We start from the raw sequence: 230,686 nt of genomic DNA on the forward strand, positions 1-230,686 counted from the left end.
CGGAGAAGAACTTCCGTTTGAGTAAGAAAAACTCGGATGCTGAAAGCAGAAGAGCGCACTTATATACCTTACAAGGTATGTGCGTCCTACGGAAGTAGCATCTTTCTGAAGGGGAATTCCGAAAGTGTTTGCGGATGATCCATCCGAAGAAGGGTTCCCCTTCCGGCAGAAATGCCTATCCCGTAACAGAGAAAAAGGAAGAATTGAAAAAGGAGGAAAAGAACGATATGGCGAAGAAGAAAACATTTCAGGAATATACGCAGGAAGCACTTTATGAGATTGAAAAAACAGAAGCTGCATTGAAACAGGCAAAGCTTGAGAAGGAACAGGCAGAGCACAGGATCCAGAGATCCTTGAACTATCTAGATACACAGAAAAAGAAAAAGCGAAAGGCACGAACCCATCTGTTGATACAGAAAGGAGCAGTTATAGAAGCAATCTGTAAAGATACCAAATATCTGACAGAGGCGGAATTTTATCAGCTGATGGATGAACTTCTTCATGATCCTGCTTGTAAGTTTTGTGATGTCGTTCATGAAATGGTTCGTGGACGGGCGGAAACGGCAGAAGCGAAGGAACGAGAATTAGCAGAAGAGGAAGCGCTTTTAAAGGCGATGCAGCGAGGCGAACTGCCACAGGGAGATGAGTAAGATGGGATGTTATCACTTTCATCTGAATCAATTATCCAGAGGAAAAGGACAGTCTGCCATTGCCAGTGCTGCCTATCGGGCTGGTACAAAATTGGAATGTACGTATTATGGAGAAGTAAGTGATTATACGAGAAAAGGCGGTGTGGTATTAGCGGAGATCCATCTTCCCACACAGGCTCCAGAGAGATTCAAAGACAGGGAGACCCTTTGGAATGAGGTGGAATGGATCGAAGGGAATAAGAAAGCACAGTTGGCACACAGCTTTGACATTGCCTTGATGAATGAGTTTTCTATGGAAGAAAATATTGAGCTTGCAAGAAGATTTGTAGAAGAACAGTTAGTCGCAAGAGGGATGATCGCAGATCTGGCAATCCATGATCCGAAGAAGGCAAAGGATAAAATTCCCAATCCCCATATGCACATCATGGTTCCTATACGCCCTTTACAGGAAGATGGTACCTGGGGACAAAAACAAAAAAAGGTTCCAGTACTGACACCGGATGGACAGCCGGTTTTGAATCAGAAAGGACAACCGGTATTTCGGGCGGTACATACAACGGATTGGAGCAGGAAAGAAACCTTGGAAGAATTGAGAAGTGCCTGGGCGAAGATGTGTAACGAACTGTATGAAGAAAAAGGACTTACAGAAAGAGTTGATGCCAGATCTTATGAGGAACGAGGGATTGATAAGATCCCGATGGTGCATGAAGGACCGAACGTACAGGCAATGGAAGCAAGAGGAATTTCAACTGCACTGGGAAGTTTAAACCGACTTATCCGAGCCTTAAATGATATGAAAGAACGGGCAAAGAATCTTCTTCAATGGTCGTTGCTTCGACAAAGCCAGTTGATGGAACGGATGCTGTTCTTCCATCAGCCAACTTTAGCGGATTATCTAAGAAACTATTATGACAAGAGAAATGCAGTCGCAGAATCCTACGCTTATGGAACACAAAAGGCGAAGAATACAAATCTGAAACAATTTGCAGAGACGATCCGCTTTCTGGAAGAGCAGGATGTGAGAACCCCAGAACAGCTGACAGAGAAAATCCAGGAATTAGATACTCAGCTAAAAGAGGTAAGTCAGCGGTTGAATCAACAACTGTCTGCTTTGCGAAGTGTCAACAGCAATCTTTATGCAATGAAAGAGTATTTTGAAACAAGACCTGTTTATCTGGAATTAAAGAACAAATATTTTGGCAGGGAAAAATTCAAAGAGGAACATAAGAAGGAACTTAGCGGATATTATCGTTCGGAAAGAATCTTAAAAGAAAATCTAGACCCAAGTGGGAAGATTCCGGAAGGACAATGGAAACGAGAAGCCGCTCGTTTATCAGAAGAGATAGCTGCTTTACGAAAAGAAGATAAACGGATCCATGCGATGCTACGAAAGTATGAGGGGATCAAAAATCATGTGGAAGTTTTGATGGCAGAGGAAGGAGAAGGTGTCTCTCTTCCGGAAACAAACAAGCGGGAGCAATCCACAGAAACAAAAGAAGCAGTGAGAACCATGAAACGAAAGAAGAAACATCATGGAATGGAGTTATAGGAGGAATTTTAGAAGATGGAAGAATATACAAGAGAACAGATTCAAAGAGCAGATGATACCGATTTATATGTTTTTCTTTCTGGGAGAGGAGAACAGTTCAAACGATGTGGAAAGGAATACCGATGGTTACGACATGATAGTGTGATGATCAACAAGAATGAATGGTATCGTTTTAGTCAGAATAAAGGTGGTCATGCCATCGATTTTATGAAAGAATTCTACGGTCTTTCTTTTGCAGAGGCAGTCAAAGAATTATTAGGAGAAGAGGGAGCTGGAGAAACCAACAGAAGAACGGCGAAGGAAGATGCAGGCAGACAGAAGGTCTGCCCCATCTCCTTGCCTGGATTGGAACTGCCAGAAAGAAATGAAAGCTGTGAGATTGCAAGGAAGTATCTGATTGAGCAGAGGAAACTATCGGAACAACTGGTAGATCAAATGATTGAAAAGGGGAATATTTATGAAAGTAAAAACTATCACAATGTGGTGTTCGTTGGAAGAGATAAAGAACAGAATCCCAGATATGCAGCTATGCGGGGAACCGATGAGAACCGATATCGTGGGGAGGCAAGAGGTTCGGAAAAAGCCTATGGATTTGGCCATATAGGAACGGATGAAAAACTATTTGTGTTTGAATCTCCCATTGATCTTTTGTCTTATATCACTGCAGTTCCGGAAGACTGGGAAAAGCATAGTTATATTTCCCTGGGAGGATTGAGTGAAAAAGCAATGAAACGGATGTATACAGAATATCCTCATATCCATTCCATCTACTTGTGTCTGGATAATGATGAGCCTGGAAATGGGAGATGCAGGCAGTTTGTTTCTCTTATTCCGGAGGAACTGAGTGTGTACCGATTAGAACCGGTGAAGAAAGACTGGAATGAATGTCTGGCAGCAGAAGTTCCGGTAGAAAATATGGCAAAGCAGATGTGTTGGAGAGATGCCAGGGAAAAACCAGTTCCGGTCATGAAGATGTCAGAGGTTGAGAAAACGGTGGTCCAGTGGCTATGGTATCCATTCATTCCCTTTGGAAAGGTTACTTTGATCCAAGGGAATCCGGGAAAAGGAAAAACATGGCTTGCAATGGCAATCGCCGCATACTGTACCAACGGAAAGGAACTTCCCAATGCACTTCTCATAGAGCCCTTTAATGTGTTGTATCAAACAGCAGAGGATGGAATAGCAGATACCATTAAGCCTAGATTAGCAAAATGTGGTGCAGATATGACAAGGGTGCGATTCATCAATGAAGAAGAAAAACAGCTTTCTATGACGGATGATCGGATTGAAAAAGCTATCCGCCAGAACAATGTACGCCTCATGATCATGGATCCCATACAGGCTTATCTGGGAGCCAATGTTGATATGAACCGGGCAAATGAGATCCGTCCCTTATTTCGACATCTCAGTACGATTGCAGAGAGAACTGGATGTGCCATTGTTCTCATTGGACATTTGAATAAGTCATCGGGAAGTCAGAGCGATTACCGTTCCCTGGGATCCATTGATATCGCAGCGGCAGTACGAAGCATCTTATTTGTAGAAAAGGTGGAAAAAGAGAAGGAACAGGATATCCGAGTGGTATATCAGCAAAAGGATTCTCTTGCTAAGAAGGAAAATCCGGTAGCGTTTTCTTTAGGAGAAGAAGGCTTAAAATGGTTAGGAGAATACGATATATCCATTGAAGATCTGCTGATGGGGAAAGCAGGAACGAAAAAGGAAACGAAACTGGAAAAGGCACAGAAGTTGATCCTAGAATTATTGAGCAAACGGAAAATGATGTGTTTAGAAGAATTAGAGGCAGAACTGCTAGCCTATGGGATTTCTTCCAGAACAGGAAGAGATGCAAGAAAGCAATTGGAAAGTAGATTAAGCTACGACTGGTGTCAGGGAAGAAAAACAGTTGCGTTAATCACAGAATAAAGGATGACATTGGCAAAAAATTACTTTGGCATTGGCAGTCTTTATAGATACCTTTGCCAGCCGCCAATGTCAGAGTAGTTACGAATAAATGATAGTTAAGGTCTATTTTAATAGGTGTTTTCATAGTAATGGACAAAGAGAAAAGGGAGGTGGGAACGCCGCTATGAAGAAACAAAAACTGAATTATCGTTTTCATAATCCGAATACTGCGGAAGTGACCGCCGATTACATATTAAAAGTATTTATTGAGGTGAATGCGAAGAAAGTTGAACGAGTTATGCAGGAAGTGGTAGGAAGAAGTTTAAAAGAGGACAAGCAGGAGGAAAAATAAGTTATTCAAGAATATTCAAGGTTTATTCGAGAGGGAAATCAAGAATTGGCTCAGATGTTGCGAAATGTATGCCATCAATAGTTTGTTTTTAACTGTAAAAAATAAAAAAATGAAATTATAAAACAATATATGAGAGAAAATCTCATATATTGTTTACAAAAATGAAAAATGGAGTATAATAAAGAGTAAAGAAGATAAAATCTGAAATGGAGGTAACGGTATGTTATGTCAATTTACAGTTAAGAATTATAAGAGCATACGAGATGAGATGACGTTTGATATGCAGGCGGCGGCTATTTCGGAGCATGAAGATAAAGTGATACGGGATAAAAATGGGGAACAGTTTTTACCGGTTTCTGCAATATATGGTCCAAATGGTGGTGGAAAATCAAATGTCTTGGAAGCATTGCATACTGTGGCAGCAAAAGTGTTACGCCCGTTGTATGCAACAGGAGATAATGAGGAACGTGTTTTTCTTCAGAAAAAATTACTGATTGAGCCATTTGCATTTTCAGAAGAAATGAAAAGTGAACCGACAGAATTTGAAGTTTTCTTCCGAACAGAACTGGCAGAGTATAGATATATACTTCATGTGAAAAGAGAGATTGTTGTATATGAATGCCTAGATCGTGTGAAATTGGAGACGGGAAGACGTTCAGCTCTTTTTGAGCGAAATGCAGAGGAAACAATATTAAAGGGTGTGTTTGCAAAATTAAAGATTAGTGACGAACTTTCTGAAACATTACCATTATTATCTTATTTAGGAATTACCTATAAGAAAAATGAGGTGGTAAAAGACGTTTTAGAATGGTTTGAATACGGCATTGATTTTTTAAACTATGGGAATCCAATTGAAGAACTTCGTATGGCAGTATCAAATTCAGAGGATGTAAAGCAGTTAATGTTGGATATGATTCAGGAAATGGATTTGGATATTGTGGATTTCCGAGTTGTGAAAGATGAAAACGATCGAATTGATGTGTATACAAAACATATGGTAGAGGGATATGAAGCAGAACTAAATTTGTTTGATGAATCCAGCGGTACGAAGAAATTGTTTGGGTTAATGCCATTTATTGCTGACAGCTTATTATCCGGAGCAACACTGGTAATTGATGAACTAGATGCAAAAATCCATCCGGTGTTATTACGTCATATAATTATGATGTTCAATGACATGAGTATCAATAAGAAAAAGGCACAGCTGATTTTTACATCTCATGATTTATCTACAATGAATAGTGAGGTATTTCGCAGGGATGAAATCTGGTTTGTGGCGAAAGGAAATGCACAGAATTCTCAATTATATTCTCTTGTAGAATTTAAAAATGAGAAAGGCGAGTCTGTTCGTAAAGATGCCAAATTTGATAAACAGTATCTTGAAGGTAAGTATGGTGCAGATCCATACCTCAGAAGAATTATAGATTGGGGGAAGGTTAATGCCTAAGAAAGCCAGAACAGAAGCGTGGAGAAAGAAGCGCCGCCAAGAGCATTTGGAAATGAAAAAATACAGATATTACATTTTCTGTGAAGGTCAAGAAACGGAACCGAATTATTTCCAAGGGTTCAAAAAATGGATTGAAGAAAATCCGATTTACAAAGACATGGTTTTGATTGAAATAGAGCCTTGTCAGGCGGAGACCATGCGTGTAATCGGAATGGCAGAAGAATATGTGAAAAAGAACCGACTTCAAAAAGGGCAGATATGGTGCGTGTATGATAAAGATAGTTTTCCGGCGCAGCATTTTAATGGTGTGGTTGAACGTGCTGAGAAATTGAATAAACAGAATCCAGAGTTACAATATCATGCGGCATGGAGTAATGAGTGCATAGAGTTTTGGTTTCTTCTGCATTTTGCATATTATACTTCAAACAATCACAGATCTGAGTATAAGAAGTTCCTTAATGAGAAATTTCAAGAACTTGGGATTGGTAAGTATGAGAAAAATATGGCTAACATTTTTGAACTGTTGATGGAATATGGAAGTCCGAAATTGGCAATACGATATGCGAAGCGAATTATAAAAGAGGGACAGGGGAAAACACCAACAGAGATAGCACCGGGAACGAAAGTATATGAGTTAGTGGAGGAATTGGCAAAGTATTTGCCGGAAGAAGAACAAAGAAGATTTTTAGCTTTGTTGTAAAAAAATGTGAAGAGGAAGACATTAAGAAATGAATGATATATATACAACAGAACTTTTGGGGCTGGGTTCTACACTAACAGAATTGGCTGTTAAAGGAACTGCGACTGCGGTATCAAGTAAATTAAAAGCAATTAAAGAGGAAAAAAATGTAGAAAGAATAAGAAGTACATATGATGAAATTATTAACGAACTTCTTAATGAACGAGAAGAAGCAGTTCGCATTGCGCAGGCATATAAATCTGAATTAGAGAAAGTGGTTATTAGTGATGAAGATATTCAACATCTACATAATACGGTTTCGAGAATTTTAGAAATTATAAAAGAATCTCAAGTAGCAAGTGCAACACTACTGGGAGAGGAAGCTGTAGAAGCTGTAAAGAAACAGGTTGAGTCGTATGAGCAAATCAAAGCGTTGATTAGTGTGGACACATTAAAGACGATGCAATTATTGGGATTCAATTATAAAGTTGCAATTGGAGAACCGCTAACACTTATGCTTAAGAATTTTATATTATCCAAAGTTGCGGAACCGGATTCCTTTATTGCATTTCAGAAAATAGTGACCCCAGAAATGGTTGAAATTTTAAAAGATGAAACGGCATATGAGAACTTTAAACAAATAATGGGGATGGCCTAAGATAAGCTGAAAATGATAATTATGAAGTCTTGATTTAATATAATGAAGTAAATACGAATTGCAATTATTTTTTGTTTGCGCTATGATAGGATGATAATGCACTGACAAAACTAATTGTAATAATGTAGGTCAGTGTGTAAAATAGTAAAAGTGAATATTATCAATTTAATATACATGAATTGAGATTTAGAATGAATTAACGAAGGTGAAAATGTGCTTATTAAGAAAAATACTTTAGCAGAGAAGTTTGTTATTGAATTGGCAGCAATTTTTAATGATCAAAATTGGGAGATTGAGGAAAGTACAAATGATGAATATTCGATATTTGATATATTTTGTAAAAGATTAGAAGACTTAGAAACGGATGCAGACAGGGAATTGATGATTGAATTGACTCGTAAATATTTAGTTGTTGGAGCGGGAGAATATTATAAATATATGTTTGATGTATTCAAAAAATTTATCAATTGTAATCGAGATGTTATGATGGATATAGATACGATACATATTTTCCCTGTACAAGACAAAGATTATCCAGAAAAAACAAAGAGCGGAAATATGATGTGTTATTTGTTTCAAGGACTTCTTATGCGAAGATTCGATGTGTTTCGAAATAAGAGAGTCAGAATAATAGAGACTTTTGACGGATTGGTAAAGCATAAAGATGACATTAAGTGCCTGCTAGTTGTTGATGATTTTGTTGGTTCTGGAGATACATTATTAGGATGTGTAAATTCGATAGAAGAAAAAGGAATCGAAAAAGAAAAAATCAAAGTATTAACATTAGTATTGCAAGAATGTGGTAAAAAAGTGGCAGATGAATATGGTGTAGAGATATACACTTCTGTTTTAAGAAATAAAGGAATTACAGATAACTATAGTGAACAAGAGGCTCAGGAAAAAAAAGAACAAATGAAGAGGATTAGTAAAAGATTTAAAGTAAAAGATAAGAATTTATATTTGGGGTATAAAGAATCTGAAGGGTTGGTATCAATGATAAAAACCCCAAATAATACTTTTCCTTTTTATTGGTATGAAGGGAAAAGAGAGGGGAAATTAAGTTTAGCACCGTTTCCTAGACGAAATAATGTAGGAGTAGATGTGTAGATATGGATGAATTTGTGATGTATAAGTTATTAGATTCAATTTATAAAAAAGAAACGATAAGTGTTATGTTTAAATTAGGATATTCTTATTCTAGCGTGATAAAATGGTTTTCCGATTTAGAGAATTTAGGTTATATTTTTATAGAGGATGATGTTAGTAAATTTATTACACAAAAAGGAGAAAATAAGCTTATTCAATTGGAAAAAAAATATAAGAATTGTACTATTGGAAAATTGGAACAATATAAAACTAAGAAAATGTCACTTGAAGAAGTATATCTACCTTGATATAATATAAATATCTTGGAACTGCTAGACTTATGCACTTTGTGCGAGGTTGGCGAGTCTGCCAACTTAAGAAGAACTTATTAACAAGCCTGTGTAAGAACAAGTTCGATTTTGCGGGAGCAAAATCTATCTTGTTCTTACAAACTCGAGAATTCATAGAATTCTCTCATCATATAACTGTGACAAATGAGGCGTCTCATTTGTCGCAGTTATATGACAGATACAATTTTGTAGTAGTTCCAAGATATTTAATGGAGGGTATTGTGAATTGGGATAAATATTGTAATGAATTTTGTAAGGAAGCAGAACATAACGGTAAAAACGCTACATATTGCAATACGTGGTTGCAATATGCAAAGTCATTATATGAAAAAAAATTACCTATAATTTATAATCAAAAACATTTGTGTTTGTTGCTTGGGTATAAAGAAGAATATATTTATGCTGCAAGTAATTCGGCAATTAATTTTTATAGGACTTATAAAATTCCAAAAAAGAATGGTGGAACGAGAGAAATATCTGAACCATTACCGAGTTTAAAAGAAATCCAAAGGTGGATATTAGATAATGTTTTAGCACCAGTAAATATAAGTGTTTATGCCAAAGCTTATGTTAAAAAGAAATCAATTAAGGAGAATGCAAGGTTTCATAAGCGGCAACCAATAGTATTGTCACTAGATGTAGAAAGATTTTTCGATAGTATTACATCAGATAAAATATATAGTTTGTTTTTGAAATTGGGTTATAAAGAAGATGTATCAGTGTTACTTACCAATTTATGTTGTTTAAATGGATGTTTGCCACAAGGAGCACCTACAAGTCCAATGCTTTCTAATATAGTGTTAACTGAGTTCGATAATATAATTGGGAAATATACAAATGAAAAAAAAATTAGGTATACTAGATATGCTGATGATATGACTTTTTCTGGAGATTTTAAACCGGGACAAATAATATCTTTTGTAAAATATAATTTAAGTAACTTGGGATTAAAATTGAATGAAAGAAAAATAAGAACAAGAAAAAAATGTCAACGTCAAGAGGTAACGGGAATCGTTGTTAATGAAAAAATGCAATTACCTAAGCCTGTAAGAAAGCAAATTCGTCAGGAAATGTATTATGTAAGAAAGTATGGTCTAGAATCGCATATGCAGTATTGTGATATATCTAAGGAAAATTATTTACAACATTTAAAGGGAAGAATACAATATGGATTATTTATAAATCCCTACGATTATGAATTACAAGACTATTTGGGTTATTTAGATAAAGTATATGGAAAATATTAAAACTAATATCTCTTTCTAGTATTCTAGTAATATTCAATTATGTGGCAACAAATTGTTTCATATAAATAGTATGGATAAGTATAAGACAAGGTATTATTGATTTTATCAGTAATATCGTAAGCGCAAAATATTGCTACGCTGCCCATGAATCACGCTTGCACCAAAATGATAGATGCAAGCGTTTTACTCTATGTTTAGTTTTGACAGTTCGCTTTCGCAGTCTCGCTCCATGGGGCAAGCTGTTCCAGCTGTTCATCTGACATTTTAGCGTCTGGCCGCTGTGATAAGAGGTATGTCAGATATTTGTAGGTATTCAGGTCATTCGCTTTTGCCATCTCAACCATTGTATACACAATAGCGCTAGAGGCAGCTCCCTTCGGACTGGCACTGAACAGCCAGTTTTTCCGGCCAACAGTGAATGGTCTGATTGCATTCTCGCTAAGATTATTGGATAAACTGCAATGACCGTCTTCCAGATAGGTCATCAGGGTGTCTTTCCGATTTTGGGCATAGTTCACCGCTTTCGCCAAACGGGTTCCCTTATTTGGACGCTGTTGATCCAGCCAATTCCAGAATGCCTCCAGTATCGGCTTCTCCTTTTCAAGACGGAACTGTTTTCTCTGCTCCGCAGTATGATTTTTTGCTTTTGAGTACCGCTCACAATCAAACAGCTTGGAGCAGAATTGTACTCCCTGCACTGCCGGAAGGCTGTAATCATACTCTTTCCCTTTCGGTATGGCATCTGTGAAATAACGTCTCACATGTGCCCAGCAAGAGCAGCGTTTGATATCCGGCAGATCGTTATAACCCTGGTATCCATCGGTCTCCAGATATCCACGGAACCCCTGCAGGAAAGATGCCGCATGGAACTTTGCCCTTGTCTCTGTGTAATGATAGAGCAGGATCGGCGGAAGTCCATCTTCTCCACTGCGGAAGAGCCACATCCAGGAATCTGTTTCAGGATTGCGCTCCGGCTCATTCAGTACCTGAACCCGGGTTTCATCTGCCATCAGATATTTACGCATCCGTAACTGACGGTGAAAATAATCATAAACATGACAGAGGTAATTCTCGGCACAGTAAATGATCCAGTTAGCAAGCGTAGCCCGGCTTAATGGGACACCCAGCTGCTTCCATTCCGATTCCTGCCGGTTTAATGGCAGACCATTCTGGTACTTCTGGTGCATTGCCCATCCTACAACGGATTCCGATGCATAACTTTCTGGGATCAATGGTTCCTGGACAGGCGCTTTGACAAATGTCTGATCATCCGGGTGTTCCTCTGATATGGCACACTCCGGGCATTTATAGGTTTCACGATAGATATTTACTACTTTCCCTTTGGCAGGGGTAAACCGGAATTCATGGCGGACGAATTCTTTCCCAATACATTCCATCTGTGTTCCGCAGGTTGGACAGTTTCGCTCCTCCTCCGGAAGAGAAATGATCTCGTCGCAGGAAGGGACATTTTTAAAGAGATCTGCATGTGTCCGTCGTGCTTTTCGCTTATGTTCCGGAACAGTGATGTCATCAGGAAGTTCCTGTTTCCATGTCGGATCTGCCTCCTGCTCGGCTTCATCAAAAAGATTCAGCTGACCATCGATATCTTTCCGTTTTTCACTGGAAGTACCAAAGAGTTTCTTCGTGAGATATTCAATCTGCTGACGAAGGTTTTCTTTTTCCAGACGGTCTGCTTCCAATGTTTTTTGTAAAGACTGGATCAGTTCTGTCTGTGCGGAAATCGTCTTATTCAGTTGGTTGATCATGTCCTTGTACGCAAGGATTTTTGAATCTTTTGAATTATCGGCCATATGTCTTCTGCTCCTTTTTCATTGCTCTTATTATACCATAAAAAGCAATGAAAAAGAAGCAGAAAATCCAGTATTTACAAGGGATTGCAGACATGATACAGGGTGTAGAAAGCTCTCCATTTTTGTTGGTTGGCATAGAGTTTTTACACGATCATTGCGTAGGTTTGAATGCCTTTGGCTGTTCGATTTCAAGACCGGACATGAGCCAGTCGAATTGCTGCCAGGTCAGTTGCTTTACTTCCAGCTGATTTCTGGGCCAGCGGAACCTGCCCTGGACTTCCATGCGTTTATACAGCAGCACAAATCCGTCAGACTCCCAGAGCAAAGCTTTGATCCTGTCACAACGTTTTCCACAGAAAAGATACAGGGCGCTTCGCCTTGGATCCATATGGAGTTGTTCTTCTACAATAGCACACAGCCCGTCAATGGATTTCCGCATATCCGTTCTGCCTGTTACGATATAGATTTCATCGGCGGCTGTGATATCCCCTAACATTCCAACTCCTTCACAATGCGGAGCGTTTGAGCCAGAAGCTGAGGATCTGTTCCATTTGGTATTGTTAGATGGAAGCTTCCTACAGACAGCTTCATTGGCTCTGCTACGGAAAGGTTATTTCTTTCCGTAGCTACCGGAATCACATTGAATGGCTGTTCATATGGGAGCGGGTCAGTATCATGAAAATCCACTCTGACAACTTCCTGGCTTTCCGGTGCACGATAGCTGCGTCCGGTTGACGCTGGCAAATCCACACAACCTTTCTGACGCAGCCTTTTTACCCAGTTGTAAAAAGTCCCCGGTTTGATGTCGTGTTCCACACACCATTGATGATCTGTCAATCCACTTTGACGGCATTCCATGATGAGACGGTATTGTTCTTTGGCAGGTATTCTTTTGCTTCTCATGAGCACACCTCCATAAATCGGATAGAGTAAAATGCTCGCATCTATCATTTCTGGCAAGAGAAGATAAAGTGAAATGCTTGCATTTTCTAATGATTATTATGGATTCATTTTTAGGGCAACACAATCCGTCGAATTATTTTGCGCTTACGTAATATCTTGTTTTTCTGTTTACATCCCCTATTTTTACGATATAATAAAAAGTAGTAACAGAATGATATCTACCTAACAGAAAGGATAATCCTATGAAGATTGCAGCCTATTGCCGTGTTTCCACAGATAAAGCCGACCAGCTCAACAGTTTAGAAGCTCAAAAGGAATTTTTCTCCGAATACACCCAGCGTACCGGAGATGTTTTAGTAAAATTATATGCAGATGAAGGTATTTCCGGAACGAAAATCAAAAATCGCAAGGAATTTCTTCGCATGATGTCGGATGCAGAAAAGGGAATGTTTGATATGGTCGTTGTAAAGGACATTTCTCGTTTTGCCAGAAATACCGTAGATCTTTTACAGAATGTTCGCAAGTTGAAAGCGTTAGGTATTGAAACACAGTTCCTGACAGCAAATATGACAAGTATGGGAAATAGTGAGTTTGTTCTCACCATCTTTGGAGCATTGGCTCAGGAAGAAAGTGCGAATACGTCTAAGCGAGTGAAATTTGGAAAGAAACTAAACGCAGAAAAAGGACGAGTTCCTAACATTGTGTACGGGTACGATAAAACAATCGGAGATTATTTCAACCTTGAGATCAACAAAGAAGAATCGAAGGTTGTAAAGCAAATTTATAAGTGGTACACAGAGGAGGGTTACGGTGCTGCCAAGATTTCCAATATGCTGAATGAAAAGGGGTATCGGACAAAGAGAAATTGCAAATGGAGCCAGAATGCCATCTGCCGGATTTTGACCAATGAGATTTATACGGGAAAGATTATCAATGGAAAGCAGGAAATTAGTGATTTTCTGACTGGTCAGAGAAGAGAGAAGGATGAAACGGAATGGCTTGTTGTGGAACGTCCGGAACTTCGTATTATAGAAGATGAAGTGTTTGAAAAAGCACAGGAAATTCTTCGCGGAAGAAACGATGCATTCAATTTGAATCATGAGCGACAAAGCAACAAATATTTGTTTTCTACATTGATTAAATGTAAAGAATGTGGCTGGTCATTCCGACGAACAGTTCGTACTTACAAAAATACGTATGTGCGTTGGGTTTGTTCCGGAAGAAATGGAAAAGGAGCAGATAGTTGTCCAAATAAAACAGCTGTAGATGAAGAAGAATTAATTCAGGTTTTACAGGAATATTTTAATCGGGTTCTTCAGCAAAAAAATAAAGTGATTGACTATGTTGTGAAAGAATTCCAGAGAGTGTACAAAGCAAAAGATGAAAATGCAGAGTACGAGAAGGAATTGAATTTGCAGATTGCCAGATTACAGAGACTGCGACAGAAATATATGGATATGTATACCGATGATTTGATCTCCCGAGAAGAATTGAATGATAAGTTGGGTGGTACTCGTCAAGAACTGGATCGTCTGGAAAATGAATTGAAAATGGTATCCAGCAATTTGACAAAAGGAGATCAGATGGAAAAAATCTTAAATGATACCTTTAAGCAGATTGAGGATATTACAGATGTTCATGAGATGACCAACGTACAATTAAAGAAACTGATTAAGAAAATAGAAGTAGACAAAGATGGAAATGTGGATATTTACCTTCGTTTACTAGGCGATTTGGGATTAAATGAAAGCATTTTAGTGGAAGACGAATGTGAAAATAAAACAGCTCTAAATAGTAACGACCAAACATAAAGATGTAACAGAGCGATTACAGCAACTTAATCCTACTCTGGCGCATAGTGCCAGAAAAGTGCTTGATGTAAATAAATCAGAGCGCCATATTCGCGGAGGACTTGCTACCAGAGAAAAATATTTACATCACAGGAGCATAGGGAAAAATAGAAAGAAAGGATGTCCAATTACATTAGGGCAAGAAAAGTAATGAGCAAAAGAGAACTAAAACCACCGGTAATACCGAAAGAATTAGTGCTTGTAGGAGATGCGAGAAGCATCTTGGAAGAAAGTGCCGAACAAGAGTATGAAATAGTAAATCGATTATTTGAAAATATATTTTTGACGAAAATTCATGCGGTACATTTGGAGTTTAAACAGACTGTTTTTAAAGGATGTAGATTTATAGGCTGTGATTTTTCCGAAACATCTTTTGTAAATGTTCAGTTTGTGGATTGTGATTTCTCAAATTCCAATTTGAGCGATACTTATTTTAAGTGCTGCTCTTTTCATAAATGCAAAGCAGTAGGTGCAGATTTTTATGGGAGCAGGATAAATCACGTTACATTTTTTGAATGTAATTTCTGCGAAACAGGTTTTGATGCAACGCATATTAGTTTTGTGAAAATGGAAAATGCAGATTTTACGGACGCAGGATTTAGTAAAAGCAGATTTGCGAATTTGGAGATTAACCAAGTATGCTTTCGTAAGGCCAGTTTTTTCAAAACATCATTGAAGAATGTTGACTTTTCCACATGTAATATAGAAGAGATTACGATCTCAGATACAATGGAAGAACTAAGGGGAATAAAAGTTAATATGATTCAGGCAGTAGATTTGGTAAAACGATTGGGAATTGTGGTTAAAGAAACGGAAAATCTTTCCTAGAATTTGTTAGAGATGAACTTGATAAAATAAGATGGATTTGCTAAACTAAAAGAGTATAAATGCAAATAAAAGTCAAAGGAGAAAATAAAAATGGAAAATAAAATTACATTTGACTATTCAAAAGCAGTAAACGTTGTTCGTGAAGAAGAAGTAGCGGCAATGGAAAAAATGGTAGAGGCAGCAAAAGAAGTTCTTGTATCCAGAACAGGTCTGGGAAATGATTTCCTTGGCTGGATTGATCTTCCTGTTAATTATGATAAAGAAGAATTTGACAGAATTAAAAAAGCAGCAGATAAGATTAAAAATGACTCTGATGTACTTCTTGTAATTGGAATTGGTGGTTCTTATTTAGGTGCCAGAGCTGCAATTGACTTTTTGGGACACCCGTTTTATAACAATCTGAGAAAAGAAGATAGAAAGACACCTGAAATTTATTATGTGGGAAACAATATCAGTGGTGCTTATGTAAAAGGATTAGCAGAAGTGATCGGTGACAGAGACTTTTCCATTAACGTTATTTCAAAATCAGGAACAACTACAGAGCCGGCGATTGCTTTCCGTATCTTCAAAGAAATGATTGAAGAAAAATATGGAAAGGAAGAAGCAGCAAAGAGAATTTATGCGACTACAGATAAAGAAAGAGGCGCACTGAAAACTCTGGCAACAGAAGAAGGATATGAAACATTCGTAGTTCCGGATGATGTAGGAGGACGTTTCTCTGTACTTACAGCAGTAGGTCTTTTGCCAATTGCAGTAAGCGGTGTTTCTATTGATGCACTTATGGAAGGTGCAGCATCAGGAAGAGAATTAGCATTAAATACACCTTATACAGAGAATGATGCATTAAAATATGCGGCAGTTCGTAATATTCTTCATAAAAAAGGCAAAGCAGTAGAAATTCTTGCAAACTATGAACCAACTTTACATTATGTTGCAGAATGGTGGAAACAGCTGTATGGAGAAAGTGAAGGAAAAGATCAGAAAGGTATTTACCCGGCATCTGTAGATTTTACAACAGATTTACATTCTCTTGGACAGTTTATTCAGGATGGATCCAGAATTATGTTTGAAACAGTTCTTGAAATTGAAGAACCAAAAGCAGATGTGATTATTAAAGAAGCAGAATGCGACTTAGACGGATTAAATTATCTGGCAGGAAAAGGCATGGATTTTGTAAATAAGAGTGCTATGAATGGAACTATTCTTGCACATACAGATGGAAATACACCAAACCTTATGGTGAAAATTCCGCAGCAGAATGAATTTTATTTAGGACAGTTATTCTATTTCTTTGAATTTGCCTGTGGAATTAGCGGATATCTTACAGGAGTTAATCCATTTGATCAACCGGGTGTAGAAAGCTATAAAAAGAATATGTTTGCACTCTTGGGAAAACCGGGATTTGAAGAAAGAAGAAAAGAATTATTAGAAAGATTATAATTTAGAAACGAAAAACAGGATTACCGCATTGGTAAACGCAAAATAGCGAGTACCTTGACATTTTTAGGCGGCTGCTTTGCAGCCACCAATATTTAAGCTTTGCGGATTTCTGCCGGAAGTTTTTCTGACCATGGCAAAAGATTTTCCAAAAAGGAACAATCCCTGTCATCCATGTGTTTCGGCATCTCTTCCAAGAGATGCTGCACATAATCAAAAGGTTTCAGATTATTGGCTTTTGCAGTTTCTACAATACTGTAAATGATTGCGGAAGATTTGGCTCCATGGATCGTATCGATCATCTGCCAGTTCTTCTTTCCGATACAGAAACCACGGATTGCCCTTTCGGATGCATTATTATCGATCGGAACATCTCCATCTGTAAGAAATACCCGGAGATATTTTTCCTGATTCAGTGCATAGCCAACAGCATCACCAAATTTATCCTTCTTGGACACATTTATAGTTTTTAGGTACGCAAAAAACGCATCCACAAGTGGTTTGATAACCGCCTGCCGTTGCTTAAGCCGTTCATCAGAAGAAAGGTCCTTCAGCTTCCCTTCTTCCCGATAGATTGCCTGAATCTGTTTCATCAAAAGAAATGCATTGGATTCCTTTTGATAGGATTTCGAAATCAGCTTTAAGGCTTCATCAAATCTGCGGCGACAGTGCACCCAGCATCCGGCAATGGTCAGTTCTTCCAACTCTTTTTCTAAAGTATGGTAGACCTGGTAACCGTCTGTTACACAGATGCCGTCGTACCCTTTTAGGAATTCCCGTGGATGGGATGCATTTCTCGTCTGCTGGTATTCATACAGGACAATCTGCCGTTTTTGATACAAATGTCCGGAACGGTATACCCACATCCAGCTTTTGCTTCCGGCTTTGCGCCCGTCATGGTTTACAAGCACCGGCGTTTCATCTGCCTGGATGACGTGGTAGAAATACAATTCTTTATGAAGATAATCATAAAGGATTGATAGATATTCCTCTGCCAAACGTATGCACCAGTTTGCCATGTTCTGCCTTGTGATCTGCAGGCCATAACGCTGGAATTCCTGCTCCAATCGATAGAGAGGAACTGCGTTCACATATTTTCCATTGATGATCGCAGCACCCAGAGATGGTGATACCAGACTCCCATGCAGTAACGTCTTTGGATGGTCTGCTTTCACCATGTGTTCATCTGTTTTGCTGGCATACACACCGATGTGATGTTCTTCTACTTCTACCTTCGCAGGTACGAAATGATATTTTCTGGAAATGGCATCCGGTAACTGTTTCCAACCCCTGACACCGAATTCCGCTTCCAATTCCTCCGCGGACAGATAATGGTCGATCCGTCTGACCGGAAGCCCGGAAAGATCTGCTTCTTTCTTTCCCTTACGCTTCGGCTGCTTTGGAGACTTCAGTTCCAGATCCTCAGGCTCTGCCGCATTAAGATCACAGACTGCTTCTGCTTCATTGAAAAAGACAATCGTTCCGTTTACTTCTCGAAAACAGATCTGACTGGTATCTTCCATTTTTTCAGAAGACCTGCCAAAACGGTTCTGCTTACCAAGGATCACCTGTTCCATCAGAAGCTGCATTTTTTCATTCGATGCGTGAAGCTCCTTTGTTAAAGCATTCAACTGTTCCTGCTGTTGTAAAAGAAGCTGGATAAGAAACGACTTATCAACGTTATTTAATTGTTCCTCCGTATAATTGACTGCCATAACCAAACCTCACTTTCCTAAGTGGTATTATAGCAGAATCAACAGTTTTTGGCTATTTTTGCATTCTGTTACCTTCGTTACTTTGACGGTGGATAACAGTCATGAATACCTGAAGATAAAAGCCAGAATTTCAGATATTTATGACTGTTATCCACAATCTGAAAAGTTTTGGAATCCAGAGTATCATAGAAACTCACAGAAAACTTTCAGGATGTGAATAACTTTCAATTTTATATTGCACTGGGTAACCCGGTGTGGATGAAAGTGATTTTATTTTCTATGTTTTGCACAAATCATAAGGAGAATCCAGGATCAGGAACTTCTTCTATGGGATGTCTGGCAACGATTTCCAGACCCTGCATCAACATTCGATACTGGTCTGTGCTGATCTCCAGCGCTTCCTCCTGTGTACGAGGCCATCGGAAGTTCCCATTTTCAATCCGCTTATACAGAAGGAGAAATCCATCACCTTCCCAGATGAGTCCTTTTATCCGGTCCGTACGCTTACCGCAAAATAAGAATAATGTATTCTTATCATAAGGATCGAGCTGGAACTGAAAACGTATGATTCTTGCCAAGCCGTCAATTCCTCTGCGCAGATCCGTAAATCCAGTTGCCAGATACACTTTTTTGAATCCGGTACCATCATTGAGCATTTCTGATCACTCCCAAAAGTGTACTTAGAAAGGAGGCAGAAGCCTGGTCGGTGATTTCCAACGTGAGGTTGCTTCCACTTCTGATTATGGCAGCGATTTTATGCTCTGAGGTCGTATTTACCGGATGGAGTGCAGAGGAAGGAACTTCTACAAAGGCTTGTGTATGCTCCGCAGTTTCTAAGTAAGCCTCACGGACTTTCCGGAGTCTCCAGTAGTAACTCGCTTTTGTAATGTCGTGCAGCTGACACCATTCATCGATTTTCATTCCCTGTGGACGGTTTTGACAGTCTCGGATCAAATCAGCCCATTCATTCAGGCGGGTTTGCTGTGCAACTAAACTTGTGTGAGATTTCATGACTCACCTCCTGTGATAAAGTCTAAAAAGTTGAGTACTAAACTATTTAGACTTTGTAGTGATGAGTCTATTATCTCACATCGGATGATTTTGAACAGGTACTCGCTATTTTGCGTTTACCCGCATTGAGCGGCAATCCTGTTTTTTAATCTTCTTCGATAATCTGTATTTCAAAATAATCAAAATCAAGAATTTCAATGAAATTATCCTGAGAAAAACGAACTTTTGAAAATTTTTGAAAATCCTTGATATTAGCATCTAACCATATTGGTGAAGGCAGATCGAATTTATGACAAATACAATCGAGAGAATGAAATACCTTTTTTGTACGGGTGTCTGTAGTATCATCACAGACTACAGTGCTTTTTAGTATGTGTGTATCTTTATAAATGCTTCCCATTAATCGAAACATATTGTTATCCTTTCTTATGCTCATTTTATACAGCACTATTATATGTAAGGGTTAAAGATGTGTAAAGAGGGTTTCTGATGAAATTGTGCATATTGCTTATGTAATTTATAAAAATATGGCAAAATGCCAGATGCCCTTTTTGGATTGTCTAGGCTTACAAAGAGTTGGAAAAATATTTGGGCATTTGAACTATGGAAAAAAAATGAAGATAGCAGTATACTAAACACAGTTCAAAAAGCAAAAAAAACGGATATTTATATATCATTTAGGAGGAAAATGAGAAATGGCAAGTTTATCATTACAGCATATTAACAAAACTTATCCAAACGGATTTGAAGCAGTAAAGGATTTTAACCTTGAAATCGCAGATAAAGAATTTATCATCTTTGTAGGTCCTTCAGGTTGTGGTAAATCTACAACACTTCGTATGATTGCAGGTCTGGAAGAAATTACAGGTGGTACATTAAAAATTGGTGATAAAGTTGTAAACGATGTGGAACCAAAAGACAGAGATATCGCAATGGTATTCCAGAACTACGCTCTGTATCCACACATGACAGTTTATGATAACATGGCTTTTGGTCTTAAATTAAGAAAAGTTCCAAAAGATCAGATTGATAAAATGGTTAAAGAAGCAGCTAAAATTCTTGACCTTGAAAAATTATTAGACCGTAAACCGAAAGCTCTTTCCGGTGGTCAGAGACAGCGTGTTGCTATGGGACGTGCTATCGTGCGTGAACCTAAAGTATTCTTAATGGACGAACCTCTGTCAAACTTGGATGCAAAACTTCGTGTTCAGATGCGTACTGAAATTTCTAAATTACATGAAAGATTAGGTGCTACAATTATTTATGTAACACATGACCAGACAGAAGCTATGACATTAGGTACAAGAATTGTTGTTATGAAAGATGGTGTTGTACAGCAGGTAGATACACCTCAGACATTATACAATGCACCATGCAACTTATTCGTTGCTGGATTTATCGGTTCTCCTCAGATGAACTTCTTAGATGCAACTGTAAAAGTAAAAGGTGATGAAGTATACTTACAGATTGGAAATACAGTACTTCAGGTACCAGCTTCTAAGAAAAAAGCTCTTATTGATGGTGGATACGATGGAAAAACAGTTGTTATGGGTATTCGTCCAGAACACGTATACGATGATGAAGCTCGTATTCAGGCATTCCCAAATAGCATCGTAGAAGGTAAAATTACTGTATACGAATTATTAGGTGCTGAAGTATATCTGTACTTTGATACAGAAGGCTTCCCAATGACAGCAAGAGTTAACCCACGTACAACAGCAAGAACAGGTGATACTGTTAAATTTGCTCTTGATATGGAAAAGGTTCATGTATTCGATAAAGAAACAGAACAGGTTATCACAAACTAAGATTGAAGATTATATTTCCCGTCTGGTATACCAGACGGGAATTCTGCTTTATAGAATTCTTTTTACATCAGGTTGATAATTTGAAAAAAATACGTTATTATTATTTTAGAAAATTTCGGGTAAATATCAAAAAGGAGAATGATTATGATATCAAGTCAGATAATACAAAAAACATTAGACGAACTTAGAGCAATTACCAGAATTGATTTATGTGTTATGGACATAGATGGTAAAGTAAATTCTACTACATTTCCTATAGAGAATGAGGATTTCGGAGATGTAAGAAGTTTTGCAGAATCTATGGCTGACAGTCAGGTAATGAAAGGTTATCATTTCTTCAAAATTTATGATAACCAGACCGTAGAATATGTATTAGTTGCAAAAGGCGGAAACGAAGATGCTTATATGATTGGACGTGTTGCGGTAGTACAAATTCAGAATTTAATTGTAGCCTATAAAGAACGCTTTGATAAATCTAATTTTATTCAGAACCTAATCTTAGATAATCTGCTGCTGGTTGATGTGTACAATAGAGCGAAAAAACTTCATATTGCTGTAGAAGCAAAAAGAGTCGTGCTTTTAGTTGAAACAAAGCATGAGAAAGATCAGGACTCTATGGAAATTTTGAAAAATTTATTTATTTCCAGAAATAATGATTTTATTACAGCTATTGATGAAAAAAATATTATTATTGTTCGTAGTTTGGAAGAGAATGATGGATATCCGGAAATTGAAGGAATTGCAAAGATGATTGTAGACATGCTTAATGCAGAAGCTATGTCACAGGTACGTGTATCTTATGGAAATATTATTCACGAGATAAAGGATGTATCCCGTTCTTACAAAGAGGCTAAGATGGCTCTTGATGTAGGAAAAATTTTCTATGTAGAGAAAAATATTGTGGGATATAATAACTTAGGAATTGGACGTTTGATTTATCAGCTCCCTATGCCTCTTTGTGAAATGTTTATGAAAGAAGTATTTGGCGGAAAACTTCCGGAGTCTTTGGATGACGAAACGTTGAATACAATTAATAAATTCTTTGATAATAACTTAAATATTTCAGAAACGTCAAGGCAGCTTTTCCTGCATAGAAATACCTTGGTTTATAGATTAGAAAAAATTCAGAAAAGTACAGGACTTGATATCCGTGTATTTGACGATGCTTTAACTTTTAAAATTGCATTAATGGTTTCCAGTTATATGGAATTTATGAAAAAACAAGATTAGTTTCGCATTGAGAAAGGAATGCTCTGATCATGAGATTACAGTAATTTGTGTCACATGGTCAGAGCGTTTTTGTTTTATAAGTATTTACAACACATTGTTAAATTAGCACAATAAAGTGCTTGCAATTTACCACGATAAAATTTATAATGGAAGGAAATTTACGAAATACAGAATGGAGGAGCTGCTATGATTAAACTATATAAAGGCGGTGCATGGCTGACAAAAGGACAAGAACCTGTGAGTGATGAGCCGGGACTGGAGCAAAAATATCATTTAGGCAAATATGAAGCGAGGAGAAATACAATTGCTTATTCCATTTTAAAGAAACATAATACATCTGAAAATATGGATTTCCTAAAGTTGAAATTTGATAAATTAACATCACATGATATTACTTTTGTGGGAATTATACAGACAGCAAGAGCATCAGGATTAGAGAGATTTCCTGTTCCTTATATACTTACTAACTGCCATAATTCTTTGTGTGCAGTTGGGGGGACAATCAATGAGGATGATCATGTATTTGGTTTAAGCTGTGCAAAAAAATATGGGGGAGTATATGTGCCTCCCCATCAGGCAGTTATCCATCAATATGCCAGAGAAATGCTGGCAGAAGGTGGAAAAATGATCTTAGGTTCTGACAGTCATACGAGATATGGCGCATTGGGAACTATGGCAATGGGAGAAGGCGGACCGGAATTGGTTAAACAGCTTTTGGGGAAGACCTATGACATTCCTTATCCTGAGATAGTAGGTGTTTATCTTACAGGTGAACCTGCTTTTGGTGTTGGACCGCAGGATATTGCATTGGCAATTATAGGGGCTGTATTTTCTTCCGGATATGTAAAGAATAAAGTAATGGAATTTGTAGGACCGGGAGTGGAAAGGTTAAGCGTAGACTATCGAATTGGTATCGATGTAATGACCACAGAAACTACATGTTTATCTTCTATTTGGCAAACAGATGACAGAGTAAAAGAATTTTATGAAATACACGGAAGAGGACAGGAGTATAAAGAACTACAGCCAGAGGGAACAGCTTATTATGATGGAATGGTTTATGTGGATTTATCTACAATTCGTCCTATGATTGCAATGCCTTTTCATCCTGCAAATACATATACCATTGAGGAATTAAATCAAAACTTGATGGATATTTTGGATGAAGTGGAGAAAAAGGCAAAGATTAGCCTTGGTGAAAATGTCCCTTATACATTGAAAGATAAAGTAAGAAATGGAAAATTGTATGTGGAGCAGGGAATTATTGCAGGGTGTGCCGGCGGAGGTTTTGAAAATATTTGTGATGCAGCGGATATTTTGAGGGGGAAAAGTATCGGTTCGAATGAATTTTCTCTTAGTATTTATCCGGCAAGTACGCCGATTTATGTGGAATTGGTGAAAAATGGGGTACTGGCAGATTTGATGCAGACAGGAGCAATCGTAAAAACAGCATTTTGTGGACCTTGTTTTGGTGCAGGAGATACGCCGGCAAATAATGCTTTAAGTATCCGGCATTCTACCAGAAATTTTCCAAACAGAGAAGGTTCAAAGGTTCAGGAAGGGCAGATTTCTTCAGTTGCACTGATGGATGCCCGCTCTATTGCCGCTACAGCAGCAAACAAGGGATGTTTGACAGCCGCAACAGAATACGAAGGTATATACAGAAAACCGGCATATTTCTTTGATGGTTCTATTTATAAAAACAGGGTATTTGACAGTAAAGGAGTGGCAGACCCGGATGTGGAAATCCAATTAGGTCCTAACATTAAAGACTGGCCTAAAATGCCGAAATTGCCTGAAAATTTATTGCTTCAGGTAACGGCGGAAATCCATGATCCTGTAACCACTACGGATGAATTAATCCCTTCCGGTGAAACTTCTTCTTATCGTTCTAATCCTATAAGATTAGCAGAATTTGCACTATCCAGAAAAGCACCGGACTATGTTGAACTGGCAAAAAAAATTCAGAAAGGAGAAATAGCCAGAGAGCAAAATAAAATCCCGGAGATGCAGGTGCCGGAACTGGAAAAGGTACGAGAACAGATACAAGCGGTTTATGAAAACATGAGTTGGGAAAATACAGGTATAGGAAGTACAATTTTTGCAGAAAAACCAGGGGATGGTTCTGCCAGAGAACAGGCGGCATCCTGCCAAAAAGTTTTGGGAGGATGGGCTAATATTGCCAGAGAATATGCTACAAAACGATATCGTTCTAATTTGATAAACTGGGGGATGCTTCCGTTTTTGTTCACAGATAAAGAGATGGTATTTGCAAAGGGAGATTATATTTATATCCCTGACATACAAGAGGCTGTTAAAAAGGGAAAAGCAGAGATAAAAGCTTTTGTGATAAAGGATAAACTCTATCCGTTTATTTTGAAGCTGGGTGAGATGACACAGGATGAAAGAGATATTCTTTTAGAAGGCTGTTTGATTAACTATTATAAATTGTATATATAATTGCGAAATAAATATACAATTTACAGTTTTAAAAGAATGAAAAATAATATTATAAAAAAAGATAAAAAATATTAAAAAAGATATTGACAAATTGCTGAGGAAGTAGTATTATAAAATCAACAAAAAACAAAACACCTTTTACAAAACATTATTTCATATCCATTTCAAAATTAGAGACGAGAAATCAATTTTGAAGTTGGCTACAAGGTACAAAAGATAAATCATTATTAAAGTTTTAAGTGTACGGAGAATACAAGATAAACAGAAGGTAATGATAAAGTACCAAGGAAAAGATAATGAAGAAAAAGGATGTAGAGTTTAATAAAGATAAGGAGGTTTAGTCCAATGGAAACTACTAAATCAAATTATCAATATGAGAGTGGTAAGGCATAAATCCCTATGAAAGACCTGGAATGAAAAAATAAAAAACTTCCTCAGCAATATAAATATATGATAGTAGGAAAAAGAATTTCAGGTAAATATCAAAAATGTCCTCATATTGAATATTTACCACAAAAGTAATAAAAAGGTTTTAGATTATATGTAAAGAAATATAATTTAAAAGAATAAAGTATCTATATATCATTTTAAAGTATAACAAAAAGAAATAATATGATGAGTTCTATTCGTTGAAATAAGCCTGTTGTATTTGAAAAACAAAAACAGTTGTTATATCAGAAAGAAATGTATAGAGAAATATTTTGAAGGCAAATAGCCCGAACTACTTGTTAGAAGCTTTTTATTATCATATATAGATTGATATTAAACTTTCAATAAATCTAAAAAGGATTTATAAAATAGGGAAAGAAAATGATAGCTGAAATGAGAAAGGAATAAAAAAATTGAATAACGAAGAAAATTAGAACAACCGTTATATCCAAGTATAAGATATAGCGGTTGTTCAGTTTTTATGTTATAATTGGAAAAATTAAAAAGACAGGAATATATGAGGTTGCTATGAATACTATAAATATAGAAGATACTATTTTATATGAAGATAAATATATTTTGGTTTGTCGAAAACCGGCAGGATTTCCAGTCCAGAGTAAGAGATTGGGGACTTTAGATATGGAGTGTGCATTGAGAAATTATCTGGCAAAAAAAGGACAAGAACCTTATGTGGCGGTTATTCATAGGTTAGATCAGCCGGTACAGGGAATTCTTGTATTTGCCAAGGATAAAAAAAGTGCATCTAATCTCAGCAAACAAATGCAGCAGGGGGGATTTGGAAAAATTTATCTTGCTTATGTACAGGGGCATACGAGCAATGGACAGGCGATTTTAGTGGATGAATTAGAAAAAGATGGAAAAACTAACACTTCAAAGGTAGTATCGAAGAAGACACAAAACAGTAAACAGGCAAAGCTTTCTTATAAAGTTTTGAAGGAAACAGAAGCTGGAAGCCTTTTAGAGGTTTCTTTGGAAACAGGGCGTCACCATCAAATCAGAGTGCAATTAGCACATGCAGGATTGCCGATTTTTGGTGATGCAAAATATAATTTAAAATGCACAAAGGAAGATGCGGAACAAGGGATTTCTCTTTGTGCCTATAAATTGTCTTTTTTACATCCGGTAAAAAAGAATAAAATGGAATTTGAGGTAATGCCGGTTGGAAATTTTCCAATAGTATAGGAAGGAATTGTTTCACCATACTAAGAGTAAAGGATAAAAGTATGGGGGAATAAACCATGAATTGGAAAAAGGCAGGGATTATAGCGGGGGTGACCACAGGAGTATTTTTGGGAATGAAATACGTGCTTCCTGTAATACTTCCGTTTTTTTTAGGCTGGATTTTGGCTGAGACAGTACACGGGCCGGCGAAGAAAATATGCAGGACTTGGATTGGTGAAAAAATGCATTTCTCAGAGAAAATTGTGGGGATGATTTTTATTGTTCTGGGAATGCTTTTGGCAGCGGTGGGAATGTTTTTTGCATTGCAGTATCTTACAGGAAAATTGGGAGAATGTGTTCAATATTATCCGGAGTTTAAGGAAGAGGTTCAAGATATTCTCTGGAAATTTTGTACAGGTATGGAGCAGATTGTCGGAATACCTTCTGATAAAAGCTTTTTTTATATATGTGAACAGGCAGAACATTTTTTGAGGTGTATTTTTTCAGGGAAAAGCAGCATGAACACGGCAATGGTCTCTGTGAGAAGCTGTGCCTGTTTCATAGGCATATTTGCAATATGTGTTGTATTTGCTGTTTTATTTCTACAGGAAAGAGAACAAGTGTACAATGTCATGGGGAAATGGAAGATATTTGGGAATATCATTCATATATTTAAGGAAATGACAGTAGGAATAAAAGAGTATTTAAAGGCTCAATTTAAAATTATTGTGGTAGTTTGTGCATTGTGTGTTTGTGGACTTGGAGTGCTTAGAGTGAAGTATTATGTGGAATTTGGCATAGCTATTGGGATTTTAGATGCCTTTCCTGTTTTAGGTACGGGAACTTTTCTTATTCCGGCAGGGATTATTCTGTTTATTCAGGGAAATGGAAAAATGGGTGTTGGTTTGCTTGTTTTGTATCTGCTGACTGCAGCCATACGACAATTTTTGGAACCTAGACTTATTGGAAATCACATAGGCGTTTCTCCTCTTTTAGTACTTGTATCTGTTTATCTGGGCATTGTTTTGTATGGAGGGTTTGGATTTATTCTGGGGCCGGTATCTGCTTTTCTTATCTATGTAATCTTAAAGGAATGTAATGTCTTTGGAGAAAATTAAAGGATTATAGCATTTCGAAAAATTTTATAAACAAAGATAGAAGGTATGGACTATTAAAAACTTTCGTGTATAATGGGAAAGTAGTGAAACTTTTAGATAAAATGAGTAAAAGGCAGGTAAGATTATGAAGAAAGTGCTGGTGGGTTTGCTGTGTTGTATGCTGGCAGCAGGAGTTATCAGTGGCTGTGGCGCAAAGGAAAAGCCAAAATCTGATAAAAGCCAAAATCATACAGAAAAACCGGAAGAAGAGTCTGATAATACCGATACAGAAAAGCCGGAAGAAGAGAAAGAGCCTTCTGAGAAGCCGGAAGAAGAGAAGAACATGGCAGATGATCTGACAATGCAGGTTTTAAAGGATCAGGCAGGAACAAGAGATTACACTTCTCTGGAAGAATTAAATCCAGAACCAGGCAGTCATATTGCAGTGGTAGTCAAGAACACGAAGTCAAGCTTCTGGAACAGTGTGAAAATAGGAATGGATCAGGCTATAAAAGATTTGAACCAGAAAATGGGCTACAAAGGCGAAGATAAAATTAAGATTTCTTTTGAGGGGCCTTCAGAGGAAACAGATGTAGAAAGTCAGATTAATATTATTGATGCAGTGCTTTCTGAAAATCCTTCGGTACTTTGTCTGGCAGCAATAGATATGGAGTCCTGTGAAGCGCAGTTGGAAGCGGCAGCAGAAAATGATATTCCTGTTGTAGTTTTGGACTCAGGTGTGCAGAGCGATTTGGTAAATACTGTGTGTGCGACAGATAATTATACGCTGGGTGTGGAGGCTGCAAAAAAATTGGCGGAGGCTATTGGTGGTCAGGGCCAGATTGCAATTATGACACATGTAGCGGCATCACAGACAAGCAGAGATAGAGAGGCTGGTTTTACAGAGGAAATTACTAATAATTATCCTGAGATTGAGATTATAAATATTTCTCATGAAAATCAGGAAACAAGCATGACAGAAATGGCGGAAGCTGTATTGAAGTTATATCCTGACGTGAAAGGCTATTTTGGGACAAATGAACATGCAGTCAATGCAGTTTTAGATGCCGTGAGTGTATCAGATAGAGAAATTTTTGTATTAGGCGTTGATGCTGGAAAAAAACAGATTGATGCAGTGAAAAAGGGAACAGAAATAGGAACTTTCGTGCAAAATTCCTATGGTATGGGATATGCTACTATTGTAGCTGCAATGCGCGCAGACCTTGATTTAGAAAATGATACATTTATTAACTGTGGATATCAGTGGATTGATGGGAGCAATATCGAATTACCAGATTATGCTAACTATTTATACGAGTAAAGTGTTAATGTGAAAACAAATGAAAAAAACATCTTAATACAGTGATAATTGGATAAAATATACAAGAGATAAAAAGGGAAAATGCTCATAATTGTGCAATTTCCCTTTTGTTATAGAGAAAAAATAGAAAATATGTAATTGTTTAGTGGAAAAAGTAAGAATGATACGTTAATAAATTGACAAAATGCATAATTCATAGTAATATCAAGATATGCGAAGGTGGTGATACTGTGGTAGAAAAGACAATCAAAGAAATCCGGGAAACAGAGCAGGAAGCCGAGAAAATTGTGATTCGTGCCAAAAATCAAGGGGCACAACTTCTTGAGCAGACGAAGCAGGAAACAGAGGATGCGAAAGCCGCTATGATTGCGAGAGCGCAGGAGGAGGCAAAAGATGCCAGAGAAGCTGCGCAGGCTGTCAGTGAGAAAAAGCTGGAGGAAGCTTTGAAAACAGCAGCACAAGAAATTGCAGAAATTCGAAATACTGCAAAACAAAGGGAAGAAGAGGCAGTAAATGCAATTATATCAGGTTTGGTATAAAGATGCTGTCAGAAGAAAACAGAAAATAAAGGAGTGATGTAAGTATGGCAGTATTGCAGATGCAAAAAGTCAGTATCTGCGCGCTGAAAAAGGACAGAAAAGCCATTTTGGAAAAAATTCAGTCTTTGGGTATTATGGAAATTTCCAAATTCGAGACTGAAGAGGAGGGCCTTCAAACAGTAAATACTCAGGAAGAGAGAAATTCATTTGAGAGAAATGCAGCTTTGGCCGAGACAGCACTGAATATTCTTCAGGAATATGTGCCGGAGAAAGTATCTATGTTTGCGAGTCTGGAAGGTAAGAACCTGATAGAAAAGAGCCAATATATAGAAACGACGAAACAAGAGAAAGAAATCTTGAATACGGCAGCAAATCTTGTGAAATTGAACAAACAGATTTCAGAGTGCAGAGCCAATGTCCAGAAGATGGAAAATCAGATAGAGTCATTGCTTCCATGGATTAATTTGGATATTCCGGTGAATTTTCAGGGGACAAAAAGTACGACAGTATTAATTGGTTCTATTTCCGGAATTATGACATTGGAAGAAATTTATGGTCTGATTTTGGAGCAGGCGCCGGAAGTATCAGGAGTAGATATTTTTGTTTTGTCTTCTGAAAGAGATGCAATGTATCTTGCGGTGTTATGTCTGAAAAAAGATGCAGCACATGTGGAAGAGGTTCTTCGCCAGAATGGTTTTGCAAAACCAGCTCAGAGTATGAGCAAAATTCCGGCTCAGGAAAAAGAAGAACTGCAACAGAAAATTGTAGCTTTACAGCAAGAGGCAGAGGAGTGTCAAAAGGAAATTTGTTCGTATGCTTCTGATAGAGAGAAGCTGAAATTAATTTCAGATTATTTTAGAGCAAGAGCTGAAAAATATGATGTTTTAGGACAAATTCCACAGTCGAAACAGACATTCTTTTTGAATGGATATGTGCCGGCGAAATCTTTAAATGTTCTTGAAAAGGCTTTGAATGAAAATTTTGTTCTGAGTCTGGAGAGCGCAGATGTTCCTGAAGATGAAGAAATGCCAGTGCTTTTGAGCAACAATGGATTTTCTGAGTCAGTGGAGGGCGTTTTGGAATCCTATGGCCTTCCGAAAAGAGGAGAAGTAGACCCCACAACTGTGATGTCTTTCTTCTATGTTTTTTTATTCGGATTGATGCTGTCAGACGCAGCGTATGGTTTGATTATGTTCCTGGGATGCTTCTTTATATTGAAAAAATTCCCGCGTATGGAACAGTCAATGAAAAAAGCGATTAAAATGTTTATGTATTGTGGTATTTCCACATTAATCTGGGGTATTCTTTTTGGCGGTTATTTTGGAGATGCCATTGATGTAGTGGCCAGAACATTCTTCCATGTAGAGGTACCGGAAGGCGGACTGGTGAAAGCACTCTGGTTTGTTCCGCTAAATGATCCTATGCGAATGTTGATGTATTCTATGGCGTTTGGAGTCATTCATCTGTTTACAGGTTTGGGAATGAAGGGTTATATGCTGCTGAAAGAGAAAAAAATTATGGACTTTTTCTGTGATGTAGTGCTGTGGTATGTGTTCCTTATCGGATTAATTCTCATGCTGCTGCCAAGTCCGATTTTTGCATCTATTTCCCAGATCCCACCGGAAACATTCCCTGCTTTTGTAGGCGGGGCAGGAAAGGTTCTGACAATTGTCGGAGCGCTGGGATTGTTATTTATGTCAGGCCGTGCAAATAAGAATTTTGGATTGCGTCTGGCTCTTGGTGCTTATGACCTTTACAATGTAACCGGATGGCTCAGTGATGTACTTTCCTATTCTCGTCTATTGGCCCTTGGCCTTGCTACAGGTGTTATTGCATCTGTTATTAATCAGATGGGAAGTATGGTAGGAGATGGCATTTTTGGCGCGATAGTCTTTATTTTAGTCTTTATTATAGGGCATGCCATGAATATGGCAATTAATATTTTAGGTGCGTATGTTCATACAAACCGTCTTCAGTTTGTTGAATTTTTCGGCAAATTTTATGAGGGTGGAGGAAAACCTTTCAACCCATTTAAATTAAATATGAAGTATGTAGATATCAAGGAGGAATAAAATTTATGAGTGGAGTTGTTTATGCATTATTAGGAGCTGCATTAGCAGTTATTTTAGCAGGTATCGGTTCAGCGATTGGCGTTGGTATTGCAGGTCAGGCTGCAGCAGGAGTTGTTACAGAAGATCCAAGTAAATTTGCGAAAGTTTTGATCATGCAGCTGCTTCCTGGTACACAGGGTATTTATGGTTTGTTAGTTGGATTTATTACTCTTTCCAAAATCGGTCTTTTAGGCGGCGGTTTATTGGAACTGACAAAAGGTGAAGGACTTCTGGTACTGTGTGCATGTCTTCCAATTGGTCTTGTAGGACTTATCTCTGCTTATTATCAGGGAAAAACTTCTGCAGCAGCAATTGGTATTGTTGCAAAGAAACCGGAACAGTTTGGTAAAGCTATGCTTTTCCCTGCAATGGTTGAGACATACGCAATTCTTGCTCTGCTGGTTTCCATTCTGGCTGTTACAAACCTTCCATTCTAATTATCTGACAGAATTAAGAGGTAGACAGAGGAAATATAGTAAAGGAGAGCAGAAGAATGACTGGATTAGAAAAGATGAAAAGCCAGATTCTTGAAGAGGCTGAAGCTTCTGCTAAGGAAATTCTTGCAGATGCCGAAAAACAGGCGGATGCAATGAAAGAAAAAGGAAAAGAAGAAGCAGAAGCTGTGTGCAGAGAAATTTCCCAAAAGTCTCAAGAAGAGGTGAAAGCCATCGAGGAACGTGCTGTTTCTTCCTGTGATTTACAGAGAAGAAAAGCCCTTCTCACAGCAAAACAGGAAATCATTGCGGAAGTGCTGGCACATGCTTACCAGACTTTAATTAATGCAGATGATGAAACCTATTTTGCAATGCTTCGAAAAATGCTGCATAGATTTGTGCTGTCACAGAACGGAGAAATCTGTTTTTCTGATGAAGACTTAAAAAGATTGCCACAGGGCTTTGAAGAAGAAATTCAGGCAATTGCAAAGGAAAAGGGCGGTGCGCTGGCAATTTCTAAGGAAAGTAGAAAAGTGCATGGCGGATTTGTTCTTATTTATGGTGGAATTGAAGAAAATTGTACTTTTGAAGCAATTTTCAGTTCAAAAAGAGATGAGCTTTCAGATAAAGTTCATTCATTATTATTTTCATAGCATAACCGCAAGAAGGAGGAATTGATTTGTTTGATACAAAATATACCTATGCGGTTGCGCGAATACGTGCGTTGGAAACATCATTATTTACTTCTCAGATTATTGAGCAGTTGATTGCCTGTGACACAGAGGAACAATGTATTCAGGTGTTGCAGGAAAAGGGCTGGGGAGATAATGATACAGCAGCGAATGCAGATGCAATTTTAGGGCGGGAAACAGAAAAGATTTGGGAAACTATGAAAGACTTGGGCGTTGATATGTCTGTCTTTGATGTGCTTTCTTATCCTAATCTGTTTCATAACCTGAAAGCGGCTATTAAAGATGTTTGTTCCGGAAATGAAAATAGAAATCTGAATATTTATTATGAAGATACACAGATTTCTCCGGAAGAAATGCTGGATATTATAAAAAGCAAAGATTTTTCCAGATTTCCGGAAAATATGGCTAATGCAGCAAAAGAAGCTTATGAAACATTGCTGCATACAGGTGACGGGCAGCTTTGTGATGTGATTGTTGACAGGGCGGCATTAGATGCAATCTATGCAGCCGGAAAGGCGGCAAAAGACAGCATTATTAAGGAATATGCTGAATCCATTGTTGCAATCGCAGATATTAAAATTGCAGTGCGTTCACAGAAGACCGCGAAAACGATGGATTTTATGAAACGTGCAATGGCTCCATGTGACTCCATAGATGTAGACCAGCTGTCAAGAGCAGCAGTGGGAGGTATGGAAGCGGTTGTGGAATATTTATCAGGTACTGCTTATGCAGAAGGTGGCCAGGCGATTGCAGAGTCTTCTTCCGCATTTGAGAGATGGTGTGACAACCGACTGATACAGGCAATGAAGCCGCAGAAGTATGAGTCATTTTCAGTAGGACCTTTGGTAGCTTACGTGCTGGCAAGGGAAAATGAAATAAAAACGGTGCGAATTATTTTATCAGGGAAACAGAATGGATTTTCTGAGAATTCAATCCGAGAAAGGGTAAGGGATATGTATGTATAAGATTGCAGTTGTAGGCGATTATGACAGTATCTACGGATTTGCTGCGCTGGGTCTTGATACATTCCCGGTAGCCAATCGTAAAGAAGCAGAAGAAAAAATAGAAACACTTGCCAGTCATGAATATGGAATTATTTATATTACCGAAGCATTGGCAGCAGAGTGTAAAAGTGTAATAGAGAAATATCAGGAGAGAATTTTGCCGGCGATTATCCAAATTCCGGGAGTATCAGGAAATACCGGAGATGGTGTACAGGGCGTTAAGAATTCTGTAGAGCAGGCAGTAGGTTCTGATATTCTATTCAGTAATAATTAGAAAGCAGGTGATGCGTGGCCATGAGCAAAGGTATAATTAAAAAAGTAGCAGGTCCGCTGGTTATTGCAGAGGGCATGCGTGATGCAAATATGTTTGACGTTGTTCGTGTTAGTAATCAGCGTTTGATCGGTGAAATCATTGAAATGCATGGAGATGAAGCATCTATTCAGGTATATGAAGAAACTTCAGGACTTGGACCGGGAGAACCGGTAGAATCTACAGACGCTCCATTGTCCGTTGAATTGGGACCAGGTCTTATTACCAGTATTTATGATGGTATTCAGCGTCCATTAGATGATATTATGAAGGTTTCAGGAACAAATTTAAAAAGAGGCGTAGAAGTACCTTCTTTAAAGAGAAACCTGAAATGGAATTTTGTTCCTACTGTGAAGGTGGGGGACAGTGTTGAAAATGGTGATATTATCGGTACTGTTCAGGAAACTATTGTAGTAAACCATAAGATTATGGTTCCTTATGGAATGAGCGGTACAATTAAAGAGATTAAAGCAGGAGAATTTACTGTTGAAGAGGTAGTTGCAGTCATTACAACTGAAAATGGTGATGAAGAAATTACAATGATGCAGAAATGGCCGGTTCGTAAAGGTCGTCCATATCTGAAAAAACTTCCACCGGAAATGCCTCTTGTAACAGGACAGCGTGTAGTTGATACTTTCTTCCCAATTGCTAAGGGTGGTGTTGCTGCTGTTCCGGGACCTTTCGGAAGTGGAAAAACAGTTATTCAGCATCAGCTGGCAAAATGGGCTGAGGCTGATATTGTAGTTTACATCGGCTGCGGTGAACGTGGAAATGAAATGACAGACGTATTAAATGAGTTCCCTGAATTAAAGGATCCTAAGACAGGCCAGTCTCTGATGGAGAGAACCGTGCTTATTGCAAATACTTCCGATATGCCGGTTGCTGCTCGTGAAGCATCTATTTATACGGGTATTACAATTGCAGAGTACTTTAGAGATATGGGCTATTCCGTTGCATTGATGGCAGACTCTACATCACGCTGGGCAGAGGCGCTCCGTGAAATGTCAGGTCGTCTGGAAGAAATGCCTGGTGAGGAAGGATATCCTGCATACCTTGGTTCTCGTCTGGCACAGTTCTATGAAAGAGCCGGACATGTAATTTCTCTTGGTCAGGACAAGAGAGAAGGTGCTCTGTCTGTAATCGGAGCAGTATCTCCTCCGGGCGGTGATATTTCAGAACCTGTATCTCAGGCTACTCTTCGTATTGTTAAAGTATTCTGGGGATTGGACTCCTCTCTTGCATATAAGAGACATTTCCCGGCAATCAACTGGCTGACAAGTTATTCTCTGTATCTTGATAATATGGAGAAATGGTTTAATGAACAGGTGGCTCCGGACTGGATGGCAGGACGTCAGAAGATGATGAGTCTTTTGCAGGATGAGGCAGAGCTGGAAGAAATCGTTAAGATGGTTGGTATGGATGCATTATCTGCAGGAGACCGTCTGAAAATGGAAGCAGCTCGTTCTATTCGTGAAGACTTTCTTCATCAGAACTCTTTCCATGAAGTAGATACTTACAGCTCCTTAAAGAAACAGTATCTTTTAATGAAGCTGGTAGTTGCGTATTATGAGCAGGGCGCAGAAGCTCTGGCAAATGGAGCTAATATTCAAGATTTAGTAAAACTTGAAGTTCGTGAAAAAATCGGACGTTTCAAATATGTATTAGAAGAAAATTTGGAAGAAGAATATAAAGCTATATTAGAACAGCTTGCAAAAGAAATTTCCAATGTATTAGGGAAGGAGGACTTCTAATGCCGAAAGAGTATAGAACAATACAGGAAGTTGCCGGACCTCTTATGTTGGTTCGTGGCGTTGAAAATGTTCACTTTGATGAGTTAGGTGAAATTGAACTGGCAAATGGCGAAACACGCCGCTGCCGTGTTCTTGAAATTGATGGAAGTAATGCTTTAGTACAGCTTTTTGAAAGCTCTACAGGTATTAACCTTTCTAACAGTAAAGTACGTTTCCTTGGAAGAAGTATGGAACTTGGCGTATCTGAGGATATGCTGGGTCGTGTTTTTGATGGTCTGGGTCGTCCGATTGATGATGGTCCGGAAATTTTGCCGGATGCCAGAATGGATATCAATGGTCTTCCAATGAATCCAGCTGCAAGAAGCTATCCGGAAGAGTTCATTCAGACAGGAGTTTCTGCTATTGATGGTCTGAATACATTGGTTCGTGGACAGAAATTACCTATTTTCTCAGCATCAGGTCTGCCTCATGCACAGCTTGCGGCGCAGATTGCAAGACAGGCAAAAGTACGCGGTTCAGGAGAGAACTTTGCCGTTGTATTTGCCGCTATGGGTATTACATTCGAGGAAGCGAACTTCTTTACAGAGAGTTTTAAAGAAACAGGTGCTATTGACAGAACAGTGTTATTTATCAATCTGGCAAATGACCCTGCTGTTGAGCGTATTGCAACACCGAAGATGGCTCTTACTGCAGCTGAATATCTTGCATTTGAAAAAGACATGCATGTATTGGTTATTCTGACGGATATTACTAACTATGCAGATGCTCTTCGTGAGGTATCAGCAGCTCGTAAAGAGGTTCCGGGACGTAGAGGATATCCTGGTTATATGTATACAGACCTTGCTACTATGTATGAAAGAGCCGGACGTCAGAAAGGTAAAAAGGGAAGTATTACTATGATACCAATTCTGACAATGCCTGAAGATGATAAGACACATCCAATCCCTGACTTAACGGGATATATTACAGAGGGACAGATTATTCTGAGCCGTGAATTGTATCGTAAAGGTGTTACACCTCCGATTGATGTATTGCCGTCTCTTTCCCGTCTGAAAGATAAAGGTATTGGTGAAGGAAAGACAAGAGCAGACCATTCTAACACGATGAACCAGCTTTTTGCAGCTTATGCGCGAGGCAAAGAGGCAAAAGAATTAATGGTTATCTTAGGAGAGGCAGCTCTTTCAGATATTGATATTATTTATGCGAAATTTGCAGATGCATTTGAGCAGGAATACGTTTCTCAGGGTTATATGACAAATCGTGATATTGAAGAAACTTTAAGAATTGGCTGGAAATTGCTTTCTATCCTTCCAAGAAGTGAGCTGAAACGTATTGATGATAAGTTCTTAGATGAGTATTACGGAAAATTCTAAAGGAAGAGTCTGTGATAAAAAGAAAGAGGTGATATTTTGGCATCTACGCAGGTAACACCTACCAGAATGGAGCTTACCCGTTTAAAGAAGAAGTTGGTTACAGCTGTAAAAGGGCATAAGCTTTTAAAGGACAAACGTGATGAGCTTATGCGTCAGTTTCTTGATCTGGTAAGGGAAAACATGGCATTGCGCCAGAAAGTAGAGGCAGGGATTTTATCAGCGAACAAGAACTTCGTCATCGCAAAAGCAGGTATGTCTGAGCAGATATTAAATACAGCTTTAATGTCTCCGAAGCAGGAGGTCTATCTGGAAGCAGGGAAGAAGAATGTTATGAGTGTTGATATTCCGGTTTTTGAAACAAAAACCAGAACAGCTGATGCAAATGATATTTATTCTTATGGCTTTGCTTTTACTTCCGGAGATTTGGATGGAGCAGTAAAATCTCTTGCAGATATTCTGCCGGATATGCTTAGGCTTGCAGAGGTTGAAAAATCCTGTCAGTTAATGGCTTCTGAAATTGAGAAAACACGACGCAGAGTAAACGCTCTGGAGCATGTTATTATTCCGGAAACTCAGAAAAATATTAAATATATTACTATGAAATTGGATGAAAATGAAAGAAGTACACAAATTCGTTTGATGAAGGTAAAAGATATGATGTTGGAAGAAGCACATCATTACAAAGAAAGAGAAGCTATGGTGGAATAGAATAATGAAAAAGAGGGACTGTCAGGAAATGGATAGTTCTAAAAAGGGACAGTTGTGACTTGTATGGATCACAACTGTCCCTTTTTTATCAATTATTTTAATTATCTAACGTTAGAAGCGATGGTTCTGTCATTTTAATATGATTTTCTAAGGAAGTTCTGTCAATCAAAGCTGGTACTACACCGGTTCTGGAAATACAAAATCCCGCTGCATGTGTTGCAATCTTTACTGCATTTAAAAGTGAATATCCTTCGGTTAAATAGGAGGCTAAGGCTGCGATAAAAGCGTCCGCTCCTCCTGTAGAGTCGATAGAAGGGAAATCAGCAGCAGGGAAATAACCGGAAAAATCTGTTGTTTTTACATAAGAACCCTGATGCCCTAAAGTGATGATAATAACCGGACATCCCTGCTGATAAAAGTAATCTGCCTGTTGCTCTACAGTGCTTTCAGAAGGACATAAAAGTGCAGCTTCGCGTTTATTGGGAACAAATATATCTGCGTTTTTTAAAAGTTGAGCAGGCAGCACCTTTAATGTGGCGGGTTTTATAATGTTTTTTGCATGGTGTGAATGGGCTGTTTTAGCGGCTTGAATGCAAGTATCCATAGGAATTTCTGTGGAAATTAGGCAATAACCGCAGCCATCAAATAAATGTTCTCTTGCTAGAATATCCTTGGGAGATAAAGTTTTGTTGGCACCGGGGAGAACTGTGATGCAGCTTTCAGCATCTTTTTGTACGTGAATATATGCTTTTCCAGTGCTGGTGTTTGAGTTTCTGCGTATTCCATGGGTCAGAATATGCTCCTTTTTTAAAGTATCATAGATAATTGTTGAGTCATAATCATTTCCGATTTTTCCGATTAAAATTACTTCTCGTCCAAGACGCGCAGCACCAATTGCCTGATTTGCTCCTTTTCCACCAAGAGAAATGCAGGAAGCAGTAGTGATAGTAGTGCTTCCTGAGCTTGGAAGCTCATCCACTGTCAGAGTAATATCTGTATTAATACTTCCTACAGAAATAATTTTTTTATAGCGGCAGGAAGGAGGGGCATTTAAACTTTCTTCATGGTCTAAAGTGAGATTTTCTGAGGTAAAAAGTGTAAATTCAGGTTCATTTAAATTTTCACAGGCTGCAATTAAATGGTAGCAGACTTTTTCTCCGAAAGCCTCATAGGGAATTTGCAGAGAAGAAATTCTAGGGAAACAGATGTCATCTCCGGCATCTTCTCGAAGACTTATAAGAGATAAATCTGAAGGAATATGGTAATGAAAGTTTTTTACTTTTTCATAGAGAGAAAGAGCAGCCTCAAAGTGGGTGCTGACAATTCCTGTAAAGCCTTGCAGGGAAATCTGAGTATAAAAATCAGGATCTGTAACAAGAAGCTTCATATCCTCAGAATAGGGAATTTCATTGTCAAAAAGACATTTTTTAAATCCTTCAAATACCATTTTTGAGCGAAAACTTCCGGGTTTTGTCAGGCAGGCAATGTGTGTGTGGCGGTAATCCAAAAGTTTTTGAGCAGCAAGATATCCCATCTGCATGAAATCCAGACAGTGAGAGGTATCAGGAAGGGAGGAGTTGATGTAAGAAACAGCAATATTCTGTTCCTGAAAGTAATGTTCATATTGAATACTGTTTTCATTTATTGGTTCCCAGATGACACCATCCACATGATGTTTGCACAGTGCAGTAATATGCTTCAATTCCTTTTCTTCAGAGTCCATACTGTCGCAAAGAAGAATATTGTAGCCGTGCTTTTGCGCCATATCCATAATGCCTTTTAACATTAAGTTTAGTAAAGTGGTATGTCTTAAAAGAACACCAATGATAAAAGTTTTTGCATTGGAAATGTTTTTGGCTGCTCCATAGGGAGTATAGTTATATTCTTTTACAATTTTCAAGACACGATTACGGGTTTCGATATTTATGTTATCTGCTTTGTTGTTTACAATTTTGGAAACGGTTGAAATGGAAACACCTGCCAGATTGGCAATTTCTTTGATAGTCATAAGAAGACGTCACCTCACTTGTGTTTAATCTTATAGAGTATTATTCACTATCTGCAATTATTTGTCAATAAAGGTTCTTCTCCTTTTTTTCTAATGGAAAAGGTCTTCTGGAGAAGTTGGCAATACAAAAATAGAGGACGCATGGAACTATTTATTTATCGTCAGTCCCTAGGTGTGAGAGTGTTAAAAAATACTCTTTTATATTTTTGATGTAATTATGTATATTATGCGCAAAAATACACATATAAAAATATGAAAAAGTACAAAATATACAATTATACTTGACGGAAAAAGAAAATAGTGATATATTTCTGATAAAGAAAATAGTTTAGGAAAATATTTTCCCAATATAAAAGGAGAGAAAATAGTGAGTAATATATTAGTAGTTGGAAGCCTGAATATGGATTTTGTAATTAACGTAAAGAAAATGCCACTTTCAGGTGAAACAATTTTGGGAGAAGATGTAAATCTTGTTCCGGGAGGAAAAGGTGCAAATCAGGCATATGCTGTAGGAAAGCTGGGTGGCAAGGTTGAGATGCTAGGTGCAGTAGGAAATGATTTGTATGGAAAGATGCTGATAGAAAATCTTCAAGATGTAGGTGTGGGAACATCCGGTATAGAAGTTATTCCGGGAACACCTACAGGAAACGCTTTTATCAGTGTTGATGAAGAAGGGGAAAATAGTATTATTGTTGTTCAGGGAGCAAACAATAAGCTGACAACACAAATGATTGACAGGCATTTAAAGCTTATTGAAGAAGCCGATATTATTATTATGCAGCTGGAAATTCCCCTTGAAGTTGTGGAATATGTAAAAGTTTTGGCAAAGGAGAAGGGAAAGAAAGTTATTTTAGATCCAGCTCCTGCGCAAAAAGATTTGTCAGAACAGTTTTTAAAAGGTTTCAATATTGTGAAACCTAATGAAACAGAGCTTCAGACTTTAACAGGAAAGAAACTTGAAACAAAAGAGGAATTGATTTTAGGGGCTAAGGAATTATTAGAAAAAGGAATTCAAACAGTCATTGTTACTTTGGGCGGAGACGGGGCTTTGCTTGTCACAAAAGACAGAGAAGAGTATTTCAAAGCTCAAAAAGTAACAGCAATTGATACAACTGCCGCGGGAGATTGCTTTACTGCCGCATTGGCATTGGCATTAAGTGAAGGAAAGGATTATGCTGAGGCAATTGGATTTGGGAACAGTGTGTCGGGAATTGTGGTGACACGAAAAGGAGCACAGACTTCCATACCTACAATGGAAGAAGTGATAGAAAAAATGAAGAAGGAGGAGAAAGAGTGAAGAGACCAATAATTATTGATTGTGACCCGGGTGTGGATGATGCCTTAGCAATTATTTTAGCACTGAAACATTCTGAGTTAGAGTTAAAAGCTGTATGTACAGTATCAGGAAATGGAGATATTGATAATACTACACAAAATGGATTAAAGGTGCTGTCTTTATGCGAGAGAGAAGATATTCCCTTGTACAGAGGCTCGGCAAGAGCACTAAATGACAAACAGCCAGATACAGTGCCTGCATTTGGCAATGATGGATTGGGGGGATATGCGTATACAATCGAAACCGAAAAACAGGAAGAAGCAAAAAATACGGTTGATTTTTTGATAGAAACTGCAACAGAACATCCAGGAGAAATTACATTGTTTGCTATAGGACCTTGTACAAATATTGCAAAGGCAATTCGAAAGGATCCAGAATTTCCTAAAAAAATCAAACAGATTATTATTATGGGAGGGGCAAAATATACAGGAAATATGAGTCCGGTAGCGGAATATAATTTTTGGGCAGATCCATTAGCAGCAAAAGAAGTACTAAATGCAGGATTTCAGGATGCTGTTATGATAGGACTTGATGTCACAAATAAAATTGCTTTAGGTGCAGATATTCGAGAAATATTGAGAATTTTCAATACGAAATTATCTAATTTCCTTTACAATGTTACTCGAGTGGGAGTAGAAGACAACTGGGAGACAAGAAAAAAACCAGTAGCACCAATGCATGATGTTTTGACTGTAGCATATTTTATTGATCCGTCTATTTTAACTTTAAAAAAGGCCAATATCGATGTTATTACAGATGGGATTGGAAGAGGTCAATCCATTGTAGATATCAACGGACACTGGAATGACGGAAAGTGTAATGCATGGTATGCAGCAGAAGTTGATGTGAATAAGTTTTACAGATTATTATTAACAACTATATTTGAAGATAAAAAAGAAGAGATATTAGAATATTTAGGCTGATAGCTTTGAAGGGAGAGGTTACTGTGAAAGAAAGTAGAGGACAGCCAACAAATGGCGTACTTTAATAAGCTGTCTTATGGCAGCCTTTGAAAAATTATTATTTTGAAAAGCTAGGAAGCTAATTGTGATTCGGAAAGAATTCCTTCTCTGATGAGCAGTTTCTTAGCCTGTTTGATAGCCTTTTCCTTTTGCTTTTCTTTCAAAGGTTCAGGTATATCAATCTTGTATAAATCGGTCGGATTCCACGGCTGCATGAGCGACTTGCACCAATGCAGGTTTGAGGTAGACACCGGCACGTGTTATCCTGACAGATTTCTTCTTACCAGCAGATTCATTGTTGCCGGGAGTCAGTCCTGCCCAACAACAGAGGCGTTTGGAATTAGAAAACGGAGTCATATCGGTACCAATCTCGGAGATAACAGTAATTGCACTGTTACGGTCAACACCCGGAATGGTACACAGTAACTGGACAGCATTTTCATAAGGGGCAATCAAAGAATCAAGCATAGTGTCTATATCATTGATTGTAGATGTGATATAATCCAGATGTGCGCGGACGAGGCGCATACGGTATTTTTGGGAATCGGTCATCTGATACCCTTCGATGGATTCAATGACACTGTCAGACTTTTTCTTTAGGGAACGGAGAAGTCTGGAAGCTATTTCTTCGTGGTTGATGGAATTGTCGGATCGTTCAATCAGGTAGTCAATAACAGATGTAGCTGATTTCCCAAAGATATCGGAAACAACCGAATCTAATGCGACATTACAGACAGTAAGCGCATTCTGATATCTGTTCTTTTCGCTGGTACGGCAGGAAGTCAACTTGTAATGATATCTTGTGAATTCACGCAAGATACGGATTGGTTTACAAGGGAGATAGCTCCCAGGAACCAGACCTAATCGAAACAAATCCCCAATCCATTTGGAATCTTTTGTATCATCCTTGTTACCTTTGACTGCTTTTACCCATTTGGGGTTGGCAATAGTGACGTTGATATCGTCTTCCAAGAGATTGAATACAGGAACCCAGTATTTACCGGTAGATTCCATACAGACATCCCGACATTGGTTTTCAATCAGCCAATTTTTGAATTGCAGGATCGAATTGTTGAAGGTGGAGAAACGTTTCTTTTGGTAAGAAGGTTCTACTCCGGAAATGGTTTTAATGATTGTGGCAACGAGAAAAGATTTGTGAACATCGACGCCACAGCAGGTTTGATAAACAACTTTCATGGTCAAAACTCCTTTCAAAGTGAGATAAAGAAGCCATTGACTGCTCCACCACACATTTAACAGAGAAGTTAAAACAATTCTTACTGTACGGTCTAAAAGAGCCACTTATTTGTGCTTGAAAGATGGAACTCACACTGATTATTATGCTGTCTAAAACCGAAGAAAGTCTTTACGACTCACCTCCCCGTGCTTTGTAGTATAACTTCTTTAACAATTATTTTATCAGTAACGTGGGGGATTAAAAGACTTTCATTACTATTTGTGCCGCCGACTTGGCGGCGGAATGGAGATTATTATGGGTTATATAGAACTTAAAAATGTTACATATACATATCCCCTCGCTAAAGAACCAAGCATTAAAAATATTACTATTTCTCTGGAAAAAGGAAAATTTTATGCAATTGTAGGAGCGAATGGAAGTGGAAAAACTACTCTGTGTAATATTATTCGTGGGTTTATTCCAGGATTTTTTCAAGGTGAGATGGAAGGCGAGGTAATTTTAGAAGGAAAATCTTTACAACAGTATACAATGGGAGAATTGGCACCAAAGATTGGCTATGTTTTTCAAAATCCTTTTAACCAGATTACAGGAGCCAGAGATAATGTATATGAAGAAATTGCCTATGGCTTAGAAATTTAGGTGTGGAAATCGAAAAAATAAAAGATACAGTATCAAAGGTTATGGAATTAACGAATACTGCATATTTAGCAGAAAAAAATCCCTTTGAGCTGTCAGGTGGGCAGCAGCAAAGAGTAGCGCTGGCATCTGTTCTTGCTTTAGAACCAGATATTTTTGTAATTGATGAGCCTACATCGCAGCTTGATCCAAAAGAAACGGAAAGAGTTTTTGACATTATTGATAAGATGAAAAAAATGGGAAAAACGATTATTCTGGTGGAGCATAAAATTGAGTTAATTGCAGAATATGCAGATGAGGTTCTGGCATTGGAGGAGGGAAAACTTATTCGACATGGAGAAAAACATGAGGTTTTGTCAGATTTGTCTTTATTAGAACGAGATATTGAACTTCCTCAGTCAGTAATTTTAGCAGATGAACTGCGGAAACAGGGTATTTCTATTGCTGAAAAGGTTATTACAAAAGCAGAAATGGTGCATCAGCTGAAGAAAACTATAAACAGATAGTAAGGAGGATAAAAGATGTCATTTATTAAATTTGAAAATGTAAAATTTGTTTATCCGAATGGGTATTCAGCTGTTGAGAATATTAGTTTTGAAATCGAGCAGGGTGAAAATATTGCGATTGTAGGGCAAAATGGAGCAGGAAAGACCACTACAGTGAAAATGATTAACGGATTGTTAAAACCTACAGAGGGAAAAGTTATAGTTGCTGGCATGGATACAAAGGATTTTACTACAGCTGCTTTGTCAAGAAAAGCAGGTTACGTTTTTCAAAATCCGGATGATCAAATATTTCATAATACTGTAGAAAAAGAGATACAATTTGGACCAGAAGTTTTAAAAATGAGTGAAAGTAAAATTAAAGAAATGGTAGAATATTCTGCAAGACTGACAGGGCTTACGGAAGTTTTAGATGAAAATCCGTATAATCTGCCTCTCTCCGTAAGGAAATTTGTCACCATTGCATCGATTATAGCGATGGATACAGATATTGTAATTTTAGATGAACCTACAGCAGGACAGGACATCAGGGGAATACGTCTTTTGGAAAATATCTTAAAGGAACTTACTGCAAAAGGAAAAACAATCGTTACGATTGCACATGATATGGAGTTTGTAGTTAATAATTTTGATAAGGTATTTGTAATGGCACATAAAAATCTTTTGAAGATTACAAATCCTAAAGAGGTGTTCAGTGATGATAAACTTCTGGAAGAAAGTATGTTGATGAAACCATATATCAGTGAGATTGTATCTGAGCTTGGGTTACCAGGGAAGATTACATCCAGAAGTGAGCTAGTGGAGTATGTAAAAAGGGCAAAAATGGGATAATGATTTTAGGACAGAATGGGAAGCAGTTCTGTCCTTTTATTTTGGAAAAGAAAGTTTTTCAATCTCAGTTCCTGTAAATTCAATATCCGGCAATAATTCAAAGTAAAAATCGGAATATTTTTCCGCAAGAGCCTGAATGCATCTGGCTTGGATGATTTTGAACTTTGAAAGGGAAACTGTGTCTTTATCAAAGGTAATGTAGACACTGATCCAAAGTTTTCGTCCGGTTCGAACGATATCATAATAAAGCTGTGTATGTCCATAAATACCAATAATCGGTTCAACGATATTTTTAATATCATCAATGGTTTCCTGTTCCGGTGGTATCAAGATTAGATCTCGAATGCCTGTAATTACTGTTTTAATTGGCATTGGGAGCATAAATATAGACAAGAATATGGTGATAATCTGGTCTATATAGGGGATGATAGGAGACAGTTGCGTATTGGCGAAGAATTTAGGGAGTAGAAACGCAGCTGTCATTCCCAAAGATACAATACTGTCTATTTCCCAGCCTTTTCTTTCTGTTTCTAATAAAGGAGAATTCATTGCCTTGTTCTTTTTTCTTAAATATAGAGATACAGCGATACCTAAAATGCAGGCGAAAAGTTCAAAATAAGCAACGGATTGAAAAGCAATCAGATGTCCGCCGTGAAGCATAAGGTTTAAGTTGTTTGCGATTAATCCGATGGTAACAGCGGTCATCATAATTCCTTTTACTACAACAAAGAGAGTCTCTATCTGCATATAACCGAAGGGATGTTTTTCGCTGGAGGGCTTGTAGAGTAACGGAATTAAAAAAATGGAGGGCAGGAGCATGAAGAATTCTACACCATCATAAACAGCATCAAGTAAAACTGCCTGAGAACTGGTGATAATGGCTGTGATTAATTCCACAATGACGAAGAATAAGTTTCCGTATAAGGAAACGGTCATGGCTTTCTTTTCTTTTTTCTGCGCTTTTCTTGACCTGTGCATGATTACATCTCCTAACTTGCTTTCTAAAATTATTATAGCAGAAGAAAAGAAAAATTCCATATAAATCATATTGAATTGTTTTGTTGTTTTTCGTATAATCCTTTTACAGTCAGAGATCAGAAACATAGAGGATAAAAGGATAAAACATGGTAGAAAAACAATTAGAAAATTTTGATTTAGAACAAATCTGCAATTCCGGTCAGTGTTTTCGTATGGAGAAAATGGAAGAAAACAGGTATCGGGTAATTGCAGGGGAAAGAAGCTTAGATATACACCAAAAGGGAAAGGCGTGTCTCTTTTTTTGCTCAGCAGAGGAATTTACAGAGGTATGGGAAACCTATTTTGATTTAAATAGGGATTATCAGGTTTACATAGATCAAATCAACCCTAAGGACACGTATTTGTTACAGGCATCTAAGCTTGGAAAAGGAATTCGTATTTTAAAGCAGGATTTATGGGAAATGATAGTTTCTTTTCTGATTTCTCAGCAAAATAATATTGTAAGAATTAGAAGATGTATTGAGAATATTTGCAGAGAATATGGAGAAGAGAGGAAAATAGCTTCAGGGGAGAGCTATTATGCTTTCCCAAAACCGGATGCATTAGCTTGTCTGGGAGAGGATGATTTAAAGGCATGCAATTTGGGCTATCGCAGTAAATATGTGGTACGTGCAGCAAAAGGAGTAGTTTCCGGTGAAATAGACTTGCGGCTTATTGAAAAAATGAAGTATGAAGAGGCAAAAGAAGAACTGCTTAAAATATTTGGAGTAGGGGTAAAGGTTGCAGATTGCATTTGCTTATTTGGACTTCATCATTTAGAGGCATTTCCTGTGGATACCCATATTAACCAAGCATTGGAAAAGCACTATAAAAGAGGATTTCCAAAGCGCAGATACAAGGGATTTGAAGGCGTTTTGCAGCAATATATTTTTTATTATGAGCTTTTTGGAGAAAAAATAGAATAGAAATAACCGGAGAGAGTTGTTGTTGATGCAGCAGCTCTTTTTTGTATAGGAAAGTACGTCCTATACAATAAAAATGCTCCGCAAAGAAGCGCAGCTCGCGGGAATGAAATTATCACTTTGTGAACCGCTCGCGCGCGGAGATTGTGCAGTTGCACAATCTTTTTTTGTATAATAGGAAATTCCGACTTTTGTTGGAACAATGAATGAAAATAGCCCACACAAAGGTGGCATAGGAACAAGATGACGCTCGTTAGAAGATATAAAAACCTTCTACACCAGCCTCATCGGCAAATAAATCATCTTCGTTTAAAAAGTAATCCATATCCAGAAGCTCCTCCTCGCTCATATTGCGAATGTCCTTAGGAGTCATTCCTTCTGGTGGATTGTCAATGTATTTTTTGCGTAATTCCTCGATACCTGTTTTCATGGCAACCATCCTCCTTTTAGAGGATTATAGCATAGAATGTAAAAAAAGAAATCATGCAGAAGAACGCTTTCCGAGAAATTTGGACATTGCTTTCTCATAAAGTTCTTCGAGGGATACGCGTTGGTGATTATAATAAAGTTCCAGGAACTCCATTTTGTGCCTGCAGCCGGGACATTCCAAAGGATCATAGCCGAAGGAAAAAAGAATGGCATTGCGCCACAGGTTGAAGCTTCGGTAAATGCGGTGCCTGCTTTTGGGGATAGCCCGGTAGAGTTTTGCATCTGTTTTTCTGTGTCTGGCATATAAGCCGCCATAACGGATCATTTTAAAGTGCTTTTCGGGGATATGGCGGATCAGCCTTTTTATGAAATCCATGGCAGGAATAGTTTCCTGTATATATTGATCATCCTCATGGCGGTTATAATGAAAAGTCACCATTTCGCCATCATAGGAGTCAATTCTGGAGACGGCGATGACAGGTCGGCCAAGATACCGGCCAATATAGCGGATGACTGCTTTAGGGTCACAGAGGTTTGGTCTGGCATAAACATAGAAGCCCTGCTTGTGTTCATCATAACATTTGGCTTTTACTTTTTTGAAAGAAGAACCGAGGAGAGTTTCCATCTCATTGAGGAGAGCGGTGCGGAAAGCATTCCGAAGAAAGGTGTAGTTAAAATGCTTTACGGGTTTCCAGAGTCCATCATCACTAAGACCGCCTTCGGAAATAAGGCAGTGAATGTGAGGGTTCCATTTGAGATCCCTGCCAAAGGTATGCAAAACCATGAGAAAGCCGGGGGTAAAATTTTTGGATTGATTGATTTTGAAAAACATACGGGAGACGACACTGTTGACGGAATGAAAAAGGCAGTCAAGGAGTGTGCGGTCTTTGAGAAAGAAATCCCGAAGGTTTTTGTCAATGGTAAAAACACAGTGGCGATGGCTGGACTGTATGAGTTTGAAAGCCATGCTGGTAGAGCGCTCCATGGAATATTTGATGCCGCAGGTAGGGCAAAAGCGGCTGTGACAGCGGAAAGGAACGAATTTTAGGTTACCGCAGTGGGTGCAGGCATACATGGCACCGCCGAAGGAAGGATCACCGCAGTGGATCATTTTATCAATGTTTTCCATTTCCGTTTTTTTGGGATGGAGGGTATATTTAAATTCTTCATAATAGTCGGTAAAAATTTTTTGAAGTATATTCATGAGAGTATTATGACAGATAGGGAAGGAAAAAGAAAGCCCTAACCCCTCAAAGATTGAGGGGCAGGGGAGTTGAAGTGTCGAAGACACTTTTTTATTTCATAGGAAATTGCGTCCTATGAAATCAAAAATGCTCCGCAAGGAAGCGCAGCTCGCGGAAATGAAATTATCACTTTGTGAACCGCTCGCGCGCGGAGATTGTGCAGTTGCACAATCTTTTCCAAATTATGTAGAAGATTGACAAATGTGCAGTTGCACAGTAAAATTTAAGTGAGGAAATGTGCAGATGCATAGGAGAAAATTATGGAAAAAGATAGAAATAAGAAGATTGAAAAGACAAAGGCCAATATATTAGAAGCATTGCTTCTGTTGCTGCGGCATAAGGAAATTAATGAAATTTCTATTCGGGAGCTTACAGAGGCGGCCCATATACATAGAAACACTTTCTACATACATTATACAGATATCTATGATATTCTGGCAGAAGTAGAGGAGAATATGTGTAGAAAGGTAAAGGAAATGACAGACGAAATGGAGCCGGCTCAATTAAAGGAAAATCTGGAAGCAGTTTTAAAGAAGGTATTTGAGTATCTTTATCAGGAGAGGGAAAAGTGTGGACTGATTATGAGATACAGGGGAAGTGTTTCAAGCGGAAAAGGGCTTGTAGAGTCTATTTTTGTAAAGTATTTGAATGCTTTTCCAAATACTTTTGATGAAGCATCTGTGGAATTTCAAGTACAGTTTTATTATTGTACTACAGGTGCTATGGGAATTGTGCGTTACTGGATGGAACATGATTTTAAGGAAAGTCCCAAAAAGATGGCAACGCTTACGGCCAGGCTTTTAACAAAAGGAATACAGGGAGCATTAGAGGAAACTGGGAGAGGATAATTTATGGAAGATTATGTAAGATTGGAAAACGTAACAAAGATATACAAGATGGGAGAAGTGGAAATTCATGCGGCAGATGGGATTGATTTTTCTATATCAAAGGGTGAATTTGTGGTAATTGTAGGCCCAAGTGGAGCCGGTAAAACAACAGTTTTAAATATTTTAGGGGGAATGGATACTGCTACAGCGGGAAAAGTTCTGGTAGACGGAAAAGACGTGGCGAAATATACACCGAAAATGCTTACAGGATATCGCAGGGATGATATTGGATTTGTTTTTCAGTTTTATAATTTAGTGCCTAATTTGACTGCACTGGAAAATGTGGAGTTAGCACTTCAAATTTGTAAAGAACCATTAGATGCAAAGAGTGTTTTGGAAGATGTGGGTCTGGGAGATCGTCTGGATAACTTTCCGGCACAGCTTTCCGGAGGGGAACAGCAGAGAGTTTCTATAGCCAGAGCACTGGCAAAAAACCCTAAGCTTTTGTTGTGCGATGAGCCTACAGGAGCGTTGGATTATAATACGGGAAAGGCGATTTTAAAACTTTTGCAGGATACCTGCCGTCAGAAGGGGATGACCGTTATTGTGATTACTCATAACTCGGCTATTGCACCTATGGCGGACAGAATTATACATATCAAGAATGGAAAGGTGTCCGGTATGGAATTAAATCCAAATCCTGTTCCGGTAGAAACCATTGAATGGTAGGTGACTGGTATGAAAAAGAGAGCAATAAGAAAGGATTTTTATGTAGAAATACGCAAAAGTCTGGGAAGATTTTTATCTATTTTCTTTATCGTAGCAATGGGAGTTGCATTTTTTTCCGGCATTCGAGCAGGTGAACCGGATATGCGATATTCGGGAGATGCCTACTTTGACAGAAATAATGTTATGGATCTTCGCGTTATAGGCAGTCTGGGGCTGACAGAAAAAGATATAGAAGCATTAGAAAAGACAGAGGGAGTAGAAAGGGCAGAACCGGGCTATTCTGCTGATATGCTGTTGAATGTGGAGGGAAACCATAAAGTTCTCCATGTAGCTTCTATCTTAGAAGATATGAACAAGTATACAGTAGAAGAGGGAAGAATGCCTGAGAAATCAGGAGAATGTCTTATGGATGGGGATTTTTTAAAGGCTCATGGATTTAAAATTGGTGATAAAATTACCCTTTCCAGTGGTACGAAGGATGCGGTTACTGAAACTTTAAAGACAGATACTTTTGAAATCGTAGGAAGTGGCAGCAGTTCCATGTACTTTACTTATGCCAGAGGAAGTAGTACTGTGGGGAATGGTGAAGTCAGCGGATTTATCGGTGTTCTTCCGGAGGATTTTGGATTGGAAGCGTATACAGAATGCTATGTATCTGTGAAAGATGCAAAGGCGCTGACAGCTTTTACCTCCCGGTATAATGCCAAAGTAGAAAAGGTACAGGAAAATATTGAAGCAATTGCTGACGAACAGGGAAAACGAAGAGCGGATGAAATCCGTGATGAAGCAAAGGCAGAGCTTGCAGATGCCAGGGAAGAATTAGAGAATGGTAAGAAGGAAGCAGAAGAAAAGCTTACGGATGCCAAAAAGCAGATTGATGATGGAGAAAAGCAGCTTCAGGAAGGAAAAAATCAGCTTGAAAAAGCAAATCAGGAACTGCAAAACGGAAAAAATAAGTTATATGCCAGTCAGAAAGAGATAGATGCAGCAAAGAAAGAAATATCCAATGGCTGGAGTCAGTATAATGCAGCAAAAAAAGAATTTGATGCACAAGAAGCAGCTTTTAAAGAACAGTATGACGCAGGAATGGCAGAAATTGCCAAAGGAGAAGAAGAACTTACAAAAGCATGGGATGCTTTTTACAGTCAGAAATCAGAATATGACAAAGGTGTTGCTGCACTTGAACAGGCAAAGGAGCTGCTTGCGAAGCTTTTAGCAAGTTTGGAAAGCGGAGCTTTGCCACCGGAACAAGTGCCTGAGATACAGGCGAAGGCAGATGCACTGAAAACAGAGATTGCAGAAAAAGAGCCTGTTTTGCAGGCGGCGGGACAACAGATTGAAGCGGCAAAAGCAGCATTGGAACAGAAACAGCAGGAAGCAGATATTCAATTTGCAGAGGCAAAAAAACAGTTAGAACAGGGGCAGGCTGCTATTGAAACAGGCAGACAGCAGTTAGAAGCAAGCAGACAGAAGTTGGTTTCCGGCGAAGAACAGGCGAAAAAGGGACAACAGCAGATTGATGCAGGATGGAGTAAAATTCGCGAGGGAGAAAAACAAAAGACAGAAAGTGAAGCTTTAATTGCGGAAAATGAAGAAAAGCTTGCCCAGGCAAAGGAGGAATACGAACAGGGGAAAGCAGAGGCAGATCAGGAAATTCATGACGGAGAGGAAAAAATAAAAGATGCTCAGTTAGAAATCAATAAGATTGAAAATGCTCAGTGGTATGTGCAGGATAGAAGTGCATTACCGGAATATACGGGATTTGGAGATAATGCGGATCGTATTCGGGCGATTGCGAAGGTGTTCCCTATTTTGTTTTTTATTGTAGCAGCATTAATCAGTTTGACAACTATGACACGTATGGTAGAAGAGCAGAGAACGCAGATTGGAACTTTAAAAGCTTTGGGATATGGAAAGCTGAGTATTGCCGGGAAATACTTAAACTATGCACTCTTGGCAACAGTAGGAGGAAGCGTTTTTGGCGTACTTTTTGGAGAAAAGATTTTTCCTTATATTATTGTAAATGCCTATAAGATCATGTATACCCATGTTCCGGATATAGTAATTCCTTATAACTGGGAATATGGAATAATGGCAGCGGGAGCGGCAATTTTATGTACAGGTCTGGCAACCTTTTTGGCTTGTTATAAAGAGCTGGCTTCTCAACCGGCTGTGCTTATGAGACCACCGGCGCCGAAACAGGGGAAAAGAGTCTTTTTAGAGAGAATTCCATTTATCTGGAAACATTTAAGCTTTATTTGGAAATCTACTATTCGTAATCTTATCCGTTATAAAAAGAGATTTTTCATGACAGTTTTCGGAATTGGCGGCTGTATGGCATTGATGATTGTAGGATTTGGCCTTCGTGACTCTATTTTTGCCATTGGTAAGTTACAGTATGGTGAACTGCAATTATATGATGGAATGGTTATTCTGGATACAGATGCGGAGGAAGAAGACAGACAGGAACCTATAGAATACCTCTCTTCAGAAAAGGCTGTTTCTACTGTGATGGAAGGATATTTAAAGAAAGTTGAAATTTCTAAAGGAGATGAGCAAAGGGAAGTTTATTTATCTGTTCCTGCAAATCTTGAGGATAATAAAAAATTCCAGGTTTACAGAAATCGTATTACAAAGAAGGAGTTTAACCTGGAAGAAAATTCTGTAATTATAACAGAGAAGGCAGCAAAGCTTTTAGATTTGAAAAAAGGCGATAAAATTACACTTGATGGACAGGATGGAAATAAGACAGAGCTTCAGGTGACAGATATATGTGAAAATTATATGGAACATTATCTGTATATTTCTCCGGAAACGTATAAGAAAATTTATGGAGAGGATATGGAGCCGAATACTGTTTACTTTAAAATGAAAGAGTTTAATAAACAGGAGCTTAAGAAAATCGGTGAGAATATCTTAAATAAAAGAGGAGCATTGAATGTAACTTATACTTATAATATACAAAGCCAGTTGGATGATATGCTGGAGAGTCTTGATATTGTTATTGTAGTGTTAATTATTTCTGCAGGACTTCTTGCCTTTGTAGTTTTATATAATTTGAATAATATCAATATTACGGAACGAAAACGCGAACTTGCAACGATTAAGGTTTTGGGATTTTATGATAAAGAGGTTTCGGCTTATGTGCTCCGAGAAAATATTTTGCTTACCATAATCGGTGTAGTAGTGGGAATTGCACTGGGAAGTATTCTACATCGTTTTGTGATTGTGACAGTGGAAATTGACAGTGTGATGTTCACCAGAATTATTGAAAATATCAGCTTTGTGTTGAGTGCAGCGCTGACTTGTATGTTTTCCTTTCTTGTAAATGCAGTGATGTACTTTAAATTAAAGAAAATAGATATGGTAGAGTCTTTAAAGAGCGTGGAGTAAGAATTCTTACAAAAGATGTAAGTGTTTTTTCCGGCTGTCATCTTTTATAATAAAGGTATCTTAAATAAGGAGATGAGGAGTATATGGGAAAAACATTATTAGAAATACAAGGGTTAAAGAAAAGCTATGGAAGAAAAGAGGGGGAGACAAAAGCTTTAAACGGCGTTTCCTTTCAGGTTTTGGAAGGGGAATTTCTGGGAATTATGGGGAGCAGCGGTTCTGGAAAGACTACACTTTTAAACTGTATTGCAACCATGATAAAACCGACAGAAGGGAAAATTTTACTGTCGGGAGAAGATATTGGTAGATTTAAAGGAAAAAAGTTGGCACAGTTTCGAGGCAAAGAAATCGGATATCTGTTTCAGGATTTTGAGCTTTTAGATAACCTTACAGTAGAAGAAAATATTCTCCTGCCTTCTGCCATCCATGGCGACAGCCGGAAACAGGCAGAAAACAAATGTATGGAATTGGCACACTATCTGGAGATGCAGGATGTGTTAGATAAGTTTCCTTCTCAGATTTCAGGTGGTCAAAAGCAAAGGGCAGCAGCGGCAAGAGCTCTGATATCTCAGCCGAAAATTCTGCTGGCAGATGAGCCCACAGGAGCTTTGGACAGCCACAGCGCCAAAAAGCTTTTAGAAAAAATAAATGGTGTGTGTAAAGATTTTAAAACAACGGTGATGATGGTAACGCACGATGCCAATGCGGCAAGCTATTGCAGTAGAATTTTATTTATTCAGGACGGAGTTATTTTTCATGAGCTTCGGCGTCAACTTCCGGAGGAAAGCCAGTCTGATTTCTATCGGAGAATACTGGAAGTGACGGCTGCACTGGGAGGAGGAAGCGCCAATGTTTTATAATCTGATTAAGAGAAACAGCAAATCCGACAGGAAGGAAAACAGTCTTTATTTTGCTTCTCTGATTATTTCCGTGGTGGCATTTTACGTGATTTTATCCATAGAAAATCAGGATGTGATGAAATTTATAAAGAGTATGGAAAGTGATGCCGTTCAGAAGCTTTTAATTCTTATTCCTATCTTTTATGTATTTTCTCTTTTTGTTCTGTCCTTTTTGGTGTTTTTTACAACACGGTACCAGATGGAGCGCAGAAGCCATGAGTTTGGACTTTATCTGATGATGGGAATGAAGAGAAGCCGTTTGTTTTTTATGCTCATTGCAGAAGATATGGTAAATACGGCGGTGGCCTTTCTGGCAGGATTTCCTATTGCCATTTTGCTGACAGAGATTATCAGTCTTACTGTATCAAGACTGATTGGATTGGGAATTCTGGAACACCACTTTACCATTACATGGACGGCTGTTTTATGGACTATAGTAGGGATTGTTCTGATTAAAATCGTAATTCTAAGTGTTTTAAGTGGAATAACGGTAAATAAAGAGCCGTATGTATTGATTAAAAATTCAGATGAAAGTGAGAAAAAGAGGACAAAAGGGCAAGGCTCACCGGTTTTTCTTCTTGGCGGTTTTCTTCTTCTGGGAATTGCATATTTTCTGGGTGTGAGAAAAGGGTTATGGGAGCAGATGCGTTCCCTTTTATGGATTTTGCTTTTTGGAATAACAGGAACATATCTTTTGTTTAAAGGTTTTTATTTCTTGTTTCAAAAAGCTCTGAAAAAGAAAAGAAAAGGGCTTAGAACTTTTACGCTCAGACAGTTACAGGAAAGTGTTTTTCTGAAAAGCGGATTTTTAGCGTCCTGTTCTCTTTTACTTTTGATTGCATTTTGCTGCCTGTCCTTTGGAATTTCTGCTACATTTTCGCAAAAACCGGAACGTTTTACGGATTTTACTTTTGTAGGTGAAGAACAAGAAGTAAAAGAAAAGCTAGAGCAGGCAGGCATTATGGAGCAGTTTCAGAATTTTTACCAAATGGAGCTTTCCTTTTTGTCTACATTTGAAGGAGAGCATACTTTTTCCTGTGAAGAACTGCTGAAAGCAATCAAGGAGCTTCCTCCTTCAGAGAACCGGGATATTTTAATTAACAATTTGGGATATTTAGATGCTCCATATATAATAAAACTATCCAGTTATAACCAACTTTTAAAATCAGCAGGGAAAGAGCCTCTGGTTCTGAAAGAAGATGAAGTATTTCTCTATGAAGATCCCAGAATGAGTGAAGAATATGTAGAAACTTTGCAGGAAGCATTGAAAACAGGAGTGCATCTGCAAATTGACGGGCAGGATTATCTGATGAAAGAAAAGGTTATGTCCTATGATGTGGTGACAGATGATAAAATTACGCTTATGGATGCCTTAATTGTAGAAGACAGCGTTTTTGAAATTTTATGTGAAAAGGATAGTACACAATCCTATTGGAATGCCATATTGAACGATAAGATAATTGAAAATGAAGGATTGATTAAAGGGTTTACAGATATCAATAAAGAACTGGCAAAAACAGGGTTAGAATATGAAAGCTATATGGAAAATATGGGAAGACACTTGTTTTATATAGTGTCAGAGAGTTATCTGTCTATTTATCTGGGGGTTGTATTTTTGATTATAGCCAATACGGCAATCGGAACACAGTTCCTTATGTATCAAGGGAAAACAGGAAAACGTTATCAGGCCTTATTTGCCCTCGGGGCAGATTTTTCAAAAGCTTCAAAATCAGGGAGAACACAGGTGTGCTGGTACTTTTTCCTTCCCGCAGGAGTAGCTGCCGTCAGTTCTGTTTTCGGAATTCAGTCAATGACAAACGGACTTTTGTCTTCTTATTTTGAAGAGCAGCAGAGTAATATAATAGTAATAGCACTTCTTGTAGTCTGCCTCATCGCTGTGGTAGAATGGGTATATATCAGAACAGTGATGAAAAACAGTGACAGAAATATTCATGCTTTGCTAGAAAGAAAAAGAGATGAATAGGAAAAGTGAGTGGGTTTATGAGCAAAATTACTATAGTGGAAGATGATATTTTTATGCGTGAGGAGTTGGCAGATATTTTGGAAAAGGAAGGATATGAGGTAGTACAAATCAGTAATTTTCAGAATGTCTATGAAGAGATTAAGAAAAGCAAACCGGCCCTTGTGCTTTTAGATATCAATTTGCCCAGAAAATCAGGATTTGAGATCTGCAAACAATTAAAGGAGAAAAATTTGTGTCCGGTAATTATTCTGACTTCACGGACACAGATTGGAGATGAAATTCATGGGCTGAAGCTGGGCGCTGATGATTTCTTGACAAAGCCGTACCATAAGGGACGGCTTTTGGCACGTATCGAGAATACGTTACAGCGTTTTTCCAGTTTTGAAGGCATTCTAAAGGGCAACGGGTTTTATTTAGACAAGCATACTTATACGCTTTATACAGAAAACTATTCAAAGGTATTGCCGGAGAAAGAAGGAAAAATTCTGGAGGTGCTTTTAGAGCATCGGGGAGAAATTGTTTCAAAAGAAGATTTATTTTTGAAAGTGTGGGGAACACAAGTCTATGTAGATGAAAATATTCTTCAGGTGAATATGACACGGTTACGTAAAACATTGAATACATTGGGATTAGAAAACATGGTACAGACTGTTCGGGGAAGGGGGTATCTCTGGAATGGAGAATGATAGAAAAAGAAAATGGCAGACAGCAGGAGAAGTATGCAAGGAAAACACATGGTTCTTTGTTGCTCTGCTGTTTTTCGATTGTTTTTGCTTTTTTTGCCTGTGGCTGCTTGATAATCGAAAAAGTGTAAAACTGGCAGTTGCCTTTGTGCTTTTTACAGGTGTAATTTTTGTATTTCTTTTTATAGATAAGATGAAAAAGAAGAATAAAAAACTTCTTTACTTTCAAGAGCTTTTAAGTGATAGAAATAATCTGGGTAAAGAATTGAATACAGATGTATTATCTTTTGAAGAAAAGTGGATAATAGAAAAGTTAAGAGAAAAAATAGAAGATATTGAAATTGAAAAGAGAGATGTGATGCTGGCGCTTCGACAGCAGCAGGAATATGTGGAAACGTGGGTACATGAAATAAAAACGCCTATATCATGGCTTACTTTGCTGTTGGAAAATCGTGAAGATGAAATGAGTCCTAAAGTTTATCAGAAGTTTCAGTATATGAATGTACAGTTACAGGAATATGTATCGCAAATCCTTTATTTTTCACGTTTATCGTATGAGCACAAAAGAGAAATTATGGAGTGGGTGAATCTGCAGGATTGTATAGATTACGTGTTGGAGGCGTATGAATATTTATTGACAGAGAGTAAAATTTCTATAGTGGAAAACTTAGAAGTGAAAGAAATTTTTACAGACAGGAAAAATTTGGAGTTTATAGTATCTCAGGTTGTGAGCAATAGTATTCAGTATAGAAAAGAAAAAAACGGGCAGATTATTTTTTCAGCTTATGAGAAGGATGAAAAGATTTATATTAGTATAGAAGATAATGGAAAAGGGGTTTCAGAGGTGGATTTACCTTTTGTTTTTGAAAAGGGATTTACAGGCAGCAATGGACAGGAAAACAAGAAGTCTACGGGAATAGGACTGTATCTTGTGAAAAAAATGGCAGAAAATATGAAGCTTGTATGCAGCGCAAAGAACAGAGAAGCAGGTGGATTTCGGCTGATAATCGAATTCCCCAAGGTGGAAAAGGAGGAGATTGTATGAAGATAAGATTTATGACGAAAGAAGAGTTTCTCACTTCTTTGTCAGAATATCCGTATAAAAAGCTTTTTGTTAAGAGCTTGGAGGAAGCGGCATATTGCAAAACAGAATTTTTCTCAGAGGGTATGTTTGGAATTTTGAAAATACCGGATAAAAGAAATCTTCAGGGGAAGTTTTTGATTGCAGCATATTATGTGAAAAAGGGAGCGATTATCTTTTTAGATGAAGATAAGGTTATTCATCCTGTGCTGGAAAAGCGAAAGGAACTGGAAGATATAGAGGAAGGTCAGGAGCTGGGAATACTTCTTACGGTTTTAAACGGACTTATTGAGGACGAAGTACCTTATCTGCAAAAGATAGAGGAGAAAATTACAGAACTGGAAGATATTTTAATTGTTCAGCCGCCCAGAGATTTTCCCGAGGTTTTAATGAGGTTTCGCAGAGCCATGACACGTCTTCACGGGTTTTATGTGCAGCTTTTGGATGTGATAGAAGAAATACAGGGGAATTTAGGTGAGCGCTTGTCAGAGGAAGATGAAACAGGATGGAAAATGCTGGCGAGCCGTGTATCTCGCTTGCATGGATATACAGAGAATATTCGGGAAAATCTTTTGCAGCTGCATGAACTATATCAGGCGCAGATTGATATTTCTCAAAATGAGATTATGACTATTTTAACCATTGTAACTACGGTATTTCTGCCATTGTCCCTGCTGGCAGGCTGGTATGGCATGAACTTTCCCAATATGCCTCTTTTAAATTGGAAATACGGATATCTTACAGTGATTTTCATTACCTTTATAATTATTGCAGTGGAGGTGCGTTACTTCAGAAAGAAAGGATATTTGAAAAAGCGCAGAAAAATGTAAAAGCCCCTTCTTTTTTAAAAAATTCAGCGTAAATATAGAACAAAAGGCATCAGGAGCAGATATGAAGTTTTTGATTTTTCTCTCAGAGATTAGCATACCGTTAATTTTGTTTTATATTGTGGGATTTGGTATTCTTATGAAATGCCGTGTATACGAGGAATTTGTGAAAGGAGCGAAGGATGGTCTTTTGACTGTTGTTAAAATTTTGCCTACTTTAATCGGGCTAATGGTGGCAGTGGGTGTGCTTCGGGCATCGGGATTTTTGGATATGCTGGGGCAGGTGTTGGGAAATTTTACCGCACAAATCGGTTTTCCTTCGGAGCTGGTACCTCTTGCCATTATCCGAATGTTTTCCTCAAGCGCTGCGACAGGACTGGTGCTTGATATTTTTAAAGAATTTGGCACGGACTCCTACATCGGATTGATTGCATCCATTATGATGTCCTGCACAGAAACGATTTTCTATACGATTTCTGTTTATTTTATAGCGGCAAAAGTAAACAAAACAAGATATACCGTTGCAGGAGCTATGCTGGCAACGGCTGCGGGGATTGCCGTCAGTATATTTTTAGCAGGTAGTATGTAAAAAAAAATTCTGTAAAATTTCTATCAAATATGTTAAACTAATACAGTGAAAAAACAGTAGATGAAATGTAGGTAAGAATATGCAGGAAAAAGATAAGAAAAAGCTGGGGAAGGTATTGCTTATTATTTTAAAAACCATATTGGCGATACCATTGATTATAATATTTGCTGTAATAAGGGGAATTCAATTTTTCTTAAAAATGTGTGGGGCAGTGGTTTCTTTTGTGTGTATCGTGTCTGCTGTAATGCTGTCCATTGGAGTTCTGGTAGAAATTGTATTGCAGGTAAAGGGAAATGGTCCGGGAATTCCGGCGATTATCCTGACAATGGCGGTAGCAGGAGGACTGGCATATATTCCGGCCACAGGTGTTGCAATGGTAATGGTCGTACTTGAAGCAGCCTGCAGTTGGATTTGGAAATGGTATATGGGAAATTCAGATAACTGGAAAGTTTTCTATAAAAGACCGGATTATCAATGGTCTGCCTTTGAGGGAGGATATAAAGGAAAGGACACAGATGATGCAGAGTTTCACATTCATTACTTTAAAGGAATTAAAAATCAGGAAGAGTTGAAAAAGCGCTATTATGCCCTTCTTCGGATTTATCATCCGGATAATAGTTTTGGTGAGGATGAAATTACCAGAAGTATTATGGAGGAGTATGATTATTTAAAAAATAAGTTTCCGAAGGAGGAAAGTGTTTAAATATCAGTTGACAAGTACAGGGAAAAAGTTATAATTGAAGGTAATGAATATTTCAAAAGTGGAGGATTTCAAAATGAAAGTATTAGTAGAAACATCTGCAAGACATGTACATTTATCTCAGGAGCATTTAGAAGTTCTGTTCGGTAAAGGACATGAATTAACAGTAAAAAAAATGTTAAGCCAGCCGGGACAGTTCGCATGTGAAGAAAAAGTTGAAGTAATCGGAACAAAAGGCAGCCTGAAAATGTCTGTTTTAGGACCTGTAAGAAAAGATACACAGGTAGAGGTTTCTTTAACAGATGCAAGAAGCATCGGTGTTGTTGCTCCAATTCGTGAATCCGGAGATATTAAAGACTCAGGAGCATGTAAGATTGTTGGACCAGCAGGTGAAGTTGAATTAACAGAAGGCGTAATCGCTGCAAAACGTCACGTACATATGACACCGGAAGATGCTGAAAAAGCAGGTGTAGCTGACAAACAGATCGTTGATTTAGCTATCGAATCTCCAAACGGAAGAAGTTTAACATTTGGTGATGTAGTTGTTCGTGTAAGTGCATCTTATGCAACAGCAGCTCATATTGATACAGATGAAGCAAACGCTTTAGCACCAGGTAAAGAATGCTTCGGAGAAATGATTATTAAATAATTGAATTTTTCAATAGGGCATCGGCAGAAACTGTCGGTGCTCTTTTGCATCATAGAACATAAAAACTCATTGTTTTTATGTTCTAAATCGGATATAATAAAAGCAGAAGAATGTCGAAGGAGTGATAAAGTGGATCATTATGAGGTATTCCATGATATTCTGGTAAATTTATTTCAGGAAATTATGGATATAGAGGGAAAGGCACTGATTACTTCTGAATTTAAAGATATTTCTGTCAATGATATGCATATTATGGAGGCTATTGGAGAAGAAGACGCCAAAAACATGTCTTCTGTTGCTAAGATATTATCAGTTACTGTGGGAACTTTAACTATTGCTATCAATGGTCTTGTGAAGAAAGGGTATGTGACCAGAGAAAGAAGTGAGGAAGACCGAAGGGTTGTTCTTATTTCACTTACGGAGAAAGGCCGTAAGGCAAACCAACACCATAAAAGCTTTCATGACGGAATGATACAGGCTCTTTTAAAGGATTTAGACGATGAACAGCAGGAAATTTTAGTGAAATCCTTATTAAATTTAAGAGAATTCTTTGATTCGTATGAAAATCAGAAATAAGGGGTTGTTGCAGGTATGTTAATATACCAATGCACAACCCCTTTCCTGTTATTGGTCAATATTCCATAAGCAGATATTTTTTTACTACAGGAAAAGGTGCAGGACCTATTTCTAAAATATTTTTGTGAAATTTTTTTAGGTCGAAGGCATCTCCCTCCAGTTCACGAACAGTATTTTCTAAAGAAGAAAAGTTTAAAAAGCCCAGATAATATTTTAAATAGTTTGCAGGGTTTTCCACAATATATTGGAAGATTTCACGGCAGGTTTCTGATGTTGTCACACCGAAAGAAGATAAAATTTCTGTGACAGCGGAAAAATCCCACCCTTTATCATGAATACCAATATCAAGGATAGAATACAAGCAAAGGCTGATACAGCGGTTCAGGCGAAGAAATTCCATGTAGGCGGGAGCGATATTTAAAAATTCTGCTCCATAGCCATAGGCGCGATTTTCCACAAAAGTTGCCCAGCCTTCTATATAACCGCTGCAGCTAAGGCAGCTCCGAATGGGGGAAGTGTTTTGGCTTCCAAAATAGAGTGTCTGATACATGTGACCGGGAAAGCCTTCATGTGCCAAGGTGGTAAAAAGTTCAGGACAGGAAACAGAAGAACCTTTATTAATATAAATAGTGTTAGGGGTAAGTGTATCTATAGGCGGTATGAGATAGAAAGCAGGACTTGAAAATTCTTCCATTGCTTCTGGAACGTATTTTACTTCATAATCAGACATAGTGAGAGATGGGAAGTCTTTTGCTGTATTTTTGTGCAGATAAGAGAGGATTTTTTTTGGAGAAACCATTTCTACTGTAGTTTCTGATTTTAAGTTTTTTAGTAAGTCAGGATTTTCCTGCGATAATTTTTGAATATCATCATAGTATTGTAAAAGCTGTTGATATAATTCTCTTTCGATTTTATCTATGCTTCGATAGTCGCCCACATCATTTTTTATCAGATAGGCATAATACGCTTTGCCTTTCGGAAAGTGAGAAAGACCATTTTCATTTTTGCCGGTACCTTTTAAGTTTGTGAGTTCTTGGGCTAAAAGTTTGTAAGAAGGAAAAACGGACTCTTTTAAAAGCTTTTGATGTATGTTTATGTAAGAGGAAACCTGTTTTTTATTGATTTGTTTTTCTTGCTGAAGCTTTTTTACACGTTCCTGAAACATAGTGTGCAAGTAGTTTTCTTTTTGCGTGTCTACAAAGGTATTACATTGTTGTATAATTCGATCTGCTGTTGTATCGCTCATAAAAAGGCCTTTTTCGGACTTTTCTTTTTCAAATTCAGCAATACTTTTAAAATATTCGGGCAGAGAAGAGAGTAAAGAAAAATAGTCTTTTACATCGTCAGGAGAACGAAAGGTGTATTCTGCCAGAAGTACAGGAAGCTGGGCCTGAATTCCCAGATTTGGTCCAAGGGGTTCTTCAAGTAAAAAGTCATCTGCAACGGAAAGCTGTGTGGCAACAGAAAGTTTTAAAATATCGTAGATAATCTGATGTTCTCTGGAAAGTTTTTTTGATGAAAAAGAAGAAAGCTTTTTTTGTAATTCCTGAAGAGACTCTTTTCTTTCTATAAAGCTTTCCGGTGACATATTTCCCAGACTGATGGTATTTTCTTTTATACCATATTTTTCAGGTTCTGCCAGAGTATAATGTAGATTTAAAGTATTAGAGGATAGTTCCTCTTCAAAAAGTTTATCTGTAAAGCGTTCAAAACGTACATCAGGGGAAAAAACATGAGTTTTTAAGCAGAAAAAACAGAGGCCGGAAAGAAAGAAAAGTATAGCACTCCAAAGGAAGATGCGGCATTTCTTTGAAAAGAATTTTTTCAATATAAGCTCCTTGTTAGGATATTCATTATAGTTTATGAAAAAAACTAATATGTATGTGTATTTTACATGGAAAAGAGAAAAGCCTTGTGTTAAGATGCTGTATAGCAGGTAATAATGAGAATAGAAAAAAAGAGAGGAGAGGGCGGTTTGATAAGAAGAGGGATAGTGCTATGTCTGATGCTTTTGGTGGTTTTAAGCGGATGCCAAAAAGACGATAATACTCCAAACAGAAAACCGGAGGTTTCTCTGTCTGAAAATCTCTGGGATTTTGAATTTTCTATGGGAGAAGATGTGTGGAAGCTGCCACTGGAGCTTTCCAAGTGGGAAGAAAAAGGCTGGAGCTTTGAGGAAAAGCAGGAAGATACTATGCTGGAGGCGGAAACGTATATAGAGGGAGAAATTTTAAAAAATAAAGGACAGGAAATACAGGTGGATTTTGTAAATCCGGAGGGAGAGAAAAAACCACTAAAGGAATGTTATGTAGGCGGGATTTTTTTAAATTACAAATCAGAGGGTCCATGTTATCAGCTCCCGGCAGGGATTATACTGGGGGAAAGCACTATTGTGGAAGCGACGGATAAATTTGGAACACCTACAGACGAATATGAAGAAAAAGAAGATATTTATATCACATATGAATATGGAAAATATAAAGAAGCAGAGCTGGTATTTCATGCAGAAGATGAAGTATTATATCAGGTGCGGCTGAAGAATTACAGGGAACCGGAAACTGAGGAGGAGATTTCTGATGAGATACCTCAGGCAGTAAAAGAGTATAGGACACCAGAGGAGTATCATGGAGATTTTATGGAATATGTGGTACAGTATGACAATTGCTTTTATCAAATTCCGGCACCGGTTTCCGCATTTGTGGAGAATGGCTGGAAAATTTCTGAAGAAGGTTCAGATAAGTATGTAAAAGCCGGCAGACATGGGTATGTAACACTGGAAAAGAACGGACAGTCTTTGTATGCGGTGGTAAAAAATTATGATGAAGAAACTACAGATATTCAAAACACATTTGTAACTAATCTATCGGGAGACTTTGATGTGACGAAGGTTTCTATTGGTGTAGGTGAAGAAATTGTGTTGGGAATATCAGCAGAGGAGATGAAGGCGCGGCTGGGTGAAACTTCTTATGAGGCGAAGGAAGAAGAAAAGGGGACAGATTATTTTTTGTATTCTGATGAGAGTAAAAAGAATTTTACTCGTATATTTGTAGATAAAGAGCTGCAGCTGGTAAGGGAAATCGAAGTTTCCAACAGTCCTGAGGAACTGTATGGTGCAGAGGAAAATGAAGATGAGAAAACAAATTCCTCTGATGCCCTCTTAAATGAAGAAAAGATTACAGAAGAATAGTAAAGTTCGTTAAATATAGTAGCAAAAATCCTACGGTTGTGATATGCTTTTTATTGCATAGGAAATTGCGTCCTATACAATAAAAATGAGATTTGTTTAAACTATTAGTACCAAGGAGGATAAACGAGAGATGAAAAACTCCGGAATTTTAAAAGAAGAATTATTACAGGGAAAACACAGCCAGTTATTCAAAGAGATTTATTTGGATGAAAGCATGCTGGAATATCAGAATAAAAGATATGCAGATGCAATTACAGAATTTGAAAAACTTTATGGAGAAAAAGAAGTAGAAATTTATAGTGCACCGGGACGTAGCGAAGTGTGCGGAAACCATACAGATCACCAGCTGGGAATGGTTCTTGCCACATCTATCAATCTGGATGCCATTGCAGTAGTAAGTAAAACAGAAGGCGATATTATCCGTATTGTGTCAGAGGGATACGATATGGTAGAAGTGGACGTAAATGATTTAGAAGAAAAATATGAGGAAGAAGGAACAACAGCTGCTTTAATCCGCGGTGTTGCTGCCAGAGTAAAAGAAGAAGGATATAAAATCGGTGGTTTTGAAGCGTATGTTACCAGTGATGTGCTTATTGGGGCAGGACTTTCCTCTTCCGCTGCATTTGAGATTATTGTAGGAACTATTTTGTCAGGTTTATTTAACGAGATGAGTATCAGCCCTGTATTCCTTGCACAGGCAGGTCAGTTTGCAGAGAATGTGTACTTTGGAAAGCCATGCGGACTGATGGATCAGATGGCATGTTCTGTAGGTGGATTAATCCATATTGATTTCAAAAATCCGGAAGAACCTGTGGTTGAGAAAGTACCGGCAGATTTTGAAGCTTATAAATACAGTCTTTGTATCGTAGATACAAAAGCTTCTCACGCAGATCTTACAGAAGATTATGCACAGATACCGGCAGAAATGAAAAAAGTAGCTGCTTTCTTTAAAAAAGATGTGTTAAGAGAAGTGGATGAGGCTGAGTTCTTTAGTCAGATATCAGGACTGAGAAGTATTTTAGGCGATAGACCAGTGCTGCGTGCTCTTCATTTCTTTGAAGAAGAAAAACGTGTACAGGCGCAGGTAGAAGCTCTGAAACAGGGAGATTTCAAAGAATTTCTTTCTCTTGTAGAAAAATCAGGAAGTTCTTCCTTTAAATATCTCCAGAATATCTATACAAACAGAGATGTACAGAGTCAGGCAATGTCTATTGCTCTTGGTGTCAGTGAGAGTATTTTAGGAAATCACGGAGTATGTCGTGTACATGGAGGTGGTTTCGCAGGAACAATTCAGATTTTTGTTGAAAACAGCTTTGTGGAAGAGTATAGAAAGTCTATGGATAAAGTATTTGGCAGTGGTTCTTGTCATGTATTAAAAGTACGTCAGCATGGTGGTATGCAGGTATTATAACAAAAGATAAGAAGAGATTAGGGAAGTCCGGAAACGGGCTTCCTTTTTTATAGTTTACATAATGAATTTTACAAAAAAGGGACTTTATACAATGTAAAATATATATGAAATAGTCCATGTTATAATTGAAATAGTCAGAATATTCTTAAATGTAAAAATGTACAAAAAATGTCGAAAGGTTAGAAGTTGCCCACATTTTATCCTCAAAGTTATACACATTAAAAAATCCAATAAATATGGGAAAAGTAGAGTTATACACTAAGTTATCCACATTGTCCACAAAAAAATGTGTGGAAGAATATGATTTACATAATGAAATAAAGAACAAAGGTTTTGTGTACTTCTGATAAAAAGAGGGTTTTTGTAGAAAAATGTAGAAAAGATATTGACTTTTATGAAGTCAAATTTTTAACGAACTGGGCAAGAATTAACCGAAATAACATGAAAATAAAATATATTGTCTGAAAAATAGGGTTTACAATAATTTTACATATATTTAACCATTTTACGATTGGTGATTTAACAAAACTCCTTTATAGTAAATGCTGTCGACGAGGAAAATGATTTGAAATTTACGATAAAAGGAGATTATTTAATTATGAAGAAAAAAATATTAGCAGCAATTTTAATGGGAACAATGGTATTTAGTTTAACAGCATGTGGAAATGAAAGTACAGAGGACACACAGGGTACAGATAAAGAAGCTTCATCAGGGACAGAAGAAAAAACAGCAGAAGCACCAAAGGGAGAAATTTCTGTAATCTCCAGAGAAGAAGGGTCAGGAACAAGAGGCGCATTCATCGAGTTATTCGGAATTGAAGAAAAGGATGACTCAGGAGAAAAAATTGATAATACAACAGAAGACGCACAGGTGACAAATAATACATCTGTTATGATGACAAGTGTAGCAGGTAATCCACAGGCAATCGGATATATTTCTTTAGGTTCTCTGGATGACTCTGTAAAAGCATTAAAGGTAGACGGAGCAGAAGCAACAGCAGAAAATGTAAAGAATGATACTTATAAAATCGCACGTCCTTTTAATATTGCTACCACAGAAGAGGTAAGTGAGGCAGCACAGGACTTTATTTCTTACATTTTAAGTCAGGAAGGACAGAAAATTGTAGAAGACAATGGTTATATTTCCGTTGCAGCTGATGCTGCGGCTTATGCAGGAACAAAGCCATCCGGAAAAATTGTAGTTGCAGGTTCTTCCTCTATTACACCGGTAATGGAAAAATTAAAAGAAGGCTATGAGGCTGTAAATCCAAATGCAGAAATCGAAATTCAGCAGAGTGACTCTACAACAGGTATGGAGTCTACGATAAATGGCATCTGTGATATCGGAATGGCTTCCAGAGAATTAAAGGACTCTGAAACTGAAGCAGGATTAAAGGGACAGGAAATTGCTTTAGACGGTATTGCGGTTATTGTAAATAATGAAAACTCTATGTCAGATATTACAACAGACCAGGTAAAAGATATTTACACAGGTGAAATCACAGAATGGAGCGACCTTCAGTAAAGCGGAAAGGGATTAAGGGAATGAAAAATATAAAAGAAACCGTTATGAAATATGTGTTTCTTGTGTGTGCCTGTACCTCTATTCTGGCAGTAGCATTAATCTGTATCTTCTTATTTGCCAATGGTATTCCTGCCATTGGCAAAATAGGAGTTTTTGACTTTTTGCTGGGAGAAAGATGGAAGCCGGGAAACAATATTTACGGTATTTTACCATTTATTTTAGGCAGTATTTATGTAACTGCAGGGGCAGTTTTAATTGGTGTGCCCATTGGTATTTGTACAGCTGTTTTCATGGCGAAATTCTGTCCGCCGAAATTATATAAATTTATGAAGCCTGCTGTTGAACTGCTGGCGGGAATTCCTTCTGTTGTATATGGTTTCTTCGGTATGGTAGTGGCTGTTCCTTTTGTACGTGACTTTTTCGGTATTCAACTGGGATTTGGAGGAGACGGCTCCAGTATGTTTACAGCTTCTGTAATGCTTGGGATTATGATTTTACCTACAATTATCAGCGTAGGAGAGTCTGCAATTCGTGCAGTTCCGGACAGTTATTATGAGGGGGCTTTGGCACTGGGGGCAACCCATGAAAGAAGTGTATTTCGCACAGTTCTGCCGGCAGCAAAATCCGGTGTGACGGCAGGTGTAATTTTAGGTATCGGAAGAGCAATCGGTGAAACTATGGCAGTGATTATGATTGCAGGAAATCAGCCGCGTATGCCAAAAGGTTTGTTTAAAGGGGTTCGTACTTTAACATCCAACATTGTTATGGAAATGGGATATGCTGCAGACCTTCATAAAGAAGCGCTGATTGCAACAGCAGTTGTACTTTTTGTCTTTATTTTGCTGATAAATTTATTATTTTCGTTGGTGAAAAGGAGGGGCATAAATGGATAAAATACGTCAGAAATTAAAAATGTATTCCCATCACCCCGCATCTTTTTTTCTGGCTTTATTGGTGTGGATCAGTGCAATCTTTACAGCGGTAACGCTGATTTTTATTGTAGGATATATTTTGATAAAGGGTGTGCCACATTTGACACCGCAGTTGTTTCAGCTGGAATATAACTCAGAAAATGTTTCTATGTTTCCGGCAATTATTAATACAATTTTCATGATTATATTATCTCTTTTAATTGCAGGTCCTTTAGGGATTTTTGCAGCAGTATATTTGGTAGAGTATGCGAAAAAGGGAAATAAACTGGTGTCTGTTGTGAGAGTGACGGCAGAAACACTTACCGGTATCCCTTCTATTGTATATGGTTTGTTTGGAATGTTATTCTTTGTAACGACTTTGCGTTGGGGGTATTCGATGCTTGCAGGAGCGTTTACGCTGGCAATCATGGTACTTCCCGTAATTATGAGAACCACGGAAGAGGCACTTTTAGCAGTGCCTGATACTTACCGCGAGGCAAGTTTTGGCTTGGGTGCAGGGAAACTTAGAACCATATTTGTGGTTATTCTGCCTTCAGCAGTACCGGGTATTTTTTCTGGTGTGATTTTATCTATTGGACGTATTGTTGGTGAAACAGCTGCTTTGATGTATACAGCAGGAACAGTAGCAGAATTGCCGGATAGTGTAATGTCTTCTACCAGGACTTTGTCTGTACACATGTATTCTCTTGCAAGTGAAGGTCTGTATATAAATCAGGCTTATGCAACAGCAGTTGTACTGCTTGTAATTGTATTGGTAATTAACTGGCTGTCAGGAAGAATTGCCCGCAGGATTAAGAAGGGATAAAAAGAAAGAATATAAGTACATGATATACGGAATATGGAAGAGTTTGGATATCACGTTATAAGATAGAATAGACAAAAGGAGTCAGAAATGAACGCAATTATAGAAACCAAAGATTTAAAATTATGGTATGGAGACCATCAGGTTTTAAAAGGAGTTTCCATGGATATTCCAGAACATAAAATTACTGCATTGATCGGACCAAGTGGTTGTGGAAAGTCTACATTTTTGAAAACATTAAACCGGATGAATGACCTTGTGGATAATGTGCGTATTACCGGAGAAGTAAAATATGATGGGAGAAATATATTTTCTTCTGATATCAATGTAAATGAACTGAGGAAAGAAGTAGGGATGGTATTTCAGAAACCCAATCCATTTCCAATGAGTATCTATGACAATGTAGCTTATGGCCCAAGAACACACGGTATCTGTTCGAAAGTGAAGCTGGATGAAATTGTGGAACGCTCTTTAAGGGATGCGGCTCTCTGGGATGAAGTGAAAGATCGATTAAAAGCATCTGCTTTGGGAATGTCGGGAGGACAACAACAGAGACTTTGTATTGCGAGAGCATTGGCAGTACAGCCCAAAGTAATTCTTTGTGATGAAAGTACAGCATCACTTGATCCGATTAGTACAGGGAAAATAGAAGATTTGCTTATAGAACTGAAATCAAAATATACGGTGATTATGGTTACACATAATATGCAGCAGGCAGTGCGTATTTCAGATTACTGTGCATTTTTCCTTTTGGGAGATCTGATTGAATTCAACCGGACAGATACATTGTTTTCTACACCACAAAATAAGAAGACAGAGGATTATATTACAGGAAGATTTGGTTAATTAAATATGCCGTGAAAGAATGCAAACATAATTGGATGAGAAAATGCGCGAAACTATCAGGTGTAAGTTTTAATTATTTCTTCGGCAATGAATCGTTTGGCAATACAGCGATCCATTGCCTGTTTTTCGATGTAATGATGAGCTTCAGGCTCACTCATGGAGAGCTCGCTGATTAAAATCCACTTTGCTTTATTGACCAGGCGGATTTCAGCCATTTTGTCTTCAATAGATAAAGACTTCTTCTCAAATTGTCTTAAACGTTCACGGGCACTTTCCATCCAGTTAAGGGAATGGAGGATAATTGGTTTTGAAATTGGTTTTGGCAGTGTGAATACACCATATTCAGCCACTTTGTCATGGATAGCAGAATGAATATCACTTTTAACGAGAAGAAGTACAACAGATTGCTTGGAAGTAGATACGTCAATTGCAAAACGGGTACCGATATCATCAGGAAGAGGAGCATTGATGATAACGAAGTCAAAAGTTTTTTCCGTTAATATACGTCTGGCAGCACTGACACTTGAGGCTGTCTGGACAGGATAATAGCGTATTTCAGGCAACAGACCGGTGAAGGCAGAGGTGAAGCTATCTGTTGCGGATACGATGAGTATACTGTAAACACGTTCTCTTAAACTCATTTTGTCCCCTCCTCTTTTGTTGATTTAACTTACTGATTACAATATAGGTTTAAGATAGCATCCGGTATATATTTTCTGATGAACTCACTGTTTGTAGCAGTGATGCAGGCAGACTTGAAATTTTCCGGAAGTTGTTTAAAGTTTGCAAGGATATCTTTATCTGCCTTATACAGATTAATATCGGCAGGTGCAGGAAGTTCTGTTTTATTTTGAATTCCATCCAGAATAGCATAAATAATCAGGGCAAATGCCAGATAGGTATTTGCAGACGGATCCGGAGAGCGGAGTTCCACACGTCGATACTTTCCAACTGCTGAAGGAACTCTGACAAGCTGTGAACGATTTTCACTGGACCATGAAATGTATCGAGGAGCCTTGTTTTTTCCAAAACGTTTATAAGAATTTTCAGTTGGATTTAAAAATATTGTCATATCCGAAATTTTATCCAAAATACCCGCTATCAGATAGTTCATATTATCTGTGTTGTCAGAAGATTTGACAGATATATTAATATGAAATCCATTTCCTGGCTTATTTTCTAATGGTTTTGGGCTAAAATCAGCAAAAATTCCATTTTGTCGTGCGATTGTTTTAACAACTGTCTGAAAAGTCATTGCATTGTCAGCAGCAGTTAAAGGATCGGAGTAGAGAAAGTCAATTTCATTTTGTCCCGGTCCTTCTTCATGATGGGAACTTTCCGGCTGAATTCCCATTTGCTCCAGTGTCAGACATATTTCACGACGTATATTTTCCCCTCTGTCTTCTGGGGCGATGTCCATATAAGCGGCATTATCGTAAGGGAGTTTTGTGGGGTTGCCATTGTCATCTAACTGGAATAGATAAAATTCCTGTTCAGCACCAAAGAAAAATTGGTATCCGGCATATTCTGCAGCCTGAATTGCCTTTTTTAAAATAGAGCGTGTGTCACATTCAAATATTCGTCCGTCCGGATAAGTAATGCTACAGAACATTCTTACTACACATCCATGTTCCGGTCGCCAGGGTAAGGGCATCAGAGTGTCTGGTTCCGGATGAAGGAATAGGTCGGAATGCGTTTCATCCCCAAAACCTGCGATTGCAGATGCATCAATGGCAATACCATATTCAAAAGCCCGCGGAAGTTCCTGCGGCATAATGGATATATTTTTCTGTTTGCCAAATACATCACAAAAGGCGAGACGGATGAATTTAACATCTTCTTCCTGCACATATTGAATGATTTCATCTTTTGAATACTTCATGATCCTACCTGCTTTCTTTAATTTGCCACATACATTTGCTTGTATGGATTTTTACTGTCTGGTGTAATGACTGTAAAAGGAACAGATAAAAGTTTATCCACAGAATATTTGAAGTCTCTACAGTACTCAGACAGATATTCCATAATTTCATCCAAATCCTTTGAAGTTGCATATCTTGCAGTTACTTGTTCTGGAAAGCGGATATCTTTACAATCTCCACGCAGAAACATTTTGCCGCCGTGCATTCCGGTACATGGGAAATTTCCTACAATACGTTTTCCGGCAGTGTGTATTCCGAGGACAATAATGATGCCACCGGCCTGATATTCACCCAGAAAGCTTCCGGCATATCCACCAATAATCATAACAGGAACTTTTTCTTTATAAGCTTTCATATGGATTCCCGCGCGATATCCTGCGTTGCCTTTTACATAGATTTTGCCGCCTCGCATAGCATAACCGGCAGCATCTCCAATATTACCGTGTATAAGGATTTTTCCTTCATTCATAGTATCGCCCACAGCATCTTGAGCATTGGCGTTTACGATAATATTGGCGTTGTTTAAATAGGAACCCAATGCATTTCCGGGAATACCATTGATTGTAAGATTTTTGTCAGACATACCTGCAGCGATAAATCTCTGACCACAGCAACCTTCAATTATACAGTCTTTGTCTGCGTCGCACAGTGCTTCATTCACAGCTCTGTAATCTAAATTTGCAGCATTAATGATTTTCATATTATACCATACCTCCAAAAAAAAGTTTACTTTTTTTGCTGCTATTCTCCGGCATGAAAAATACCGAGTATTTCAAGTTCTTTTTCTGTCAATCCGATGCCACGCAGCATGAGGCGATTTCCTCGTAAAGCTTCAATGGAATTGATACCCATGCCACCCATCAATTCTTTGATTTCATGTTTCCATGCAGTCATCAGATTAACCAAGCGCTGGTTTCCGATTTCAGGATCAAGTCTCTTCACAAGTTCTGGTCTTTGGGTTGCAATTCCCCAGTTGCATTTGCCACTCTGACAGGTACGGCAGAGGTGACAGCCGAGAGCCAGCAGAGCAGCAGTAGCTACGTAACAGGCATCGGCACCGAGTGCAATGGCTTTTACCACATCGGCGGCGCTGCGAATACTTCCACCTACTATCAGTGATACGTTGTTGCGAATACCTTCATCACGAAGCCTCTGGTCAACAGAAGCGAGTGCAAGTTCAATGGGAATACCAACATTATCTCTGATTCGGGTAGGAGCGGCTCCTGTACCGCCACGGAAGCCATCAATGGCAATAATATCAGCGCCACTGCGGGCAATACCACTTGCGATAGCTGCAATATTATGGACAGCCGCAACTTTGACAATGACAGGTTTTTTGTATTTAGTAGCTTCTTTCAGTGAGAAAACAAGCTGACGTAAATCTTCAATGGAATAAATATCATGATGCGGAGCAGGAGAAATAGCGTCAGAACCTTCAGGAATCATACGGGTACGTGATACATCACCGATAATTTTTGTGCCGGGAAGATGTCCCCCAATGCCTGGTTTTGCACCTTGTCCCATTTTTATTTCTATTGCAGCACCTGCTTTTAAATAATCTTCGTAAACGCCGAAACGTCCGGAAGCTACCTGCACAATAGTATTTTTTCCATAGCAGTAAAAGTCTTCATGCAATCCTCCCTCACCGGTATTATATAATATTCCGAGCTCTGTTGCTGCCAGAGCAAGAGATTTATGAGCGTTATAGCTGATAGATCCGTAGCTCATAGCAGAAAACATAACAGGCATGGAGAGTTCCAGCTGGGGAGGCAGTTTGCAGTCTAATTTTCCATCTGCTGTACGATTTACTTTGGAAGGCTTCTTTCCAAGATAAACACGGGTTTCCATGGGTTCGCGCAAAGGATCAATGGAAGGGTTTGTTACCTGTGAAGCGTTAATAAGGATTTTGTCCCAGTATACAGGTAGTGATTTAGGGTTTCCCATGGAAGATAAAAGGACACCGCCGCTGTTTGCCTGTTTATAAATCTCATTTATTGTGTCTCCGAACCAGTTGGAATTTTCCCGCAGGTTACAGTCACTTTTTATGATTTTTAATGCTCTGGCAGGGCAGAAGGAAACACATCTCTGACAGTTGACGCATTTTGACTCATCATGCTTCATAACCTTATGTTCTTTGTCGTAGCTGTGAACTCCATTGGCACATTGGCGTTCGCATATCCGACAGGCAATACATCTGTTTTCATTTCTGACTACTTCAAATTCCGGATAGATAAATTCTATACTCATTAAAATGCACCTTCCTTTACTTTTATAATGACCGGCTCACCACCTGCAGGAGACCATATTTTTTCAGCGCTTGGTTCCATGGTTCGGATAGCAGATTCTTCGCTGGCAATGAATACTTTGTCATTTTTTTCACCGACAACCATAGAACGCAGTTTGAGGCGGTCGTTTAGTGCCATCAGCCCCCCGTTAAATCCTAAAACAATCGAAAAAGGACCGGTTACCAGCAGACTTGGGAACATAGTTCTGAGATAAGTGTGTTTTTGCTGATCTTCCAAATCTGTTTTTGTTGCAATGGTGCTCCAGAAGGGCGCAGCAATGACGCTTGCGGCTTCACCGAGGGTGAGACCCTGTATACGGAGCAGATAATCCATGATGTAGGTAATGACTTCCGTATCGGTTTGGAGTGTGCATTTGTAGCCGAACATTTCCATAAAACGGCGATTTGCATCATAAGATGAAATTTCACCATTATGCACAATAGAATAATCAAGCAGTGTAAAGGGGTGTGCCCCGCCCCACCAACCGGGAGTATTTGTTGGATAACGTCCGTGAGCGGTCCAGGAATACCCCTCATATTCCTCCAGTTTATAAAACATTCCTACATCTTCAGGAAATCCCACTGCTTTAAAAGTTCCCATGTTTTTTCCACTGGAGAAAACATAGGCGCCGGATATTTCCGCATTTATTTTCATGACCGTTCGGGCAACAAATTCCTTTTCGTCCAATTGCAGAGAAGTTAAAACAGATTGCAGAGGAGCAACAAAATACCGCCATATAATAGGCTCATCTGTAATCGCTGGTATCTTGCGGGTTGGAATGATTTCGGACTGGACAATTTCAAATTGCTCCTTTAAGAAAGCTTCGCATTTCTTTCTTGTATCTCGGGTATCAAAAAATATATGTAATGCATAAAAATCTTTATAATCGGGGTAAATGCCATAACCGGCAAAACCTCCGCCTAATCCATTAGAGCGGTCGTGCATGGGTTTCATGGAATTTGTAATCATTTCACCGGACATTTTCTTTCCGTCTTTGGAAATTACTGCTGAGATTGCACATCCGGAAGGAATTCTCACCTGACCTTCAATTTTCATATTATCTGCACCTTCCTTTCAGTATAAATGAAAAACAAAGGCATCCATTTTAAGGGCAGAAAAATTCTACACAAAAAATGAACGCCTTTGCTCATATTCCATATATACAGCCTATGATAAGTTTTGTCAAGAGAGATCTTTCATGAAATGAGAAAAATGAAAAAGATTGTGCAACAGAAAAAAGGGGTTGACAAATAATTTTATCGGGTGTATTATCCAACACGTAAAGGCAAGGGCGTCTTTGAGATATAGTTCTCAGAGGCGTTTTTTTATTTCATAGGAAATTGCATCCTATGAAACAAAAATGCTCCGCAAGGATGCGCAGCTCGCGGAAATGAAATCATCACTTTGTGAACCGCTCGCGCGCGGAGATTACGCAACAGCGCAATCTTTCTTGTTTTTATAAGATAATTAATATGATTTAATCCAAAAGGCAAGGGCGTCTTTCAGATACAGAGAAAAGTATTATGAGAGATATCCTTGCTTTTTCAAATTGGAAGGAGTGATAGTATGAAAAATGTTTCAGAATTTTTTGGGTGTAAAGTTTTTGATGACAGAGTGATGAAAGCAAATTTATCAGCAAAAGTTTATAACTCTTTGAGAAAAACTATTGATAAAGGAGCAAAGCTTGATATTAGTGTGGCAAATGCAGTTGCAGCAGCTATGAAAGATTGGGCAGTTGCAAATGGTGCTACTCATTATACACATTGGTTTCAGCCGCTTACCGGTGTAACGGCAGAAAAACATGATAGCTTTATTTCTCCATCTCCGGATGGAGGCGTGATTATGGAATTTTCCGGAAAAGAACTGATTAAAGGTGAACCGGATGCATCTTCTTTTCCATCAGGTGGATTGCGTGCAACCTTTGAGGCAAGAGGGTACACAGCATGGGATCCTACCTCTTACGCATTTATCAAAGGAAAAACATTATGTATCCCCACAGCGTTCTGTTCTTATGGCGGAGAGGCATTGGATAAGAAAACACCATTACTTCGCTCTATGGAGGCATTGAACAGGCAGGCACTTCGTATTCTCCATCTGTTTGGAAACGATGATGTGAAATGTGTACGTACTTCTGTAGGACCGGAGCAGGAGTATTTCCTCATTACAAAGGAAATGTATGAACAGAGAAAAGACCTTCGATTTACAGGACGAACTCTTTTTGGAGCAAAACCACCGAAGGGACAGGAGATGGATGATCATTACTTTGGTGTGATTAAGCCTAGGGTTGCTGCATATATGGAAGAATTAAATGAAGAACTATGGAAATTGGGTATTCTGGCTAAAACAGAACATAATGAAGTGGCTCCGGCACAGCATGAATTAGCTCCTATTTATACCACAACTAATATTGCAACAGACCATAATCAGCTGACAATGGAAGTTATGCAGAAGGTCGCAGAAAAAAATGGACTTGTATGTTTACTTCATGAGAAACCATTCGCAGGTGTAAACGGTAGTGGAAAACATAATAACTGGTCGATTGCGACAGACAAAGGTGTAAATTTATTGTCACCAGGAGAGACTCCTTATGAAAATGCACAGTTTTTATTGTTCTTATGTGCAGTTATTAAAGCAGTGGATGATTATCAGGATTTGCTGCGGCTTTCAGTTGCAACTGCAGGAAATGATCACAGATTGGGGGCGAATGAGGCACCTCCGGCAGTTGTTTCTGTTTTTCTTGGAGATGAATTGAATGCAGTACTGGAAGCTATTGAGACAGGTGTCACGTATGAAGGAACGAAGAAGACTCAGATGAAGTTGGGAGTAGATGTGCTTCCAAAATTTAATCGAGACACTACAGACCGCAATCGTACTTCTCCATTTGCATTTACCGGAAATAAATTTGAGTTTCGCATGTTGGGATCATCTAACAGTATCGCATGTGCAAATATTATGCTCAATAGTGCAGTGGCAGAAAGCTTGAAAATTTATGCGGACAGGCTGGAAAAAGCAGAGAATTTTGAGGATACACTACATGAAATGATCAGAAAAACGATTAAAGATCATAAACATATTATTTTCAACGGCAATGGCTATGATGATACATGGATTAAAGAAGCAACAGAAAAACGAGGATTGCTTAATTATCGTACAACACCAGACTGTATGCCTCATCTTTTAGATGAAAAAAATGTACGGATGTTGACATCTCATAAAATATTTTCAGAGGCAGAATTAAAGTCCAGATGTGAAATTATGCTGGACAACTATTGCAAAACGGTATTAATTGAAGCAAATACTATGATTGACATGGCAAAAACAGAAATTGCTCCGGCAGTAAGTTCCTATGTCCTTGAACTGGCGAATACAGCAGTGGCAAAGCAAACAGTAGATGCATTGATTTCCTGCAGATATGAAAATGATTTATTAAAGAAGCTATCCAGACTGGAAGAGCAGATTGCAGTCAGAGCAGAAGAGCTGGAAGATGCTGTATTGAAATTACAGAGCGCCGGAGATATTGAAGAAGAAGCTTATATGATAAGAGATATAATTTTAAGTAAAATGTGTGAACTTAGAGTTGCCTGTGACGAGGCGGAAACAATGACAGCAAAGAAATACTGGCCGTTTCCAACTTACAGTGATTTGTTGTTTGGCGTAAAATAAATCAGTATTTAGTAAAGTAAATTACGGAGGTATATTCATATGTGTTCTATTATGGGTTATTGCAGCCGCAGCATTTCTTTTTATGATTTTATGAAAGGGTTTGAAAAGACAAAATCAAGAGGTCCGGATGACAGCCGTGTAGTGAAGACAGAAAAAGGTATTCTCGGATTTCACAGACTTTCAATCATGGGGCTGACCCCGTCTGGTATGCAGCCGTTTCAGTATGGAAAAAATTATGTAGTCTGTAATGGAGAGATTTATGGATTTGAGAAATTAAAGAAAGAACTGTCAGATAAATATACATTTGAAAGTGACTCAGATTGTGAAATACTTTTACCGCTGTATCAGGAATATGGTACAGATATGTTTTCTATGCTGGATGCAGAGTTTGCCTGTATCATTTATGATGGTAAAACAGAAAAATTCATTGCTGCAAGAGATCCTATTGGAATTAGACCATTATATTATGGTTATGACAAAGAAGGAGCTGTTGTTTTTGCCAGTGAATCCAAAAATCTGATAGGAATTGCAAAGAAGATTATGCCTTTTCCACCAGGACACTATTATAAAGATGGCCAATTCATCTGTTATCATGATATTACAAAGGTAGACGAAGTCTGCAACGACAGTATGGAAAAAATTTGTGGAAAAATTCACGATAAGCTTATAACTGCTGTGGAAAAACGTCTTGTATCAGACGCTAAAGTAGGATTTCTGCTTTCGGGTGGACTGGACTCTTCTCTAGTATGTGCAATTGCGGCGAAAAAAACCAAAGAACCAATTAAAACTTTTGCCATTGGTATGAGTGAGGATGCCATTGATTTAAAGTATGCAAAACAAGTGTCAGATTATATTGGCAGTGATCATACAGAAGTATATATGACACCACAGGAAGTGCTTTCTTCACTGGAAACAGTTATTCATCTGTTGGGAACTTATGACATTACAACAATCCGGGCTTCTATAGGAATGTATCTGGTGTGTAAAGCAATTCATGAACAGACGGATATCCGAGTCCTTTTAACAGGGGAGATTTCTGATGAATTATTTGGATATAAGTACACAGATTTTGCACCAAATGCAGAAGCTTTTCAACGAGAATCTCAGAAACGAATACGTGAAATTCATATGTATGATGTTCTTCGTGCGGACCGCTGTATATCTGTAAATTCACTGGAAGCAAGAGTTCCTTTTGGAGATCTCGATTTTGTAAAATATGTAATGGCAATAAATCCAGAGATGAAGATTAACATCTATGGAAAAGGAAAATATCTGTTGCGTCATGCATTTGAAAAAGATAATTATTTGCCGGAGGAAATTCTTTGGAGAGAAAAAGCTGCATTTTCAGATGCAGTAGGACATTCTTTGGCTGATTATCTGAAGCAATATGCCGAAGATAAGTATACAGATGAAGAGTTTAAAAGCCGATGTAAAAATTATATACATGCCAGACCATTCACCAAAGAGTCTTTGTTGTACAGAGAAATTTTTGAGAAATATTATCCAGGTCAGTCTGAGATGATTGCAGACTTCTGGATGCCGAATACAGAATGGGAAGGATGTAATGTAAAGGATCCATCAGCAAGAGTTCTTTCCAATTATGGTGACAGTGGAAAATAAAAGGAGGGCGCTATGTCAAAATATAGATTTGAAACACTTCAGCTTCATGTGGGACAGGAATATCCTGATCCCGTTACCGATGCACGTGCAGTACCTATTTATGCAACTACTTCTTATGTTTTTCATGATTGTTCTCATGCAGCAGCTCGCTTTGGACTTGAAGATGCCGGAAATATTTATGGCCGTTTAACGAATTCTACACAGGATGTGTTGGAAAAGCGTGTTGCTGCTTTGGAAGGAGGTATTGCTGCTTTGGCACTTTCATCGGGAGCAGCGGCAATTGCTTATACCTTACAGGCTCTGGGACAAAACGGAGGACACATTGTTGCACAGAAAACAATTTACGGAGGCAGTTATAATCTGATGGCACATACACTTCCGGGATTTGGAATTACGGCTTCTTTTGTCAATATACATGATCTTGATGAAGTAGAAGCAGCTATTAAAGGAAATACAAGAGCAATTTACATAGAAACTCTAGGCAATCCCAACAGTGATATTCCGGATATTGATTCATTGGCTGCACTTGCCCATAGACACGGATTACCCCTTGTGGTAGATAATACTTTTGGCACTCCATATTTTATTCGACCGATTGAACATGGGGCAGACATTGTGGTACATTCTGCTACAAAATTTCTTGGAGGTCATGGTACTACCCTTGGAGGAATTATTGTAGATGCTGGGAAATTTGACTGGACCGTTTCAGGAAAGTATCCGGCTATTGCTGCACCAAATCCAAGTTATCATGGTGTTTCTTTTGTAAATGCTGCGGGACCTGCTGCATTCGTTACATATATCAGGGCAATTCTTCTTCGCGATACGGGAGCAAGTATTTCTCCCTTTGCAGCGTTTTTATTACTGCAGGGAATTGAAACATTGTCACTGCGTCTGGAGCGTCATGCAGAAAATACAAAGAAAGTGGTAGAATTTTTAAAAAATCATCCACAAGTTGAAAGAGTAAATCATCCATCCCTTCTTTCACATCCGGATCATTCTCTTTATCAAAAATATTTTCCGAATGGCGGTGCATCTATTTTTACATTCGATATCAAAGGAGGAAAGGAAGAAGCATACAAGTTTATTGATCACCTGCAGATATTTTCATTGCTTGCCAATGTAGCAGATGTGAAAAGTCTTGTAATTCATCCGGCAACTACTACGCATAGCCAGCTTTCACCGGAAGAACTGTCAGAGCAGGAAATTAAACCTAATACAATTCGACTTTCTATTGGAACAGAAAATATAGAAGATATAATTGATGATTTACAGCATGGGTTTCATGCAGTAGAATAAAGTTGCAGAACGACAGGAATTATCCTTAAAGTATATTGAAAGGATTATCGGATTGGAGATATTTTAAGACTGACCGAAGGACAACTGGTTCCTGTGGCGTGCTTGGAATGTAATGCAAAAACCTGTAAGCGTGCAAATATATGCAAAACATTGCCGATGTGGAAAGATTTTCAATAAAATAGATTGACAAAAGAAATTATAAGAGGTAGAATAGCGTGCGTAAAGGCAAGGGCGTCTTTAAGTTAAAAGAAACTTAAAGGCGCTTTTGCCCTTTTTTGGTTCATGGAAAGGAAGTGAAAGGCAGTGACGAAATATATTTTTGTAACAGGAGGGGTAGTATCCGGTCTGGGAAAAGGGATTACAGCAGCTTCACTTGGAAGACTTTTAAAAGCGAGAGGTCTGAAAGTGGCTGCGCAGAAACTGGATCCTTATATTAATGTAGATCCGGGAACTATGAGTCCGTATCAACATGGTGAAGTATATGTGACCGAAGATGGAGCAGAAACAGATCTGGATTTGGGACATTATGAGAGGTTTATTGACGAAAATCTAAATCAATATTCTAACCTCACAACAGGAAAAGTTTACTGGAATGTATTAAATAAGGAACGGAGAGGGGAATACCTTGGTTCTACAGTTCAGGTTATTCCTCATATCACAAATGAAATTAAGGAATTTGTGTATCGTGTAGGGCAAAAGACAGATGCCGATGTAGTGATTACGGAGATTGGCGGAACAATTGGAGATATTGAATCTCAACCGTTTCTGGAAGCAGTGAGGCAGGTCTCCCTGGAAATAGGCAGGGCAAACAGTCTTTTTATTCATGTGACATTGGTTCCCTATTTGAGCGGTTCTGAAGAACACAAGTCCAAACCAACACAACATTCAGTCAAGGAATTAAGAGGTATGGGCATCAATCCGGATATCATTGTTTTACGTTCAGATAAACCACTGGAAGCATCTATTTTCCAGAAAATTTCACTTTTTTGCAATGTAAAGCTGGATTGTGTTATTGAAAACAGAACCTTGTCTAACCTTTATGAAGCGCCATTGATGTTGGAAAAGTCCGGATTTTCAGATGTGGTGTGCAGGGAACTTAATATTGATGCACCAAAACCGGTACTGGCAGAGTGGGAGCAGATGGTAGAACGTATCAGGAATCGCACAGGGGAAGTTCACATTGGCCTTGTCGGAAAGTATGTAAAACTTCATGATGCATACTTGTCTGTGGCAGAGGCCATAAACCATGCAGGGTATGAAATGAATACGTTTGTGAAAATTCATTGGATTGACTCAGAAGATATTACCAAAGACAGTGTAAATGATATGTTGAAAGATTTGTCTGGAATTATTATTCCGGGGGGATTTGGGAATCGTGGGATAGAGGGCATGATTTTGGCAGCAAAATATGCCCGTGAAAACCAAATTCCGTATTTGGGTATCTGCCTTGGAATGCAGATTGCCGTTATTGAATTTGCAAGAAATATGTTGGGGCTTAAAGATGCCCATTCAGGAGAGTTTGATGAACAATGCAAGCATAAAGTGATTGATTTTATGCCGGGACAAAGTGAAGAGGTAGAAAAAGGAGGGACTCTTCGTCTGGGAAGTTATCCATGCAGTATTAAGGCTGGTACAAAACTGGAAGCATATTATGGAAACCGAGTAATTCATGAACGCCATCGCCATCGTTATGAACTTAACAATGAATACCGTGAGAAGCTGACAGAGGCAGGACTTGTAATCAGCGGGACTTCTCCTGACAACAGTCTGGTGGAAGCTATAGAATTGCAGGAACATCCGTTTTTTACAGGTGTGCAGTTTCATCCGGAATTCAAGAGTCGCCCAAATCAGGCTCACCCACTGTTTAGAGGGTTTATTTCGGCTGCGTTAAAGGAGTAAGATTATGGGAATTCATGAGGAATGTGGCGTATTTGGAATAATGAGTATAAGAAAAAGGAATGTTGCAGAAATAGTTTATTATGGACTGTATGCGTTGCAGCACAGAGGACAGGAAAGTTGTGGAATTGTTGTAAATGATGAGGGAGTATTTGCTTCTCATAAGGATCTGGGACTTGTAAGTGAAGTATTTACTAAAGATACGCTGCTTCATTTACCGGAAGGAACTATGGCTGTGGGTCATGTGCGATATGGGACAACAGGAGGAAACACGAGAAACAACTGTCAGCCTATTGAAGTCAACCATCAGAAAGGTAAAATGGCGGTGGCACATAATGGAAATCTAAGTAATGCATTGGAACTGCGTGATAAGTTAGAACTGTCAGGAGCGATTTTTCATACAACCAGTGACACAGAAACGATAGCTTATGTGATTACCAGAGAAAGGTTGATGACACCAAGTATTGAAGAGGCAGTGAGTAATACCATGAATTTACTGGAGGGGGCGTATTCTCTGGTTTTGGTATCGTCTGCAAAAATGATTGCTGCAAGAGATCCTTATGGATTCAGACCTCTTTGTTATGGACAGATGTCAGATGGCTCTTACGTTGTTGCATCGGAAAGCTGTGCGTTATCAGCAGTAGGTGCAGAATTTATCAGAGATTTACTGCCGGGTGAAATACTGGTCTTTGATCAGAAAGGGGTGGTGTCAAGGAAAGAACACTGTGGAAAACAGAAGAAAAAAACATGTATTTTTGAGTATATTTATTTTGCCCGACCGGATTCGGTTATCGATGATGTATCTGTTCATGCATCGCGAATTCGCGCAGGTCAGTTATTGGCAGAGAGATATCCGGCAAAGGCAGATGTTGTAATTGGAGTTCCGGACAGCGGTCTGGATGCTGCCCTTGGCTATGCAAATCAATCCGGTATTCCTTATGGGATTGGGTTGATTAAAAATAAATACATTGGCAGAACCTTCATTTCACCGGAACAAAAGGAACGTCTGGACAAAGTTCGGATAAAGCTGTCTCCTATGAAGAATGTAATAGATGGAAAAAGGGTGGTTCTTATTGATGATTCTATTGTAAGAGGCACCACAAGCAGACAGATTGTAAAATTGTTACGTGATGCAGGAGCCAGAGAGATACACATGAGAATTTCAGCTCCCCCATTTTTATATCCTTGTTATTATGGTACAGATATTGATTCTGAGGAAAATCTGATTGCCTGTCATCATAGTACAGAAGAAATTGCTGAAATGATTGGAGTAAATTCTTTAGGATATTTGGAAGTTGCTCAGTTGGGAAAATTGATTGAAAGTGAGGACTATTGTGCAGCCTGTTTTCACGGAAGATATCCAACACGAATTCCAACTGATCTTCGTAAAGACCGATTTGAAAGAAAATTATCGGAGAGAAAAAATGATGGAGGAATAGAATATGGTCAGACCTAATATGTATTACGGTGAATTGGAGAATTCATATCTTTTTTATAATATAGCTCAGAAAACCAGGACCTATGTAGAGCATCATCCAGGAGTAAAGCTTTTAAGAATGGGAATTGGAGATGTTTCATTGCCACTGTGTGATGCAGTAATCAAAGCATTGCATGAGGCTGTGGATGATCAGGCTTCAAAAAGCAGTTTTCATGGATATATGCCGGAATGCGGCGCTTTGTTTTTAAGGGAAGAGATTGTAAAATATTATGAAAAAAGAGGTGTTTCTTTATCTGTTGAGGAAATTTTCGTGTCAAGCGGAGCAAGTGATGAACTGGGAGATGTTCTGGATTTATTTGATCGTTCTAATCAGGCATTGGTAATTGAACCGGCTTATCCGGCATATGTAGATGCAAATGTGATGGCAGGAAGAAAAATTGTGTATCTGGTTTCAGGAGAGGAAAATGAATTTTTACCTGAACCAAATGAGAAAGCAGAAGCAGATATTATCTATATCTGTTCGCCCAATAATCCTACCGGAGCAGTTTTTTCGCGTAAACAGCTTCAGGCATGGGTCGATTATGCAAATAAAAAAGGTTCCATCATTCTTTTTGATGCGGCATATGAGGCTTTTATTGAGGATGAAACACTTCCGCATAGTATTTTTGAACTGGATGGAGCAGAAACATGTGCCATTGAAATCTGTTCTTTTTCAAAAACTGCCGGTTTTACGGGAACCAGACTTGGTTATACCGTTATACCAAAAGCATTGAAGCGTAATGGGATGAATATAAATGAAATGTGGGTACGAAATCGTACAACAAAAACAAATGGTGTATCTTATATTATTCAGAAAGGTGGAGCAGCAGTTTTTTCGGAAGAAGGTCAGAAACAAATTCATGAAAATATCCAGGTTTATAAGAAAAATGCAAAAGTATTGATGCAGGCTTTGGATCAGCTTGGAATTTGGTATTGTGGAGGGAAAAATGCACCCTATATTTGGATGAAATGTCCGAGAGGAATGAAAAGCTGGGAGTTCTTTGATTATCTGTTACAGGAAATTCAAGTTGTGGGGACGCCGGGAGAGGGATTTGGAGCCTGCGGAGAGGGATATTTTCGATTTTCAACTTTCAGTTCTCCGGAAGATACAAAAGAGGCAGCACAAAGAATTGTTAAATTACTTTCGTAACATTTGATATGTTTTTTTATGGCAATAACAAAGATATTTTAATTTAAATTAAAGTTAAGAGAGCGTATTGCGTAAAGAATGTAAAATAGAAAATTGTAAAGTTGACAGACGCAGGAGATGCGTCTGTTATTCGTTTATATAAATTTTACTTTAATTTAACAATCTGATGGTAGTCGATTTTACATGATTCTCGTATAATGGTATCGCAGCAATAAGAGATAATGTTGTAAAAAGATAGAAAAAGATAAATAAATTTATATTACAGGGAGGTTTGGACAATGCGTACAAAATTCGACCAGCAGCTTGAAGAGCTAAATGTAGAGCTGATTAAAATGGGAGCTTTGTGTGAAAGAGCAATCAGAAGAGCAGTAGATCAGCTTGCGGACACGCAGGATGCAGAAAAAGAGCTTGTAGACGGAATTGAGGAGGAAATCAATCAGAAAGAAAGAGAGATTGAAGCTCTTTGCATGAAGCTGCTTCTTCAGCAGCAGCCGGTAGCCGGTGATTTAAGACAGATATCTTCTGCATTAAAGATGATTTCCGATATGGAGAGAATTGGCGACCAGGCGCAGGACATCGCAGATATGTCCCGTTTTGTTCAGGTAAAGGAGCTGGCGCATAAAATTCACATTGGAGAAATGGCAGAAGCAGCGATTAAAATGGTGACAGAAAGCATTGATTCTTTTGTAAAGAAGGATTTGGAAGCAGCAGCAAGGGTTGTGGCTTATGATGATGTGGTAGACAATCTGTTCTTAAAAGTAAAACAGGAGCTTCCCAGTATGATGAAAAAGGATGCTCAGCAGGCAGAATATTACATTGATTTGATTATGATTGCCAAATATTTAGAAAGAATTGGAGATCATGCAGAAAACATTGCTCAGTGGGTAGAGTACTCAATAACAGGAAAGCATGAAGCAGACAGAGGATAAGAAGATGATTTATTTAGTAGAAGATGATGAAAGTATCAGAGAGTTATTGGTGTATACCTTAAATGGCCAGGGTCTTGTGGCAGAGGGATTTGCGTATCCCTCTGATTTTTGGCATGCCATGGAAAAGAAAATCCCGGATTTAGTGCTTTTGGATATTATGCTGCCGGAGGAAGATGGACTGGAAATTTTACAGAAACTTCGTAAGAAGAAAGAAACAAAAAACATTCCCATTGCCATGCTGACTGCAAAGGGCAGTGAATATGATGTTGTAAAAGGTCTTGACGGAGGAGCAGATGATTATATTCCCAAACCATTTCGTATGATGGAGTTAGTTTCCAGAGTAAAAGCATTGATTCGCAGAGGTGGTCAGGAACAGCCTCAGGATGATGAAGAATATGTTTTGGGAGAACTGTATGTTTCAAAGAAACGTCATCTGGTAAAAGTAAAAGGAGAGGAAGTTACTCTTACCATGAAGGAGTTTGAGCTTTTATTGCTGTTCTTATCAAATCCGGGAATTGTGTTTTCCAGAGCGCAGCTTTTGGATAAAATATGGGGCTATCAGTTTGATGGGGAAAGCAGAACGGTAGATGTTCATATTAGAACTCTTCGTCAGAAACTGAAAGATGCCGGACACTATATCGAGACCGTTCGAGGTGTAGGATATAAAGTAGGAGGGGACGAATGACAAAAAGAATTTTCAGATCTATGCTTTGTATTTCCATGATTGTCCTTTTGGCAGGTTCCGGGCTGATTATGGGAATTTTGTATCATTATTTTGGAAAGCAGCTGGCAAAAGAGTTAAAGACAGAAGCAACCTATTTGGCCATTGCAGTAGAAAAAGAGGGAATGGAAGCTTTTGATAAACTGCCTCCTCAGACAGAGCGTGTGACATATATTGATGAAGATGGAACAGTTCTTTTCGATAGTGTGGCAGATGAAGATAATATGGATAATCATGAAAACCGTTCAGAAATTCAGAAAGCGTTGAAAACAGGTTCTGGTACAGCAGTTAGAAGGTCTGATACATTATCCGAAAAAACTCTGTATTATGCAATGAAAATGACGGATGGAAAAATCCTGAGAGTATCCAGTGTTCAGTATAATATTCCGGGGCTTTTAGGAGGAATGGTACAGCCTATTTTAATTATCTTGATTTTTATGGTAGGTTTGTCAGCATTGTTGGCTTTTCGTCTTTCAAAGAAAATTACAGAGCCTGTCAATGCTCTTGACTTGGAGCATCCGGAGGATAATCAGGTATATGATGAGCTGACACCGCTTTTAAGTAAAATTAGCAGACAGCAAAAATCCCTTCGCCGTGAGATTGAAGATGCCAGAAAGCAGCAGGAAGAATTCTCTATGATTACAGAAAATATGGAAGAAGGATTTCTGGTTATTGATAAGCATACAGAAGTGTTATCCTATAATTCCAGTGCGCTGAAGCTTTTAGGAGACACGAATTGGCAGGGAAGACAGAGTATTTTAACCTTAAATAGAAGCGGAGAATTTCAGAGTATTGTGGAACAGGTACTGGAAGGCCATCATACAGTGAGAATGCTGGAATTTCCGGAGAGAAGCTGTCAGATTGCGGCTAATCCTGTATGGCAGGATAATGAGGTAACAGGAGCAGTTCTTACTATTCTGGATGTGACAGAGCGTATGAGAGGAGAACAGCTGCGCAGGGAATTTACTGCAAATGTTTCCCATGAATTGAAGACACCTCTTACCTCTATTTCAGGTTTTGCGGAAATTATCAAAGATGGTTTTGTAAAACCAGAGGATACTAAAGTATTTGCCAGCCGCATTTTCAAGGAAGCGCAAAGACTGATAACACTGGTAAATGATGTGATTAAGATTTCTCAGCTGGATGAGGGAGAACTTGTTTATCAGAACGAACAGGTGGATTTGTATCAGCTTTCTAAAGAGGTCCTTCACCGTATAGAACACAGTGCAAAAGAAAAGGATGTTAAGCTCTATCTGGAAGGCCCTCATGTTCAGGTGGCTACAGTAAGAATGATTTTAGATGAAGTGCTCTTTAACCTTTGTGAAAACGGATTAAAGTATAACAAGCAGGGCGGAAGCTTAACGGTTACCTTGAAAGAAGAAAATAATAAGGTGGAAATTTCTGTGGAAGATACGGGAATTGGAATACCAAAGGGAGAACAGTCAAGGGTATTTGAAAGATTTTACCGCGTGGATAAGAGCCATTCAAAGGCAATCGGCGGTACAGGACTGGGGCTTTCCATTGTAAAACACGGCTGTATGTATTTGGGCGCTAAAGTTGATGTGGAAAGTACACCGGGAGTGGGAAGTAAATTTACGATTACGATGTAAGAAGCTGTTGTAGAAAGCATCTGGAGAATGTTTACACATCTGTTAATTAAAGTGTATAGATATACCAGATGCTTGATATGACAGCTTTATTCTGTAATATTGTTGCTATCGGATTGTTTTTTATCTTCTTCTATTTTTTTATGTGCTTCAATAATAGCTTTTTTACTGCGGTTTTAATAACAAGATAAAAAATGTAATAACCTATTGCTAGAAGAGAAAGTTGAAAAAGAGTGCTAAATGTTGCTGCCATAATAAAATCTCCTTTTTTATAATTATTATATAACAGGAAAAGTCACAGGGCAAGCTGCGATTTGAAAAGTAAATACTTTAAGAGGATTGAATATTGAAATAGAGTTATGGTTATGATATATTTTTAATAAGAAAATGCCTACCCCGTCGGCCAACGGGATAGGCGGTGTCCGTAAGGACAAATAAACCTAGTTTCGAGAGGCATCCACTTTGGAGTGGACACTTTCTTTATATATTAATTATACCGCAAATATTTATAGCTTTCAAGAACTTTTGGTGCATTATTGAAAGGAGAGGGTTTCATGAGGAGAAGGTTATCTTTCTTTTTCTTAACAGGAGCAGCCGCATTGCTTTTATGTAGCTGTACCGGGGCAAAGAATGAGCATTTCGAACTGGAAAATACACCTTGGGGAATGACTATGGAAGAAACTATGGAGGCGTATCAGGTAGAGCGAGATGATTTAGACGATATACAGGAGGGCACTTACGGTTCTGCATTTATGCTTCGAGATGGACGGGAAATATTTGGGGCAAAGACAGACCATATCAGTTTTAACTTTATGGATATGACAGTCAGTGGAAAAACACAGAAATTGCACCGAATTGATGTGATGTATCCAGATGATACAGATATGAATGAAGTTCGGAAAAATATGGAACAGTCTTTTGGAAAGACAACAGATAAAGTAACTGATTTTGATATGATTGGTACGTTATTAGACAGCGATATGTAAAGATACGATTATGAAGCAGATGAGCATTTAGCCTTGTGGGCAGATAAAAAGGTCAGTGATGTCATTCCAAAGGGACAGGAAGAAGAATATGAGAAATTATGGGAAATTCCTATGACACGTCTTTCAGAGGATACGTGGGAAGAATTCTCTGAAAACGCTTCTCTGGTATATGGGTATTGCTCTGATAATGCCGATGATGCACCGATAGGTGACAAAAGAATTCGTATAGATGCTACAAACTGGGTGATTTATAATACGATTAAAGAAGGACTGGAATAAAATTAAAGACCATTCTCTTAGAAGACTTTTTATTTTGATAATTCTATGAGAATGGTCTTTCATATTTCGGCATTTGTTTTCAAGTATCATTGTAGTGAAATCTACAAGAAATAATATAAATGTTCTGTTCATCTATTTTGTATATCAGTCGGTCTTTATCATTAATTCTTCGACTCCAGTATCCGGATAAGTCGCCGACTAAAGCTTCAGGTTTTCCAATTCCAACATTCCCGTTTCTGGAAATATCAGTCAATAATTGATTGATTTTCTTTAGTGTTTTTCTATCTTCTGTTTGCCAATAAAGATAATCTTTCCAAGCATTTTCTGTAAATACTTTATTCATTGTCTGAAACCTCTATTAATTCATGAGTAGATACATTTCCCTCTTCTAATTGCCGCTTACTTTCCATGAGCCAGTTATAATTTGCCTGATTTCCCAGTAAGTGCATATTTTCAAGCATATTGTTATAAGTTTCTTCTGATATCATCACAATATTTTTGGTGTTTTTTCGTGTGATAATTATTGTTTCATAATCATCGGTTACTTTATCCATATAGGATTTCATGTTATTTCTTAAATTAGAATAATTTACTGCTAACATAGTTTCACCTCCTATAATTATTATATTGTACAAAAAATTGTACGTCAAGGCGGGATATACGAATGATAGAAAGAGACCATTTTCACGGAAATAAATTCGTCAAAATGGTCTCTATTTTAATTCCCCTGCATTCTTTTAATAACCTTTAAGCGGGTAAATTCTTCTCGCTCTTTTTCTTCCAATGCGTTTGAGATGCTCTTTGTAAGTGCTTCGTATTTGGGGATTGTGATGTTTTTCAGTGCATTGGCACGTTTCTGCGTCTTCTTAATATTAACAGCCAGTCGGTAAGCAGAATTCTCCACCATAGACAGGCGAATGGTTAAATCCTTTACCTTTTCAAAAGCAGCGTGAGCTTCATCAAGAGATGCTTTTGTTCCATAGTAGGAATAGGTAGGCTCATCGGAAGACGGCTCAGAACGCACCAGAGGAATTTCCGTACCCATAACGCTTCGTGTTTTTATGGAAATGGAGTTTTCCACAGGTACGGTTCTGGAGATTTCCTGCACATAACTGATGCCGATTTCCATATTTGCCTTTTGCAGAGCAGCATAAGCAGTACGGAAGGTAACGTCAATCTGTGACTGAATATCCTTTGCCTGCTCAATCAAATCCATCAGTTCACGGATTAAGATATTTCGTTTCTTATCCATCAAATCAAAACCCTGCTTGGAAAGAGCAAGAGAGTTTTTCGCAAGTATCAGGTTTCCCTTGGTGGGAAATGTATTCGGATCCACAAAATCCCCCCTTTTACTTTTCTACGTTTTCAGGATAATATTTATCCAGAATTTTGGTGTCGATACGGTCAAGCTCTTCTCTCGGTATCATGGAAAGAAGCTCCCAACCTTTATCTAAAGTTTCCTGAATAGTTCTGTTTTCATCTGCTCGTTGTCCCACGAAGTTTTCTTCAAAGGCAGTACCAAACTCCAGATATTTTTTATCCAGAGGTGAAAGCTCGTCTTCGCCGATAACCGATGCAAGAGCTCTGGCATCCCCTACCTTTGCGTAGCAGGAGAAAAGCTGATTTGCAACGTCTTGATGGTCTTCCCGTGTAAAGCCTTCACCGATACCGTCCTTCATAAGACGTGACAGAGAAGGCAGTACATTGATTGGCGGATAAATTGCTTGTCCGTGAAGCTGACGGTCAAGTACAACCTGACCTTCGGTAATGTATCCTGTTAAGTCAGGAATTGGATGAGTAATATCATCATTTGGCATGGTAAGAATTGGTATCTGTGTTACAGAACCTGTGCCGCCTCTTACAATACCGGCTCTTTCATAAAGAGTTGCCAGTTCACTGTATAAATATCCCGGATATCCTTTTCTGGAAGGAATTTCGCCCTTAGAGGAAGATACCTCACGCATGGCCTCACAGAAGGAAGTAATATCTGTAAGGATAACAAGGATATGCATACCTTTTTCAAAGGCCAGATATTCCGCAGCAGTAAGAGCAACCTTTGGTGTAATCAATCGTTCTACAACAGGGTCGTTAGCCAGATTTAAATACATAACAACGTGGTCAGATACACCGCTTTCCTCAAAGGTGCGGCGGAAGAATTCTGCTACGTCATATTTAACACCCATAGCAGCGAAAACAATGGCGAATTTTTCATCGCTGTTGCTTCCAAGAGAAGCCTGCTGAACAATCTGTGCCGCAAGCTGGTCATGAGGAAGTCCGTTTCCTGAAAAAATCGGAAGCTTCTGTCCACGGATTAAGGTTGTAAGTCCGTCAATAGCAGAGATACCTGTTTGGATAAAGTTTCTGGGGTATTCCCTTGTGACAGGGTTCAATGGAAGTCCGTTAATATTCAGTTTCATTTCCGGAATGACAGGACCTAGTCCGTCAATAGGCTTTCCAATACCATTAAAAGTACGTCCCAAAATATCTGGGGAAAGCTCTACTTCCATAGGATGTCCACTAAGACGTGTATGGGTGTTAGAAAGGGACATATTTTCTGTTCCTTCAAAAACCTGAATAACAGCTTTTTCTTCATATATTTCTACGATACGTCCTAACTTTTTGCTTCCATCATCTACTCGAAATTCTACAATTTCGTCAAAAGAAGCATTTTTTACTCCTTCTAAAACTACCAGAGGGCCATTGATTTCACTTAAGCCCAAATATTCAATTGCCATAAATCAGTCCCTCCTTATGCATTCTTTTCCATTACAGTATTATAAAAGTCTTTTACTGCTTTTTTATAATCGTCCATCATTTCCAGATGGTCATTTGGCACATCATATTTAATTGCAATGACTTTTTCAAAAATGTTTTCCTGTTTCAATACAGACATTGGCATGCCCATTGCAATAAGAGAACGGCATTTTTTATATAAATACAGAATGATTTCCATCATTTTAAACTGTTTTTCCAGAGAGACGCAAGTATCGTCAGGATGGAACGCGTTCTGCTGTAAAAATCCCAGACGGATAACTCTTGCAATTTCCAAAGTCAGTTTCTGGTCGTCAGGAAGTACGTCACTTCCGATCAGTTTTACAATTTCCATCAGACTGCTTTCAGAGTTTAAAATTGCCATAATACGGTTTCTGTATTCCACGAATTTCGGGGAAACATTTTCGCTGTACCAGTAAGACAAATCGCCTAAATATTCGCTATAGCTGGTCAGCCAGTGAATAGCAGGGAAGTGTCTTGCATAAGCCAGAGATTTATCCAGTCCCCAGAAACAGCGGACAAAACGTTTTGTATTCTGTGTTACCGGCTCAGAGAAGTCACCGCCCTGTGGGGAAACTGCACCGATAATGGATACAGAACCTTCGGTACCATTTAAATTTTGCATCATGCCGGCTCTTTCATAGAAAGCAGAAAGGCGGGATGCAAGATAAGCCGGAAAACCTTCTTCCGCAGGCATTTCCTCCAAACGTCCGGACAGTTCACGTAAGGCTTCTGCCCATCTGGAAGTAGAGTCTGCCATAATAGCTACATCATATCCCATATCTCGATAGTATTCAGCAAGGGTAATACCTGTATAAATAGAAGCTTCTCGAGCCGCAACAGGCATGTTTGAAGTATTTGCAATCAGGGAAGTACGTGCCATTAAGGCATTTCCTGTTTTCGGGTCATGAAGCTTGGAGAAGTCCTCCAATACCTGTGTCATTTCATTTCCACGTTCACCGCAGCCGATGTAAATAATAATGTCGGCATCAGACCATTTGGCAATCTGGTGCTGAGTCATAGTTTTACCTGTACCAAATCCACCGGGAACAGCAGCAGTACCGCCTTTTGCAATAGGGAACAGAGTGTCTAAAATACGCTGTCCTGTTACAAGTGGTTTAGAAGCAGGATAACGTTTACTTGTAGGTCGGGGAATACGGATAGGCCATTTTTGTGCAAGCTTCAATTCATATTCAGAGCCATCTTCCAATGTCAGTACAGCAATGGTTTGAGTAATGTTGTACTGTCCGTCAGGAACAACGGATTTTACTATTCCGTGAATATTTGGCGGAACCATGGACTTATGCACAATGGACTCTGTTTCGGGAACTTCTGCAATAATTGTACCTCCATAAACTTCCATACCTTCGGAAACGGTCAGATGCACGTCCCAAAGCTTTTCTGTATCCAGAGAGTCTACCTGCATACCTCTGGAAATATATTTTCCGGATTGCTCAGCAATGACAGAAAGAGGTCTTTGAATACCATCAAAAATATTATTTAAAATACCAGGTCCTAATGTGACGGAAATAGCATCACCGCTGGCAGTTACAGTTTCACCCGGACGCAGACCACTGGTTTCCTCAAATACCTGAACCGTTGTGGCTTCTTTTTTCAGGGAGATAACTTCGCCTACCAGATTTTCCTTTCCGACATAAACCATTTCAGACATTTTGAAGCCTGTATTGCCTTTCAGGTAAATAACAGGACCATTAATGCCGTAAATTTCAGCAGTCTTACTCATGAGTAAATCCTCCATCGAAATTGAAGCGTTCCTTTTCATTTTCAAAAGCAGTAAGGAACGTATTGTCAATTAAAATATTTTTTTCAGGAATAACAGCTCTTATACCACCTAAAAAATCTGTTTCAGAGATGAGAGGAGTAATTCCGGTACGTTTTGCCAATTCTTCTGACCGGGCAGAGTCTCTTGCAGTCAGATAAATCTGTATGGAGTCGTTTTGAGCAATCTCCAGAGATTGTTTTATTTTATCCTCAAGCCAGTCTACATATTCTGGCTTTTGGGAAAAGGCGTTAAGTAAATCTTCTACTTCTGCAAAAATGCTTTCTTTTAGTTTCTGTTGCTTTTTGGAAAGCTTTCTTTTGATATGAAGATGTTCTGCAGAAAGGGCTTTGTTAATTTCTCTGGCTGCGTTGTCTGATTCTATTTTAAACTGGTTTTCAGAAGCAGCCTGCTTTTCCTGTTTATGACGTTCCATTTCTATTTCCAGCGCCGCTTTATATTCATCCAGTGCCTTTGTGGCTTCTTCTCTGGCGGTATCCATGGAAACTTCATAGAAATGCTGCAATTTTTCTTCTGTTGTCATACATATCACCTTCTTGTCATAATTTTAGTCCGATGGCTTCATTTACATACGAAGTAATGAAGTCAGGTGCCCGTCCTGTACCATGACGGTCGGGAATTTCAATAAGCAGAGGAAGCTTGTGGTTCAAGCGTACATCGTCAATAATATCAGGAAACTCTTTCCCGAATTTTTCTGTGAGGAGAATAATGCCGTTTTCTTTGTTTTGAATGGCTTCCTCCAAAGCACGATGAAGTTCCTCCCTTTCGTGGACAACCACACCCTCTACGCCAGCAAGGCGCATACCGGTGTAGGTGTCAATGTTGTCACTGATTAAAAACATTTTCATTGGAAATCATCCTTCCGTATCGAAATCAGCCTAATTTACCAAGAATCATGAAAGAAATAATCAGACCATATAATGCAATACCTTCTGCCATAGCTACGAAAATCATGGATTTACCAAATAAAGAACCATCTTCGCTGATAGCACCTAAGGCAGCGCTTGCAGAGCTGGCAACGGCAATACCTGAACCAATACCGGAAAGACCTGTAACTAAAGCAGCACCAATGTATCCAAGACCTGTAGCAAGATCAGAAGTTCCGGCAGCAGCTGCAGCATGAACACTGGCTGTTCCACTAAACATTACGATTGTTGCTACAAGAAGACTTCCGAAGAAGAAAAAGCAGTTACATGCAAGAGATTTTTTGTAACGTTTTTTTGTTTTTTCTCCCAGAAAGAATGCTCCAAAAGGAACAATAATGCTTAAAACTAAAGCTACTGCAGTAAGAATTTGAATGATAGTTGTCATAATAATATCCTCCTAAATATTAAACAGTCTGTGCCATTAAGCATGGTCAGAAGATTTTGTTTTGTTTATGTGTTTTAAAAATGGTTTAAATTCTTTTCCGGTGCCCTTGTAGAAACGGCTGAACATTTCGTAGTATTCAAGACGAAGTACCTGAATACCTACAATCAGGCCTTCCATGGCACATACGAAAAGATTACCTCCGATGACAATCAGCCAGTTAATGCTTCCGCCGCTTTCTGCACCTGCCAGCATCATAACAACGCCCATCATGGCAGCGTGGCTGACGGCAAAGGCTCCGATACGCACAAAGGAAAGTGTGTTGGAAAGAAAACTTAACATAATTTCAAACAGTTCGAAAAAGCTCTGTACAAAAAACATTGGTTTACTGCCTTCAATTACAGGGGTTTTCTTTTCTACTATACGAGTAATAGGTTCTTTCAACATAATAACCACTAATGGAACAGCAAACATTATAATTAAAATAATGGTAGCGGGCATTGGGTTTCCTGTGAGGAATAAGAGAGCAGATGCAGTCAAAGTTCCGTAAAAGATAAGTCCGCATACAGAGTTTTGATCAAACCAGATCCCTTCTATATCATTGGTACGAACTGCATTAATAATATGAAAAATCATAGTCACAAGAATGAGAAACATACCAAAAACAATGGCTACAACGAAAATGGTATTCATCTGTCCAAGACCGGGAACCAGCATCATAGCTTCCACAGGCCTTAGCCACACAGCATCAATAATGTGCTCGAAACCGAAAATACTACCAAACATAAAACCAAAGAAGGTAGAGAAAATACCTGCAGTTCCAATAATTGCACCTAAAGTAACCTGTTTCCATTTGTACAGTGCAAAACCTCCCAGTGCCAGAAGAAGACCTTGTCCCACATCTCCGAACATGACACCGAAAATAAAGGAATAAGTCAATGCTACGAAAATAGTAGGATCCAGTTCATGATAGTCAGGAAGTCCATACATTTTTACGTACATTTCAAAAGGCTTGAAAATCTTAGGATTTTTCAGCTTTGTAGGCGGTTTACAACTGATTTTATTATTGTTGTCTTCTACAACGCAGAAGAGATTAGAGTCATTTTCAATTTCTTTTAAGAAGGAGTCACTGTCTTTTTCGCTCATCCAACCGCATAAAATATAGAAAGTTTCCTGATGTTCCTGCACACAGGCAGCTACTTTTCTTACATCAAAGTTAGTAGAAAGCGCATTTAAGGCAGCTTGTGCGGAGAGAATTGCACTGGCATCACCATTTAAAAGTTCTTGGATTTCCTGATGACAGGCATCTAATTCCTGATCAATAGCATTTAACTGATTATTTAAATCACTGTGGAGTTTTTGCGGAGTGCCGTAGTAATAATCTTTTTTCAAGTAAATGCGCTCAAAGTGCATAGAAGAGAATACGGCGTCCACCTGTTCCATTTTTGTCCACAAGACAAAATAAAGTCCCCATACATAATCATCTTGATGGCATGGGAAAAAGATTGTGTCCAGATTATCATAGACATATTCTTTGAACTTTTCATAATATTCTATAGGAATACGTCCAAAACGTACCTGAACAAAACGATAATGTATCAGCTGGTCCAAATCCTGAGGCAGGGTAAGGAAAGGCGTAATACATTTTAAATCTTCAGTGACAGAGGCGCGTTTTTCATTGAGCTTGTCACATCTTTTTTTGATTTTTGAAATTTTTTCATTTAAAGCGTCCACAAGGGGCTGTATTTTTTCCAGAGAAATATCACGTATGGGAATGTTCTCTGTATCCTTAAGCTGTCCGGCGAATTCATTGATGCGGTTTAATAAATCTTTATAAGGATTTATCTGAATATACGGCGACAGATGCTGAACCTGACTTAACTGTGCCATGGCATTTTCAAGATGAATTTCATACTTGGAAAGATATTCATTTACCACACGGTCAATGTCGGATTTCGGACCGGTAATACTTAAGAATTTCATTTTCTCAATCATGTAATCACCTCCGGTTATTAAGTTTTGGCAATGTAATCCAAAATCTCAGTAGATGAAAGTCCGTAGCGGATACATTCAATAGCTGTAGTCAGTCGGTCTACCTCATGTTCCTTGTGATAGAGGTAGGAGTATAGCATAATTACTGAGTGAGGATATTTTCTGGACTCTGTTTCCAGAATCGTTTTTAAACTTAAATTGTAAAACGCTTCCAGTTTTTCCGGAACGAGGTCAGGAAAACGTTTTTTATAATAGGTAGTGTCCAGGATATTTTTAAATTCATCTTCGTCTGCAGACTCTACCAATGCAGAAATATCTTTTCTGCTAAGCCGATAACGCACAGGAATTAACAATGCATAAATATCAGCAGGAGTCATGTGGTAATATTTTTTTGAACGATAAATCCACTGGAGATTTAGCATATCAAATTTATTGCCATATGCTTTTGTGATTTCTTCTAAATCACGTTTTTTAAAGATTTTTTCTTTTACAGACCAGATATTGGCAAAATAATACTGGTCAAGTGCCATACCATAATCAAAAATGCTGGGGGTATAGTCATTACCTAATTTTTTCAAAGGCTTATAGTATTCAGAACCCTCCAGATTAGAAACAAATTCTTCCACAGTAGAAGAGTTTGCCAGTTTTTCAATATTCAGCTTTGAATGGCGGTCAAAAAAGTCTTTGAAAAGAGAAAGATCCAGTTCGGCATGTCCCTGGTCAAAAATTTTTCTGAGACAATCTTTCATGGTAGCCAGTTCGTAGCGTTTAAAGTATAAAGCCATAAAGGTTCGTTGTTCCGGATTGGCGAAACGATACAGTTTGGCAAAATTTTGATAAATGGTATGGGTAAGAAGCTTTTCAATATCTCCTCTGTGAAGGCTGTTTTCATCTAAATCAGCCCAAAGATCCTGAAATCCCGGCTGTTTTTTTAAGTAGGCAACCACAGCAGTAACAGAATGCATTTGAGCAATTTCCTGATATTGAGCTTCTTTTATAAGCTTGCTTTGCATGGCCCGGACTTTTGTAGACAGACCACTGTAAGAAAGCAGACTTCCCATATTCTCACATCCTTAATATTCTGTCATAAATTTCTTTTGCCATGTTTGTATGACATTTGGTATAGTAGGCCTCCAGTCTGGTTAAAACCTCTTCAGCCTCATTGCGTTGATTTTCCAGTTCTTGTTTCATCTGGATTTCCAATTCCTGCCGGATAGTATCGGAGCGGTTCTGGATCTCCATATCTATGGTGCAATCAAACTGCTGAACAGCTTCTTCATATTGCTGAGCCAGTTGTTTTTTTTGCTCTGAAACATCTTCCATAATATGTGAGGCGGCAGCTTCTATCTCTGCGAGTTTGTTGATAATGTCTTCCATAGGCTTTCCTCCTTTTTTTCTTATTCATCTTATTATACACCATTTCCAGAAAAAAACCACAGGATTTATTGTGGCTTTGACAGGAGGTAGGGTATCGGTTATACTTTTATAGAATAATTGGAAAGGCAGGAACGTGGAATGCGGTTAAGAAATATACCAGGTGCAAAAGATGCCATTGAAGATAGTAAATATGTAATTCATGATGTACAGGAAAAAAAGGGGAATTGGGCAGAAGTTTTTGGAAACGAAAATCCTGTTCATATTGAAGTGGGAATGGGAAAAGGCCGCTTTATTATGACCTTGGCAGAACTCTATCCTGACGTGAATTTTATTGGAATTGAAATGTATGACAGTGTTTTATTAAGAGCTATTCAGAAAAGAGAGGAACAGGAAAAAGAAGGGAAGATTTTAAATAATCTATTCTTTATTCGTATGGATGCAAGAGAACTTCCGTTAGTATTTGAAAAAGGAGAGGTGAAAAAGATTTACTTGAATTTTTCAGATCCATGGCCAAAAGAAAGACATGCAAAGCGTAGATTAACATCTCGCCAGTTTTTGGAAAGATATCAGCAGGTGCTATCAGAAGAAGGCGTGGTAGAATTTAAGACAGATAATAGAGAGCTGTTTGAATTTTCTTTAGAGGAAGTGAAAGAGGCAGGATGGAAACTTCTTGCTCATACCTTTGATTTACACCATGATGTGGAGATGAACATGGGAAATGTTATGACAGAATATGAAGAAAAGTTTTCATCTAAGGGAAATCCTATTCACAAATTGATTGCAGGACAATAAAATATATATAATAGAAGGAAGAGTTCAGGAGAGCCTACTATCATGAAGGGGAAAAAAAGAATGAAAGATGCAGTTTTTCAGTGGGCATATCAAAATAAACGACAGAAAACAAAAGCTTCTCAGGTGCTTCAGTCTATCGAAGAGGTAGAAAAGACTCTTAACTCTATAAAAATCAAAAGAAAATAAAGGAATGGGGCGGTCGCTTCAAACATCTAGGATATGCACTGAATGCGGCAGCCTCCATCAAATACATAAAATATTTCTAAAGTGTTTCTTTAAAAAAACAAAATAAATCTAAAAATATACTTGCTTTTTCTAAATGTATCAGGTATAATATTTTTTGCACTGAGGAAAACGAAATAAATAAGCGCCTTTAGCTCAGTTGGTAGAGCAGTAGACTCTTAATCTATTTGTCCAGGGTTCGAGTCCCTGAAGGCGCATTAAAAGCACTGTTTTTGCAGACAAGAGAGCTGCGGGGACGGTGTTTTTTGTTGTGCAAAAAAATGGATTTCTAGTAGAATATATTATGATTGACTGATTTAAAAAGTAAGAGGCTGACGCATTAAATACTATTCAGAAATATTGTTTAATACGGCAGCCTCCTTTTATATAAATGTTTTGCGTTTACTCCATCATAGATGCCAGAACCTGATTTACCAGTTTGCCGTCAGCAATTCCTTTTACCTTAGGCATCAGCACTTTCATGATTTTTCCTTTATCTTTTCCGGTTGGTGTTTCTATGGAAAGTTCACTTAAAACACCTTGAATAACCTCTTTAATTTCATCTTCATTCAGCATCTTTGGAGCAAATTCTTCATAAACAGCAATACGTTTTGTGCATTCTTCAATAATCTCTGTTCTGTCCTTTGGAGTCAGTTCAAGAGTTTCTTTTGTCTGCTTGATTTCTTTTAAAACAACTTCATTTTCTTCTGCTTCTGTTAAATCCTCACGTTTGTCAATGGCTTTATTTTTTAATGCAGACAACAGCATAGACAGGGACTCTTTACGTTCTTTGTCGCCTGCTTTCATGGCAGTAACCATAGCTTTTCTTACTTCATCAATTTTACTCATATAAAACCTCTCCTTTATTTTTTTATATCTATCATACCATAATTTGAAACTCCGTCAATGAATACGAAGGAGATTCCAGTGAAAATGTGCCGCAAGAGCACGGATAACTACAGTTACAATAAGACCAAAAATAAGTCCGGCTGCTTCTCCTATGGTATTTCTGCATACGATACAGACAATACCTCCGGCAATGGAAGCGCTGGCATAAACTTCCCGTACCAGAATATAAGGCGTTTCACTTGCCATAATATCACGAATGACGCCGCCGCCTACACCGGTGAGTACTCCGATAAACAGAAAAAAGAAAGAATTATCATCGGTAACATGACGTGAGGCTGTTTGAATGCCTACTACTGTAAAAATTCCTAGACCTACAGTATCACACCAGAGCATCACTTTATCATAGAATTTATTTTTAATTTTAGAATGAATAATCTCCGGGTTGGTATATACAATGGTAAACAATAAAGTGGAAGTGAGAATAGCAAATAAAATATATACAGGCTGAGCAAAGGCAGTGGGCGGCGTTACACCCAAAATTACATCTCTCATTATTCCGCCGCCTACAGCTGTTGTAGCGCCTAAGATATTTACACCGAAAATATCCATTTTTTTCTCAATAGCAATCATGGCGCCGGATGAAGCAAAGGCCACTGTACCAATAATTTCAAGAATAAAAGTAAAAATATCCATTAGGAAAATCCCCCTTGAGGTTGTAATCTGATATGTAGATGTATTATAGCATGTTTCTGCAAAAAAAACGTCATAAAAAGAAGGATATCTTGTTGACTTTTCTTGTATTCTTTGCTACATTGATGAGGTATAGTTTAAAAATTTAACGCATCAACTGATAATAATGCTAAGAGAGAGCAGATTATCCGGAGAAGGAGGAAAAAGTATGCATAATCATAAAAACGGAAGCTTTACAAATTCCGTGGGTTTTGTGCTGGCTTGCGTAGGTTCAGCAGTAGGATTGGGAAATATATGGATGTTCCCTTATCGATTGGGAGAATATGGGGGAGCGGCATTTTTAATTCCGTATATATTCTTTATCTGCCTGTTTGGGTTTGTAGGACTTTCTGCAGAGTTTGCAATTGGCAGAAAGGCAGGTACAGGAACTTTGGGTTCTTATGAACTTTGCTGGGCAGAAAAAAAGAAAGAAAAAGTAGGAAAAATTTTGGGATGGATACCGCTTTTAGGTTCTCTTGGAATTGCCATTGGATATTCTGTTATTATCGGATGGGTTTTAAGATTTTTATGCGGTTCTGTTACAAATACAGTTTTAGAACAAGACTCAGCAAAATACTTTGCTGACGTGACTGCGTTTATGGGAAATGTTCCATGGCATGTGATTGTAATCGGAATTACCGTGGTGGTACTTCTTATTGGTGCAGCTACACAGATTGAAAAAGCAAATAAAATATTGATGCCGTTATTTTTCGTATTGTTTGCAATACTGGCAGTGAGAGTGTTTTTCCTTCCGGGTGCAAAAGAAGGATATAAATTTTTATTTGTACCTAAGTGGGAGGCATTAGCAAACATTGATACATGGGTAATGGCTATGGGGCAGGCATTTTTCTCTCTATCTATTACCGGTTCAGGGATGATCGTTTATGGCTCTTATTTGAGCAAGAAGGAAGATATTCCGAAAGCTTCCATGCAGACAGCATTTTTTGATACGATTGCAGCGATGCTTTCCGCATTGGCAATTATGCCGGCAGTATTTGCCTTTGGAATTGAACCATCTGCAGGTCCGTCTTTGATGTTTATTACTATTCCGAATATTTTTAAACAAATGCCAATGGGAAGACTGTTTGCGATAATCTTTTTCCTGTCTGTATGTTTTGCGGGAATTACTTCTTTGATTAATATGTTTGAAGCAGTTATTGAAAGCTGGCAGCATAAGTTCAAATTGAAAAGAAATCATTCAGTATTACTTTGTGGCGCTTTAACACTTTTTGTTGGACTTTTCATGGAAGAAGAAGCAAGAGTGGGAACATGGATGGATTTTATTACCATTATCGTAGTTCCGTTTGGAGCAGTTTTAGGAGCAATTTCTATTTACTATATTTTAGGGTTTGATAAAATTAAAGAAGAATTGGAAGAAGGACGTAAGAAGGGGCTTTCCAAAATATTCAAACCTACTGCAAAATATATATATGTGCCTTTGACAATTATTGTATTTATTTTAGGGCTTATTTATAAAGGAATTGGATGATTTAGAGGAAGATGTTGTTTTCAGACAGCATCTTCTTTTTCTTTATAGTTTAAACAAGTTGACATAAACTTAAAAATCATATTATAATTATGAAATAATTGGTTCATAAAATTTATACAGAAATTTGTATGTTAAGATAAAGAAATGATAAGGAAGGAGATTATCATGAGCGAACATCGCAGAAGACGAAGAGATGAAGAAGAAGCAAGAAGACGTGAAATAGAAAGACGCAGAAGAATTATCAGAGAAAGAAAAAGACGTCAGAGGATTATGCGCCAGAGGATGATTTTAGCCGGTATAGGTGCTGTAGTTTTAATTGTGGGAGGTGTTGCAATTGGAACATCTGTACATAAAAAAAATGAAGCAAAACAAGCGAAAAAGATAGAAGAACAGAAGAAACAAGAGGCAGCAAAAAAAGAAGAAAATGTACTTCGTATGGTAGCTGTGGGCGACAATCTTATTCATGATGCTGTGATTAACTCCGGTAAGGAGCAGGATTGGAATTTTGACTTTTTATATGAAAATATTAAAGAGGATATAAAAAAGGCGGATTTAGCATCAGTTAATCAGGAAACACCTTTTATTAAAAATCATGATCAGGCTGCAGGCTATCCTGACTTTGCTACTCCGACAGAAGTAGGAGATGCATTGGTAAATGCAGGATTTGATATTGTGACACAGGCAACGGAACATGCTTTTGACAGAGAAAGTGATGGAATTACAGAGTCTGTGGAATTTTGGGATAAAAGTTATCCTAAGATTACGAATTTAGGAATACATGAGAAAGATAATGAAAGTCGCTATCAGATAATTGAGAAAAAGAATTTTAAAGTTGCAGTGATGAACTATAGTTCTATGATAAGCGAAAATCACTCTATTCCATCCACAGAAAGTTATATGGTAGATACATATTCAGAAAAAAAAGTGAAAGAAGATTTAGCAAAAGCAAAAGAAGAGGCAGATGTGAGCATTGTATATCTTCATAGTGGAAAAAGTGATGCAGAAGATTTGGATGAGAAACTTCAGGAAAAAATTAATTTTCTGGCAGAGCAAGGAGCAGATGTTGTAATTTGTTCCCATCCTCATATTTTAAAGAAATACGGAAAGCTGACAAGACCTGATGGAAAGGAAATGCTGGTATATTATTCTCTTGGAAATTTTGTAAGTCATCAGTCGTCTTTAGAAAATCTCTTGGGAGGTATGGCAGAATTTACGCTGAAAAAAGATGCTAAATCAGGGGAAGTAACTATTGAAGAATACAGCTTAGTTCCTCTGGTAATGCACTATAATGAAGATTTCACTAATGCAGGTGTTTATAAGTTATCTGATTATACAGAAGAATTAGCAAAGGAACATAAAATTCATACAGAAGATGAAGAAGCAGAGTTTACCTTATCAGCTTTAAAAGAAGCAGCTGACAAGGTAGCAACTCCGGTAACGGGAAGTTCACAGAAGACTTTAGGCGAAGAAGTTGATGAAAAATCTACGCAGGATAGTGATACTTCAAAAGATGAGAATAAGGACAGCAGCAGTAGTTCAAAAAAGACAAAAACGGAAGAATAGTATTGGAAGAGAGCAGGAGATGTTTAATGCAACAGCTCCTGCTTTCTTTTTTCCTTTGTTTTCTCTACATAGCAGTCGGGAGAGTAGGGAAGAATTTCTTTGTAGGAGTCAATTTCAGAAGCAGATTTTGGCATGGCAGGAATAAGACCTGTGGCCTCGGTTGTGGCACATCCGTCTAAATCATGGATGGATGTAGCTTCTACATTAAATTTATCAGAATAGGAATTTTTATTATTATTCATGGTATGCCTCCTGTTTTTTCTTTTAGTATTTCCGAAAACCAATAAGGTATGTATGAAAAGATTGACAAAAAACATGGAAATCGTTATGCTGTATGAGGTTATAAAAGGAGGGAAAACAAAAATGGATAAAAATACAAACGCAATGGGTACAAAAAAGGTTATGCCACTTTTGATTTCCATGTCTGTACCGCCTATGATTTCTATGCTAATCCAGGCATTATATAACATTGTGGACAGTATGTATGTGGCCAGAGTAAGTGAGGATGCACTGACGGCAGTTTCTTTGGCATATCCTTTACAAAATATGATTTTGGCAGTGTCCTGTGGATTTGGTATTGGTCTAAGTGCCTGTGCAGCCAGAGCTTTAGGGGCAAAGGATGACAAGGAGGTTACAGCAACAGCTAATCACGGATTGATTTTTTGTGCCGTACATTGGCTTTTATTTGTGGCAGCAGGAGCTTTTTTGACAAAACCTTTTCTCAGCGCATTTACGGACAGTCCTGAAATATTGGATATGAGCTGTCAGTATACACAGATTGTTTTATTTTTTAGTATTGGGAGTATGTATCATTTATATTCAGAAAAGCTGTTTCAGGCAACGGGAAATATGATCATGCCTATGTTTTTTCAGGGAATAGGAGCAATTTTTAATATTATTTTGGACCCTGTATTAATTTTTGGGTGGTTTGGTTTACCTGCTATGGGAGTACAGGGAGCGGCGATTGCAACTGTTGCTGCCCAGATTTTTGCAGCGGCATTATCTATGGCATTTTTCTTGAAAAAATGTCAGTCTATTAAAATTAATCTAAAAGGTTTTCGACTGGACGGCGAAATTTTAAAGAAGATATATATGGTGGGAATTCCTTCTGCCATTATGATGGCTATGCCATCTATTTTGGTAGCAGCATTAAATTCTGTTTTAGCTGCTTTTTCCGCAACAGCCATTGCTGTATTTGGACTTTATATTAAAATTCAGTCTTTCGTGTATATGCCTGCAAATGGTGTTGTGCAGGGAATGCGTCCGATTATGGGATATAATTATGGTGCAGGAAATAAAAAGCGTATGAAGGAAACTTTAAAAGCAAGTATGGAGGCAACAGGCGTGATTATGCTGCTTGGTATGTTGTTATTCTTACTGTTTCCGGAATTTATTATGAAATTATTTGATGCAAATGCGGAAATGCTGCGGATTGGTGTTCCTATGCTTCGTATTATTGCTGTGGGATTTTTGATTTCTACAGTAGGATGTGTACTTTCCGGTGCATTTGAAGCCCTGGGAAAGGGAATTCACTCCTTGATAATTTCCATGCTGCGACAGCTTGTGATTATTATTCCATTAGCTGCATTATTATCCAGAAGTATGGGGCTGTTAGGTGTGTGGATTACATTCCCGATTGCAGAACTTTTGGCTGCTTTGATAGGATGTGTGCTTTACGGCCATTTTATGAAACATTTAAAATTATAGGAGAGAGCAATGGGAAAACATAAAGAAAAAGAAATTAAAACAAATGCAATGAGAATTTTAGATAAAAATAAAGTTCCGTATGAAGTGCTACAATATGAATGCGATGAATTTATAGATGGGCTTCATACTGCAGAAAAGACAGGAGCGCCTGTAGAACAGTCTTTTAAAACCTTAATTGTACAGGGGAAAAGTAAAGAGTATTATGTAGTAGTTATTCCCATTGCACTGGAAATTGATTTAAAGAAAGCAGCGAAAGCGGTAGGTGAAAAATCAGTAGAGCTTATTCATGTGAAGGATATAACTAAAGTAAGTGGTTATGTGCGGGGCGGATGCAGCCCATTGGGAATGAAAAAACAGTATCCTACGATTATTCATGAAAGTGCGCTTGAGTATGAGCAAATTTATGTAAGTGGCGGCAGGATTGGAACGACTTTAAAGGTAAATCCGAAAGAATTAGCTGAAGTTGTATCGGGAAAATTTGTGGAAATAGCAACGAGGCTGTTGCATTAAGTGCATAAATATTCCGAATTTCTGCTTAATGCGACAGCCTTATGTTTTTCATAGAAGACTATAAATGAAAGGAATTTTTTACAATATCTGCAAGAAGTTGTTGTCCTTGAAGTGTGAGGTGGATACCATCAGTGGTGATATTTTCATAACCTTGTTCTTGAATTTTTTCATTCAGAGGTGATTGCAAAGGTATGAAGTAGGCGCCATAATTTCGAGCAAGTTTTTGAATGTTCTTAGACATTTTTTTCTGCCATGGTATCCAGTCTTCGTACTTTCCCTGTTCGGGAAAGATGAATGGTTCCAGAATAATTACCTTTGCCTGCGTTTCTCTGGATAAATCAAAAAGCATTTCATGATAGGCGCGAATACTGTCTTCTAACATATAAAGCTTATCCTGCTCGGATGCAGAGGAATTAGCAATCAGACCAATATCGTTGATACCTACCAGGATACTGATATAATCTGGATTTAAAGAAATACACTCGCTGTGAAGAGTTTCGGCAACATTTTGAACCACATAGCCTTCTACCCCGCGATTGATAATTTCCCAATTTTGTTGTTGGGCTTCTAAGCGTTCTGAAAATATATTTACATAACCAAATCCCAGCTTATTGGGAGAAGTTCTCCTGCCGGCATCGGTAATACTATCACCTAAAAATATAATAAGTCCCATAGTTTATACTCCTTATTATTGTTTCTATTCAATATTTTAACTGAAAATCACGGAGATTGCAAATGATAATTTTGTACAGTCTATCCAAATCGAAAAATCAGCAATAAATTCTCTTTACAAATTTCTTAGAGAAGGCTATAATCAAATACAACTTCAAAACATTCTTACAGTCATTCGACTGATAATTTTCCAAATTTTAAAATTATAAAAGAGGTGATTTTTTGTCGGTACAATCGTTGTGTGTATTGGTTTTTTCGTGTATCGCCATGTGTATGGACTTTCTGATGGAAAGGGTAGTGAATGGTTTCATCGGGGCGGTTTTTCTGGCGGGTTTTTACTGGCAGATAACGGAAAATGGTGCAGCTGGAATTTTGTATGCAAGTCTGGGATTTTTACTGCCATGTATACTTTTGCTGCCGCTGTTTTATTTTCGGATGCTGGGAGCCGGGGATATAAAGTTAATCTCTGGTTTGGGAACCTTTTTGGGTGCGGGTTCTGTTTTTAAATTAATTCTTTGTTCTCTTTTTCTGGGAGGATTATTATCTTTAGCATTTCTAATTTCCTGTGGGAATTTTAAAGAGCGATTTTCTTATTTTTTCAATTATGTTTATGAATATAGCAGCAGTAGGAACTTACGTGCGTATATGAAAAGAGGCAGCCAGCCTGAAAATTTTCATTTTACAGTACCGGTGTTTTTAAGTGTCATGCTTTATGTAGGAGGATTTTATTGAAGAAAAATATTATTGCAGTGTGTGACTCAGATACCGATTATGCCTGTAATTTTACAGAGTATCTGAACAATAAGAAAAAGCTGCCCTTTCGGGCAGAAGCTTTTACAGATGTAGAAAAATTTTATGAGTCTGTTGGTAATCAGCCGCCGCCAATTTTATTGATTGCTGAAAAAGATATGGACGATAGAATACAACAGATGGAGAAGGAAAATATAGTAGTTCTTGCTGATGAAAAGGAGGAACAAAGTTCACCTTATAAATGTATTTATAAATATCAATCAGCAGAAAGTGTGATTAAAGAGGTGATGGAATACTATACAGCAAAATCTTTGATGCCGTTCTATTCCGATGAAGGGAAAGGTGTGGAGATAGTAGGCGTTTATTCCCCTTCCGAAATATGCGCGAATTGTTTGTTTGCGATGACGGCAGCTCAGATTATGGGAGAGGAAAAAAGAGTGTTATATATCAGTATGGAAACTTTTGCGGAGTTGGAAGGCTTTTTGTCACAAAAATGTGATAGAAATCTTACAGACTTCTTTTTTGACCTAAAATGTGGAAAAGAAAATTTGTGGCAGGAAATAGAAGAAATGATACAGCAGTTAGGAGATGTGGAGTATTTGCCGCCTGTAGAATCACCGGAAGATATTAAATCTATCCCATTTAGCCACTGGAGTCGACTTTTTGAAATGATAGAGAAAAGCAGGCGCTATAACACATTGGTATTGAATATCAGCAGCGCAGTAGATCAATTATTTTCTGTCTTGAATTTGTGCAGCAGGATTTATATACCTGTTAAGCCGGGATTTATAGCAGATTGTAAACTTTCTCAGTTTCAGACATTGTTGAAGAGCTGGGGTGTGATAGAAGAAGATAGAATAAAGACTGTTTTTCTTTCAGAGAAGGTCAGAGAGACAGAAGGAATACATTCCATGCAGGAGCTGAAAATGGGACCCTGGGGAATTTTTGTGAGAAAGGTACTGGAAGGCCATGAATGATGAAAAGAGTGATGAGTTTCAGGAACTACGAAAGATATTGACAGAGAGGTTGGAAAATACATGGAAAGAATTAGATGCAGAAGTTTGGGATATTATAGATGAAATTCTGCATCAATATGGAAAGGAAAAATATTTACCCATTGCAAAGAGGGAAGCGCTTAGAAAATCTCTTTTTATGTCTGTGCGGCGTATGGATATTTTAGAAGAACTGCTTGAGGATAATGACATCACGGAAATCATGGTTAATGGATGGAACCGGGTTTTTATAGAAAAAGAAGGGAAAATAGAGGCTTTTGAAAAGAGCTTTTCGTCCCCGGAAAAACTGGATGATGTCATTCAACAGATGGCATCCAGATGTAATCGTGTAATCAATACATTAAATCCAATTGTTGATGCAAGATTACAAGGGGGAGAAAGAATAAATGCAGTAATTGCCCCTGTTGCCCTTGATGGTCCTGTACTGACTATACGAAAATTTCCCCAGGAACCCATTACAATGGATGGATTGTTAGAACTTGGGAGTATTACGAAAGAAGCCGCAGAATTTTTAAAAAAACTTATGGCAGCAGGCTATACAATCTTAATCGGAGGCGGAACGGGTTCAGGGAAAACAACATTTCTGAATGCATTATCCGAGTATATTCCTAAGGATGAAAGAGTAATCACTATTGAGGACAATGCAGAACTACAAATTCAGGGAATAAAAAATTTGGTTCGTCTGGAATGCAGACCTGCCAATATAGAGAAATCTCAGGAAATTACAATTGGGGATTTATTAAGAACCTGCCTTCGTATGAGGCCCAGTAGAATTATTGTAGGGGAGGTGAGAGGAAAAGAGGCAGCGGAGCTTTTACAGGTTGTGAACATAGGAAATGACGGGAGCTTGAGTACCATTCATGCTAATAGCTGTAAGGATATGGTAAGCAGGTTGGAAACGATGGTGCTCATGGGAATAGATTTACCCATACAGGTTATCCGCCGTCAGATTGTTTCGGGCTTTGATATATTTGTACATTTGGGCAGAATGTTAGATAAAAGCAGAAAAGTGCTGGAAATTTGCGAAATCAAAGAAATTTCAGAGGAAGGTGAAGTCATATTAAATCCATTATTTATCAGAAACAAGGAATTAGAAAAAAGAGGAGAGCTTTGTCATGCCGAAAAACTTATAAAAGCCGGGATTGCCCCATGAATAAAATTGATTATGATGTTTATCGGCTTTCGGCAGGGCAATGGGGAATATATCTTATCGAGGCAGTTTGTGCCTGCATAGGTATTAATTATCTGTTTTATAAAAGTTTAGCAGTGTTTTTCTTTATGCTGCCATTGCCTTTCTGGTATGTTCATCAGAGGAAAAAGCAGCAAATCCGTTTAAGAAAAAAGCGGTTAAACTATCAGTTTAAAGATGCTTTAAATGCTATGCAGGTGGGAATATCAGCAGGATATTCCCTGGATAACACCATAAGAGAAGCAAGAAGAGATTTGGAAAGGCTGTATGGACAAAAAGCAGATATGGTCAGAGAATTTGCATACATAGAAAAGCAGTTAGGTCATAGCGTGCCTTTAGAAGAACTTTTATATGATTTGGGAATTCGGAGCAGGGTGGAAGAAATTTTGAATTTTACAGATGTTTTAATACAGGCGAAAAAGAGGGGTGGCAATATGCGGGTTATTTTAAACCGGTGTATTTCGTCCATTGAGGAGCGTATTCAGGTAAAAAAAGAAATTGACACTATTCTGGCATCCAGAAAAATGGAGCAGAAAATTATGAGTTTTATACCACTGGGAATTATTCTCTATATGCAGTTGACTTCGCCGGAATTTTTAGGTGTGTTATATGGAAATCCACTGGGAATTTGTGTTATGACAGTTTGCCTTTTTCTATATATTGCAGCGTTTCAATGGGGAGTGAGGTTGACGCAAATTGACATTTAAAAAATTTTATATGGCTGCATCAATTATTCTGGTGGGAAACCTTTTGGGAATAGGGATTTTTATAAAAGAGGAAAAAGAAAAAAGTATGGAATATCTGGAAAGAAATCCTTATGGGGAAGGGGCTTACGAGGAAACTCTTGTGGCAGAAACAAAAGGAAAAACACAGGAAATTACAGTATATGTAGATGAAAAAAATTACACAGAAAAAGAAATGATGGATTATATAAAAGAAGCGAAGCAAGAATTGAATCAATGGATAAAAAAGGTAGAAAAGAGGTGTGAGAATTTTGAATTTCCACAAACTTTAAAGGGAAACCCGGTGAGAATATCCTGGAGTACAGGAAATCCGGATATTTTAAGCTGGGAAGGTATACCGGGCAAAAATATTTCTGAAAATGGAGAAAATGTGGAAATTATTGCTGCTATTTCTCTTGGAGAAGAAACAGAAATATGGAAAAAACAGATTATGGTATATCCACCAAAACTAAATGAAAGGGAAAAAATGCAGAGAGAAGTTCAAAAAGAAGCAGAGCTTTTAAGTAAAAATCCATCAGGGCCATTGTATCTGCCCCAGACTCTGGAAGGGGAAGAAATCCGTTATAAAAAAACAGGATCAAATACCGGAAGAATTGTGTGTTTTCTGTCTTTTGTTTTGGGCTTTGGAGTATATCCTTTACAAAAAGAAAAGGAAAAGAAGAAACAGGAGAGTATAAGAAAGGAGATGCAAAAAGATTATCCTGATATTATTCAGAAACTGGTACTATTTTTAAGGGCCGGATTTACCATACGAAGGGCTATGGAAAAAATTGCAGAGGGATATTTACGAAGCAGAGAAAAGTATCAAATGAAAGAAAGGAGTGCTTATGAAGAAATTGTTCGTACCTGCAAAGAAATGCAGGGCGGGATTTATGAAGCAGAGGCATATGAACGTTTCGGAGTCAGGTGTGAAGTCTCCCAATATAAAGTTTTGTCTGTTTTACTGGTGCAGAATTTAAAGAAAGGTAACCAGAATTTATTGGAACTTTTAGAGAGAGAGGAGGCAGTGGCGGAAGATGAAAGAAAGCGCAGTGCAAAGGTAAGGGGAGAAGAAGCATCTACCAAGCTTTTGCTGCCTATGATGTTACAGTTGATTGTTGTGCTGATGATTTTGATGATACCCGCATTTTTTAGTTTTTTATAAGACGGAGGTAGAGTATATGAGATTATTAAAGGAATTTTGGCAGGAAGAAGACGCAGTTGGTGTAGTAGAAATTATATTGATACTGGTGGTCCTTATTGGACTGGTGTTAATTTTTAAGGAACAGCTTACTAGTTTGGTGAAAAGTATTTTATCAAAAATTACAAAGCAGAGTAACAGTATATAGAGGTGAAACAGTGAAGAAAAAGGGAAGTATGACAGTGGCCATGAGCATTTTACTTTTGGTTTTGTTGTCACTGATTACCGTAAGTATTCAATCCTCACGAACAGCCTGTGCAAGAGCCCAGGCTGTTAATAGTATAGATACAGGACTTTATTCACTTTTTTCGGAATATGATAAAGAACTTTTAGAAAAATATAATCTGTTTTTTCTGGATGCATCTTATCAGACAGGCTCTTTGCAGATTGCACAAGTGTTAAATCATTTAGAAGATTATATGAAACCGGTTTTAGGATCTGGTTTGACAAAATGTGCTGTGCAGATATGTGCAGCAGATGGATTTCGGATTGCATCGGATAAAAACGGAGCAGCAGTAAAGAAGCAGATTGTTCGATACATGAAAGAAAATTTAGGAAATTCAGGAATAGAGACATTGTTAAAGAAGACAGAGGAAGAAAAAGAGGTTTTAGAAAAACAGGAAAATATAAAAAATGGAGGAATGGAAGAGATAAATCCTGAATTGACAGCACCTATGCCTGAAATTTCAGAAACAAATAATCCTTTAGAAATTATAAAAAGTTTTAAGAAAAATGGATTTATATCCTTTGTATTGCCTGATGGTGTAGATATATCAGAAAAAACAGTGGATTTGTCTGCTCTTTTATCAAAAAGGGAAAGACAGCAAGGTGTAGGAGAGTTTCCAGAACTGGAAACGGAGGAAGGATTTGCCGATAAAGTTTTTATTCAGGAATATGCCTTTGAGAAATTTAAGAGTTTTACAGATAGAATGGAAACGCCGTTGTCTTATGAAATTGAATATCTTTTAGGAGGGAAAGGAAGTGACAGAGAAAATTTGTCTTCTGTTGTAAAAAAACTTATTTTACTTCGCGAAATCAGTAATGTGGCATTTTTATATACTAATCCAGAGAAAAGAGGAGAGATTGCGGCATGTGCTTCTGCTTTGTCATTTCTTTTATTAGTACCAGAAGGAATGACTTTTGTGCAAGGTGTTCTTGCAGCTGGATGGGCATATATTGAAAGCATTGCAGATGTAAAAATTTTACTTTCAGGAGGACGTGTTCCATTAGTAAAAAGTTCAGACAGCTGGAATACCCAACTTTCCAATTTAAAAGGAAATGTGGATAATCATGGCGGAAAAGGCGCTGAGTATGAAGAATATTTAAGAATTTTATTGACGAGTTTGCCGGAAGAAAAGCTGGTGCTGCGTATTATGGATATGATAGAACTTAATCTGCGACAAGAAGAAGGAAGAGAAAGTTTTCTATTTGATGCCTGTATTGATACTATTGCAGTAAGTTTTCAACTTGCAGGACCAGATAACCGCTTATGGCAGGCAGAAAGAATATACTCATACGATATGTAAATATAGATGGAAAAGGAGGCGGAAGACTTATGAAACAGAAGAAAAGGAAAAAGGAGGTGCAAGTTCTCCGGCGAAAGGCAAGTCTGACTGTGGAATGCGCTGTTATTCTGCCTCTTTTCTTTTTCACTGTGGTGATATTGGCAGGCCTTTTGGACTTATATAGAACAACTACCATGATACAAAGCACTTTATGTGAGAGTGCAAAAGAATTGGGAATGTATGCTTACTGCAAAGAGGAAGATATGCAGTCTCCGGTGGGGATGGTAAGTAACAGTGTTTGCCAAATTTATACGAAGAGAAAAATAAACAAAAACCTGGCAGGAGAAAACCTGATGGGAGTTGTAGGCGGTATAGATGGGATACAGCTTATACAATCTTCATATAAGGATGAAAGGATTTCTCTGAAAGCTTCTTTTTTATATAAAATACCATTTGCTTTTCTGCGGAGTTTTCCAATCCGAATACAGATAGAAGGGGGAACAAGAGCGTGGGTTGGATATGTTCCCGGTGAGGAAAATTTTCAGACAGAGGAAATGGTATATGTTACAGACTGGGAAAGCGTTTATCATACAAGCAGTTCCTGTAGTCATTTGAAACTTTCTGTACAGAGTGTGCCTTATTCTGCAGCTGAGAAAAGAAAAAATATTTATGGGGAAAAATATCATAGGTGTGAAAAATGCATGAAATCAGAGAGCAGTCCGGGGGTTGTTTTTATTACTCCTACGGGAGATTGTTATCATCAAGATAGGGAATGTGGCGGACTGACACGTCATGTGAAATTGGTGAAGAAATCGCAGGTACAGCATTTAAGAGCCTGTGAAAGATGTGGAGGATAACATTATGAAAGAGAAATGGCTGGTACATATGTGCATTCTTTTGCTATGTAGTGTGGAAGATACGAAGAGAAAGAGTATTGCTTTGTGGAAAATTTGTACCTACGGAATTTTCGCAGTTGGAATGTTTATAGGAGAAATTTATTTTCAAAGTGCGAACATATATGACAGGTTAATAACTGCCGGTGCAGGAAGTATTCCGGGAATTATTTTATTTATTATCAGTAAAGTATCTGCACAGTCAATAGGATATGGAGATTGTTGGATGATAATGATTATGGGAGCTTCTGTGGGGATATGGAACACTTTGGGAATTTTAGCGCAGGCATTTTTAGGCATTTTTCTATGGGCGGCGTTGATTTTTATAAGAAAAAAAGGCAGCAGAAGCCAGGAGCTTCCTTTTCTTCCTTTTTTAGCAATGGGAATGGCAGGTGCTTATACGTGGATGGTATGAAAAAGACAAGTCTTAAAGGAAGTTATACAGTAGAAATGGCATTGATAAGTGGCGTGTGGCTGTTAGTGATTTTTTCTTCACTGTTTCTAATTTGGGGCACACAGATAAAAGTTTGGAAAACAGCGCAGATATGTGAACTTTCTGTATATGGAAGTGGACAGGCAGTAATAAATGAGGGCAGTGCAGTGGAAAAAACAAAGCAAAAAGCAGCAGAGATGCAGGAAACGTATAGTATAAGCGGAGGGAAAAAAGAAATTTCTGTGGCTTTTCAGCAGAATTTTAAAATCCCTTTTCAAAATTTGAATTGGAATATGGAACAGAAGTGGAAAAGTAAAGTGATAAAGCCAGTAGAATTCATTGAAAAAGTACAAAAGTATCGTAGATTTTCTGAAAATATCAAATAAAAAAGAAGGGGGTCAAGCACTTTGAAGGTTAGTTTTAAACGAAATATGAGTTGTAATTTTGCTGTTTTGCCACTGGAAAATCCTTTAAAAGATAATTATCAAACTCATATTTTATTAGAAAATCAGGTGCCGGGGCTGCTCCCCTGTAAGATGCAGCGAATAAATGGGAAAGAATATCTTTACTATGAAATTACCGGAAATCAGAGTCTTGAAAATCTATATGAAAAGGAAAAATTTGATAGGCAGGCGTTAAAGGAGCTTTTCCTGCAAATCACTGCGGTTTTAGAGAAATTAGATGAATATTTGTTAAATAGAGATTTTTTATTGCTAAATCCTATGTATATATATCAAAATCTGGATCAGGATAAATATTCTTTTTTCTGGTTTCCGGAACAGACGAATACTATAGAGCAGGAATTCTGTGCCCTTACGGAATATCTGTTACCTAAAATTAATCATCAAGACAGAGGTGCAGTGACCATTGGATATGGTATGCATAAACTTTCTGTAGAAAATCGTATTCAGCCAGAATGTATCCGAAAGCTTATCTATGAGGAAAAAGAAGAAAGAAATACTATATTTGAAGCAAAAAAAGAGGAAGAAAAAATAGAAAGACAAAAGATTTTAGACGATTTTTATAAGGAAGAGGAAGAAGAGGAGACTCCGGGGAAGAAGATATTTTTTATTGGAATTTTTTTCGCAATAGGAGTGGTGATATTAGGAGCAAGATATTTATCCGGCAGGGGGATACGTTATTTAGGAATTTCGACAGTTATAATTATTGCTTTTATCATTGCACTGAGCGTATTGATTTATATTTTGAAATACAGAAAACAAGATTTAGAAAATAATGATATTGCATTTGTCGCAAAGCCAGAAGAAAAAGAACAAGAGGGAATATCAGAAGAGCTTGGCAGAACTGTACTTTTACAGTCAGAAACAAAAGGAAAATCATATCTTTTAGAAATCGAAACAGGAAAGAAGTTTTTTCTGGAAAAAGAAAATATAATTATAGGGAGTCAAAGAGAAAAAGTAGACATTTATTTAAACGTTTCGACAATTAGTCGTATTCATGCAAAGATTATTTTTCGCGACAACCAAGTATTTTTAGTTGATTTAAATTCCAGAAATGGAACGATGTTAGATGGAGAAATGTTGCAGCCGGAAACAGAATATTTACTAAAAGAAGAGAATATTATTGTTTTTGCAGAAAAAAAGTATTTATATATTGACAAATATAATGCTGACTTTGGAAAAATATGGTAAGATAGGAAAGACAAGAAAAAAGATAGATAACCATGGAACTAAAAGGAGAATGATGAATACAAGAAATGAAATCAGATATTTTCTGAAAAAAAGAAAAGAAGTTCCAATAAATACTATTTTAATTGGAAGTAATTTATTGTTGTTTCTTTTGGTAGAATTAACAGGCTCATCTCTGGACAGCTATCATATTCTACAATGGGGCGGAGGTTATACACCTGCAATTTTACAAGGGCATGAATACTATCGTCTGGTATCATCCATGTTTTTACACTTTGGTATTCAGCATTTGGGAAACAACATGCTGGTTCTCTTGTTTTTGGGAGATTGTCTAGAAAGAAATATAGGCAAAATAAAATATTTGCTTATTTATTTCTTAGGCGGTATTGGAGCAAATATATTGTCTTTGTGCCTGGAGATAAAAAGTGGCAAATATTTTATTTCAGCAGGAGCGTCCGGTGCAGTTTTTGCAGTAATTGGTGCTCTTATCTATATTGTTATTGCCAATAGAGGACGAATAGAAAACTTTACTACCCGACAGCTGGTTATTATGGCAGGGTTAAGTTTGTACTTTGGAATGACAAGTATAGGTGTAGATAATGCAGCACATTTTGGTGGCTTAATAAGCGGATTTGTATTAGCATTTTTGGTTCACAGGCAGTAGGACGGTAAATTCGGTACCTTTTTCGGGAACGGATTGAAAAGAAATACTGCCATTGTGTGCCTCTGCAATTCTTTTACAAATGGGAAGGCCAAGACCGGTACCTTCTTGTTTATGGGTAATAAATGGCTCAAAAAGATCTTCTTGATATGGAAGTGGAATACCACCGCCGTTGTCCCTGACAGAAAAAGCAAGCTGATTTTGTCTTGAGGTTAAGGAGCAATAAATCGTTCCGTTTGATTTAATTGCTTCTGAAGCATTTCTTAAGAGATTTAAAATCAGTTGTGACATTTTAGTTTTATCTGCCTGGATAACAGGTAAGTCTGACTCAATGTTTAAAACAAGAGAAATATTACGGTTCTCTAAAGATGGCAAAATTGAAGCACTCAGATTTTCCACAAGTTTTGAAAGATTTAGTTCTTGAAGGTTTAATTTTCCAGAATTGTTAAAACTGGAAAATTCATTGAGAAGCGTTTTTAGAAAATCCATATTTTCCATAATTTTTTCCCAGTATTTGTCTTCCTTTAATTCGGGATGATGGGACTCTAATAGTTGTAAAAAACTATTAATTAGTGTTACCGGATTACGAATTTCATGAGAAACATGAGATAGTGTAAAGTGTTGCTGCATTTGGAGATCTTCGTATAACTGACGATAATCAGGTTCCTCTTTTGCAGTAATATTTTGATTGGAATGGTTTATTTTAGTATCCATAGTTACCCCCTCTTTATTTTGTCAAAAACAAGTGTAACATCCCTGTTTTTAAATAGCAAATAGTTTTATATGCCAAAAAAAGTCAAAATTCGACAAAATAGAAGTAATATTTATGGTATTTTATTCGGATATATAGGTGAAAGGAGATTATGAAAATGAAAGACTGTATTTTTTGCAAAATTGCAAATGGAGAAATATCAGCTGCAACACTTTATGAGGACCAGGACTTTAGAGTAATCTTAGACTTGGGGCCTGCCAGCAAGGGACATGCTCTAATTCTGCCAAAGGCTCACTTTGAGAATTTGTATGAATTACCTGATGATTTGGCAGGAAAAGCTTTGATATTAGCAAAAGAAGTGACAAAGAAAATGAAAAAAGTGTTAAATTGTGATGGCTACAATGTAGTACAAAACAATGGAACAGCAGCAGGTCAAACGGTATTTCATTTCCACATGCATTTAATTCCAAGGAATGAAAATGATGGTGTGGGAATTACATGGGAACCAGGCACTCTTAAACCAGAAGATAGAGATGAAATTTTAAAAAAATTTTCTCAGGTCTAGAATTTAGAAGATGGATAGAGAGATGACAGAAGATAAGTTTCATGAAATCTATCGTCAGCATTATCAAATGGTGAAAAAGGTAGTGTATAGTATTCTGCATGATATTGACTTCTCAGAAGATGTAAGTCAGGAAGTTTTTATTTCATTCTTCAAAAAGGCAGATACGGTACAGGAAGAATACTACAAGCAGTGGTTGATAGTAAATGCAAAAAGAAAAGCCATTGACTTTTGCAGAAAATCATATCAAATACACGAGGTGGCTGCCAGTTCTTCAAGCGAAGAGGAACTTTTCACAGAGGAGGGTGTTCTGTGGACTTCAAATCACGCAGGAGAACAAGTATCTGTGGAAGAGGAAACAACGAACAAACTCGTTATGCAGGAATTTACGGGGAGATTGTTTGAAGATTTGGAAAAGAAGAACAGCCAATGGTATGAAATTGTTATGAGGATGAATGTAGAAGGCAAGGGCGCATTAGAAACTGCCCGTGCCCTTGGCATTTCAGTTGAAAGTCTGAGAGCCAAAAGGCACAGGATAAAAGTTTGGATTAATAAGTATTACAGACACAAGTTTGAAGACTTATAAAGTCTTCTTTACTGCATCTTCAAAGAGCTGGACAATCTGATTAATAGAGTCCTTATGCTTACTGGAAGACATAGCTGTAATATAAGTTTCTCGATTTTCATACAAATCACGGACAGCGCTTAATAAAGTGTTATCAGTAAGTTCTTCTTCTTCCAGAACTTTGCTATAACCAAGCTGTTCAAAGGAGCGGGCATTTAAAATCTGGTCCCCGCGGCTGGCACGTGCAGAAAGCGGAATTAAAAGATTAGGCTTATTTAAAGCACTAAGCTCACAGATTGCGTTTGCACCTGCACGAGAGATAACAAGATCAGCTAAAGCAAATAAATCAGCAAGTTCTTGTTTGATATATTCATATTGTACATATCCTTTGATGTTAGTTAAAGTTTCGTCAACTTTACCCTTTCCACAGAGGTGAATTACCTGAAAATCTTTTAATAATTCAGGAAGAACTTTTCTTACTGCTTCATTAACAGTAGCAGCACCCAGACTTCCGCCAATGATAAGGATTACAGGTTTTTTATTAGAAAGGCCTGTAAAAGCCAGAGCTTTTTCCGGGCTTCCTTCTAGTAATTCCTGGCGTATGGGTGTTCCGGTAAGAATAGCCTTGTCCTCTGGTAAATGAGAAACAGTTTCAGGGAAGTTGCAGCAGACCTTTGTTGCAAAAGGAAGGGATATTTTGTTAGCCAGTCCCGGAGTCATGTCGGACTCATGAATGAAAGTAGGTATGTGTTTTTTACTTGCTGCAATAACAACAGGTACAGTAACAAAACCGCCTTTTGAAAATACGACATCAGGTTTTAACTGCTTCATTAATTTTTTAGCTTCAAAGAAGCCTTTTATAACTCTGAACGGGTCAGTAAAGTTTTTAACATCAAAGTAACGGCGTAATTTACCGGATGAAATTCCATAGTAAGGAATGCCCAGTTCTTCAATGAGCTTTCTTTCCATGCCTTCGTAAGAGCCGATATAAGAAATTTGGTATCCGAGCTCTTTCAAGCGTGGGATCATAGCTATATTTGGGGTAACGTGTCCGGCAGTTCCACCGCCGGTAAGTACGATATGTTTCATGGTGTTCCTCCTGATTAGTTCAAAATAGTAACTATAAGATAATATGATACAGTTATGAAAAAAAGTCAAGGAAAGATAGGAGTTTCATGGAGAAATCAGAAGAAAATGAGAAAAAATATGAAACCTTTTTTACTGAAAAAATGAGTGATGAGGAATTAAATCGGAAAATTTTGGAAGAATTTTTGAAAGAGGCGGAAGAAATCGAAAAAGAGGCGGAAGAAATTTCAAAGTCTTTAGAATGCGAACCAACAGAGGAAGGCTTTCAAAAATTAATGGCTGAAATTAGAAGACGTGAATCCACTGAAAAAACAAACGATTATGTGACAAATGTAGATGATAGAGAGAAAGACACAAGTAAATTAAGCAAATTTAAAAATGAAAAACATGTAGACCGAAGCAATAGCAAACAGGGAAATACAGGGAGAAAGAGAGTGGTGCGTTGGGCTTCTGCTGCGGCAGCAGTCCTAATCGGTGTATTCGGCATTTCTATGAGCAGTGAGGCAAACAGAGCATACATCATGAGGGAGATGAATGAGTTGTTTGGAAATGATGTGAATACACGAGTAAATAACAATGAAGTATTGGAAAGTGACAGGACGGAGAAGTATGCTTGCGAGAAGATAGAGAATACTTTGGACATTAAAATGCCTAGATTTTTTTATCTTCCGGATAAATTAGAATATCAGGCATATACTCTAGACGAAGAGGCAGGAGCAGGAATTTTGCAATATTCTTATGATGAGCAAATAATATTTTTAACAGCATTTTTGAATGAAAATAAAGCCTCTGTTTTAAATCAAAATGATAATGGTGTTTTAATTGAAACTTTTCAAAATGATTTTATACCGGAATTAAAGATTACGTTATGGAAAATAGAGGAAAAAGAAGATAAGACGCCGATATATGCTTTAAGATGGGAATACAAAAACAGTTATTATGAATTTTTCGGGGGAATACAAGAAAAGGAAATGGAGAATATAGCTAAGAATATTATGTATTAGCTGTAAGAAGGAGGAAAATGAAAATTTTAAAAAATAATAAAAATCTATTGAGAAATATATTAATGGTAGCTTTGATTTTGGCAGTAAACACAACAGTTTTGGCAAATGGAAACAGTTTAAAAGAAAGCACAAATGATAGTTTTAAATTTGCTAAAGAAAATTCTTCAGAGATAAGTTTATATAATAGTGCCAGAGGAAATATTCTCAATCAGGGAACTGCTAAAGTAACAGATAATGGAAATGGCAGTGTCAATGTTTATGGAGCTGTATACGGAAGAGTAACTTGTGACAAGTTAACTTTAAAGTTGACTTTACAAAGATATTCTAATGGAAGTTGGTATAATATAAGAACTTTTTCAGATACAGCTTATAATACTGCATTGTTGACGAAAAGTTATAACGTGCAGGTCACGAGAGGCTATTACTATCGAGTAAAAGCAGCCTGTGTAGCACAAGATGGAAGTATAATTGAAAGTAAAGATCCTATCACAGATGGTATTCTTGTGGACTAACTACACAATTTATTAAATTTCCTAAAAAATAAATAAAGTCCTGTCAAAACCCTCTTTACTGGGGTATAATGAATATAGCAACATTCATTTTACCACAAAAGGGGGTTTTTCTATGAAACTGACTTTTATAGGGGCTGCTCATGAAGTTACCGGAAGTTGTTACTTCTTAGAAGCAGCAGGCAAGAAATTTATTGTGGATTGTGGTATGGAACAGGGGCCCGACCAGTATGAAAATCAGGATATTCCGGTAGCGGCGTCAGAATTGGATTTTGCACTGCTGACACATGCACATATTGACCATTCCGGTAATTTTCCTTTGATACATGCCAGAGGATTTCGAGGTCCGATTTATGCAACTGCGGCGACTTGTGATTTGTGCGATATTATGCTTCGTGACAGTGCACATATTCAGATGTTTGAGGCAGAATGGAGAAATCGTAAAGCTAAGAGAAACGGACAGACGGAATTTGTGCCTGCCTATACCATGGAGGATGCGTTAGGGGTTATTCAGCAGTTTGTAGAGTGCAATTATAATCAGGTAATACAGATTGCGGAAGGTATTAAAGTACGCTTTGTAGATGCAGGGCATTTATTGGGGTCAGCCAGCATTGAACTATGGATTACAGAAGATGGTGAAGAGCGGAAAATCGTATTTTCAGGAGATATTGGAAATACAGAACAGCCATTGATTAAAGATCCGGAATATCTGGACAGTGCAGATTATGTGGTTATGGAGTCCACCTATGGAGATAGAAGTCACGGAGAGAAACCGGATTACGTGACAGAACTGGTGGGAATTTTAAGGAAAACCTTTAAGCGAGGCGGAAATGTGGTAATTCCTTCTTTTGCAGTGGGAAGAACACAGGAAATGCTCTACTTCCTTAGAAAGATTAAAGAAGATAATATGCTGCCGGAATTTGCGGGGTTCGAGGTATATGTGGATAGCCCTCTTGCAGTACAGGCTACCAGCATTTTTAAAGAGCATTACAGCGAATGTTATGATGAAGAGGCTATGGAATTGATCAATAAAGGAATAAATCCTATTGCATTTCCTGGATTGAAGCTGTCCATTACCAGTGACGAGTCAAGAGCGATTAATTTCAATGAAACGCCAAAAGTAATTCTATCGGCCAGCGGTATGTGTGATGCAGGACGTATCAAGCATCACTTAAAACATAATCTTTGGAGAAGCGACTCTACTATTTTATTTGTAGGGTATCAGGCAGTGGGAACACTGGGACGATCTTTAGTAGAGGGAGCAAAGGATGTTCATATTTTTGGAGAAGAAATTCATGTAAACGCAGATATTGTAAGACTTCCCGGTATTAGCGGACACGCAGATAATACAGGACTTATGAGGTGGGCGTCCTCCTTTAAGGAAAAGCCAAAACGCGTTTTTGTGGCGCATGGAGATGATCAGGTTTGTGACTTGTTTGCAAAGAGGCTGGAGGATGAACTGGGGTATCAGGCAATGGCGCCGTATAGTGGAACGGAAGTTGATCTGTTGACAAATGAAATAACCAGAGAAACAGTGGGAATTGTCATTAAACATGTAGAACAGAAAGCAAAGAGCAGAAAGGCAGCTGGAGTATTTGCAAGATTACTTGCAGCAGGACAGAGATTAATGACAGTAATCCGTCATAATGAGGGCGGTACGAATAAAGATTTGGCCAGATTTGCAGACCAGATTAATGCATTATGTGACAAGTGGGAAAGATAAAGAATAAGGCTGTTGTGTCAAAAAGTAAAATATTTTGATGCAGCAGCCTTAAAAATCTTGATTTTTTAAGTCTGTTTTTTTATAATGGAATACATAAAAAGATTTAGTGGATGCTCTATGCTTCCACTATTTTTATTTCATTAGGAAATTGCATCCTATGAAATAAAAAATGCTCTGCGAGGATCGCACTGCAGTGACAGGGATTATGTTGCCGGAGCAAGCCACCGCAGGCGGAGAATTCTGCTTTACAGAATTCTTATTTGTGTAATGGGAAAATTTGCCTTATGAAAGAATAAAATTATTTGGGGGAAACCATATGTATACAGTAGTAGTTGCTGATGATGAAGCAAAGCAGCGAGAAGAAATGATTAAAACAATTGAGTGGGAAAAGATTGGTTTCCGTGTTGTGGGGGAAGCGGAAAATGGCAGTGAAGCATTGGACTTGGTATCACGGTTAGCACCGGATTTACTTCTAACGGATATTCGTATGCCATTTGTTTCAGGAATTGATCTGGCAAGAGCAGTACGTGAAGTAAGACCCGCTACGCAAATTGCATTTTTAAGTGGATTTGATGAATTTACTTATGCACAACAGGCAATACAGTATAATATTATCAGTTATCTGCTAAAGCCCATTTCTGTTTTAGAACTTACAGAAGAACTGAAAAAAATAAAAGAAAAGATAGATAGAATATTTGAAGACTTTGCAAAAATCCAAAAAGGAGAAGCCAATACAGGAGCAGATTTTTTTCTTCCTCTGTTATTAAACCAATCGTATTTTGAAAGTATCGAAGAAAGAGAAAAAAGGCTTTTAAAAGAACAGAAACAAATGGGACTTTTAAGACCGGGGAGAGAGGACTGGAATTATGAGGTGATTTCCATTGTTCTGCGGGATAAGGAAGGAAAAAATTGCACAGCACAGCGTCATATACATGGTGTTAACAGCATTTTACAGAAATATATGGAATTTTTCACTTTTTATATTGATGGCAGAATTGTATCTGTCTTATATGCAGGACCGAATTCTATGCAGAAATATCTACATATATTGGTGACAGATATTGTACAGAGCATGGAGAGGATTTTGAAGCTACGTTGCAGTATTGGAATAGGGAGAGAAACTCATAAACTTACCGGGCTGTATCGCTCCTGTGCAGAGTCTGCCAGCGCTCTTTCCTGTGATCAGGGAGGAGAAAGAAAGATTTTTTATTTACAGGATATGTATGCTGTAGAAGGAACACCGGATTTATGTGATAAAGCATTGGATAAAATCAGACAGGAATACGGAAATGCGGATATATCCCTGATATCTGTGAGCAAAGAAATCGGAATTAGTCCCAATTACCTCAGTATGTTGATAAAAAAGAAAACAGGTAAGTCTTTTGTGGATTTTCTTACTACTTTGAGAATGGAAAATGCAGAAAGAATTTTAAGGGAAACAGATATGAAAATCAGGGAGGTTTCAGAGCAGTGCGGATATAGCGACCAGCACTATTTCAGCTATTGTTTTAAGAAATATGCCGGAGTTTCACCGAATATTCTTCGGAAACAGATGAAAAACAGTTGACGGAATGCACATATTTCGACAGAAAAAACTAGAATATTATACGATATGACTAAGAAAATCTTAAAAATTTCAATGAGAAACAAAAAAAATTCTATGTTTTCTTTTGTGAATATTGTGTATAGTGTCAATATCAATAAAAGGCACGGACGAAAAGAGTGCCACGGAAGGGAGAATATTTCAATGAAAAGAAAATTAGCAGTATTAGCAATGACAGCAGTATTAGGACTTTCTGCTGTTGCATGTGGTTCTGAACCTGCAAAAGAAGAAGGAAACAAAACAGAGGAAACAGGAAAAACAGAAGAAGGCGGAAAAACAGAAGCTTCTGACGTTGCAAACAAAGACAAACCTTTAGTATGGTTCAACCGTCAGCCATCTAACAGTTCTACTGGTGAACTGGACATGAATGCTCTTAACTTCAACAAAGATACTTACTATGTAGGATTTGATGCAAATCAGGGTGCTGAACTTCAGGGACAGATGGTTAAAGAATACATCGAAAAAAATGCAGATACTATTGACCGTAACGGCGATGGCGTAATCGGATACGTTTTAGCAATCGGTGATATCGGACATAATGACTCTATCGCACGTACAAGAGGTGTTCGTAAAGCTCTTGGAACAGGCGTAGAAAAAGATGGCGCTATCAACAGTGAACCAGTTGGAACAAACGTAGACGGAAAACAAGGTGCAGTTCAGGATGGTTCCTTAGAAGCAGGCGGAAAGAAATTCGTAGTTCGTGAATTAGGTTCTCAGGAAATGAAGAACTCTGCTGGTGCTACATGGGATGCTGCTACAGCAGGTAACGCAATCGGAACATGGTCTTCTTCTTTCGGTGATCAGATTGATGTTGTTGTTTCTAACAATGATGGTATGGGAATGTCTATGTTCAATGCTTGGTCAAAAGAAAACAAAGTTCCTACTTTCGGATACGATGCTAACAGTGATGCAGTAGCAGCTATCGCAGAAGGTTACGGCGGAACAATCAGCCAGCATGCAGACGTACAGGCTTACTTAACACTTCGTGTTCTTCGTAACGCATTAGACGGTGTTGATATTGATACAGGTATTGGTACAGCAGACGAAGCTGGAAACGTTCTTAGCGATAAAGAATATGTATACAAAGAAGATGAACGTTCTTACTATGCATTAAACGTAGCTGTAACAGCAGATAACTATCAGGAATTCACAGACTCTACTAAGACATTTGAGCCTGTATCCAAACAGTTAGATGAAAGCAAAGCTCCTAAAAAGAAAGTATGGCTGAACATTTACAACGCTTCTGATAACTTCTTAAGCTCTACATACCAGCCACTTCTTGAGAAATATGATGACCTTCTGAACCTGGATGTTGAATACATCGGTGGTGATGGACAGACAGAATCCAACATCACAAACCGTCTTGGAAACCCAAGCCAGTATGATGCATTTGCTATCAACATGGTTAAAACAGACAATGCAGCTTCCTATACAGCATTACTGCAGTAATGGAACGGTAATACCTGTGGCAAGATGACAGATAGAGGGTGTCGTGTTAAGGCAGTATTTTGGATACGCCCTTAATGCGACAGCCTCTTTTAAATCTGACAGTAAGAAAACGTTGTCAGATACCAATATAGAGATACAGGAGTAGAAAAGAATGGCAGATAAGAAAGATGATATTGTCTTATCGATACGCAATATGAGTAAGTCTTTTGGCCGAAACCGAGTTCTGGATCATATTAATCTGGACTTGAAAAAAGGAACGGTTATGGGACTTATGGGTGAGAATGGTGCCGGTAAGTCAACAATGATGAAATGTCTTTTTGGAACTTATCAGAAAGATGAAGGAAAGATCACTCTGGACGGCAGAGAAGTCAGTTTTTCAGGACCAAAGGATGCACTGGAAAACGGAATTGCCATGGTTCATCAGGAATTGAACCAGTGTCTGGAACGAAATGTTATGGATAATCTTTTCCTTGGACGTTATCCGGTAAATTCCGCCGGTATCGTTGATGAGGGAAGAATGAAAAAAGAAGCTTCCGAGCTTTTCAGAAAGCTGGGCATGACAGTAAACCTGACACAGCCTATGCGTAATATGTCAGTATCCCAAAGACAGATGTGTGAGATTGCAAAAGCAATTTCCTATAATGCAAAAGTAATTGTTCTCGATGAGCCTACTTCTTCTCTGACAGTACAGGAAGTAGATAAATTATTTGAGATGATGAGAATGTTAAAAGAGCAGGGAATTTCTCTGATTTACATTTCTCATAAAATGGATGAGATTTTTGAAATTTGTGATGAGATTTCAGTTCTTAGAGACGGTAATCTGGTTATGACAAAAAGTTCAAAAGATACAGATATGAATGAACTGATTGCAGCCATGGTTGGTCGTTCTCTGGAAAATCGTTTCCCACCGGTAGACAACAAGCCAAAGGATGTTATTTTATCCATTCAGCATTTGTCTACAAAATTTGAGCCTCACTTACAGGATATTACCTTTGATGTAAGAGAGGGAGAAATTTTCGGACTTTACGGTCTGGTAGGTGCGGGACGTACAGAACTTTTAGAGACTATTTTTGGTATCCGAACCAGAGCGGCAGGACGTGTTTACTTCAATAATAAGCTGATGAACTTCAACAGCGCAAAAGAAGCAATGGAGCACGGCTTTGCACTGATTACAGAGGAAAGAAAGGCAAACGGTCTGTTCCTGAAATGTGACTTGACATTCAATACAACCATTGCAAACCTGCTTCAGTATAAATCAGGTATTGCTCTTTCAGACTCCAAAATGATAAAAGCAACTGCCAACGAAATCAAAATTATGCACACAAAATGTATGGGACCGGATGATATGATTTCCAGTCTTTCAGGCGGTAATCAGCAGAAGGTTATTTTTGGAAAATGGCTGGAACGCAGTCCTCAGGTATTCATGATGGACGAGCCGACCAGAGGAATTGATGTTGGTGCAAAATATGAAATTTACGACCTGATTATTCAGATGGCAAAACAGGGAAAAACAATTATCGTTGTTTCCTCAGAAATGCCTGAAATTCTGGGTATTACAAATCGTATTGGTGTCATGTCTAACGGACATCTTTCAGGAATTGTAAATACAAAAGAGACAAATCAGGAAGAACTTTTAAGACTCAGTGCAAAATACCTATAATGAGGGAGAAGAATAGATATGGCAAACGAAAATAGTAATATCCTTACTGCTGAGCAGGAAATGAAACTGCGTCAGCCGATAGAGGATTATGTTGGTAAAATTCAGAAAAAAATTGATGAATTAAGAGTAGACGGTACAGATAAAATCGTAGAAATCCAGAATGTTATGGACAGCATTAAGAGAGACCGTACTCTTACAAAAGGTGAAAAAGAAGACAGACTTGCAAAATGCAAAACAGAACTGGAAAAAGCAAAAGCAGTAGAAGCAAAAAATAAAGACGAAGTTTCCAAGCTGATTGCAGATGCAGAAAACTATTTAAAAGAGCATTTTGATAAAGATTATTATCAGGCTGTAAAAGCAAGCTGTGCAGCAGAAAAAGCAGCTGCAAAAGCACGTCATCAGCAAAAAGTAGCAGAGCTGGAAAAAGAACACAAGGCTGCTGTGGCAAAGCTTTCCGACCATCAGGAAATCAAAGATGAGAATTATGTTTATAAAAACAGACTCTTTGACGCAAAGATGACAATGGAAAAAGAATTTCAGGCAGCAAAAGACAGAAGACATGCAGCGTATTCTTATAAGTTCCACTTAATTGACTTACTGCGTATGTCAAAGTTTACTTTCATGGAAACAAGAGCACAGAAATGGGAAAACTACAAATATACGTTTAACCGCAGAAACTTCCTTCTGCAAAACGGTTTGTATATTGCAATCCTGTTAATTTTCATTGCACTGTGTATTATTACACCGATTGTAAAAGGCTCACCGCTTTTAACTTACAATAACGTATTGAATATCCTTCAGCAGGCATCTCCTCGTATGTTCCTTGCGTTAGGTGTAGCAGCGTTAATCCTTTTAGCAGGTACAGACCTTTCCATCGGCCGTATGGTTGGTATGGGTATGACAGCAGCAACAATTATTATGCACCAAGGTATCAATACAGGTGGTGTATTTGGTCATATTTTTGATTTTACAGGCATGCCTGTTATTGCAAGAGTTATTTTAGCATTGGTAGTTTGTATTGTTTTATGTACTTTCTTTACAACAATCGCAGGTTTCTTTACAGCAAAGTTTAAAATGCACCCATTTATTTCAACAATGGCAAACATGCTGGTAATCTTCGGTATTGTTACTTATGCAACAAAAGGTGTATCTTTTGGTGCTATTGAAGCTGCAATTCCAAACATGGTTATTCCAAAAGTAAACGGCTTCCCAACAATTATTCTGTGGGCTATTGCAGCAATTGCTATTGTGTGGTTTATCTGGAATAAAACAACTTTCGGTAAAAACCTGTATGCAGTAGGTGGAAACCCTGAAGCAGCATCTGTATCCGGTATTTCTGTATTCGGTGTAACCGTAGGCGCTTTCGTTATGGCAGGTGTTCTTTACGGATTTGGTTCATGGCTTGAATGTATCAGAATGGTAGGTTCCGGTTCAGCAGCTTATGGACAGGGATGGGAAATGGATGCCATCGCAGCCTGCGTAGTAGGTGGTGTATCCTTTACAGGTGGTATTGGTAAAATCTCCGGCGTAGTAGTTGGTGTATTTATCTTTACAGCACTTACATATTCTCTGACAATCCTTGGTATTGATACAAACCTGCAGTTCGTATTCTCAGGTATCATCATCCTTGTAGCAGTTACACTTGACTGTCTGAAATATGTTCAGAAGAAATAGTTATAGTATTTAAAAATATGAAGTTTTTTAAAAGAGTCAGATGCAGGTCTGGCTCTTTTGTGCTATAATAATGCGAAACAATAGTGATAATACGGAGAAGAAAATGGATACATATACAGTACTTTTAGTAGATGATGAAGAAGAAGTTATACAGGTAATTATGAAAAAACTGAATTGGGAAAGTTTGGGTTTTTCTGTTATTGGATATGCCAACAATGGGGTGAAAGCTCTGGAAATGGTAGAGGAATTTCAGCCGGATGTAGTTATGACAGATATTAATATGCCTTACATGGACGGAATGGAGCTGGCAGGCCATATAAAGGCAGATTATCCGGCAACAAAGCTGTTACTTTTTACAGGATTTGATGAATTTGAATATGCCAAAGAAGCAGTACATTTAGAAGTGGAAGAATATATTTTAAAACCGGTGAATTCCATAGAATTAACGAATGTATTTACTCAGTTGAAGATAAAGCTGGACCAGGAAATTAATGAAAAACGAAATGCAGAAACTTTAAAGAAATATTATATGGAATCACTGCCTCTTTTGCAGGCAAATTTTTACACGACATTGATTGAAGGACGAATTCATGAGGAAGAATTGGAGAAATATCTTTCAGATTATCAGATTTCTCTTGCCGGTCCTTTTTTCTGTTGTCTGGTCATTCATACATCGTCTTCCCAAGTGCCGGATGATATTAATCCATTACTGTTGTCAACTTCAGTTGAAAAGCAGGCAAAAGAATATCTGGGAGAGAAATGGAGGGCAAAATGTTTTTCTTATCTGGGAAAAACTGTGTTGCTTGCACAGATGTCAAAAGAAAATGAAATTTCAGAATTGACAGATGAGTGCGATCGTTTTTGTCGTTATGCCCACCGAATGATAGGGGCAAATGTGACAGTGGGAATTGGGCAGGTATGTGATAACATTCTGGATTTGTCCCGGTCTTACAGCAGCGCCAGAGATGCAATATCTTATAGAGTTCTGTATGGGGCATCCAGAGCTATTAATATTCAGGAGATTGCTCCTTATGAAAAAAATAAACCGGGTTCCAGTCATGAAGCAGAACTGTCATATTTGTTTAAAATGATAAGATTAAAAGAGGTTCCGGAAATAAAACAGGCAGTACATACTTATCTGGACAGCATTTCTTTTAAAGAAAAATCTCTGCAGCAACATCATCTGGATATTATGGAACTTCTCAGCGAATTCTGTCGTTTTGCAGCGAATAATGATATTGTGTTGGATGAACTTTCAAAGGATATGGGAGAACTGTATGGTAAAATTTTGGATATGGAGCCTGCAGTGTTAGAACAGTGGACCATTAATATCAGTGTTTCTCTTCATGAAAAATTGTTGAATGAACGAAATAAATCCAGAAAATCCTTTGTGGAGAAGGCAGAAGACTATGTACATAACAATTATGTAGATGAGGAACTTTCTCTGGACAGCATTTGTGAAGTATTGGGAGTATCGAATTCTTATTTTTCCACAATCTTTAAGAAAGAAACAGGAAAATCTTTTATCGGTTACCTTACAGATTATCGTATGGACAGAGCTTCTCGACTTTTACTGGAAACAAACGAAAAAAGCTATATTATTGGGAAAAAAGTAGGATATACAGATCCAAACTATTTCAGTTATGTCTTTAAACGCAGGTTTGGCGTATCTCCTTCCAAGTACAGAACGGAGTACAAAGAAAGTGAAAAATAAGTATTTCAGACAACTGAAACAATTAAAACCAAGAGAAATCCAGACTACAATTATGCTGGCCTTTTCCGTGGTATCTATTTCCATGATGCTGGTTTTGGGAGTTATTTTATATATGCGGTTTTCTAACTCTGCCAGAGAAGAAACAATCAATAATACCCAGAAATTAATGGAGCAGACAGGGGAAAACATGGAGGCATATTTGATGAGTATGCGCCAGATTTCTGATACAGTTTATTATAATGTAATTAAAGAAAATGATTTTGAAAGCCACAAACAGGAAATTCAAAGTGGTATGAACCTTTTGTATGAAGCGAATAAAGAAAATCTGCGAAGTATTGCCCTATACAATGATTATGGAAGCCTGATTACCGCAGAACCGGTAGCGGCGCAAAAGGAAGATCCGGATGTAACCAGTCAGGAATGGTATCTGAAAGCTATGGAAGAAATGGAAAATATGCATTTTTCTACGCCGCATATTCAGAACTTATTTAATGATACTGCACAGAGTTATTATTGGGTAATTTCATTGAGCAGGGTAGTGGAATTGACAAACCAGGGAATTCCGCAGTCAGGTGTTTTGCTGGTAGATATGGACTTTTCCAGTATTTCCAGAATGATGAAACAAATTAATGAAGTGAATAACGGGCAGTACTATTATTTATGTGACAGCAATGGGGATATTGTGTATCATCCCAGACAGATACAAATCAGTGACGGGATTTATGATGAGAATAATAAGAGGGACTCTGCTTATAAAGATGGTATTTATGACGAAGTTTTTAATGGAGAAAACAGGAAGGTTGTCGTGAATACAATCAGTTATACAGGGTGGAAATTAATAGGCGTTATTCCGTATTCTACGTTTAATCATGGAATGGTAAATATCCGTTACTTTGTAGCAATTTTGATACTTTTAATGACAATGATGCTGGTAGTGATTAACCGCGTGGTTTCTCTTAGAATTTCCAGCCCTATTTTAAAATTGAATTATTCTGTGCGGGAATATGAGGCGGGAAAGAAGCCGGAAATTTATATTGGAGGTTCTCAGGAAATTCGACATTTGGGATATTCTATTCAGAAATCTTATGAACAGATTGATGATTTGATGAAGAAAATTGTACTGGAACAAACTGAGCGAAGAAAGAGTGAATTAGATGCACTCCAGAGCCAAATTCATCCTCATTTCTTATATAATACCTTGGAGTCCATTACATGGATGATTGAAGGGGAGAAAAATGATGAGGCTGTTTTTATGATTTCTCAGCTGGCAAGGCTGTTCCGCATCAGTCTTTCCAAGGGACGGACCGTAATCAGCATTAAAGATGAGCTTCAGCATGCCCAGAGTTACATGAATATACAGAAAATCCGATATAAAAATTCCTTTTCTGTTACCTTCGACATCGATGAAGAAGTATATTCTTATTGTACTGTAAAATTAATTTTACAGCCTTTATTGGAAAATGCCATTAATTATGGTGTAGGTGGTATGGAAGACAGTGGAGAGATTGTAGTAACAGGAAGAAAGCAGGAAGATAAGATTATTCTGGCTGTTTGTGACAATGGATTGGGAATGTCAGAGGAGGAAGTTGCTCTTGTGCTGACAGACAGTAATCGAATTCATAAACATGGTTCCGGCGTAGGGCTGGTAAATGTCAACAGCCGTATACAAATTCTGTTTGGAAAGGAATATGGATTGTTGGTAGAGAGTGAGCCGGACGAGGGAACGAGAGTATCTATCTGTATTCCGGCAGTTCCTTATACAGAGGAAAATCGTAAGACGCTGGAAAAGGGTCATATTATCAAAAGTACAGGGGAAAGAGAATGAAAAAAGATAAGAAGATGTTTATTCTCATAGAGGCTGTTCTGGGCACTATGGTGATTATTTTGGCCTTTATTATGCTGCGGGAAAAAAACGAAGAACAGGGATATCAGATATCTGTAATTGTAGAAAATTCAGATGATAAACAGTGGTCTGCATTTAAATACGGACTGAAGATGGCAGCAGAAGATAAAGAGGTTGAGATGGCTATGGTCAGTACAGGTACGACACTTAGTCAGGCAGAAGAGAAAAAGTTAATAGAGCAGGAAACAAAAAATGGTGCAGATGGGATAATTATCCAGCCGGTACCCGGTGCAAATACAAAGCGTATGTTAAAAAAGGCCAGTGGAAAAACAGAAGTTATGCTGATTGGAGATGCCCCACAAGATGCAGAGGAGAAAATAGAATTTCCTGTTGTGCAGCCGGATCATTATGAAATGGGAAAGGTGTTGGCAGAGGAGCTTTTAAAGGACTACGGAGGTAATCTGGAAGGAAAAAAACTGGGCATTCTGGAAGGTGAGGAAAACTCGGAAAGTGCGATAAGCAGAGAAAAAGGATTTACGGAAGTACTGCAGAATACAGGAGCTGAGATTGTCTGGTCAGACACAAAAAAAGCAGAAAATGATGGAACAGACTTTTTAGAGAGCAAACCGGAGGTGGATTTTGTAATTGCTTTAGATGATAACAGTCTGACTGCAGCCGGAGAGTGTGCGGCGGCAAATAACCTTCACGGCGCCATTATTTATGGTATTGGAAATTCCACAGAGGCGGTTTATTTTTTAGATACAGGAGCTGTAGAATGTCTGGTGGTTCCTGATATGTTTAATGTGGGATATCAGAGTCTGACGGAGCTGGCAAATGGGATTGATAAATCATCCTATAAGTATAAACGTCCACAGATTTCTTATACAATTATGCGGAAAGAAAATTTATTTGTAAAAGAAAATCAGGAAGTTATTTTTACCATGAGCCAGTAAAGTTTAAAGCAGAAAGAAAAAGTGAGGTATAGCATGAAGAAAAGGAAAACAGCAGGATTGGGAATTCTGCTGGGGATGACAGCTTTGTTGTTCTGTGGATGCAAGGAAAAAGAAATTCCGGAAAAGCTCCATGTGGGGATAACCTATTATGATCAAAGCGATACATATATGAATGAACTAATTGGTTCTATTAAGGAAAGTCTGAAAGAAACAGAGAACGATAAACTAGAGGTAACTGTAACAATCCGAGATGCAGCAGGACTGCAAAAAAATCAGAATGATCAGGTGGAAGAATTGCTTGATGAAGGCTGTAATATTCTGTGTGTAAATCTGGTTGACAGGGCAGATCCCTCTGAGATTATTGATTTCGCCAGAGAAAGAGAAGTTCCGATTATCTTTTTTAACAGAGAGCCGGTGGCAGAAGATCTGCATCAGTGGGATAAGTTGTACTATGTAGGGGCAGATGCGAAACAGTCTGGTAAGCTGCAGGGAGAATTGGCAGTTGATTTAATAAAGGAAAACAGCCAGATTGATAAAAATAAAGACGGAAAAATTCAATATGTTGTTCTGGAGGGGGAAATGGGGCATCAGGATGCCATTATCCGTACAGAAAATGCTGTAAATACTTTAAAGGAGAATGGAATTGAGGTAGAAAAGCTCAGCTGTAAAATTGCAAACTGGAAGCGGGCACAGGCGCAAAACAGAATGGAACAGATTATTGGGGAATATCAAAATAAAATTGAACTGGTTCTCAGTAATAACGATGAAATGGCTTTAGGAGCAGTGGATGCCTATAAAAAGTTAAACTATACTTCTGCAGCACTACCTGTTTTTCTGGGAATTGACGGTACGGAAATAGGACTGCAGGCAGTAGAAGACGGAGAGCTGTGGGGAACTGTATATAACGATAAAAAAGGGCAGGCAGATGCAATTGCAAAGCTGGCGACTGCGTTAATTACAGGAGAGGGAATGGAAGATATTTCCTTTAAAAATGAGCGATATGTGTATTTGCCTTATTATAAAGTAACTGCTGAAAATTTAGCAGAATTTAGACAAGGCACTTTTGTGACGAAATAAGGAAGAAACTGGATAAAAAAAGGAAAAATTGTCCGAAATCCTCTATACAAGTACACAGGGGTTGTGTATAATGAAAGTAGAATACAAAAGAGAGGAGTATGTTATGGATTATGATGAAAAATTCCAAGGTACGGATGAGTTAGATGACGAAGAATACCAGCGTCGCCGTCAGGCACGTATGATGCGCCGCCGTCAGGAACGTCTTAGACAACTCAGACGAAGAAAGCTGATGCGGATTGTTGCCATGGCCGGAGTGTTAGTGCTTGCAATTTTTCTGATTGCAAAAGGGGTTACTGCATTAACATCAGGGTTTGGAAAGAAAAATCCTACGGAAATCAGCAAAGAAGTAAAAGCAGAAACAAAAGAAGGAGAAATTCCGGCAGCAAAACAGCCGGTCATGAGTGCTTCGGATATTCAGAAGCTTTCAGGGGACATGACGATTTTTGGCTGGCAGACAGATGAAACCGGGAAATGGTATCGAAACGCAGACGGAACCTTCTTTGAAGCAGGATGGAAAGAAATTGACGGAGCAAAATACTATTTTGATGAAAATGGCTATGTAAAAACCGGTTGGCTGGAGCTGGACGGAAAGGACTACTATTTTGACGAAGAAGGGCGTTATGATAGCAGTAAGGTTCGACCTATGGTGGCATTGACTTATGATGATGGTCCGGGAAAATACACAGATAAGCTTTTAGATTGTCTGAAGGAAAATAATTCTAAAGCTACTTTTTTCATGTTAGGTGAAAATGCAGAAAGATATCCTGATATAGTAAAAAGAATTTATGAAAGTGGCATGGAATTAGGAAATCATACATACGATCATCAAATGCTTCCAAGTTTGTCATCTGAGGAAGTTACAGAGGAAATAAGTAAAACGAATAGTATTATTGAAAATGCGGCAGGTGTTCCGGCAGACAGTTTAAGACCACCGGGAGGAAGCTTAAATGAAAGCGTTCAGGAACTGGCTGGTATGCCGATTATAAAATGGAGTCTGGATACTAAGGACTGGAAGACGAAAAGTGCAGATGCAACTTATCAGAAGATTATGGATAATGTGCAGGATGGTTCTGTTATTCTGATGCACGATATCCATGAATGGTCCGTAGAAGCGTCCCTGCGTGTAATTCCTGAATTGGTAGAGAAGGGCTACAAACTGGTGACAGTGCAGGAACTGGCAGAGGCAAAAGGAATTGATTTAGAAGACGGCGAAGTGTATTATTACTTCGGTGAGGGAACACAGGAAGTAGAATAAAAAAGATTGTGCTTTTGCACAATCTTTTTTGGGTTCTATGTCAAAAAAGTGTTAGAGGAGGAAAAATTACAAACAAGAGTTTATCTTGCTAAAACGCTACAAAATTGATACAATAAAATCAATGAAGTTTCGATGGAAAACCAATGGGGAGGTAGCGTATATGAAGAAAAAATTAGCGCTTATTATGGCAGGATTATTGTGTGTAGCTTCTTTGGTATCCTGTAAATCTTCCAATCCTTCAGAGGAAAAGCAGAAGGAGGAAACACCTGAAGTGGTAGAGGACACCAGAGACCATTCCAAGATGATTATTGCGATTTCGGAAAGCCAGAAAGAATTTTATACCATGGCAATCACAAAGTATGTGCAGCTTCATCCGGAGACAGAAATTGACGTTGAAGTTATTCCGCACATGAACAACGCACCCACAGAGGAAAACGAAAAAATAAAGAAAGAAATGAAGGATATGCAGGTGCAGATTATGGCAGGCAAAGGTCCTGATGTTTTCCTTTTGGATGAAGAGAATATCGTATTGCCGGATATGGTAAAAAGCAGTTACAATGGGGTATTTTTAGATTTGAATACCGTGATAGAAGGATTAGCAGATATGCCGCTTAATCAAACTGTGCTAAAAGCGGGGGAAGTTGATGGGAAACAGTATTTTCTGCCATTGGGATATATGCTGCCGGGAATTGCTGTGACAGGGGAGATGCTGGGAGACTGGACACCGTCATCTGACCAGCCGGATAAATTTCTAAAAGAGGTTTCTTCTCATACAGGAGTGAAAGGATTTCCATCAGAATTTTATATAACAGAGTATATAGCGGGACTTTTTGGAACGTCTGTTTTCGATTATGAAGAAAAAACAATTACTTTTTCGAAAGAATTGCAGAATATGACAGAACTGTTAGCAGAGAGACAGGAGCTTTCTTTTGATGAAGCAACGGAATTACCAAATGTGATGATTATGGGACATTCCGCAGAGAGTTCTTTAACGGAACTTATGAAACGGTCTTTTGCTTCCGGTACAGATGTTAAATTCCTTCCATTTCCAAACGGAGAAAAGGGAGTAAACGCACAGGTCAATGTGTTTGCGGCAGTTCGGGCAAACAGTGATTACGCTTCACAGGCAGGAGATTTCTTAGGATTTTTATTATCCGATGAAGTGCAGGGAAGTACAGGCTGGGAGAAATTCGGAGACGGAAAGAAATTTACGGCTATTCCTGTGAACAACAATGCTGTTGTACCGGCATACAAGTATTGGCTGAGTTCAGGAACGGAAGAATATCAGGAAGAAGCGGCTAAGAAGGCAGAGGAACTGTTTCAGATTACACAACAGGTCACAACGGCTCGCTTCTGCCAGTATGAAAATTCTCTGATTTTTGATGCGGTCTTTATGACAAGTGAAGAAAGTTCTGTGGAGAAAAAGCTGGATAATTTAAAAGATGAATTGCGCTTCTATTTCGATGAATAAGAGGGAGGCGTGCTATGAAAAACAGATATCATTTGTTGGAAAGGCGAAAAAAGTTTATAGGAATGTTGCTGGCAGCTCCGGTTTTATTGGGAACTTTTGTTTTCTTTTTGCTGCCATTTGCTATATGTGTGAAATATTCCTTTACTTTTGGCGTGGGCGGGGCTTACTTTGTAGGCTTTGAGAACTACAAAGAGGTTTTTTCTTCCTATGCGTTCCAACTGGCAGCCGTCAATACACTGCGTTTTCTGGTTATTGGCGTTACCTTAAATCTTGTGTTGAGTTTTTTTATTGCACTGCTGATAAAGAAAGGGTTAGCGGGAAGCCGTTTTTTCCGCTACATCCTTTTATTGCCGTTGGTGCTTCCCATAGCCAGTGTGGTTATGGTTATTCAAGTGTTTTTTGCGGAGACAGGGATTGTCAACAACTGGCTGATATCCATGGGAGTACCTCTTGTACAATGGCTGGAAGGACCAAATGCGTTTTATGTATTGCTGGGCTTGTATATATGGAAAAGCTTTGGGTATAGTGTGATTTTGCTGTTGTCCGGTCTGAATACTATTCCGGAGGAGTTTTATCAAACAGCAGAAGTGGAAGGCGCAGGAAGCATGCAGAAGCTGGTTTCTATTACATTGCCAATGATGTCCCCACATTTTTTTCTGGCAACAGTTATGGGTATTGTAAATGCCTTTAAATCTTATCGAGAGGCGTTTCTTTTGGGCGGAAAACACCCGCATGACAGCATTTATATGATACAGCATTTCCTGAACAACAATTTTGAAAATTTGAACTATCAGAAATTAAGTGTAGCGGCAATCATGCTGTTTCTGGTGTTGCTTTTTCTATTATGTGGATTGTATCTGCTCCAAAACAGATACAGGGAGGAATGAGAATGAAAAGAAAATCACAGATTTTAAGTATGATTTTTTTCCTTTTTTTAGGAGTTTTGGTGTTGTTCCCTGCAATCTATACCGTATGCAACAGCTTTATGTCTCCGGCTGAAATTGAGAGCTATTATGGAGCTGTTATCAATCAAAAGGAAAATGCGGAGGCTGTTTTTCATATTATACCGAATGTTTTTTCTCTGGAAGGCTATTATATGGTGTTTTTGAGAAGCACGGATTATCTCATGAAATTCTGGTACAGTCTTTTTCTGTGCATGGTCATTTCGGCAGGGCAGATTTTTGTCAGTGCGTTGGGAGGATTTGCATTTGCCAAATATCCTATTCCCTTTAAAAAAGGCATTCTTTTTCTGTTAATGGTATTGATGATGATGCCGATACAGGTCACGCTTGTCCCCAATTATATTATTTTGGACGAATTAAAGCTTTTGGACTCATGGCTTGCTTTGATTTTACCTATGACGTTTCTGCCTTTCGGAACGGTATTCATGACACAAATTTTTAAAAGAATACCGGACGAGATTTTGGATGCGGCAAAGCTGGATGGCGCAGGAACTTTTCAAATTTTATTTCGGATTGTTATGCCCATAGGAAAAGGCGGAATTATCAGTGTATTTCTGTTGTCCTTTGTAGACTCATGGAATATGGTAGAGCAGCCAATGACTTTTTTAAGAGATACGCTGCGATATCCCCTTTCTGTATTTCTTGCCAGTGTCAATGAGGTTAATTTTGCACTGTCATTTGTATGCGGTGTTTTGGCAGCATTGCCCATGCTTTTACTGTTTTTCTTTTTTCATGAAGAACTGACGCAGGGCATTGAGCTTTCAGGAGTAAAATAAAGGGGAAAGGACAGAACCTATGAAGAATTCAAGACAATTTGCAGTACGAATGGCAACGGCGCTTTTTATGATTTTGGTTTTGTGTACGGTTGCGGCACACAGAATTGAAGCATTGCTGTTGACCGAAGTCCGTACCATAGAAGTGCCTCTTGCCGAAAAGCTGGAGGACGGGACTACGGTTGTGAAGATTTCTCCTGCCGGCGTGTTTACGGACGCAAATGGTAAAACTTGTGTGATGCTCATTCAAAGGAGAGAAGGAACATGGGGCACGGAAGAATATGTAAAGGAAACTTCAGTGGAAGTATACAGTGAAGATTATGATTTTGTTCAGTTGAAAAATGCGGACTTGGAAGGACAGAGGCTGGCAATTTATCCAAGTCGGAGCTTGTCTAATGGTGAGACTGTGAGGTGTGTGGGAGAATGAGAAAAAGAAAACTTCGATTTTTTATATGTGGCATTATCCAGCTTTCTGTTTCAGTGTTTTTCTTCTTTATAGCAGCTTTTGTCAGCGGAGCGATGAAAAATCATACACCTTATGCAGTTGAGATATATGATACGGAGGGGCTGAATATTTCCACGGCACAGGTTTCTTCTTTTGCAGCACCAGGGGAATTTACGGCAGCAGGAACAGGAGAAAAAGTGTTGGTTGCAGATATAGGAGAAAACAAAACCGTTTCTGCCTATTATCAGGAAACAACGCCCAATTATGGGGAATATGTAAAACTGAATTTTCGTGAGGGCGAATATTTTTCTGCGGATATGTCTGAAAAAAATGTGGTAGCCATACCGGAAAGCCTTTCAAAAGAGTTGCTTCAGAAGAAAAATGAAGGACAGAAGCGGTTATATATCAATGGAGAAGAATTTACAGTTTGCGGAGTTTATGAGGACGGAGACGTTCTGACGCAGTTAGGTTCTGCTGATATTCCTGTTATTTACGGCAAGATACCGGAGGGATCAGAAACATTGGCAGAACATATACTGATAAAAGCAGATGAAGGAAAAACAGCAGGACAGCAGCAGCAGGAAACAGCAATCCTCATGAAAACACCTTTAGAAGGCGAGATAAACGATTTGGGGCATTTACATCAGCTAGGAGACAGCATACTGCTTCTTGGCTTCTTTCTGGCAGGCTTATGGTTTGTTCTATATCTGTGTATTTTTTCTTATAAAAGGCTGATGTCCGTATATGAGGGTAAGGAAAATACAGCACAGCGTAGATTGAATATCATTTTTGCAGTGGGAATTTTCCTTTTTGCTGTAATTGGATTTGCACTGCTTTTACAGCTTGTGCAGATACCGGCTATCTACTTGCCGGAAAATAATATTTTTGACATATCTTATTATGGGAAAGAAATTTTAAACGGAATACAGCAAATAAACACAGATGGGCGTATCAAAGATTTTTCCAGAATTTGCGCCGTTTATTTGGGTACAGAGACAATGCTGATTGTAGTAGCAGTGCCACTTTTCTGGGCAGGATGCCAGAAATTGCGGAGGGGATTGAAAATATCGTAAATTAGAATATAAAACTAGAAAAAGAGAATACTTGATATAGTCGAAAGCATATGTTATAATGCCAGTAGGCAAACGAAACTAATGTCCAATTGGACAACGAATACCCCAGAGGTCGCACCCTCTGGGGTATTTTAATCCTTGCATCGCAAGGATAGTCAAAAAACAAGTAGTTGTAAAGATTAATATTGCTTCTTCTTTCAAAGAGCTTTATAATTTGTTTTACGTAAATACGCTATATTTGTATATGTCAAAGCAATATTCCGTTTTGTAAAAGAAATTTTGCTAAGATGTAAAAGGATTTTGATAGACTTCCAGCGAAAGAAATATGATAATGCTGTTTGAAAGGAGGATAGATTTGAAATGAATATAGGAGAACAAATAAATAATCTGCGAAAAAAACATGGTTTAAGCCAAGATGATTTTGCAAATTTATTTAATGTTTCCAGACAGACTGTTTCTAATTGGGAAAATGGTAAAAGTTATCCAGACTTAGAAATGATTATAAAAATAAGTGATTATTTCAAAATTTCTGTTGATGAATTATTAAGAAATGATGTTCAGAGCGAAGAAAAAATTGATAATGAAAAAAAGGTAAAAAAGAGATACCTTATTTTATTGCTGGTTTTATGTTTTTTAGGAGCAATGATTATTTGGGGATTGTATGGTAAATATCAAGATAGTGTAGCAGTTGATTTTACAATGGAAAAGCATGAAACTTATAAAAGTAATGAAATAAAAGAACAATCTATAAACATTGCAAACGGATATTTTTCAGTTCCTAAAGATGAAAAACTCGATGTACAAGTAAAGGGCGATATTGACGATGGTAAACTTCATGTTACCATTACAAATCAAGACAATAAGGTTTATTATCAATTAGGCGGTCAAGAGCTGAACGATTTACAAACTTTATATTTTGAAAAAGGTTCCTATATTATTCAAATCGTTGCTGATGATTATACAGAGGACATTATAAGTCTTGAATATAACATTGAAATAAAAAATTAAAAGCAAATCATCAGTTATAACAAAATGAAAAAATGTATTTCGGGAAGCACATTAAAAATATTGGCAATGATTTTTATGGTAATCGACCACTTTGGACAAGTGGTGTTAAAAAATGGAATTATTCTAAATGCTCCATATTCTATGTTTACAGATGAGCAATTTGATATGTTAATGTCTGCTGTCAATATTTGTCATATTTTAGGTAGAATTTCATTCCCTGTCTTCTGCTTTCTATTAGTAGAGGGATTTTTTCATACGCATAGTCTTAAGAAATATATTTTAAACTTAGGAATTTTTGCGCTTATTTCTGAGCCTATCTATGATTTAGCCAATACAGGAAATTTATTCAGTTTAGAACAGCAAAATGTTTTATTTACTCTGTTATTAGGTCTGATTGTATTAACAACCATAAATAAATTTAATAAAAATGTGGTAATCTCTTGTGCAACAATAGTGATAGGGGCGTATATTTCATATATTTGTAATTTAGATGGCTGGTATTATGGAATAGCTTTAATCGGCGTATTTTATCTCTTTCATGATATGCCAGCACTAAAATATACTGCTTCTATTTTAGTTATGTATATTTGTGGACTGAATTTTAAAATAAGTGGATTTATTGACACATATTTTTTAACCGCTGTATTATCTTTACTGTTTATTTCAATGTATAACGGTAAGCGTGGAATGAAAATGAAATATTTCTTCTATATTTTTTATCCCGGACATTTGTGTATATTCTACCTTGTGAGTTTAATGTTTTAACAAATATTATAAATATTAGTAAAAGCGAAATTTCTAAGTTAAACAGCATAAAAAGAGGTATACATTTATAGCGAATTTGTCGAGCACAGCTTTGAGACCATAGGCTCAAAGTGAGCGCAGACTGAGCGGTAAATGTATACCTCTTTATTATGCGTGATTTACAAAAATCCCTTTACCCTTTATCCCTCATAAAATGCCTTTAAGTACATTTCTTTCATTTCACTCATAAGAGGATAGCGTGGGTTTGCGCCGGTACACTGGTCATTAAATGCGTTTTCTACCATTTCATCTAATGTCGCAAGGAAATCTTTTTCTTCAATTCCGTATTCTTTAATGGTGCGTTTAATTCCCACTTTTTCTTTCAAATCAGCAATAGCCTTAATAAAGTTTTCAAATACTTCATCATCATCTTTACCTGTAATTCCTATGAAGCGGGCCATTTCGCAGTATCTTTCTTTTGCATGAGGATAAGGATACTGGGAGAATGTTCCCATTTTTGTAGGAGCAGGATCTGCATTATATCTCATTACGTGCTCAATGAGCAGGGCATTTGCGATACCGTGAGGCAGGTGGTGATAAGCTCCCAGCTTGTGTGCCATAGAGTGGCATACACCTAAGAATGCATTAGAGAATGCCATACCTGCAAGGGTAGAAGCGTTTGCCATTTTTTCACGGGCAATGGGGTCAGCGGCGCCTTTTTCATATGCAGAAGGCAGATAATCAAAAATCAGTTTGGCAGCTTTTAAGGCAAGACCATCGGTAAAGTCTGTAGCCATAATAGAAGCATAGGCCTCCAGAGCATGTGTCAAGGCATCAATTCCTGAAGCGCTGGTCAGTCCTTTTGGCTGGCCCATCATATAATCTGCATCAATAATTGCCATATTTGGCATCAGTTCGTAGTCTGCGATCGGCCATTTTGTTCCTGTGGAAGCATCTGTGATAATGGCAAAAGGAGTTACTTCAGAACCTGTTCCGGAAGAGGTAGGAATGGCAACCATCATAGCCTTAATACCCATCTTTGGGAACACATAAACACGTTTTCTGATGTCCATGAAATCCATAGCCAAATCTTCAAATTTACATTCCGGATGTTCGTACATAAGCCACATAATCTTAGCAGCATCCATAGCAGAACCGCCGCCCAGAGCAATAATGGTATCAGGACCAAAGGCTTTTAACTGTTCCAGACCTTTTTGTGCACACTGTAAAGTCGGATCTGGTGTAACTTCAAAGAAGCAGTCGTAAACAATGCCCATTTCATCTAATTTATCTGTAATCGGTTTTGTATAACCATTGCTGTAAAGGAAAGTATCCGTAACAATAAATGCTTTCTTTTTGCCATATACATTCTTTAATTCATCTAAAGCAACAGGCAGACAGCCTTTTTTGAAGTAAACTTTTTCAGGAGAACGGAACCAGAGCATATTTTCTCTCCTTTCTGCAACTGTTTTCGTATTCAGAAGATGCTTCACACCTACGTTTTCAGAAACAGAGTTTCCGCCATAAGAGCCACAGCCAAGTGTGAGAGATGGCGCAAGCTTGAAGTTATATAAGTCACCAATTCCGCCGTGGGAAGAAGGTGTATTTACAAGAATACGACAGGTCTTCATGCGGTCTGCAAAAATATTCAGTTTTTCTGTTTCAGAAGGATGCAGGTAAATGGATGCTGTATGGCCGTATCCGCCGTCCTTTACCAGCTGGTCTGCCATATCTACAGCAGTTGCAAAATCTTTTGCTTTATAAAGGGCAAGTACAGGAGAGAGCTTTTCATGAGCAAATGGCTCTGAAACATCTACAGAAGTAACTTCACCAATTAAAATCTTTGCTGTTTTCGGAACGGTAATTCCGGCAAGTTCTGCAATAACAGGAGCAGGCTGTCCTACGATTTTCGCATTTACAGTACCGGCTTCTGTAAGAAGAATTTTCCGCACTGCGTCAAGCTCTGTATTATTTAATACATAGCAGCCACGTTTTACAAATTCTGTTTTTACTGCATCATAAATATCGGCAATGGCAGTTACAGACTGCTCGGACGCACAAATCATACCGTTATCAAAAGTTTTGGAGTGGATAACGGAGTAAACGGCAGTCTGGATATCACAGGAGCTGTCCATGATTACAGGAACGTTACCGGGACCTACGCCGATTGCCGGTTTTCCGGAAGAATAAGCGGCTTTTACCATGCCCGGACCGCCTGTGGCAAGAATAACGTCTACGGATTTCATCAATTCATTGGAAAGCTCTAAAGTAGGTTCTTCAATCCAGCCGATAATGCCTTCCGGAGCGCCTGCTTTTACAGCAGCTTCAAGGATAATTCTGGCAGCTTCTGTGGTACATTTTTTCGCTCTTGGATGAGGGCTGATTAAAATGGCGTTTCTGGTCTTTAAGCAAATCAAACACTTATAAATTGCCGTAGAGGTGGGGTTGGTAGTAGGAATAACAGCGCCTACAAGACCTACGGGTTCTGCGATTTTTTTAATCCCATAAGAAGTATCTTCCTCCACTACACCACAGGTTTTCACTCTTTTGTAAGCGTTGTATGTATACTCTGCTGCGTAGTGATTTTTAATTACCTTATCCTCCAATACACCCATTCCTGTTTCTTCGCAGGCAAGTCGTGCAAGAGGAATACGCATTTTGTTGGCTGCCATAGCAGCTTCGAAGAAAATTTTGTCAACCTGCTCCTGTGTGTAGGCGGCAAATTTTTTCTGCGCTTCCTTCATGGCAGCAATTTTTGCAAGAAGGGCATCTGTGCTGTCAATAACAGCGGGTACGATAGTTTCTGCTTTTTTGGTCATATAAAATCCTCCTTAACTAATAAATACGATGTACCTGTAAACAGATTTTACCATAAATGAAGGATGATATAAAGAAAAAATATTATTAAATTTTTATTTATCTGAAAATTTAACGCGTTAATGTTTAATAAAAAGAAAAAACTGCTATTAGCGTGATATGTTCACAATAGCAGTTTTTATCCTTAATTTATCTATAGATAGAATTATTTTTTAAAGCTCTGTCTTTTTCTGAGACGGGAGTCCAGAATTTTTTTACGGATACGCAGAGAGTCCGGTGTGATTTCCAGAAGCTCGTCTGTATCAATAAATTCCAACGCCTGTTCCAGACTTAAAACCTTAGGCGGAGTCAGCTTTAAGGCTTCGTCAGCAGAAGAAGAACGGGTATTGGTAAGGTGTTTTGTCTTACATACGTTTAATTCGATATCTTCTGCTTTACCGCTCTGTCCGATAACCATACCGCTGTATACTTTTTCGCCCGGTCCGATAAAGAGTGTACCACGGTCCTGTGCAGAGAAAAGACCGTAAGCTACGGATTCGCCTGTTTCAAAGGCAATAAGAGAACCCTGTTTGCGGTACTGTAAATCACCTTTGTATGGAGCATAGCCGTCAAATGCAGTATTTAAAATACCGGAGCCTTTTGTTGAGGTCATAAATTCACCTCGGAAACCAATCAGTCCTCTGGATGGAATATTGAATTCCAGACGTGTTGTTCCGTCACTGGCAGGGCTCATACCCTGAAGTTCACCTTTTCTTTCACTTAAACGCTGAATAATCGTACCGGAAAATTCTTCCGGAACATCCACATAAGCGATTTCCATAGGTTCTAATTTTTTTCCTCGTTCATCTTCGTGATAGATAACTTCCGCTTTACTTACGGCAAATTCGTAACCTTCACGTCTCATATTTTCAATTAAAACAGATAAATGAAGCTCTCCACGTCCGGAAACCTTGAAGCAGTCTGTGCTTTCAGTGTCTTCTACACGAAGACTGACATCTGTGTTTAATTCACGCATCAGACGTTCTCTTAAATGACGGGAAGTGATAAATTTACCTTCCTGTCCTGCAAACGGACTGTCATTTACAATAAAGTTCATGGAAATGGTAGGCTCTGAAATCTTCTGGAACGGAATTGGTTCGGGATTTTCAGGGGAGCACAGTGTATCTCCAATATGAATATCCGCAATACCTGAAATGGCAACAATAGAGCCGATACCTGCTTCCTTTACTTCCACTTTATTTAAACCTTCAAACTCATAGAGCTTGCTGATTTTTACTTTTTTCATTTTATCCGGATCATGATGGTTTACCAGCATAACCTCCTGATTAACGGAGAGCTTTCCGTTTTCTACTTTACCTACGCCGATACGTCCCACATATTCGTTGTAATCAATGGTGCTGATTAAGGTCTGTGTCGGGGCATCCGGGTCACCGGTAGGTGCAGGAATGTATTTTAAAATTGTTTCAAATAAAGGCTCCATGCTTTCCGGTGTATCGCTTAAATCCAGAACAGCGTGTCCTGCTTTTGCAGACGCATATAAGAACGGGCAGTCTAACTGTTCGTCAGATGCGTCTAAATCCATAAGAAGCTCTAAAACCTCGTCAATTACTTCATCAGGACGAGCCTCCGGACGGTCAATCTTGTTAATACATACAATAACATGAAGGTCTAATTCCAGAGCTTTTTTCAGAACAAATTTTGTCTGAGGCATAGCACCTTCAAAAGCATCTACTAAAAGGATAACGCCGTCTACCATTTTTAATACACGTTCTACCTCGCCGCCGAAATCTGCATGTCCCGGTGTATCAATAATGTTGATTTTTGTGTCCTTGTAATATACGGCAGTGTTTTTGGATAAAATGGTAATACCACGTTCTCTTTCAATATCGTTGGAGTCCATGACACGTTCCTGTACTGCCTGATTTTCACGGAAAACACCGCTCTGGCGAAGAAGCTGGTCAACCAGAGTTGTTTTACCGTGGTCAACATGGGCAATAATCGCCACGTTTCTGATATCTTCTCTTGCTGTTTTCATAATTAACCTCTTTTCTCTTTATGTTGTCAAGGTGTTGTTGTATTAAAACATATCCGGAAATATTGATACATTTTACGCTCAGTCTGCGCTCACTTTGAGCTTTTAATCTCAAAGCGTGCTCGAAAAATTCGCTAAAAGGCATCAACATTACCGAATTATGTTAGCATAAAAACACCTGTATTTTTAGTAAAATCCGGATTTTATTCTATCATACTTAACTGTAAATACAAAGGGGGAAAAAGATTTTTTTAAAAATTTTAAAAAAAGTGGTTCTAAAACAGCAGGCAGATGAATAGATATGATATAGACAAGATACCAGAAAGAGGAAGGGGAAACAAATCATGGCAGATAAAATTATTGAAAACAATCAGGTGTCCATTATGGGAAAGGTAGCGTCAGGCTTTACATTCAGTCATCAGGTATACGGAGAGGGATTTTACCTGGTAGACGTATTGGTGAAGCGACTCAGCGACTCCGAGGACAGAATACCTTTGATGGTTTCAGAACGTTTGGTAGACGTTACACAGGATTATGAAGGGGAATACATTATGGTACAGGGACAGTTCCGTTCCTACAACCGCCACGAAGAGAAGAAAAACAGACTGGTACTTTCTGTTTTTGTAAGAGAGCTGACTTTTGTGGAGGAAGCAGATGACTCCATTAAAACAAACCAGATTTTCCTGGACGGATATATCTGCAAACCGCCGGTATACAGGAAAACACCGCTGGGAAGAGAAATCGCAGATCTTTTACTGGCAGTGAACAGACCTTATGGAAAATCAGACTACATACCTTGTATATGCTGGGGAAGAAATGCCCGCTATGCATCTGCATTTGAAGTGGGTGGTCATGTGTTAATCTGGGGCAGAATTCAGAGCAGAGAATATATTAAAAAATTAGGAGAAAATGAAACGGAAAAGAGAGTCGCTTATGAGGTTTCTGTAAGCAAATTAGAATATGCGGATTAAATTTGTCAAGATTTATTGTTAGGTTGCAATATTTGCTTAGGTGTAGTAATATATACACAGCTCTTAATAAAGTAAAACAAGGAAAAGGCAGTCTGTAAGAGGTGTATAACTATGGATGAAGAAAAGGGATTGACCCAGATTTACTGCGGTCCGGGAAAAGGGAAAACCAGCGTGGCAATCGGTCAGGCAATTCGTGCAGTGGGTCATGGGAAACGGGCCATTGTAATTCAGTTTTTAAAAGGAAGGGCAACTTCCAGATTAGATTATTTAAATGCAATGGAGCCTGAGGTTCGTCTGTTTCGTTTTGAGAAAAAAGATAAATACTATGAAGATTTAACAGAAGAAGAAAAGAAAGAGGAGAACCTGAATATTCGAAATGGTTTGAATTTTGCAAGAAAAGTATTGTTGACAGAAGAATGTGATATGCTAATTCTTGATGAAATTCTGGGGGCTTTAGAATTCGGCATTGTTTCAGAGGAAGAAATTGAAAGTTTGATTAAGGCGAAAGATGATGAAACAGAGCTGATTATGACAGGAAATGTTGTGACAGAAGCTTTGAAAAATGCAGCGGACAGAGTAGTTTCGCTGGAAGTCATTAAATAAGCTGAAAGTCAGAGTATACATACAAAAGAAATAGGAACAGGACAATAAGGAGGAAGAATATGTCTATTTTTACAGGTGCGGGTGTGGCGATTGTAACGCCTATGAAGGAAAACGGAGAAGTAAACTTTGAGAAATTGGGAGAAATTCTTGAAGAGCAGATTGCAGGACAGACTGATGCAATTATTATCTGCGGAACAACAGGAGAGTCTTCTACTCTGACGCATGAGGAACATTTAGACGCAATTAAATATACCATTGATAAAGTAAATAAGAGAATTCCTGTTATTGCTGGAACAGGTTCAAACTGTACACAGACAGCTATTTACCTTTCACAGGAAGCTGAAAAGTACGGAGCAGACGGATTGCTTTTAGTAACACCATATTATAATAAAGCAACACAGCAGGGATTGATTGCCCATTATACAGCAATTGCAAATTCTGTAAAGCTGCCTATTATTTTATACAATGTAGCCAGCCGTACAGGATGTAATATTGAGCCTAAGACGGCTGCTTATCTGGCAGAGCATGTAGAAAATATTGTAGGTATTAAAGAGGCTTCCGGAAATATTTCCCAGGTGGCTGAAATTGCAGCTCTGACACAGGGTAAGATGGACATTTATTCCGGAAATGACGATCAGATTGTACCAATTCTCTCTCTTGGAGGAAAAGGTGTTATTTCTGTACTTTCCAACGTAGCTCCAAAATATACACATGATATTGTGGCAAAATTTATGGAAGGCAAAGTAGAAGAAAGCAGAGATATGCAGTTGAAAGCATTACCTTTGGTTCATGCACTTTTCTGTGAAGTAAATCCAATTCCGGTAAAAACAGCCTTAAATCTTATGGGAAAAGAAGTAGGTCCTCTGCGTATGCCAATGACGGAAATGGAAGCTGCTCATCAGGAAGTTTTGAAAAAGGCAATGACAGATTTTGGCATTGAATTAGCATAAAGGAGCAGGAATACGCGAAGGAAAAGAGGAAAAAAGATGGTCAGAATAGTAATGAATGGCTGTAATGGTCACATGGGACGTGTGATTTCAGAGCTTGTAAAAAAGGATGAAAATGCGGAAATTGCAGCGGGAATTGATGTTGCAGATATGGGAATTCATGATTATCCGGTCTATACCAGTGTTTTTGATTGCGATAGAGATGCAGATGTTATGATTGATTTTTCTTCACCAAAAGCAACAGATAATGTGCTGAAATATTGTGTGGAGAAAAAACTTCCGTTAGTGCTGTGTACAACAGGTTTGTCTGAGGAACAGCTGAACAGTGTAAAAAAAGCTTCCGAAGAAACAGCAGTGCTTCGCTCTGCAAATATGTCTTTGGGAATTAATACACTTTTAAAGCTTTTGCAGGATGCAGCAAAAGTTTTGGCGACTGCGGGATTTGATATGGAAATTGTAGAGCGTCATCATAATTTAAAAGTGGATGCACCAAGCGGAACAGCTCTTGCTCTTGCTGACAGCTTAAATGAAGCAATGGATAATGAATATCATTATGTTTATGACAGAAGTCAGAAAAGGGAAAAGAGAGAGAGTAAGGAAATCGGAATTTCTGCAGTACGCGGTGGAACTATTGTAGGTGATCATGAAGTGATTTTTGCAGGTCCGGATGAAGTAATTGAATTCAGACATACGGCTTATTCAAAAACCGTCTTTGCGAAAGGTGCAGTAGAGGCTGCGAAATTTTTAAGCGGAAAACCGGCAGGCTTATATAATATGAGTCATGTAATTGATAAATAAAATGTTTTTAAACTATGTATAAAACAATTGGATTTGCAGATATTAACAGCAGAACTTAATAGAAAGGAGTTTCATGAAATGAAAAAACTGATATTAGGACTGCTGTTATCAACCATGCTTTGCGTAACTGCCTGTGGCAATGATACTACATCAGATAATACAACAGATAAGGGTGTAGTAGGAGATACCGGAGAGGCTCTAAAAGATGGAGCTGAAAAGCTGGGAAATGATGTTCGTGATGGAGTAGATGATGTAGGAGACTCTCTTGAGCGGAATATGGACAATGCTACAGGAAGTGAGAATTCATCAGAAAACAGCAATGCAATGGGAACCGGAAACGGAAATGCAACAAGATAGAAATAGAGAGTCTGTTTTGAACAGGCTCTTTTCTATTTCATAAGAAATTGCTGTTTCAAAATATAATCATTTTGTAAATTTTCTAAAAACTATTGAATAAATGAAGGAATATTGGTATAATAATAGCACATTACAAGAACTGGTAAAGCTCTTGTAAAATATACGTAAAAGGGGTTGGACATAATGAAGTTTATTATAAGTGGAAAGAATATTGAGGTTACACAGGGGCTTAGAAGTGCAGTAGAAGATAAGCTGGGAAAACTGGAAAAGTACTTCACGTCTGACACAGAAATAATTGTTACTTTAAGTGTTGAAAAAGAAAGACAGAAAATCGAGGTTACAATTCCTGTAAAAGGAAATATCATTCGTTCCGAACAGGTAAGCAGTGATATGTATGTTTCTATCGATTTGGTAGAGGAAATTATCGAAAGACAGTTGAGAAAGTACAAAAATAAAATTATTGATAAAAAACAAAGTGCAGGATTTCAGCCGGAATTTGTTGAAAAAGATTACGAAGAAGATACAAATGAAATCAAAATTATTCGTACTAAGAAATTTGGATTTAAACCAATGTATCCGGAAGATGCCTGCGTACAGATGGAATTGCTGGGACATAATTTCTTTGTTTTCTTAAATGCAGAAACAGAAGAAGTAAATGTAGTTTATAAGAGAAAAGGAAATACTTATGGATTAATCGAACCGGATTTCGGTTGATAAATAGAATAGGGTAGGAAAGATGGGGCTGTTGCTTTAAACATTATGTACTTAAAGCGGCAGCTCCTTTTTGCTGTATGGGAAATAATGTCCTATAAAATGAAAAATGTTCCTCATGTAAGAAAACTGTAAGGTTTGTGTGATAAAATAATATAAAACGGAGGATATGAAAAAGGAGTAGTTTCGCCTGGCAGTGAAAAGTATAAAGCGAAATGAAGATATACTAGGGCAGCCTTTTTTTTCTTGTGTTAAAAGAAGGAAAGTGATACAATAAGGTTTAGTAATGTTAAAATTAGATAGTTTTAGGAGTATGTCACATGAATCTGATTGAAAAGGTGTTTGGAACACATAGTGAAAGAGAATTAAAACGTATTACTTCCCTTGTAGATAAAATCGAAGCTCTGCGCCCTGATATGCAGGCTTTAAGCGATGAAGAACTGAAGGGAAAGACGAAAGAGTATAAAGAAAGACTTCAGGAGGGGGCAACTTTAGATGATCTTCTTCCGGAAGCATTTGCTACAGTCCGAGAAGCTGCAAAGCGTGTACTTGGTATGGAACATTATCGTGTACAGTTAATTGGTGGTATTATTCTTCACCAGGGTCGTATTGCAGAAATGAGAACAGGTGAAGGTAAAACTTTAGTATCCACACTTCCGGCATATTTAAATGCACTGGAAGGAAAAGGTGTTCATGTTGTAACTGTCAATGATTATCTGGCTCACCGTGATGCTGAGTGGATGGGAAAGGTTCATGAGTTTTTAGGACTTACTGTAGGTGTCGTGTTAAACGACATGAAAAATGATGAAAGACGTGAGCAGTATGCCTGTGATATTACTTATGTAACAAATAATGAACTGGGATTTGATTATCTTCGTGATAATATGGTTATCTATAAAGAACAGCTTGTTCAGCGAGATTTGCATTATGCGATTATCGATGAGGTCGACTCTGTATTAATTGATGAGGCACGTACACCTCTTATTATTTCAGGACAGAGTGGTAAATCTACAAAGCTCTATGAAGTGTGCGATATTTTGGCAAAACAGCTGGAGCGCGGTGAAGCAAGCGGCGAAGTTACAAGAATGACAGCAATCATGGGCGAAGAAATTACAGAAACAGGTGATTTCGTTGTCAATGAAAAGGATAAAATTGTAAACCTGACAGAGCAGGGTGTGAAAAAAGTAGAAAAATTCTTTAATATTGAAAACCTGGCTGATCCGGAAAATCTGGAAATCCAGCACAATATCATTCTGGCGCTGCGTGCTCATAACCTGATGTTCAGAGATCAGGATTATGTAGTAAAAGATGATGAAGTTTTAATTGTAGATGAATTTACCGGACGTATTATGCCGGGCCGCCGTTATTCCGATGGTCTTCATCAGGCAATTGAAGCAAAAGAGCATGTAAAAGTAAGACGTGAAAGTAAAACTCTGGCAACTATTACATTCCAGAACTTCTTTAATAAATATAAGAAGAAATCCGGTATGACAGGTACGGCTCTTACAGAAGAACAGGAATTTAGAGATATTTACGGCATGGATGTTATTGAAATTCCTACCAACAGACCAGTGGCACGTATTGATAAAGAAGACGTAGTATACATGACAAAGAAAGAAAAGTTCCGTGCAGTTGTGGAGGCTGTAAAAGAAGCGCATGCAAAACAGCAGCCTGTACTGGTTGGTACAATTACAATCGAAACATCTGAACTTTTAAGCCGTATGCTTACAAGAGAAGGAATTAAGCATCAGGTATTGAACGCCAAATTCCATGAAAAAGAGGCGGAAATCGTAGCACATGCCGGAGAAGCCGGAAATGTAACTATTGCTACGAACATGGCAGGTCGTGGTACTGATATTAAACTGGACGATATTTCAAAAGAAGCCGGCGGATTGAAAATCATTGGTACAGAGCGTCATGAGTCACGCCGTATTGATAATCAGTTGAGAGGTCGTTCAGGACGTCAGGGAGATCCGGGTGAGTCCTGCTTCTATATTTCTCTGGAAGATGATTTAATGCGTTTGTTCGGCTCTGAAAAGTTAATGAATGTATTTAAATCTTTAGGTGTTGCAGAAAATGAGCAGATTGAGCATAAAATGCTTACCAGTGCAATTGAAAAGGCACAGAGAAAGATTGAAGGAAATAACTATGGTATTCGTAAAAACCTTTTGGAATATGACCAGGTAAATAACGAACAGAGAGAAATTATTTATAAAGAGAGACGTATGGTGCTGGATGGAGCTAATATGCGTGACTCTATTTATAAGATGATTACTGATACAGTAGAACATGCAGTAGATATGTGTTTTTCTGATGATGTGGATCAGGAAGAATGGGATTTAAATGAATTTAATTCAGTACTTCTTCCGACTATCCCATTGCAGCCTCTGACTTTGGAAAAAGTAAAAGGAGTAAAGAAAAATCAGTTAAAACAGGAATTAAAAGAAGAAGCAGTGAAGCTTTACGAAGAAAAAGAGTCAGAATTTCCGGAAGCAGAACAGCTGCGTGAATTAGAGCGCGTAATTCTTCTGAAGGTAATTGATCAAAAATGGATGGATCATATTGACGATATGGACCAGCTCCGTCAGGGAATTGGACTTCAGGCTTATGGACAGAGAGATCCAAAAGTAGAATATAAGATGCAGGCATACGAAATGTTTGACGGAATGATTGCGGCAATTCAGGAAACAACCATAAGATTACTGTATCATGTACGTCTTGAACAAAAAGTAGAGCGTGAGCAGGTAGCTCAGGTAACAGGAACAAATAAGGACGATTCCGGCCCGAAAAAACCAGTACAGAGAGTAGAAAAGAAGGTTTATCCAAATGATCCTTGTCCATGCGGCAGCGGTAAGAAATATAAACAGTGCTGCGGCAGAAAATCAATCTGATAAGTCAGCGATAAAGACTGCCGTGGAAAATCAGTTCCACGGCGGTCTTTATATTTTTGTATAGGAAATTGTGTCCTATGCAATAAAGGAGGTATAATGTTATGGGACAGATGGTAGATTTTACCATGGAAAGAGAAGGGCTTGTAAAAGAAGGGGACAGAGTGGAACTAAAAGAAGATCAGGCACTTACAATGTCCGGTATGATGTATTATTATACGATAAAACCGGCAGTAGCAATGTCCAGTAATTTAAAGAAACCATTAAAAACATTGAGGGGAACCGTGGTGAAAGTAGAGCCACAAGTAAGTATTTATATGGTTACAGTGGAAATTGATGAGGAATAGGAGGAAAAAGCTTTGGTAGAATTGGATCAGTTTAAGTATACATTAAATAATTATACAGAGCCTTTAAGAGAGGTGAAAGACTCTCTTGATTTAGAGAATAAGGAAAAACGAGTAGAAGAGCTGGAAAGAGAAATGGAAGCTCCGGGATTTTGGGATAATGCAGAGCGTTCTCAGAAGATGATGAAGGAATTGAGCGCTTTAAAAGGAGATATGGAAATTTACCATAAACTGCAAAATCAGAAAGAAGAAATTGAACTGATGATTGAAATGGGATATGAGGAAAATGATCCTTCTGTTATCCCGGATATTCAGGAAATGTTAGATGAATTTATACAGGATTTTGAGCATATTCGAATTAAAACACTGTTGTCAGGAGAGTATGATAAGGATAATGCTATTGTTACTCTTCATGCAGGGGCAGGAGGAACAGAGTCCTGTGACTGGGCAAGTATGCTGTATCGTATGTATCTGCGCTGGGCAGACAGACAGGGATTTACTACAGAAGTGCTGGATTATTTGGATGGAGAAGAAGCGGGAATTAAGTCTGTTACTTTTCAGGTAAATGGAGAAAATGCCTATGGATATTTAAAGTCAGAAAAGGGTGTTCACCGTTTAGTTCGAATTTCACCTTTTAATGCGGCAGGAAAGCGCCAGACTTCTTTTGTGTCCTGTGATGTTATGCCGGATATCGAGGAAGATGTGGATGTGGAGATTAATCCTGATGACTTGAAAATTGACACTTATCGTTCCAGTGGTGCCGGCGGACAGCATATTAATAAAACATCTTCTGCAGTACGTATTACCCATCTTCCGACCGGGATTGTGGTACAGTGCCAGAATGAGCGTTCTCAGTTCCAGAACAAGGATAAGGCAATGCAGATGTTAAAGGCAAAACTGTATCTTTTAAAACAGCAGGAAAATGAAAAGAAACTCTCCGGTATTCAGGGCGAGCTTACAGAAATTGGATGGGGAAATCAAATCCGTTCTTATGTTATGCAGCCATACACTATGGTAAAAGACCATCGTACAAATGAAGAGTCAGGAAATGTAGATGCGGTAATGAATGGAAATATTGACAACTTTATCAATGCCTATTTGAAATGGATTGCTTTGGGAAAAACAGAAAAATAGTTGCCTGCTACAGAAAAATGTGATAATATCTTTTGAAGACGCACAAATGTATTTTTGGAAAGAACAAGGGAAAAATATGAAAGATAGCAGAAGATATTTTGTAGTAACAGAAAAAGCTGTACCGGATGTATTATTAAAAGTAGTAGAAGCAAAAAGGCTTTTGGATATTCAGCAATATGCCACCGTTCAGGAGGCAGTGGAAGCAGTGGGCATTAGCAGAAGTTCTTTTTACAAGTATAAGGATGATATTTTCCCATTTAAGGAAAAGACAAAAGGGCATAACATAACATTTATCATTCAGATGGATGATGAACCGGGACTTTTATCAGCGGTGTTGCGGGCAATTGCACAGTTTCACGGAAATATTTTGACTATTCATCAGAGTATTCCTATGAACGGAATTGCCAGCCTTACCTTAAGTGTAGCAATTTCTGCTGTAGAGGGAGATGCTGCAGCAATGATGGAAAATATTGAGCATATTAGTGGTGTACATTATTTGAAGATTTTAGGCAGAGAATAAGAAGGAGTGAAGGTATGAAGTATGTTGTGGTACTAGGCGATGGTATGGCAGATGAACCTTTGGAAACGCTGGGAGGAAAGACACCTTTGGCTTTTGCTAAGACACCTGTGATGGATTTACTGGCAAAAAATGGTGAGATAGGAATGGCCAGAACCGTACCGGAAGGAATGAGTCCGGGAAGTGATACCGCAAATTTATCCATTATGGGATATGATCCTCAAATCTATTATTCGGGACGTTCTCCATTGGAGGCATTGAATATTGGAGTCAGCATGGAAGACGGAGATGTGGCAATCCGTGCCAATCTGGTAACTCTTTCTGAAGAAGAGGAAAGTTATGAGGAAAGGCATCTTTTAGATCACAGTGCAGATGAAATCTGTACAGAGGATGCAGCATCTTTACTGGCAGCAGTAAAAGAAGAGTTGGAGAATACAGAATTTCGATTTTATACAGGAACCAGTTACCGCCATTGTTTGATTTGGAAAGAGGGGAAAGTTGTACCATTGACACCTCCTCATGATATAAGGGGAAGAGAAATCAGGGAATATTTACCGGAAGAAGAGCTGTTGCTGGCTATGCAGAAAGAAAGTTACAAAATATTGGTAAATCATCCCATTAATCAGAAGAGGAGAGAAAAAGGATTAAATCCGGCAAACAGCCTGTGGTTTTGGGGAGCGGGAACAAAGCCATCCTTATCTTCTTTTGAAGGAAAATTCCACAAAAAAGGTGTGATGATATCTGCAGTAGATTTGTTAAAAGGAATTGCTGTAGGAACCGGAATGAAAAATATTTTTGTAGAAGGTGCAAATGGAGGACTTCATACAAATTATGAAGGAAAAGCGCAGGCTGCTCTTGATGCACTTTTGAAAGATGGGTATGATTTTGCCTATATTCATGTGGAAGCACCAGATGAAATGGGGCATCAGGGAAGCGTAGAAAAGAAGATACAGGCAATTGAATATCTGGACGAAAGAGTGATTAAACTTGTAAAAGAAGGTTTGGACCAGTCAGGGGAAGACTATCGACTTTTGATTTTACCGGATCATCCTACACCTATAAGCGTAAAGACACATACAGCAAATCCTGTTCCTTATTTATTGTATGATAGTCGGAAACGAGAAGAAACAGGTGGCTTTTATAATGAGGAAGCAGGCGCTTCTTTAGAACCGGTAAAAGGACATGAGCTTTTAAAAATTTTATTTGAAGAATAGAAATTCGATATTTTGATGTGGATTTCAAAATATTATTGTGGTGGAAGAGTTATAAAAAGAGATGTCGCATTTAAGTGCATATCCTGAATATCTATACATTTTACGCTCAGTCGCGTTTTCTTTGAGCTTATAATCTCAAAGAATGCTCGACAAATTCGCTAAAAGTGTATAAATATTTGAGGATAATGTTTAAAGCGACATCTCCTTTTTATGTTTACTTAAAAATCAGTCTCATTTTGGTTAGAATTTTGTTCGATTGTCATTGCCGGAATTTCATTGGTTGTTGTGTTGTCCGGTGTATTTAATTCGCCAATGATATCACGATAAAAGTTTGCCATAGTCATATCTATATATGGAATAAGCCATATAAATCCGATATAACAAGTCAGTACAGAAAGAAATGCCAAAGGGAGAAAACTAAGGGTAATGTAAAGATATCTGCCTTTATTTCCTTTCATCAGACGGATACTTTCTTTTATGGAGTCTATAGCACCCATTTCAGGATGATCAAGTAAAAGATAGGTAGTAAGTCCTAAAAATAAGTCAATGATTACAGTGATTACAATATCAAATAAAGAGAAAAATATAATAAAAGAAGCTGGAATATTGCTGTTCATTGACATAACCATAACAGGCATACCTGTAACAAAACTAATTGCAACGATTACTAAGCCGACAATTAAAAAGCGGTCTGCGTTATGATGAAAAACATACAGCATATCTTTCATAGAAAAGGCCTCTTTTCTACTGATGTTTAAAGCCATTTTTGTAATTCCGGCTGCAAACAGTGAGATAAATAGTGAAACGGCATAGGAAAGAAATTCACTGGTTATCACGCCAACGGTAGTGGTTGAGTCAGAAAAAAATGAAGTAAGAAAAATAACAACAAAACCTGCTATACCAAGAATTAAATTAGCTGCCATGGGAAGCCCCCAGTTGCCGTCTAAATCCTTTCTTGCAAAGGCTTTTAATTGCGCTGATGTATGTTTCATAAAAATCCCTCCTCGTCATAGAGCAAATATGTGGTATAATCATTATAACATAGTACATGGAGAATACAATAAAATTATGAAGAAAAGCAGGGATTTTAGATTGGAAAAGAATATATATGAAGCAGGTCTTTTTTTATTATTGGCGGGAATTATTCTGGTAGTAATAAAGGGGATTTTTGCGGCAGATTTTGCTTTGCCACCTTGTCTTTTTCACAAATGGACCGGTTATTATTGTCCCGGTTGCGGGGGGACAAGAGCGGTAAAAGCGTTGCTCAGAGGTGATGTGATAAGTTCTTTTTTCTATCATCCTGTAGTATTATATGGAGCTGTTTTGTATAGTTGGTATATGATTTCTCACACCATTCAATACTTATCAAAGAACAGGCTGCGTATTGGTATGCCCTATACGGAAAAGTATTTATATGTAGCGGTTATTATTATTCTTGTACAGTGTGTTTTTAAGAATGCAGTGAAAATAATATGGGGAATTGACCTGATATAAACAGGTAAATTCCCCATGAAAGTACATAATATATGAGTTTATATAAAGTTACCGCCATTGTCAGTTTCCGGCTGCTGGAAAATTTCCGGTGGAAGTTCGAATTCCTCAAAATTTTCATAATAGTCCGGAGAATTTTCGTAATCCCGGCTGTCTGTGTTTGTATCATCGTTAAATTCGTACAGATATTTTTCTAAGAAGTTATATAAATCTTCGTCACTTACATTGTCATCTGTAAGAATGTTAATGTAATCGCTCAAAAAGGAGCTGCCTTCCGGTGAAAGAAGAAATGCTGAACATAAAAAGATTAAAAATGCACTCATAATTGCCAGCGTACTGGCAGAAAGAGCCAGACCGGCTTTGGCACTACCGGAACGGGCACGATGTCCTTTTGACAGGCAGGAAAAAAGAATTCCAAGACTAGATATAATAAAAAGTAAAGGCGGTGCACAGCAGAGGAAGATAAGAGAGAGTATTCCCATGATTAAAGAAGCTGTGGCAAAACCGTTGTTTCCCTGATAAAGAGAGGGAGTAGGGGGAATTGGTTCTTGTGGTGGAACAGGCTGATAAGGCTGTTCATTATTATATGGATTTTCCATAGGCCAGACCTCATTTCTTTTGAATAATAATAAAGTTATTTTATCATGTATTATTTTGTCAGGCAACAAGTTTAGAGTCAGGTCAGTGAAAATTTTATTGCAGGAGGCAATTTGGAATGTTTTTAGCGCATTATGGGGAATGGGGGAAGGAGTAACAATTTCTTGACAAATTCCTTACAGATTGATAAGGTTGTAAGGTGATAATAGTGAAAAGAGAAAGGACAGTTATATGGATATTATACAGATTATAACTCAGGAATTAAATGTAGAAAAATGGCAGGTAGAAGCTGCTGTTTCATTAATAGATGAGGGGAACACCATACCGTTTATTTCCCGTTACCGTAAAGAAGCAACAGGGGCTTTAAATGATGAACAGCTTCGTACTTTATTTGAACGTCTTACTTATCTGAGAAACCTGGAAGATAAGAAGAAACAGGTTCTTTCAAGTATTGAAGAGCAGGGCAAATTAACAGAGGAATTAAAGAAACAGATTTTAGAAGCCCAGACCTTGGTAGTAGTAGAAGATTTATATCGTCCGTACAGACCAAAGAGAAGAACCAGAGCTACTATTGCAAAAGAAAAAGGTTTGGAAGCATTGGCAAATATTGTGCTTCTTCAGATGACAGAGAAAAGCATTGAGGAAGAAGCAGAGGCTTTTGTTTCTGAGGAAAAAGAAGTAAAAAATGTAAAAGAGGCCATTGCCGGAGCTATGGATATTGTGGCAGAAAGTATTTCTGATGAAGCAGATTACCGTATGCGTATTCGTGAAATGACAATGAAACAGGGACAACTTATTTCCACTGCTAAAAAACCAGAAGAAACAACGGTTTATGAGATGTATTATGACTATGAAGAACCTGTATCAAAGGTGGCCGGACATAGAATTCTGGCTATTAATCGAGGAGAAAAAGAAAAAATTCTGACTGTGAAAGTTTCAGCACCGGAGGAAGATATTCTTCGCTATCTGGAAAAGCAGGTAATTACAAAAGAGAATAAAAATACTTCTCCTGTGTTGAAAGCGGCAGTAGAAGACAGTTACAGACGTCTGATTGCGCCGGCTATTGAAAGGGAAATCAGAAATGATTTGACAGAAAAAGCAGAGGACGGGGCAATTAAAGTATTTAAGAAAAATCTGGAACAGCTTTTAATGCAGCCTCCAATTGTAGGTCAGGTTGTATTGGGATGGGACCCTGCTTTCCGTACAGGATGTAAACTCGCAGTTGTTGACGCTACAGGAAAAGTACTGGATACAACCGTTATTTATCCTACTGCTCCGACTACACCGGCGAAAATTGCAGCAGCAAAAGAGACTTTAAAGAAGCTTATTGAGAAATATAATATTACGCTGTTTTCTGTTGGGAATGGTACTGCCAGCAGGGAGTCTGAGCAGATAATCGTAGAACTTTTAAAGGAAATTCCACAGAAGGTGCAGTATGTTATTACGAATGAAGCAGGTGCTTCTGTTTATTCCGCAAGTAAACTGGCAACAGAAGAATTCCCGAATTTTGATGTAGGACAGAGAAGTGCAGCATCTATTGCAAGAAGATTGCAGGATCCATTGGCAGAGTTAGTTAAAATTGATCCAAAATCCATTGGAGTTGGTCAGTATCAGCATGATATGAACCAGAAAAAACTTGGAGAAGCTCTTTCCGGTGTAGTAGAAGACTGTGTAAACAAAGTTGGTGTAGACTTAAATACAGCTTCAGTTTCTCTTCTGGAATATGTATCCGGTATCAGCAAAGCCATTGCGAAAAATATTGTTATTTACCGAGAAGAAAATGGAGAATTTAAAGATAGAAAAGAACTTTTAAAAGTCGCAAAATTAGGACCAAAAGCCTTTGAACAGTGCGCCGGTTTCCTGCGTATTCGTGGAGGTAAAAATCCTCTGGATGCTACCAGTGTGCATCCGGAAAGTTACTCTGCAGCAGAGAAATTCTTAGAAAGTATGGGAATGAAATCAGAAGATATTTTCAATGGGCAGCAAGTGTACTTTGTAAAAGATTATGCACAGCAGGCAGCAAAACTGGGTGTTGGGGAAATGACATTAAGAGATATTGTCAAAGAGCTGACAAAACCGGGACGCGACCCACGTGAAGAAATGCCCAAGCCAATTCTTCGTACCGATGTTTTAGATATGAAAGATTTAAAAGAAGGAATGGTATTAAAGGGAACTGTTCGAAATGTCATTGATTTCGGAGCATTTGTAGATATCGGTGTACATCAGGACGGTTTGGTGCATATTTCCGAAATGACAGAACGTTACATTAAACATCCTCTGGAAGCAGTAAGTGTCGGTGATGTAGTAGACGTTAAAGTTCTGGGTGTTGATATGAAGAAAAAGAGAATTTCCCTTACTATGAAAGGGATTAAATAAAGAAAGGAAGCGCTTAACATGAACGTTAATCAGGAACGAATTGCAAAATTGCAGGAAAAAATGCAGGCGGCAGATATGGATATGTATCTGGTGCCTACAGCAGATTTTCACCAGTCAGAATATGTAGGAACTTATTTTAAGGTAAGAGCATGGTTATCCGGATTTTCCGGTTCTGCGGGAACTCTTCTTGTTACAAAAGATAATGCTTATCTTTGGACTGATGGAAGATACTTTATTCAAGCAGCAAAACAGCTGGAAGGTACAGGGGTAACTCTTATGAAAATGGGGGAAGAAGGTGTTCCCACTGTAGAAGAATTTATTCAAGAAAACTTACCAATGCATGGCTGTCTGGGATGTGACGGAAGAACGATTCATGTGGCAGAAGGAAAAGATTTTGAAAATCTGGCGAATAAAAAAGAAGGCAGATTTGAGTATGAAGATGATTTGGCAGGAGAAATTTGGACAGACAGACCAGAGATGTCAAAAGAACCTGTCTATACTTTAGACGTAAAATATGCAGGAAAATCCAGAGAAGAAAAAATTCAAGATGTAAGAACTGCCATGCAGGAAGCAGGAGCAAATGTCCACATTATCAGCAGTATGGACGATATTGTGTGGCTTCTGAATATCCGTGGAAATGATATTATTTACAATCCGGTAGTGATGTCTTATGTAATGGTGACTATGGAGCAGGTTCACTTCTATGTACAGCAGGAAGCAGTATCTGCACAGGTAAGAGCAGAACTGGAAAAAGCAGGAGTAGTACTTCATGATTATTTTTCAATTTACGAAGATGTAAAAGCATTGGCAGCTGACAGCAATGTGATGATAGAAGATGCATGTACAAATTATACCTTGTATAAAAATATTCCGGCAAATGTTACTGTTACTTTTAAAAGTAATCCGGCAGCCATTATGAAAGGCTGTAAAAACGAAGTAGAGATGGAGAATATCAGAATTGCTCATATTAAAGATGCCAAGGCAATGTGCAGATTTATCTACTGGTTTAAAAATAATGTAAAGAGCGGGGAAATTACAGAGTATAGTGCTGCAGAGAAAAGTCTTGAATTTAGAAAAGAGGATCCGGACTGTCTGGATTTAAGTTTTGAAACAATCTGCGCTTACGAGGCAAATGCGGCAATGTGCCACTATGCACCTACAGAAACAGAATACGCAAAGGTAGAGCCAAAAGGTTTCTTCCTCATTGACTCCGGCGCTCAGTACTGGCAGGGAACAACAGATATTACAAGAACCATTGCAGCAGGAGAACTGACACAGGAACAGAAAGAAAACTTTACGCTGGTACTTCAGGGCCACATCCGCCTTGCTATGGCAAAATTCCAGTACGGATGCAGCGGCGCCAATTTAGACGTATTGGCAAGAGGTCCTCTCTGGGAAAGAGCCATGGATTTTAACCATGGAACAGGACATGGTGTGGGATATTTGCTGAACGTTCATGAAGGCCCTCAGAATATCAACTGGAGAATGCGCGCTAACGGAAGACGTGGAAACACAACACCTTTGGAAGAAGGCATGCTTACATCAGATGAACCGGGTCTGTATTTAGAAGGAAAATATGGTATTCGTACAGAAAATCTTCTTCTCTGCCAAAAAGCAGAAAAGAATGGATACGGACAGTTTATGGAATTCGAAAATATGACATGGGTTCCTTATGAAAGAGAAGCAATTTTACCGGAAATGCTCACAAAATCAGAGTTGGCATGGCTGAATGCATACCATCAGAAAGTGTATGAAATTGTAGGACCAATGCTTTGTGAAGAAGAGCGTCAATGGCTGAAAGAGGTAACAGCTGAAATTAAGTAAAGGAAAAGAATATGAAGAGCCACAAGGAAGATACAGGGAGATTGATTAATATAGTTTCTCATCAGTTAAAGAGGAAAATTACGCTTTCTTCGGATGATAGATGTGGACTTACTAACATGCAGAACAGGGTGCTTCATTTTATTCTACTCAGGACTTTAGAAGTTCCGGTTTATCAGAAAGATATTGAAAAAGAATTTGATATACGGAAGTCAACAGCAACGGAAATTTTAAAGCTCATGGAGAAAAATGGTTTTATTTACAGGGAGTGTTCTAAGGAAGATGCCCGAATGAAAGAAATTATTCCCACAGAAAAAGCATTGACCATGCAAAAAGAAGTTGTAAGGAACATTCAAAGGGTGGAAGAAAAGTTAAAAGAGGGAATACCTCCCTGTGAATATCAGGTTTGTATTGATGTTCTGAAAAAAATGATAGAAAATTTAATGGATGAATAGTAAGTTCCTGATGATTTTTGTCATTTTAAGAGGTATAATAAAGATACATTTAGATTTCAAATGTCAAAGGAGAGAATACCATGAAACAGGATATGATTGTAATTCTGGATTTAGGCAGCACTGAAAATACAGTAATTGCCAGAGAAATTCGAGAACTGGGTGTGTACAGTGAAATTCATCCCCATGATATTACAGTGGAAGAACTTCAGGCACTGGATAATGTAAAAGGTATTATTTTAAATGGTGGTGAAAACAGAGTTGTAGATGGTGTGGAAGTAGAAGTAAGACCTGAACTTTATACTTTAGGATATCCTATGATTTCTGTTGACTATCCGGCTTCAAAATGTGAAAAACAGTTTAAAGAACTCCCTGATAAGGAAATTTTAAAACAGTTTGTATTTGAAGAATGTAAGGCAGAAGCAAACTGGAATATGAAAAATTTTATCGAAGATCAGGTAGAACTTATCCGCAAACAGGTAGGTGATAGAAAGGTTTTACTGGCATTATCCGGTGGTGTGGACTCTTCTGTTGTAGCTGCTATGTTGATCAAAGCCATTGGACAGCAGCTTGTATGTGTTCATGTAAATCATGGTTTAATGCGTAAAAATGAGTCTGAAAGTGTTGTGAAAATCTTTAGAGACGAGCTTCACGCAAATCTGATTTATGTAGATGCCACAGAAAGATTTTTAGGAAAATTGGAAAATGTAGCTGATCCGGAAGAAAAACGTAAAATCATCGGCGGTGAATTCATTCGTGTATTTGAGGAAGAAGCCAGAAAACTGGAAGGTATTGATTTCTTAGGTCAGGGAACGATTTATCCAGATATTATTGAAAGCGGAACAAAGACAGCGAAATGCGTGAAGTCCCATCATAACGTAGGCGGTCTGCCGGAAGACTTACAGTTTGAATTGGTAGAACCTTTGAAACAGCTTTTTAAAGATGAAGTTCGTGCCTGCGGTATTGAACTGGGCTTGCCTCACGATATGGTTTATCGTCAGCCATTCCCGGGACCGGGACTTGGCGTAAGATGCCTCGGCGCAATTACAAGAGACAGACTGGAAGCCGTAAGAGAGTCTGACGCAATTTTAAGAGAAGAATTTGCAAAAGCAGGTCTGGATAAGAAAGTTTGGCAGTATTTTACAGTTGTGCCGGACTTTAAAGCTGTTGGAGTAAGAGATAATGCAAGAAGCATGGGGTATATGGTAGTAATTCGTGCCGTTAATACCATTGATGCCATGACGGCAAGCATTGAAAGAGTTGATTATGAGGTTCTGGAAAAAATCTGCGCCAGAATTACAGCGGAAGTTCCAAGTGTAAGCAGAGTGTGTTATGAGCTTACACCGAAGCCGGTGGCGACCATAGAATTCGAATAAGTTGGAGTATCGTAAAAAGCCAGTGTTTATGCGGGTTTGCGGCACTTCAAGAAGTCTTTTGATAACAAATTGATAACAGTTGCATAAGAGCCATTATTCTTGTAATCCGGTGGTTTTATGGTTAGAGAATGATTGACAGGCGTTTGTGCAACAAATAAATCCATATTATAAACTAAGCCCTTAGCTGTGGGTATGAAACTCATGGCTAAGGGCTTTTTGTCGTCTTTATTTATCTGGTTTGAGTTGGTCTTTGAACATTTCAACTAAAGCGTCACTAAGTTCCTGTGATGGCACTTTCGCCCATCTCTGTGTGGTATCGAACTTTGGATAGTGGTAACGCCAGTTATCGTATTCTTCCTTACTGATTTCTTCGGAAGATAACTTGTCCGCCTGTTCTTTCCAAGCATAGAGCATTTTCAGTAGTTCGTGAGCGTCTTTCCCTTTGTCCTTGTTGACTTTCAGACAGACTTCTCCGTCTGCTTCGCTGACAGTCAGACCATATAAATCTTCAAGAGTAAACAAAGTATGCATCAGTCCGATATAGCTGTCAATGTCGGGTACATCGAGGGCATGAGGGGAAACATCAAGTAGAGATGGCCAAGGCAAATGGAGTAAATGTCTATCACTATTTAACCTATCTTCTGGAAAAGCTGCTAGATGATAGTATGAGTGACAATGAATTAGATCAACTTGCTCCATGGAATGAAAAGGTAAAAGCTGAGATAGGGCGTCGAGCAGAAAACTCAAATCAATAATAAATCATATGTGAATTATCAAGGTATTCCGGTTGCTGAAAAGTAGCCGGATATTTTTCTATCAACGGCTGAAATCTAAGCGCTTACCAAGTATCAAAAAATCATTGCAGATGCCGGATATGAAAGCGAAGAGAATTATGTGTTCCTGGATCAAAATCAGCAGCTGTCATTTATTAAACCATCGAATTATGAAATATCAAAAATGAGAATTTATAAAAATGACATTGGCCGTATAGAAAATATGGATTACGATAAAAAAAGTGATTCTTATATTTGTAAAAGTGGGAAACAGCTGTCGTTTACACATGTCCGACGTTCTAAATCTAAAACCGGATATGTCAGTGAAAAAACCATTTATCGATGTGAGGAATGTAAAGATTGCCCTTACAAGAAAGAATGTATCAAAGGGAACAACTGTAAAACACCAATAGAAGAACGAAACAAAGTCCTTTCTGTAGCAAAAACATTTCTGAAATATCGGGAAGAAGATTTGGAACGAATTCTTTCTGACGAAGGAATTCTTCTCAGAATCAACAGAAGCATCCAGGCAGAGGGATCTTTTGGTGAGATGAAAAAGGATATGCTGTTTCGCAGATATTTGAGTCGTGGCACATCAAATGTTCTTGCCGAAAGTGTTTTGCTTGCAATGGCAAAAAATGTAAACAAACTTCATAACAAGATACAAAAAGGGAAAACAGGAACACATTTATTTCTTTTGAAGAGTGCATAAATTTAGAAAATCCAAAATTTTTTAAAACTCCGATTTTGGACTGTATTAAAGTATGGCTTTTTTACGAAAAAGCTGCCATTTCAGTAGAAACAGAGCAACTATATAGAAAAAATCAAGAAAAAGGAAGCTGCCGCTTCACGATTTACTAATCGTTAAAGCGACAGCCCCGTAAAATTTTTCTTAAAACTTACAAAAAAAATTTGGCAAACCCGAAAAATTCGGAGTAAAATGGTTCTTCTGTAATTATTCATTTTGAGTTTCCAATGGAATTATTTTTGTGATAAGATATTGGTATTAAATAAAGGTGGTAAATGATAATGAATGATTCGTTGAAGTCAGATATGTTTTTCCTAAGTGAATTGTTGTTAATTACATCTGTTGGACATGATGGTCGATCTATTCATATTAAAATGCCATTCAAAACACATTCTTCCAAATGTCCAGAGTGTAGTTGAACCATTTATCCCTGTGTTTGTAGTTTTAATTTTTATATGTTATACTTATATCATAAATATCTTTATTTTGTAATGGAAGGGGGAACATCCAATGGGAAGATTTGTGAATCCGGGAAATGAAGCATTTCAGGTTGCGTTAAATTCGGAAATATATGTAGATAAAACTGGACTAATTGAATATACAAATCGTGTAATGGATACAAAACAGGCTTTAATATGTAATAGTCGTCCCCGTAGGTTTGGTAAATCTACAACAGCAGATATGCTGACTGCGTATTATAGTTGTGGATGTGATTCGGAGCAGATGTTTGCCAAAACAGAAATTGGCAAAGCAGAAGATTTTAAAAAATATCTTAATAAATTTGACGTAATAAGGTTGGACATTCAATGGTTTCTAGCACTTTCCAAACCGATAAATACTATAGTAGATAAAATAGAAGAGAGTGTTATTAAAGAATTGAGGGAGTATTATCCCAATGAATTACAGAATATGAACCCTTCATTGGCAGAGGTACTTAGTAGTATTAATGAATTCACAGGTAAAAAATTTATTATTATTATTGATGAGTGGGATGTGCTGGTTCGTGATGAAGCTGAAGATATGAAAGTCCAAACTTTATATATTGATTTCCTTAGAACTTTATTCAAAGGAAATCATCCAACAGAATTTTTACATCTTGCTTATTTGACAGGCATTCTTCCAATGAAAAAAATTAAAACACAGTCTGCATTGAATAATTTTGAGGAATTTACAATGCTGGAACCTGATATGTTGTCTTCTTTTATAGGTTTCACAGAAAGCGAAGTACAAAAACTTTGTATTCGTTACAATAGAAACTTTGAAGATGTTAAGCGTTGGTATGATGGATATGTATTAGGAGAATATCATGTATATAATCCTAAGGCAGTCGTTAGCGTAATGGAGCGAGGGGTATTCCGAAGTTATTGGTCAAAAACGGGAACTTATGAGTCTATTTTGCCACTTATTAATATGAATTTTGACGGATTAAAAACTGCAATTATTCAAATGATTTCGGGGACAATGGTAAGAGTTAACATCAACACGTTTCAGAACGATATGGTATCTTTTAAGAACAAAGATGATGTAATTACCCTATTAATTCATCTTGGTTATTTAGCTTATGATTGGAAGAAAAAGGCAGCATATATTCCTAATGAGGAAATTCGCCAGGAATTTTTGCTGGCGACTCAAGAGGAAAGGTGGAACGAGTTAATAGATTTCCAAAGAGAATCAAAAAAATTATTGGAGGCTACTTTGGATATGGATTGTGAGACAGTTGCAGAGGGAATTGAAAAAATTCACACACAATTTGCATCTACTATTCAGTATAATGACGAAAATTCTCTTAGTAGTGTACTTACAATTGCATATTTGTCAGCAATGGAATATTATTTTATACCAATAAGGGAAATGCCAACAGGAAGAGGCTTTGCAGATTATGTATTTCTGCCAAAACCAGAATATTCGGGTGAAATGCCAGCCTTACTTGTAGAACTGAAATGGAATAAAAAGGTTGTGACAGCATTGCAGCAAATTAAGGATAAACAATATGTGCAGGCAGTTTCTAATTATACAGGAAATATTTTATTGGTCGCAATTGCATACAATAAAAAGAGCAAAGAGCATGAGTGTATAATTGAAGAATGTCAACTTTAAAAGCTAAAAAACAAGAGGATTACAGTATGTTTTGCCATAATCCTCTTGTTTTTAGTTTCGGTTAGCACTTCTTTGAAGTGTAAAGATGAATTCTGTCCCTACACCTTCTGTGCTGACTACATTAATATTCTGTTTATGTGAATTAATAATTTCTTTGACAATAGCAAGACCCAGTCCGGTTCCCTTTCGGTCTTTTCCCCTGGAGGTATCAATTTTATAAAAGCGGTCCCAAATTTTAGTAAGACTTTCTTTGGGAATTCCGCATCCTGTATCTTTTACGGAAATAAATACAGTTTCATGTTTTAAAGTGGATTCCACTTTAATCATAGAGTCAGGCGAACTGAATTTAATGGCATTGTCAATGAGGTTGTATAATACCTGCTGAATTTGTCCCATGTCAGCGTGAACGAACAAAGTCTGACCTGTAAGGAAAAGCTCAATGGAAATGCGCTTATCACGACAAATCCCTTCAAAAGCTTCTGCAGTAGTCTTAATGGTGCGGTTGATGTCAAAATCTGAGTAGTCAAGCTGCCGCCCTTTTTCATCTAAATTATTTAAAGTCAGCATACTCTGTGTCAGTTTGTACAGTCGGTCTGTTTCGTATACAACAATTTTTAGATATTTATTCTGCATTTCAGGCGGAATGGTGCCATCTAAAATAGCTTCCGTATAGCCCTTGATGGAGGTAAGAGGAGAGCGGAAATCATGGGAAACATTAGAAATAAATTTTCTCTGATAGTTTCCTGTCATGTCTAGTTCGTCAGACATATAATTTAAAGTCATTGCCAGATATCCCAATTCGTCTTCCTTGTCCAGAGGAATATTGTACTTTAGATTTCCAGAGGCAAATGTATTTGCCCCTTGAATAATTTTTTTTAAAGGTCGGTTAATCATAAAGTAAAATACAGGAATAATGAGTAACATAATTCCCAAAAACAGAAGAAATAAGATGTAAACGGTGTTTAACAGGTTATCTCGCTGTTGATATACAGAGGACATGGGTAAATGCATGGCAATATAGCCTTTTACATGCATATTGACTGTGACCGGAACCATAACACTTAATTGGTCTTCATGGAAATAATCAAAAAATCTTCCTATTTGATAATAAGAGCCGCTGGACTTACCCGGATTGAAATCTTTTAATGTTGGAAAATCTTCTGTGATAAATTTTCGGGAGGTATTCATCAAGATTTCACCTTTTGGATTGATCAGCCAGATTTCTTCGTTGTCATAAACAGCAGAACAGAGCGCTTCATAAAATTCTGCGGGGGTATCTGTTTCCCGGTAGTATTTTACAGCACGCTGTCCGGCTATTTTTGATGCTTCTCTATATAGTCGTCCGCTATATACACTTTCTACATGATCCTCTACCAAGTCTGTACCAACCAGAGAAATTGCAGTAAATCCTAAAATTCCCAGAAATACCATAGCGATTATAAATTTTGCAAAAAGAAATTTTTTCATTTGTTTTTGACCTCAAATTTATAGCCAATGCCCCATACAGTGGAAAGCGCCCAGGCCGGATGGTCTTTGATTTTTTCCCTGAGACGTTTAATATGCACGTCAACAGTACGAGTATCGCCAATATATTCATATCCCCAGATATGGTCCAGAAGCTGTTCCCTTGTAAACACCTGATTAGGAGAAGAAGCCAGAAAATAAAGAAGTTCCAGCTCTTTCGGCGGCATATCCAGCTGTTTGCCATAGTAGATAACGGAATAATTGGTCAGGTTAATGGCTAAATCAGGATATTCCACATATTTTCCTGATGGTTGTGTTGCAGGGGCTACATTTGGCTGATATCGTCTTAATACAGCTTTAACTCTGGCAACCAGTTCCTTAGAGTCAAAGGGTTTAATAATGTAGTCATCTGCACCCAGTTCCAGTCCCAATACTTTGTCAAAGATTTCTCCTTTGGCAGAAAGCATGATAATGGGAACGTTGGACTTCTGACGAATTTCTCTGCATACCTGATAACCATCAATACCCGGAAGCATTAAATCCAGCAGAATGAGGTTGGGAGCAAAGGTGGAGAAAGCATTTAAAGCAGCTTCTCCGTCATTGACAATGTGGGTATCAAAACATTCTTTTGTCAGATACAGAGAAATCAATTCCGCAATATTGTTGTCATCGTCTACAATAAGAATTTTCTGTTTAGTTACCATGTATACTCCCCCTTATTTTTTAAATTCTACGATTGTAACACCGGCATCACCTTCACCGAATTCTGCCAGATGAAAATCTTTTACATATTTTAAGCGCTTTAAATAGTTATGTACACCTTTTCGAAGAGCACCGGTTCCTTTTCCGTGAACCACACGAACACTGTTTAAATGAGCCAGATAAGCATCATCCAGATATTTGTCCAGTTCAGCAATCGCTTCATCCACGGTTTTACCCAGAAGGTTAATTTCTGTGCGGATGGAGGCAGATTTGCTCATACGTATTTTGCCGGCACCGGTACGCTGGAGTGACGGTGCAGTGATAACCGGTTCGTCAATTAATTGTAAATCAGATAAATGAACCTTGGAACGAAGAATTCCCATCTGTACAAAGACCATTCCCTTTGCATCCGGTTTGGAGCTGATAGTTCCTTTTACATTTAAACTCAGTACTTTTACTGCATCACCAAGAGAAATATCTTTGGCAGTAAGTGTGGATTTTTTCTTTTCAGGAGTTTTAAGAGCCATTTTTTTACCGGTTTGATCCATTTTTTTACGCAGTTCAGAGCGTTTTTGCTCTAGTTCTTTTGCAGACATAGAGTCTTTTCCGGCTTTGTTGAAAATTTTCATAGTCTGATCCGCATATTCCTTAGCTTCTCTTAAAATACGATGGGCTTCTTCATTGGCATCACGGAGAATTTTCTCTTTTCGCTGCTCCAGTTTATCTTGTTTTTCTTCCAGCTGTTTTTTCAAACTTTCAATTTCTGTTTTATAACGGGCAATTTCTGCTTCTTCGGCCTCGATGGTTTTTCGGCTTTGCTCTAAAGTTGATAAAACATCTTCAAAAGATTCGTCTTCCTGGCTGATTTGTTCTTTTGCCTTATCAATAATATAAGAAGGCAGTCCCAGTTTTCCGGAAATGGCAAAGGCATTACTTTTTCCGGGAATACCAATGAGGAGACGATAAGTAGGACGCAAAGTTTCTACATCAAATTCACAGGAAGCATTCTCAACACCATGAGTAGAGAGGGCGTATATTTTTAGCTCGCTGTAATGAGTTGTTGCCATTGTGCGTATTCCCTGAGAATGAAGGTGAGACAGAATAGCAATGGCAAGAGCAGCGCCTTCTGTCGGGTCTGTTCCTGCGCCTAATTCGTCAAAGAGAACCAGAGAGTCACGGTCTGCTTTTTCAATAAAGCGTACCACGTTTGTCATGTGGGAAGAAAAAGTACTTAAAGATTGTTCGATACTTTGTTCATCACCAATATCAGCGTAAACTTCTTTGAAAATACTCAGGCGTGAATTGTCAAAAGCAGGAATGTGCAGCCCTGACTGTCCCATGAGTGTTAAAAGACCAATAGTTTTTAAAGAAACCGTTTTACCACCGGTGTTTGGACCTGTTACTACTAAAAGGTCAAAGTCTTCACCCAGACGAACATCAATGGGAACGACTTTGTGTTTGTCAATTAGTGGGTGGCGGGCTTTCTTTAAATCAATAATTCCTTCTGTGTTAAAGCGAGGTTCTGTAGCATTTTGAGATTTCGCCAAAAGTGCTCTGGCAAAGATAAAATCAAGCTGTGTCATAATCTTCAGATTATCTTCAATTGCTTCCAGATTTTCTGTTGCGTATTGGCTTAGATTAGAGAGAATAATTTCAATTTCAGCTTGTTCTTTCACTTCCAGTTCTCTTAAATCATTATTTAGTTTTACAATAGCCATAGGCTCTACAAAGACAGTGGAGCCTGTAGAAGACTGGTCGTGAATCATGCCTGGAACCTGTCCTTTATGCTCTGCTTTTACAGGAATACAGTACCGCCCATTTCGCATGGTAACAACGGCATCCTGCAGATAAGTTCTGGCAGAACCGCTGACGTAAGAAGAAAGCTGACTGTGGATTTTATCATTGGTATTCTTCATAGAACGGCGGATTTGCTTTAATCCGGCGCTGGCATCATCTGCAATTTCTTCTTCTGACAGAATACATCTGCGGATTTCTAAAGCAAGGGGTGTTAAAGGCTGAAGAATTTCAAACATGCTGTCTAAAGAGTCCTGGTTTTCCTCTGCGTTTTCTCTTCTTGAATAGGCTTTTGCACGATTAGTATTTTCTAAAAGACTGCAAAGAGATAAAAGTTCTCCGGTTCCCAGCGTACTGCCAATTTCCAGACGTTTTAAAGAACCGCGTATATCTTTTACACCTCCAAAAGAAAGGGCACCTTTTTGGTAAACTCTTGCTAAAGCATCGGCAGTTTCTTGCTGCATGACTTCAATTTCATTTAAATTATCCAGAGGAGTCAGATTTCGGCACAAATTTTTTCCACAGGAAGATGTGGCGAAATTTTCTAACATCTGGATAATCTTACTATATTCTAAAGTTTTTAAAGCTTTTTCATTCATAAAAATCACCTTATCTAAATTCCATTCTTGTTGATAAAACATTTTCTCGTCAAGCCGTGGCTTGCCTGGTATAATAATTGCACATTGTGAAATTATTATACCTTATTTTACATTAAAATAAGAAGAAAGAAAAGGGAATGTATTAGATTTTTTTCTGTAATCTTCATGAAAAGTTCATAAACTTTTGTTATAATAAAACATAGTTTTATGTGGAGTGAGTGACATGGAGCAGAAGAAAAACGAAAATTCTTATGAATTTCTAAAAGAGACAATTAAAGAAAAACCTATTGACAAAAAGAAAGTCGGAAAGCACATTTTCTGCATTTTATTAGCCGGGTGTCTTTTTGGGCTGGCAGCGGCAGCAGCTTTTTCATTGACAGCCCCCAAAATTACCCAGAACATACAAAAGAAACAGGAGCAGTCACAGATACAGTTTCCATCAGACACGAAAAATGATGAGGAAAACACAGGCAGCAATACGCAGGAAGAAGAAAGCACTGCGCCTGCTTCTGAACCTGTAGTAGAGGAATTAACACCGGAGAAATACCAGAAGTTATTTGCAGATATTTTTGCCAAGGCTCAGATAGCAGAAAAATCTATGGTAAGGGTAATCGGAAGTAAAAATGATGAGGTGTGGTTTCAGACACCTTACGAGAGCGAAATTTCAGGTCTTCTGGTAGCAGAAAGCGGTCAGGAACTTTTTGTATTGACTGAATATAGAATTGTAGAAGATGTTGACAGGATACAGGTGGTATTCTGTGACGGAACGATTACAGATGCCAGATTTTTAAAAGGTGATAAGAATACGGGATTTGTTATTTTGAAAATTCCTAAATCCAGTATTTCGGCAGAAACAAGGGAAGCGATTACCATAGCGCCTTTAGGGGAGTCTTATGCAGTCAGTCAAGGAGAACCTGTTCTTGCAATTGGAAGCCCTATGGGGTATAGTGACTCTGTTGGGTATGGAATTGTTACATCAACCTGCAATACAGTATCCAAAACAGATGCAGAATATAGTCTTTTGACTACAGATATAGCAGGAAGCAGTCTGGGCAGCGGTGTTTTGCTGAATTTAGAAGGTGAGGTCATTGGATTGATTGCACAATCTTTTGCCAGAGAGGACACCCAAAATCTTGTGACAGGACTGGGTGTTTCGGAAGTAAAAGAAATGATCCAAATTTTATCAGATGAAACAAAAGATATTATTTATATGGGAATTACAGGAAAAAGTATTACCACAGATATCTCTGAAAAGAAGGGGATACCGGTAGGCGTTTTTGTAGAACAGGTGGAAGTGAATTCTCCGGCAATGCAGGTGGGAATTCAAAATGGTGATGTAATTATAGAGCTGAATGGTGAAAAAATAGAAACCGTAAAAGGCTACCAGCAGCAGCTGAAATCCTGTAAATCAGGAGAAACAATTAAAGTAAAAGCCATGCGTCAGGGAACAGAAGGATATGTGGAGGTAGACTTTGAGGTGACGCTTCAGGCAAGATAGGAAGGATAGGAAAATGAGATTTATCAGTGAACTTCATGAAGGAGAAAAACTTTCAGGCATTTATTTATGTAAACATAAACAGGCGGCAGTGACAAAGAATGGAAAGTCTTATGAAAATGTAATTTTGCAGGATAAGACAGGAACCATTGATGCGAAAATCTGGGAGCCTAATTCTCTTGGAATTGATGAGTTTGAGTCTTTAGATTATATTGACGTTGTGGGAGACGTTACCAGTTTTCAGGGTAATCTTCAGGTGAGTATAAAAAGGGTCAGAAAGGCGTCAGAGGGAGAATATGAGCCGGGAAATTATCTTCCTGTAAGTAATAAAAATATTGAAGTGATGTATCAGGAACTGCTGGGTATTGTGGAACAGGTGAAAAATCCGTATTTTCATCAGTTGTTAGTGGAATTTTTCAAAAAAGATGAGGATTTTGCCAAGACTTTTAAGGGGAATTCAGCAGCCAAAAGTGTGCATCATGGATTTATAGGCGGACTTTTGGAGCATACAGTCAGTGTGGCAAAGCTGTGTCTTTACTACTGCGGAACATACAGTATTTTGAATAAAGATTTACTTATTACGGCAGCGCTTCTTCACGATATAGGAAAGACAAAAGAACTCAGCGCCTTTCCTATGAATGACTATACAGATGATGGACAGCTTTTAGGACATATTATGATTGGGGCAGAGATGATCCATGATAAGGCAAAGGAAATTCCGGAATTCCCATATAAGCTGGAAAGCGAATTAAAGCATTGTATTTTGGCACATCATGGGGAATTAGAATATGGTTCACCGAAAAAACCGGCTCTTGCAGAAGCAGTTGCCCTTAATATGGCGGATAACACAGATGCAAAAATGGAAACATTGACAGAAATCTTTGCATCAGCACAAAACCAGAAGGAGTGGCTGGGATATAATCGATTGTTTGAGTCTAATTTAAGAAAATCAAGCTGCGAGTAAACTTAAAATGGAGCTGTTGTATAGAGTGTTCTATGCAGCAACTCCTTCTTTTCAGATAGGAGAATTTATGGAATTTAAAAAGAATGATTTGGTAAAAGTAAAAATTGAAGATATGGGGCATGACGGAGAAGGCATTGGAAAGGCCGAGGGATATACATTGTTTATTAAAGACACCGTAATTGGTGATGTAGTAGAAGCTAAAATTATGAAAATGAAGAAAAATTATGGCTATGCAAGACTTGTACGTGTGTTAGAGGCTTCAGAAGACAGAACAGAGCCAAAATGCCCTGTGGCAAGAGCCTGTGGAGGATGTCAATTACAGTTCTTAACTTATGAAAAACAGTTGGAATTTAAGAAAAATAAGGTTTTGGGAAATTTAAAGAGAATAGGAGGATTTTCTGATATTTCTGTTGAAAAAGTAATGGGAATGGAAAATCCGTGGCGTTATCGAAATAAAGCTCAGTTTCCGGTGGGAAAAGATAAAGACGGAAATTTGATTACAGGTTTTTATGCGGGAAGAACACATTCCATTATTCCAAATACCAACTGTTATCTGGGTGTTGAAGTAAATGAGGAAATCTTAAACGCAGTGCTGGATTATATGAAAGAAAATCATGTTGCGCCTTATGATGAAGTGATAGGTAAAGGGTTGGTTCGCCATATTTTAATACGGTATGGATTTAAAACTAAGGAAATCATGGTTTGTATGATTATCAATGGAAGGAAAATCCCAAATGCAGCAGAACTGGTAGAAAAGCTGAAGGGCATTTCTGGCATGACAAGCATTACATTAAGTGTAAATACAAAGAGAAACAACGTGATTTTAGGAAATGAAATTCTGCCTTTGTGGGGCGAAGAGTTTATTACAGATTATATCGGAGAAGTAAAATATCAAATTTCTCCTCTTTCATTTTATCAGGTAAATCCTGTTCAGACGGAAAAACTTTATAGCACAGCTTTGGAATATGCGGGACTTACTGGGAAAGAAACTGTCTGGGATTTATACTGCGGAATTGGTACGATTTCTTTGTTTTTAGCGCAAAAGGCAAAAAAAGTTTATGGTGTGGAAATCGTTCCGGCAGCTATTGAAGATGCAAGAAGAAATGCAGAGCTTAACAGAATTGAAAATGCAGAATTTTTTGTGGGCAAAGCAGAGGAAGTATTGCCTGCAAAATATAAAGAAGATGGTGTATATGCAGATGTGATTGTAGTTGATCCTCCAAGAAAGGGATGTGATGGGGCTCTGATTGAAACTATGCTGTCTATGAAACCGGAGAGAATTGTATATGTAAGCTGCGACTCTGCTACACTGGCAAGAGATTTAAAAATGCTGTGTGAGAAGGAGTATCAGGTAAAAAAAGTGGCCGTATGCGATATGTTTCCTGGAAGTGTACATGTGGAGACGGTTGTCAAACTGGTTAGAAAAAATCCAGACACATATATCGATATTACGGTTGATATGGACGAGCTGGATCTGACTGCTTCGGAGGCGAAAGCAAGGTAGCTACAGTGTCTGCCGGAAAAAGAGATGTTGATTGAGGAAGCACTGCGGCATTCTAAAATGATTTCATAGTCAGCCAAACGGGAGGTTAATCATGGCAAAAGATTTGACAAATTCAAGATTGGATAGGCAAAATATATTAATCAGCGAGATAAAGATTTTGTTTTTTCATCTTTGCAAGAGGATAATTATCGTAGGCAATTCACGGATGCGTTAAAAAATTATGTGGAAGATAACCGATATAAATATGCGCATTTTACTGATATGATTTATGTAAGTATATTTAAGGAAAAAGCGAAAGAATATAAGAAAATTTTAGATTTAAAAGCGAGTGATAAGGTTCGTGATACTTTTTATAGCGAAATCTTAGATATCATTGCAGCTTATGAGAGCGGTCTTGCTGATGCTATCATGCGTGAATATGAACGAAAGGGGGATATTTTATCACAACAAGAAACGGAGGAATTGTTTAGACGTTTTGAAAAAATGGCATTGTGGAAACCGCTTATTCAACGAGGTCGAGTAAAAATGGCAAGTCGTGATATGGCATTAAGAGATGCCTTTCATTATCAATTGTCAGAGTATATACAACCTCTTGATAAAGATGAATATCAAAAGTTTCTTGGTGCTGCCGGAGATGAATTAGATAGGCTCATGGCGCAAAAGAAAGGTATAATATGAGGAGAATATTACTATCTAATGAATGCAATGAAGTTTTGTTATGAATATTCGTTCATCCGCAGCAATCCGTCAGAATTACAACGAGATTGCCGATATGTGCAGAAAGACCGTAGAGCCGATTTTTCTTGCCAAGAATGGCGCGGGAGATTTAGTCGTTATGGATATTGAAACTTATAACCGCTATGCATTCCCTCTGCCAAATGCCTCAGCGTTTTCCGCTTTTTGAGAAGTGGTATCTTGCCCTTTATCAAATCTAAGACGATATCGTGTATGTGGATTATACCTTGGAGTGCCGTAAGGATGCGCAGTTTGCGGAAATGAAATTATCACTTTGTGAGCCGCTTGCGCAATCTTTTTTATAAGAAATTCTTTCGTTCTCTTGCATATCTTATTTTGATATGCTATTGTGAAAAAAACGATATAGTATAAGGAGAACTATAAGATGAAAATTCAGGAAAAAATGAAAAAGCCGGTGATGGAGGCGAAATATTTGAATGTAGAAAATACAGACAGATATCGCCCCATTATTCGGCTTTTTTATTTGAAATATGAAAAATTAAAATATTGGATGTATCAGGAAGAAGTTTTTGAAGAATTAAAGGAAGATTTGTATTTTCAAGAGTATACTATGGAGCAGTGCCAGCAGGATTTAGCAGCGCTTGCATCATGGGGGAATTTGATTACAATTCAGGATACCAGAAAAGCAGCTACGATTGAAGAATTTAAAAATAAAAAGTTCCGCTATCAGCTATCTGAAACAGCGGTAGAGATTGAGCGAATGGTTATTCGTATTGAAAATCTTTTCATTGAAGGTTCTTCCTTAGAGCCTACTTTGCTGGAAAGACTTCGTATTAATTTAGAAAAATTGGACGAAATGGTTTCTAAAGACGGAGAAAAATTATATGGCTGGTGGAATGATTTGAATAATGATTTTATTCGTTTAAACCAGAATTATCAGGATTATATGAGAGAATTAAACAGTATTCGAGCAGAAGAAATGATGAAGACAAAAGAGTTTCTTGTGTTTAAAGATCGCCTGATTGAATATCTTCGTTCTTTTGTAAAAAGTTTGCAGATAAATGTAACAACTATTGAGCAGAAGCTTCGAAATGTAGATTTAAAATCAGTAAAAGATATATTGGAAAAAGTAACTGCTTATGAACTTTCTATTCCCAGAATGGAAGTGGAAATTGATGAACAGATGATTTACGACAAGGTAAAGGGACGCTGGGGAAGTATTTATGAATGGTTCGCAGGAAAAGACGGAATGGAGTCTGAGGCTGGGAAAGTATTTGATACAACAAATGAGATAATACGAAAAATCACCAGATATGCAACGAGAATTAGTGAAATGAGTAACCAGGGTTCGAATAGACGTGAAGAATATAAAAAACTGGCAGAAATATTCGGGAAGTGCCGTGATATCAATGAAGCTCATCGGTTATCGGCGGTTGTGTTTGGTATTGAAAAACCCCTTCATCTTAAGGGAAATTTAAAAAGAAATACCGACAGTATCAATAGCGGAGTATATGAAGAAGATGCACATATTGTAACTGTAATTCCGCGAGTCAGAAATTATCGGGAGAAAGCTAAGAGAAGCGGAATTATTGACCGTTCAAAAGAGAAGGAAGCGATGCGCATAGCGATGATCCAGCGATTAAAAGAAGAGCAGAAATTATTAAAAAGTTATATTCATGACGGGCGTCTGGAGTTTGCAAAACTTCCTGTGATTGAACCTCATGTGAGGGATATGTTTTTATTGTGGCTGTCAAAGGCATTGGAGAGGAAAGACTATTGTGCCAAGACAGAGGACGGACAGATTTATTATATTGAACAGGGAAATGTAGAAGAATATTGTGTGTTGAAGTGTACGGATGGGGAATTTCAGATGCCTGCTTATACAATGGTGTTTGAAGAGGGAGAAGAAAGATGAGAGCATTAGAGCAGTTGTTAAATCGGCGTTGGATTTTGAAATCCAAAGAGAAAGAGCTTTATTATCAGGTAAAGGAAGCCCTCGCATCAGGTGAAGAGAAAAAATTTTTATCTGAGAAATTGGGATATCAGATTTTGGTAAACCCATATATGATTAAAGTAGAGAAAATGCCGGCAGTCCCGGAAAACTGGATGGGAATTTTAGAGTTTAAAGAGCCGATAGAGTATGTATTCTTCTGCATTGTGTTAATGTTTCTGGAAGATAAAGAGGCAGAAGAACAATTTGTGTTATCAGAATTAACGGAGTATGTGCAGAGCCAGTATCGGGAAGAACCGATTGACTGGACAGTATATCGCTACAGACGATATATGATTAAAGTAATGAAATATTGTGTATCTTGTGGTATTTTGAATGTGAACGATGGAAATGAAGAAGGATTTGCAAAAGATGATACAAATGAAGTTCTGTATGAAAATACAGGTGTTTCCCGGTATTTTATGAAAAATTTCACACAGGATATTATGGAATATACCTCTCCCAGAGAGTTCGAAAAAGAAGAGTGGATTGATGTAAATGAGGACAGGGGAATTGTCAGAAGACAGAGAGTGTACCGAAAATTATTGATGTCTATGGGAATGTATAAAGATATAGACTCCGAAGAGGATTTTGCTTATGTGAGAAATTATCGGAATATGATACAAGGGGATATGTCGGACCTTTTTGACTGTGAATTACATGTACATAGTGGCAGTGCCTTTCTTATTTTAGGAGAGGAGTGCAGATTAGGGAGATGTTTTCCGGAGGGGAATACGCTTTCGGATATTGTTTTACTGCTGAATACGTTAATACAGGAAAAAGTAGAAACGGGAGAGATTATTGTTCCGGTGGATGAGAAAATCTGCATCTCAAAAGAGGAGTTTCGCGGATTAGTAGAAGAGTGCAAGGTGAAATTCAGTCAGGGTTTGAACAAGACATATCGGGAAATGACTTTTGATGAATTTTATCGTGAAGTGACAGCTTATATGGAAGAACTTATGCTGGTAGAAATAAGATGGGATGATGTAGAGATAAAACCGGTAGCAGGAAAAATTTGCGGAAAATATCCAGATGATTTTTTGAAGAATGGAGAAAAAAATGAACAGTAAGTGGCAGATAAATAAAGTTGGATTGCTTGATTTTTGGTATTACGATGAGGAAGAATTTGATTTTTTAGATGGGCGTATGCTGCTTCGAGGAGCAAATGGTTCCGGAAAATCTGTAACAATGCAGAGCTTTATCCCTCTTTTATTGGATGGAAATATGCGACCGGAACGTTTGGATCCATTTGGCTCAAGAGCAAGAAAAATGGAAAATTATCTTCTGGAAGAGGGAGATGAACGCGAGGAACGAACAGGCTATCTGTATATGGAATTAAAGCGTATGGAAAGCGAAGAGTATATGACTCTTGGAATTGGAATTCGGGCCAGAAAGAATAAAAAATTGGAAGCCTGGTATTTTTGTATTACAGATGGCAGACGTATTGGAAAAGATTTATTTTTATATAAAGATGTAGAAAATAAAATTACCTGTTCAAAAGGAGAATTAAAATATCGCATTGGTGATGGCGGTAAAGTCATGGAAACACAGGGAGAATATGCGCAGTGTGTCAATCGTCTTCTTTTTGGTTTTGAAACGCAGGAGGAATATAAAGAACTTCTGGAGCTTTTAATTCAGTTGCGTACACCAAAGCTGTCAAAAGATTTTAAACCAACAGTTATTAATGAAATTCTCAGCAGTTCTCTTCAGACACTTTCAGAGGATGATTTACGTCCAATGTCAGAAGCAATTGAAAATATGGACAGTTTAAAAACGAATTTGGACACATTAAATGAGAGTATTCGTGCGGCTCGCCAGATTGAAAGAGTGTATGAACAGTATAACCAGATTGTACTTTACGACAAAGCATTGCTGTTTTCTGATGTAGTGAAGTCTTATGAAAATTCTGTAAAAAATGGGAAGCAGATTGAGAAAGATTTAATAACGTATACAGGAAAATTACAGGAAGAAGAGCAGCGTTATGAGACACTAAAGCAAGAGGAAGAAATATTAAAAGAAGAAAAAATATCTTTGGATAAAAGTGATGCCGCACAATTAAAAGAGCAAGAAAAAAAGCTTACAGAGGAACTTTTAGAAAAGCAAAAAGAGAAAGAAGAGAAAGCGGAACAGGAGAGCAGCAAGAAGGAAAAGGAACTGGAAATAGAGCAAAAAATAAAAGAAGAACAGGAAAAAACAGAAGAAATTTGGAAAGAAATAGAGTCAAATCTGGAAGAGATGGAAACAGAAATAGACGAAGTTCCTTTTGATGAATTTACATTTTTAAAAAATGATATTTTAGAAGAAACAGAAAAAAATTATAATTTTTCTTCTCACAATCAGTTATTGAATACTTACATAAAGAATGTGGAAGCCGGAAAAGAAATTCTTTTAGCAGAAAAAAATACTCAGGAAAAATATGACCGTTGTTTGGCAGAATTGGATAATTGCAGAGAAGAAAGAACTTCTGCAGAAAAGGAAATGCAGCAGTATGAAAATCTTTTATATGAAACAAAGGAGGAGTTGACAGAGCAAATATATCGCTGGGAAAAAGCAAATCAAGAGTTGAATTTAACACCGGATACCATGCAGAATATCACAAGAAAGCTGGAGGCTTATGAGTTTGGAAGTGACTATTCAGAAATAAGAGAATTAGCAAAGCCACAATTATATAAATTGGAACGACAATTTGCAGAAGAAAAAATGATATTCGGAAAAAGCCTTGAGGGAGAGCGGGAAAATCTCAGAAATGCAGAAGATGAGTTGGAAAGCTGGAAAAATCAGAAAGATCCGGAACCGGAACAACCGGATTGTGTAAAAGAAAACCGTAGGATTTTGCAGGAAAAGGGAATTCCATATCTTGAATTTTACAAGACTATTGAATTTGAAAAAGAGTTGACAGAAAAGAGCATGAACCGTCTGGAAGAAGCGCTGTTTCAGATGGGAGTGCTGGATGCTTTGATTGTTCCGGAAGAATACCGGGAGCAGATATATGCCTTGGATACAGGTGTGTGTGATAAATATTTATTTAGTGATGTTGCCCATGTTCGCCAGAATTTAGAGGATGTTCTGGAAGTAGATAATGGAGAAAATGATATTCTTCTGTATCAGAAAATTTCAAATATTCTTTCTGCAATTGGCTTTGGCGGAAAAGAAGCAGAACGAGGAAATTCCTGGATTGATGCAGAAGGAAATTATCGTCTGGGAGTTTTAGAAGGGACTGTTACCAAGGAGTATCAGGCACGTTTTATTGGCGTGCATGCAAGAGAGAAATACAGAGAAGAAAAAATAGAAGAACTAGCAGAACTTTGTAATCAAATCAGAGATAGGAAGAAAAAGCTGGAAATTCAGTTGGAAGAAAATAAGAAGAGGACAGAAAAATTACAGGCAGAATGGAAGGCATTTCCGGGGGATGAAGATTTAAAAATAGCTGCAAAAGAATTTTCCGACAGGGAGTATAAACTGGAACTAAAAAATAAAAAGCTATGGGAGCAGCAGGAGTTGACAGCAAAAGAGCGAAAAGAGCTGGATGAAGTGCGCATAAAGGCAAGGGAAATTTGCGGAAAATCCTATCTGTCGCCGAGGCTGGATATTTTTACACAGGCGTTTCAGTCATTACAGAGATATAAAGAACTGGCATCAGAACTACAGGTTTCTTACGGAAACTATCAGAATGGAGTTCGGTTTGTAAAAAGCCAGAAGGAATATTGGGACGAGCTGGAGGGAGATTTGGATGATATCCGATATGAATTAAATCGTATTTGTTTAAAGATAAGAGAGTTAGAAGGATACCTATTATCTGTTCAAAAACAATTAGAATTAACAGATTATCAAGAGATTAAAGAACGATTAGATTATTGCGTGGACCGGCTTGGAAAAATTCCAAAAGAAAGAGAAAATTGTGTAAGAAATCAAGAGGCTTACTGCAAAGAGATAGAGTCTTTAAAGGGGAAAAGCAGTGAAAATGAACAGAAACGTCAAGAGCTTCTTGCAAAAAAAGAAATCTATCAGAAGGTTTTTGAACTGGAATATAATCTTGAATATGTAAAACGTGAATTTGTTGTTACAGATGATATGGAGGATCAGGCAAAGAAAATTTGCAGTCTGTTTGGCGGAAGTTTTGGGAATAAAAAACAGAGTGATTTATTTGGAAATCTTCAGGAAGTATATCATCAAAACAGAAGCTATCTTCTGGAATATCAGATTACCTTGCAGTCTCTGTTTGAAGAACTGGATCAAGAGAGTGATTTCTTAGATGTAAGTGTGAAAAGAATTGATATTTCGGCAAAATATCGTGGAACAGCCGTAAAATTTAAAGAATTAATAGAGAAAATGAGCGAAGATGTCGAAATGCTGGAACGTATTTTAAGCGACCGTGACAGAGAGTTATTTGAGGATATTCTGGCAAATACAATCAGTAAAAAAATTCGAGGTAAAATCCAGGCAAGTAAACGCTGGGTGGAAAAAATGAATACATTGATGGAGTCTATGCAGACGTCCAGTGGATTAAAATTAAGTCTTAAATGGAAAAATAAAAGAGCAGAAAAAGAAGAACAGTTGGATACAAAAGCGCTGGTAGAACTTCTGCAAAAAGATGTGGAAATTATGCGCGAAGAAGAGATAGAAAGTCTCTCCAGACATTTTCGTTCCAAGATTGAAGAAGCCAGAAAAATCGCAGGAGATATGGGAAATGTTCAATCCTTCCATGCCACTATGCGTGAGGTATTAGATTACCGAAAATGGTTTGAATTCCAATTAGAATGTCAAAAGACAGGGGAAAAGAAAAAAGAGCTGACGGACCGCGTATTTTTTACTTTTAGCGGCGGCGAGAAAGCAATGGCAATGTACGTACCTCTTTTCTCGGCAGTTGTTGCAAAATATGCCGGTGCACGTTTCGATGCACCGAAACTGATTTCGCTTGATGAGGCATTTGCCGGTGTTGATGAAACAAACATTCGAGATATGTTCCGTTTGATGGTGGAATTTGAATTTAATTTTATGATTAATTCACAAATTTTATGGGGAGATTATGATACTGTTCCGGGGCTGGCGATTTATCAGCTAATTCGCCCGGAAAATGCTAAATTTGTCTCTGTTATTCGCTATATTTGGAACGGAAAAGTAAAAACTATGGTCACAGGAGAACGAAGGGAGTAAATGGAAAAAGAGAAAAAGCAGGTGCTGCTTCAGGAATGCTTGAAATATTTTAAAGAGCGCTCAGTTTATCGGAAATTGTTTGAGAAAATGAAGGAAAAATATGAAAGTCTGGGGCGTATTGGTGGAAAAGTAGTTCTGACCGGATTAAGTCCTGTGGATAAGATGCAGCTCGGAGGTTTTTTGCAGAAAGATTATACAGAAAATAAATCAGTAACCATATCTGCGGAAGTATTTGAGGCCTGCTTATCTACCAGTAAATTTGCCGGAATTTCTTTGGAAGAATTGTTAAAGGCATATTTTGACAGAGAATTAGTAGTCAAAAAAGAAGAACGAAAAAAGGAAAATGAAAAGAAAGATTTGTTTTTCAAGCATATTTTAGATGAATGTGAAGGCAGATACTCAGCTCAATGGCTGCAAAATACTTTAGAAGAACATACAAAGGGATACGAGATATTAATTCAAAAGTACAATAGTGAGCCTGAAAAACTATATGGGATTTTGAAAACAGTTTTATCCGTGGCAGAGAATGTTTTAACGGAAAGAGAAAAAAATCTCATAGTGCAGAAAGAGCTTTTAGCAGTTTTTGCGGCAAAGACCACAGGAGATCCTCATTATTTCGACAGAGGGACAACAGCAGAAAAACTGCTTTTGGCTGTTCTTTCTACATATTTAGCAGAAGAAAAAGATGAAGAATTATCTGTTTCTGAGAGGCAAAATCAAATCTTTTACAGAGCTGGGATATTAAAAGATGATTTATCAAATGATACACTTGTGTATGGAATTCATGCTTGGAAACAGGATGGAAGGCTGCACGAAGGAATAGAAGGATTTTTGCATGAAAAAGAACCAATTCGCTTGACCCTTCGCACCATTGGAAATCTGAAATGTGTTTGTGCAGAACAGAAGAACATTTATGTGTTTGAAAATCCATCGGTTTTTGCAGTTTTTGTAAAAAAGTATCCAAAGTGCTCTGCAATTTGTGTAAATGGACAGCCAAGACTGGCGGTGCTTGTTTTATTAGATTTTTTAAAAGAAGAACATATTTTTTATTATAACGGAGATTTTGACCCGGAAGGGCTTTTAATTGCTCAACGTTTGAAAGAACGTTACGAAAAAAGCTGTTATCTCTGGAAGTATGAGACAAAATGGTATAAAAAATATTTATCTAATGTGGAACTGAGTGAAGCCAGAATAAAGAAACTGGAAAAAGTATATCTACCTGAGCTGCAAGAACTAAAAGTATGTATGCAGGAAAAGAAGAAGGCGGCGTATCAGGAGACTATGCTGGATATATTGGAGCTGTCGCTTTAAGTACATATTGAGAATATTTATACATTTCACACTTAGTTTGCGCTTGCTTTGAGTTTATAATCTCAAAGTGTGCTCAACAAATTCGCTAAAAATGTATAAATATTCTTTATGCTTACTTAATATGATAGCTTCTGTCCCTTTTTATTTGTTATAATACTGTGCCTGAGCATTCCAAAGTTCATAATATTTCCCATTTTTATCGTTAATCAGTTCTTCATGTGTTCCTTTCTGAACCACATTTCCTTCATGAAATACAGCAATTTCATCACAGAATTTGCAAGATGACAGGCGATGTGAAATATAAACAGTTGTTTTATCTGTCACAATATCATTAAATTTACTGTATATTTCTGCCTCTGCAACAGGGTCTAAAGCGGCCGTTGGTTCATCTAAAATAATGAAGGGTGCATCTTTATAAAGGGCTCTGGCAATAGCGATTTTCTGAGCTTCTCCTCCGGATATCTGAATACCGCTTTCATCTAAGTCTTTATAAAGATAGGTATCTAAACCTTTTGGCATGGAGGCAAACCGTGTTTCAAAACCGGCATTTTTTAAACACAAAGCTGCCCGATTAGTGTCATAGTGTGCAGCACCGGCAACATTTTCTCCCAGAGGCAGTGCCAGCAGCTGAAAGTCCTGAAAAACAACAGAAAAGATGCTGATATAATCATCGTATTTATATTTTCGAATATCAATTCCGTTTAAAAAAATGTGCCCTTCTGTGGGGTCATACAGACGACAGAGAAGCTTGATAAATGTGGTTTTTCCACTGCCATTCATACCGACTACGGCAAGACGTCTGCCTATATGAAATTTTAAATTAATGTGCCGCAAGGCCCACTGTTCTGTACCTGGATAACGAAAGGAAACATCTCGGAATTCCACTTCATACTTTCTGTCAGACCGTTTTTCAGTGGTGAGACTGCCTTGGTACATGTGGTTTGGAATATCCAGAAATTTAAAACTGGATACTAAAAATTCCCCATTGCTTTGTATTGCACCAACAGTGGTAAGAAAGGCAGATACACCGCCGAAAAGCTGGGTGATTGCACCGATATATTGTGTGACAGAGCCTACTCCAAAAGCCCCGGCCCATGCTTTCAGACACACATATAGATATACAACACCGGTCAAAGCAACAGACATACACTGAGAAAGTGCATGCAAAAGCCCCATAGGTCCCATAGCAGATTTGGCAATATCGGAATGGGCGCTGAAGATGGTACATTCGGCCATGCGAGGATTACATATATTCTCCTGCTGCTGATACATTCGAAGGTCTGCTGCTCTCTTTTTATCATGACTCATAAAACCGAAGAAATAGAAAAAGCGATTACCCAGACGAGCTTCTTTGGCATAGTTTGTCATATATTTGTCCCCCATAGTTTTACAGACAGGAGAAGCAATGGCAATAAATAGTAAAAGTAAAAGAATTCCCACAGCAAAAATGGGGTGATTGATTACTTCCAGGTTACTTTCTTTGGGAACCTGTGCTGTAAATAAACTGACAGACAGGCTGATACCCCCTATCATCTGAAAGAGTGCAGTAATCAGTTCCTCGAAGAAGGAAAGCGTTTTGTAAATCCCCCATCCGGACCAATATTTTGTCTGGATAATCTGGGAATATAAATCAAAAACAGGCTGTCTTTCTATATCTGCATAATCTAAATTTAACATTTTTTTCATATAGATTTGTCTGTCTAAAGAGTGAGCACAGCTTTTTTCATAATCCAGCCAATGCTTTAAAATACTATTCAATAAAGCACATAGAGAGGTACAGGTCAGAGTTAAAATAACCCATTTTGAAAGGACTTCTACATTCCGATTTCCGGAGAGTTCATTGATAATCTGAGCAGACAGGAAGATAGTTACATAAGGAGTTAATGCTTTCACCATAGAGGAAAAACCTGCTGAAAAAAAGAAACCGGGACAGAGCTTCCACCAGATTTTCCAAGCTCTTATGTTCATTTTCCAGGCAGAGTGGGCAGTTGCTTTTTTACTTGTCACTTTACATTCCTCCCTCTTTGTAATATTGGCTTTGTACGTCAAAAAGCTTGGCATATTTGCCTTTTAATGCAATTAATTCTTCATGAGTTCCCTGCTCTGCAATCTGCCCTTTTTCCAGAAATAAAATACGGTGACAAAAGCGGGTAGAAGCAAGGCGATGAGAAATAAAGACCGATGTTTTATGGGCAGTCATTTCGTTATATTTTAAATAAATATCGTTTTCGGCAATCGGATCAAGAGCAGCAGTAGGTTCATCTAAAATGAGTATGGGAGCATTCTTATAAAGTGCTCTTGCCAACATCAGACGCTGCATTTGTCCTCCGGAAAGTTCGATACCATCTTCATAAACCTGCCTTCCGATAATCGTATTTATGTCCTTTGGCAGGGAAGAAACTTTTTGCAAAAGTCCTGCCTGTTTCAGACAATTCCAAACTTCCTCTTCATTAATATTGGCTGTTTGCTGGGCAATATTTTCAGAAATGCTTGCCTCTAAAACAGAAAAATCCTGAAATACGGCGGAAAATAGAGTATAGTAATTTTGACGATTATATTGTCGAATATCCTTTCCATTTAGAAGAATTTGTCCTTCCGTTGGGTCTAAAAAACCACAGATTAGTTTTACCAGAGTTGTTTTTCCTGCTCCATTGAGACCGACGATTGCAAGCTTTTCTCCGGCATGTACGGTAAGATTAAGCTGATGAATGGTGTCTTTTTTTGCTTCAGGATAGCGAAAGGATACGTTTTCCAAACAAATTTCGTAAGATGAAAAATCGTCTTTGGAAATTTCTTTTCCTTCTTCAAAAAGGAAAGGCTCCGGATATTCTAAAAATTCCCTTACAGTAGATAAATCAAGACTGCATTTGTGTAATTGAGTAAACATTTCTAAAATTCCACCTATCCATTGCGTAAAACCGCTTACAGCAGTGAAATAGAGCAGAAATTCTGAAGCATTTAAGCCCTGTGTCAGTGTAAGCCATAATAAATAAACATAGGAAGCTCCGTTTCGCAGAAATGTCAGGAATAAATCTGCAATATCTGCCCATATATACACGGACTCTCGTTTGCGAAGAAAACTTTGATAAAGCTTTAAAATACTCATCCATACATCGTTTATCCACGTATCAAGACCAAAGATGCGGATGTCTTTGGCATAGGAACGCTTTGTGGCAACATCATGCAGATAGTCAAGCTGTTTGGTGTATTCTGCTTCTTCCTCTCTGTGTTCGTAGCCCCATCTGCTAATTCTTTTATTTATGACATATCCGAGAAGTGTAGTGATGGTGGCTATACAGACCAATATCGGATGGAGATTAGATAAAAGCGCCAGATAGATGGAAAATCCCAGAATATTTGTAAGGATAGAAGTCCAGATTGTCCAGATATATTCGGTTGCTTCTATATTGCTGGAACAGGCTTTCGAAGCTTTACTTTCCATATCATTAAACTTATCATCCATTAGATTAGGATAAGAAGTTCGGGCTATTTTGTCAGAAATTTGCACTACAATAGACGTGCGGACTGCAATACGTCCAAACTGTGTATTGGTGTCAATATATTGCTTTAATTCAGACAAAAAAAGTAGTCCGAAGCTAAATATGGCAATGGTAAAAAGTAATTCAGAAAGTGGTGCGGTTGTTTCAACTTTTTTAAGTATTGTAGGGGCTAAAAAAAGCTCAACAGCAAATTTCAAAGCAGTTGCAACAGCCAGTGCAATACATAAAAATAAAACACTTTTACAGCTTTTTACAGCATTTTTTACCATAAACCCAGTACCTTGCCACATATTATATTTTGGTTTTCTTTTTTCTTCCATGAATGTTTCACCTCCGATGCTACCTTAGCACAAAAATTCGCCCACCATGTATTTGGGGGACGAATTGTTTTGTGCGGGGGATGAATAGTAAAAAATTATAGCTGTGGCAGTAAAATTTCTGTGGTAAAAGCGCCATCTTCGCTGTTTCTGCTGATGTAACCTTCCTGACGTTCTATAATTGCATCAATTCGTGCCAGGCCAAATCCGTGTCCGTCCCCTTTTGTACTTCGAAATAGATTGCCTTCTTTTTTTAGTTTCTTTCCGGCAGTAAAGTTTGTAAAAGAAATATAAAGCTGCGTGTTTTTCATATCCATATAGATGCGAATTAGACGTTGTTCTTCAGGAAGTTTCAGACTGGCATCAATGGCATTGTCAAAGAGATTTCCGATAATACAGCATAAATCAATTTCTGAAGATTTTAATTTTACTGGAATATGGGCATCTGCAATTACCTGAATATTTTTGGATTTTGCAAGAGAAATTTTTGAGTTTAGGATGGCATCTGTCATGGGATTTCCGGTCTTAACCACGGTGTCTACAGTGGTTAAATCCTCATCCAGCAAATCCAGATAATGACTGAGCGCTTGCCAATTTCCAGTAGCTGCGTAGGCTTTCATGGTTTGAATATGATTGCGGTAATCGTGTCGCCAGCCCCGCATTTGCCGGTACATATTGTCCACTTCATGGTAATGAGTTTCCATGAGCTCCTGCTGATATGCTGCAAGTTCCTTATCAATTTTTTTTGAAAAAAATCTCATATTTTTTCTTACCTCATGTTAATAATTGCTCGATTTACACCTTCATAAGCTCCTCGTGGAAGAGGAATAACAGTTCCGTCGTTGAGCTTAATTTCTGTTTTTGTTACTCGGATGATACTTGTTATATTTACGATTACAGAACGTCCTGCACGATAGAAACGTTCATCAAGGCACTTTTCTAATTTACTTAAAGTCATTTTTATTGTGTAATCTTTTTTAGCATGAATGGTTACATAGTTTCCTGTTACATCAGCATAGCGGATTTCATAAATGGGAATTCGTATCATCTCACTGACTGTTTCTAAATTCAAAATTTTTTCGTTTTTCTTTACCTTATCAAGGGCACGATAAAGTACAGAAAACAGCTTTTCTTTTTGAACAGGCTTTAAAAGATAATGAAGGGCAGCGACTTCATATCCTTCGGAAATATAGTCAGAATAGCCGGTAAGAAAAACAATTTGAATGGTGTCGTTTTCTTTTCTGAGAGTTTTTGCTAAAGTGACACCGTCCATAGCGCCCATTTCAATATCTAAAAGCAGAATATCGTAATCCTTCTTTTCCGTGTAATGAAACAGAAAGGCTTCCGCAGAGGGAAAAGTGTCAATATGTACAAGAATATTTGCTTTCCTTGCCCATGAATTTACAAAATTTGTTATATACTCAGTATCTATTCTGCTGTCATCACAAATCGCTATCTGGTAATACATGTTGAAATTCAGTCCTTTTGTGTTTTGTTTTTTCATATTATAACAGGTTGTTTTAAGTTTTGAAATACACATTGTGTATGAGAATATGATGTAATGGAATGTATATACAATGTGTAAAGAAGCGAGAAACTATGGATTGCAGAATTTATGTATGGTTATGCTCTATTGCGAAACATTTATGGTATCAGGAACTTAAAAAAAGAGAATGGGAAAAAACATTAAAGCTGTCACAGTGAGAAGCAGAAAAAAATTAATAGCAGCGGTTCTGGGAACGGCACTGGCGGTATCGGCAGCAGTGATTTTGCTTTTTCCCCTTACATATAAGGATGTAGAACTTCAGTGCCAGGTAAAGGAAAATAGGACTTATATTGAAATGCAGTCACAGGCAGGATATGAATTATGGTTTACAGGAACCTCAGATAAAGAGAAAAAAGAAAGTAGGAAATTCAGAGACTTCTAAATCAAGCTGGGAAGGAGAAGTGGATGTGGAAGAATTGTATCAATATATTTTCGAGTTTAGTGATAAAATTGTGACCATAGAGAACGGGAAAGTGGTAAGCGAGAAGGATAAAAAATAGAAAAATCATCATAAATAATAAAATTGTATAAAATTATAATCGTTATTGACAGATTGATATGATGTTTCATATACTTGACTTATATATTTTCAGAAAATATGTGGATGGGATAAAAGAGGGGAGTGTCTAATAAGATATGGCTTTTCATACAGGTTATCGTTTAGTAATTGTTGATGATGAGGAAGAAAGTTTAAAGGGGATGAAAGAAACTCTTTCCTGGGAAAAATGGGGATATGCAGTTGTTGGAACGGCATCTTCTGCGGAAGATGCAATAAATTTATTAAATAAAATAGATGCAGACATATTGCTGACAGACATCAGGATGGGAAAGTTAAGTGGGATTGACCTGATTGATTATATGTCACAGAAATATCCATTGATGAAATTTGTAATTATTAGTGGATATAGCGATATAGAGTATTATAGAAAGGCTTTGGAGTATAAGGTGTTTGATTATATTCTAAAGCCTTCTTGCGAAGCTGATTTTGAAAAGATATTTTTAAAACTCAAGAATGTCTTAGATGAAGAATATCAAAAACGGGAGAAATATGAATTTTTAAAAGGATACTGGGATACACATAGAAAAAAACGACAAGAAAATATTGTTAAAAATATGTTAGATGAAGCGGTAGAGGAGTACGAAGAGATTAATATTTTTGAAAAGGAGAACAATATAAAATTCCCAAGTCAGGTATATATGATACTTATTGATTATAGAGAAAATGAGAATGTTTGGCTGGAACATTGTAGAGAAATAAAGGCACAATTGAATTACAAAATAAAGGGAGTTCCAGGAATTGTGTTTTTAAACAAAGACAATAAAATTGCACTTTTAATCTCTTCTGAAAAAACAGAGGAGAGAATAAGCGAAATAATAGAGCAAATACATAGAAAAGTTTGGGCAGATTGGAGATTGAAAATATGTTTTGGGATTAGTTGCTGCCAAAAAATAGAAAATATTAAGAAAGCAAATAAAGAAGCGCAGGTGGCCTTAAATCAAATGTTTTTTATGGATAGCAGGGATGTTTTTTGGTTTGATGATTTGATTTTTGATACAGAATACATAAATATAAAATTTCAAGTAGAAAAATTACAGCATATTATTTTTGTGGGACATGGAGAGAGAATGGAGGAAGAAATAGAAGTTGTTTTAAAAAAGTTTCAAAGTAAATGTATTTATGATTTTAAACATATCGATTTTCTTTGTACACAATTATATAATGATATTCTTTTGTATGCAGAAACACATGGAGGAGTACTTGAAGAATGTGATTTTAGAGAAGAGTTTTCACGACGAATAGAAAAAGCACATACTTTAAAAGATAAAAAAAATTTTCTTATAAATTCTATTAAACAAATTTCTCAAAATAATGTGAACGGAGAGGTAAAATCAAAGTTAGTCAGAGAAATTGACGCTATTATTAAAACAGAATATGCAAATTTTAATATGTCATTGCAGTATATTGCAGAAAGAACAGGGAAAAGTTCAAATTATTTATCAGCTGTTTACAAAAACGAGTTGGGAAAAAATATTAATGAAGAAATTATTTATTACAGAATGGAGAAGGCAAAAGAACTGGTTGCAAGTGGAAGTATGAAAATGTATAAAGTGGCAGAGAGTATAGGCTATGCAGACAGCTCTTATTTTGCAAAACTATTTAAGAAATATACAGGGTTAAGTCCGGCAAAATACCGAGAGATGGTAATAGAAAGAAGTTGATAAAATGGTTAGAAGATGGACATTAAGAAAAAATTTAATCACGGTTAATGTTGTTTTATTAGTTGTGGGAATATTGTTTAGTTCAGTTATGCTTTTAAGGTATAGTGTTAATGTGACAATGAAAAATTTACTAAATAGTTCGTATGATATGTTAGATTATGCAGGTAGAAATATAGATGATTTTATTAATTCTGAAATTAAAATCAGTACAGAAATGATACAAAATGATTTACAGTTAAAAGAAGTATTGAATGCGAAAATAGTAGATTATGAAGATGACAGGGAAAAACTTGTTGATGTATATATGATAAATCGTTATCTTTTGCAGAGAAATTCATATCTTGGAATTAGTTCATCTTTAAGTGGAATGGTAAATCGTTATGGAGTTGTTTATAATCTTCAATATCCTATGAATTATGATAAGACAGCTGCAGAATATGTACAGGAATTGCAACAGACGGAACCAAAGACTATGTATGAATATTCGTGGTATTCTTTGAGAGAAAACTGTTTTGCTCCTAAAACAAAAGATATCAGGAAAGACTTGGCAATACCGGTTAAAAAAAATCTTTTATTTGATGGAGGTGGTAATCAGGGAGCATTGATTTTTATGCTGAAAGAACAGGATATATATACACAATATAAGGATTGTGGACTTTTAAAAAATGGATATATGTATATTATTGACAATCAGGGAAATTTAGTTTCTCATAGTGACGAGCAGTTTTTAAGCGAAGATAAATCACCCAGATATATAAAAGAGATTTTAAATGAAACAGAAGATTATTTTATTGATAAAAATCAGGTTATTATGTCAAAAAAAGTAAATGATGGAAACTGGTATATGGTAGCTGTTATTCCATTAAATGATATGCTGACAGAGTTGTTTCATACATACAAATATTTCATATTGGTAATTGTGGGAATTCTTTTTATATCTATACTTATTTCGGCCATTTTATCTAAAGAAGTCGTAAAACCAGTGGAAAAAATGATTAAGTCTATGGAGTATGTAGAAAATGGAGACTTTTCTGTGCGTGTAGAGGAAAAAGGTCCATCTGATATTGTTCAGCTTTTGCATTATTACAATAATATGTTAAAAAATACAGAAGATTATATTCACAAAGAATATCAAATTAAAAAAATGAAAAGGGCAGCAGAATTGGATGTGTTAGTTGCACAGATTAATCCGCATTTTTTATATAATACTTTAGAGTCTATTGTGTGGCAGGCAAGAGCGGCAGGAGCACCTAAAATTAGTGATATGGCTTATTCTCTGGGAAAACTGTTTAATATTATGGTAAATAAAGGACACAGTATGCTTAGTGTAGAAAGGGAACTGGAACATGTGAAATTGTATGTACACTTGCAAAATATACGATATAATAACCGCTTTTCTTTAAAAATCGATTTAGATGATGAGGATTTGCTGGAGTGTAAGACCTTAAAGTTAATTTTACAACCGATTATAGAAAATGTAATTTTACATGGCTTTCCGGAAGAGAAAGAAGAGTGCATTATTCATATCGGAGTATATGAAAGTCATAAAATGCTGATTTATGAGGTAGAAGATAATGGAGTAGGAATTTCAAAGGAAGAGCTTGCACATATTCGAGAAAGTTTTTCTGAACAGAATTATATAGAATATGATGAGCAGAATGCAAAAGCTAGACAAAATAAAGGACGAGGAATAGGGTTGAAAAATGTGCATCAAAGAATACAACTTTATTATGGAATGCAATTTGGATTGGAGATTAAAAGTATAGAAGGGGAAGGAACAGAAGTAATTGTGAAAATTCCGATGGATAAATCGTAGAAAAGTCCCAGAAATCGTAATTTTTTATCGTGTTTTCTAAAAAAAAGAACTGCTATACTTTAAATATAAACAAACGGAAGGAGAGATAAGCGTGAAAAAAGTAATTAGCAGTATTTTAACAGTTGCGGTAGCATCTTCTTTATTAACAGGGTGTGGAGATGCAGAGTCAAAAACAAAAGAAAAACCGGTAAAAGAAGAAACCAGTAAGGGAGAGGAAACAGTTCACTTAAAATGGGCGGTAAAAGCAAGTGAAGCAGGACGAGCGGAATTTGAAGAAATGGCAGAGCTGGCAGAAAAGGAATGTGGAGTAGAAATCGAAATTGTAGCACTTCCAGATCCGGAAGCAGGTGAAGCAAACAAACTTCTTATTAGTTTAATGGCGGGAGATGAGTTTGATATTGTAGAAGATGCTTACTCAAATATGAAACAATTCCATGAAGCGGGTGTTATTGAAGATATGGGAGCTTTAGCTGAGAATGTGGGATATGACATTGAAAAGATTTTCGGAGAGTATCCGGCGAAATTTGATGATAAGGTATATGGGTTACCGGCATATGTAGATAAGGCATTAACAATTTATAATAAAGACTTATTCGACAAAGCGAATATACCATATCCTACAGCTGAAGACTGGACATGGGAAAAATTTATAGAGATTGGCAAGCAGCTAACAGATGAAGCAAATGGAATTTATGGTGCGTATAATCCTGATTGGGTACATTATAATTATATGTACGCAATGCAAAAAGGATTTGAACATTATAAGGAAGATGGAACTTCCAACTATGATGATCCTTTGTTTAAAGAAAGTGTTGAATGGTACTATGGTCTTGGAAATGTAGAAAAAATTCAGCCATCTTATTTGGTGCAAAAAAGCAAACAAATGCCGGTAGACTATTTTACTACAGGAAAAGTAGGAATGAGTGTATGCGGAGGTTGGACAACAAACTGGCTTATTGATAAAGAAAAATATCCTCGTGACTGGAAAGCAGGTGTTTTGCCTATGCCACATCCTGAAGGGGAAGAGAAATCAGTCAGTGTAGTTGTTAGTAATGTATGGATTCCTACTACATCGAAAAATAAAGAAAAAGCATTTGAAGTAGCAAAATTATTTGCGGAAAATCAATATACATTGGGCTATGGACGAATTCCGGCAAGAGTTGACTTGACAGATGAAGAAATACAGAACTATATTAAAGAACAAATTTTACCTACATTAGAAGCAGATGGTATTACGGTAGAAGATATTCAGGAAATGTGGTTTGATCCTGATGTGAAGATTTTCGATGAGAAGCCGGTTGGGGACGCTAGCACAGATATTAAAAATATTATTGTGGACGAATGCGGCTTATATGGTATAGGAGAGCAGTCTTTGGACGACACTGTCAGTCATATTAAAGAAAAAGCAGATGCTGCAATAGCTGCGGCTAAGAAGTAAATACGGAAAGGAGAGGAACATACATGACATCTTCCTTGAGACGAAAAGAAGCTCGTGTAGCATGGCTCTTTATTACTCCGTATTTGATAGGGTTTATATTATTTCATTTTTTGCCAATTTTTTTATCTATAATTCTGAGTTTGACAGATATGAAATATATTAGTACAGCAGACCAGACAAGTTTTATAGGATTAGGCAATTACTTTGAAATGATTTATGATGCAGAGTTTCGAAATGCATTTAAAAACAGTATTATTTATTCAGTATGTTTTGTACCACTGGTTATGGTAGTTGGATTGCTTCTTGCGGTACTTGTAAATCAGAAAATATATTTTAGAAATGGTATCAGAGCAATGATTTTTATGCCCTATGTATCAAATATGGTAGCAATTGCTATTGTATGGTCGCTCCTCCTTGATCCTGTAGATGGGATTATAAATCAGACATTGCGCGCATTAGGAGTTTCTAATGCGCCAATGTGGCTTATGGGATCAAAAACAGCACTTATAACAGTAGTTATGATAGCTGTTTGGAGAGAAGTTGGACTTCAATTTGTAACATATCTTGCTGCTTTGCAGGATGTTCCAAAAGAATTAAAAGAAGCAGCACAGATAGATGGAGCAAATCGTTTTCAGTTATTTCGCTTTGTGACGTTTCCATTATTAAAAAATACGACTTTCTTATTAATTATTACTTCAATTATTACATCCTTGAAGAACTTTACTATTATACAGGTGTTGACCGAAGGAGGACCGGGAAATGCAACAACTGTTCTGCCTCTTAAAATTGTAGATACAGCTTTTTCTTCTGCAAGAATGGGATATGCAAGTGCTCAGGCAATGGTAATGTTTGTGCTGGTAATGGTAATAACGGCGGTTCAGTGGATTGGAAAGAACAGAAGTGAAATTTATTAGGAGAGGAGTGGACACGATATGAAAACAAAGAAAAAAAAGTTTGGAAAAATATTTTTGACAGCAGTGTTGTTTCTTTTTGGCATTGCCTGTATTTTTCCGTTTATATTTATGCTGTCTTCTTCCTTTAAACCACTGAATGAAATTTTTGTATATCCAATCAAATTAATACCGGAACATTTTATTTTTACTAATTATACAGAAGTTTTTTCGGAGAAATATAATTTTATTCAATGGTACGGAAATACGTTAGTTATGGTTTTTATGATTATAGTATTAAAAATAGGAATTGTGACTTTAACAGCGTATGCATTTGCAAGACTACGATTTAAAGGAAGAGATGTTTTATTTTTGGTGTTGCTGTCATCTATGATGATTCCTCCAGATGCAGTAATAGTGCCTAAGTATGTGATTTTTAAGGCCTTTGGCATTGTTGACTCTATGTGGAGTATTATCTTACCTTCTATTTTTGATGTGTTCTTTGTATTTATGGTAAGACAATTTTTCCTTGCAATACCGGAAACTTTAAGTGAGGCTGCTATTATAGATGGTTGCAGTCATTTTAAAATTTATTCTAGAATTATTTTGCCTTTGGCAAAGCCGGCAATTGTAACAATGATATTGTTTACATTTATTTGGGCATGGAATGATTATATGGGACCATATATTTTTATTACAAGTCCGGAGAAACAAATGCTTTCTGTAGGAATTAAGATGTTTCAGGTAAATAATGCTGTAGACTATGGATTGCAAATGGCGGCTGCTACATTGGTTTTAGTTCCGATTTTAATTGTATTTCTTTTTTGTCAAAAGTATTTCATTGAAGGAATTGCAACCAGTGGTATGAAAAATTAATACGAGGGGAGGAGAAATATGTCATACGCATTGCGTGTTGTAATACACGAAGAACAATGGGAAAGACAGTTAGAGGATATTGTGTGGATATGCCATACTGCCAATATAGAAGAAGTATATTTAAAAGAACAATGTCATCAAATCCTTATGTCACCTTATCCACTGGAAAAGCATAAAAGAATGGCAGCTGTCTATAAAAAAATGGCAAAGAGACTGGAAAATGAAGGGATTTTATTTAGTATAAATATTGCCACAATAGTAGGTCATATTGACTGTAAATTAGAGGATAAAGATACTCTGCCATTCGAAAAATTTGTGGGAGAAGATTTGCGTACCTCAAATTCAGTATATTGTATTTTAGATGAAAAATGGCAGAAGTATGCTTGTGAAGTTGTAGCTTTGTATGCAGAAACACACCCAAAGGCATTATGGATTGATGATGACTTTAGAAGTTTAAACCATTCTTGCAAGTATGGATGTTTTTGTCCTGTGCATGCAAAGGCTGTTTCTGTTGAATTAGGTCAGGAATTGACAGGAGCGGAAATTCGAGAACTTATAGTTAAAGACGATGATTACGGAAAAAAGGTAAGGAAAGTCTGGATGCAGATTAACTATAAGGGACAGAGAAAAGCAGCTGCACGTATTGAGCAAGCCGTTCATAATATTGATGCAAAAATAAGGGTGGGACTTATGAATAGCGGAGAAAAGGCTCATGCTTTGCAAGGACGAGATATGGATGAACTGCTTCATATATTTGCAGGTCATAATCAACCATTATCAAGACCATTAGGTGGTGCGTATAAAGATTGTCTTCATGAGGAATTGATTGATATTCATCAGGGAATGGCACTTAGCATATCACAATTGTCAGAGAATGTGGAAATTGTCAGCGAAGTTGAAAATTGGCCACATACAAGATATACAAAGAGTCTTAAAATAACGGCATTGCAAATGCTGTTGCATGCTTTGGCCGGTGCAGATAAAATATCTATGAATATATTTGATTTTATGGGAACTCCATATCGTCAGGAAATGGAAATGGTTGAGCTCATTAGAGACAATAAGCAGGAAGTAACAGAAATTCAGGATTTGCGAAAGGGGAAAAGGCAACAGGGAGTTGGATTACTATGGTATCCGGGACAGGTAGAAAAACTTCCAAGGAAAAAAGGGACTTTGGATGATTTAATGATAAAAAGACAATTCGATACGCTATTTCCTATGCTGGGAATTCCCACATGCTTTCAGGAGAGTCAGGTGAATTTTTTATCTGGGGTAAATGCAAAGTGCTGCGGTAGGGAAAAACTTCTGCAACTTTTGAAAAAAGGTTTAATCTTAGATGGAGAATCTGCTTTATATTTATGTGAGCAGGGGTTTGGTGAGTATATAGGATGTACAAATACAGGGGAACAGATCAGGTGTCCATCGGCAGAAAGATTGATAGGGAAAAAGTATCATGGTGAATTTTCAGATAATTTATTGCCTACTGACTGGGTGCGATTAGAGTATGAAAGTGAATGTATACCATTGTTTCAGTATAATCCTAGATGCGAAATTCTTTCGGAATATGTTGATAAAGAAAAGCAATATTTAGGTGATGGAATTGCGCTATATGAAAACCAATTGGGAGGTCGAGTATGTATTATTCCAAGTTATATAGGGGCATGGCAATTTTCATATAGAAGTAGAAGTTGGCAGATGAAAGAAATCGTACGTTGGCTCTATAAAGAAAAATACCCGGTACTTCTTGAAGATAGTACGAATATTGCATTATTTTATTATGAGGGACAGAGAGAAGGAATGTTGGCATTGTTAAATACGGGATTAGATATAGAAAATACAAAAATATTAACAGAATATAAGCTGGTGAATTTAAAGGGGGAGAAATGGGTAAAAGAATTTAAAATGAAGCCGTTAGAATTATTGATATTGAAGACAAGGAGAGATTAAGTATGCAAAAGCCGAATTTACTTGTTGTTTTTGCAGACCAGTGGAGAGGAACAGCAGTAGGATTTCGAGATGAACAAGTTTTGACTCCAAATATAGATAAATTTACAGAAACCTCTTTTTACACAGAAGAAGCTGTGACTGGTTGTCCTCTCTGCTCGCCTTATAGAGGAGAACTTTTAACAGGTAGACATACAGCTTCTACAGGTATTTTTGGAAATTGTATGACAGGATATACTTTTGCATTGTCAGAAGATGAGATTTGCATAAGTGACATATTAAAAAAGGAGGGGTATCGAACCGGATATATTGGAAAATGGCATTTAGATATGCCAGAAAGGAACTTCTGTGTAAATCCGCTTTCGGGAGCAGAAGATTGGGATGCTTATACGCCTCCGGGGAAGAAACGCCATGGTTTTGATTACTGGTATGCATATAATGCTTCAAATGATCATTTACATCAACACTATTGGCATAATACAGTAGAAAAAATATATGCTTCAGAATGGTCCCCCATTCATGAGACAGGAAAAGCTATAGATTTTATAGAAAAATCGTCAAATGGTCCGTTTGCCTTATTTCTATCATGGAATCCTCCGCATCCTCCTTTTTCCAAAGTACCGAAAGAATATAGCAGTCTTTATAAAGAAGGAGAAATAAGGTTTCGCCAGAATGTGCAAGGAACACGATTTGATAATCAAACAGGGGAATTGGGAATAGAGAACGAAAAGAAACTTAGGGAAGCTGCATGTCAGTATTTTGGAGCTGTTTCAGGGCTTGATGAACAGTTTGGAAGATTATTGGATTATCTGCAAAAGAAAGATTTACTTGATAATACGATTATTTTGTTGACAGCAGATCATGGAGAACATTTAGGAAGTCACGGATATGTAGGAAAGCATACATGGTTTGAGGAATCTATCGGTGTTCCTTTTATTTTAAGGTATCCCTCCAAAGTCCCGAAAGGAAAAAATAATATTTTTATTCAGACAGTTGATATTTTTCCTACGTTATTTGGAATTATGGGACTTTCTACGCCAGATACAGTGCAAGGAAGAGATTTATCAAAATATATAAAAAATGGAGTAAAACCAGATCAGAACAGAGCCTTTTCTTCTGCCTATATTAGCAGAGATATCTTTTTAGAGGCATATAAAAAGGCAGGAAAAGAGCTTCAGAAAAGTGGGTGGAGGTGCATAAAAACACCAGAATACAAGTATGTTATTGAAAAAGGATATATGCCGGATTGCCAAGTGAGATATTGGTTGTATGATAGAGAAAATGATCCATATGAAATGCATCCTGTTATGGCGGTTAATTTTGAACAGGATAAAATAATGAAAAAATTACACGAGCAGCTATGTGGATACTTAGAAGAAATAGGGGACATGATATATTTAACTTAAAGTGCTATAATTACCTGAGGAAGCTTTGCGAAAAAAGCAGGCTTCCTTAATTTTTGGTGTTTTTGCCTACTTGAATTCCGACAAAAGGAATGCTATAATCAAATTCAGATAGAGAAGCGTTCCTTGTTAGAAAAAGAGAAAGGAGGAAAAGCTTCTACATCGTTTTAAATTTTAATATTTTCTAAAATTCAGTATACGGCTTTCTGCTGTAATTGTTCGATACATTCTGTACGAATAGAAAATCCATGACATGATGAGAAATAAGAAAATTTAGGAGGCTTCTCTATCATTTTGTATCTGAATATGTGTGTTTGTGTTGAGAAAAAACAGGATAATAATATATCACAAAATAAATCCTGTGGGAGGAAGCATGAATAAAAGAGAAGCTAATGTACTCTATCAAGAATTGGAAGTCTATCGTGAAATGGGAATTCCTCTATATTTAAATGGAAAAAAGAGTACACCAAAACGCATTGAGAAAGCATATAGAATTGCAGAAGAAGGTGTTTATATGCGAGATTACATACAAGATGATACAGGAAGATTAAAGGGATTGTCCTTTGATTTCGTAAGAGAAGAAGAACCATAACAAATATATAAAGAAAAGATAAAATCTGAAAAAAACATGAAATCCTGAAGAAATTGATGACGAAGGGAAAAAATATGGTATAATAATTGCACGATGTGCAATTTAAGCCGATTTCATCGGCTTACTGCCGTATGGCAGATTATACCGGCAAGCCACAACTTGTCGAGAAAATGCTCTGACGAGCGCTTCCTCGCCTGCGTATGTGGTATAATAATTGCACGATGTGCAATTCAAGCCAATAAAATTGGCTTGCCGCCACAAGGGTGTCGGATTATACCGGCAAGCCACGGCTTGAAAAGTAAATACTTTAGAGGGTGCTTCCTTTTCTGCGCACGTGGTATAATAATTGCATAATGTGCAATTTAAGCTGGTTACATCAGTTTACGTCACAAGTGTAGAAACAAATGAAAATAAAAGGAGTTAGGAAATGGCGAAACGAAGGAGGAGAAGACGACGGAGAAATCAATTAGTTCCAATATTGGTTGCGATGCTTCTGATTATACTCGTTGCTATTGCGGGTATTGTAACAGGTTTCATAAAAAAGTATACACCATCTGATGCAAAGATGGATTTGACAGATTATTATCATACAGATGAAGATGAAGTTGCTTTGATTTTACAAAATATGATCAGTGAAACAAAAGGAAAGATGGTAGATGGAAAAATTTATTTACCATATAGTGTCATAACAAAAGAGCTGGGTGGAAGATTTTACTGGGACAGTGAAACTGAAAAGGTACTGTATACTACAGCAACAGATACTCTGGAGATAAAACCGGAAGATACTTCATATACAATAGCGGGTCAGACAAAACAGCAGGATTATGTTATTGCAAAGAAGATTGGCGAAGAACTTTATATAGCTCTTGACTTTGCTGAAGAATATATGCCAATTCAGGGGGAAGTATACGAAAATCCAAATCGAGTTGTGTTATCCTATCAATGGGGCGAATGGAATATGGTGTCTGCGTCAAAAGATACTGAAGTCAGATATCAGGGCGGTATAAAAAGCCCAATTCTTTCCGAAGTGAAAAAAGGTGACACAATGGTGCTGCTGGAAGAAATGGAAAATTGGTCCAGAGTCATGACGGCAGATGGCATTGATGGTTATGTAGAAAAGAAAAGTCTGGAAAAACCTCAAGCTACAGAAGTATCTTATACTGGAAATTATAAGGAAGATTATAGTAGTCTTACAAGAGATTATAAAATAAATCTGGCATGGCATCAGGTTACTTCTGAGGCGGCAAATGCCACATTAGGAGAAACTATTCAGAATATGACAGGAGTGAATGTAATTTCTCCTACATGGTTTTCCATTACAGCTAATGAAGGAACAATTTCTTCTTTGGCAAGTGCAGATTATGTCAATGAAGCACATGATAAAGGTATGGAGGTCTGGGGCTTAATTGATAACTTTAATCCATCTGTCAGTACACTGGAAACTTTATCAACCAGAAGTTCCAGAGAACATATTATTCAAAAACTTTTAGAAGAAGCCAAAAGAGTAGGGCTTGATGGGATTAATGTGGACTTTGAAGCTCTCACAGAAGAGGAAGCACCGCATTTTATCCAATTTATAAGAGAACTGTCTGTTGTATGTAGAGCTAATAATCTGGTCTTATCTGTGGATAATCCTGTTCCTCAGTTTACAGGATTTTATAATAGAAAAGAACAGGGTATTGTAGCAGATTATGTTATAATTATGGGATATGACGAACATACCACAGGTTCAGAAGAGGCAGGTTCTGTTGCATCATTACCTTTTGTAAAAGAGGGTATTGAAAAAACTTTACAGGAAGTACCAAAGGAAAAAGTGATTAATGGTATACCTTTTTATACCAGACTTTGGACAGAATCCAATAATGGAACTCTTTCCAGTGAGGTTATGACTATGAATCAAGCAAGTGAGTATGTACAGAATAATGGTATAGAAGTGTACTGGGAAAAAGCGACAGCCCAAAATTATGGTGAATTGCTTACGGACAATGGAACACAAAAAATATGGCTGGAAGATGAACAGTCAATTGAGGAAAAGATGAAACTGATTGAACAGTATGGACTGGCAGGTGTGGCTTCGTGGAAGTTGGGCTTTGAGAGAGCAGATGTCTGGACTATAATCAGTGAATATTTACAGTAAGAAAAGATAGAGGTGGAGTATTATGGGAGAACATGAAATGTTTAAAACAACTCTGATGGGCGGATATGACAAGGAAGAAGTCCAGGAGTTAATTCAGAAAATGAAAGATGAAATGGCAGAAGTGCAGGTGAACTACAGAAAGCAGCTTGCAGAAAGGGACGCTAAAATAGCAGAACTACAGAAGCGTATTGAATTGAAAGATGCATCTCAGGCTAAAATGGAAGAAGATATTAAAGAAAAGTATCAGAAATACATTGATAATTATGAGAGCATTGGAAAACTCGTGTTTGAGGCACAGCTGAAATCTGATGGTATGGTGAAAGAAGCAGAGGAAAAATGTGCAAAGATGATTGAAGAGGCAGAAGCAGAAGCCAAACACAGAGTTGAGTCAGTTCAGTCAGAAATTGATGATAAGCTTTTAGAAGGAAAGAAAAAATATCTGGCTGTACAGGAAGAAATGAATGGTATAGTAGAGCTGATTAATCAGGCGCAGAAAAGATTTATGTCCTCCTATAAAGAGGTACACCAGATTATTAACAGTATGCCTACTTCTTTAAATGATATTGAAGATGTGGTAGACTTGGAAATTCAGAAATTAGATGATATTTCATCAGAAGAAATTTTAGATACAGAGAGTAAAGAGGAAGAAATTCATCTGGGTGATACACAGGAATTGGACATTCTTGATGCAGTGGATGATATTTCAGACTTAGAAGAATTTGATGAAGATGATACAGAAGAACAGGATGAAGACAGTAAACTTGCGATGCAGATATCAAAGCTTTTAAGTGAAGAAGATGAAGCAATGATGGAAGAAGAACTGGAAGACCTGTTTAAAGAGTAAAATAAGATATGTATGGAAACCGCTTTCGGAAGAAGGCGGTTTTTAGTATTGTATAGGAAATTGCGGCCTATACAATATTAACGCTCCGTAAGGAGCGCACTGCGGCGGACAGGGATTATGCTGCCATTTTTATAGAGGTTCCCGCATATATTGAACCAAAAGCAAAAAAGGTGATATATATGAAAAAGAGATGGTTAAAAGGAGCAATGACAATTTGTATGTTATGTGCAGTTTATTTCTTGTCAAGAGAGGGAGCTATATTGTCAGGAAAGAATATAACAGGAGAGAAAGGCCTTATTCTGATTGACAGTGGCCACGGGGGAATTGACCCAGGCGTAGTGGGAATTGGAGGAGTGAAAGAAAAAGATATTAACTTGCAAATTTCCAAAGAACTTGCAAAGGCACTTGAGAAAAAGGGATATAAAGCAGTTCTTATAAGAAAAGATGACAATGGCTTATATGATGCGGAAAGTAAGAATAAAAAAGTACAGGATATGCAAAAGCGATGTGCTATGATAAAAGAAGAAAAACCATTATTGACAGTGAGCATTCATCAAAATAGTTATCAGGATGAAGCAGTATGCGGGCCTCAGGTGTTTTATTACAAGGACTCTTTAGAAGGTGCAAATCTTGCAAAATGTATACAAGAGGAATTAAATGCACAACTGAAAGTAGAAAAACCCAGAACTGAAAAGTCAAATGCCACCTATTATCTTTTGAAACGAAGTGAAGGCGTGCTGAACATTGTAGAAACAGGATTTCTTACAAATAAAAAAGAGGCAGAACTTTTGCAGACTAAGGAGTATCAAAAAAAATGTGCAGATGCTATTTGCGATGGGATTTTAAAATTTTTAAAAATAGTAGAAATGGGTAAGAAGAATGTGGTATGATAAGAACGTATGTAAATTAGAATTGAAAGGGAAGAAGGCACAGTGAATACAAAATTAGTCAAAGTAGAGAAAGAATATCCTGATTTGCAGCTTATAAAGGAAGCGGGAGAAATTCTGAAAAACGGCGGACTGGTGGCGTTTCCTACCGAAACCGTATATGGTCTGGGCGGTGATGGATTAAATGCTCGTTCCTCAGAGAAAATATATACAGCGAAGGGAAGACCTTCTGACAATCCTTTAATTATACATATTGCAGACATGGAAAGCCTGAATAAGATTGTCAGACAGGTTCCTGAAAAAGCCAAATTACTTGCTGCAAAGTTCTGGCCGGGACCATTGACAATGATTTTTCAAAAAAGCTCTGAAGTCCCCTATGAAACTACAGGAGGTCTGGAGAGTGTAGCTGTGAGAATGCCAAACCATCCTGTTGCATTGGCGCTTATTAAAGCCGGAGGCGGATATATCGCTGCACCAAGTGCAAATACTTCAGGAAGACCCAGTCCAACAAAAGCAGAACATGTTGCAGAGGATTTAAATGGCAGAATTGATATGATCGTAGATGGCGGAGATGTGGGGATTGGATTAGAGTCTACAATTGTAGATTTTACAGAAGAAATTCCGGTTATACTTCGTCCTGGCTATATTAATCAGCAGATGATTGAAGCAGTAATAGGAACTGTCCGTATGGATAAGGGGCTTTTAATTTCAGATGAAAAAATAAAGCCAAAGGCACCTGGAATGAAGTATCGCCATTACGCTCCAAAAGCACAATTGGTCATTGTGCAGGGGAATACGGAAAAAGTAATTGCACATATTAATCAGGTCAGCGAAACATTGCAGAAGTCAGGGAAGAAAGTGGGAGTCATAGCTACTGATGAAACAAAAGGACAATATCAGGCAAATGTGGTAAAAAGTATCGGTACCAGAGAAGATGAAGAAGGGATTGCAAGACATCTTTTTGCGATATTGAGAGAGTTTGATGAAGAAGATGTAGACTGTATTTATTCAGAGGCTTTTGATACACCAAAGATTGGACAGGCAATTATGAATCGTCTTTTAAAAGCGGCCGGGCACCATATTATTTATTTATAAGGAGGTACAGCATGATAGCATTGGGATGTGACCATGGTGGTTACGAATTAAAACAGGAAATTATTAAATATTTGGAAGAAAAGAATATTCCATATAAGGATTTCGGATGTCATAGTACAGAGGCAGTGGACTACCCTATTTATGCCAGAATGGTAGGAAAAGCAATTCAGACAGGAGAATGTGAAAAAGGAATTCTTATTTGTGGTACGGGAATTGGAATTTCCATTGCAGCAAATAAAATGAAAGGTATCCGTGCAGCACTTTGTACAGATTGCTTCTGCGCAGAGGCTACCAGAGAACACAACGATGCCAATGTTTTAGCACTGGGCGGAAGAGTTGTAGGTCCGGGACTTGCAGTGAAAATTGTAGATACATTCTTAAATACAGAATTTTCTCACGCAGAACGCCATCAGAAACGTATTGATTTAATAGAAGAGTAAGCAGAGAACAAAGGAGAACAGAAAAATGGCAAAAACAATGGTGATGGAGCATCCATTAATTCAGCATAAAATTGGTATTATCCGCAGAAAGGAAACAAGTTCAAAAGAATTTCGTGAGCTGGTAAGTGAAGTCGCAATGTTTATGGCTTATGAAGCTACCAGAAACTTAAAACTTGTTGACGTGGATATTGAAACTCCTATTACAAAAACCACAGTGAAAGAGCTGGCAGGTAAGAAAATGGCAGTTGTTCCTATTTTACGTGCAGGTCTTGGCATGGTTGAAGGAATGCTGACAATGGTTCCGGCGGCAAAAGTAGGACATATTGGTCTTTATAGAGATCCGGAGACATTAAAACCAGTGGAATATTACTGTAAATTGCCTGCTGACTGCGGGGAAAGGGAAGTATTTGTTACAGACCCTATGCTTGCAACAGGCGGTTCTGCTGTAGCAGCAATCACTATGTTAAAAGAGAAAGGTGTAAAAAATATCCACTTTATGTGTATTATTGCAGCGCCGGAAGGTGTAAAAGCATTGCAGGAAGCACATCCGGATGTGGATATCTACATCGGAGCTTTAGATGAACACTTAAACGATCATGGTTATATTGTACCTGGTCTTGGTGATGCAGGTGACCGTATTTTTGGAACCAAATAAGAGGTGACAGGTATGACAGGAAAGAGAGATGGATATATTTCCTGGGATGAATATTTTATGGGAGTGGCAAAGCTTTCAGGGATGCGCTCTAAAGATCCGAATTCTCAGGTGGGGGCCTGTATTGTAAGTCAGGATAATAAAATTTTATCTATGGGATACAATGGCTTTCCTATGGGATGCTCTGATGATGAATTTCCATGGGCCCGAGAAGGAGAAGAACTTGATACAAAATATTTCTATGTGACACACAGTGAATTAAATGCTATTTTGAATTACCGCGGCGGTTCTTTAGAAGGTGCGAAACTGTATGTTTCCTTGTTTCCATGTAATGAATGTGCGAAAGCAATTATTCAGGCAGGAATAAAGACCATTGTTTATGAATGTGATAAATACGCAGACTCTCCTGCAGTAAAAGCATCAAAAAGAATGTTGGATGCAGCGGGGGTGCGCTATTATCAGTATAATAAAACCGGAAGAAAAATAGAAATAGAAGTATAATAGCAGTTAAGAGCTGCCGGAGAAAACCGGCAGAAGCTCTTGACAAAAAGAAAAAATTCTAATAAAATGGGTAAAAGTAAAATGACGAAGAAAAGGAATAGTATGCGAAAGGAACTCTAAAGAGAGAAAGCTGTATGGTGAGAAGCTTTTGTGGGAAATCGCAGAACCAGCCTTGGAGTTGCCTGTGATGAGCAGGACGTGGGCTTTGACGTTAAAAAAGCAAAGGAAGTGAGTAGTCCGGATAAAAATGAATAAAATAGGACTGCTAATAAGGGTGGTACCGCCGGGTAAAAGACATCGGTCCCTAGGAGATAGGGGTTGTATGTCCTTTTTTTATGTAAATAGCTATTTATGAAAAAATCATATCGGGAATATGACACATTCACGCTCAGTCTGCGTTCACTTTGAGCCATAGTCTCAAAGCGTACTCGACAAATTCGCTGAAATGTGTCAATATTCCGATATGCTTTCAAAACAGCAGTTTCATAAAAGCTTTGGGACATGAGATATAAAATGCTAACGATGCAATGGAAAATATATTGTACCTCTATCCAACAAATAGCAAGTATAAAAATAAATAAAAAATCTAAAGGAGAAAGCAGTTATGGCAAATAACAAAAAACTGGTAGAAGCAATTACTTCTATGGAAGAAGATTTTGCGCAATGGTATACGGATGTAGTAAAAAAAGCAGATTTAATTGATTATACAAGTGTAAAGGGCTGTATGGTAATTAAACCGGCAGGTTATGCAATATGGGAAAATATTCAGCATGAATTAGACAGAAGATTTAAGGAAACAGGTGTGGAAAATGTATATTTACCAATGTTTATTCCTGAAAGTCTTCTTCAGAAGGAAAAAGATCATGTAGAAGGTTTTGCTCCTGAAGTTGCATGGGTCACACATGGTGGACTGGAGCCGCTTCAGGAAAGACTTTGTGTGCGTCCTACTTCTGAAACTTTATTCTGTGATTTCTATGCAAAAGAAATTCATTCTCACAGAGATTTACCAAAAGTATATAATCAGTGGTGTTCTGTTGTTCGCTGGGAAAAAACAACAAGACCATTCCTTCGTTCCAGAGAATTTTTATGGCAGGAAGGTCACACTGCACATGCAACAGCGGAAGAAGCAGAGGAAAGAACAATTCAGATGTTAAATATCTATGCAGATTTCTGCGAGCAGGTGCTGGCAATGCCTGTTGTAAAAGGAAAGAAAACAGACAAAGAAAAATTTGCAGGAGCAGAGTCTACTTACACAATCGAAGCTTTAATGCATGATGGAAAGGCATTACAGTCAGGAACAAGTCACAATTTTGGTGATGGATTTGCCAAAGCTTTTGGTATTCAGTATACAGACAAAGAAAACAAACTTCAGTACGTTCATCAGACGTCATGGGGAATGACAACACGTTTAATCGGCGCCATTATTATGGTTCACGGAGATAACAGCGGTCTGGTATTGCCACCTAGAATTGCTCCGGTACAGGCTGTTGTTATTCCAATTCAGCAGAAAAAAGAAGGAGTTCTGGATAACGCTTACAAACTGCAGGCACAGTTAAAAGCAACAGGAATTCGCGTAAAAACAGATGATACAGATAAGAGTCCTGGATTTAAGTTTGCAGAGCAGGAAATGCGCGGTATTCCGGTTCGTATTGAATGTGGACCAAAGGATATGGAAGCAAATCAGGCAGTTGTAGTAAGACGTGATACAAGAGAAAAAATTACAGTATCTCTTGACAATCTGGCAGAAGAAGTTCAGAAAATCCTGGATACTATGCAGGTGGAAATGTTGGAAAGAGCAAGAGCGCACAGGGAAGCTCATACTTATACAGCAACAGATTACGAAGAATTTAAGTCTATTGTAGAGGAAAAACCGGGATTTGTAAAAGCAATGTGGTGTGGCTGCAAAGAGTGCGAAGACAAAATCAAAGAAGATGTTCAGGCTACATCCAGATGTATGCCATTTGAACAGGAAAATCTTTCAGATAAGTGCGTTGTCTGCGGAAAACCGGCTAAGAAAATGGTTTATTGGGGGCGTGCATACTAATTATGAAAATCGAAGTTCCAAAGAAAGTACAGACAATTATCAGGACTTTGCAGGAACATGGATACGATGCTTATGCGGTAGGAGGCTGTGTTCGTGACAGCCTCCTTTTCCGTTCTCCGGCAGACTGGGACATTACCACTTCTGCAAAGCCCCTGGAAGTAAAAGAAATATTTAAAAGAACAGTAGATACAGGACTTCAGCATGGAACTGTAACGGTTCTTATTGAAAAAGAAGGATTTGAAGTCACTACCTATCGTATTGACGGAGAATATGAAGACAGTCGGCATCCAAAGGAAGTTATTTTTACAGGAAATCTGGAAGAAGATTTAAAACGCAGGGATTTTACCATAAATGCAATGGCATACAATGATGAAACAGGTCTTGTAGATGTTTTTGGAGGAAGACAGGACTTGCAGGATAAAATTGTGCGGTGTGTGGGAAATCCACAGGAACGCTTTACAGAAGATGCCCTCCGTATTTTAAGAGCAGTGCGGTTTTCTGCCCAGTTGGGATTTTCCATTGAGGAAAAGACAAAAGAAGCGGCAAAAGTCCTTGCACCTACTTTGAAAAATATCAGTGCAGAGCGTATTCAGACGGAGCTTTTGAAACTTCTGGTGTCTAAAAATCCTCACTATTTAAAAATTGCATGGGAATTGGGAATTACCAAGATTGTATTACCTGAGTTTGATGTCATGATGGAAACAGACAGAGGAGAGAAAACATTAAAAGCTTTTGCCTATACAAATGCAGATAAAGTAGAGCGGCTTGCAGTTCTCTTTGCGAATATGGAGGACACACCGGAAAAGGGCAGAGATTTGGCGAAAAAGATTTTAAGAAGGCTGCGTTTTGACAATGATACGATTAATAAAGTGTCCGAGCTGGTTTTGTGGCATACTTGTTCATGGGAATGTACGAAAAAGGCAGTGAGAATTGTTTTAAGCCAATGTACGCCATCGCTCTTTCCTGAACTTTTAAATGTTCATAGAGCAGAACTTCTGGCAGAGGAAAAGCCAGATAAAGAAGAGTTGGAATTCCTGGAGAAAAGCAGGCAGTTTTACGAAGAAATCATGCAAAACAAAGAGTGTATTTCTATAAAAATGTTAGCTGTTTCAGGAAAAGATTTTATTGAACTGGGAGTAGAGCCGGGGAAAAAAATCGGAGAGCTGCTTTCTGCCTGTCTGGAGTTTGTATTGGAAAATCCTGAAAAAAATACAAAAGAATACCTTCTTTCTAACTTTGTGGACAACTAAATTCTGCCCACTTCTAAGCTTGAGTTTTGGTGCATACAATGAAAGGAACATGTGGTAGTAGAAAGGGGAAATGGGATTGTATGACAAAGGGCTTAGTGTTTTAGAACAGTATGATTTAGAAGCCACGGCTGTATATCGCGGAAGGGGGGCATTAATCTGCGATACGAAAGAAGGAACTGTACTGATAAGGGAGTTTTTAGGCACTCAAAGAAAGTTAGAATATCAGGCGGAATTATTGTCTTCTATTTCAAAGTCCGGCGAAGTTTTGACAGACGAAATTCTGGCAAATCAGGAGGGAAATTATATTTCTCTGGATAAGGAGAATGTTTCGTATATTGTGAAACGCTGGTATCAGGGAAGAGAGTGTGATACCAGAAGTGAGAGGGATATTTATGCCGGCATATCGGCAATGGCAGCTTTACATAAAGTTATGCAAATGCCGACGCAGATGCATTATGCGAAAGAACCTTTAAGCAGGGAATTTCAGCGCCATAATGCTGAACTTAGGAAAATTCGAAAATTTGTTTCTGTAAAACGAAAAAAGAATGACTTTGAATTACAATTTCTAGATAGCATTAAAGGATATTTAGAACATGGGGAAGAAGCTTTGAAAAGTTTGGAAACTTCTCAATATGAGAAGTTAAAGGCGAATGCTCTGGAAAAGGGAACTGTTTGTCATGGAGATTATAACCAGCATAATGTGTGGCTGCTGGAGCAGAAAGCAGAACAGAAAGTTGCCGTTACAAATTTTGACAGCTGGAATTACGATGTACAGACAGCTGATTTATATCAGTTCATGCGGAAAATTTTAGAAAAACACGATTGGGATTTCAAAATTGGGAAAAATATGTTGAATAAATATCAGGAAATTAAGCCACTATCAAAAGAAGAGCTTGAAAACCTGCGTGTTCGATTTGCGTACCCTGAGAAATATTGGAAATTGGCAAATTATTATTATACGCATAATAAAGCCTGGACTTCAGAAAAAAATCTGGAAAAACTTAAAAAACTGACAGCACAGCATGATAACTGGAGAAACTTTGTAGAAAGTATGGTGTGAGAAGAAAAGCGTGCTGTGCAGTGTTTGAAATTTCCAAAAGGATAGGGTATAATGTAAAAAACTGCACAGGAGGTAGGAAAATGGATTATAGAGAACTTTACAGGGAATGGATGACAAATTCATATTTTGATGAAGATACAAAAGCGGAATTAAAAGCTATTGAGAATGATGATAATGAAATCAAAGAGCGTTTTTATAAAGAATTAGAGTTTGGAACTGCAGGTCTTAGAGGTATTATTGGTGCAGGGACAAATCGCATGAACATTTATACAGTAAGAAAAACAACACAGGGGCTTGCAAATTATATTGCGGCAGTGAACGGACAGGCTAAAGGTGTGGCTATTGCTTATGACTCACGCCGTATGTCACCGGAGTTTGCAAAGGAAGCGGCTCTTTGTCTGGCTGCAAATGGTGTAAAGGCTTATATTTTTGAAACTTTAAGACCGACACCTGAATTATCTTTTGCAGTAAGGAAATTAGGATGTATTGCAGGTATCAATATTACAGCCAGCCACAACCCGCCGGAATACAATGGCTATAAGGTATATTGGGAAGATGGCGCACAGATTACACCTCCTCATGACTCCGGTATTATGGCAGAGGTTCAAAAGGTTGCTGATTATAATGAAGTAAAGACCATGGATGAAGAAGCTGCAAAAGCAGCAGGTCTTTTTGTTGTAATCGGAAAAGAGATTGATGATGCTTATATGGAGGCGTTAAAGAGTCAGGTTATTCATGCAGATGCCATTAAAGCAATGGCAAAAGAATTAAAAATTGTCTACAGTCCACTTCACGGAACAGGAAATATTCCTGCAAGACGTGTTTTGAAAGAGCTGGGATTTGAAAACGTATATGTTGTAAAAGAGCAGGAGCTTCCGGATGGTGAGTTCCCAACAGTAAGCTATCCAAACCCTGAAGCAGATGAAGCTTTTGAATTAGGTCTGAAGCTGGCTAAGGAAGTTGATGCAGACCTGGTTTTGGCAACAGATCCGGATGCAGACCGTCTTGGTGTACGTGTAAAGGATAGTAAAACAGGGGAATACCATACTCTTACAGGAAATATGTCCGGTTGTCTTTTGGCGGATTATGAATTAGGACAGAAAAAAGCAGTTTTAGGAAAATTGCCGGAAGATGGAGCTGTAATTTCTACCATTGTTACAACAAATATGGCAGCAGCTATTGCAAAATATTACGGTGTGGAATTTATTGAAGTATTAACGGGATTTAAGTATATTGGACAGCAGATTTTAGGCTTTGAAATAAAAGGAAAAGGAAGCTATCTGTTTGGATTTGAAGAAAGCTATGGCTGTCTTATCGGTACACATGCAAGAGATAAAGACGCTATTGTTGCTACAATGGCACTTTGTGAAGCAGCAGCTTATTATAAGACAAAGGGTATGACTCTGTGGGATGCAATGGTAGCTATGTATGAAAAATACGGATATTATAAAGATGATATTCAGTCTATTACTTTAAAAGGCATTGAAGGACTTGAAAAAATTCAGACAATCCTTGAGAATTTGAGAAAAAATCCACCGACAGAAATCGGTGCATATAAAGTTTTATCTGCGAGAGATTATAAAGCAGATACCATTGTAAATATGGAAACAAAAGAAACGACAGCTACAGGACTTCCAAATTCCAATGTATTGTATTATGACTTAAATGATGATGCCTGGGTATGCGTAAGACCATCTGGAACAGAGCCTAAGATTAAGATTTATTATGGTATTAAAGGTACTTCTTTGCAGGACGCAGATGAGAAGTCAGAAGCTCTTGGAGCAGATGTGAAAAAGCTGATAGATACAATGATGTAAAACCTCTGGAAATAAGGGTAATATGCTTGACAAACCCAGGGAAAAAAGGTATAAATATCAGTAGACCGCAAACGACGGTGCGCGTATAGAGTGCGGAGAATTCTGCGAATTAGAATTCTTTTTCTAAGTGCTAAATTTATTTAGGAGGAAATACTCATGAACAGAACAGAATTAGTTGCTGCTATGGCAGAAAAAACACAGTTATCTAAAAAAGATGCAGATTTAGCTTTAAAAGCGTTTATTGATGTTGTATCCGAAGAAATGCAGAAAGGTGAAAAAGTTCAGTTAGTTGGATTTGGTACTTTTGAAGTTTCTGAAAGAGCAGCGAGAGAAGGAAGAAACCCACAGACAGGTGAAACAATGACAATCGCAGCATCTAAATCTCCAAAATTCAAAGCAGGAAAAGCTTTAAAAGATTTAGTAAATGCATAAGAGCATAGAATGGGAGATGCCTTTGGCGTCTCCTTTTCTATTATTTCATTTCATAGGAGAAAATTATGAGATTAGATAAATACTTAAAGGTATCCAGACTGATTAAGAGAAGAACAGTAGCTAATGAGGCCTGTGACGCAGGAAGAGTATTGATTAATGACAAGCCGGCTAAGGCTTCTGCACAGGTCAAAGCAGGAGATATTTTGGAAATTCAGTTTGGAAGTAAAAATGTTCGTGTAGAAGTGCTGGATGTGCAGGAAACAGTCAAGAAGGAAGCGGCCAGTGAACTTTTTAAGTATCTGTAAGCAAAATGGAATAATTGTTTTTATCCCCCCATATAATCTTTCATAAAGAAAAGATGTGGGGGATTGTCATTTTGGAAGAAAAGCAGCATAAGGCAGTTCACAAACTTCAGCTTACAGACCGCAAAGAAGGCAGCATTACAGGCGTAAAAGATGTGCAGTCCTTTGATGAAAAAGAAATAAGTCTTGTAACAGAAGCCGGAATTTTGCTTGTAAAAGGAGAAGAACTTCATGTCACCAGACTTGATTTAGAAAAGCAGGAAGTTGATATAGGAGGAAAGGTGGACAGTCTGCTTTACAGCCAGGGAACTACAAAAGCAAGAGGAGGAGAAGGCGTCTTAAAGAGGCTGTTCCAATAGCCTATGAGTGAGTATATGTATCAGGAACTCCTCTTTTTTGGACGCACCTTTCTGGCAGGTGTATTTTTAGCTGTATGTTACGATATACTCCGCATAATCAGGAGAATTATTATACATACCTCTTTCTGGATGGGGCTGGAAGACATCTTTTACTGGTGTTTCACAGGAGTTTTTCTGTTTTTTGTTATATATACAGAAAATGATGGAGTTATTCGGAGCTATGCTCTTCTTGCAATTGGAATAGGAGCATGGTCTTATCATGCAGGTCCGGGTAAATTATTGTTTGAGCTGGCTGTATATATGATTGAAAAAGTGTTGACACCCATACGAAAGTGGAGAAAAAGGTTGAAATTTCAATGGAATAGAGTTAAAATTTTTATATGTAAACAAAAAATGATAAGAAATATTAGAGAGTGTAAAAATGAAGAGACGAAAAAAAAGAAATCTTCAAAACAGGATTGCGATGCTTAGTATTACTTGTGTTGTGGCAATTTTATTTGTTGCAATGATGATGCAAAGCATTTCTGTGGAGAAACAGCTTTCCCAGTACCAGCAGGAGATGCAGGAGCTGGACGACAAAATGACAGAAGAAACAGAGCGCACAAAAGAAATTGACGATATGAAAGAATATATGGAAACAGACGAATATGCAGAAGAGGTCGCAAGGGATAAACTGGGACTTGTAAAAGACAATGAAATTGTATTTAAAGAACAGGAATAAACTGCAAATTTTGTCTGAAAGTTTTTTGATTTTGGGGACTGTTTTTGACAAAGTTTAAAGAAAAAAGCATCTATAATACTCTTTTGATAGCGGTTGCTTATTCAGGGAGGGAAGAAGATGCAGGAATGGATGATTGCCATGCTCGTAATCAGCGTACTGCTTATATTACGTGACATGGCAAAAACTATTTTTTCAGAGATGAAAAAAAGTGCGGCTACTTTGGCCTACGAACATCACCCACAAAAAGAAAAAATGCAGCGCTATGCAGAATCCTTTCAGAAACTGGCAAACAGTTTTTATGGCATGCCTTACAGGAAGGATTATCTTTCCAGTTCAGAGATTGATGAAATGGTTCGTGAAGTGCAGGAAGGGCTGTGCAAAAGATGCCGTTTCAACCAGGTCTGCTGGAAACAGAATTCCGTTCAGTCCTATCAGAGAATTTACAGCCTTCTGCGCATTATGGAAGAAGATGACGAGGAAAAATTCAGAAAGGCAAAAGCTGATTTGACAGAGGTTTGCATAAATCAGGGGAAACTGGTGCAGGAATTACAAAGGATGATGGACAGAGAACGACAGAATTTAATATGGAATAACAAACTTCTGGAAAACCGGGTGGCTGTTGCAGAACAACTTGGGGAGATGGCAGAACTTATGAAAGTGTTGTCACGGGATTTATTTGACATGGTGGAAGCAGATGTTCAATTTCGTGAAGAATTTGCCCGGCGGTTAAAGAAACATCACATCCAGGTTCGGAATGTGTGGTTTTTAGAACAGCCTGACGGAAAGCTGCGGTATTATGCAGAGCTTCGGACAAAGGGAGGCGGCTGTGTGCCGGCAGGGGAAGCGGCAGCAGTGCTTTCAAAGCTGTGTCAAACACGTATGATACCAAAGGAGTCCGGAAAGACATTGATTAACAGAGAATTTTCTGTTTTGGGGTTTGCAGAAAAAGTGAATTTTAAGATGCTTTACGGAGCGGTGAAAATAACCAAAGACAAGGAAACAATTTCAGGAGATAATTATACCTGTACTACAGAAGAAAACGGACAATTTTTTATGTGTCTTTCTGATGGCATGGGCTCCGGACTTGAGGCATGTCAGGAAAGTGAAGGGATTGTGGATACTCTGGAACAACTTATTGAGGCTGGATTTTCAGGAGAAACAGCTGCCCGAATGGTGAATTCTGTTTTAAACTTAAAGACGAAAAATGGGAGATTTTCCACGGTAGATATTTCAATGGTGGATTTGTATTCTGGAATGTGCCATTTCCTGAAGGCGGGAGCAGCGACTACGTTTATTAAGAGGGATCATTGGGTAGAGGCGATTTCATCTACCAGTCTTGCTTTGGGGCTGGTGCAGCAGGCAGATTTTGAGTCTTCTACGAAAAAGCTTTATGAAGGGGATTTTCTGATTATGGTCACAGACGGAGTGCTGGATGCATTGCCGGAAGGACAGGCGGAAGAAATTATGAAAGAGATTATTTTACAGACCAATGCCAGTGCAGCACAGGAGCTGGGGCGGGGGATTTTAGAAAGAGTGCTTACATACAGCGGCTATTGTGCGACAGATGACATGACCGTGTTGGCGGCAGGATTATGGAGGAATTAAAAATAGCCATGAAAACAGAAGAAAAAGTATTTTCTTGTATAGAAAAATATCAGATGATACCAAAAAACAGTCATGTAATTGTAGGGGTTTCCGGAGGGGCAGACTCTGTATGTCTGCTGAAGCTTTTAAAAGAGTATGAAAAACAGCAGGATTTTCAGCTTTATGCAGTACATGTTAATCATCATATCAGAGGGGAAGAAGCAGTGCGTGATGAGGAATTTTCAAAGGCAGTTTGTCAGAAACAGGGAATTCCTTTTACAGTATTTCATTACAATGTGCCTCAAATTGCAGCAGAGAGTAAACTTTCTCTGGAGGAGGCTGGCAGAAATATTCGAAGGGAGGCCTTTTCTGAGGCTATAAAGAATATTAAAATGCCGGGAAAGAAGATTATCGCTTTGGCACATCATGAAAATGACAATGCGGAAACGGTTCTGCATAATCTTATGAGGGGGACGGGAGCAGCCGGACTTGGCGGTATACGCCCTGTAGCTGGGGAGAACAGGGAATATATTCGTCCGCTCCTGTTTGTGAAAAGGAAAGAGATTGAAATATATTTGAAAGAGCAGGGAATTTCCTGGGTAACAGACAGTACCAATATGGAAATGGAATATACCAGAAATAAAATTCGTCATCAGATTATTCCGATGATGGAGGAAATCAATCCTCAGGCTGTTTCCTGTATTGGAAGAGCCGCAGAAAATATGTGGAAGATAGAAGAATATCTTCAGGAGCAAACGGATATACTTTATGGAAAGTATGTAAAAAGAACAGAAAATGCGTTTTGTATCAGCAAAGAATGTTTTTTGGAAAAAGAAATTATGCAGTCATACTTGATTATGCGTGTTTTAGAGAAGGCATCAAAAGGGAAAAAGAATATAACTGCAGCACATATAGAGGCAGTACGAGGGCTTTTTAAAGGAAGGACAGGAGCTTCGGTATCTCTGGCATGGGGGCTGACGGCCAGTCAGGTGTATGGAGATGTTCATATTCAGCGCAGGAAAGAAGAAAAAAATGGAATGTATGCTCTGGAATGGGAAGTATTCCCTTATGAAAAACAGCAAATTCCGGAAAAAACATATACGAAATGGTTTGATTATGATAAAATAAAGAATAGTCTGAGTGTTCGCCATCGTTTGCAGGGAGATTATCTGGTGGTAAATGATAAAGGCGGACGAAAGAAATTAAAAGACTATTTGATTGACTGTAAAATTCCAAGACAAGAGAGAGATGAACTGACTCTTTTGGCAGATGGCTCCCATATCTTATGGGTTGTGGGATATCGTATCAGTGAAAATTATAAAGTTACCAGTCAGACAAAACAAATATTAAAAGTACAGGTAAAAGGAGTAGAGGAAAATGAGTGAAAAAATCCGTGTATTATTAAGCGAAGAAGAAGTAGGAAAGAAAATTCGTGAAATCGGAGAGCAGATCAGCAAAGATTATGAAGGAAAAACAGTTCATTTAATTTGTGTATTAAAAGGTGGAGTATTCTTTACTTGTGAACTTGCAAAAAGAATTACAGTTCCTGTTACTATGGACTTTATGTCTGTTTCAAGCTACGGAGATGAAACAAGTTCAAGTGGAGTAGTTCGTATTGTAAAAGATTTAGATGAAAGCCTGGAAGGAAAGGACGTCTTAATCGTAGAGGATATTATTGACTCAGGAAGAACTTTAAGTCATCTTCTGGAAATCTTAAAACAGAGAAATCCAAACAGCCTTCGTCTGTGCACTCTGCTTGACAAGCCGGAACGCAGAGTAAAAGACGTAAATGTAGATTATGTATGCTTTAATATTCCAGATGAATTTGTAGTGGGATATGGACTGGATTATGCACAGAAATATAGAAATCTTCCATATATTGGTGTGGTTGAGCTTTCATAACCGGAAAGGAGAAACGACAACGTGAATAAGCAGGCGAGAAACTGGATAACACCACTGTTGCTCCTGCTGCTGGTGCTGTGCGTGGGAAGTGTGATCATTCGTCAGACAACGCAGAATTCCAGCTATACAATGGAGGAATTCCAGCAGGCAGTAAAGGATAAGCAGATTACAGAGGCTTTTATTCAGCCTAATGAGGAAGTTCCCACAGGAGAGGTGACAATACGTCTAAGAGATGGTAAAGAAGAACATTTTTATGCTCTTAATTTAGAAGAAGTACAGGATATTCTCATGGATGGAGGAGTTCACAATGTGAGAATAGGTCAGGTGCCGGGAGATAATACATGGATGTCTACACTCATTCCATTACTGCTGACGGGATTTATGCTGTTTTTGGTAATCAGCATGATGAACCGCCAGATGTCAGGAGGCAGCAATGCCAAAATGATGAACTTTGGAAAAAGCAGGGCTAAAATGTCCACAGATGCAGATAAAAAAGTGACTTTTAAGGATGTAGCAGGTTTGCAGGAAGAGAAGGAGGAGCTGGAAGAAATCGTAGATTTCTTAAAAGAACCTCAAAAATATGTAAAAGTAGGAGCCAGAATTCCTAAGGGTGTGCTTCTTGTAGGACCTCCGGGAACAGGTAAGACACTTCTTGCAAAGGCAGTAGCCGGAGAAGCCGGTGTTCCGTTCTTTTCTATTTCCGGTTCTGATTTTGTAGAGATGTTTGTCGGTGTAGGTGCTTCCCGTGTAAGAGATTTATTCGAAGAAGCAAAGAAAAATGCGCCGTGTATTATTTTTATCGATGAAATTGATGCTGTGGCAAGACGCAGAGGAACAGGAATGGGCGGAGGACATGACGAAAGAGAACAGACCTTAAACCAGCTTCTGGTAGAGATGGATGGATTTGGTGTCAATGAAGGCATTATTGTTATGTCCGCTACAAACAGAGTAGATATTTTAGACCCGGCTATTCTGCGTCCCGGACGTTTTGACAGAAAAGTAGGCGTAGGAAGACCGGATGTAAAAGGCAGAGAGGAAATTTTGAAGGTTCATGCGGCAAAGAAGCCTTTAGGGGAAGATGTAGACTTAGAGGAGATTGCAAGAACTACTGCAGGGTATACCGGCGCAGACTTAGAAAATTTAATGAATGAAGCTGCAATTCTTACAGCGAAAGATGGCAGATTTTTCATCAATCAGAAAGATGTCCGTCAGGCATTTATTAAGACCGGTATTGGTGCAGAGAAAAAAAGCCGTGTTATTTCTGATAAAGAAAAGAAAATTACCGCATACCACGAAGCAGGGCATGCCATTTTATTCCATGTCCTGCCGGAAATGGAGCCGGTTCATACTATTTCCATTATTCCTACAGGGATGGGAGCCGCAGGATATACCATGCCTCTTCCGGGAAAAGATGAGATGTTCAACAGTAAGAACAAAATGCTGGAGCATATTGTAGTTTCTCTTGGAGGCAGAGTAGCAGAAGAAATGATTTTCGGTGATGTAACAACAGGAGCATCTCAGGATATCAAACAGGCAACACAGACTGCAAGAGCAATGGTAACGCAATATGGTATGTCTGATAAAGTAGGTATGATTAATTATGGAAGCGATGATGATGAGGTCTTTATTGGCAGAGATTTAGCACATACAAGGAATTATGCAGAACAGACCGCAGCTCTTATTGACAGCGAAGTAAAACGTATTATAGACGAAGCTTATGCAAAGGCAAAAGAGATTATTTCAGAGCATGAGGATGTGCTTCATAAGTGTGCAGAGCTTTTGATTGAAAGAGAAAAAATTAATCGAAACGAGTTTGAAGCGTTGTTTTTATAAAGAATTAGGCAGAATACTGAATGATTTTCGGGGGAGAAGAAAACAGCCATGTTAAAAATACTCAAAAAAATGTTAAAAAAAAATGTAAGATTGTGCACACTTTTTGGGTGCTACATGATATTATAATAACTGTAAAAACCCCCCAATACATTATATAGTTTTTGCTACACCCCATAAGAAGAAATACCTTCTCCAAAAACGCCAATCGAAAGATTGGCGTTTTTACTATATAAAAAGAAACAAAAAACAGTTGTATATATTTATGGGGTAAGATAGAATAATAGTAGATAATAATTCGGCAAAATAAGTCGGTATAAATAGAGAGGATGGCAGTATGGATTACGAACACTTGGCAGAGACAAGAAAAATTCAGGAATATGTGACCAATATGCGGCCTGCTTTTAATAAACGTGCAGTATTTAGTGATGAAACTGAAAATTATAGAACGCCGGCAGAACCGGAGCCGGGGGATATAGTAAATATCAGAATTCGAACCAAAAGTAATAATGTGGATTTTGTATATCTGGTGGCGGGAAATCTTCGCCAGAGAATGAAAATGTTAGGGACCAAGGACGGATTTGACTATTATGGAACAGATATAAAACTAGGAGCACAATCGATCCGTTATTTTTTTGAAATCATTTCCGGAAAAATTCAGTGTTATTATAACAAAATTGGTATTACAAAAGAAATTGATGATCATTATTCTTTTGGAATTGTGCCGGGATTTCATACCCCTGAATGGGCAAAAGGGGCAGTGATGTACCAGATTTTTGTGGACCGCTTTTGCAATGGTGATGGTTCAAATGACGTGGTAAGTAATGAGTATTGTTATATTGACGAAAAGGTTCAGAAGATAGAGGATTGGAATACTCCACCCAGAGCAATGGATGTAAGAGATTTCTATGGCGGGGATTTGCAGGGAGTTATGAATAAATTGGACTACCTGCAGGAACTGGGGGTTGATGTTATATATTTTAATCCTATTTTTGTTTCACCTTCCAATCATAAGTATGATATTCAGGACTATGATTACATTGATCCTCACTATGGGAAAATTGTAAATGACGGAGGAGAACCACTGGCAGATTGGGATAAAGAAAACGCCCATGCATCTAAGTATATTCAGCGCGTTACTGCAAAGGAAAATCTGGAAGCCAGTAATGCTTTTTTTGCAAGGCTGGTAGAGGAAATTCATAAGAGAGGTATGCGCGTTATTTTAGATGGTGTGTTTAATCATTGTGGTTCTTTTAATAAGTGGTTAGACAGAGAACGAATATATGAAAATCAGAGTGGCTATGAAAAAGGAGCCTATGTATCAACAGATAGTCCTTATCGAAGCTTTTTCCGCTTTCATGGCGCCCAGAGCAATGAATATGATGGCTGGTGGGGACATAATACCCTTCCGAAATTAAATTATGAGGAGTCACCGAAGCTATATGAGTATATTATGCATATTGCGAGAAAGTGGGTGTCACCGCCTTATAATGTGGATGGATGGCGTCTTGATGTTGCTGCGGATTTGGGGCATAGTGAAGAGTATAACCATCAGTTTTGGCGAGATTTCAGAAGAAATGTAAAGGAAGCAAATCCTGATGCTATTATTTTGGCAGAACACTATGGGGATGCAAGATCATGGCTTGCAGGTGACCAGTGGGATACAGTAATGAACTATGATGCTTTTATGGAGCCCATAACCTGGTTTTTAACCGGTATGGAGAAGCATAGTGATGAATACAGGGATGGTATGTTTGGAAATAGTGACAGCTTTATTGGAGCCATGAATTATCACGGAGCCAGTTTTTATGCTCCGTCATTATATACTGCTATGAATGAGCTTTCAAACCACGATCATTCCCGATTTCTTACAAGAACCAATCATGTAGTGGGCCGCGTGGGAGAACTGGGAAGTGAGGCAGCGGAACGAAATGTAAACAAAGCAGTACTCAGAGAAGCAGTTGTCATGCAGATGACATGGCCGGGAGCGCCTACAATCTACTACGGAGACGAAGCCGGTGTCTGTGGGTTTACTGATCCTGATAACAGACGTACTTATCCTTGGGGCAGAGAAGATAAAGAGCTTATTCAGTTCCATAGAGATATGATAAGAATTCATAAAGAAAATCCTTCTTTAATAAAGGGTTCTTTAAAGTTTATTGCCAATGATTACCAACAGCTTGTTTATGGAAGATTTACAGAAAAAGAGAAAGTTGTGGTTGTGATTAACAATAGCAATGAAACAAAAAATATGGAGATTTCAGTGTGGGAACTGGGAATTTCCAGAATAAAAACACAGAAATTTAAACAGTTGATGGTTACAGGTGATTTTGGCTACAGCCTGGTGAAAAAAATATATGAGTGTAAGGGTGGGGTGCTGCATTTGGAAGTACCTTCTCATGGAGCTATTATTGTAAGAGGAATTTTGGAAGAATAGAAAAAAGATAGTAATTGCAGGTCGAAATGACCTGTGTTATACTGATTTTATGGAAAGCTAGAGCACATAAAGGCGGTCTACCCTCCTATATAGGAGGGGCAAACCCTCCAAACCAAAGAGGAAAGGAGGGCGATGCCAATGTATGTTACATATCAGGACTTGGTTCAGGTTGGAATATTCATTGTTGCCCTTATTGGATTGTGTTATACAATCTTCAAGGGAAAAAAATAGCCGCCACTACTACCAATAGTGACGGCAAACCTCATTTGAGGTAAAAGCATTTACTGTTTTGGGGTAGACCGTGTGTTTCTGGTTTTCCCTTTTTTCTACTACAAATATAACATATCTATCCATATAATACAAGAAAATTTTTAAACTGTGCAACTTTTTGAGAAAAAGAAAAAAGCTGTAAACCCCTCTATCTATTACAAACTAAGCTTTGTACTTATTTATCATTTTTCAAATGTGTAGTTGATAAAAGTAAAAATGAAATGCCTAATAATAAAAACCTTATTGCTGAGGTAGTATTCATATCCATAAAATTTATTGTTGACATTATAAAGAAACATATAAACCTGCTGGAATTTATTTACATCAGATTGAAGAGGGCATTTTCATATTTTTTTCACAATCGAATTTTGACTTCCTAAGTTATATGGGCAAACATCCCTACACTTATGACAAGATATTCTCCAAATCTGCTTTTCCTCATCATCTCCAAATGCAAAATCCCAACAAGATTGTTGTTGTATTTCTGAATTTTCCAGCGCATTGATGGGGCAAATATTAACACATAAATCGCAATTATTGCAGATAGACTCTTTCATTTCATCAGGTTCAAACTCCTGTTCACGTAACACTGCGCCTAACCAAATCATACTTCCATATTCTGGCGTTATTAACAACGAATGTCTTCCTATTGTTCCCAGTCCAGCCGCTTGAGCTATATGCTTTTTTTCATTTCAATACAAAAATCCAAAGCTATTGCATCCAATTTAGGCGTAATAGAATTTCTTACCCTCGTATATGGAACATCTGATTTGCAGATAAGTGTCCCTACTGGAAATCTACATCCAAATGAAATTACTGATTTACATGCTTGCAAATTACGCTCAAACGGAATGCCAGTTCCGCTACTGCGGAACTGCTATTCCATTTTTTACGGTACGAAGTACCGCTAGATGATATCATTCTGTTTCACGCATATTTATACCGTTCATTTCCAGACGATATGTATGATGTTTATCTGTGATTCGTGTAAGGCACGCATCAGCGTAGGTATTATCAGCAAACATATCAAACCATGTACTGACTGGAAACTGTGAGATGACTACAGTTGATTTTCTTCCATCCCTGGTGTCAAGGACTTCAAAAAGATCCCGGCATTTATCAAGATCGAGATCCATAAGGCCAAAATCATCGATTACAAGAAGATCCAGCTTGGTCAGCTTATTCAGGTAATCCAGATTTGTGGATTTGATACGTGTCTGTTCCATTTCGCTCATAAGAGTGTTCGCTTTTATATACTTTACACTCTTAGACTGCTTCATTGCAGTTACACAAAAAGCATTGATTAGATAAGTTTTTCCACTGGCGGAAGATCCTGTTACAATGAGATTCTTTCCTTCCTCTATCCAATGGCAGGTACTCAGTCGCTCTATTGTCTGGGTATCAAGCTGACGTTCTGGACGGTAAATAGTTTCGTCAAGATCCGCCGCTGGGTATCGCAGATGCGCTTCTTTCATCAGACGATTAAAACGTTTATCTGCTCGCGCCTGCCACTCTGCATCAACCATTGCTGTCATGCGTTCCATAAAAGTGTTCAGATCTGCATTGGGATCTTTCAACTGTTCTTCCAGGATATGTGCCATTTCTGGAACACGGAAACTCTTCAGACGCATGATCAGAGCCTGCTCCTGAGGTGTTAATGTAATGTCATGGGATGAACTCATTTGTATGCCTCCTTTCCACGGATGTTTGTATGGGAAGGAAGTTTTCCGGTTCCGTTTATAGCGCTGCTGGAATGATTATTCTGAACCATGCTAAGTACTTTCTTGAAATAAGAATACTTGCAGGCATTGGCTTCTACGCATTTCTCAGCAGCCTCCTGAACCAGCCTGTGAGGAACATCTTTACAGGAATGGAGTACACCGGCACAGCTGTTGTATGCCTGTTCCTCATGCTTGGAACTGCGGAGTATCCTGTCAATAAGAGTTACCATAGATTCTCCATAAACAGATGCCCATCGTCTGTAATAAGCTCCGTCATGTGCATTCACTTCTTTGTAATATAGGTGTTCTGGAGGCATATGACTGTCATCTGTAATGTAAAGAGGAAAATCACGGTAAGATCTTGGATGGCGGCAGATCAGCCGGTTATACTCATCACAGATCCGTATCTCCGTCATTGTAGCCTTAAGAATTGCAGGCTTCCCTTTATAGGTATACAATACAGAATAGTAGTGGGCATCATACTCAAGATGGTAATTATCTGGAACTTTAAGAAAGTATTTATAATCACAAAGTGTATAACTTTCGCCTGGAAGCTGGTTCATACGCGGTTTGTCGTACTTTTCGAATCCATTCATGCGGGATTTCCGAATGTCAGATTTTTTCTGGAAAGGACGCTGGTTGATGTCTGCTACGATCTTTTTGACCGCAGCATTCAGAGCTTCCAGAGAAGTATAAGTATCTTTCTTTAATTCTTCTACCAGATGCGTCTCCAAGAAACGCACATGATTTTCAACTGTTGGTTTACCTTTCGGTTTCCTTGGTGGTGACGGCAGAATAATCGTATCATAAAAAGTTTCCAGATCTGAAAAAGCTGACTGCAGCACAAGTTCATCTTTACTATGCCTGGTAACAGCTGTTCTCAGATTGTCCGGGACAAGATATTTAGGAACTGCCCCATAATAAGACAGTGCATGTACTGTGCCGGTAATAAAATGTGGAAGTTTTTCATCCGGAA

At 37.9% G+C, this 230,686-nt stretch carries 206 protein-coding genes, 1 tRNA gene, 6 pseudogenes and 1 other annotated feature (2 of these 214 only partly in view); of the genes and pseudogenes, 163 read left to right on the forward strand and 50 right to left on the reverse strand.

Going from position 1 to position 230,686, the window contains the following annotated elements:
- From BQ7352_RS05290 to BQ7352_RS05335, 11 genes are all read left to right on the forward strand, one after another.
- Positions 1 to 25, forward strand: partial view of a single-stranded DNA-binding protein gene (locus BQ7352_RS05290; protein ID WP_072447605.1) — the 3' portion only. Its footprint begins 380 nt before the window's first position; the window shows 25 of its 405 coding nt (coding positions 381-405); its start codon lies off the left edge, out of view; it ends in the stop codon at positions 23 to 25.
- Positions 26 to 227: 202 nt separating this feature from the next.
- Complete coding sequence (locus tag BQ7352_RS05295) at positions 228 to 650, forward strand: DUF3847 domain-containing protein (protein ID WP_072448612.1); 423 nt, start codon at positions 228 to 230, stop codon at positions 648 to 650.
- 1 nt (position 651) lies between these two features.
- Positions 652 to 2,199 carry a MobQ family relaxase gene (gene mobQ, locus BQ7352_RS05300; protein ID WP_072447607.1) on the forward strand — a complete coding sequence of 516 codons (1,548 nt, stop codon included), beginning with the start codon at positions 652 to 654 and terminating at the stop codon, positions 2,197 to 2,199.
- Positions 2,200 to 2,214: 15 nt separating this feature from the next.
- Entirely contained in the window at positions 2,215 to 4,122 is a 1,908-nt protein-coding gene (locus BQ7352_RS05305) for an AAA family ATPase (protein WP_072447610.1), read from the forward strand.
- A gap of 163 nt (positions 4,123 to 4,285) precedes the next feature.
- On the forward strand, positions 4,286 to 4,453 hold the full coding sequence (locus BQ7352_RS14615) for a hypothetical protein (protein WP_200791371.1): 168 nt from the start codon (positions 4,286 to 4,288) through the stop codon (positions 4,451 to 4,453).
- A gap of 220 nt (positions 4,454 to 4,673) precedes the next feature.
- Positions 4,674 to 5,900 (forward strand): AAA family ATPase, encoded by a 1,227-nt coding sequence (locus BQ7352_RS05310; RefSeq protein ID WP_072447612.1) that lies wholly within the window; start codon positions 4,674 to 4,676, stop codon positions 5,898 to 5,900.
- Entirely contained in the window at positions 5,893 to 6,600 is a 708-nt protein-coding gene (locus tag BQ7352_RS05315) for an RloB family protein (RefSeq protein ID WP_072447614.1), read from the forward strand. Before BQ7352_RS05310 ends, BQ7352_RS05315 begins: the two co-directional genes overlap by 8 nt.
- Positions 6,601 to 6,628: 28 nt before the next feature.
- On the forward strand, positions 6,629 to 7,237 hold the full coding sequence (locus BQ7352_RS05320) for a hypothetical protein (protein WP_072447616.1): 609 nt from the start codon (positions 6,629 to 6,631) through the stop codon (positions 7,235 to 7,237).
- A 213-nt stretch (positions 7,238 to 7,450) separates the two neighbouring features.
- Complete coding sequence (locus BQ7352_RS05325; RefSeq protein ID WP_072447619.1) at positions 7,451 to 8,344, forward strand: phosphoribosyltransferase; 894 nt, start codon at positions 7,451 to 7,453, stop codon at positions 8,342 to 8,344.
- A gap of 2 nt (positions 8,345 to 8,346) precedes the next feature.
- Positions 8,347 to 8,631, forward strand: coding sequence for a hypothetical protein (locus tag BQ7352_RS05330; RefSeq protein ID WP_072447621.1), 285 nt, complete (start codon positions 8,347 to 8,349; stop codon positions 8,629 to 8,631).
- Between the two features lie 263 nt (positions 8,632 to 8,894).
- A complete protein-coding gene (locus BQ7352_RS05335; RefSeq protein ID WP_159430632.1) occupies positions 8,895 to 9,920 on the forward strand; it encodes a retron St85 family RNA-directed DNA polymerase in 1,026 nt (341 codons plus the stop codon).
- A gap of 194 nt (positions 9,921 to 10,114) precedes the next feature.
- Here the strand turns inward: BQ7352_RS05335 and BQ7352_RS05340 are convergent, their stop codons facing one another.
- From BQ7352_RS05340 to tnpA, 3 genes are all read right to left on the reverse strand, one after another.
- Positions 10,115 to 11,731 (reverse strand): IS66-like element ISRgn2 family transposase, encoded by a 1,617-nt coding sequence (locus BQ7352_RS05340; protein WP_072446722.1) that lies wholly within the window; start codon positions 11,729 to 11,731, stop codon positions 10,115 to 10,117.
- A gap of 151 nt (positions 11,732 to 11,882) precedes the next feature.
- On the reverse strand, positions 11,883 to 12,227 hold the full coding sequence (gene tnpB, locus BQ7352_RS05345; protein WP_003023173.1) for an IS66 family insertion sequence element accessory protein TnpB: 345 nt from the start codon (positions 12,225 to 12,227) through the stop codon (positions 11,883 to 11,885).
- On the reverse strand, positions 12,221 to 12,634 hold the full coding sequence (tnpA, locus tag BQ7352_RS05350; RefSeq protein ID WP_200791357.1) for an IS66 family insertion sequence element accessory protein TnpA: 414 nt from the start codon (positions 12,632 to 12,634) through the stop codon (positions 12,221 to 12,223). The genes tnpB (BQ7352_RS05345) and tnpA overlap by 7 nt, the downstream gene beginning before the upstream one ends.
- Positions 12,635 to 12,876: 242 nt before the next feature.
- Between tnpA and BQ7352_RS05355 the strand changes: the two genes are divergently transcribed.
- The 4 genes and pseudogenes from BQ7352_RS05355 (at position 12,877) to BQ7352_RS05370 (ending at position 16,752) form a co-directional block, all read left to right on the forward strand.
- Positions 12,877 to 14,445 (forward strand): recombinase family protein, encoded by a 1,569-nt coding sequence (locus BQ7352_RS05355; RefSeq protein WP_072447623.1) that lies wholly within the window; start codon positions 12,877 to 12,879, stop codon positions 14,443 to 14,445.
- Positions 14,432 to 14,635 (forward strand): annotated as a pseudogene (locus BQ7352_RS05360) (sporulation transcriptional regulator SpoIIID); the annotation flags it as partial. The gene BQ7352_RS05355 and the pseudogene BQ7352_RS05360, both read left to right, overlap by 14 nt.
- Entirely contained in the window at positions 14,635 to 15,312 is a 678-nt protein-coding gene (locus tag BQ7352_RS05365) for a pentapeptide repeat-containing protein (protein WP_083429859.1), read from the forward strand. The pseudogene BQ7352_RS05360 and the gene BQ7352_RS05365, both read left to right, overlap by 1 nt.
- A gap of 90 nt (positions 15,313 to 15,402) precedes the next feature.
- On the forward strand, positions 15,403 to 16,752 hold the full coding sequence (locus BQ7352_RS05370) for a glucose-6-phosphate isomerase (RefSeq protein ID WP_072447629.1): 1,350 nt from the start codon (positions 15,403 to 15,405) through the stop codon (positions 16,750 to 16,752).
- Between the two features lie 92 nt (positions 16,753 to 16,844).
- On the opposite strand, the gene tnpC is transcribed toward BQ7352_RS05370, so the two are convergent.
- The 4 genes from tnpC to BQ7352_RS05390 form a co-directional block, all read right to left on the reverse strand.
- Entirely contained in the window at positions 16,845 to 18,464 is a 1,620-nt protein-coding gene (gene tnpC / locus BQ7352_RS05375) for an IS66 family transposase (RefSeq protein WP_072447631.1), read from the reverse strand.
- Between the two features lie 293 nt (positions 18,465 to 18,757).
- On the reverse strand, positions 18,758 to 19,120 hold the full coding sequence (tnpB, locus tag BQ7352_RS05380) for an IS66 family insertion sequence element accessory protein TnpB (protein ID WP_072447633.1): 363 nt from the start codon (positions 19,118 to 19,120) through the stop codon (positions 18,758 to 18,760).
- Positions 19,110 to 19,475: a hypothetical protein gene (locus BQ7352_RS05385; protein ID WP_072447635.1), complete on the reverse strand. Its 366-nt coding sequence runs from the start codon at positions 19,473 to 19,475 to the stop codon at positions 19,110 to 19,112. The genes tnpB (BQ7352_RS05380) and BQ7352_RS05385 overlap by 11 nt, the downstream gene beginning before the upstream one ends.
- Positions 19,476 to 19,620: 145 nt before the next feature.
- Positions 19,621 to 19,887 carry a hypothetical protein gene (locus BQ7352_RS05390; RefSeq protein WP_072447637.1) on the reverse strand — a complete coding sequence of 89 codons (267 nt, stop codon included), beginning with the start codon at positions 19,885 to 19,887 and terminating at the stop codon, positions 19,621 to 19,623.
- A 283-nt stretch (positions 19,888 to 20,170) separates the two neighbouring features.
- Here BQ7352_RS05390 and BQ7352_RS05395 point away from each other — a divergent pair, with 283 nt between their 5' ends.
- The 15 genes from BQ7352_RS05395 (at position 20,171) to BQ7352_RS05465 (ending at position 37,924) form a co-directional block, all read left to right on the forward strand.
- Entirely contained in the window at positions 20,171 to 21,283 is a 1,113-nt protein-coding gene (locus BQ7352_RS05395; protein ID WP_072447639.1) for an ABC transporter ATP-binding protein, read from the forward strand.
- 144 nt (positions 21,284 to 21,427) lie between these two features.
- Positions 21,428 to 22,513: a PucR family transcriptional regulator gene (locus BQ7352_RS05400; RefSeq protein ID WP_072447641.1), complete on the forward strand. Its 1,086-nt coding sequence runs from the start codon at positions 21,428 to 21,430 to the stop codon at positions 22,511 to 22,513.
- A gap of 186 nt (positions 22,514 to 22,699) precedes the next feature.
- Positions 22,700 to 24,973 carry a hydratase gene (locus BQ7352_RS05405; protein WP_072447643.1) on the forward strand — a complete coding sequence of 758 codons (2,274 nt, stop codon included), beginning with the start codon at positions 22,700 to 22,702 and terminating at the stop codon, positions 24,971 to 24,973.
- 957 nt (positions 24,974 to 25,930) lie between these two features.
- The gene (locus BQ7352_RS05410; RefSeq protein ID WP_072448616.1) at positions 25,931 to 26,605 is read left to right on the forward strand and encodes an RluA family pseudouridine synthase; all 675 of its coding nucleotides are present in this window, start codon (positions 25,931 to 25,933) and stop codon (positions 26,603 to 26,605) included.
- A 56-nt stretch (positions 26,606 to 26,661) separates the two neighbouring features.
- Positions 26,662 to 27,702 (forward strand): AI-2E family transporter, encoded by a 1,041-nt coding sequence (locus BQ7352_RS05415; RefSeq protein WP_072447645.1) that lies wholly within the window; start codon positions 26,662 to 26,664, stop codon positions 27,700 to 27,702.
- 124 nt (positions 27,703 to 27,826) lie between these two features.
- A complete protein-coding gene (locus BQ7352_RS05420; protein WP_072447647.1) occupies positions 27,827 to 29,002 on the forward strand; it encodes an ABC transporter substrate-binding protein in 1,176 nt (391 codons plus the stop codon).
- A gap of 230 nt (positions 29,003 to 29,232) precedes the next feature.
- Entirely contained in the window at positions 29,233 to 29,541 is a 309-nt protein-coding gene (locus tag BQ7352_RS05425; protein WP_242948531.1) for an ATP synthase subunit B family protein, read from the forward strand.
- A gap of 44 nt (positions 29,542 to 29,585) precedes the next feature.
- A complete protein-coding gene (locus BQ7352_RS05430; protein ID WP_072447651.1) occupies positions 29,586 to 31,613 on the forward strand; it encodes a V-type ATP synthase subunit I in 2,028 nt (675 codons plus the stop codon).
- A gap of 5 nt (positions 31,614 to 31,618) precedes the next feature.
- Entirely contained in the window at positions 31,619 to 32,089 is a 471-nt protein-coding gene (locus BQ7352_RS05435; RefSeq protein WP_072447653.1) for a V-type ATP synthase subunit K, read from the forward strand.
- A gap of 56 nt (positions 32,090 to 32,145) precedes the next feature.
- Positions 32,146 to 32,739, forward strand: a complete 594-nt coding sequence (locus BQ7352_RS05440; protein ID WP_072447654.1) for a V-type ATP synthase subunit E — start codon at positions 32,146 to 32,148, stop codon at positions 32,737 to 32,739.
- Between the two features lie 26 nt (positions 32,740 to 32,765).
- Positions 32,766 to 33,743 (forward strand): V0D/AC39 family V-type ATPase subunit, encoded by a 978-nt coding sequence (locus tag BQ7352_RS05445; RefSeq protein ID WP_072447656.1) that lies wholly within the window; start codon positions 32,766 to 32,768, stop codon positions 33,741 to 33,743.
- Entirely contained in the window at positions 33,736 to 34,056 is a 321-nt protein-coding gene (locus BQ7352_RS05450; RefSeq protein WP_072447658.1) for a V-type ATP synthase subunit F, read from the forward strand. The genes BQ7352_RS05445 and BQ7352_RS05450 overlap by 8 nt, the downstream gene beginning before the upstream one ends.
- 20 nt (positions 34,057 to 34,076) lie before the next feature.
- Positions 34,077 to 35,843 carry a V-type ATP synthase subunit A gene (locus tag BQ7352_RS05455; RefSeq protein WP_072448618.1) on the forward strand — a complete coding sequence of 589 codons (1,767 nt, stop codon included), beginning with the start codon at positions 34,077 to 34,079 and terminating at the stop codon, positions 35,841 to 35,843.
- A complete protein-coding gene (locus BQ7352_RS05460) occupies positions 35,843 to 37,216 on the forward strand; it encodes a V-type ATP synthase subunit B (RefSeq protein ID WP_009247444.1) in 1,374 nt (457 codons plus the stop codon). Before BQ7352_RS05455 ends, BQ7352_RS05460 begins: the two co-directional genes overlap by 1 nt.
- Before the next feature lie 36 nt (positions 37,217 to 37,252).
- Positions 37,253 to 37,924 carry a V-type ATP synthase subunit D gene (locus tag BQ7352_RS05465; RefSeq protein ID WP_072447660.1) on the forward strand — a complete coding sequence of 224 codons (672 nt, stop codon included), beginning with the start codon at positions 37,253 to 37,255 and terminating at the stop codon, positions 37,922 to 37,924.
- A gap of 97 nt (positions 37,925 to 38,021) precedes the next feature.
- Here the strand turns inward: BQ7352_RS05465 and BQ7352_RS05470 are convergent, their stop codons facing one another.
- On the reverse strand, positions 38,022 to 39,932 hold the full coding sequence (locus BQ7352_RS05470) for a PfkB family carbohydrate kinase (protein ID WP_072447662.1): 1,911 nt from the start codon (positions 39,930 to 39,932) through the stop codon (positions 38,022 to 38,024).
- Positions 39,933 to 40,299: 367 nt separating this feature from the next.
- On the opposite strand from BQ7352_RS05470, the gene rbsK reads away from it, so the two are divergent.
- Both rbsK and BQ7352_RS05480 read left to right on the forward strand, forming a co-directional pair.
- Positions 40,300 to 41,229: a ribokinase gene (gene rbsK / locus BQ7352_RS05475; RefSeq protein ID WP_072447664.1), complete on the forward strand. Its 930-nt coding sequence runs from the start codon at positions 40,300 to 40,302 to the stop codon at positions 41,227 to 41,229.
- Entirely contained in the window at positions 41,226 to 42,191 is a 966-nt protein-coding gene (locus BQ7352_RS05480) for a nucleoside hydrolase (RefSeq protein ID WP_072447666.1), read from the forward strand. Before rbsK ends, BQ7352_RS05480 begins: the two co-directional genes overlap by 4 nt.
- Positions 42,192 to 42,301: 110 nt before the next feature.
- Here BQ7352_RS05480 and BQ7352_RS05485 read toward each other — a convergent pair.
- Positions 42,302 to 43,427, reverse strand: a pseudogene (locus tag BQ7352_RS05485) (IS110 family transposase).
- Positions 43,428 to 43,722: 295 nt separating this feature from the next.
- Here BQ7352_RS05485 and BQ7352_RS14960 point away from each other — a divergent pair.
- The 3 genes from BQ7352_RS14960 to BQ7352_RS05495 are packed head-to-tail and all read left to right on the forward strand — an operon-like array spanning position 43,723 to position 45,398.
- Positions 43,723 to 44,067, forward strand: a complete 345-nt coding sequence (locus BQ7352_RS14960) for an ATP-binding cassette domain-containing protein (protein ID WP_256381141.1) — start codon at positions 43,723 to 43,725, stop codon at positions 44,065 to 44,067.
- Between the two features lie 2 nt (positions 44,068 to 44,069).
- The gene (locus tag BQ7352_RS14965) at positions 44,070 to 44,570 is read left to right on the forward strand and encodes an energy-coupling factor ABC transporter ATP-binding protein (protein ID WP_256381142.1); all 501 of its coding nucleotides are present in this window, start codon (positions 44,070 to 44,072) and stop codon (positions 44,568 to 44,570) included.
- A gap of 15 nt (positions 44,571 to 44,585) precedes the next feature.
- Positions 44,586 to 45,398 carry an energy-coupling factor ABC transporter ATP-binding protein gene (locus BQ7352_RS05495; protein ID WP_072447668.1) on the forward strand — a complete coding sequence of 271 codons (813 nt, stop codon included), beginning with the start codon at positions 44,586 to 44,588 and terminating at the stop codon, positions 45,396 to 45,398.
- 36 nt (positions 45,399 to 45,434) lie between these two features.
- Here the strand turns inward: BQ7352_RS05495 and BQ7352_RS05500 are convergent, their stop codons facing one another.
- Entirely contained in the window at positions 45,435 to 46,376 is a 942-nt protein-coding gene (locus BQ7352_RS05500) for a cation diffusion facilitator family transporter (RefSeq protein ID WP_072447670.1), read from the reverse strand.
- 146 nt (positions 46,377 to 46,522) lie between these two features.
- Here BQ7352_RS05500 and BQ7352_RS05505 point away from each other — a divergent pair, with 146 nt between their 5' ends.
- Positions 46,523 to 47,341, forward strand: coding sequence for a DNA-3-methyladenine glycosylase family protein (locus BQ7352_RS05505; protein ID WP_072447673.1), 819 nt, complete (start codon positions 46,523 to 46,525; stop codon positions 47,339 to 47,341).
- Positions 47,342 to 47,591: 250 nt separating this feature from the next.
- Here the strand turns inward: BQ7352_RS05505 and BQ7352_RS14620 are convergent, their stop codons facing one another.
- Together BQ7352_RS14620 and BQ7352_RS05510 are read right to left on the reverse strand one after the other, a co-directional pair.
- Positions 47,592 to 47,768 carry a hypothetical protein gene (locus BQ7352_RS14620; protein ID WP_200791354.1) on the reverse strand — a complete coding sequence of 59 codons (177 nt, stop codon included), beginning with the start codon at positions 47,766 to 47,768 and terminating at the stop codon, positions 47,592 to 47,594.
- Positions 47,769 to 47,819: 51 nt separating this feature from the next.
- Positions 47,820 to 48,971: an IS91 family transposase gene (locus BQ7352_RS05510; RefSeq protein ID WP_072447676.1), complete on the reverse strand. Its 1,152-nt coding sequence runs from the start codon at positions 48,969 to 48,971 to the stop codon at positions 47,820 to 47,822.
- Between the two features lie 300 nt (positions 48,972 to 49,271).
- Between BQ7352_RS05510 and BQ7352_RS05515 the strand changes: the two genes are divergently transcribed.
- The 12 genes from BQ7352_RS05515 (at position 49,272) to BQ7352_RS05570 (ending at position 61,948) form a co-directional block, all read left to right on the forward strand.
- Positions 49,272 to 49,859 carry a TetR/AcrR family transcriptional regulator gene (locus BQ7352_RS05515; RefSeq protein WP_072447678.1) on the forward strand — a complete coding sequence of 196 codons (588 nt, stop codon included), beginning with the start codon at positions 49,272 to 49,274 and terminating at the stop codon, positions 49,857 to 49,859.
- A 3-nt stretch (positions 49,860 to 49,862) separates the two neighbouring features.
- Positions 49,863 to 50,567 (forward strand): ABC transporter ATP-binding protein, encoded by a 705-nt coding sequence (locus tag BQ7352_RS05520; protein ID WP_072447680.1) that lies wholly within the window; start codon positions 49,863 to 49,865, stop codon positions 50,565 to 50,567.
- A 9-nt stretch (positions 50,568 to 50,576) separates the two neighbouring features.
- The gene (locus BQ7352_RS05525; protein ID WP_072447682.1) at positions 50,577 to 53,960 is read left to right on the forward strand and encodes an ABC transporter permease; all 3,384 of its coding nucleotides are present in this window, start codon (positions 50,577 to 50,579) and stop codon (positions 53,958 to 53,960) included.
- 83 nt (positions 53,961 to 54,043) lie between these two features.
- Entirely contained in the window at positions 54,044 to 54,820 is a 777-nt protein-coding gene (locus BQ7352_RS05530) for an ABC transporter ATP-binding protein (RefSeq protein WP_072447684.1), read from the forward strand.
- Positions 54,810 to 56,843 carry an FtsX-like permease family protein gene (locus BQ7352_RS05535; protein ID WP_072447686.1) on the forward strand — a complete coding sequence of 678 codons (2,034 nt, stop codon included), beginning with the start codon at positions 54,810 to 54,812 and terminating at the stop codon, positions 56,841 to 56,843. Before BQ7352_RS05530 ends, BQ7352_RS05535 begins: the two co-directional genes overlap by 11 nt.
- A 17-nt stretch (positions 56,844 to 56,860) precedes the next feature.
- On the forward strand, positions 56,861 to 57,529 hold the full coding sequence (locus tag BQ7352_RS05540; RefSeq protein WP_072447688.1) for a response regulator transcription factor: 669 nt from the start codon (positions 56,861 to 56,863) through the stop codon (positions 57,527 to 57,529).
- Positions 57,519 to 58,571 carry a sensor histidine kinase gene (locus BQ7352_RS05545; RefSeq protein WP_072447690.1) on the forward strand — a complete coding sequence of 351 codons (1,053 nt, stop codon included), beginning with the start codon at positions 57,519 to 57,521 and terminating at the stop codon, positions 58,569 to 58,571. The genes BQ7352_RS05540 and BQ7352_RS05545 overlap by 11 nt, the downstream gene beginning before the upstream one ends.
- Positions 58,568 to 59,437 (forward strand): magnesium transporter CorA family protein, encoded by an 870-nt coding sequence (locus BQ7352_RS05550; protein WP_072447691.1) that lies wholly within the window; start codon positions 58,568 to 58,570, stop codon positions 59,435 to 59,437. The genes BQ7352_RS05545 and BQ7352_RS05550 overlap by 4 nt, the downstream gene beginning before the upstream one ends.
- 61 nt (positions 59,438 to 59,498) lie before the next feature.
- The gene (locus tag BQ7352_RS05555; RefSeq protein ID WP_004221257.1) at positions 59,499 to 60,023 is read left to right on the forward strand and encodes a spore maturation protein; all 525 of its coding nucleotides are present in this window, start codon (positions 59,499 to 59,501) and stop codon (positions 60,021 to 60,023) included.
- Between the two features lie 79 nt (positions 60,024 to 60,102).
- Positions 60,103 to 60,726, forward strand: coding sequence for a J domain-containing protein (locus BQ7352_RS05560; protein ID WP_072447693.1), 624 nt, complete (start codon positions 60,103 to 60,105; stop codon positions 60,724 to 60,726).
- Between the two features lie 73 nt (positions 60,727 to 60,799).
- Entirely contained in the window at positions 60,800 to 61,372 is a 573-nt protein-coding gene (locus BQ7352_RS05565) for a PduL/EutD family phosphate acyltransferase (RefSeq protein WP_072447695.1), read from the forward strand.
- Positions 61,373 to 61,501: 129 nt separating this feature from the next.
- Entirely contained in the window at positions 61,502 to 61,948 is a 447-nt protein-coding gene (locus BQ7352_RS05570; protein WP_072447697.1) for a MarR family winged helix-turn-helix transcriptional regulator, read from the forward strand.
- A 55-nt stretch (positions 61,949 to 62,003) separates the two neighbouring features.
- On the opposite strand, the gene BQ7352_RS05575 is transcribed toward BQ7352_RS05570, so the two are convergent.
- Entirely contained in the window at positions 62,004 to 63,776 is a 1,773-nt protein-coding gene (locus tag BQ7352_RS05575; protein ID WP_072447699.1) for a DUF885 domain-containing protein, read from the reverse strand.
- 114 nt (positions 63,777 to 63,890) lie between these two features.
- Here BQ7352_RS05575 and BQ7352_RS05580 point away from each other — a divergent pair, with 114 nt between their 5' ends.
- The 6 genes from BQ7352_RS05580 to pstB all read left to right on the forward strand — a co-directional run bounded on the left by BQ7352_RS05580 (position 63,891) and on the right by pstB (position 70,651).
- On the forward strand, positions 63,891 to 65,135 hold the full coding sequence (locus BQ7352_RS05580) for a hypothetical protein (RefSeq protein ID WP_072447701.1): 1,245 nt from the start codon (positions 63,891 to 63,893) through the stop codon (positions 65,133 to 65,135).
- Between the two features lie 130 nt (positions 65,136 to 65,265).
- Positions 65,266 to 66,546 carry a galactokinase gene (locus BQ7352_RS05585; RefSeq protein ID WP_072447703.1) on the forward strand — a complete coding sequence of 427 codons (1,281 nt, stop codon included), beginning with the start codon at positions 65,266 to 65,268 and terminating at the stop codon, positions 66,544 to 66,546.
- A 598-nt stretch (positions 66,547 to 67,144) separates the two neighbouring features.
- Entirely contained in the window at positions 67,145 to 68,071 is a 927-nt protein-coding gene (locus tag BQ7352_RS05590) for a substrate-binding domain-containing protein (protein WP_072447705.1), read from the forward strand.
- Positions 68,072 to 68,091: 20 nt separating this feature from the next.
- Entirely contained in the window at positions 68,092 to 68,964 is an 873-nt protein-coding gene (pstC, locus tag BQ7352_RS05595; protein WP_072448621.1) for a phosphate ABC transporter permease subunit PstC, read from the forward strand.
- A complete protein-coding gene (pstA, locus tag BQ7352_RS05600) occupies positions 68,957 to 69,808 on the forward strand; it encodes a phosphate ABC transporter permease PstA (RefSeq protein WP_072447708.1) in 852 nt (283 codons plus the stop codon). The genes pstC and pstA overlap by 8 nt, the downstream gene beginning before the upstream one ends.
- 87 nt (positions 69,809 to 69,895) lie before the next feature.
- Positions 69,896 to 70,651: a phosphate ABC transporter ATP-binding protein PstB gene (gene pstB, locus BQ7352_RS05605; protein WP_072447709.1), complete on the forward strand. Its 756-nt coding sequence runs from the start codon at positions 69,896 to 69,898 to the stop codon at positions 70,649 to 70,651.
- Positions 70,652 to 70,707: 56 nt separating this feature from the next.
- Here pstB and BQ7352_RS05610 read toward each other — a convergent pair whose 3' ends face one another.
- Genes BQ7352_RS05610 through BQ7352_RS05630 form a run of 5 tightly spaced genes read right to left on the reverse strand, consistent with a single transcriptional unit; the run spans position 70,708 to position 75,914 of the window.
- Entirely contained in the window at positions 70,708 to 71,292 is a 585-nt protein-coding gene (locus BQ7352_RS05610) for an ANTAR domain-containing response regulator (RefSeq protein ID WP_072447711.1), read from the reverse strand.
- Between the two features lie 29 nt (positions 71,293 to 71,321).
- Positions 71,322 to 72,533, reverse strand: a complete 1,212-nt coding sequence (locus tag BQ7352_RS05615; protein ID WP_072447713.1) for a glutamine synthetase family protein — start codon at positions 72,531 to 72,533, stop codon at positions 71,322 to 71,324.
- A gap of 17 nt (positions 72,534 to 72,550) precedes the next feature.
- The gene (locus tag BQ7352_RS05620) at positions 72,551 to 73,273 is read right to left on the reverse strand and encodes a GltB/FmdC/FwdC-like GXGXG domain-containing protein (protein WP_072447714.1); all 723 of its coding nucleotides are present in this window, start codon (positions 73,271 to 73,273) and stop codon (positions 72,551 to 72,553) included.
- 41 nt (positions 73,274 to 73,314) lie between these two features.
- The gene (locus BQ7352_RS05625; protein WP_072447716.1) at positions 73,315 to 74,820 is read right to left on the reverse strand and encodes a glutamate synthase-related protein; all 1,506 of its coding nucleotides are present in this window, start codon (positions 74,818 to 74,820) and stop codon (positions 73,315 to 73,317) included.
- Complete coding sequence (locus BQ7352_RS05630; protein ID WP_072447718.1) at positions 74,820 to 75,914, reverse strand: class II glutamine amidotransferase; 1,095 nt, start codon at positions 75,912 to 75,914, stop codon at positions 74,820 to 74,822. The genes BQ7352_RS05625 and BQ7352_RS05630 overlap by 1 nt, the downstream gene beginning before the upstream one ends.
- A 510-nt stretch (positions 75,915 to 76,424) precedes the next feature.
- Between BQ7352_RS05630 and BQ7352_RS05635 the strand changes: the two genes are divergently transcribed.
- The 11 genes from BQ7352_RS05635 (at position 76,425) to BQ7352_RS14780 (ending at position 90,482) form a co-directional block, all read left to right on the forward strand.
- Positions 76,425 to 78,521, forward strand: coding sequence for a glutamine synthetase III family protein (locus BQ7352_RS05635; protein ID WP_072447720.1), 2,097 nt, complete (start codon positions 76,425 to 76,427; stop codon positions 78,519 to 78,521).
- Between the two features lie 39 nt (positions 78,522 to 78,560).
- The gene (asnB, locus tag BQ7352_RS05640; RefSeq protein ID WP_072447722.1) at positions 78,561 to 80,141 is read left to right on the forward strand and encodes an asparagine synthase B; all 1,581 of its coding nucleotides are present in this window, start codon (positions 78,561 to 78,563) and stop codon (positions 80,139 to 80,141) included.
- A 12-nt stretch (positions 80,142 to 80,153) separates the two neighbouring features.
- Positions 80,154 to 81,437 carry an O-acetylhomoserine aminocarboxypropyltransferase/cysteine synthase family protein gene (locus tag BQ7352_RS05645; RefSeq protein WP_072447723.1) on the forward strand — a complete coding sequence of 428 codons (1,284 nt, stop codon included), beginning with the start codon at positions 80,154 to 80,156 and terminating at the stop codon, positions 81,435 to 81,437.
- 303 nt (positions 81,438 to 81,740) lie between these two features.
- The gene (locus BQ7352_RS05655; protein ID WP_072447725.1) at positions 81,741 to 83,336 is read left to right on the forward strand and encodes a CTP synthase; all 1,596 of its coding nucleotides are present in this window, start codon (positions 81,741 to 81,743) and stop codon (positions 83,334 to 83,336) included.
- 4 nt (positions 83,337 to 83,340) lie between these two features.
- Positions 83,341 to 84,789: an amidophosphoribosyltransferase gene (gene purF, locus BQ7352_RS05660; RefSeq protein ID WP_072447727.1), complete on the forward strand. Its 1,449-nt coding sequence runs from the start codon at positions 83,341 to 83,343 to the stop codon at positions 84,787 to 84,789.
- Positions 84,776 to 85,960: an LL-diaminopimelate aminotransferase gene (locus BQ7352_RS05665; protein ID WP_072447729.1), complete on the forward strand. Its 1,185-nt coding sequence runs from the start codon at positions 84,776 to 84,778 to the stop codon at positions 85,958 to 85,960. The genes purF and BQ7352_RS05665 overlap by 14 nt, the downstream gene beginning before the upstream one ends.
- A 278-nt stretch (positions 85,961 to 86,238) precedes the next feature.
- The gene (phoU, locus tag BQ7352_RS05670; protein ID WP_072447731.1) at positions 86,239 to 86,889 is read left to right on the forward strand and encodes a phosphate signaling complex protein PhoU; all 651 of its coding nucleotides are present in this window, start codon (positions 86,239 to 86,241) and stop codon (positions 86,887 to 86,889) included.
- Between the two features lie 4 nt (positions 86,890 to 86,893).
- Positions 86,894 to 87,574, forward strand: a complete 681-nt coding sequence (locus BQ7352_RS05675) for a response regulator transcription factor (RefSeq protein ID WP_072448622.1) — start codon at positions 86,894 to 86,896, stop codon at positions 87,572 to 87,574.
- The gene (locus BQ7352_RS05680; RefSeq protein ID WP_072447733.1) at positions 87,571 to 89,220 is read left to right on the forward strand and encodes an ATP-binding protein; all 1,650 of its coding nucleotides are present in this window, start codon (positions 87,571 to 87,573) and stop codon (positions 89,218 to 89,220) included. The genes BQ7352_RS05675 and BQ7352_RS05680 overlap by 4 nt, the downstream gene beginning before the upstream one ends.
- 551 nt (positions 89,221 to 89,771) lie before the next feature.
- A complete protein-coding gene (locus BQ7352_RS14775; RefSeq protein WP_242948534.1) occupies positions 89,772 to 90,203 on the forward strand; it encodes a hypothetical protein in 432 nt (143 codons plus the stop codon).
- A 33-nt stretch (positions 90,204 to 90,236) separates the two neighbouring features.
- The gene (locus BQ7352_RS14780) at positions 90,237 to 90,482 is read left to right on the forward strand and encodes a hypothetical protein (protein WP_242948535.1); all 246 of its coding nucleotides are present in this window, start codon (positions 90,237 to 90,239) and stop codon (positions 90,480 to 90,482) included.
- Between the two features lie 79 nt (positions 90,483 to 90,561).
- Here the strand turns inward: BQ7352_RS14780 and BQ7352_RS05690 are convergent, their stop codons facing one another.
- The 11 genes from BQ7352_RS05690 to BQ7352_RS05740 form a co-directional block, all read right to left on the reverse strand.
- Complete coding sequence (locus BQ7352_RS05690; protein WP_072447735.1) at positions 90,562 to 90,825, reverse strand: Txe/YoeB family addiction module toxin; 264 nt, start codon at positions 90,823 to 90,825, stop codon at positions 90,562 to 90,564.
- Positions 90,818 to 91,084 carry a type II toxin-antitoxin system Phd/YefM family antitoxin gene (locus BQ7352_RS05695; RefSeq protein ID WP_072447737.1) on the reverse strand — a complete coding sequence of 89 codons (267 nt, stop codon included), beginning with the start codon at positions 91,082 to 91,084 and terminating at the stop codon, positions 90,818 to 90,820. The genes BQ7352_RS05690 and BQ7352_RS05695 overlap by 8 nt, the downstream gene beginning before the upstream one ends.
- Positions 91,085 to 91,200: 116 nt before the next feature.
- Positions 91,201 to 91,818: a V-type ATP synthase subunit D gene (locus tag BQ7352_RS05700; RefSeq protein WP_004220453.1), complete on the reverse strand. Its 618-nt coding sequence runs from the start codon at positions 91,816 to 91,818 to the stop codon at positions 91,201 to 91,203.
- Positions 91,819 to 91,831: 13 nt separating this feature from the next.
- The gene (locus BQ7352_RS05705; protein ID WP_072447739.1) at positions 91,832 to 93,217 is read right to left on the reverse strand and encodes a V-type ATP synthase subunit B; all 1,386 of its coding nucleotides are present in this window, start codon (positions 93,215 to 93,217) and stop codon (positions 91,832 to 91,834) included.
- Positions 93,218 to 93,231: 14 nt separating this feature from the next.
- The gene (locus BQ7352_RS05710) at positions 93,232 to 94,998 is read right to left on the reverse strand and encodes a V-type ATP synthase subunit A (protein WP_072447741.1); all 1,767 of its coding nucleotides are present in this window, start codon (positions 94,996 to 94,998) and stop codon (positions 93,232 to 93,234) included.
- Complete coding sequence (locus tag BQ7352_RS05715; RefSeq protein WP_072447744.1) at positions 94,991 to 95,578, reverse strand: V-type ATP synthase subunit E; 588 nt, start codon at positions 95,576 to 95,578, stop codon at positions 94,991 to 94,993. The genes BQ7352_RS05710 and BQ7352_RS05715 overlap by 8 nt, the downstream gene beginning before the upstream one ends.
- A gap of 16 nt (positions 95,579 to 95,594) precedes the next feature.
- Positions 95,595 to 95,903 carry a V-type ATP synthase subunit F gene (locus BQ7352_RS05720; protein ID WP_072447746.1) on the reverse strand — a complete coding sequence of 103 codons (309 nt, stop codon included), beginning with the start codon at positions 95,901 to 95,903 and terminating at the stop codon, positions 95,595 to 95,597.
- A 25-nt stretch (positions 95,904 to 95,928) separates the two neighbouring features.
- The gene (locus BQ7352_RS05725) at positions 95,929 to 96,366 is read right to left on the reverse strand and encodes an ATP synthase subunit C (RefSeq protein ID WP_072447748.1); all 438 of its coding nucleotides are present in this window, start codon (positions 96,364 to 96,366) and stop codon (positions 95,929 to 95,931) included.
- A gap of 36 nt (positions 96,367 to 96,402) precedes the next feature.
- Positions 96,403 to 98,358, reverse strand: coding sequence for a V-type ATP synthase subunit I (locus tag BQ7352_RS05730; protein ID WP_072447750.1), 1,956 nt, complete (start codon positions 98,356 to 98,358; stop codon positions 96,403 to 96,405).
- Positions 98,359 to 98,375: 17 nt separating this feature from the next.
- Positions 98,376 to 99,416 (reverse strand): V0D/AC39 family V-type ATPase subunit, encoded by a 1,041-nt coding sequence (locus BQ7352_RS05735; RefSeq protein ID WP_072447752.1) that lies wholly within the window; start codon positions 99,414 to 99,416, stop codon positions 98,376 to 98,378.
- 4 nt (positions 99,417 to 99,420) lie between these two features.
- Positions 99,421 to 99,732, reverse strand: coding sequence for a hypothetical protein (locus tag BQ7352_RS05740; RefSeq protein WP_072447754.1), 312 nt, complete (start codon positions 99,730 to 99,732; stop codon positions 99,421 to 99,423).
- Positions 99,733 to 99,870: 138 nt separating this feature from the next.
- Here BQ7352_RS05740 and trmB point away from each other — a divergent pair, with 138 nt between their 5' ends.
- From trmB to BQ7352_RS05750, 3 genes are all read left to right on the forward strand, one after another.
- Complete coding sequence (gene trmB / locus BQ7352_RS05745; protein WP_072448624.1) at positions 99,871 to 100,524, forward strand: tRNA (guanosine(46)-N7)-methyltransferase TrmB; 654 nt, start codon at positions 99,871 to 99,873, stop codon at positions 100,522 to 100,524.
- A gap of 42 nt (positions 100,525 to 100,566) precedes the next feature.
- Positions 100,567 to 100,710, forward strand: a complete 144-nt coding sequence (locus BQ7352_RS14625) for a hypothetical protein (protein ID WP_200791372.1) — start codon at positions 100,567 to 100,569, stop codon at positions 100,708 to 100,710.
- A 181-nt stretch (positions 100,711 to 100,891) separates the two neighbouring features.
- Positions 100,892 to 100,964, forward strand: a tRNA-Lys gene (locus tag BQ7352_RS05750).
- Between the two features lie 184 nt (positions 100,965 to 101,148).
- Here the strand turns inward: BQ7352_RS05750 and BQ7352_RS05755 are convergent.
- Both BQ7352_RS05755 and BQ7352_RS05760 read right to left on the reverse strand, forming a co-directional pair.
- Positions 101,149 to 101,595, reverse strand: coding sequence for a GatB/YqeY domain-containing protein (locus BQ7352_RS05755; RefSeq protein WP_072447757.1), 447 nt, complete (start codon positions 101,593 to 101,595; stop codon positions 101,149 to 101,151).
- A 54-nt stretch (positions 101,596 to 101,649) separates the two neighbouring features.
- Positions 101,650 to 102,288, reverse strand: coding sequence for a trimeric intracellular cation channel family protein (locus BQ7352_RS05760; protein WP_072447759.1), 639 nt, complete (start codon positions 102,286 to 102,288; stop codon positions 101,650 to 101,652).
- A 205-nt stretch (positions 102,289 to 102,493) separates the two neighbouring features.
- Here BQ7352_RS05760 and BQ7352_RS05765 point away from each other — a divergent pair, with 205 nt between their 5' ends.
- Positions 102,494 to 103,813 carry a sodium-dependent transporter gene (locus BQ7352_RS05765; protein ID WP_072447761.1) on the forward strand — a complete coding sequence of 440 codons (1,320 nt, stop codon included), beginning with the start codon at positions 102,494 to 102,496 and terminating at the stop codon, positions 103,811 to 103,813.
- A 165-nt stretch (positions 103,814 to 103,978) separates the two neighbouring features.
- On the forward strand, positions 103,979 to 105,376 hold the full coding sequence (locus BQ7352_RS05770; RefSeq protein ID WP_072447763.1) for a CapA family protein: 1,398 nt from the start codon (positions 103,979 to 103,981) through the stop codon (positions 105,374 to 105,376).
- Positions 105,377 to 105,399: 23 nt separating this feature from the next.
- On the opposite strand, the gene BQ7352_RS05775 is transcribed toward BQ7352_RS05770, so the two are convergent.
- The gene (locus BQ7352_RS05775; protein WP_072447766.1) at positions 105,400 to 105,618 is read right to left on the reverse strand and encodes a GTPase; all 219 of its coding nucleotides are present in this window, start codon (positions 105,616 to 105,618) and stop codon (positions 105,400 to 105,402) included.
- Positions 105,619 to 105,739: 121 nt separating this feature from the next.
- Between BQ7352_RS05775 and BQ7352_RS05780 the strand changes: the two genes are divergently transcribed.
- Positions 105,740 to 107,083, forward strand: coding sequence for an MATE family efflux transporter (locus BQ7352_RS05780; protein ID WP_072448626.1), 1,344 nt, complete (start codon positions 105,740 to 105,742; stop codon positions 107,081 to 107,083).
- A gap of 9 nt (positions 107,084 to 107,092) precedes the next feature.
- Positions 107,093 to 107,593 carry a Cys-tRNA(Pro) deacylase gene (gene ybaK, locus BQ7352_RS05785; RefSeq protein WP_072447768.1) on the forward strand — a complete coding sequence of 167 codons (501 nt, stop codon included), beginning with the start codon at positions 107,093 to 107,095 and terminating at the stop codon, positions 107,591 to 107,593.
- A gap of 58 nt (positions 107,594 to 107,651) precedes the next feature.
- Here ybaK and BQ7352_RS05790 read toward each other — a convergent pair whose 3' ends face one another.
- Positions 107,652 to 108,266, reverse strand: coding sequence for a GDSL-type esterase/lipase family protein (locus tag BQ7352_RS05790; protein WP_072447770.1), 615 nt, complete (start codon positions 108,264 to 108,266; stop codon positions 107,652 to 107,654).
- Positions 108,267 to 108,487: 221 nt separating this feature from the next.
- On the opposite strand from BQ7352_RS05790, the gene BQ7352_RS05795 reads away from it, so the two are divergent.
- From BQ7352_RS05795 to BQ7352_RS05850, 12 genes are read left to right on the forward strand one after another with little or no spacing between them, the layout of a single operon-like run.
- Positions 108,488 to 108,997 (forward strand): prepilin peptidase, encoded by a 510-nt coding sequence (locus BQ7352_RS05795; protein WP_072447772.1) that lies wholly within the window; start codon positions 108,488 to 108,490, stop codon positions 108,995 to 108,997.
- Positions 108,994 to 109,992: a P-loop NTPase family protein gene (locus tag BQ7352_RS05800; RefSeq protein ID WP_072447774.1), complete on the forward strand. Its 999-nt coding sequence runs from the start codon at positions 108,994 to 108,996 to the stop codon at positions 109,990 to 109,992. Before BQ7352_RS05795 ends, BQ7352_RS05800 begins: the two co-directional genes overlap by 4 nt.
- On the forward strand, positions 109,985 to 111,181 hold the full coding sequence (locus BQ7352_RS05805) for a CpaF family protein (RefSeq protein WP_072447776.1): 1,197 nt from the start codon (positions 109,985 to 109,987) through the stop codon (positions 111,179 to 111,181). The genes BQ7352_RS05800 and BQ7352_RS05805 overlap by 8 nt, the downstream gene beginning before the upstream one ends.
- The gene (locus BQ7352_RS05810) at positions 111,178 to 111,924 is read left to right on the forward strand and encodes a type II secretion system F family protein (protein WP_072447778.1); all 747 of its coding nucleotides are present in this window, start codon (positions 111,178 to 111,180) and stop codon (positions 111,922 to 111,924) included. The genes BQ7352_RS05805 and BQ7352_RS05810 overlap by 4 nt, the downstream gene beginning before the upstream one ends.
- Positions 111,914 to 113,104 (forward strand): type II secretion system F family protein, encoded by a 1,191-nt coding sequence (locus BQ7352_RS05815; protein ID WP_242948536.1) that lies wholly within the window; start codon positions 111,914 to 111,916, stop codon positions 113,102 to 113,104. The genes BQ7352_RS05810 and BQ7352_RS05815 overlap by 11 nt, the downstream gene beginning before the upstream one ends.
- Before the next feature lie 16 nt (positions 113,105 to 113,120).
- Positions 113,121 to 113,288 (forward strand): Flp1 family type IVb pilin, encoded by a 168-nt coding sequence (locus tag BQ7352_RS05820; RefSeq protein WP_072447780.1) that lies wholly within the window; start codon positions 113,121 to 113,123, stop codon positions 113,286 to 113,288.
- Positions 113,289 to 113,298: 10 nt separating this feature from the next.
- Positions 113,299 to 114,666, forward strand: coding sequence for a DUF5702 domain-containing protein (locus tag BQ7352_RS05825; RefSeq protein WP_072447782.1), 1,368 nt, complete (start codon positions 113,299 to 113,301; stop codon positions 114,664 to 114,666).
- Between the two features lie 29 nt (positions 114,667 to 114,695).
- Positions 114,696 to 115,502: a hypothetical protein gene (locus BQ7352_RS05830; protein WP_072447784.1), complete on the forward strand. Its 807-nt coding sequence runs from the start codon at positions 114,696 to 114,698 to the stop codon at positions 115,500 to 115,502.
- Between the two features lie 4 nt (positions 115,503 to 115,506).
- Positions 115,507 to 115,953 (forward strand): A24 family peptidase, encoded by a 447-nt coding sequence (locus BQ7352_RS05835; RefSeq protein WP_072447785.1) that lies wholly within the window; start codon positions 115,507 to 115,509, stop codon positions 115,951 to 115,953.
- Positions 115,950 to 116,357, forward strand: coding sequence for a hypothetical protein (locus tag BQ7352_RS05840; protein ID WP_242948557.1), 408 nt, complete (start codon positions 115,950 to 115,952; stop codon positions 116,355 to 116,357). Before BQ7352_RS05835 ends, BQ7352_RS05840 begins: the two co-directional genes overlap by 4 nt.
- A gap of 21 nt (positions 116,358 to 116,378) precedes the next feature.
- Complete coding sequence (locus BQ7352_RS05845) at positions 116,379 to 117,623, forward strand: DUF6382 domain-containing protein (protein ID WP_242948537.1); 1,245 nt, start codon at positions 116,379 to 116,381, stop codon at positions 117,621 to 117,623.
- A 49-nt stretch (positions 117,624 to 117,672) separates the two neighbouring features.
- Positions 117,673 to 118,284, forward strand: coding sequence for a rhomboid family intramembrane serine protease (locus BQ7352_RS05850; RefSeq protein ID WP_083429882.1), 612 nt, complete (start codon positions 117,673 to 117,675; stop codon positions 118,282 to 118,284).
- Here the strand turns inward: BQ7352_RS05850 and BQ7352_RS05855 are convergent.
- On the reverse strand, positions 118,258 to 118,995 hold the full coding sequence (locus BQ7352_RS05855) for a sensor histidine kinase (protein ID WP_072447789.1): 738 nt from the start codon (positions 118,993 to 118,995) through the stop codon (positions 118,258 to 118,260). The two genes, BQ7352_RS05850 and BQ7352_RS05855, sit on opposite strands and share 27 nt — an antisense overlap.
- 149 nt (positions 118,996 to 119,144) lie before the next feature.
- Here BQ7352_RS05855 and BQ7352_RS05860 point away from each other — a divergent pair, with 149 nt between their 5' ends.
- Both BQ7352_RS05860 and BQ7352_RS05865 read left to right on the forward strand, forming a co-directional pair.
- On the forward strand, positions 119,145 to 119,558 hold the full coding sequence (locus BQ7352_RS05860) for an HIT family protein (RefSeq protein WP_072447791.1): 414 nt from the start codon (positions 119,145 to 119,147) through the stop codon (positions 119,556 to 119,558).
- A gap of 22 nt (positions 119,559 to 119,580) precedes the next feature.
- Positions 119,581 to 120,141, forward strand: a complete 561-nt coding sequence (locus BQ7352_RS05865) for an RNA polymerase sigma factor (RefSeq protein WP_072447793.1) — start codon at positions 119,581 to 119,583, stop codon at positions 120,139 to 120,141.
- Here the strand turns inward: BQ7352_RS05865 and BQ7352_RS05870 are convergent.
- On the reverse strand, positions 120,136 to 121,209 hold the full coding sequence (locus BQ7352_RS05870) for an undecaprenyldiphospho-muramoylpentapeptide beta-N-acetylglucosaminyltransferase (RefSeq protein WP_072447794.1): 1,074 nt from the start codon (positions 121,207 to 121,209) through the stop codon (positions 120,136 to 120,138). The genes BQ7352_RS05865 and BQ7352_RS05870 overlap by 6 nt on opposite strands.
- A gap of 86 nt (positions 121,210 to 121,295) precedes the next feature.
- Here BQ7352_RS05870 and BQ7352_RS05875 point away from each other — a divergent pair, with 86 nt between their 5' ends.
- The 19 genes from BQ7352_RS05875 (at position 121,296) to BQ7352_RS05965 (ending at position 144,167) form a co-directional block, all read left to right on the forward strand.
- A complete protein-coding gene (locus BQ7352_RS05875; protein ID WP_072447795.1) occupies positions 121,296 to 122,210 on the forward strand; it encodes a DUF4367 domain-containing protein in 915 nt (304 codons plus the stop codon).
- A gap of 17 nt (positions 122,211 to 122,227) precedes the next feature.
- The gene (locus BQ7352_RS05880; RefSeq protein WP_072447796.1) at positions 122,228 to 122,722 is read left to right on the forward strand and encodes a DUF6147 family protein; all 495 of its coding nucleotides are present in this window, start codon (positions 122,228 to 122,230) and stop codon (positions 122,720 to 122,722) included.
- Positions 122,723 to 122,834: 112 nt separating this feature from the next.
- Positions 122,835 to 124,442 carry an MBL fold metallo-hydrolase RNA specificity domain-containing protein gene (locus BQ7352_RS05885; RefSeq protein WP_072447797.1) on the forward strand — a complete coding sequence of 536 codons (1,608 nt, stop codon included), beginning with the start codon at positions 122,835 to 122,837 and terminating at the stop codon, positions 124,440 to 124,442.
- Positions 124,443 to 124,758: 316 nt separating this feature from the next.
- A complete protein-coding gene (locus BQ7352_RS05890) occupies positions 124,759 to 126,009 on the forward strand; it encodes a response regulator transcription factor (protein ID WP_072447798.1) in 1,251 nt (416 codons plus the stop codon).
- A 180-nt stretch (positions 126,010 to 126,189) separates the two neighbouring features.
- Positions 126,190 to 127,494 carry a substrate-binding domain-containing protein gene (locus BQ7352_RS05895; RefSeq protein ID WP_072447800.1) on the forward strand — a complete coding sequence of 435 codons (1,305 nt, stop codon included), beginning with the start codon at positions 126,190 to 126,192 and terminating at the stop codon, positions 127,492 to 127,494.
- Positions 127,495 to 127,645: 151 nt separating this feature from the next.
- Positions 127,646 to 129,154: a sugar ABC transporter ATP-binding protein gene (locus BQ7352_RS05900; RefSeq protein WP_072447802.1), complete on the forward strand. Its 1,509-nt coding sequence runs from the start codon at positions 127,646 to 127,648 to the stop codon at positions 129,152 to 129,154.
- Positions 129,155 to 129,172: 18 nt separating this feature from the next.
- Positions 129,173 to 130,828, forward strand: coding sequence for an ABC transporter permease subunit (locus BQ7352_RS05905; protein WP_072447804.1), 1,656 nt, complete (start codon positions 129,173 to 129,175; stop codon positions 130,826 to 130,828).
- Positions 130,829 to 130,931: 103 nt separating this feature from the next.
- Positions 130,932 to 132,542 carry a response regulator gene (locus BQ7352_RS05910; protein ID WP_072447807.1) on the forward strand — a complete coding sequence of 537 codons (1,611 nt, stop codon included), beginning with the start codon at positions 130,932 to 130,934 and terminating at the stop codon, positions 132,540 to 132,542.
- Complete coding sequence (locus BQ7352_RS05915; protein WP_072447809.1) at positions 132,532 to 134,367, forward strand: sensor histidine kinase; 1,836 nt, start codon at positions 132,532 to 132,534, stop codon at positions 134,365 to 134,367. Before BQ7352_RS05910 ends, BQ7352_RS05915 begins: the two co-directional genes overlap by 11 nt.
- On the forward strand, positions 134,364 to 135,338 hold the full coding sequence (locus BQ7352_RS05920; RefSeq protein WP_072447811.1) for a sugar ABC transporter substrate-binding protein: 975 nt from the start codon (positions 134,364 to 134,366) through the stop codon (positions 135,336 to 135,338). Before BQ7352_RS05915 ends, BQ7352_RS05920 begins: the two co-directional genes overlap by 4 nt.
- A 33-nt stretch (positions 135,339 to 135,371) precedes the next feature.
- The gene (locus tag BQ7352_RS05925) at positions 135,372 to 136,415 is read left to right on the forward strand and encodes a galactose ABC transporter substrate-binding protein (RefSeq protein WP_072447813.1); all 1,044 of its coding nucleotides are present in this window, start codon (positions 135,372 to 135,374) and stop codon (positions 136,413 to 136,415) included.
- Positions 136,416 to 136,485: 70 nt separating this feature from the next.
- A complete protein-coding gene (locus tag BQ7352_RS05930) occupies positions 136,486 to 137,670 on the forward strand; it encodes a polysaccharide deacetylase family protein (protein ID WP_242948538.1) in 1,185 nt (394 codons plus the stop codon).
- A gap of 160 nt (positions 137,671 to 137,830) precedes the next feature.
- Positions 137,831 to 139,141: an ABC transporter substrate-binding protein gene (locus BQ7352_RS05935; RefSeq protein ID WP_072447815.1), complete on the forward strand. Its 1,311-nt coding sequence runs from the start codon at positions 137,831 to 137,833 to the stop codon at positions 139,139 to 139,141.
- A gap of 14 nt (positions 139,142 to 139,155) precedes the next feature.
- Positions 139,156 to 140,028 carry a carbohydrate ABC transporter permease gene (locus BQ7352_RS05940; protein ID WP_072447817.1) on the forward strand — a complete coding sequence of 291 codons (873 nt, stop codon included), beginning with the start codon at positions 139,156 to 139,158 and terminating at the stop codon, positions 140,026 to 140,028.
- A gap of 2 nt (positions 140,029 to 140,030) precedes the next feature.
- Positions 140,031 to 140,879: a carbohydrate ABC transporter permease gene (locus BQ7352_RS05945; protein WP_072447819.1), complete on the forward strand. Its 849-nt coding sequence runs from the start codon at positions 140,031 to 140,033 to the stop codon at positions 140,877 to 140,879.
- A 19-nt stretch (positions 140,880 to 140,898) separates the two neighbouring features.
- Positions 140,899 to 141,303, forward strand: a complete 405-nt coding sequence (locus tag BQ7352_RS05950) for a hypothetical protein (protein ID WP_072447821.1) — start codon at positions 140,899 to 140,901, stop codon at positions 141,301 to 141,303.
- On the forward strand, positions 141,300 to 142,394 hold the full coding sequence (locus BQ7352_RS05955) for an ABC transporter permease (protein ID WP_072447823.1): 1,095 nt from the start codon (positions 141,300 to 141,302) through the stop codon (positions 142,392 to 142,394). The genes BQ7352_RS05950 and BQ7352_RS05955 overlap by 4 nt, the downstream gene beginning before the upstream one ends.
- Positions 142,395 to 142,754: 360 nt before the next feature.
- Entirely contained in the window at positions 142,755 to 143,402 is a 648-nt protein-coding gene (locus tag BQ7352_RS05960) for a helix-turn-helix domain-containing protein (protein ID WP_072447826.1), read from the forward strand.
- Between the two features lie 24 nt (positions 143,403 to 143,426).
- On the forward strand, positions 143,427 to 144,167 hold the full coding sequence (locus BQ7352_RS05965) for a TraX family protein (protein ID WP_072447828.1): 741 nt from the start codon (positions 143,427 to 143,429) through the stop codon (positions 144,165 to 144,167).
- A 179-nt stretch (positions 144,168 to 144,346) separates the two neighbouring features.
- Here BQ7352_RS05965 and adhE read toward each other — a convergent pair whose 3' ends face one another.
- Both adhE and typA read right to left on the reverse strand, forming a co-directional pair.
- On the reverse strand, positions 144,347 to 146,965 hold the full coding sequence (adhE, locus tag BQ7352_RS05970) for a bifunctional acetaldehyde-CoA/alcohol dehydrogenase (protein ID WP_072447830.1): 2,619 nt from the start codon (positions 146,963 to 146,965) through the stop codon (positions 144,347 to 144,349).
- Positions 146,966 to 147,168: 203 nt separating this feature from the next.
- Positions 147,169 to 148,998: a translational GTPase TypA gene (typA, locus tag BQ7352_RS05975; protein WP_072447832.1), complete on the reverse strand. Its 1,830-nt coding sequence runs from the start codon at positions 148,996 to 148,998 to the stop codon at positions 147,169 to 147,171.
- Between the two features lie 341 nt (positions 148,999 to 149,339).
- Here typA and BQ7352_RS05980 point away from each other — a divergent pair, with 341 nt between their 5' ends.
- The 11 genes from BQ7352_RS05980 (at position 149,340) to BQ7352_RS06030 (ending at position 159,479) form a co-directional block, all read left to right on the forward strand.
- Complete coding sequence (locus BQ7352_RS05980; protein WP_003019404.1) at positions 149,340 to 149,966, forward strand: single-stranded DNA-binding protein; 627 nt, start codon at positions 149,340 to 149,342, stop codon at positions 149,964 to 149,966.
- 111 nt (positions 149,967 to 150,077) lie between these two features.
- Entirely contained in the window at positions 150,078 to 150,569 is a 492-nt protein-coding gene (locus BQ7352_RS05985; protein ID WP_072447834.1) for a cob(I)yrinic acid a,c-diamide adenosyltransferase, read from the forward strand.
- Between the two features lie 59 nt (positions 150,570 to 150,628).
- Positions 150,629 to 151,519, forward strand: coding sequence for a 4-hydroxy-tetrahydrodipicolinate synthase (gene dapA, locus BQ7352_RS05990; RefSeq protein ID WP_072447836.1), 891 nt, complete (start codon positions 150,629 to 150,631; stop codon positions 151,517 to 151,519).
- Positions 151,520 to 151,555: 36 nt separating this feature from the next.
- Entirely contained in the window at positions 151,556 to 152,314 is a 759-nt protein-coding gene (dapB, locus tag BQ7352_RS05995; protein ID WP_072447838.1) for a 4-hydroxy-tetrahydrodipicolinate reductase, read from the forward strand.
- A 78-nt stretch (positions 152,315 to 152,392) separates the two neighbouring features.
- Positions 152,393 to 152,671 (forward strand): hypothetical protein, encoded by a 279-nt coding sequence (locus BQ7352_RS06000; RefSeq protein WP_072447840.1) that lies wholly within the window; start codon positions 152,393 to 152,395, stop codon positions 152,669 to 152,671.
- A 183-nt stretch (positions 152,672 to 152,854) separates the two neighbouring features.
- Positions 152,855 to 153,385, forward strand: a complete 531-nt coding sequence (gene hpf / locus BQ7352_RS06005) for a ribosome hibernation-promoting factor, HPF/YfiA family (protein ID WP_003019395.1) — start codon at positions 152,855 to 152,857, stop codon at positions 153,383 to 153,385.
- 317 nt (positions 153,386 to 153,702) lie between these two features.
- Entirely contained in the window at positions 153,703 to 156,273 is a 2,571-nt protein-coding gene (gene secA, locus BQ7352_RS06010; protein WP_072447842.1) for a preprotein translocase subunit SecA, read from the forward strand.
- A 101-nt stretch (positions 156,274 to 156,374) separates the two neighbouring features.
- A complete protein-coding gene (locus BQ7352_RS06015) occupies positions 156,375 to 156,617 on the forward strand; it encodes a hypothetical protein (RefSeq protein WP_072447844.1) in 243 nt (80 codons plus the stop codon).
- 12 nt (positions 156,618 to 156,629) lie between these two features.
- Complete coding sequence (prfB, locus tag BQ7352_RS06020) at positions 156,630 to 157,748, forward strand: peptide chain release factor 2 (protein ID WP_072447846.1); 1,119 nt, start codon at positions 156,630 to 156,632, stop codon at positions 157,746 to 157,748.
- A gap of 76 nt (positions 157,749 to 157,824) precedes the next feature.
- The gene (locus tag BQ7352_RS06025; RefSeq protein WP_072448635.1) at positions 157,825 to 158,268 is read left to right on the forward strand and encodes an ACT domain-containing protein; all 444 of its coding nucleotides are present in this window, start codon (positions 157,825 to 157,827) and stop codon (positions 158,266 to 158,268) included.
- Positions 158,269 to 158,282: 14 nt separating this feature from the next.
- On the forward strand, positions 158,283 to 159,479 hold the full coding sequence (locus tag BQ7352_RS06030) for a cofactor-independent phosphoglycerate mutase (RefSeq protein WP_072447848.1): 1,197 nt from the start codon (positions 158,283 to 158,285) through the stop codon (positions 159,477 to 159,479).
- A gap of 218 nt (positions 159,480 to 159,697) precedes the next feature.
- On the opposite strand, the gene BQ7352_RS06035 is transcribed toward BQ7352_RS06030, so the two are convergent.
- Positions 159,698 to 160,471, reverse strand: a complete 774-nt coding sequence (locus BQ7352_RS06035; protein ID WP_072447850.1) for a DUF975 family protein — start codon at positions 160,469 to 160,471, stop codon at positions 159,698 to 159,700.
- Between the two features lie 100 nt (positions 160,472 to 160,571).
- Between BQ7352_RS06035 and BQ7352_RS06040 the strand changes: the two genes are divergently transcribed.
- On the forward strand, positions 160,572 to 160,973 hold the full coding sequence (locus BQ7352_RS06040; RefSeq protein ID WP_242948539.1) for a DUF2752 domain-containing protein: 402 nt from the start codon (positions 160,572 to 160,574) through the stop codon (positions 160,971 to 160,973).
- Positions 160,974 to 161,011: 38 nt separating this feature from the next.
- Here the strand turns inward: BQ7352_RS06040 and BQ7352_RS06045 are convergent, their stop codons facing one another.
- Positions 161,012 to 161,569, reverse strand: coding sequence for a DUF4190 domain-containing protein (locus BQ7352_RS06045; RefSeq protein ID WP_072447854.1), 558 nt, complete (start codon positions 161,567 to 161,569; stop codon positions 161,012 to 161,014).
- Positions 161,570 to 161,798: 229 nt separating this feature from the next.
- Between BQ7352_RS06045 and BQ7352_RS06050 the strand changes: the two genes are divergently transcribed.
- The 4 genes from BQ7352_RS06050 (at position 161,799) to guaA (ending at position 167,592) form a co-directional block, all read left to right on the forward strand.
- Complete coding sequence (locus tag BQ7352_RS06050) at positions 161,799 to 163,943, forward strand: Tex family protein (protein ID WP_072447856.1); 2,145 nt, start codon at positions 161,799 to 161,801, stop codon at positions 163,941 to 163,943.
- An 18-nt stretch (positions 163,944 to 163,961) separates the two neighbouring features.
- Positions 163,962 to 165,767, forward strand: coding sequence for an aminopeptidase P family protein (locus tag BQ7352_RS06055; RefSeq protein ID WP_072447858.1), 1,806 nt, complete (start codon positions 163,962 to 163,964; stop codon positions 165,765 to 165,767).
- 11 nt (positions 165,768 to 165,778) lie between these two features.
- The gene (locus BQ7352_RS06060) at positions 165,779 to 166,219 is read left to right on the forward strand and encodes a MarR family winged helix-turn-helix transcriptional regulator (RefSeq protein ID WP_072447860.1); all 441 of its coding nucleotides are present in this window, start codon (positions 165,779 to 165,781) and stop codon (positions 166,217 to 166,219) included.
- An 80-nt stretch (positions 166,220 to 166,299) separates the two neighbouring features.
- Positions 166,300 to 167,592, forward strand: coding sequence for a glutamine-hydrolyzing GMP synthase (gene guaA / locus BQ7352_RS06065; RefSeq protein WP_072447862.1), 1,293 nt, complete (start codon positions 166,300 to 166,302; stop codon positions 167,590 to 167,592).
- Positions 167,593 to 167,817: 225 nt separating this feature from the next.
- On the opposite strand, the pseudogene BQ7352_RS06070 reads toward guaA, so the two are convergent.
- A pseudogene (locus tag BQ7352_RS06070) lies at positions 167,818 to 168,180 on the reverse strand (helix-turn-helix domain-containing protein); the annotation flags it as partial.
- On the opposite strand from BQ7352_RS06070, the pseudogene BQ7352_RS06075 reads away from it, so the two are divergent.
- The 3 genes and pseudogenes from BQ7352_RS06075 to BQ7352_RS06085 all read left to right on the forward strand — a co-directional run.
- Positions 168,180 to 168,393 (forward strand): annotated as a pseudogene (locus BQ7352_RS06075) (transposase domain-containing protein); the annotation flags it as partial. The pseudogenes BQ7352_RS06070 and BQ7352_RS06075 overlap by 1 nt on opposite strands.
- A 42-nt stretch (positions 168,394 to 168,435) precedes the next feature.
- Positions 168,436 to 169,077 (forward strand): annotated as a pseudogene (locus BQ7352_RS06080) (transposase); the annotation flags it as partial.
- A gap of 546 nt (positions 169,078 to 169,623) precedes the next feature.
- Entirely contained in the window at positions 169,624 to 171,210 is a 1,587-nt protein-coding gene (locus tag BQ7352_RS06085) for an AAA family ATPase (protein ID WP_072447867.1), read from the forward strand.
- 51 nt (positions 171,211 to 171,261) lie between these two features.
- On the opposite strand, the gene BQ7352_RS06090 is transcribed toward BQ7352_RS06085, so the two are convergent.
- The 3 genes from BQ7352_RS06090 to BQ7352_RS06100 are packed head-to-tail and all read right to left on the reverse strand — an operon-like array spanning position 171,262 to position 175,769.
- Positions 171,262 to 172,677 (reverse strand): sensor histidine kinase, encoded by a 1,416-nt coding sequence (locus BQ7352_RS06090; RefSeq protein WP_072447869.1) that lies wholly within the window; start codon positions 172,675 to 172,677, stop codon positions 171,262 to 171,264.
- Positions 172,674 to 173,378 (reverse strand): response regulator transcription factor, encoded by a 705-nt coding sequence (locus tag BQ7352_RS06095; protein ID WP_072447871.1) that lies wholly within the window; start codon positions 173,376 to 173,378, stop codon positions 172,674 to 172,676. The genes BQ7352_RS06090 and BQ7352_RS06095 overlap by 4 nt, the downstream gene beginning before the upstream one ends.
- Before the next feature lie 12 nt (positions 173,379 to 173,390).
- Positions 173,391 to 175,769 carry an endonuclease MutS2 gene (locus tag BQ7352_RS06100; RefSeq protein WP_072447873.1) on the reverse strand — a complete coding sequence of 793 codons (2,379 nt, stop codon included), beginning with the start codon at positions 175,767 to 175,769 and terminating at the stop codon, positions 173,391 to 173,393.
- A gap of 223 nt (positions 175,770 to 175,992) precedes the next feature.
- On the opposite strand from BQ7352_RS06100, the gene BQ7352_RS06105 reads away from it, so the two are divergent.
- The 9 genes and pseudogenes from BQ7352_RS06105 to BQ7352_RS06145 all read left to right on the forward strand — a co-directional run bounded on the left by BQ7352_RS06105 (position 175,993) and on the right by BQ7352_RS06145 (position 188,883).
- On the forward strand, positions 175,993 to 177,267 hold the full coding sequence (locus BQ7352_RS06105) for a S1C family serine protease (RefSeq protein WP_072447875.1): 1,275 nt from the start codon (positions 175,993 to 175,995) through the stop codon (positions 177,265 to 177,267).
- 13 nt (positions 177,268 to 177,280) lie between these two features.
- A complete protein-coding gene (locus BQ7352_RS06110; RefSeq protein ID WP_072447877.1) occupies positions 177,281 to 178,228 on the forward strand; it encodes a 3'-5' exoribonuclease YhaM family protein in 948 nt (315 codons plus the stop codon).
- A 67-nt stretch (positions 178,229 to 178,295) separates the two neighbouring features.
- A complete protein-coding gene (rlmD, locus tag BQ7352_RS06115) occupies positions 178,296 to 179,732 on the forward strand; it encodes a 23S rRNA (uracil(1939)-C(5))-methyltransferase RlmD (RefSeq protein ID WP_072448639.1) in 1,437 nt (478 codons plus the stop codon).
- A 222-nt stretch (positions 179,733 to 179,954) separates the two neighbouring features.
- A complete protein-coding gene (locus BQ7352_RS06120) occupies positions 179,955 to 180,410 on the forward strand; it encodes a hypothetical protein (protein WP_143143377.1) in 456 nt (151 codons plus the stop codon).
- 40 nt (positions 180,411 to 180,450) lie between these two features.
- Positions 180,451 to 180,591, forward strand: a pseudogene (locus tag BQ7352_RS06125) (type II toxin-antitoxin system Phd/YefM family antitoxin); the annotation flags it as partial.
- A gap of 261 nt (positions 180,592 to 180,852) precedes the next feature.
- Positions 180,853 to 182,343, forward strand: coding sequence for a TIGR02677 family protein (locus BQ7352_RS06130; protein WP_072447881.1), 1,491 nt, complete (start codon positions 180,853 to 180,855; stop codon positions 182,341 to 182,343).
- Entirely contained in the window at positions 182,340 to 183,488 is a 1,149-nt protein-coding gene (locus tag BQ7352_RS06135) for a TIGR02678 family protein (RefSeq protein ID WP_072447883.1), read from the forward strand. Before BQ7352_RS06130 ends, BQ7352_RS06135 begins: the two co-directional genes overlap by 4 nt.
- Positions 183,478 to 187,572, forward strand: coding sequence for a TIGR02680 family protein (locus BQ7352_RS06140; RefSeq protein ID WP_072447885.1), 4,095 nt, complete (start codon positions 183,478 to 183,480; stop codon positions 187,570 to 187,572). Before BQ7352_RS06135 ends, BQ7352_RS06140 begins: the two co-directional genes overlap by 11 nt.
- A complete protein-coding gene (locus BQ7352_RS06145; RefSeq protein ID WP_072447887.1) occupies positions 187,573 to 188,883 on the forward strand; it encodes a TIGR02679 domain-containing protein in 1,311 nt (436 codons plus the stop codon). It abuts the gene before it with no gap.
- 141 nt (positions 188,884 to 189,024) lie between these two features.
- Here BQ7352_RS06145 and BQ7352_RS06150 read toward each other — a convergent pair whose 3' ends face one another.
- The 4 genes from BQ7352_RS06150 to BQ7352_RS06165 all read right to left on the reverse strand — a co-directional run bounded on the left by BQ7352_RS06150 (position 189,025) and on the right by BQ7352_RS06165 (position 194,168).
- Positions 189,025 to 190,890 carry an ABC transporter ATP-binding protein gene (locus BQ7352_RS06150; RefSeq protein WP_242948540.1) on the reverse strand — a complete coding sequence of 622 codons (1,866 nt, stop codon included), beginning with the start codon at positions 190,888 to 190,890 and terminating at the stop codon, positions 189,025 to 189,027.
- Position 190,891: 1 nt separating this feature from the next.
- Entirely contained in the window at positions 190,892 to 192,703 is a 1,812-nt protein-coding gene (locus tag BQ7352_RS06155) for an ABC transporter ATP-binding protein (protein WP_072447889.1), read from the reverse strand.
- A gap of 95 nt (positions 192,704 to 192,798) precedes the next feature.
- Positions 192,799 to 193,461 carry a sensor histidine kinase gene (locus BQ7352_RS06160; RefSeq protein WP_072447891.1) on the reverse strand — a complete coding sequence of 221 codons (663 nt, stop codon included), beginning with the start codon at positions 193,459 to 193,461 and terminating at the stop codon, positions 192,799 to 192,801.
- An 8-nt stretch (positions 193,462 to 193,469) separates the two neighbouring features.
- The gene (locus tag BQ7352_RS06165; protein WP_072447893.1) at positions 193,470 to 194,168 is read right to left on the reverse strand and encodes a LytR/AlgR family response regulator transcription factor; all 699 of its coding nucleotides are present in this window, start codon (positions 194,166 to 194,168) and stop codon (positions 193,470 to 193,472) included.
- A 205-nt stretch (positions 194,169 to 194,373) separates the two neighbouring features.
- On the opposite strand from BQ7352_RS06165, the gene BQ7352_RS06170 reads away from it, so the two are divergent.
- The 30 genes from BQ7352_RS06170 to BQ7352_RS06315 all read left to right on the forward strand — a co-directional run bounded on the left by BQ7352_RS06170 (position 194,374) and on the right by BQ7352_RS06315 (position 227,719).
- On the forward strand, positions 194,374 to 194,628 hold the full coding sequence (locus BQ7352_RS06170; protein WP_143143378.1) for a hypothetical protein: 255 nt from the start codon (positions 194,374 to 194,376) through the stop codon (positions 194,626 to 194,628).
- A 254-nt stretch (positions 194,629 to 194,882) separates the two neighbouring features.
- Positions 194,883 to 196,466: a response regulator transcription factor gene (locus tag BQ7352_RS06175; RefSeq protein ID WP_072447896.1), complete on the forward strand. Its 1,584-nt coding sequence runs from the start codon at positions 194,883 to 194,885 to the stop codon at positions 196,464 to 196,466.
- Positions 196,467 to 196,470: 4 nt separating this feature from the next.
- Positions 196,471 to 198,282: a cache domain-containing sensor histidine kinase gene (locus tag BQ7352_RS06180; RefSeq protein WP_072447898.1), complete on the forward strand. Its 1,812-nt coding sequence runs from the start codon at positions 196,471 to 196,473 to the stop codon at positions 198,280 to 198,282.
- A 91-nt stretch (positions 198,283 to 198,373) separates the two neighbouring features.
- Positions 198,374 to 199,720, forward strand: a complete 1,347-nt coding sequence (locus BQ7352_RS06185) for an ABC transporter substrate-binding protein (protein WP_083429864.1) — start codon at positions 198,374 to 198,376, stop codon at positions 199,718 to 199,720.
- Positions 199,721 to 199,869: 149 nt separating this feature from the next.
- Complete coding sequence (locus BQ7352_RS06190) at positions 199,870 to 200,634, forward strand: carbohydrate ABC transporter permease (protein WP_242948541.1); 765 nt, start codon at positions 199,870 to 199,872, stop codon at positions 200,632 to 200,634.
- Positions 200,635 to 200,652: 18 nt separating this feature from the next.
- Positions 200,653 to 201,486, forward strand: coding sequence for a carbohydrate ABC transporter permease (locus BQ7352_RS06195; RefSeq protein ID WP_072447903.1), 834 nt, complete (start codon positions 200,653 to 200,655; stop codon positions 201,484 to 201,486).
- Positions 201,487 to 201,504: 18 nt separating this feature from the next.
- Positions 201,505 to 203,433: a hypothetical protein gene (locus BQ7352_RS06200; RefSeq protein ID WP_072447905.1), complete on the forward strand. Its 1,929-nt coding sequence runs from the start codon at positions 201,505 to 201,507 to the stop codon at positions 203,431 to 203,433.
- A 2-nt stretch (positions 203,434 to 203,435) separates the two neighbouring features.
- Positions 203,436 to 204,836, forward strand: coding sequence for a sulfatase family protein (locus BQ7352_RS06205; protein WP_072447907.1), 1,401 nt, complete (start codon positions 203,436 to 203,438; stop codon positions 204,834 to 204,836).
- A 370-nt stretch (positions 204,837 to 205,206) separates the two neighbouring features.
- A complete protein-coding gene (locus BQ7352_RS06210; protein WP_072447909.1) occupies positions 205,207 to 205,425 on the forward strand; it encodes a hypothetical protein in 219 nt (72 codons plus the stop codon).
- A gap of 427 nt (positions 205,426 to 205,852) precedes the next feature.
- Entirely contained in the window at positions 205,853 to 207,562 is a 1,710-nt protein-coding gene (locus tag BQ7352_RS06215) for a glycosyl hydrolase family 18 protein (protein ID WP_072447911.1), read from the forward strand.
- 22 nt (positions 207,563 to 207,584) lie between these two features.
- Positions 207,585 to 208,406 (forward strand): hypothetical protein, encoded by an 822-nt coding sequence (locus tag BQ7352_RS06220; protein ID WP_072447913.1) that lies wholly within the window; start codon positions 207,585 to 207,587, stop codon positions 208,404 to 208,406.
- A gap of 179 nt (positions 208,407 to 208,585) precedes the next feature.
- Complete coding sequence (locus tag BQ7352_RS06225) at positions 208,586 to 209,296, forward strand: N-acetylmuramoyl-L-alanine amidase family protein (protein ID WP_072447915.1); 711 nt, start codon at positions 208,586 to 208,588, stop codon at positions 209,294 to 209,296.
- Between the two features lie 42 nt (positions 209,297 to 209,338).
- Positions 209,339 to 210,388, forward strand: coding sequence for an L-threonylcarbamoyladenylate synthase (locus tag BQ7352_RS06230; protein WP_072447917.1), 1,050 nt, complete (start codon positions 209,339 to 209,341; stop codon positions 210,386 to 210,388).
- Between the two features lie 11 nt (positions 210,389 to 210,399).
- Entirely contained in the window at positions 210,400 to 210,828 is a 429-nt protein-coding gene (gene rpiB, locus BQ7352_RS06235) for a ribose 5-phosphate isomerase B (protein WP_072447919.1), read from the forward strand.
- A gap of 25 nt (positions 210,829 to 210,853) precedes the next feature.
- A complete protein-coding gene (gene upp, locus BQ7352_RS06240) occupies positions 210,854 to 211,483 on the forward strand; it encodes a uracil phosphoribosyltransferase (protein WP_072447921.1) in 630 nt (209 codons plus the stop codon).
- Between the two features lie 12 nt (positions 211,484 to 211,495).
- Positions 211,496 to 211,981, forward strand: coding sequence for a deoxycytidylate deaminase (locus tag BQ7352_RS06245; RefSeq protein ID WP_072447924.1), 486 nt, complete (start codon positions 211,496 to 211,498; stop codon positions 211,979 to 211,981).
- Positions 211,982 to 212,059: 78 nt separating this feature from the next.
- Positions 212,060 to 212,290: a binding site (T-box leader), on the forward strand.
- 295 nt (positions 212,291 to 212,585) lie between these two features.
- Positions 212,586 to 214,025, forward strand: a complete 1,440-nt coding sequence (gene proS / locus BQ7352_RS06250; RefSeq protein ID WP_072447926.1) for a proline--tRNA ligase — start codon at positions 212,586 to 212,588, stop codon at positions 214,023 to 214,025.
- 2 nt (positions 214,026 to 214,027) lie between these two features.
- The gene (locus tag BQ7352_RS06255; protein ID WP_072447929.1) at positions 214,028 to 215,275 is read left to right on the forward strand and encodes a CCA tRNA nucleotidyltransferase; all 1,248 of its coding nucleotides are present in this window, start codon (positions 214,028 to 214,030) and stop codon (positions 215,273 to 215,275) included.
- A 70-nt stretch (positions 215,276 to 215,345) separates the two neighbouring features.
- Positions 215,346 to 216,335 (forward strand): CotS family spore coat protein, encoded by a 990-nt coding sequence (locus BQ7352_RS06260; RefSeq protein WP_242948542.1) that lies wholly within the window; start codon positions 215,346 to 215,348, stop codon positions 216,333 to 216,335.
- An 80-nt stretch (positions 216,336 to 216,415) separates the two neighbouring features.
- Positions 216,416 to 218,152 (forward strand): phospho-sugar mutase, encoded by a 1,737-nt coding sequence (locus BQ7352_RS06265; RefSeq protein ID WP_072447931.1) that lies wholly within the window; start codon positions 216,416 to 216,418, stop codon positions 218,150 to 218,152.
- A 156-nt stretch (positions 218,153 to 218,308) separates the two neighbouring features.
- A complete protein-coding gene (locus BQ7352_RS06270; RefSeq protein WP_004221088.1) occupies positions 218,309 to 218,584 on the forward strand; it encodes an HU family DNA-binding protein in 276 nt (91 codons plus the stop codon).
- Between the two features lie 65 nt (positions 218,585 to 218,649).
- The gene (locus BQ7352_RS06275; RefSeq protein ID WP_004221086.1) at positions 218,650 to 218,889 is read left to right on the forward strand and encodes an RNA-binding S4 domain-containing protein; all 240 of its coding nucleotides are present in this window, start codon (positions 218,650 to 218,652) and stop codon (positions 218,887 to 218,889) included.
- A 71-nt stretch (positions 218,890 to 218,960) separates the two neighbouring features.
- Entirely contained in the window at positions 218,961 to 219,245 is a 285-nt protein-coding gene (yabP, locus tag BQ7352_RS06280) for a sporulation protein YabP (RefSeq protein ID WP_072447933.1), read from the forward strand.
- Between the two features lie 15 nt (positions 219,246 to 219,260).
- Entirely contained in the window at positions 219,261 to 219,716 is a 456-nt protein-coding gene (gene yabQ, locus BQ7352_RS15140) for a spore cortex biosynthesis protein YabQ (protein ID WP_242948543.1), read from the forward strand.
- Positions 219,667 to 219,966 (forward strand): FtsB family cell division protein, encoded by a 300-nt coding sequence (locus tag BQ7352_RS06290; protein ID WP_242948544.1) that lies wholly within the window; start codon positions 219,667 to 219,669, stop codon positions 219,964 to 219,966. Before yabQ ends, BQ7352_RS06290 begins: the two co-directional genes overlap by 50 nt.
- 117 nt (positions 219,967 to 220,083) lie before the next feature.
- Positions 220,084 to 221,571 (forward strand): SpoIIE family protein phosphatase, encoded by a 1,488-nt coding sequence (locus tag BQ7352_RS06295; RefSeq protein WP_072447940.1) that lies wholly within the window; start codon positions 220,084 to 220,086, stop codon positions 221,569 to 221,571.
- Positions 221,559 to 222,935 (forward strand): tRNA lysidine(34) synthetase TilS, encoded by a 1,377-nt coding sequence (gene tilS, locus BQ7352_RS06300; protein WP_072447942.1) that lies wholly within the window; start codon positions 221,559 to 221,561, stop codon positions 222,933 to 222,935. Before BQ7352_RS06295 ends, tilS begins: the two co-directional genes overlap by 13 nt.
- Entirely contained in the window at positions 222,928 to 223,452 is a 525-nt protein-coding gene (gene hpt / locus BQ7352_RS06305; RefSeq protein WP_072447944.1) for a hypoxanthine phosphoribosyltransferase, read from the forward strand. The genes tilS and hpt overlap by 8 nt, the downstream gene beginning before the upstream one ends.
- Before the next feature lie 21 nt (positions 223,453 to 223,473).
- Positions 223,474 to 225,285: an ATP-dependent zinc metalloprotease FtsH gene (gene ftsH, locus BQ7352_RS06310; RefSeq protein WP_200791373.1), complete on the forward strand. Its 1,812-nt coding sequence runs from the start codon at positions 223,474 to 223,476 to the stop codon at positions 225,283 to 225,285.
- Positions 225,286 to 225,619: 334 nt separating this feature from the next.
- On the forward strand, positions 225,620 to 227,719 hold the full coding sequence (locus BQ7352_RS06315) for a glycoside hydrolase family 13 protein (RefSeq protein WP_072447946.1): 2,100 nt from the start codon (positions 225,620 to 225,622) through the stop codon (positions 227,717 to 227,719).
- Positions 227,720 to 228,333: 614 nt separating this feature from the next.
- Here BQ7352_RS06315 and BQ7352_RS14785 read toward each other — a convergent pair.
- The 3 genes from BQ7352_RS14785 to BQ7352_RS06330 all read right to left on the reverse strand — a co-directional run.
- Positions 228,334 to 228,624 carry a 4Fe-4S binding protein gene (locus tag BQ7352_RS14785; protein ID WP_072447948.1) on the reverse strand — a complete coding sequence of 97 codons (291 nt, stop codon included), beginning with the start codon at positions 228,622 to 228,624 and terminating at the stop codon, positions 228,334 to 228,336.
- A gap of 282 nt (positions 228,625 to 228,906) precedes the next feature.
- On the reverse strand, positions 228,907 to 229,671 hold the full coding sequence (locus BQ7352_RS06325; RefSeq protein ID WP_072447385.1) for an ATP-binding protein: 765 nt from the start codon (positions 229,669 to 229,671) through the stop codon (positions 228,907 to 228,909).
- On the reverse strand, positions 229,668 to 230,686 hold the 3' portion of the coding sequence (locus BQ7352_RS06330) for a Mu transposase domain-containing protein (protein WP_072447383.1). It continues 553 nt past the right edge of the window; 1,019 of the gene's 1,572 nt are visible here — the last part of the coding sequence; its start codon lies off the right edge, out of view — the gene reads right to left on this strand; its stop codon occupies positions 229,668 to 229,670. Before BQ7352_RS06330 ends, BQ7352_RS06325 begins: the two co-directional genes overlap by 4 nt.

Origin of the sequence: Blautia sp. Marseille-P3201T (assembly GCF_900120295.1) — a bacterium.
GTDB lineage: Bacteria > Bacillota > Clostridia > Lachnospirales > Lachnospiraceae > Blautia.

Excerpts from the sequence above, each read along its gene's own strand:
- BQ7352_RS05295 (WP_072448612.1), top strand. The coding sequence starts at position 228 with ATGGCGAAGAAGAAAACATTTCAGGAATATACGCAGGAAGCACTTTAT.
- mobQ (WP_072447607.1), top strand. The coding sequence starts at position 652 with ATGGGATGTTATCACTTTCATCTGAATCAATTATCCAGAGGAAAAGGA.
- BQ7352_RS05305 (WP_072447610.1), top strand. The coding sequence starts at position 2,215 with ATGGAAGAATATACAAGAGAACAGATTCAAAGAGCAGATGATACCGAT.
- BQ7352_RS14615 (WP_200791371.1), top strand. The coding sequence starts at position 4,286 with ATGAAGAAACAAAAACTGAATTATCGTTTTCATAATCCGAATACTGCG.
- BQ7352_RS05310 (WP_072447612.1), top strand. The coding sequence starts at position 4,674 with ATGTTATGTCAATTTACAGTTAAGAATTATAAGAGCATACGAGATGAG.
- BQ7352_RS05315 (WP_072447614.1), top strand. The coding sequence starts at position 5,893 with ATGCCTAAGAAAGCCAGAACAGAAGCGTGGAGAAAGAAGCGCCGCCAA.
- BQ7352_RS05320 (WP_072447616.1), top strand. The coding sequence starts at position 6,629 with ATGAATGATATATATACAACAGAACTTTTGGGGCTGGGTTCTACACTA.
- BQ7352_RS05330 (WP_072447621.1), top strand. The coding sequence starts at position 8,347 with ATGGATGAATTTGTGATGTATAAGTTATTAGATTCAATTTATAAAAAA.
- BQ7352_RS05340 (WP_072446722.1), bottom strand. The coding sequence starts at position 11,731 with ATGGCCGATAATTCAAAAGATTCAAAAATCCTTGCGTACAAGGACATG.
- tnpB (WP_003023173.1), bottom strand. The coding sequence starts at position 12,227 with ATGTTAGGGGATATCACAGCCGCCGATGAAATCTATATCGTAACAGGC.
- tnpA (WP_200791357.1), bottom strand. The coding sequence starts at position 12,634 with ATGAGAAGCAAAAGAATACCTGCCAAAGAACAATACCGTCTCATCATG.
- BQ7352_RS05355 (WP_072447623.1), top strand. The coding sequence starts at position 12,877 with ATGAAGATTGCAGCCTATTGCCGTGTTTCCACAGATAAAGCCGACCAG.
- BQ7352_RS05365 (WP_083429859.1), top strand. The coding sequence starts at position 14,635 with ATGAGCAAAAGAGAACTAAAACCACCGGTAATACCGAAAGAATTAGTG.
- BQ7352_RS05370 (WP_072447629.1), top strand. The coding sequence starts at position 15,403 with ATGGAAAATAAAATTACATTTGACTATTCAAAAGCAGTAAACGTTGTT.
- tnpC (WP_072447631.1), bottom strand. The coding sequence starts at position 18,464 with ATGGCAGTCAATTATACGGAGGAACAATTAAATAACGTTGATAAGTCG.
- tnpB (WP_072447633.1), bottom strand. The coding sequence starts at position 19,120 with ATGCTCAATGATGGTACCGGATTCAAAAAAGTGTATCTGGCAACTGGA.
- BQ7352_RS05385 (WP_072447635.1), bottom strand. The coding sequence starts at position 19,475 with ATGAAATCTCACACAAGTTTAGTTGCACAGCAAACCCGCCTGAATGAA.
- BQ7352_RS05390 (WP_072447637.1), bottom strand. The coding sequence starts at position 19,887 with ATGTTTCGATTAATGGGAAGCATTTATAAAGATACACACATACTAAAA.
- BQ7352_RS05395 (WP_072447639.1), top strand. The coding sequence starts at position 20,171 with ATGGCAAGTTTATCATTACAGCATATTAACAAAACTTATCCAAACGGA.
- BQ7352_RS05400 (WP_072447641.1), top strand. The coding sequence starts at position 21,428 with ATGATATCAAGTCAGATAATACAAAAAACATTAGACGAACTTAGAGCA.
- BQ7352_RS05405 (WP_072447643.1), top strand. The coding sequence starts at position 22,700 with ATGATTAAACTATATAAAGGCGGTGCATGGCTGACAAAAGGACAAGAA.
- BQ7352_RS05410 (WP_072448616.1), top strand. The coding sequence starts at position 25,931 with ATGAATACTATAAATATAGAAGATACTATTTTATATGAAGATAAATAT.
- BQ7352_RS05415 (WP_072447645.1), top strand. The coding sequence starts at position 26,662 with ATGAATTGGAAAAAGGCAGGGATTATAGCGGGGGTGACCACAGGAGTA.
- BQ7352_RS05420 (WP_072447647.1), top strand. The coding sequence starts at position 27,827 with ATGAAGAAAGTGCTGGTGGGTTTGCTGTGTTGTATGCTGGCAGCAGGA.
- BQ7352_RS05430 (WP_072447651.1), top strand. The coding sequence starts at position 29,586 with ATGGCAGTATTGCAGATGCAAAAAGTCAGTATCTGCGCGCTGAAAAAG.
- BQ7352_RS05435 (WP_072447653.1), top strand. The coding sequence starts at position 31,619 with ATGAGTGGAGTTGTTTATGCATTATTAGGAGCTGCATTAGCAGTTATT.
- BQ7352_RS05440 (WP_072447654.1), top strand. The coding sequence starts at position 32,146 with ATGACTGGATTAGAAAAGATGAAAAGCCAGATTCTTGAAGAGGCTGAA.
- BQ7352_RS05450 (WP_072447658.1), top strand. The coding sequence starts at position 33,736 with ATGTATAAGATTGCAGTTGTAGGCGATTATGACAGTATCTACGGATTT.
- BQ7352_RS05455 (WP_072448618.1), top strand. The coding sequence starts at position 34,077 with ATGAGCAAAGGTATAATTAAAAAAGTAGCAGGTCCGCTGGTTATTGCA.
- BQ7352_RS05460 (WP_009247444.1), top strand. The coding sequence starts at position 35,843 with ATGCCGAAAGAGTATAGAACAATACAGGAAGTTGCCGGACCTCTTATG.
- BQ7352_RS05470 (WP_072447662.1), bottom strand. The coding sequence starts at position 39,932 with ATGACTATCAAAGAAATTGCCAATCTGGCAGGTGTTTCCATTTCAACC.
- BQ7352_RS14960 (WP_256381141.1), top strand. The coding sequence starts at position 43,723 with ATGGGTTATATAGAACTTAAAAATGTTACATATACATATCCCCTCGCT.
- BQ7352_RS05495 (WP_072447668.1), top strand. The coding sequence starts at position 44,586 with ATGTCATTTATTAAATTTGAAAATGTAAAATTTGTTTATCCGAATGGG.
- BQ7352_RS05500 (WP_072447670.1), bottom strand. The coding sequence starts at position 46,376 with ATGCACAGGTCAAGAAAAGCGCAGAAAAAAGAAAAGAAAGCCATGACC.
- BQ7352_RS05505 (WP_072447673.1), top strand. The coding sequence starts at position 46,523 with ATGGTAGAAAAACAATTAGAAAATTTTGATTTAGAACAAATCTGCAAT.
- BQ7352_RS14620 (WP_200791354.1), bottom strand. The coding sequence starts at position 47,768 with ATGAAAACAGGTATCGAGGAATTACGCAAAAAATACATTGACAATCCA.
- BQ7352_RS05510 (WP_072447676.1), bottom strand. The coding sequence starts at position 48,971 with ATGAATATACTTCAAAAAATTTTTACCGACTATTATGAAGAATTTAAA.
- BQ7352_RS05515 (WP_072447678.1), top strand. The coding sequence starts at position 49,272 with ATGGAAAAAGATAGAAATAAGAAGATTGAAAAGACAAAGGCCAATATA.
- BQ7352_RS05520 (WP_072447680.1), top strand. The coding sequence starts at position 49,863 with ATGGAAGATTATGTAAGATTGGAAAACGTAACAAAGATATACAAGATG.
- BQ7352_RS05525 (WP_072447682.1), top strand. The coding sequence starts at position 50,577 with ATGAAAAAGAGAGCAATAAGAAAGGATTTTTATGTAGAAATACGCAAA.
- BQ7352_RS05530 (WP_072447684.1), top strand. The coding sequence starts at position 54,044 with ATGGGAAAAACATTATTAGAAATACAAGGGTTAAAGAAAAGCTATGGA.
- BQ7352_RS05535 (WP_072447686.1), top strand. The coding sequence starts at position 54,810 with ATGTTTTATAATCTGATTAAGAGAAACAGCAAATCCGACAGGAAGGAA.
- BQ7352_RS05540 (WP_072447688.1), top strand. The coding sequence starts at position 56,861 with ATGAGCAAAATTACTATAGTGGAAGATGATATTTTTATGCGTGAGGAG.
- BQ7352_RS05545 (WP_072447690.1), top strand. The coding sequence starts at position 57,519 with ATGGAGAATGATAGAAAAAGAAAATGGCAGACAGCAGGAGAAGTATGC.
- BQ7352_RS05550 (WP_072447691.1), top strand. The coding sequence starts at position 58,568 with ATGAAGATAAGATTTATGACGAAAGAAGAGTTTCTCACTTCTTTGTCA.
- BQ7352_RS05555 (WP_004221257.1), top strand. The coding sequence starts at position 59,499 with ATGAAGTTTTTGATTTTTCTCTCAGAGATTAGCATACCGTTAATTTTG.
- BQ7352_RS05560 (WP_072447693.1), top strand. The coding sequence starts at position 60,103 with ATGCAGGAAAAAGATAAGAAAAAGCTGGGGAAGGTATTGCTTATTATT.
- BQ7352_RS05565 (WP_072447695.1), top strand. The coding sequence starts at position 60,800 with ATGAAAGTATTAGTAGAAACATCTGCAAGACATGTACATTTATCTCAG.
- BQ7352_RS05580 (WP_072447701.1), top strand. The coding sequence starts at position 63,891 with ATGAGAATAGAAAAAAAGAGAGGAGAGGGCGGTTTGATAAGAAGAGGG.
- BQ7352_RS05585 (WP_072447703.1), top strand. The coding sequence starts at position 65,266 with ATGAAAAACTCCGGAATTTTAAAAGAAGAATTATTACAGGGAAAACAC.
- BQ7352_RS05590 (WP_072447705.1), top strand. The coding sequence starts at position 67,145 with ATGAAGAAAAAAATATTAGCAGCAATTTTAATGGGAACAATGGTATTT.
- pstC (WP_072448621.1), top strand. The coding sequence starts at position 68,092 with ATGAAAAATATAAAAGAAACCGTTATGAAATATGTGTTTCTTGTGTGT.
- pstA (WP_072447708.1), top strand. The coding sequence starts at position 68,957 with ATGGATAAAATACGTCAGAAATTAAAAATGTATTCCCATCACCCCGCA.
- pstB (WP_072447709.1), top strand. The coding sequence starts at position 69,896 with ATGAACGCAATTATAGAAACCAAAGATTTAAAATTATGGTATGGAGAC.
- BQ7352_RS05610 (WP_072447711.1), bottom strand. The coding sequence starts at position 71,292 with ATGAGTTTAAGAGAACGTGTTTACAGTATACTCATCGTATCCGCAACA.
- BQ7352_RS05615 (WP_072447713.1), bottom strand. The coding sequence starts at position 72,533 with ATGAAGTATTCAAAAGATGAAATCATTCAATATGTGCAGGAAGAAGAT.
- BQ7352_RS05620 (WP_072447714.1), bottom strand. The coding sequence starts at position 73,273 with ATGAAAATCATTAATGCTGCAAATTTAGATTACAGAGCTGTGAATGAA.
- BQ7352_RS05625 (WP_072447716.1), bottom strand. The coding sequence starts at position 74,820 with ATGAGTATAGAATTTATCTATCCGGAATTTGAAGTAGTCAGAAATGAA.
- BQ7352_RS05630 (WP_072447718.1), bottom strand. The coding sequence starts at position 75,914 with ATGAAAATTGAAGGTCAGGTGAGAATTCCTTCCGGATGTGCAATCTCA.
- BQ7352_RS05635 (WP_072447720.1), top strand. The coding sequence starts at position 76,425 with ATGAAAAATGTTTCAGAATTTTTTGGGTGTAAAGTTTTTGATGACAGA.
- asnB (WP_072447722.1), top strand. The coding sequence starts at position 78,561 with ATGTGTTCTATTATGGGTTATTGCAGCCGCAGCATTTCTTTTTATGAT.
- BQ7352_RS05645 (WP_072447723.1), top strand. The coding sequence starts at position 80,154 with ATGTCAAAATATAGATTTGAAACACTTCAGCTTCATGTGGGACAGGAA.
- purF (WP_072447727.1), top strand. The coding sequence starts at position 83,341 with ATGGGAATTCATGAGGAATGTGGCGTATTTGGAATAATGAGTATAAGA.
- BQ7352_RS05665 (WP_072447729.1), top strand. The coding sequence starts at position 84,776 with ATGGTCAGACCTAATATGTATTACGGTGAATTGGAGAATTCATATCTT.
- phoU (WP_072447731.1), top strand. The coding sequence starts at position 86,239 with ATGCGTACAAAATTCGACCAGCAGCTTGAAGAGCTAAATGTAGAGCTG.
- BQ7352_RS05675 (WP_072448622.1), top strand. The coding sequence starts at position 86,894 with ATGATTTATTTAGTAGAAGATGATGAAAGTATCAGAGAGTTATTGGTG.
- BQ7352_RS05680 (WP_072447733.1), top strand. The coding sequence starts at position 87,571 with ATGACAAAAAGAATTTTCAGATCTATGCTTTGTATTTCCATGATTGTC.
- BQ7352_RS14775 (WP_242948534.1), top strand. The coding sequence starts at position 89,772 with ATGAGGAGAAGGTTATCTTTCTTTTTCTTAACAGGAGCAGCCGCATTG.
- BQ7352_RS05690 (WP_072447735.1), bottom strand. The coding sequence starts at position 90,825 with ATGAATAAAGTATTTACAGAAAATGCTTGGAAAGATTATCTTTATTGG.
- BQ7352_RS05695 (WP_072447737.1), bottom strand. The coding sequence starts at position 91,084 with ATGTTAGCAGTAAATTATTCTAATTTAAGAAATAACATGAAATCCTAT.
- BQ7352_RS05705 (WP_072447739.1), bottom strand. The coding sequence starts at position 93,217 with ATGGCAATTGAATATTTGGGCTTAAGTGAAATCAATGGCCCTCTGGTA.
- BQ7352_RS05710 (WP_072447741.1), bottom strand. The coding sequence starts at position 94,998 with ATGAGTAAGACTGCTGAAATTTACGGCATTAATGGTCCTGTTATTTAC.
- BQ7352_RS05715 (WP_072447744.1), bottom strand. The coding sequence starts at position 95,578 with ATGACAACAGAAGAAAAATTGCAGCATTTCTATGAAGTTTCCATGGAT.
- BQ7352_RS05720 (WP_072447746.1), bottom strand. The coding sequence starts at position 95,903 with ATGAAAATGTTTTTAATCAGTGACAACATTGACACCTACACCGGTATG.
- BQ7352_RS05725 (WP_072447748.1), bottom strand. The coding sequence starts at position 96,366 with ATGACAACTATCATTCAAATTCTTACTGCAGTAGCTTTAGTTTTAAGC.
- BQ7352_RS05730 (WP_072447750.1), bottom strand. The coding sequence starts at position 98,358 with ATGATTGAGAAAATGAAATTCTTAAGTATTACCGGTCCGAAATCCGAC.
- BQ7352_RS05735 (WP_072447752.1), bottom strand. The coding sequence starts at position 99,416 with ATGGGAAGTCTGCTTTCTTACAGTGGTCTGTCTACAAAAGTCCGGGCC.
- BQ7352_RS05740 (WP_072447754.1), bottom strand. The coding sequence starts at position 99,732 with ATGGAAGACATTATCAACAAACTCGCAGAGATAGAAGCTGCCGCCTCA.
- trmB (WP_072448624.1), top strand. The coding sequence starts at position 99,871 with ATGCGGTTAAGAAATATACCAGGTGCAAAAGATGCCATTGAAGATAGT.
- BQ7352_RS14625 (WP_200791372.1), top strand. The coding sequence starts at position 100,567 with ATGAAGGGGAAAAAAAGAATGAAAGATGCAGTTTTTCAGTGGGCATAT.
- BQ7352_RS05755 (WP_072447757.1), bottom strand. The coding sequence starts at position 101,595 with ATGAGTAAAATTGATGAAGTAAGAAAAGCTATGGTTACTGCCATGAAA.
- BQ7352_RS05760 (WP_072447759.1), bottom strand. The coding sequence starts at position 102,288 with ATGGATATTTTTACTTTTATTCTTGAAATTATTGGTACAGTGGCCTTT.
- BQ7352_RS05765 (WP_072447761.1), top strand. The coding sequence starts at position 102,494 with ATGCATAATCATAAAAACGGAAGCTTTACAAATTCCGTGGGTTTTGTG.
- BQ7352_RS05770 (WP_072447763.1), top strand. The coding sequence starts at position 103,979 with ATGAGCGAACATCGCAGAAGACGAAGAGATGAAGAAGAAGCAAGAAGA.
- BQ7352_RS05775 (WP_072447766.1), bottom strand. The coding sequence starts at position 105,618 with ATGAATAATAATAAAAATTCCTATTCTGATAAATTTAATGTAGAAGCT.
- BQ7352_RS05780 (WP_072448626.1), top strand. The coding sequence starts at position 105,740 with ATGGATAAAAATACAAACGCAATGGGTACAAAAAAGGTTATGCCACTT.
- ybaK (WP_072447768.1), top strand. The coding sequence starts at position 107,093 with ATGGGAAAACATAAAGAAAAAGAAATTAAAACAAATGCAATGAGAATT.
- BQ7352_RS05790 (WP_072447770.1), bottom strand. The coding sequence starts at position 108,266 with ATGGGACTTATTATATTTTTAGGTGATAGTATTACCGATGCCGGCAGG.
- BQ7352_RS05805 (WP_072447776.1), top strand. The coding sequence starts at position 109,985 with ATGAATGATGAAAAGAGTGATGAGTTTCAGGAACTACGAAAGATATTG.
- BQ7352_RS05810 (WP_072447778.1), top strand. The coding sequence starts at position 111,178 with ATGAATAAAATTGATTATGATGTTTATCGGCTTTCGGCAGGGCAATGG.
- BQ7352_RS05820 (WP_072447780.1), top strand. The coding sequence starts at position 113,121 with ATGAGATTATTAAAGGAATTTTGGCAGGAAGAAGACGCAGTTGGTGTA.
- BQ7352_RS05830 (WP_072447784.1), top strand. The coding sequence starts at position 114,696 with ATGAAACAGAAGAAAAGGAAAAAGGAGGTGCAAGTTCTCCGGCGAAAG.
- BQ7352_RS05835 (WP_072447785.1), top strand. The coding sequence starts at position 115,507 with ATGAAAGAGAAATGGCTGGTACATATGTGCATTCTTTTGCTATGTAGT.
- BQ7352_RS05840 (WP_242948557.1), top strand. The coding sequence starts at position 115,950 with ATGAAAAAGACAAGTCTTAAAGGAAGTTATACAGTAGAAATGGCATTG.
- BQ7352_RS05850 (WP_083429882.1), top strand. The coding sequence starts at position 117,673 with ATGATGAATACAAGAAATGAAATCAGATATTTTCTGAAAAAAAGAAAA.
- BQ7352_RS05855 (WP_072447789.1), bottom strand. The coding sequence starts at position 118,995 with ATGGATACTAAAATAAACCATTCCAATCAAAATATTACTGCAAAAGAG.
- BQ7352_RS05860 (WP_072447791.1), top strand. The coding sequence starts at position 119,145 with ATGAAAATGAAAGACTGTATTTTTTGCAAAATTGCAAATGGAGAAATA.
- BQ7352_RS05865 (WP_072447793.1), top strand. The coding sequence starts at position 119,581 with ATGACAGAAGATAAGTTTCATGAAATCTATCGTCAGCATTATCAAATG.
- BQ7352_RS05870 (WP_072447794.1), bottom strand. The coding sequence starts at position 121,209 with ATGAAACATATCGTACTTACCGGCGGTGGAACTGCCGGACACGTTACC.
- BQ7352_RS05875 (WP_072447795.1), top strand. The coding sequence starts at position 121,296 with ATGGAGAAATCAGAAGAAAATGAGAAAAAATATGAAACCTTTTTTACT.
- BQ7352_RS05880 (WP_072447796.1), top strand. The coding sequence starts at position 122,228 with ATGAAAATTTTAAAAAATAATAAAAATCTATTGAGAAATATATTAATG.
- BQ7352_RS05885 (WP_072447797.1), top strand. The coding sequence starts at position 122,835 with ATGAAACTGACTTTTATAGGGGCTGCTCATGAAGTTACCGGAAGTTGT.
- BQ7352_RS05890 (WP_072447798.1), top strand. The coding sequence starts at position 124,759 with ATGTATACAGTAGTAGTTGCTGATGATGAAGCAAAGCAGCGAGAAGAA.
- BQ7352_RS05895 (WP_072447800.1), top strand. The coding sequence starts at position 126,190 with ATGAAAAGAAAATTAGCAGTATTAGCAATGACAGCAGTATTAGGACTT.
- BQ7352_RS05900 (WP_072447802.1), top strand. The coding sequence starts at position 127,646 with ATGGCAGATAAGAAAGATGATATTGTCTTATCGATACGCAATATGAGT.
- BQ7352_RS05905 (WP_072447804.1), top strand. The coding sequence starts at position 129,173 with ATGGCAAACGAAAATAGTAATATCCTTACTGCTGAGCAGGAAATGAAA.
- BQ7352_RS05910 (WP_072447807.1), top strand. The coding sequence starts at position 130,932 with ATGGATACATATACAGTACTTTTAGTAGATGATGAAGAAGAAGTTATA.
- BQ7352_RS05920 (WP_072447811.1), top strand. The coding sequence starts at position 134,364 with ATGAAAAAAGATAAGAAGATGTTTATTCTCATAGAGGCTGTTCTGGGC.
- BQ7352_RS05925 (WP_072447813.1), top strand. The coding sequence starts at position 135,372 with ATGAAGAAAAGGAAAACAGCAGGATTGGGAATTCTGCTGGGGATGACA.
- BQ7352_RS05930 (WP_242948538.1), top strand. The coding sequence starts at position 136,486 with ATGAAAGTAGAATACAAAAGAGAGGAGTATGTTATGGATTATGATGAA.
- BQ7352_RS05935 (WP_072447815.1), top strand. The coding sequence starts at position 137,831 with ATGAAGAAAAAATTAGCGCTTATTATGGCAGGATTATTGTGTGTAGCT.
- BQ7352_RS05940 (WP_072447817.1), top strand. The coding sequence starts at position 139,156 with ATGAAAAACAGATATCATTTGTTGGAAAGGCGAAAAAAGTTTATAGGA.
- BQ7352_RS05945 (WP_072447819.1), top strand. The coding sequence starts at position 140,031 with ATGAAAAGAAAATCACAGATTTTAAGTATGATTTTTTTCCTTTTTTTA.
- BQ7352_RS05950 (WP_072447821.1), top strand. The coding sequence starts at position 140,899 with ATGAAGAATTCAAGACAATTTGCAGTACGAATGGCAACGGCGCTTTTT.
- BQ7352_RS05955 (WP_072447823.1), top strand. The coding sequence starts at position 141,300 with ATGAGAAAAAGAAAACTTCGATTTTTTATATGTGGCATTATCCAGCTT.
- BQ7352_RS05960 (WP_072447826.1), top strand. The coding sequence starts at position 142,755 with ATGAATATAGGAGAACAAATAAATAATCTGCGAAAAAAACATGGTTTA.
- BQ7352_RS05965 (WP_072447828.1), top strand. The coding sequence starts at position 143,427 with ATGAAAAAATGTATTTCGGGAAGCACATTAAAAATATTGGCAATGATT.
- adhE (WP_072447830.1), bottom strand. The coding sequence starts at position 146,965 with ATGACCAAAAAAGCAGAAACTATCGTACCCGCTGTTATTGACAGCACA.
- typA (WP_072447832.1), bottom strand. The coding sequence starts at position 148,998 with ATGAAAACAGCAAGAGAAGATATCAGAAACGTGGCGATTATTGCCCAT.
- BQ7352_RS05980 (WP_003019404.1), top strand. The coding sequence starts at position 149,340 with ATGGCAGATAAAATTATTGAAAACAATCAGGTGTCCATTATGGGAAAG.
- BQ7352_RS05985 (WP_072447834.1), top strand. The coding sequence starts at position 150,078 with ATGGATGAAGAAAAGGGATTGACCCAGATTTACTGCGGTCCGGGAAAA.
- dapA (WP_072447836.1), top strand. The coding sequence starts at position 150,629 with ATGTCTATTTTTACAGGTGCGGGTGTGGCGATTGTAACGCCTATGAAG.
- dapB (WP_072447838.1), top strand. The coding sequence starts at position 151,556 with ATGGTCAGAATAGTAATGAATGGCTGTAATGGTCACATGGGACGTGTG.
- BQ7352_RS06000 (WP_072447840.1), top strand. The coding sequence starts at position 152,393 with ATGAAAAAACTGATATTAGGACTGCTGTTATCAACCATGCTTTGCGTA.
- hpf (WP_003019395.1), top strand. The coding sequence starts at position 152,855 with ATGAAGTTTATTATAAGTGGAAAGAATATTGAGGTTACACAGGGGCTT.
- secA (WP_072447842.1), top strand. The coding sequence starts at position 153,703 with ATGAATCTGATTGAAAAGGTGTTTGGAACACATAGTGAAAGAGAATTA.
- BQ7352_RS06015 (WP_072447844.1), top strand. The coding sequence starts at position 156,375 with ATGGGACAGATGGTAGATTTTACCATGGAAAGAGAAGGGCTTGTAAAA.
- BQ7352_RS06025 (WP_072448635.1), top strand. The coding sequence starts at position 157,825 with ATGAAAGATAGCAGAAGATATTTTGTAGTAACAGAAAAAGCTGTACCG.
- BQ7352_RS06030 (WP_072447848.1), top strand. The coding sequence starts at position 158,283 with ATGAAGTATGTTGTGGTACTAGGCGATGGTATGGCAGATGAACCTTTG.
- BQ7352_RS06035 (WP_072447850.1), bottom strand. The coding sequence starts at position 160,471 with ATGAAACATACATCAGCGCAATTAAAAGCCTTTGCAAGAAAGGATTTA.
- BQ7352_RS06045 (WP_072447854.1), bottom strand. The coding sequence starts at position 161,569 with ATGGAAAATCCATATAATAATGAACAGCCTTATCAGCCTGTTCCACCA.
- BQ7352_RS06050 (WP_072447856.1), top strand. The coding sequence starts at position 161,799 with ATGGATATTATACAGATTATAACTCAGGAATTAAATGTAGAAAAATGG.
- BQ7352_RS06055 (WP_072447858.1), top strand. The coding sequence starts at position 163,962 with ATGAACGTTAATCAGGAACGAATTGCAAAATTGCAGGAAAAAATGCAG.
- BQ7352_RS06060 (WP_072447860.1), top strand. The coding sequence starts at position 165,779 with ATGAAGAGCCACAAGGAAGATACAGGGAGATTGATTAATATAGTTTCT.
- guaA (WP_072447862.1), top strand. The coding sequence starts at position 166,300 with ATGAAACAGGATATGATTGTAATTCTGGATTTAGGCAGCACTGAAAAT.
- BQ7352_RS06085 (WP_072447867.1), top strand. The coding sequence starts at position 169,624 with ATGGGAAGATTTGTGAATCCGGGAAATGAAGCATTTCAGGTTGCGTTA.
- BQ7352_RS06090 (WP_072447869.1), bottom strand. The coding sequence starts at position 172,677 with ATGAAAAAATTTCTTTTTGCAAAATTTATAATCGCTATGGTATTTCTG.
- BQ7352_RS06095 (WP_072447871.1), bottom strand. The coding sequence starts at position 173,378 with ATGGTAACTAAACAGAAAATTCTTATTGTAGACGATGACAACAATATT.
- BQ7352_RS06100 (WP_072447873.1), bottom strand. The coding sequence starts at position 175,769 with ATGAATGAAAAAGCTTTAAAAACTTTAGAATATAGTAAGATTATCCAG.
- BQ7352_RS06105 (WP_072447875.1), top strand. The coding sequence starts at position 175,993 with ATGGAGCAGAAGAAAAACGAAAATTCTTATGAATTTCTAAAAGAGACA.
- BQ7352_RS06110 (WP_072447877.1), top strand. The coding sequence starts at position 177,281 with ATGAGATTTATCAGTGAACTTCATGAAGGAGAAAAACTTTCAGGCATT.
- rlmD (WP_072448639.1), top strand. The coding sequence starts at position 178,296 with ATGGAATTTAAAAAGAATGATTTGGTAAAAGTAAAAATTGAAGATATG.
- BQ7352_RS06130 (WP_072447881.1), top strand. The coding sequence starts at position 180,853 with ATGAAAATTCAGGAAAAAATGAAAAAGCCGGTGATGGAGGCGAAATAT.
- BQ7352_RS06135 (WP_072447883.1), top strand. The coding sequence starts at position 182,340 with ATGAGAGCATTAGAGCAGTTGTTAAATCGGCGTTGGATTTTGAAATCC.
- BQ7352_RS06140 (WP_072447885.1), top strand. The coding sequence starts at position 183,478 with ATGAACAGTAAGTGGCAGATAAATAAAGTTGGATTGCTTGATTTTTGG.
- BQ7352_RS06145 (WP_072447887.1), top strand. The coding sequence starts at position 187,573 with ATGGAAAAAGAGAAAAAGCAGGTGCTGCTTCAGGAATGCTTGAAATAT.
- BQ7352_RS06155 (WP_072447889.1), bottom strand. The coding sequence starts at position 192,703 with ATGGAAGAAAAAAGAAAACCAAAATATAATATGTGGCAAGGTACTGGG.
- BQ7352_RS06160 (WP_072447891.1), bottom strand. The coding sequence starts at position 193,461 with ATGAGATTTTTTTCAAAAAAAATTGATAAGGAACTTGCAGCATATCAG.
- BQ7352_RS06165 (WP_072447893.1), bottom strand. The coding sequence starts at position 194,168 with ATGTATTACCAGATAGCGATTTGTGATGACAGCAGAATAGATACTGAG.
- BQ7352_RS06170 (WP_143143378.1), top strand. The coding sequence starts at position 194,374 with ATGGGAAAAAACATTAAAGCTGTCACAGTGAGAAGCAGAAAAAAATTA.
- BQ7352_RS06175 (WP_072447896.1), top strand. The coding sequence starts at position 194,883 with ATGGCTTTTCATACAGGTTATCGTTTAGTAATTGTTGATGATGAGGAA.
- BQ7352_RS06180 (WP_072447898.1), top strand. The coding sequence starts at position 196,471 with ATGGTTAGAAGATGGACATTAAGAAAAAATTTAATCACGGTTAATGTT.
- BQ7352_RS06190 (WP_242948541.1), top strand. The coding sequence starts at position 199,870 with ATGAAATATATTAGTACAGCAGACCAGACAAGTTTTATAGGATTAGGC.
- BQ7352_RS06195 (WP_072447903.1), top strand. The coding sequence starts at position 200,653 with ATGAAAACAAAGAAAAAAAAGTTTGGAAAAATATTTTTGACAGCAGTG.
- BQ7352_RS06200 (WP_072447905.1), top strand. The coding sequence starts at position 201,505 with ATGTCATACGCATTGCGTGTTGTAATACACGAAGAACAATGGGAAAGA.
- BQ7352_RS06205 (WP_072447907.1), top strand. The coding sequence starts at position 203,436 with ATGCAAAAGCCGAATTTACTTGTTGTTTTTGCAGACCAGTGGAGAGGA.
- BQ7352_RS06210 (WP_072447909.1), top strand. The coding sequence starts at position 205,207 with ATGAATAAAAGAGAAGCTAATGTACTCTATCAAGAATTGGAAGTCTAT.
- BQ7352_RS06215 (WP_072447911.1), top strand. The coding sequence starts at position 205,853 with ATGGCGAAACGAAGGAGGAGAAGACGACGGAGAAATCAATTAGTTCCA.
- BQ7352_RS06220 (WP_072447913.1), top strand. The coding sequence starts at position 207,585 with ATGGGAGAACATGAAATGTTTAAAACAACTCTGATGGGCGGATATGAC.
- BQ7352_RS06225 (WP_072447915.1), top strand. The coding sequence starts at position 208,586 with ATGAAAAAGAGATGGTTAAAAGGAGCAATGACAATTTGTATGTTATGT.
- rpiB (WP_072447919.1), top strand. The coding sequence starts at position 210,400 with ATGATAGCATTGGGATGTGACCATGGTGGTTACGAATTAAAACAGGAA.
- upp (WP_072447921.1), top strand. The coding sequence starts at position 210,854 with ATGGCAAAAACAATGGTGATGGAGCATCCATTAATTCAGCATAAAATT.
- BQ7352_RS06245 (WP_072447924.1), top strand. The coding sequence starts at position 211,496 with ATGACAGGAAAGAGAGATGGATATATTTCCTGGGATGAATATTTTATG.
- proS (WP_072447926.1), top strand. The coding sequence starts at position 212,586 with ATGGCAAATAACAAAAAACTGGTAGAAGCAATTACTTCTATGGAAGAA.
- BQ7352_RS06255 (WP_072447929.1), top strand. The coding sequence starts at position 214,028 with ATGAAAATCGAAGTTCCAAAGAAAGTACAGACAATTATCAGGACTTTG.
- BQ7352_RS06260 (WP_242948542.1), top strand. The coding sequence starts at position 215,346 with ATGGGATTGTATGACAAAGGGCTTAGTGTTTTAGAACAGTATGATTTA.
- BQ7352_RS06265 (WP_072447931.1), top strand. The coding sequence starts at position 216,416 with ATGGATTATAGAGAACTTTACAGGGAATGGATGACAAATTCATATTTT.
- BQ7352_RS06270 (WP_004221088.1), top strand. The coding sequence starts at position 218,309 with ATGAACAGAACAGAATTAGTTGCTGCTATGGCAGAAAAAACACAGTTA.
- BQ7352_RS06275 (WP_004221086.1), top strand. The coding sequence starts at position 218,650 with ATGAGATTAGATAAATACTTAAAGGTATCCAGACTGATTAAGAGAAGA.
- yabQ (WP_242948543.1), top strand. The coding sequence starts at position 219,261 with ATGTATCAGGAACTCCTCTTTTTTGGACGCACCTTTCTGGCAGGTGTA.
- BQ7352_RS06290 (WP_242948544.1), top strand. The coding sequence starts at position 219,667 with ATGAAGAGACGAAAAAAAAGAAATCTTCAAAACAGGATTGCGATGCTT.
- BQ7352_RS06295 (WP_072447940.1), top strand. The coding sequence starts at position 220,084 with ATGCAGGAATGGATGATTGCCATGCTCGTAATCAGCGTACTGCTTATA.
- tilS (WP_072447942.1), top strand. The coding sequence starts at position 221,559 with ATGGAGGAATTAAAAATAGCCATGAAAACAGAAGAAAAAGTATTTTCT.
- hpt (WP_072447944.1), top strand. The coding sequence starts at position 222,928 with ATGAGTGAAAAAATCCGTGTATTATTAAGCGAAGAAGAAGTAGGAAAG.
- BQ7352_RS06315 (WP_072447946.1), top strand. The coding sequence starts at position 225,620 with ATGGATTACGAACACTTGGCAGAGACAAGAAAAATTCAGGAATATGTG.
- BQ7352_RS06325 (WP_072447385.1), bottom strand. The coding sequence starts at position 229,671 with ATGAGTTCATCCCATGACATTACATTAACACCTCAGGAGCAGGCTCTG.